At 73.6% G+C, this 168007-nt stretch carries 151 protein-coding genes and 1 pseudogene (1 of these 152 running past the window's edge); 70 read left to right on the top strand and 82 right to left on the bottom strand.

The features are described 5' to 3' along the window. A pseudogene (locus FHX73_RS27280) lies at positions 1-3979 on the bottom strand (hypothetical protein); the annotation flags it as partial. A gap of 266 nt (positions 3980-4245) precedes the next feature. Between FHX73_RS27280 and FHX73_RS27275 the strand changes: the two are divergent. Beyond that, on the top strand, positions 4246-5436 hold the full coding sequence (locus FHX73_RS27275) for a glycosyltransferase family 39 protein (protein WP_145907956.1): 1191 nt from the start codon (positions 4246-4248) through the stop codon (positions 5434-5436). 36 nt (positions 5437-5472) lie between these two features. On the opposite strand, the gene FHX73_RS27270 is transcribed toward FHX73_RS27275, so the two are convergent. Together FHX73_RS27270 and FHX73_RS27265 are read right to left on the bottom strand one after the other, a co-directional pair. Beyond that, complete coding sequence (locus tag FHX73_RS27270; protein ID WP_145907955.1) at positions 5473-6057, bottom strand: fasciclin domain-containing protein; 585 nt, start codon at positions 6055-6057, stop codon at positions 5473-5475. A gap of 288 nt (positions 6058-6345) precedes the next feature. Beyond that, on the bottom strand, positions 6346-6570 hold the full coding sequence (locus tag FHX73_RS27265; protein ID WP_145907954.1) for a hypothetical protein: 225 nt from the start codon (positions 6568-6570) through the stop codon (positions 6346-6348). A gap of 520 nt (positions 6571-7090) precedes the next feature. On the opposite strand from FHX73_RS27265, the gene FHX73_RS27260 reads away from it, so the two are divergent. Both FHX73_RS27260 and FHX73_RS27255 read left to right on the top strand, forming a co-directional pair. After that, on the top strand, positions 7091-7297 hold the full coding sequence (locus FHX73_RS27260; RefSeq protein ID WP_145907953.1) for a cold-shock protein: 207 nt from the start codon (positions 7091-7093) through the stop codon (positions 7295-7297). A 247-nt stretch (positions 7298-7544) separates the two neighbouring features. Beyond that, complete coding sequence (locus FHX73_RS27255) at positions 7545-8384, top strand: hypothetical protein (RefSeq protein WP_145907952.1); 840 nt, start codon at positions 7545-7547, stop codon at positions 8382-8384. A gap of 24 nt (positions 8385-8408) precedes the next feature. Here FHX73_RS27255 and FHX73_RS27250 read toward each other — a convergent pair whose 3' ends face one another. The 4 genes from FHX73_RS27250 to FHX73_RS27235 all read right to left on the bottom strand — a co-directional run bounded on the left by FHX73_RS27250 (position 8409) and on the right by FHX73_RS27235 (position 11542). After that, the gene (locus tag FHX73_RS27250; RefSeq protein WP_145907951.1) at positions 8409-9161 is read right to left on the bottom strand and encodes an SMI1/KNR4 family protein; all 753 of its coding nucleotides are present in this window, start codon (positions 9159-9161) and stop codon (positions 8409-8411) included. A gap of 122 nt (positions 9162-9283) precedes the next feature. After that, positions 9284-10072 (bottom strand): HAD family hydrolase, encoded by a 789-nt coding sequence (locus FHX73_RS27245; protein ID WP_145907950.1) that lies wholly within the window; start codon positions 10070-10072, stop codon positions 9284-9286. Further along, positions 10069-10512: a GNAT family N-acetyltransferase gene (locus FHX73_RS27240; protein WP_145907949.1), complete on the bottom strand. Its 444-nt coding sequence runs from the start codon at positions 10510-10512 to the stop codon at positions 10069-10071. The genes FHX73_RS27245 and FHX73_RS27240 overlap by 4 nt, the downstream gene beginning before the upstream one ends. 79 nt (positions 10513-10591) lie before the next feature. Beyond that, the gene (locus FHX73_RS27235; RefSeq protein WP_145907948.1) at positions 10592-11542 is read right to left on the bottom strand and encodes a patatin-like phospholipase family protein; all 951 of its coding nucleotides are present in this window, start codon (positions 11540-11542) and stop codon (positions 10592-10594) included. A gap of 81 nt (positions 11543-11623) precedes the next feature. On the opposite strand from FHX73_RS27235, the gene FHX73_RS27230 reads away from it, so the two are divergent. Then, positions 11624-12346: an SDR family oxidoreductase gene (locus FHX73_RS27230; RefSeq protein WP_145907947.1), complete on the top strand. Its 723-nt coding sequence runs from the start codon at positions 11624-11626 to the stop codon at positions 12344-12346. A 70-nt stretch (positions 12347-12416) separates the two neighbouring features. On the opposite strand, the gene FHX73_RS27225 is transcribed toward FHX73_RS27230, so the two are convergent. Then, the gene (locus FHX73_RS27225) at positions 12417-16385 is read right to left on the bottom strand and encodes a Pls/PosA family non-ribosomal peptide synthetase (protein ID WP_145907946.1); all 3969 of its coding nucleotides are present in this window, start codon (positions 16383-16385) and stop codon (positions 12417-12419) included. Between the two features lie 514 nt (positions 16386-16899). Next, complete coding sequence (locus FHX73_RS27220) at positions 16900-17643, bottom strand: NUDIX hydrolase (protein ID WP_246213746.1); 744 nt, start codon at positions 17641-17643, stop codon at positions 16900-16902. A gap of 448 nt (positions 17644-18091) precedes the next feature. On the opposite strand from FHX73_RS27220, the gene FHX73_RS27215 reads away from it, so the two are divergent. The 8 genes from FHX73_RS27215 (at position 18092) to FHX73_RS46465 (ending at position 29167) form a co-directional block, all read left to right on the top strand. After that, positions 18092-19447, top strand: coding sequence for an ABC transporter substrate-binding protein (locus FHX73_RS27215; RefSeq protein WP_145907944.1), 1356 nt, complete (start codon positions 18092-18094; stop codon positions 19445-19447). Beyond that, complete coding sequence (locus FHX73_RS27210) at positions 19444-20319, top strand: carbohydrate ABC transporter permease (protein WP_145907943.1); 876 nt, start codon at positions 19444-19446, stop codon at positions 20317-20319. The genes FHX73_RS27215 and FHX73_RS27210 overlap by 4 nt, the downstream gene beginning before the upstream one ends. Further along, positions 20319-21164 (top strand): carbohydrate ABC transporter permease, encoded by an 846-nt coding sequence (locus FHX73_RS27205; RefSeq protein WP_145907942.1) that lies wholly within the window; start codon positions 20319-20321, stop codon positions 21162-21164. The genes FHX73_RS27210 and FHX73_RS27205 overlap by 1 nt, the downstream gene beginning before the upstream one ends. Before the next feature lie 52 nt (positions 21165-21216). Continuing rightward, the gene (locus FHX73_RS27200; protein ID WP_170305041.1) at positions 21217-23010 is read left to right on the top strand and encodes a glycoside hydrolase family 36 protein; all 1794 of its coding nucleotides are present in this window, start codon (positions 21217-21219) and stop codon (positions 23008-23010) included. A 50-nt stretch (positions 23011-23060) separates the two neighbouring features. Next, positions 23061-24080, top strand: a complete 1020-nt coding sequence (locus FHX73_RS27195) for a LacI family DNA-binding transcriptional regulator (RefSeq protein ID WP_145907940.1) — start codon at positions 23061-23063, stop codon at positions 24078-24080. Positions 24081-24123: 43 nt separating this feature from the next. Then, positions 24124-26532: an RICIN domain-containing protein gene (locus tag FHX73_RS27190; protein ID WP_145907939.1), complete on the top strand. Its 2409-nt coding sequence runs from the start codon at positions 24124-24126 to the stop codon at positions 26530-26532. Positions 26533-26730: 198 nt separating this feature from the next. Beyond that, entirely contained in the window at positions 26731-27342 is a 612-nt protein-coding gene (locus FHX73_RS45685) for a hypothetical protein (protein ID WP_145907938.1), read from the top strand. A gap of 25 nt (positions 27343-27367) precedes the next feature. Further along, positions 27368-29167, top strand: coding sequence for a glycoside hydrolase family 16 protein (locus FHX73_RS46465; RefSeq protein WP_246213745.1), 1800 nt, complete (start codon positions 27368-27370; stop codon positions 29165-29167). 47 nt (positions 29168-29214) lie between these two features. Here FHX73_RS46465 and FHX73_RS27175 read toward each other — a convergent pair whose 3' ends face one another. The 4 genes from FHX73_RS27175 to FHX73_RS27160 form a co-directional block, all read right to left on the bottom strand. Further along, positions 29215-30252: a methyltransferase domain-containing protein gene (locus FHX73_RS27175; RefSeq protein WP_145907937.1), complete on the bottom strand. Its 1038-nt coding sequence runs from the start codon at positions 30250-30252 to the stop codon at positions 29215-29217. A gap of 129 nt (positions 30253-30381) precedes the next feature. Then, the gene (locus FHX73_RS27170; RefSeq protein ID WP_145907936.1) at positions 30382-31203 is read right to left on the bottom strand and encodes a class I SAM-dependent methyltransferase; all 822 of its coding nucleotides are present in this window, start codon (positions 31201-31203) and stop codon (positions 30382-30384) included. A gap of 221 nt (positions 31204-31424) precedes the next feature. Continuing rightward, positions 31425-32051: a pyridoxamine 5'-phosphate oxidase family protein gene (locus FHX73_RS27165; RefSeq protein WP_145907935.1), complete on the bottom strand. Its 627-nt coding sequence runs from the start codon at positions 32049-32051 to the stop codon at positions 31425-31427. 71 nt (positions 32052-32122) lie between these two features. Further along, positions 32123-32761: a TetR/AcrR family transcriptional regulator C-terminal domain-containing protein gene (locus FHX73_RS27160; RefSeq protein WP_211786264.1), complete on the bottom strand. Its 639-nt coding sequence runs from the start codon at positions 32759-32761 to the stop codon at positions 32123-32125. Positions 32762-32851: 90 nt separating this feature from the next. On the opposite strand from FHX73_RS27160, the gene FHX73_RS27155 reads away from it, so the two are divergent. Next, the gene (locus tag FHX73_RS27155) at positions 32852-33280 is read left to right on the top strand and encodes an ester cyclase (RefSeq protein ID WP_145907934.1); all 429 of its coding nucleotides are present in this window, start codon (positions 32852-32854) and stop codon (positions 33278-33280) included. Between the two features lie 119 nt (positions 33281-33399). Next, on the top strand, positions 33400-34143 hold the full coding sequence (locus tag FHX73_RS27150; RefSeq protein ID WP_145907933.1) for a DUF4118 domain-containing protein: 744 nt from the start codon (positions 33400-33402) through the stop codon (positions 34141-34143). A 25-nt stretch (positions 34144-34168) separates the two neighbouring features. On the opposite strand, the gene FHX73_RS27145 is transcribed toward FHX73_RS27150, so the two are convergent. Then, positions 34169-34444 carry a helix-turn-helix domain-containing protein gene (locus FHX73_RS27145; protein WP_145907932.1) on the bottom strand — a complete coding sequence of 92 codons (276 nt, stop codon included), beginning with the start codon at positions 34442-34444 and terminating at the stop codon, positions 34169-34171. 55 nt (positions 34445-34499) lie between these two features. On the opposite strand from FHX73_RS27145, the gene map reads away from it, so the two are divergent. Beyond that, positions 34500-35267 (top strand): type I methionyl aminopeptidase, encoded by a 768-nt coding sequence (map, locus tag FHX73_RS27140; RefSeq protein ID WP_145907931.1) that lies wholly within the window; start codon positions 34500-34502, stop codon positions 35265-35267. A 49-nt stretch (positions 35268-35316) separates the two neighbouring features. After that, on the top strand, positions 35317-36651 hold the full coding sequence (locus FHX73_RS27135) for a cytochrome P450 (RefSeq protein WP_145907930.1): 1335 nt from the start codon (positions 35317-35319) through the stop codon (positions 36649-36651). Between the two features lie 75 nt (positions 36652-36726). Here the strand turns inward: FHX73_RS27135 and FHX73_RS27130 are convergent, their stop codons facing one another. Further along, positions 36727-37563 carry a DUF3626 domain-containing protein gene (locus FHX73_RS27130; protein ID WP_145907929.1) on the bottom strand — a complete coding sequence of 279 codons (837 nt, stop codon included), beginning with the start codon at positions 37561-37563 and terminating at the stop codon, positions 36727-36729. Positions 37564-37635: 72 nt separating this feature from the next. On the opposite strand from FHX73_RS27130, the gene FHX73_RS27125 reads away from it, so the two are divergent. Next, entirely contained in the window at positions 37636-38850 is a 1215-nt protein-coding gene (locus tag FHX73_RS27125) for an FUSC family protein (protein ID WP_145907928.1), read from the top strand. 21 nt (positions 38851-38871) lie between these two features. Here the strand turns inward: FHX73_RS27125 and FHX73_RS27120 are convergent, their stop codons facing one another. The 5 genes from FHX73_RS27120 to FHX73_RS27100 all read right to left on the bottom strand — a co-directional run bounded on the left by FHX73_RS27120 (position 38872) and on the right by FHX73_RS27100 (position 43395). After that, entirely contained in the window at positions 38872-39492 is a 621-nt protein-coding gene (locus FHX73_RS27120; RefSeq protein WP_145907927.1) for a hypothetical protein, read from the bottom strand. Beyond that, positions 39485-40267, bottom strand: a complete 783-nt coding sequence (locus FHX73_RS27115) for a class I SAM-dependent methyltransferase (protein WP_145907926.1) — start codon at positions 40265-40267, stop codon at positions 39485-39487. Before FHX73_RS27115 ends, FHX73_RS27120 begins: the two co-directional genes overlap by 8 nt. A 42-nt stretch (positions 40268-40309) precedes the next feature. After that, positions 40310-41299, bottom strand: a complete 990-nt coding sequence (locus FHX73_RS27110; RefSeq protein ID WP_145907925.1) for an ArsR/SmtB family transcription factor — start codon at positions 41297-41299, stop codon at positions 40310-40312. 218 nt (positions 41300-41517) lie between these two features. Beyond that, positions 41518-41868, bottom strand: a complete 351-nt coding sequence (locus FHX73_RS27105; protein WP_145907924.1) for an ASCH domain-containing protein — start codon at positions 41866-41868, stop codon at positions 41518-41520. A 12-nt stretch (positions 41869-41880) separates the two neighbouring features. Next, on the bottom strand, positions 41881-43395 hold the full coding sequence (locus FHX73_RS27100; RefSeq protein WP_246213744.1) for an NsdA family TPR-like regulatory protein: 1515 nt from the start codon (positions 43393-43395) through the stop codon (positions 41881-41883). A gap of 678 nt (positions 43396-44073) precedes the next feature. Between FHX73_RS27100 and FHX73_RS27095 the strand changes: the two genes are divergently transcribed. The 5 genes from FHX73_RS27095 to FHX73_RS27075 all read left to right on the top strand — a co-directional run bounded on the left by FHX73_RS27095 (position 44074) and on the right by FHX73_RS27075 (position 49153). Continuing rightward, positions 44074-44322 (top strand): hypothetical protein, encoded by a 249-nt coding sequence (locus tag FHX73_RS27095; protein ID WP_145907923.1) that lies wholly within the window; start codon positions 44074-44076, stop codon positions 44320-44322. Next, complete coding sequence (locus tag FHX73_RS27090) at positions 44319-45797, top strand: hypothetical protein (protein ID WP_145907922.1); 1479 nt, start codon at positions 44319-44321, stop codon at positions 45795-45797. The genes FHX73_RS27095 and FHX73_RS27090 overlap by 4 nt, the downstream gene beginning before the upstream one ends. Before the next feature lie 12 nt (positions 45798-45809). Continuing rightward, positions 45810-47462 carry a hypothetical protein gene (locus FHX73_RS27085; RefSeq protein WP_145907921.1) on the top strand — a complete coding sequence of 551 codons (1653 nt, stop codon included), beginning with the start codon at positions 45810-45812 and terminating at the stop codon, positions 47460-47462. Between the two features lie 98 nt (positions 47463-47560). After that, positions 47561-48103 carry an NUDIX hydrolase gene (locus tag FHX73_RS27080; protein WP_145907920.1) on the top strand — a complete coding sequence of 181 codons (543 nt, stop codon included), beginning with the start codon at positions 47561-47563 and terminating at the stop codon, positions 48101-48103. Between the two features lie 138 nt (positions 48104-48241). Continuing rightward, entirely contained in the window at positions 48242-49153 is a 912-nt protein-coding gene (locus FHX73_RS27075) for an aldo/keto reductase (RefSeq protein ID WP_145907919.1), read from the top strand. Positions 49154-49160: 7 nt separating this feature from the next. Here FHX73_RS27075 and FHX73_RS44930 read toward each other — a convergent pair whose 3' ends face one another. Together FHX73_RS44930 and FHX73_RS27065 are read right to left on the bottom strand one after the other, a co-directional pair. After that, a complete protein-coding gene (locus FHX73_RS44930) occupies positions 49161-49739 on the bottom strand; it encodes a hypothetical protein (RefSeq protein WP_170305039.1) in 579 nt (192 codons plus the stop codon). After that, on the bottom strand, positions 49736-51247 hold the full coding sequence (locus FHX73_RS27065) for an alkaline phosphatase family protein (protein ID WP_145907918.1): 1512 nt from the start codon (positions 51245-51247) through the stop codon (positions 49736-49738). Before FHX73_RS27065 ends, FHX73_RS44930 begins: the two co-directional genes overlap by 4 nt. A gap of 255 nt (positions 51248-51502) precedes the next feature. On the opposite strand from FHX73_RS27065, the gene FHX73_RS27060 reads away from it, so the two are divergent. The 3 genes from FHX73_RS27060 to FHX73_RS27050 all read left to right on the top strand — a co-directional run bounded on the left by FHX73_RS27060 (position 51503) and on the right by FHX73_RS27050 (position 53228). Next, entirely contained in the window at positions 51503-51958 is a 456-nt protein-coding gene (locus FHX73_RS27060) for a hypothetical protein (RefSeq protein ID WP_145907917.1), read from the top strand. Positions 51959-52127: 169 nt separating this feature from the next. Next, positions 52128-52802 (top strand): LamG domain-containing protein, encoded by a 675-nt coding sequence (locus FHX73_RS27055; RefSeq protein WP_211786263.1) that lies wholly within the window; start codon positions 52128-52130, stop codon positions 52800-52802. A 27-nt stretch (positions 52803-52829) separates the two neighbouring features. Next, entirely contained in the window at positions 52830-53228 is a 399-nt protein-coding gene (locus tag FHX73_RS27050; RefSeq protein WP_145907916.1) for a tautomerase family protein, read from the top strand. A gap of 39 nt (positions 53229-53267) precedes the next feature. Here FHX73_RS27050 and FHX73_RS27045 read toward each other — a convergent pair whose 3' ends face one another. Beyond that, positions 53268-54554, bottom strand: a complete 1287-nt coding sequence (locus tag FHX73_RS27045; RefSeq protein WP_145907915.1) for a carbohydrate-binding protein — start codon at positions 54552-54554, stop codon at positions 53268-53270. A gap of 198 nt (positions 54555-54752) precedes the next feature. Here FHX73_RS27045 and FHX73_RS27040 point away from each other — a divergent pair, with 198 nt between their 5' ends. Then, positions 54753-54962, top strand: a complete 210-nt coding sequence (locus FHX73_RS27040; protein WP_145907914.1) for a hypothetical protein — start codon at positions 54753-54755, stop codon at positions 54960-54962. 58 nt (positions 54963-55020) lie between these two features. On the opposite strand, the gene FHX73_RS27035 is transcribed toward FHX73_RS27040, so the two are convergent. The 7 genes from FHX73_RS27035 to FHX73_RS27005 all read right to left on the bottom strand — a co-directional run bounded on the left by FHX73_RS27035 (position 55021) and on the right by FHX73_RS27005 (position 62496). Next, complete coding sequence (locus FHX73_RS27035) at positions 55021-55911, bottom strand: oxidoreductase (protein WP_145907913.1); 891 nt, start codon at positions 55909-55911, stop codon at positions 55021-55023. Positions 55912-56062: 151 nt separating this feature from the next. Then, the gene (locus tag FHX73_RS27030) at positions 56063-56887 is read right to left on the bottom strand and encodes an ABC transporter permease subunit (RefSeq protein WP_145907912.1); all 825 of its coding nucleotides are present in this window, start codon (positions 56885-56887) and stop codon (positions 56063-56065) included. A 73-nt stretch (positions 56888-56960) separates the two neighbouring features. Next, positions 56961-57875, bottom strand: a complete 915-nt coding sequence (locus tag FHX73_RS27025; protein WP_211786261.1) for an ABC transporter ATP-binding protein — start codon at positions 57873-57875, stop codon at positions 56961-56963. A gap of 175 nt (positions 57876-58050) precedes the next feature. Next, positions 58051-58962 carry a peptidase gene (locus FHX73_RS27020; RefSeq protein ID WP_211786260.1) on the bottom strand — a complete coding sequence of 304 codons (912 nt, stop codon included), beginning with the start codon at positions 58960-58962 and terminating at the stop codon, positions 58051-58053. 2 nt (positions 58963-58964) lie between these two features. Further along, complete coding sequence (locus FHX73_RS27015; RefSeq protein WP_246213743.1) at positions 58965-60287, bottom strand: VWA domain-containing protein; 1323 nt, start codon at positions 60285-60287, stop codon at positions 58965-58967. Positions 60288-60582: 295 nt separating this feature from the next. Next, on the bottom strand, positions 60583-61035 hold the full coding sequence (locus tag FHX73_RS27010) for a hypothetical protein (protein WP_145907911.1): 453 nt from the start codon (positions 61033-61035) through the stop codon (positions 60583-60585). A 192-nt stretch (positions 61036-61227) separates the two neighbouring features. Continuing rightward, a complete protein-coding gene (locus tag FHX73_RS27005; RefSeq protein ID WP_145907910.1) occupies positions 61228-62496 on the bottom strand; it encodes a hypothetical protein in 1269 nt (422 codons plus the stop codon). 199 nt (positions 62497-62695) lie between these two features. Between FHX73_RS27005 and FHX73_RS27000 the strand changes: the two genes are divergently transcribed. Next, positions 62696-63112: an SHOCT domain-containing protein gene (locus tag FHX73_RS27000; RefSeq protein WP_145907909.1), complete on the top strand. Its 417-nt coding sequence runs from the start codon at positions 62696-62698 to the stop codon at positions 63110-63112. A 29-nt stretch (positions 63113-63141) separates the two neighbouring features. Here FHX73_RS27000 and FHX73_RS26995 read toward each other — a convergent pair whose 3' ends face one another. From FHX73_RS26995 to FHX73_RS44925, 3 genes are all read right to left on the bottom strand, one after another. Further along, complete coding sequence (locus FHX73_RS26995) at positions 63142-63657, bottom strand: GNAT family N-acetyltransferase (protein WP_211786259.1); 516 nt, start codon at positions 63655-63657, stop codon at positions 63142-63144. A 270-nt stretch (positions 63658-63927) separates the two neighbouring features. Beyond that, positions 63928-64929: a phosphotransferase family protein gene (locus tag FHX73_RS26990; RefSeq protein WP_145907907.1), complete on the bottom strand. Its 1002-nt coding sequence runs from the start codon at positions 64927-64929 to the stop codon at positions 63928-63930. 60 nt (positions 64930-64989) lie between these two features. After that, positions 64990-65364: a YybH family protein gene (locus FHX73_RS44925; protein WP_170305038.1), complete on the bottom strand. Its 375-nt coding sequence runs from the start codon at positions 65362-65364 to the stop codon at positions 64990-64992. A 90-nt stretch (positions 65365-65454) separates the two neighbouring features. Here FHX73_RS44925 and FHX73_RS26980 point away from each other — a divergent pair, with 90 nt between their 5' ends. The 7 genes from FHX73_RS26980 to FHX73_RS26950 all read left to right on the top strand — a co-directional run bounded on the left by FHX73_RS26980 (position 65455) and on the right by FHX73_RS26950 (position 72600). Beyond that, positions 65455-66342 (top strand): helix-turn-helix domain-containing protein, encoded by an 888-nt coding sequence (locus tag FHX73_RS26980; RefSeq protein ID WP_145907905.1) that lies wholly within the window; start codon positions 65455-65457, stop codon positions 66340-66342. Between the two features lie 310 nt (positions 66343-66652). Further along, complete coding sequence (locus FHX73_RS26975) at positions 66653-68617, top strand: S53 family peptidase (protein WP_145907904.1); 1965 nt, start codon at positions 66653-66655, stop codon at positions 68615-68617. Positions 68618-68991: 374 nt separating this feature from the next. Continuing rightward, entirely contained in the window at positions 68992-69765 is a 774-nt protein-coding gene (locus FHX73_RS26970; protein WP_145907903.1) for a hypothetical protein, read from the top strand. A gap of 98 nt (positions 69766-69863) precedes the next feature. Further along, entirely contained in the window at positions 69864-70199 is a 336-nt protein-coding gene (locus tag FHX73_RS26965; protein WP_246213742.1) for an antibiotic biosynthesis monooxygenase family protein, read from the top strand. A gap of 54 nt (positions 70200-70253) precedes the next feature. Then, on the top strand, positions 70254-70472 hold the full coding sequence (locus FHX73_RS26960) for a helix-turn-helix domain-containing protein (RefSeq protein WP_145907901.1): 219 nt from the start codon (positions 70254-70256) through the stop codon (positions 70470-70472). 314 nt (positions 70473-70786) lie between these two features. Beyond that, positions 70787-71338 (top strand): hypothetical protein, encoded by a 552-nt coding sequence (locus FHX73_RS26955; RefSeq protein WP_145907900.1) that lies wholly within the window; start codon positions 70787-70789, stop codon positions 71336-71338. A gap of 134 nt (positions 71339-71472) precedes the next feature. Then, positions 71473-72600: a lactonase family protein gene (locus tag FHX73_RS26950; RefSeq protein WP_145907899.1), complete on the top strand. Its 1128-nt coding sequence runs from the start codon at positions 71473-71475 to the stop codon at positions 72598-72600. Positions 72601-72616: 16 nt separating this feature from the next. Here the strand turns inward: FHX73_RS26950 and FHX73_RS26945 are convergent, their stop codons facing one another. Both FHX73_RS26945 and FHX73_RS26940 read right to left on the bottom strand, forming a co-directional pair. After that, positions 72617-73108: a carboxymuconolactone decarboxylase family protein gene (locus FHX73_RS26945; RefSeq protein WP_145907898.1), complete on the bottom strand. Its 492-nt coding sequence runs from the start codon at positions 73106-73108 to the stop codon at positions 72617-72619. A gap of 17 nt (positions 73109-73125) precedes the next feature. Next, the gene (locus FHX73_RS26940; RefSeq protein ID WP_145907897.1) at positions 73126-73431 is read right to left on the bottom strand and encodes a GNAT family N-acetyltransferase; all 306 of its coding nucleotides are present in this window, start codon (positions 73429-73431) and stop codon (positions 73126-73128) included. Between the two features lie 102 nt (positions 73432-73533). Between FHX73_RS26940 and FHX73_RS26935 the strand changes: the two genes are divergently transcribed. After that, the gene (locus tag FHX73_RS26935) at positions 73534-74136 is read left to right on the top strand and encodes a TetR/AcrR family transcriptional regulator (RefSeq protein WP_145907896.1); all 603 of its coding nucleotides are present in this window, start codon (positions 73534-73536) and stop codon (positions 74134-74136) included. A gap of 43 nt (positions 74137-74179) precedes the next feature. Here the strand turns inward: FHX73_RS26935 and FHX73_RS26930 are convergent, their stop codons facing one another. After that, the gene (locus FHX73_RS26930; RefSeq protein ID WP_170305037.1) at positions 74180-74734 is read right to left on the bottom strand and encodes a DUF3159 domain-containing protein; all 555 of its coding nucleotides are present in this window, start codon (positions 74732-74734) and stop codon (positions 74180-74182) included. A gap of 113 nt (positions 74735-74847) precedes the next feature. Here FHX73_RS26930 and FHX73_RS26925 point away from each other — a divergent pair, with 113 nt between their 5' ends. Continuing rightward, on the top strand, positions 74848-76761 hold the full coding sequence (locus FHX73_RS26925) for an alkyl/aryl-sulfatase (protein WP_145907894.1): 1914 nt from the start codon (positions 74848-74850) through the stop codon (positions 76759-76761). A 7-nt stretch (positions 76762-76768) separates the two neighbouring features. On the opposite strand, the gene FHX73_RS26920 is transcribed toward FHX73_RS26925, so the two are convergent. From FHX73_RS26920 to FHX73_RS26910, 3 genes are all read right to left on the bottom strand, one after another. Then, complete coding sequence (locus FHX73_RS26920; RefSeq protein ID WP_145907893.1) at positions 76769-77380, bottom strand: PASTA domain-containing protein; 612 nt, start codon at positions 77378-77380, stop codon at positions 76769-76771. A 6-nt stretch (positions 77381-77386) separates the two neighbouring features. Further along, positions 77387-77968 carry a SigE family RNA polymerase sigma factor gene (locus FHX73_RS26915; protein ID WP_246213741.1) on the bottom strand — a complete coding sequence of 194 codons (582 nt, stop codon included), beginning with the start codon at positions 77966-77968 and terminating at the stop codon, positions 77387-77389. Between the two features lie 180 nt (positions 77969-78148). Continuing rightward, a complete protein-coding gene (locus FHX73_RS26910) occupies positions 78149-78967 on the bottom strand; it encodes a neprosin family prolyl endopeptidase (protein ID WP_145907892.1) in 819 nt (272 codons plus the stop codon). Positions 78968-79129: 162 nt separating this feature from the next. Between FHX73_RS26910 and FHX73_RS26905 the strand changes: the two genes are divergently transcribed. Together FHX73_RS26905 and FHX73_RS26900 are read left to right on the top strand one after the other, a co-directional pair. After that, a complete protein-coding gene (locus tag FHX73_RS26905) occupies positions 79130-80488 on the top strand; it encodes a helix-turn-helix domain-containing protein (protein WP_145907891.1) in 1359 nt (452 codons plus the stop codon). A 114-nt stretch (positions 80489-80602) separates the two neighbouring features. Beyond that, positions 80603-81175 carry a hypothetical protein gene (locus tag FHX73_RS26900; protein WP_145907890.1) on the top strand — a complete coding sequence of 191 codons (573 nt, stop codon included), beginning with the start codon at positions 80603-80605 and terminating at the stop codon, positions 81173-81175. A 40-nt stretch (positions 81176-81215) separates the two neighbouring features. Here FHX73_RS26900 and FHX73_RS26895 read toward each other — a convergent pair whose 3' ends face one another. After that, positions 81216-82187, bottom strand: coding sequence for a CAP domain-containing protein (locus FHX73_RS26895; RefSeq protein WP_145907889.1), 972 nt, complete (start codon positions 82185-82187; stop codon positions 81216-81218). 296 nt (positions 82188-82483) lie between these two features. Between FHX73_RS26895 and FHX73_RS26890 the strand changes: the two genes are divergently transcribed. After that, positions 82484-83614: a glycosyltransferase gene (locus FHX73_RS26890; RefSeq protein WP_145907888.1), complete on the top strand. Its 1131-nt coding sequence runs from the start codon at positions 82484-82486 to the stop codon at positions 83612-83614. A gap of 30 nt (positions 83615-83644) precedes the next feature. Here the strand turns inward: FHX73_RS26890 and FHX73_RS26885 are convergent, their stop codons facing one another. Beyond that, positions 83645-84481, bottom strand: a complete 837-nt coding sequence (locus FHX73_RS26885; RefSeq protein WP_145907887.1) for an SAM-dependent methyltransferase — start codon at positions 84479-84481, stop codon at positions 83645-83647. Positions 84482-84641: 160 nt separating this feature from the next. Here FHX73_RS26885 and FHX73_RS26880 point away from each other — a divergent pair, with 160 nt between their 5' ends. After that, entirely contained in the window at positions 84642-85544 is a 903-nt protein-coding gene (locus FHX73_RS26880; RefSeq protein WP_246213740.1) for an aldo/keto reductase, read from the top strand. Here the strand turns inward: FHX73_RS26880 and FHX73_RS26875 are convergent. Beyond that, positions 85537-86430 (bottom strand): alpha/beta fold hydrolase, encoded by an 894-nt coding sequence (locus tag FHX73_RS26875; RefSeq protein WP_145907886.1) that lies wholly within the window; start codon positions 86428-86430, stop codon positions 85537-85539. The genes FHX73_RS26880 and FHX73_RS26875 overlap by 8 nt on opposite strands. A 54-nt stretch (positions 86431-86484) precedes the next feature. Between FHX73_RS26875 and FHX73_RS26870 the strand changes: the two genes are divergently transcribed. Beyond that, complete coding sequence (locus tag FHX73_RS26870) at positions 86485-87087, top strand: TetR/AcrR family transcriptional regulator (RefSeq protein ID WP_145907885.1); 603 nt, start codon at positions 86485-86487, stop codon at positions 87085-87087. 45 nt (positions 87088-87132) lie between these two features. Here FHX73_RS26870 and FHX73_RS26865 read toward each other — a convergent pair whose 3' ends face one another. Further along, positions 87133-87768: an NADPH-dependent FMN reductase gene (locus tag FHX73_RS26865; RefSeq protein ID WP_145907884.1), complete on the bottom strand. Its 636-nt coding sequence runs from the start codon at positions 87766-87768 to the stop codon at positions 87133-87135. Positions 87769-87871: 103 nt separating this feature from the next. Between FHX73_RS26865 and FHX73_RS26860 the strand changes: the two genes are divergently transcribed. Next, positions 87872-88729, top strand: coding sequence for a helix-turn-helix domain-containing protein (locus FHX73_RS26860; protein ID WP_145907883.1), 858 nt, complete (start codon positions 87872-87874; stop codon positions 88727-88729). Between the two features lie 7 nt (positions 88730-88736). Here the strand turns inward: FHX73_RS26860 and FHX73_RS26855 are convergent, their stop codons facing one another. The 8 genes from FHX73_RS26855 to FHX73_RS26820 form a co-directional block, all read right to left on the bottom strand. Then, on the bottom strand, positions 88737-89576 hold the full coding sequence (locus FHX73_RS26855; protein ID WP_145907882.1) for a hypothetical protein: 840 nt from the start codon (positions 89574-89576) through the stop codon (positions 88737-88739). Further along, entirely contained in the window at positions 89573-91327 is a 1755-nt protein-coding gene (locus FHX73_RS26850) for a GMC family oxidoreductase (RefSeq protein ID WP_145907881.1), read from the bottom strand. Before FHX73_RS26850 ends, FHX73_RS26855 begins: the two co-directional genes overlap by 4 nt. Then, on the bottom strand, positions 91324-91677 hold the full coding sequence (locus tag FHX73_RS26845; RefSeq protein WP_145907880.1) for a hypothetical protein: 354 nt from the start codon (positions 91675-91677) through the stop codon (positions 91324-91326). The genes FHX73_RS26850 and FHX73_RS26845 overlap by 4 nt, the downstream gene beginning before the upstream one ends. A 151-nt stretch (positions 91678-91828) precedes the next feature. Next, positions 91829-92251, bottom strand: coding sequence for a MarR family winged helix-turn-helix transcriptional regulator (locus FHX73_RS47325; RefSeq protein WP_145907879.1), 423 nt, complete (start codon positions 92249-92251; stop codon positions 91829-91831). A gap of 73 nt (positions 92252-92324) precedes the next feature. Beyond that, positions 92325-93797, bottom strand: a complete 1473-nt coding sequence (locus tag FHX73_RS26835; protein ID WP_281292707.1) for an MFS transporter — start codon at positions 93795-93797, stop codon at positions 92325-92327. Positions 93798-93970: 173 nt separating this feature from the next. Then, positions 93971-95188: an arylsulfotransferase family protein gene (locus FHX73_RS26830; RefSeq protein ID WP_145907878.1), complete on the bottom strand. Its 1218-nt coding sequence runs from the start codon at positions 95186-95188 to the stop codon at positions 93971-93973. Between the two features lie 305 nt (positions 95189-95493). Beyond that, positions 95494-96096: an RNA ligase 1 family protein gene (locus tag FHX73_RS26825; RefSeq protein WP_145907877.1), complete on the bottom strand. Its 603-nt coding sequence runs from the start codon at positions 96094-96096 to the stop codon at positions 95494-95496. Positions 96097-96098: 2 nt separating this feature from the next. Next, entirely contained in the window at positions 96099-97013 is a 915-nt protein-coding gene (locus tag FHX73_RS26820) for a GNAT family N-acetyltransferase (RefSeq protein WP_145907876.1), read from the bottom strand. A gap of 134 nt (positions 97014-97147) precedes the next feature. Here FHX73_RS26820 and FHX73_RS26815 point away from each other — a divergent pair, with 134 nt between their 5' ends. Then, positions 97148-97675, top strand: coding sequence for a carboxymuconolactone decarboxylase family protein (locus FHX73_RS26815; RefSeq protein ID WP_145907875.1), 528 nt, complete (start codon positions 97148-97150; stop codon positions 97673-97675). Between the two features lie 21 nt (positions 97676-97696). Here the strand turns inward: FHX73_RS26815 and FHX73_RS26810 are convergent, their stop codons facing one another. The 5 genes from FHX73_RS26810 to FHX73_RS26790 all read right to left on the bottom strand — a co-directional run bounded on the left by FHX73_RS26810 (position 97697) and on the right by FHX73_RS26790 (position 102486). Further along, positions 97697-98488 carry an alpha/beta fold hydrolase gene (locus tag FHX73_RS26810; RefSeq protein ID WP_145907874.1) on the bottom strand — a complete coding sequence of 264 codons (792 nt, stop codon included), beginning with the start codon at positions 98486-98488 and terminating at the stop codon, positions 97697-97699. After that, positions 98485-99069 (bottom strand): TetR/AcrR family transcriptional regulator, encoded by a 585-nt coding sequence (locus FHX73_RS26805; RefSeq protein ID WP_145907873.1) that lies wholly within the window; start codon positions 99067-99069, stop codon positions 98485-98487. Before FHX73_RS26805 ends, FHX73_RS26810 begins: the two co-directional genes overlap by 4 nt. Positions 99070-99139: 70 nt before the next feature. After that, on the bottom strand, positions 99140-100468 hold the full coding sequence (locus FHX73_RS26800; protein WP_145907872.1) for an aminotransferase-like domain-containing protein: 1329 nt from the start codon (positions 100466-100468) through the stop codon (positions 99140-99142). A gap of 120 nt (positions 100469-100588) precedes the next feature. Beyond that, positions 100589-101272, bottom strand: a complete 684-nt coding sequence (locus tag FHX73_RS26795; RefSeq protein WP_145907871.1) for a response regulator — start codon at positions 101270-101272, stop codon at positions 100589-100591. Beyond that, positions 101269-102486 carry a sensor histidine kinase gene (locus tag FHX73_RS26790; protein ID WP_211786258.1) on the bottom strand — a complete coding sequence of 406 codons (1218 nt, stop codon included), beginning with the start codon at positions 102484-102486 and terminating at the stop codon, positions 101269-101271. Before FHX73_RS26790 ends, FHX73_RS26795 begins: the two co-directional genes overlap by 4 nt. Positions 102487-102628: 142 nt before the next feature. On the opposite strand from FHX73_RS26790, the gene FHX73_RS26785 reads away from it, so the two are divergent. The 4 genes from FHX73_RS26785 to FHX73_RS26770 all read left to right on the top strand — a co-directional run bounded on the left by FHX73_RS26785 (position 102629) and on the right by FHX73_RS26770 (position 107542). After that, positions 102629-103357, top strand: coding sequence for an ABC transporter ATP-binding protein (locus tag FHX73_RS26785; RefSeq protein WP_145907870.1), 729 nt, complete (start codon positions 102629-102631; stop codon positions 103355-103357). Further along, positions 103354-105753 (top strand): FtsX-like permease family protein, encoded by a 2400-nt coding sequence (locus tag FHX73_RS26780; RefSeq protein WP_145907869.1) that lies wholly within the window; start codon positions 103354-103356, stop codon positions 105751-105753. The genes FHX73_RS26785 and FHX73_RS26780 overlap by 4 nt, the downstream gene beginning before the upstream one ends. Positions 105754-105850: 97 nt before the next feature. After that, a complete protein-coding gene (locus tag FHX73_RS26775) occupies positions 105851-106513 on the top strand; it encodes a LysE family translocator (protein ID WP_145907867.1) in 663 nt (220 codons plus the stop codon). A gap of 27 nt (positions 106514-106540) precedes the next feature. Beyond that, the gene (locus FHX73_RS26770; RefSeq protein WP_246213739.1) at positions 106541-107542 is read left to right on the top strand and encodes a tetratricopeptide repeat protein; all 1002 of its coding nucleotides are present in this window, start codon (positions 106541-106543) and stop codon (positions 107540-107542) included. A gap of 7 nt (positions 107543-107549) precedes the next feature. Here the strand turns inward: FHX73_RS26770 and FHX73_RS26765 are convergent, their stop codons facing one another. Continuing rightward, the gene (locus FHX73_RS26765; protein WP_145907865.1) at positions 107550-108665 is read right to left on the bottom strand and encodes a DUF6745 domain-containing protein; all 1116 of its coding nucleotides are present in this window, start codon (positions 108663-108665) and stop codon (positions 107550-107552) included. A 55-nt stretch (positions 108666-108720) separates the two neighbouring features. Further along, the gene (locus FHX73_RS26760) at positions 108721-109047 is read right to left on the bottom strand and encodes a hypothetical protein (protein WP_145907864.1); all 327 of its coding nucleotides are present in this window, start codon (positions 109045-109047) and stop codon (positions 108721-108723) included. Between the two features lie 199 nt (positions 109048-109246). On the opposite strand from FHX73_RS26760, the gene FHX73_RS26755 reads away from it, so the two are divergent. From FHX73_RS26755 to FHX73_RS26715, 9 genes are all read left to right on the top strand, one after another. After that, on the top strand, positions 109247-110185 hold the full coding sequence (locus FHX73_RS26755) for an STM4015 family protein (protein ID WP_145907862.1): 939 nt from the start codon (positions 109247-109249) through the stop codon (positions 110183-110185). Next, entirely contained in the window at positions 110166-111404 is a 1239-nt protein-coding gene (locus tag FHX73_RS26750) for an STM4014 family protein (RefSeq protein WP_170305036.1), read from the top strand. The genes FHX73_RS26755 and FHX73_RS26750 overlap by 20 nt, the downstream gene beginning before the upstream one ends. A 32-nt stretch (positions 111405-111436) precedes the next feature. After that, on the top strand, positions 111437-112303 hold the full coding sequence (locus FHX73_RS26745; RefSeq protein WP_170305035.1) for an STM4013/SEN3800 family hydrolase: 867 nt from the start codon (positions 111437-111439) through the stop codon (positions 112301-112303). After that, complete coding sequence (locus tag FHX73_RS26740; protein WP_145907858.1) at positions 112300-113610, top strand: STM4012 family radical SAM protein; 1311 nt, start codon at positions 112300-112302, stop codon at positions 113608-113610. The genes FHX73_RS26745 and FHX73_RS26740 overlap by 4 nt, the downstream gene beginning before the upstream one ends. A 9-nt stretch (positions 113611-113619) precedes the next feature. Then, entirely contained in the window at positions 113620-114465 is an 846-nt protein-coding gene (locus tag FHX73_RS26735) for an STM4011 family radical SAM protein (protein WP_145907857.1), read from the top strand. Positions 114466-114474: 9 nt separating this feature from the next. Further along, positions 114475-114954: an SMI1/KNR4 family protein gene (locus tag FHX73_RS26730; protein WP_145907855.1), complete on the top strand. Its 480-nt coding sequence runs from the start codon at positions 114475-114477 to the stop codon at positions 114952-114954. A 123-nt stretch (positions 114955-115077) separates the two neighbouring features. Further along, complete coding sequence (locus tag FHX73_RS45680; protein ID WP_425461426.1) at positions 115078-117015, top strand: eCIS core domain-containing protein; 1938 nt, start codon at positions 115078-115080, stop codon at positions 117013-117015. A gap of 267 nt (positions 117016-117282) precedes the next feature. Continuing rightward, the gene (locus FHX73_RS26720; protein WP_145907853.1) at positions 117283-118389 is read left to right on the top strand and encodes a saccharopine dehydrogenase NADP-binding domain-containing protein; all 1107 of its coding nucleotides are present in this window, start codon (positions 117283-117285) and stop codon (positions 118387-118389) included. A 118-nt stretch (positions 118390-118507) separates the two neighbouring features. Beyond that, positions 118508-119263 carry a VOC family protein gene (locus FHX73_RS26715; protein WP_246213738.1) on the top strand — a complete coding sequence of 252 codons (756 nt, stop codon included), beginning with the start codon at positions 118508-118510 and terminating at the stop codon, positions 119261-119263. Between the two features lie 17 nt (positions 119264-119280). Here the strand turns inward: FHX73_RS26715 and FHX73_RS26710 are convergent, their stop codons facing one another. Then, entirely contained in the window at positions 119281-119847 is a 567-nt protein-coding gene (locus FHX73_RS26710; protein ID WP_145907850.1) for an isochorismatase family protein, read from the bottom strand. 148 nt (positions 119848-119995) lie between these two features. On the opposite strand from FHX73_RS26710, the gene FHX73_RS26705 reads away from it, so the two are divergent. Next, on the top strand, positions 119996-120259 hold the full coding sequence (locus FHX73_RS26705) for a hypothetical protein (protein ID WP_211786257.1): 264 nt from the start codon (positions 119996-119998) through the stop codon (positions 120257-120259). Positions 120260-120277: 18 nt separating this feature from the next. Here the strand turns inward: FHX73_RS26705 and FHX73_RS26700 are convergent, their stop codons facing one another. Further along, positions 120278-120811 (bottom strand): gamma carbonic anhydrase family protein, encoded by a 534-nt coding sequence (locus tag FHX73_RS26700; protein ID WP_145907849.1) that lies wholly within the window; start codon positions 120809-120811, stop codon positions 120278-120280. Between the two features lie 222 nt (positions 120812-121033). Between FHX73_RS26700 and FHX73_RS26695 the strand changes: the two genes are divergently transcribed. Next, positions 121034-122626, top strand: a complete 1593-nt coding sequence (locus tag FHX73_RS26695; RefSeq protein WP_211786256.1) for a sialidase family protein — start codon at positions 121034-121036, stop codon at positions 122624-122626. A gap of 100 nt (positions 122627-122726) precedes the next feature. After that, complete coding sequence (locus FHX73_RS26690) at positions 122727-123617, top strand: DMT family transporter (protein WP_145907847.1); 891 nt, start codon at positions 122727-122729, stop codon at positions 123615-123617. 46 nt (positions 123618-123663) lie between these two features. Here FHX73_RS26690 and FHX73_RS26685 read toward each other — a convergent pair whose 3' ends face one another. After that, complete coding sequence (locus tag FHX73_RS26685) at positions 123664-124023, bottom strand: hypothetical protein (protein ID WP_145907845.1); 360 nt, start codon at positions 124021-124023, stop codon at positions 123664-123666. Positions 124024-124324: 301 nt separating this feature from the next. Between FHX73_RS26685 and FHX73_RS26680 the strand changes: the two genes are divergently transcribed. Continuing rightward, positions 124325-125638: a cytochrome P450 gene (locus FHX73_RS26680; protein ID WP_425461452.1), complete on the top strand. Its 1314-nt coding sequence runs from the start codon at positions 124325-124327 to the stop codon at positions 125636-125638. Positions 125639-125687: 49 nt separating this feature from the next. On the opposite strand, the gene FHX73_RS26675 is transcribed toward FHX73_RS26680, so the two are convergent. From FHX73_RS26675 to FHX73_RS26660, 4 genes are all read right to left on the bottom strand, one after another. After that, on the bottom strand, positions 125688-126185 hold the full coding sequence (locus tag FHX73_RS26675; RefSeq protein ID WP_145907844.1) for an HD domain-containing protein: 498 nt from the start codon (positions 126183-126185) through the stop codon (positions 125688-125690). Positions 126186-126268: 83 nt separating this feature from the next. Beyond that, positions 126269-127837 (bottom strand): FAD-dependent oxidoreductase, encoded by a 1569-nt coding sequence (locus tag FHX73_RS26670; RefSeq protein ID WP_145907842.1) that lies wholly within the window; start codon positions 127835-127837, stop codon positions 126269-126271. A gap of 47 nt (positions 127838-127884) precedes the next feature. Further along, positions 127885-128802 (bottom strand): AurF N-oxygenase family protein, encoded by a 918-nt coding sequence (locus FHX73_RS26665; protein ID WP_145907840.1) that lies wholly within the window; start codon positions 128800-128802, stop codon positions 127885-127887. Positions 128803-128919: 117 nt separating this feature from the next. Further along, a complete protein-coding gene (locus FHX73_RS26660) occupies positions 128920-130155 on the bottom strand; it encodes a lipase family protein (protein WP_145907838.1) in 1236 nt (411 codons plus the stop codon). 242 nt (positions 130156-130397) lie between these two features. Here FHX73_RS26660 and FHX73_RS26655 point away from each other — a divergent pair, with 242 nt between their 5' ends. The 5 genes from FHX73_RS26655 (at position 130398) to FHX73_RS26635 (ending at position 132744) form a co-directional block, all read left to right on the top strand. Continuing rightward, positions 130398-130724 (top strand): PadR family transcriptional regulator, encoded by a 327-nt coding sequence (locus FHX73_RS26655; RefSeq protein WP_145907836.1) that lies wholly within the window; start codon positions 130398-130400, stop codon positions 130722-130724. Then, positions 130721-131077 (top strand): DUF1048 domain-containing protein, encoded by a 357-nt coding sequence (locus FHX73_RS26650; RefSeq protein WP_145907834.1) that lies wholly within the window; start codon positions 130721-130723, stop codon positions 131075-131077. Before FHX73_RS26655 ends, FHX73_RS26650 begins: the two co-directional genes overlap by 4 nt. 1 nt (position 131078) lies before the next feature. Next, entirely contained in the window at positions 131079-131396 is a 318-nt protein-coding gene (locus FHX73_RS26645; protein ID WP_145907832.1) for a DUF1048 domain-containing protein, read from the top strand. A 68-nt stretch (positions 131397-131464) separates the two neighbouring features. Beyond that, positions 131465-132487, top strand: coding sequence for a non-homologous end-joining DNA ligase (gene ligD / locus FHX73_RS26640; protein WP_145907829.1), 1023 nt, complete (start codon positions 131465-131467; stop codon positions 132485-132487). Positions 132488-132543: 56 nt separating this feature from the next. After that, a complete protein-coding gene (locus FHX73_RS26635; RefSeq protein ID WP_145907827.1) occupies positions 132544-132744 on the top strand; it encodes a hypothetical protein in 201 nt (66 codons plus the stop codon). On the opposite strand, the gene FHX73_RS46450 is transcribed toward FHX73_RS26635, so the two are convergent. Next, positions 132692-133216, bottom strand: coding sequence for a MarR family winged helix-turn-helix transcriptional regulator (locus tag FHX73_RS46450; protein WP_246213736.1), 525 nt, complete (start codon positions 133214-133216; stop codon positions 132692-132694). The two genes, FHX73_RS26635 and FHX73_RS46450, sit on opposite strands and share 53 nt — an antisense overlap. Then, positions 133213-134913, bottom strand: a complete 1701-nt coding sequence (locus FHX73_RS46445) for an MFS transporter (RefSeq protein WP_246213735.1) — start codon at positions 134911-134913, stop codon at positions 133213-133215. Before FHX73_RS46445 ends, FHX73_RS46450 begins: the two co-directional genes overlap by 4 nt. Positions 134914-135121: 208 nt before the next feature. Between FHX73_RS46445 and FHX73_RS26620 the strand changes: the two genes are divergently transcribed. Then, positions 135122-135643, top strand: coding sequence for a mycothiol transferase (locus FHX73_RS26620; RefSeq protein WP_145907825.1), 522 nt, complete (start codon positions 135122-135124; stop codon positions 135641-135643). Between the two features lie 66 nt (positions 135644-135709). Here FHX73_RS26620 and FHX73_RS26615 read toward each other — a convergent pair whose 3' ends face one another. After that, a complete protein-coding gene (locus FHX73_RS26615; RefSeq protein WP_145907823.1) occupies positions 135710-135925 on the bottom strand; it encodes a hypothetical protein in 216 nt (71 codons plus the stop codon). Positions 135926-136291: 366 nt separating this feature from the next. On the opposite strand from FHX73_RS26615, the gene FHX73_RS26610 reads away from it, so the two are divergent. Together FHX73_RS26610 and FHX73_RS26605 are read left to right on the top strand one after the other, a co-directional pair. Continuing rightward, positions 136292-137512, top strand: a complete 1221-nt coding sequence (locus tag FHX73_RS26610; RefSeq protein ID WP_145907822.1) for a globin domain-containing protein — start codon at positions 136292-136294, stop codon at positions 137510-137512. After that, positions 137509-138294: a pyridoxamine 5'-phosphate oxidase family protein gene (locus FHX73_RS26605; protein ID WP_342795322.1), complete on the top strand. Its 786-nt coding sequence runs from the start codon at positions 137509-137511 to the stop codon at positions 138292-138294. The genes FHX73_RS26610 and FHX73_RS26605 overlap by 4 nt, the downstream gene beginning before the upstream one ends. A 6-nt stretch (positions 138295-138300) precedes the next feature. Here FHX73_RS26605 and FHX73_RS26600 read toward each other — a convergent pair whose 3' ends face one another. The 4 genes from FHX73_RS26600 to mptB all read right to left on the bottom strand — a co-directional run bounded on the left by FHX73_RS26600 (position 138301) and on the right by mptB (position 142028). Continuing rightward, positions 138301-138480, bottom strand: coding sequence for a DUF6011 domain-containing protein (locus FHX73_RS26600; RefSeq protein ID WP_145907820.1), 180 nt, complete (start codon positions 138478-138480; stop codon positions 138301-138303). Between the two features lie 84 nt (positions 138481-138564). Next, positions 138565-139167, bottom strand: coding sequence for a superoxide dismutase (locus FHX73_RS26595; protein ID WP_145907818.1), 603 nt, complete (start codon positions 139165-139167; stop codon positions 138565-138567). Positions 139168-139407: 240 nt separating this feature from the next. Beyond that, entirely contained in the window at positions 139408-140595 is a 1188-nt protein-coding gene (locus tag FHX73_RS26590) for a glycosyltransferase 87 family protein (RefSeq protein ID WP_145907816.1), read from the bottom strand. Beyond that, positions 140592-142028, bottom strand: coding sequence for a polyprenol phosphomannose-dependent alpha 1,6 mannosyltransferase MptB (gene mptB, locus FHX73_RS44920; protein ID WP_170305034.1), 1437 nt, complete (start codon positions 142026-142028; stop codon positions 140592-140594). The genes FHX73_RS26590 and mptB overlap by 4 nt, the downstream gene beginning before the upstream one ends. 187 nt (positions 142029-142215) lie before the next feature. Between mptB and FHX73_RS44915 the strand changes: the two genes are divergently transcribed. Together FHX73_RS44915 and FHX73_RS26575 are read left to right on the top strand one after the other, a co-directional pair. Then, a complete protein-coding gene (locus FHX73_RS44915; RefSeq protein WP_170305033.1) occupies positions 142216-142782 on the top strand; it encodes a hypothetical protein in 567 nt (188 codons plus the stop codon). 211 nt (positions 142783-142993) lie between these two features. Next, entirely contained in the window at positions 142994-145861 is a 2868-nt protein-coding gene (locus FHX73_RS26575; RefSeq protein ID WP_145907815.1) for an AfsR/SARP family transcriptional regulator, read from the top strand. Here FHX73_RS26575 and FHX73_RS26570 read toward each other — a convergent pair. The 10 genes from FHX73_RS26570 to FHX73_RS26530 form a co-directional block, all read right to left on the bottom strand. Then, positions 145842-147146 carry a hypothetical protein gene (locus FHX73_RS26570; protein WP_145907814.1) on the bottom strand — a complete coding sequence of 435 codons (1305 nt, stop codon included), beginning with the start codon at positions 147144-147146 and terminating at the stop codon, positions 145842-145844. The genes FHX73_RS26575 and FHX73_RS26570 overlap by 20 nt on opposite strands. Then, positions 147143-148249, bottom strand: coding sequence for a ThiF family adenylyltransferase (locus tag FHX73_RS26565; protein WP_145907812.1), 1107 nt, complete (start codon positions 148247-148249; stop codon positions 147143-147145). The genes FHX73_RS26570 and FHX73_RS26565 overlap by 4 nt, the downstream gene beginning before the upstream one ends. Positions 148250-148349: 100 nt before the next feature. Next, positions 148350-148481: a hypothetical protein gene (locus tag FHX73_RS47320; protein WP_281292706.1), complete on the bottom strand. Its 132-nt coding sequence runs from the start codon at positions 148479-148481 to the stop codon at positions 148350-148352. A gap of 177 nt (positions 148482-148658) precedes the next feature. Further along, positions 148659-151586 carry a non-ribosomal peptide synthetase gene (locus FHX73_RS26560; protein WP_145907810.1) on the bottom strand — a complete coding sequence of 976 codons (2928 nt, stop codon included), beginning with the start codon at positions 151584-151586 and terminating at the stop codon, positions 148659-148661. A 185-nt stretch (positions 151587-151771) separates the two neighbouring features. Continuing rightward, the gene (locus FHX73_RS26555; RefSeq protein ID WP_145907808.1) at positions 151772-152416 is read right to left on the bottom strand and encodes a response regulator; all 645 of its coding nucleotides are present in this window, start codon (positions 152414-152416) and stop codon (positions 151772-151774) included. After that, positions 152380-153687 carry a sensor histidine kinase gene (locus FHX73_RS26550; RefSeq protein ID WP_425461425.1) on the bottom strand — a complete coding sequence of 436 codons (1308 nt, stop codon included), beginning with the start codon at positions 153685-153687 and terminating at the stop codon, positions 152380-152382. Before FHX73_RS26550 ends, FHX73_RS26555 begins: the two co-directional genes overlap by 37 nt. Before the next feature lie 201 nt (positions 153688-153888). Then, entirely contained in the window at positions 153889-156402 is a 2514-nt protein-coding gene (locus FHX73_RS26545) for an FtsX-like permease family protein (RefSeq protein ID WP_145907807.1), read from the bottom strand. Beyond that, complete coding sequence (locus FHX73_RS26540; protein WP_246213734.1) at positions 156402-157202, bottom strand: ABC transporter ATP-binding protein; 801 nt, start codon at positions 157200-157202, stop codon at positions 156402-156404. The genes FHX73_RS26545 and FHX73_RS26540 overlap by 1 nt, the downstream gene beginning before the upstream one ends. 49 nt (positions 157203-157251) lie before the next feature. Beyond that, positions 157252-161190, bottom strand: coding sequence for a type I polyketide synthase (locus tag FHX73_RS26535; RefSeq protein ID WP_246213733.1), 3939 nt, complete (start codon positions 161188-161190; stop codon positions 157252-157254). 14 nt (positions 161191-161204) lie between these two features. Then, a protein-coding gene (locus FHX73_RS26530; RefSeq protein ID WP_145907804.1) for a type I polyketide synthase crosses the window boundary here: on the bottom strand, positions 161205-168007 show its final stretch. It continues 8680 nt past the right edge of the window; the window shows 6803 of its 15483 coding nt (coding positions 8681-15483); its start codon lies beyond the right edge, outside the window; it ends in the stop codon at positions 161205-161207.

Raw genomic sequence — 168007 nt, 5'->3', positions numbered from 1 at the left:
TCTCCACCGCCGGACACGTCGCGGTCCCGTTGCTGATCGGACAGTTGGTGCCATCGGCAGCCGCCATGCTCGGGTTGAGCACACCCACCGGGACGGCGTCACTCACCACCACATTGCGCGCCCGCGACGGACCGTTGTTGGTGACAGTGACCCGCCACTGGATCTGCTGACCCGGCACCACCGGATCCGTCAGCAACACCTTCGAGACCGTCAGACTCGCCTGCTGCGACGGCGAACTCGACGGCGACGCAACAGCCGTCCGCACCGATGCGGACGGATCCGGCCCACCCGTCACCGTAGCGGTGTTGGTAGGCGTCGTGGTCGTGTTCGGGTCCAGCGTCCCCGTCAGCGTCCAACTCACCGACCCGCCAGCCGCGATCTCCACCGCCGGACACGTCGCCGTACCGTTGCTGATCGGACAAGGCGTGCCGTCGGCAGCCGCCATGCTCGCGTTCAGCACCCCCGCCGGAACCGCGTCACTCACCACCACGTTCCGCGCCCGCGACGGACCGTTGTTGGTCACCGTCACCCGCCACTGAATCTGCTGACCCGGCACCACCGGATCCGTCACCAGCACCTTGGCGATGGTCAGCCCGGCCTGCGGGGTCGGCGAACTGGTGGGCGTGGCCACGGCGGTGCGGACCGACGCGGACGGGTCGGGGCCGCCGGTCACCGTCACGGCGTTGGTCGGCGTCGTGGTCGCGTTGGGGTCGAGGGTGCCGGTCAGCGTCCAGGACGCGCTCTGGCCGGCCGGGATCTCCACCGCCGGGCAGGTGGCGACGCCGCCCGCGATCGGGCAGTCGGTGCCGTCCCGCGCGGTCATCCTCGCGTTGCCGACCCCGGCCGGCACCGTGTCGGCCACCACCACGTTCCGGGCTCGCGACGGGCCGGCGTTGAACACCGTGACCTGCCACTGGATCTGCCGGCCCGGCACCACGGGGTTGGTGAGCAGGACCTTGGTGACCGTCAGATTCGCCTGCGGCGAGGGCGAGTTCGACGGCGAGGCCACCGCCGTCCGCACCGAGGCGGACGGATCCGGACCACCCGTCACCGTCGCACTGTTGGTCGGCGTCGTGGTCGCGTTCGGGTCCAGCGTGCCGTTCAGCGTCCAACTCGCCGACCCGCCCGACGCGATCTCCACCGCCGGACACGTCGCCGTCCCACCGGCGATCGGGCAGGACGCGCCACCGGCATCCGCCGTCATCGTCGCCCCGGTGACGCCTTCGGGGATCCGGTCGCTCACCACGACGTTCCGCGCCCGCGACGGACCGTTGTTGGTCACCGTCACCCGCCACCGGACCGCCTGGCCCGGCACCACGGGATCCGTCAGCAGCACCTTGGAGATCGTCAAGTTGGCCTGCGGCGAGGGCGAGTTCGACGGCGAGGCCACCGCCGTCCGCACCGAAGCAGACGGATCCGGACCGCCCGTCACCGTCGCCGTGTTGGTGGGCGTACCGGTCGCGTTCGGATCCAGCGTCCCCGTCAGCGTCCAACTCGCCGACGCCCCGGCCGCGATCTCCACCGCCGGACACGTCGCCGTGCCACCGGCGATCGGACAGGACGCACCACCCGCGTCCGCCGACATGGTCGGGTTCAAAACACCCGCCGGCACCGCGTCGCTCACCACCACGTTCCGCGCCCGCGACGGACCGTTGTTCGTCACCGTCACCCGCCACCGGACCGCCTGGCCCGGCACCACCGGGTCCGTCAGCAGCGTCTTAGAGATGGTCAGCTTGGCCTGCGGGGTCGGCGAACTGGTGGGCGAGGCAACGGCGGTGCGGACCGACGCGGACGGATCCGGGCCGCCGGTCACCGTCGCGCTGTTGGTCGGCGTAGTCGTCGCGTTCGGATCCAGCGTCCCCGTCAGCGTCCAACTCGCCGACGCCCCGGCCGCGATCTCCACCGCCGGACAGGTCGCCGTGCCGTCGGTGATCGGACAGCTCGCGCCACCGGCGTCCGCCGACATGCTCGGGTTGAGCACCGCAGCCGGCACGGCGTCGCTCACCACCACGTTCCGCGCCCGCGACGGACCGTTGTTGGTCACCGTCACCCGCCACCGGATCTGCTGACCCGGGATCACCGGATCCGTCACCAGCGTCTTGGAGACCACCAGGTTGGCCTGTGCTCCCGGCGGGATCGGGTTGGCGGTGCTGGTGCAGTTCGGCGAGCAGCCCGGATCGGCGGCGCCGCTCGGCGGGGTGACGGTGGCGCGGTTGTCGAGCGAGCCGGTCGCGTCCGCCGGCACGGTGCCGGTGAGCGTGTAGGTCACCTGACCGCCCGCCAGGACGTTGACCGTGGTGCCGATGTTCCCGGTGCCGGTCGCGGTGCTGCCGCAGCTGCTGCCGGTGGAGGCGGTGCACGCCCAGGTGAAGCCCTGGATCGAGGCGGGCAGGGTGTCCCGGACCGAGGTGCCGACGGCGTCGGACGGGCCGCTGTTGCGCACCACGATGGTGTAGGTCAGCGGCTGGCCGGGCACGTACGGGTTCTTGTCCGGGGTCTTGGTGACGGACAGTCCGGTGGTGATCCGCCCGGGCGTGTCGACGGTGCTGGAGCAGGTCGGGCCGCAGTTGGGGTCCGTGGTGGCGGTGGGCCGGGTGACCGTCGCGGTGTTGCTCAGCGTGCCGGTGGTGCCGGCGGGCACGGTGCCGGTGATGGTGTAGGTCACCGAGTCGCTCGCGGCGATGGTGGCGGTGGTGTCGAGGCTTCCGGTGCCGGAGGCGGTGCCGCAGCTGCTGTTCGCCCCGGCCGCGCAGGTCCAGGTGAAGGCCGAGAGCGCCGAGGGCAGGGCGTCGCGGACGGCCGCGTTGGTGGCGGGCGCCGGGCCCGCGTTCCGCACGGTGACCGTGTACGTGAGGGCCTGGCCGGGGACGTAGGTGGTCGGGGCGGCGGTCTTCGTGATCGAGAGGCCGACCTGGGTCGTCCACTCCAGGGTGACCTCGCCGTTGCCGCCGTTGGTGGTGCCGCCGCCGTTGCCGATGCCGGTGGTGTAGAGCGGGTCGTTCGTGCCGGCGGCCGCGCCGCCCTGGCCGTTGGCGCTGCTGTTGGAGCCGTTGCTGGTGGTCGCGTTGGTCACACCGGTGCCGCCGGTGTAGCCGGAGCCGCCGCCGCCCATGCCGTTCGCGGGGCCGCCGGAGACCTGGCAGGCGCCGCCGCCACCGCCGTAGTACCCGCCGCCGCCACCGCCGCCGCCCTCGAAGCCGGTGTTTCCGCTGCCGTTGCCGCCGCCGAACTTCGAGCCGGCGCCGACCGTGCCGCAGGACGTCGACGTGGCCCCGGCGCCACCGGCGCTCTGGGTGCCGCCCCGCCCGGAGAGGGCGGGCTGGTTGTCCTGGCCGCCGGTGCTGCCGCCGCCTCCGCCACCGGCGGGGTTGCCGCTGTCCGCGCCCGGCGAGGAGCCGCCGGCGCCGCCCGCGATCAGCAGCGGGGTGCCGCCGTAGTTCCCGTTCCAGATGGCGCTCATGCCGCCGCCGCTGGCCCCGGTCGCGCTGACGCTGCCGGACGGCCGCCCGATGCCGCCCGCACCGCCGCCGCCGTAGGTCGAGCTGGTGCTGTTCATCACCCCGCCCTGGCCGGAGGTGATGGTGAGCCGCTGGCCAGGTGTCACCGTGAAGGTGCCGATGGTGAAGCCGCCACCACCGCCACCGTACTGGCCGGTGTAGTACGCGCTCGGCGAGCCGCCGCCGCCCGCGCCCCAGAGCCGCGCGAAGAGGCTGGTCACACCGGCCGGCACGGTGAAGCTCTGGTCGCCTCCGCTGTAGGTGAACCGGGCGCAGTTGGTGTAGGCGCCGGTGGGCGTGCAGGCCACCTGGGCGCGCTGGCGCTCGGGCAGGCCCTGCGGCGCGTACGCGGACTGCGGCGAGTACGCGGGCTGGGCGGCCGCGAGGGCCAGCCCGCTCTGCGGCACCAGGCAGAGCAGCGCGAGCACACCGCGCACCGCCGCCGAGAACCGACCGCCGAACCGCGACTGCACCGGAGCCATCCGGCTTCTCCTCTCACGGCCGCGCACCCCGCCCCCGCCGCGAGGGCGGGGGCAACGGGCACCACGGGGGAGCACGCGAACGTACACGTGCGCGACCAGGGGTAGCCGAGATAAAGCGCACCTAACGATCAGCTGACGTCGTGTCATCTGATGTTCTGTCGGAATCCGCGCTTTCGGCCTAGCCCGGGGTGCCGTTCGGCGCAACTCACCGGCCGGGCCGAGGCGCCGCCGACCGGGTGCCCGGCGCCGGACCGTACCGTCCCGACATGACCGACTGCGCGCTCGAACCGCCCCCGGCCGCCCTGCCCCCGGTCGAGCCGGCGACGGCGCTGCCCGCCGCCCGGCTGCGCCGCTGGGCGCGCGAGGCGGCACCGCCGCTGCTCCTGTACGGCGTGGTCTGCGCGGTCCAGCTCGGGCTGCTCGCGCTGCTGCGCCGGCCCGGCCAGCCGTCGGTCGGACGGCTGTTGCTGAGCTGGGACGGGCGGCTCCTGCTGGAGGTGGCCGAGCACGGCTACCCCGCCCCCGGTCCCCCTCTCGGGGCCGGCGGCGCCTGGCTGGGCAGCAACCTGGCCTTCTTCCCGCTCTTCCCGGCCCTGGTCCGGGCGGCCCACGAGCTGACCGGTCTGAGCTTCGGCGACTCGGCGCTGCTGGCCTCCCGGACGGCCGGCGCGGTCGCGGCGGTGCTGCTGCACCGGTTGTTCGCCCGGCTGTACGACCGCCGGACCGCGCTCTTCGCCGTGCTGCTGGTGCTGGCGCAGCCGATGGCGGTGGTGCTCGGCATGGCGTACAGCGAGGGCGTCCTGCTGGCCTGTGCGGCGGGCGCGCTGCTGGCCGCGCACCGGGGTGCCTGGGGCCCGGCGGCGCTGGCCGGGGCGCTGGCGGGCCTGACCAAGCCGAGCGGGTTCGCGGTCGGCCTGGCCCTGCTGCTCGCGGCCGCCTCGGGCCCGCGCGGGCGGCGGTGCCGGCCCGCCCTGCCGGCGGCCCTCGCGGCCTGCCTGGCGACGCCCGGCTACCTGCTCTGGGTGGGTCTGCGGACCGGACGGCTCGACGGCTGGTTCCGGATCCAACGGGCCGGCTGGGGAACCGAGCTCGACTGGGGGCGGCAGAGCTGGGACTACCTGGTCGACCAGCTGGGCGGCGGCACGGGCTGGGTGGACGTGAGCGTCGCGCTGCTCACCGTCGCCGCCGTCGGCGGCTGCCTGCTGGCGCTCGGCCAGCGCCCCTGGCCGCCGCTGGCGCTCTACGGCGTGCTGGTCACCGCGCTCGCCCTGGGGCAGAGCGACTACTCCTCGTGCAAGCCGCGCCTGCTGGTGCCGGGGCTGCTGTTCCTGCTGCCCAGTGCCGTCGCGCTGGGCCGGGCCCGGGCGCGCACCGCCTGGTCGCTGGCGGGTGCGGCGGTGCTGGCGGGCAGTTGGTACGGCGGGTACCTGCTGACCATCTGGCAGGCGGTGATCTGACGCACGGGCGGGCGGGCCCGCCCGTGCGGGGCTGCGTCAGCCGAAGGCCGGCACCTGGTCCAGCAGTTCGAGCCGCGCGTTCGTCGTCTTGATGCTGCCGCAGAGCAGCCGGGCGCCGCCGACCCGCAGGTCGTCGTCCTTGCCGGTCGCGTCGAGCACGGCGCCCTGCAGCGAGTTGTACTGCTTGCCCTGGAGGTCGGCCCGGCGCAGGTCGCGCACCACGATCAGCTTGCGGACCAGGTCGCCGGCGCCTTGCTGGGTGGTGAGCGCCTTCTTCTGGTCGTCCGTCAGCTTGGCGAAGGCCGCGTCGTTCGGCGCGAAGACCGTGACGTTGTCCATCGAGTCGAAGATGTCCTTCGCCTTCGCCGTCTTGACCAGCGCGGACAGCTGAGTGAGGTCCTTGGCCTGGTCGATGGCGTCCAGCACCGGCAGGGCACCCATCGAGGCCAGGCTGCCCGGGCCGTCGCCCGGCAGCGAGGCGCAGTCCTGGCCGAACGCCGTCTCCGGCGGCGGGGGTCCGGCGATCGCCGGTGCGGCCCCGTCGGCACCGGCGCAGCCGGCCAGCGGGGCGAGCGCGAGCACCAGCACGGCCAGCAGACTCGGGTGAATGGTCGATCGCATGGGCGGAGCCCCTCCTCGCGTGTTCGGGCCGCGGCCCCAGCAGGCCGTAGAGATGGCCCGGGCGGCACGCCCAGATGCTGACACCGCGTGCCCGCCACGGTCGGCAGGCAGGGCGCGGCTCGCCACGGCCGTCACCTGACCGGCGGCGCGCCGGGGTCGAGGTGCTGGTGGAGGAGGGGGAGCGAGGAGTTCCGGCCGGCCGGTTCGGCGCGCGCCGAAGGACCGGTCCGCGCGCGCCACAGCGCCCGGCGCGCGCAGGGTCCGGTGATCACGCCCGGATGATCACGCTCAGAGTTTGAACATGCCGCTGAACGGTTTGGTGATGCGTTCCTCCCTCGTCCCGAAGTCGACGAGGACCGCTGTTTCGCCGCCGCCCTCGACGGCGACGACCCGGCCGAGGCCGAAGCTGTCGTGGGTGACGCGGTCGTCCACGGCGAAGCGCTTGAGCGGCGTCTCGACCGGGGCCTTGAAGGGACTGGTGGGCAGATGCCGCCGTGCTACTGATTTCGTCATTCCGATCAGTATGCGCCGAAATCTCGGCGGCGGACCCCCGACGAGGGTTCGAATTCGCATCGGTCGGATTTTCGACCCACTCCGTTCACCCCACGACCACGGCCGGGCCGCCTGTGGCGGTTGGTCCTGGTGGGCCGGAGCAACCGTGTTCGAGCTCACGTGTCGGTCCGCGCGCCGGTGCCGACACGCGGCGCGCCGGCCCGATCGAGCTGGTCGGAGCACCCGACTTCTCCCCCAACCGGCCCGTCGCAGGGGCCCGTTGACCTGCCGGTGACCCCGGGGCGGCGGCCCAGGGAGGGGGTCGCCGCGAAACTCGTGCCGGAATTTCTCACCGTTGCCCCACGGGGCCTGCTACAGTCGAAGCAGTTGCAGTAGTGGTTCCCATGAACTTTGTGTGCGCCTGCTGGTGTTTCGCAGGCGCATTTTTTGTTTCCCGGCTCTTCCCCGGGTGGGCGCTCATCGCGGCGACTCGGAGCACACGCTGTGTGCGCTCCGGACTGCCCCTTGAAGGAGATTTTTAATGGCTAATGGCACCGTGAAGTGGTTCAACTCGGAAAAGGGCTTCGGCTTCATCGAGCAGGAGGGTGGCGGTCCGGACGTGTTCGCCCACTACTCGAACATCCAGGCCAACGGTTTCCGTGAGCTGCTTGAGGGCCAGAAGGTCGAGTTCGACGTCACGCAGGGCCAGAAGGGCCCGCAGGCGGAGAACATTCGTCCCGTCCAGTAGTAGTACTCCTGCCAGGGCACCTGCCTGGTAGCGAAGGGCCCGCACCGTGCGTCCGCACGGTGCGGGCCCTTCGGCGTTCGGACACCCTCGGCACCGGCGCCGAGGATCTCGGGGCCGAGGATCTCGTGGGGGCAGCGGTGACGTGGGGCTTGGCGCAGTGGAGAATGGGGCGCCGCGCAGCGTGACGGATTGGGCGCTGTCGGATTCCGTGCTGGTTCACGTAGATCGATGAGGTTTGCCTGTGTCCGTGTCCGCAGAGTCGCCCGGCTCGTTCGGTCCCACCGAGCCCGAGGATGCCGCGCCCGCCGACGACGCGGTGCGAGAGGTGCTGATACGTTTCCGCGAAGCCGCGACCGACGCGCCGTCGGACGAGGCGAAGCTGCACCTGCTCGACCTGGTGGCCCGCGAGATGACGGCGCGGCTGGGCCGGTTCGACCGGGAGACCCTGGTCACCTGGCGCGAGGTCGGCTGCCAGCAGGACAGCGACGGCAAGTCGGCCGCCGCGGTCCACCTGCTCAGCCAGGTGGTGACCGACATGGCCCAGGAGCTCGGGCCGGCCGACCCGGACACCCTGGTGGCCCACCTGGAGCTGGCCACCGCCATCGGCAACAGCGGCGATCCGCGCGCCGCCATGCAGCGGTTCCAGGAACTGCTGCCCGCCCTGACGGCCGTGCACGGCGCCTACGACGCCCGGGTGCTCACGGTGCAGGTGCGGCTCGCCGCGAACCAGGCCAAGGCCGGCGACGTGCTCACCGCCGTGCAGCAGCTCCAGGGCCTGATCCCCTGGCTCCAGCAGAACCTGCCGGTCGGCCACCCGCTGGTCGGCGAGGCCCGGTGCGCGCTGGCCCGGCTGGTGCCGACCTTCCGCCACCTCACCGGCACCCCCAACGGCACGGGGCTGGGCCCGATCGAGGCGGTCGCCATGGTGCACCGGCTGCTGGTCTGGGACTTCGCCAGCGATGCCGAGGCCAAGACCTGCATGGACGAACTCGGCCGGTTCACCGGCAAGAAGGGCATCGCCTCCCGGTTGACCTCGGTCCCGGAGAACATGCCCGCCGAGCAGGCCGCGGCGATGCTGCTCGCCTGAGCGGCGGCGCCGATACCAGTGCCGTCAGTTCACCCACTGGCAGGGGAAGTCGGCCCGGACGGCGGCCAGGTCCGCCCGGGTCAGGCCGCGGGCGTGCAGCCAGCCGAGCGGCTCCGTGCCGTCGAGGCGCAGCAGCCGGCCCGGGGCGGCGTACCAGCGGATCGGGGAGTCCTGCGGACCGACCCAGTGCGGCAGGTCCGGCAGGTCCACCCGGGTGTAGCGCTGGCCCAGCACCGGCGCCAGCTCGGCGGGCAGCTCGCAGGAGTCGGCCCGCTCCGGCTCGATCCCGCAGGCGAACAGCGTCTCGCCCAGCAGGAGTTCGACCCAGGCCTGGGACATCCGCGGCAGGAACGGCAGCCAGCCGTCCTGCGGCGAGCGGACGGCCACCGGCGGGTCGTCCTCGTCGAGGCGGTCGAACGGGATGCCCCAGAAGGCCGCGTCCTGGTTCTCCCGGCGGAAGACCAGGTAGCCGTCGATCTCGCCGAGGCCGGCCACCGGGACCAGCGGGTCCTGGTGGCCGGTCAGCTCCGGCCGCCCGGCCAGCAGCCGGTAGCCCTCGCGCAGTGCGAGGGGCAGCGGGTAGCCGAACTGCCGCTCCTCGTCGTCCAACTGATGGTCAATCAGGTCGCTCGGGCACAGCGAGTGGCCGCTCCAGGTGGCGGCGAAGGAGCGGACGAACTCCAGCGCGTGGTCCAGGTCGCGCACTCCCCCGCGCAGGGCGGCGGCGACGTCGCGGGTGTCGAGCACGGGTGCCTCGGCCGGAGGTTGCACTGTCATGGACCGCACGCTACGTGATCCGGCAGCTGCGGGTACGCACAGTCCGGCCGGGCGGTGGGAATTGCCGAAAGGTCCCGGGGCCTTCGCGACCACAGGTTCGTCGGCGACCGGCTGAATGGCCGTCAGTGCGCGCAATGCGCGTACTGGGCGCACTGCGCGGTCGCCGAGGTGAAGTCGGGGGCATGACGGACCGTCGGGCGGGAAATCTCCTGACAGGTGCTCGGGTCGCAGAGGTGAACGGCGGGCCAACCGCCTGTTTCCGCAAGGGCCAGATCGGTGCGCGCGCTGTCGCCGACGAGAAGGTGGACGGGGCGGCCGGCGAGCTCGGCGCGCAGCGCGGCGGCGAATCGCGGGTCGTCCTTCGCGAACCCCAGTTCCGCGGTCACGAAAATCCGTGCGAAGAACGGGGTGAGCCCGGCGAGTTCCACTTTTCGGCGTTGCAGCGTCCGGCAGCCCTGGGTGACCAGCCAGAGGTCGTGCCTGGCGGCCAATTCGGCGAGCCGGCCGGGGACTCCGGGCAGCGGGCGGGTCAACTCCGCCCGGCGGGCCCGGAACAGCACCGCCATCCGATCAGCCACCCGATCGGCCGATGGAGCGGCCGCGCTCAGCCGGGAGAGCGCGAGCCGCCACGCGCGCCGGTCGTGCTCCCGCAGCCGCGCCGGCACCTCCAGCCCGGCGAAGTCCACCCAGAGCGCCTCCCAGGAGCTGACCTGCGCCAACTCGGGATGCTCCCGCCCGGGTTCGGCCCGCCAGGCCTCCCGGACCGCGGCCAGCACGGTGTCCACGGCCGCCACGGTGTCCGGGAGGGCGCAGCCGCGCAGGGTGTCCGCGATCGCCCGGCGGGCCGCCGGGACGTCGGGGACCAGGGTGTCGTCCAGGTCGAGCAGCAGCACCGGCCGGGCGACCGTCACCCGCGCGGCTCGCGCACCATGAAGACGTCCACCGGATCCTCGCGGTCCAGGGTGAACCCGAACCGCTCGTAGAGGCGGCGCGCGGCGCTGCCCTGCAGCACGTTGAGCCGCACCGGGGTGGCCTCCTGGTCGCACCGGTCGAGCAGTTCGCGCAGCACCGCGCCGCCGATGCCGCGGCCCTGCAGCTCCGGGGCCAGGAAGAAGTGCTCCAGCCAGTAGCCGTCCTCGGCCGGCCGCAGCGCCACGCAGCCGACCGTCGCCGCCCCGAGCTCGACGATCCAGGTGTGCGACGGCTGGTAGGCGTCCCGCAGCCGCTGCCGCACCCGGGCCCCGTCGTAGCGGCCCAGCCGCTCCAGGTCCGGCCGCATCACCACCGCCCGCAGCTCCACCAGCGGTTCCAGGTCGGCGGGCGTGGCCGCGCGCATCGTCCAGTCGTTCATGATCGTCACCCTAGTGACCGCGGCGCAGCCCCCGGCGGGGCGTCCGGTCGGTGGACGGCGCGGGCCGCCACGGCGCGGGTCAGACCAGTGCCGCCTCCAGCACCTGGCGGGCCGCCGACCGGCCCGCCTCGAAACCGCGGATCAGCGTCTCGCCGTCCCGGGCCAGCCGGCTGACGTGCGGGGCATCGGCGTCCGGGTGGATGGTCAGCAGCGCCGGGCCGGCCGGCGGGCGGCCGAGGAAGGTGTCGTCGGCGTGCCGGTTGGTGCCGCGGGCCAGGTAGGAGTCCCGCAGCGGCAGCGGGTAGCGGCGCAGCGCGGTGCCGGCGATCAGCCGCGAGCCGCGCGAGGGGGCGGCGGGCGGCGGCGCGGGCCGGCGCGAGCGCAGCACCAGCACGTGCGTGGCCCCCTGCGCCAGCGCCGTGCGGAACGGCACCGACTCGGCCAGCCCCGCGTCGAACCACCGCCGCCCGCCCAGCTCCACCGGCCGCCCGGCCAGCACCGGCAGCGCCGCGCTGGCCCGCAGCGCGAGCCGCAGCTCGGCCGGCCCGGTGAGGTAGGGCCGCAGGTCGACGGCCTGGCCGGTGAGCACGTCGGTGGCCAGCGGGTGCAGCGTGATCGGGTTGGCCAGCACTGTCGCGAAGTCCATCGGCGCCACGTTCACGTACAGGTGCTCGATCAGCCGCCGGACGTCCACCACCGGCCGCCCGATCCACGGGTTCCAGAGCCGGATCGTCTCCCGGGCGTAGGCCGGTTCGGCCCAGCCGCGCAGCAGTTCGGGCTCGCCGCTGAGCAGCCAGGCGCCGGTGATCCCGCCGGCCGACGCACCGTAGACCGCGTCGAAGGCGGGCAGCAGCCCGGCCTCGTGCAGGGCCAGCGCCATCCCGGCCGAGACGGCGCCGCGCATCCCGCCGCCCTCGACGGCGAGCGCGATCCGCCGCCCGTCGGTGCGCGCCCCGGGCCGGCTGGCGCTGCGCAACCGGTCGGCGAGGGCGGCGAGCACCGCGTGCGGGTTGGCTTCCTGCTGGTTCATCGCGAGGGCTCTTCCTGAGAGAATGCCGACAACTTCGGGTACTGCTCGGGGTGCTGGGACTCGGAACAATGGGGAGGGACCGTGCTCAAGGGTAAGACCGCCGTGGTGACCGGTGGTTCACGCGGGATCGGGCGGGCGATCGTGGAGCGGCTGCGCCGCGAGGGCGCCGAGGTGGTGTTCAGCTACGCGAGCAGCGCGGATGCGGCCCGGGAGATCGAGGCGGAGGTCGGCGCGCACCCGATCCGGGCCGAACTGTCCGACCCCGCCGAGGCCGAGCGGCTGATGGCAGAAGCGCAGGAGCACCTCGGCGGCCTGGACATCCTGGTGAACAACGCCGCGCCGACCTTCGCCCTGACCACCATCGCCGAGACCGAGCTGGCCGAGTTCGACCGGATCCTGACGGTGAACGCCCGCTCGGCCTTCCTGACCATCCGTCATGCGGCCCGGTCGATGCGCGACGGCGGGCGGATCGTCAACGTCTCCACCGCCAACACCTTCCGCTCCTCCCCCAAGATCGCGCCGTACGCGGCGAGCAAGGGCGCGCTGGAGCAGCTGACGAGGGTGGCGGCGCTCGAACTGGGCCGCCGGGGCATCACGGTGAACACCGTCTCGCCGGGTGCCACCGACACCGACATGCTGCGCCACACCGCCGATCAGCCGATCCTGGACGCGGCGGCGGCGATGACCCCGCTGGGGCGGCTCGGCGAGCCGGCCGACGTGGCCGACGTTGTCGCCTTCCTGGTCGGCCCGGACGGCCGCTGGATGACCGGCCAGAACCTGCGGGCGACCGGCGGCCTGGCCTGAGACGCCCGCAGGCCCCGCCCGAATTGACATCGGGCGGGGCCTGCGGGCATTGCGACTCACTGACGGTCCGTCAGCGGCGGGCGGCGGCCCGCCGTCCGGCGATGCGGTGCCGGCCCCGGCTCTGCTGCGGTATCCCGGCCGAGCTGGTGGTCGGCCAGGCGGCCACCGGGTTGCCGATCCACCGGGTGCTGGCCGGGATCGACTCGCCGCGCATCGCCAGCGAGGCCCCGCCGATCGAGGCGCCGGCGCCGATCGTGGTGCCGGGCAGCACGATCGAGTTGGGCCCGAGCGTCGAGCCCTCGTCCAGCTCCACCACGTCCAGGCGCATCACCCGGTCGTGGAAGAGGTGGGTCTGCAGCACGGTGCCCCGGTTGACGCTGGCGCCGGGGCCAACGGTGATCAGGTCGGCCTCGGGCAGCCAGTGCGTCTCGCACCAGGCACCCCGGCCGATCTTCGCGCCGAGGCTGCGCAGCCACAGGTTCAGGTAGGGCGTGCCGAGCAGCGCCTGGCCGCCCCAGGGCATGGCGAGCTCCTCGACGAAGGTGTCGTAGAGCTCGTTGCGCCACACGAAGCTGGACCACAGCGGGTGCTCGCCGACCCGGAACCGGCCGACCAGCAGCCACTTGGCGAGGGTGGTGACCAGGCAGGCGGCCACCGTGGCACCGGCCGTTATCACGCCGCCGACGGCGAGCGCGGCGGCCGTCCCGTCCTGGTCGATCACTTCCTGGAACGCACCGAAGACCAGGTCGCCGAGCACCACGGTGAGCACCACCGGCAGCCAGCGGCAGCTCTCCACGGCGGCGCGGGCCAGCATCAGCCGCCGCGGCGGGTCGTAGGTGCGGCCCTCGTCGCCGGCGTCGGCGACCCGGGGCAGCTCGATCCCGGGCCGGCCGAGCCAGGAGGAGCCGGGCGCCGATGTGGCGGGCGCGTCGGAGAGCACGCCGACCAGCGCCCGCTCGGGCAGCTCCCGGTCCGCGCCGACGATGCCGGAGTTGCCGACGAAGGCCCGCCGGCCGACCCGCGAGGGCCCGATCCGCAGCCAGCCGCCGCGCACCTCGAACGGGGCGATCAGGGTGTCGTCCGCCAGGAAGGCGCCGTCCTCGACGTGCATCTGGCCGGGCAGCGCGAGCACCGTGGAGGCCTCCACCCGACGGCCGACCCGGGCTCCGAGCAGCCGCAGCCAGAGCGGGGTGAGCAGGCTGGCGTAGACCGGGAAGAGCGAGCTACGGGCGGTGTCCATCAGCCGGCTGACCGCCCAGACGCACCAGGCGACCTTGCCGTGCGCCGAGTGGTAGCCGGGTTCGATCGGGCGGCTGAACAGCCGGATCAGCACGATCAGCAGCAGCGCGTAGCAGCCGACGCTGACGAAGGTGAGCAGGGCGCTGGCGGGCAGCAGCTGGAACAGTACGGTGCCCAGCGTGCGATCGCTGTCGACCAGCGTGTAGATCGCCAGCAGCGCGGGCACGGCGGCCAGCAGCGGCAGCAGGCCGAACAGCGTGGTGCCGAGGCCGTAGGCCAGGTTCCAGCCGCCCCGGCCCGTCCGGCCGGCCCGGCGCGGTGCGGGCCAGGGCTGGGTGGGCTCGCTGCTGGGCCGGGCCGGCGCGCCGTGGTAGTGCTGGCCGGCCGGGACGGTGTCGAGCACGCAGCTGCCGGGGGCGACCTCGGCGGCGGTGCCGATCCGGGCGCCGGGCATCAGGGTGGACCGGGTGCCGACCCGGGCGCCGGCGCCGATCTCGATCGAGCCGAGGTGCAGCAGGTCGCCGTCGAGCCACCAGCCGGCCAGGTCCACGCCGGGCTCCACCGAGCAGTCGGCGCCGAAGCTGGCCAGTCCGCTGACCGGCGGCAGGGCGTGCAGGTGGACGCCCTTGCCGACCTTGCAGCCGAGCAGCTTGGCGTAGCGCCCGGCCCACGGGGTGCCGACCAGCTGGGTGGCGCCGAACGCGGTGACGACCCGCTCGGCGGCCCACAGCCGCAGGTGGGACAGGCCGCCGCGGGGGTAGCTGCCGGGTCGCAGCCGGGCGGTGAGCACGCGGACGCCGACGCCGGTCAGCAGCAGGCGGCCGGGCAGGCTGGCGAACAGCAGCAGGCCGGTGATGATCAGCCACCACGGGGTCTTCGGGGCCCAGGCCAGGTGACCGCCCATCAGGTTGTCGACGGCGGCGACTCCGAGCACCCAGCGCACGCTGGTGACGGTGTAGAGGACGGCGAGCACCAGGGTCTGGAAGACCGCGGCCCGGCGCGGGGTGCGGCGCACCCGGCGCTGCTCGCCGGGTCCGCCGTCCTGGCCGGCCAGCGCGGTGGCCAGGTCGCCGAGCACCGGGTTGGCGTAGAGGTCGGCGACCGAGACGCCGGGGTAGCGGCTGCGCAGCACCGAGATCAGCCGGGCGGCGACCAGGCTGGAGCCGCCGAGCGCGAAGAAGTCGCTGTCGGCCTGCACGGGCAGGCCGAGGGTGGCCTCCCACTGTTCGGCGAGCCAGCCGGCGGCGCCGGTCAGCCGGGGGCGGGGTCCGCCGTCGGTCTGGCCGAGGCCGGGCAGCGGCCAGGGCAGGGAGTTGCGGTCGACCTTGCCGGAGGTCTTGGTGGGCAGGTGTTCGACGACGGCGAGCAGTGGGACCAGGGCGGCGGGCAAACGTTCCTGCAGGAGTTTGCGGGCCAGCGTGAGGTCGGGCTGCTCCCCCGGCTGCGGCACCAGGTAGCCGACCAGCAGCTGGGTGCCGGCCGGGTTGGTGCGCACGGCCGCGGCGGCGGCCCGGATGCCGGGCAGCGCCTGCAGCGCCGCGTCCACCTCGCCCAGCTCGATCCGCCGGCCGCCCAGCTTGACCTGCTCGTCGGCGCGGCCGACGAAGAGCAGGCCGCGCGGGTCGGCGATCACCAGGTCGCCGCTGCGGTAGACCCGGCCGCCGGGCAGCGCGGGGTGGGCGGTGAACTTCTCGGCGTCCTTGGCCGGGTCCAGGTAGCGGGCGGTGCCGACGCCGCTGATCAGCAGTTCGCCGGTCTCGCCCCAACCCACCGGGTGGCCGGCCTCGTTGACCACGGCCAGCTGCCAGCCGTCCAGCGGCGAGCCGATCCGGACCGGCTCGCCGGGGAACATCTGGGCGGCGGTGGCGACCACGGTGGTCTCGGTCGGCCCGTAGGTGTTCCAGAACTCGCGGCCCGGGGCGGCGATCCGGTCGACCAGTTCGGGCGGGCAGGCCTCGCCGCCGACGATGACCAGGCGGACCCGGTCCAGGCACTCCTGCGGCCAGAGCGCGAGCAGGGTGGGCACCGTGGAGATCGCGGTGACCCCGCGCTCGACCAGCCAGGGGCCGAGGTCGGTGCCGGCCTTGACCAGCGAGCGGGGCGCCGGGACCAGGCAGGCGCCGTGGCGCCAGGCCAGCCACATCTCCTCGCAGGAGGCGTCGAAGGCGACGGAGAGGCCGGCCAGCACCCGGTCGCCGGGGGCGAGCGGCTGGTGCCGCAGGAAGATCCGGGCCTCGGCGTCGACGAAGGCGGCGGCGGAGCGGTGGGTCACGGCGACGCCCTTGGGGCGGCCGGTGGTGCCGGAGGTGAAGATGATCCAGGCGTCGTCGTCCGGGGTCGGGCCGGCGGTGCGGCCGCCCGGGGGGACCAGCCGGTTCAGCGCGACCCGGCGATCCGCGCCGATCACGGCGCAGACCCGGGCGTCCTGCCAGATCATCTCGGCGCGCTCGTCCGGGTCGTCCGCGTCCACCGGGACGTAGGCGGCGCCGCAGGCGAGCACGGCGAGGATGGCGACGTACAGGTCCGGGGTGCCGGAGGGAACCCGGATGCCGACCCGGTCGCCGGCGCCGATTCCGTGCTGCTTCAGCCACTCGGCCAGGGAGCCGACCTCGCGCAGCAGTCCCTGGTAGTCGAGGACCGTGCCGCCGGCGTCGAGCGCCGGTGCCTGGGGGAACGCGTGCGCGGTGGTGAGCAGGACATCGAGCAGGGTGCGGGCCTGCGGCGCCGGGGTGGCGGGCCAGACGGCGACCTCACGAGCGGACCGGTGCAGGGTGGGCACCGGGTCGTGGCTCGCAGCCATTGGGTATCTCCCTCAAGTCTCTGAACTGTCGAGTACGAAGCGACTGAGTCGGGTACTGAGCCGTGTACTGCACCGGAAAGAGGGTAGGTGATCTTCCGGGATGGACAGTGTTCTCATCAACCTTGCCTGAACGCAAAGCTTGCCCGCGTACGCAAGGATAAAATCAAAGCAAATTTTCATACTGTCGTTCAGCAGTGCGATCCATCACACGGGGATGGTCGATGGATCGACAAAGCGGCAGTTCAGTACGGTAACGACCGAGGCGTGACGGGGAACTGACCGGTCGTTGAATTCCGATGGACTCCCAGTCCCACGGATCGAGTCCGGCAACCGGCGGATGAACAAATCCGTAAGCGGTGATCGAGATTCGATGGGGGCGGCCCGGACTCTCCTTCAATGAATCTCAACTCGGCCTTGTTGCGGAGACATTCGTATACGGGATGTCAGTACGGCAATCCGCCCGCAGCACAAGTCCAGGGTCGGACGAGGGAGGGCGCCCGGCGCGACCTGGTGATCAGTCTCCCGGCGGCCGTTCGAGCTCGTGGAAGCGGGTCGCGACCGGGGCCAGGTAGTCCACCAAGGTGCCCTCCAGCAGGGCGACTTCCGCCGGATCGGCGATCAGCGCCAGACGCTCCAGCTCGGGCTCGCGGCCCTCGGCGCGCTCGGCGGCGGCCAGCAGCGCGTACTGGTCGAGCAGTTCGGCGGCCGGGCGGGCGGGGGCGCGGAAGTGCACGCCCGTGCTGCCGTACCGGCCCCGGGTGACGAAGCGCAGGTCAAGGGCTTGTGGAGGTGTGACGATGCCCACCTCCTCAACCAGTTCGACGGTGGCGTGGCGGCGCAGCGCGGCCAGGTCGAGCGGCCGGCCGGGTTCCGGCGGCTCGACCGAGCCGCCGGGCAGCTGCCAGCGGCCCGGCGCCGCGGTGCTCGCGGACTCCCGGCCGAGCAGCAGTCGGCCGTGCTCGTCGGTCTGCAGCACGGTGACGAAGAAGCTGCCCACCCGCCGGGCGCCGGGCACCCGGCGCAGCGCCCAGTAGCGGAAGCCGATCGGCGCCCAGCGGATCTCCAGGGCCTCGGACCCGAGCCCGGTCACGCCGGTGCAGGTGGTCACCGGTCCGTCGAAGAGCGCCGGGTTCTCCGCCACCGCCGCGGCCCAGGCCAGCTCCATCGCGGCCAGCTGCTCGGGCGGCACCTCGGGCGGCGGCGTCTCGACCAGGCTCAGCCGGCGCACCTCGAACAGCTCGACCGGTCGCTCGTTCACCCGTCCATCGTGGCACGCCCGGGCGCCCCTGCGCGCAAGCCCCCTGACGGAGCGACAGGTGGCCGGGCGCCCGCTGCGGCCGCCCCTCGCGCACATGGCCGCAGCGGGCTGTGGGGCCCTCGCCCGGTGAACATGATCGAACACAATCAACCCCGAGTCAACGCCCTGACGCCAACTCCTCCGAGCCCGCACTGAAAGCCGAGTGATCATCCAACTCCCTTGTCCTGCACGGCTCGTAGCCAAGATAGCGGCTGAGCTGCGGCAATCCGTGCACGCTGTTTTCGCTCTGCGCGTCGAAAATTCTGCGCAAACCATTGTTCAGATCCGTTCGATTGGCTACATTCCTGCTCGGTCGCCGGTACGTCGGGCGGCCGAGATCCGCGTGCCGAGCGGCCACAGGCGTCGGCACGCCTCCAGGGAGGAAGGCCCCGGTATGGGCGGCAGAGTCATGGGAGAGCCGAGTCGGCGCGGGTTCCTGAAGGGGTTGGGCGCCGCGGCGCTGGCCGCGGGCGGGGCCGGCACGCTCTCCGCGTGCGGTGGTTCCAGCAGCACCGGTGGCGCGGTCACCGGCGGCACCGGGGAGCCCTCGGGTTCCATCACGGTCTGGAGCTGGAAGAACCCGGCCGCCGAACTCCGGGCCCTGATACCGGCGTTCAACGCCGTCCACCCCAAGGTGAAGGTCACCGTCCAGGACATCGGCAACCCGGCCATCTGGGACAAGATCACCATCGGCATGGAGGCCGGCGGCCAGGGCCTCGGCGACCTGCTGCACATCGGCGTGGACTACCTGCCGAACTACATCGAGAAGTTCCCGAACGGCCTGGCCGACCTGTCCAAGCTCGGCGCGGGCCAGTACTCCAACGCCTTCGCCCCGGGCCTGTGGCAGACCGTCTCGCGCGGCGAGAAGGTCTACGCCCTGCCCTGGGAGGCCAACGCGGGCAGTTTCTTCTACCGCGACGACCTGTTCCGCAAGGCCGGCGTCGACCCGGCCACCCTGGCCACCTGGGACGACGTGATCGCCGCGGGCAAGAAGGTCAAGGACGCCACCGGCACCGCGCTGGTGGCGATCGACAAGTCGGCCTCCGCCGCCGACTCGGCCAACCTGTTCCAGCTGCTGATGCAGCTCCAGGGCGTCTTCTACTTCAACACCGACGGCAAGATCACCCTCAACTCCCCCGAGGCGGTCCGGGCGCTGACCCTGGTCAAGGAGCTCAACGACGCCGGCCTGGTGGTCGACGTGCAGGGCTCGCCGGGCACCTCCACCTACGACGCGGCGGTCAAGGCCGGCAAGGTCGCGGTCTGCCCGGACCCGGCCTGGTACGGCGGCTACATGGAGACCTTCGCCACCGACAGCAGCGGCGACTGGCGGGTGATGCTCCCGCCGGCCGTCACCGCGGGCGGCTCCCGCTCGGCGATCGTCAACTCCACCCACCTGGCGGTGGCCGGCACCAGCCAGAACCAGCGCGCCGCCTTCGCCTTCGCCGAGTTCGCGCTCACCCGCCCCGAGTCGCAGGTGCAGATCTTCAAGGACAAGGGCATCTTCCCGGCCTTGCTGAAGGCCTACGACGACCCGGTCTTCCACCAGCCGGACCCGTTCTTCGGCGGACAGAAGTACGCGGAGGTCTTCATCGCCGAGCTGTCCAACCCCTCGACGCCGACCAACTACACCGCGGACTACCCGCGTGCGCTCAAGCTGATCGACGACGCCCAGACCAAGGTGCTGCTGCAGGGCGCCGACCCGGCCGCGGTGCTCAAGGACGCCGCCGGCCAGCTCGCCCAGCAGACCCACCGGGCCCAGGCATGACGGCTCGCACCACCCGGGCGGGCAGCCGCCTGGCGCCCTACCTGTTCGTCCTGCCCGCGCTGGTCCTGTTCGCGGCCTTCCGGCTGTACCCGATCGGCTGGTCCTTCGTCCTGAGCCTGTTCCACACCGAGGGGATGGAGCAGAGCTGGACGGGGCTGGGGAACTACCAACGGCTGGTCCACGACCCGCTGTTCTGGAAGGCGCTGGGCAACACCCTGGAGATCCTGGTGATCCAGGTGCCGGTGATGCTCGCGATCGCGCTCGGCCTCGCGGTGGCGCTCAACTCCGCGCTGCTGCGCTGGAAGCCGCTGTTCCGACTGGGCTTCTTCCTCCCCGTGGTCACCGGCCTGGTCACCTACGGCCTGCTGATGGGCGCACTGCTCAACCCGGACTCCGGCGCGGTCAACTGGCTGCTGCACGTGCTCGGCCTGCCCGAAGTGCACTGGCTGACCGACCCGTTCTGGGCCAAGGTCTCCGTGATGCTCGCGCTGACCTGGCACTACACCGGCTACAACGCGGTGATCTACCTGGCCCGGCTGCAGGGCATCCCGGACGAGCACTACGAGGCCGCCGCCGTGGACGGCGCGGGCGCCTGGCGCCGGTTCTGGCACATCACGCTGCCCGGCCTGCGCCCCGCCCTGCTGCTGACCGTGGTGCTCTCCACCATCGGCACCCTGCAACTGTTCGACGAGCCGTTCATCATGACCGGCGGCGGCCCGGACAACGCCACCACCACCATCGGCGTGTACCTCTACCAGACCGGCTTCCGGTACTTCGACTTCGGCTACGCCTCGGCGATCGGCTACGCCATGGTCCTGATCATCTCGGTCTTCGGCCTGATCCAGACCCGGCTCGCCAAGGAGGAGGACTGATGGCCCGCACCGGACCCGCCTTCCGCGCCTCCACCCGCGGACAGGTGCTGCTCACCGGCTTCATGCTGGCGCTGCTCGCGCTGACCGTCGCGCCGCTCTACTGGCTGGTCATGGCCAGCACCCACAGCTCGCACGAGATCTTCACCCGCCCGCCCAAGCTGCTGCCGGGCAGCGACCTCGGCGCCAACCTGAGCCACCTGCAGTCCTCCGTCGGCTTCGGCCGGGTGGTGTTCAACTCGATCGCGCTGGCGGTCTGTTACACCCTGCTCGGCGGGGTGGTCTGCACCCTGGCCGGCTACGGCTTCGCCAAGTACTCGTTCCGCGGCCGCGGTTTCCTGTTCTCGGTGCTGCTGCTCGCCCTGGTGGTGCCGACCCAGCTGACCATCGTGCCGCTGTTCAAGATGATGGTGGACCTGGGCTGGCTGAACACCTACCAGGCCGTGCTGCTGCCCAACCTGGCGCTGCCGTTCGGCATCTTCCTGATGCGCCAGTCGATGAAGTCGCTGCCCGACGAGCTGTTGCAGGCCGGGCGGATCGACGGCTGCGGCGAACTCTCGCTGTTCTTCCGGATCGCGCTGCCCACCATGCGCCCCGCACTCGCGGCGCTGGCGATGTTCCTCTTCCTGTTCCAGTGGAACGACTTCCTGTGGCCGCTGGTCGTGCTGCGCGACCCGTCCTCCTACACCATCCCCGTCGCCCTGGCCACGCTGACCGGCAGCTCCGACGTGGACTACGGCCAACTGCTCACCGGCACCGCCGTCTCGGCCGTCCCGATGGCCGTGCTCTTCCTCTTCCTGCAGAAGCACTTCGTCTCCGGCATGCTCGCCGGCGCCGTGAAGGCCTGACCCGGTGCGCCCGACCGCAGGTCCACCCGTCCCCCTCCCAGAAAGGCCCCCCGTGGAGACCGGCTCCATCGACCTCGCTGTGCTGCCCACCTTCACGCCCGACCAGTGGCACCCCGGCGCCCTCGGGCTGGAGCTGCACGGCGCCCGGATCAATGTCCAGGCCCCGCACGGCGCAGTGGAACTGACGAGCAGTCAGGACACCGTCGAGGTCACCGCGACCGAGCAGGTCGAGCTGACCCTGCGCCTGGACGTGCCGCTCGGCGACGCGGCCGGCTACTGGCACCCGAACGCCGGCTGGGTCCGCACCCTGCCCGCCGACTGGTCGCCGTGGCGGGCCGTCTCGCTGATCGACTCGGCGCCGGCCGGTGTGCTCTACGACGCCGAGGGCCTGGCCCTGCTGGCCTTCGGCGCCGACCGCACCGCGCAGCAGACCGCGATCCGGTTCGGCGTCTCGGAGGAGCACAAGCGCTTCGGCGTCTGGCTGCGCTGCCGGCTCGCCGCCGGCGCCGCGCTGCGGGTGCGCCTGGCCGCGCCCGGCCGGACGGTGGCGGGCGCGCTGCGCGAGCTGCGCGACTGGTTCGCCGCCCTGCCCGGCGGCACCCCGCTGCCCACCCCCGGCTTCGGCCGCACCCCGGTCTACTCGACCTGGTACGCCTTCACCCAGGACGTGTCGGCCGCCGAGGTCGAGCGGGAGGCCCGACTCGCCGCCGAACTCGGCTTCGGCCAGCTCTACTTGGACGACGGCTGGCAGCTGCACGCCAGCGGCCGGGGCTACTCGGGCTGCGGCGACTGGCAGGCCGACCCGGCCAAGTTCCCGGACCTCGCCGGGCACGTCGCCACCGTGCGGGCGCTGGGCCTGCGCTACACCGCGTGGATCGCCCCGCTGCTGCTCGGCGAGCGCTCCGCCGCCCACGCCGAGTGGGCCCGGCTCGCCCCACACCACGACCACGTGCTGGACTGCCGGATCCTCGACCCGCGGCACGCCGAGGTGCGCGAGCACATCGTGCGCACCTGCCGGGAGGTGGTCGAGCGCTACGACCTGGACGGCCTGAAGATCGACTTCCTGGACGAGGCCGCCGCGGCCTACACCGGCGCGCCGATCCCCGAGCAGATCGGCACCGGCTACGTGCACGACGTCGGCCTGGCGATGGCCCAGCTGCTCACCCGGCTGTGCGGGGAGCTGCGGGAGCTGCGCGGCGACGAGTTCGTGATCGAGCTGCGCCAGCCCTACACCGGCCCCGCGATGACCGCCTTCGGCAACCAGCTGCGGGCCAACGACTGCCCGGCCGACGCGCTGGCCAACCGGATCCGCACCCTGGACATCGGCCTGCTGGCCCCGGGCGGCGCCGTCCACTCGGACATGCTGATGTGGGACCCGCAGGCCGCCCCGGCGACCGTGGCCCGCCAGTTCCAGGGCGCCCTGCACGCCGTCCCGCAGATCTCCACCCGGCTCGCCAACCTCTCCGACCCGCACCGGCGGACCCTGGCGTTCTGGCTGGCCACCTGGCAGCGGCTGCGGCCGGCGCTGACCGGCGGCCACTACGAGCCCGGCCGCCCGGACGAGCTCTACCCGCAGGTCGCGGCCCGGTACGACGACCAGTTGGTGATCACCAGTTACGTCGACCGGCCCGCCGCCCTCGACACCGCGGGCTGGCGCTCCCTCACCCTGATCAACGCCACCCCGGCCGGCCGGCTGCTGCTGGACGTCACCGGCCCGACCCGGCAGGTGCGGTTCGAGGTCTTCGACCCGGCCGGGCGGCCGCAGCCGCCGCTGGAGCTCGCCCTGACCCCGGGACTGCACTCCCTCGCCGTCCCGCCGGGCGGGCTCTGCCAGGTGACCGAGTGACATAGTTACCGCCGATCGGGCAGCACTGGCATCAACGCATCGAGGGTGGCATGGAGCAGGAGAAGGTCAAGATCACCGAGGTGGCGCAGCGCGCCGGGGTGAGCTTGGCAACGGTGAGCCGGGTCCTGAACCGCAAGAGCGGGGTCTCCCAGAAGACCCGTCAGGTGGTCGAACGGGCGCTGGAGGAGCTCGGTTACGAGCGCAGCATCAGCGGCGGCGGCATCATCGGGGTGATCACCCCGGGGCTGTCCAGCCCGATCTTCAGCGAACTCGCCGAGAAGATCGGGCTGGCGCTGGCCCCGCACGGGCTGCGCGCCGTGGTCTGCCCGGCGCTGCCCGGCGGGGTGCAGGAGCGGGACTTCCTGAAGTCGCTGCTCGACCTGGGCGCGACCGGCATCGTCTTCTGCTCCGCCAGCAACACCCTCGACCTGTTCGACCCCGAGGTGCTGCACCTGCTGGAGGCCCGCGCGGTGCCCTACGTGTGCATCAACGGGCGCTTCCGGGGCGGCCATTCGATCGCCTACTCCAGCGACGACGCCTACGCGGCCGAGCTGTCGGTGCGTCACCTGCACCGGCTGGGCCACCGCCGGATCGGCATGGCGGCCGGTCCGGCCGGCAACCGCCCGGCCGATCGCCGGGTGGCCGGCTACCGGGCGGCGATGGCCGCCCTCGGGCTGGGCGACCAGCCGGAACTGGTGGTCCGTCAGACCTACTCGGTCGAGGGCGGCCAGTTCGCCACCGAGCAGCTGCTGGCCCACGGCGCGAGTGCCGTGGTGGCCTGCAGCGACCAGATGGCGCTCGGCGCGATCCGCGCCGCGCGCCGGGCGGGCCTGTCAGTCCCCGAGGACGTCTCGGTGATCGGCTACGACGACGGCCCGCTGATGGAGTTCACCGATCCGCCGCTGACCACCGTGCGCCAGCCGGTGGACCGGCTGGCCGCCGAGGTCGCCCGCGGCCTGGTCGGCCTGCTGTCGGGCCGTCAGGTCCCGGCCGGTGAGCTGATGTTCCAGCCGGAGGTGGTGGTGCGCGGTTCCACCGGCCCCCACCTCGACCGGCGTCCCCCCAGCTGAGGGCGCCGGGGCACTCCCCCAACAACGCTGTCGGAGGATCCCCTTGTCGCACCGCACGCACCGCCCCCACCGCCGCATCCACGCCCATCTGGGCCTGGTCTCGCTCGCCGCCGGCGCCATGACCCTGCTGCCGGCCGGCATCGCCGGCGCCGCGACCAGCGCCACCCCGGTCTCGGGCAGTTCCTACTTCCTCGCCTCCGGCGCGACCGGCCAGTGCCTGGGCGGCCAGTGGGACGCCACCGGCGCGCAGACGCCCGTGGTGGGGCAGCCCTGCCAGGGCCTGCTCGGCCAGCGCTGGCAGCTGACCTCGAACGGCACGGGCGGCTGGACCGTCGCGGACCGGGCCGCCACCGGCCTGTGCCTGACCGTGCCGGGCGGTTCCACCGCGGCCGGCACCGCACTGGTCGAGGACGCCTGCGGCGGCGCCGGCCAGCTCTTCGCCCTGGCCACCGCGGCCGACGGGTCCACCCTGGTGCAGCCGCAGGGCTCGGCGCTCTGCCTCGACCTGCCCGCCGCGGGGAGCACCGCCCCGGCCGTGCGGCAGGACGCCTGCGCGGGCACCCGCAGCCAGGAGTGGCTGCTCAGCCGGGCCGATCCGCTGGCCTACGCCAACCCCGGCTTCGAGCAGGGCACCAGCGGCTGGACCTTCACGGCGCACACCGGGATCGGCACCAACAACCCGCACCTGGGCGCCGACGCGGTCTACCTGGACGCGGGCACCGGCTACCGCGTCAGCCAGACCGTGACCGCGCCGCAGGCCGGCCGCTACGACTTCAGCGCCTGGATCGCCACCGGCGCGGCCGGCGGCACCCTGAGCGTGCAGGTCAACGGCCGTACGGCGGGCAGCGTGCAGCTGCCCTCGCAGAGCGTCTACGCCAAGTACACCGTCCCCCGGATAGCCGTGAAGGCCGGCGACCGGGTGACCCTGGCGATCGGCTCGGCCGCCACCGGCTGGGTGAACGCGGACGACGTCTCGGTGGCCCTGTCCGCGCCCAACGACCCGCAGATCAGCTCCGACAACGCCACCCTGGCGGCGCTCTTCGACTGGGCCAAGACCAAGGCCAACTCCTTCGCCAGCCAGCCGGGTTCGACCGGTCCGATCAACGCGGACGAGAACAACACCGGCGGCGCGGGCCAGGGCGTCTACAGCAACACCTACTGGGCCGGCTACCCGTTCCGCTCGGACTTCTACTCCCGGGACTTCGCGCACCAGTTGGTCGGGGCGCACCTGCTGGGCCTGGACGCCGACAACAAGACCATGCTGAAGGCCTTCGCCTCCTCGGCCACCCAGGCGCAGAACTACGACCCGTACTGGTCCGTCAACTTCGATGCGAAGACGCCGGGTTCGATCGACTACCACAGCCCGACCGACTTCGTCCGGGAGCTGCCCGCGCCGTTCGAGCTGGCCCAGAAGGTCGACGACGCCTACCAGTGGACCGGCGACAGCGACTACCTGAACGACCCGACCCTCTCCAGCTACGTCAGCAACACCGTCGGGCCGTTCATCGCCTCCCACACCGGCCCGCTGAACAACAACGGCCACCAGATCGCCGAGGCGAGCAGCGGCGACATCTTCCAGGGCGTGGCCAGCTACAACGAGAACGGCGCCACCCTGGCCGAGTCCGGCGACTCGATCGGCTCGCAGTACGCCGCCGACCTGGCCGCCGCCGCGCTGGCGAGCGCCAAGGGCGACAGCGCGGCCGCCGCCACGTACTCGGCGGCCGCCGCCGACCTGAAGGGCTACTACAACAACGGCTGGAGCGGGAGCCCGAACGACTGGAACTCCGTGGTGCGGGCCTACGACACCAGCGGCAACGCCTACACCGACTTCGGCAAGGAGAACTCCTGGTTCATGCCGCTCAAGGGCATCATGGACCCCGGCTACCGGGAGACCAACTACCTCAACTTCATCGACGGCCAGGCCTCCGGCCCGGGCGCGCCGTCGAACCTGGAGGCGGACACCTACCTGCCGGACGTCTTCTTCGCGCACGACATGAGCGCCACCGGCTGGAAGTGGATGCAGTACGTCTACGCCAACATCGAGAACCAGCACTCCGGCGGCTTCCTCAACGCCGACTACCCGGAGGTCTCCTTCACCCTGCTGAGCCAGACCGTGCAGGGCCTGATGGGCGTCCAGCCGGACGCGGCCGGCCACGCGCTCACCACCCACGCCGAGCTGCCCGGCCAGATCGGCTACCTCCAGCTGACCTCGATCCCGGTCGGCGCCAACACGGTGACGCTGCGGCACGACGGCCTCACCAAGTCCACCCTGACCAACACCTCGGGCGGCACGCTCGGCTGGACCGCGCAGTTCACCGGCGGCCACGCGGGCATCACCGTGAACGGGGTGGCCCAGCCGGTGCGGACCACCACGGTGGACGGCAACACCTACACCTACGCGACGGTGTCGGTGCCGGCCGGGAAGACCGCCGTGGTGCAGGTCAACGGCTGACGACCAGCTGACGCTCCGTCAATCCGACACGCCGTCGGGCCCGCCGCGCGCGGGTCCGGCGGCGTGTCCGCGTCGCACCCCCGGTGGCTGTGCTCCGCCCGGGTGGATGGTGGCGGCCCTGCGGTGTGGCTGCTTCCGAGTGGCGGTCCGGCCGGGGGCATGCTGGCGCCACTGACCGGCGATCACTGGAGCGGTTTCATGTCTCGGTTGTGGGGTTCGACCTGGTGGCGCGTCGGGCTGGTCGCCACCGCCTGCGCGGTGGGCACCGGCACGGCGATGGCGGGCGGGCTCACCGGACCGGCGGCGCCCGCCCGACCTGCGCCGGCCGCGCACGCCCCGGCAGCGCCCGCTGCACCGCCGCCGCCCACGGCTTCTGACGGTGCGTCAGCCGGCCGACCGGCCGACCGGCAGCCACCGGAGGCGGAACGTTCCGGCTTGCGGGTGGTGGAGGCCGAGGCCGCCCAGGTCGCGCCCGGCGGCACCACCACGCTGCGCGCGCTGATCGCCAACTACGGGCCCGACCCGACGGACGCCAACTTCGCGGTGAAGGTGCGGATCCCGGCCCGGGTCACCCCCGTCGGCCCGTACTTCCCGGGCGACTGCCGGCCCGACCCGGCCGAGGCCAACGGCCTGGACTGCACCTTCGACACCGGCCTGCCGCTGCTGCGCACCGCCGTGCTGGAGATCCCGGTGCAGGTGGACGGCGGAGTACTGGGCGGTCAGCGGCTGGACGGTGGCCTGGTCACCGTCTACGACCCCGACCACCCGGACATCTCGCACTCCCGGGCCTTCGCCGTCCAGACCAACTGATCCCCCGAGCGCCGATCGGAGTCCCGTGCCCTTCCCGGCCAGTACAGCCTTCCCGGCCCGCACAGCCCTCCCGCGCAGGGCCGCCCTGCTCACCCTGGGCCTGCTGCTCCCCCTGATCCCGGCCACCCGGGCCGCCGCGGCACCGCCGGTGGTGGTGCAGCGCAGCCTGATCCCCACCACCGCCCTGCCGAACACCCCCGTCTCCGCGACCCTCTCGGTCACCGCCCCCTCCTGCACCACCGTGGACGAGCTCGGCGTGGCCGTGCGCGACAGCGCCGGGCGCAACGTGGACTTCCCCGGTTCCACCGGCCGGGTGCAGATCTGCCCCGGGGGCTACACCTTCACCTCCGGCCAGCGCGCCTACCCGGCCGGCAGCTACCAGGAGTTCGGCTTCTACCGGATCGGCTCGACCTACTACAACCTGACCACCCAGACGCTCACCGTGGCACCGCCGACGGTGCTGGAGCGCGGGCTGACGCCGACCACCGCCGCCGCCGACACGCCGGTCGCGGCCACCCTCAAGCTCGCCTCCACCGGCTGCCTGACCGTGGACGAGGTCGGCGTGGGCGTCCGCGACGCCCAGGACAACGTCCTCGACTTCCCCGGCAGCGCCACCAACGTCCAGATCTGCCCGACCGGTTACACCTTCACCTCGGGCCAGCGCGCCTTCCCGGCGGGCAGCTACCGCGAGTTCGGCTGGTACCGGATCGGCTCGACCTACCACAACCTGACCAGCCAGACCCTCACGGTGAACACTCCGACCGTCGAGGAGCGCGACCTCACCCCGGTCACCGCGACCGCCGAGGCCCCCGTGGCGGCCACCCTCAAACTCGCCTCCACCGGCTGCCTGACCGTGGACGAGGTCGGCGTCGGCGTCCGCGACGCCCAGGACAACAACCTCGACTTCCCCGGCAGCGCCACCAACGTCCAGATCTGCCCGACCGGTTACACCTTCACCTCCGGCCAGCGCGCCTTCCCCGCCGGCACCTACCGCGAGTTCGGCTGGTACCGGACCGGCTCGACCTACCACAACCTGCCCGAGCGCCGCCTGGTGGTCACCGCGGGCATCGAACCGCCCGGTCCGATCGGCCAGTTGGCCTTCGACGACGAGTTCGGCGGCCCGCTGGCGCTGGGCAGCACCTGGAACGACAGCAAGAGCAGCGCCTACCGGTACGGCAACCACAACCCGGACGACGACAAGCTGGACTGGATCCAGCCGAGCGCCACCACCGTCGCCGACGGCGACGTCACCTTCACCGCCACGCCGGGCGCCAACCTGCTGGAGAGCGGCAAGCGCTCCTGGAACACCGGCCTGATCACCACCGAGAGCACCAGCCGGGGCTTCATGCTGCGCCCCGGTGACTACGCCGAGGTCCGGCTGCAACTGCCCACCGGCCAGGGCGCCTGGCCGGCGCTGTGGACATGGAAGGACGGCGGCAACGAGATCGACACCTTCGAGTACCACCCGGACAACCCGAACCTGCTCGAACTGAGCAACCGGATGCGCCCGGCCGGGCTGTACTACGAGGACCCGAAGACCGTCTACCCCGGCGCCTGGATCACCATCGGCGTGCGCTACGGCGCCACCAACAACGAGTGGTACCTCAACGGCAAGCGGGTCTTCGAGGACCACACGGGGGTGGGCGCGAACTGGTCCGCGTACCTGATCCTCAACCTGTCGATCGTCTCGGGCCGTTACCACCCGGCACCGAACAGCACCGCCCCGATCGTGCTGAACGCCGACTACCTGCGGGTCTACCGCGGCGCGCAGCTCGGCGTCCCGGGCCTGCCGGGCACCATCCCGGTCCCGGTGGTGGTCCCCTGACACTCCCTCACCCGCACGGACCGAGGCCCGCCCCCGAGGGGCGGGCCTCAGTCCGTCCGCTCGGCGGTGACCACGTGCAGGGTCACGGCCGCGAAGAACGGGCCCTCGGCCAGGTGGGTGAGCAGCGAGGTCGCCTGAACGCGCGTCAGGTAGCCTGCGGCGACGGCGCGTTCGGTGTTGCGCTGGAGGCCGAGGATCTGGTCGGCGGTGCGCAGGTCGCGCAGCACCGTGGTGACCGGGGTGACCTGGCTGACCGTGAAGCCCTGCCGGGCGGCCAGCCGCGGGAGTTGGCGGCCGACCACGGAGTTGCGCACGATCCGGTCGGCGATGTGGCGGGTGTAGCCGCGGGCGATCTCCAGGTCGGGGTGGTCCAGGGCCAGGGTGTCCCAGTCGGGTTCGGCGGCCACCAGCCTCCCGCCCGGCCGCAGCACCCGGCGGGCCTGGGCCAACACCCCCGGCACGTCCGCGACGTGCTGGAGCAGCCGGTCGGTGTGCGCGCGGTCGGCACAGCCGTCGGGCAGCGGGAGGGCGTGCACGTCGGCCCGCAGCACCTCGACGGTGGGCAGCGCGGCGGTGCGCTCGTGGGCCAGCCGGACCATCCGCGGGTCGTCGTCGACGCCGATCACCCGGCCGTCGGGGCCGGCCGCCGCGGCGAACGCGGGCAGGTCGGTGCCAGGTCCGCAGCCGAGGTCGAGCACCAGCTGACCCGGGCGCACGTCCAGTGCCGCGAGGGCGAGTTCCTTGTAGGTGCGGCCGGGGTCGGTGGCGGCCAGCCGGTCCAGGTAGCCGGCCCGGTCCGGCACCGCGGTCTCGAACATCCGCCCCGTCACCTCGGCGAGTGCGGCCAACTCCCGCTCCAGGGTGGCCCGTCCGTCCTCGGTCAGCCGCAGCGGGCGGCGCCGGCCCTCGCCGGCCAGTTGCTCGACCAGTCCCTTGTCCCGCAGTCGGGAGAGCGCGCTCGACAGGCTGCCCCGCCCCAGCCGGTTCCCGGTCATCCGCTCGATGGTCGCATTGACCCCGTACCCGTGCAGCGGCCCGTCCGCCAAGGCGGAGAGCACCAACATCTGGGCATCGTTGGTACGCACGATCGCTCCTGCTCACTTTCCGGCGGGCTCCGACGGTAACACGCACTACGTGTCATGAGAACGGAGCCGGCCGCCCCCACCGACGGCCGGCTCCCCCACCCATGGAAGGAGACAATACAATGTCACACGTCAGATTTCAGTAGCTGCGCTCCGACGAGCCAGGAAGAGATCGTTCACCTGGAGCACCTCCACACCACCGCCGTTGGCGTCGAGCACCTCGGCGACCTCGCCGAGCGCCCGCTCCCGGACGTCCTCCGGCAGGATCCGGTAGGCCGAGATCGAGGCCTGCAGGCCCACGTACTCCTCGGTCGTCCAGTACGCCCGGGCGCTGAAGCGCAGCGAGCGCGGGTCGGTGAACCCGCCGGCCAGCTGACACTCCGCCAGCGGCCAGTCCTCGCGGTCCTGCGGCGCCTCGTCGAAGGTGGCGGCCGGCTCGAACAGCACGTCCCCCATCCCGTACCGCCTCGCCACCGCGTCGAGCCGGGCGAACACCTGCGGGTCGAGGATGCCCTGCGGGTTCCAGCAGAGCGCCACCGCCCCGCCCGGCCGCAGCACGCGGCGGGCCAGCTCCCAGCGGCGGTCGGGGTCCACCCAGTGCCAGCAGGTGGCCGCGAAGAGCAGGCCGAACTGCCGCTCCCCGGGCTGGAACTCCTCGAACGGCCCGACCTCGACCTCGACCTGCGGCCACCGCTCGGTGTTGCGGCGCAGCACCTGCGCCATCCTGGCGTCCGGCTCCAGCGCGACCAGCGGCACCCCGCGGTCGGCCAGTCCGACGGTGGCCTTGCCCGTCCCGGCGCCGATCTCCAGTGCGGCGGCGCCGTCCAGTGCGGCCCCGTCCAGTGCGGCGTAGTCCAGCACCGCGGCGTAGAGCTCCGGCAGGTAGCCGGGCCGGGCCCGGTCGTACAGTTCGGCGACCTCGCCGAAGACAAGACTGCGCGGCACGCTCGTCATGCGTTCCCCCTGGGTTGGTGAATGGTGTCAACAGTGCGTCAGGACCGCGGCTCCCACGGTCAAGAACGTGTCAGGGCAGGCCGGAGCCGGCGGTCGGCCGGCGTAGCGTCGAGGCGGCGCCGCGGCCCGCTCAGCCGCTCGTGCTCACCGATGCCCTCCCGGGCGGCCGTCCTCCTCCCTGCGGCGGTCGCCCGTGGGGGCGCCGCAGGGCCGACGGTGCCTCAGGTGTAGATCCGCTCCGCGTACTGCGGCCCGTAGTAGCGCTCCAGCTCGGCGACGCTCTCCGGCCGCTGCTCCAGCGTCTTGGCGATCCGGGCCCGGGACGGGGCCGCCTCCGGCTGCCACTTCTCCGGCTGCCAGGCCCCGGCCCGCAGCAGCGCCTTCGGGCAGTGGTAGAAGACCTGCTCGATCTCCACCAGCAGCGCGAGCTGCGGGCGGTGGCCCTTCACCACCATCCGGTCGAAGAACGGCGCGTCCCGCAGGATCCGGGCCCGGCCGTTGACCCGCAGCGTGTCCGGGCGGCCCGGGATCAGGAAGAGCAGCCCGACCTGCGGGTTGGACAGGATGTTGCGGAACCCGTCGGTCCGGCGGTTGCCCGGGCGCTCGGGGATCACCAGGGTGGTGTCGTCCAGCACCAGGGCGAAGCCGGCCGGGTCACCCTTCGGCGAGGCGTCGCAGCTGCCGTCGGCCGCCGAGGTGGCGACCACGCAGAGCGGGGAGGCGGCCAGCCAGGCCCGGTCGTGCTCGTGCAGGGTGGCGCGCACCTTGTCCGCCGCCACCGGAGTCGGCTCACCGACCAGCCCGGCCAGCTCCGACTCCGTGGTGACCTCGACCAACCCCTCCAGCATGCCCGCCCCTTCACGCCGTTCCGTGTGCGATCACCGCACCCTACGCGCTCCCCCGCCACGGCCACCAGGAATTACCCCACCGCCGCGACCAGCCCCGCCAGCAGTGCGTCCAGGGCCAGGTCGAACCGGGCCTGGTGGTCCTGCGCGGTGCCCAGCCCGCCCGCCACCGCGGCGGCCAGCACCGGGAAGTCGGCCAGGTCGAGTTCCGGCTCCGTCTCCTCCCCGTGCCCCGGGGTCGTCGCGGCCTCCGCCAGGCAGTGGCCGACCACCAGCGTGCTCACGGAGTTGACGACCCGTAGCGCGGCCACCGGATCCAGCCCCGCCGCGACCAGCAGCGCCGCCGCCGACTCCACGGCCCGCAGCGCCCCGGCGGAGCCGGCCGGGCGGGTGGCGACCAGCGGGATCACGCCGGGGCGGCGCAGCAGCTCGGCCCGGAACCGCACGGCGAACTCCCGCAGGCGCGAGGGCCATTCGGCGGGCGGCCCGGTGAAGTCCGGGCGGACGTCGCGGACCACGAGCTCGACCAGCCCGTCCAGCAGGGCGGCCTTGTTCGGGACGTAGTGGTAGAGCGTCATCGCCTCGACGCCCAGCGCGGTGCCGAGCCGACGCATCGACAGCTTCTCGACGCCGTCCCGCTCGGCCAGCTCCAGGGCGGTGCGCAGCACCTTCTCCCGGCTCAGGCCGACCCGCTTGCCCGTACTCGTCGCCACCCGTCCACTCCCACCGCATTGACATTCTTACGCCGTAAGACCAGAGTATCCCGCAGCCGGACTCTTACAGCGTAAGAAAGAGACTCGATCATGACCGCCACCTCCCGCAAGCAACTGGTCGCCGACTTCTTCGCGGCGCTCGACGAGGGCCGGATCGCCGACCTCGGCGACTACCTCGCGGCCGACGTCGTCGACCACAACAAGATCGTCTTCGGCGAGGCGGACGAGCCCGGCGCCGCCTTCGCCGCGATCGCCCTGCAGCTCAGCGCGCTGGCGCCGTACCGGGTGCGGGTCGAGGAACTGATCGAGGAGGGCGACAAGGTGGTCGCCCGGGTCACCCAGAGCGGCACCAGCTCCGCCTCGCACCCGCGGATGCCGGAGCCGACCGGCCGGTCCTTCGAGAACGAGGCGATCTTCGTCTTCACCCTGCGCGACCGGCGGATCAGCGAACTGCGCTGCGTCTCCGACCGGCTCGGCCTCTTCCTCCAGCTCGGCTGGGACTGGCCGACCGCCGACTGACGGCCGTGCCACCGGCGCGGCCGTCCGGGGGAACCCACGCAAGGATCCCGTCAACACCGGCGCGTACCGCTTGTGGTGGCGACCGGCAGTGCTTACACCGGAGAGCAGGAGGTGCGACGATGCGCCCGATCCCGACCGTCCCCGTGCTGGCCGCCCTGCTCGGCCCGCTCGCGCTCTGCGCGCTGCTGCTGCCGACCCGCGGCCACTTCGCCAACACCAACGTGGCGCTGCTGCTGGTGGCCGTGGTGGTCGCCGTCGCGATCTCCGGCCGGCAGCTGGCCGGCGCGCTCGCCGCGGTCACCGCGGCGCTCTGGTTCGACTTCTTCTTCACCCGGCCGTACCAGACCGTCGACATCAGCAAGTCGGCCGACCTGGTCACCGCGGGCCTGCTGCTGGCCGTCGGGCTGACGGTGTCCCAACTGGCCGCGCGGGCCCGGCACTACCGGATGGTCGCGATCACCGGGGCCGACCACCTCTCCCGGGTGCGCGGCGCCGCCGTGCTGGCCCGCTCGGCCAACTCGGCGCTCACCGTGGTGGACCACGTCCGCGCCCAGCTGACCGACCTGCTGCAGCTCAGCGAGTGCAGCTTCGAGTACGGCTCTCTGCTCGGGCACCCGCCGCGCCTGGAGGCCGACGGCTCGATCAGCGTCGGCGGGCAGCCCTGGGACACCGACCGCCTCGGCCTGCCGCCCGAGGCGGTGGAGCTGCGGATCTTCGGCACCGGCAAGTACCTGGGCCGGTTCATGCTCACCGGCACCCCAGGCACCGTGCCCTCGCACCAGGCCCGGCTGGTCGCCACCACCCTCGCCGACCAAGCCGGCGCGGCCCTCGACTCGCTCCAACGCCCCGTCAAGGCCGCCTGAGCGTCCAGCTCCGGGACTGCCGGGCTCAGGCCACCGCCGCCCGGCCCCCGTCCTGCGGCACCGCGCCGGCCAGCACCACGAGCTCGTCCATCGACAGCCCGAGCGCGCCGGCCAGCGCGGCCACGGTGAAGAAGGCCGGCGTGGGCACCCGGCCGGTCTCGATCTTGCGCAGCGTCTCGACGGAGAGCCCGGCGAGCGCCGCGATCTCCACCATGCTGCGGTCGCCGCGGGCCTGCCGGAGCAGGGCGCCGAGGCGTTCGCCGCGTTCGCGTTCCTGAGGGGTGAGAGGAGTGCGCACCATGACCGTGATACTAATACCGGTATAAGAATTGGTGCAAAGGGAGGGTGGTCCCGTCATGGTGGAACTCAAGAGCGATCGCGCGATCGCGGCGATGCGCGAGGCCGGGCGGGTGGTGGCCGAGGCGCTGGCGGCGGTCCGGCAGGCCGCTGCGGTCGGCGTGTCGCTGCGCGAGCTGGACGCCGCCGCCCGGGAGGTGCTGCGCGAGGCCGGCGCCACCTCGCCGTTCCTCGGCTACCGGCCGCACTTCGCGCCCACCCCCTTCCCGGCGGTGATCTGCGCCTCCGTCAACGACGCCATCGTGCACGGCATCCCGACCGACCAGCGGCTGTGCGACGGCGACCTGGTCAGCATCGACTGCGGCGCCAAGCTCGGCGGCTGGACCGGCGACGCGGCGATCAGCTTCACCGTCGGCACCCCGCGCCCGGCCGACCTGCAGCTGATCGAGACCACCCGGCAGGCCCTGGCCGCGGGCATCGCGGCCGCGGTGGTCGGCGCCCGGATCGGCGACATCGGGCACGCCATCGGCTCCGTCGCCCGCGGCGCCGGCTACGGCATCCCCGACGGCTTCGGCGGCCACGGCATCGGCCGGGCCATGCACGAGGCTCCGGACGTGCCCAACGAGAGCCGGCCCGGGCGCGGCATGAAGCTGCGGCACGGCATGGTGCTGGCGATCGAGCCGATGCTGCTGGCCGGCGGCCGCGACGTGTTCCACGCCGACCCGGACGGCTGGACCCTGCGCACCCACGACGGCAGCCGGGCCGCGCACGTCGAGCACACCGTCGCCATCACCGACGACGGGCCGCGCATCCTCACCCTGGCCTGACGCCGCGTCAGTTAGCCTGGAGGGCCCGGCCGACGAGCGGAGGAGCAGCATGAGCAGCCCGGTACCGACCGCGCCCGGCGCCCTGCCCGGCCTCGGCCACGCGCTGCCGCTGCTGCGCGACCCGCTGCGCTTCCTGCGCGGCCTGGCCGGGTCCGGTCCGCTGGTCCGGGTGCGGATCGGGCCGCTGCCGGTGCTACTGGTCTGCGAGCCCGCACTGATCCGCCAACTGCTGCTGGACGACCGGACCTTCGACAAGGTGGGCCCGATCGCCGAGCGCTCCAAGGACCTCGTCGGCGAGGGCCTGGCCGGCTGCCCGCACCAGCTGCACCGGCGCCAGCGCCGGCTCTGCCAGCCCTCCTTCCACCCGCACCGACTGCCCGACTACGCCGCACAGTTCGGCGCCTCGGCCGAGCGGACCGCGAGCTCCTGGCGGGACGGCCAACTGCTGGACGTCCCGGCCGAACTGCTCACCATGACCATGCGCAGCACCCTCACCGCGATCTTCGCCACCACGCTGCCCGAGGCCACCGGCCGGCAGCTGCTGGCCGACCTGGCCGTGCTGCTCGACGGCTCGTTCCGGCAGATCCTCACCCCGCCGCCGCTCGACCGGCTGCCGATCCCCGCCAACCGGCGCTACCGGCTGGCCACCGAGCGGTTCGAGCGCACCCTCGGCGAGCTGGCCGTGCGCCGCCGCGCGGAGCCGAACGGCGGCGGCGACCTGCTCTCCAGCCTGATCGACGCGCTCGACCCGGACAGCGGCACGGCCGAGCGCGCGCTCAGCGACGCCGAGGTGACCGACCAGCTGCGCACCTTCTTCGTCGCCGGCACCGAGACCACGGCCGCCACGCTGGGCTGGACCCTGCACCTGCTGGCCCGCCACTCCGAGGTGCAGCGGCGGCTGCGGGCCGAGCTGGCCCGGGTGCTCGGCGGCGCCGCCCCGACCCTGGCCGACCTGCCCGCGCTGCCGCTGACCCGGCACACCGTCACCGAGGCGCTGCGGCTCTACCCGCCGGCCTGGATGCTCACCCGCGACACCACCGGCCCGGCCGAGCTCGGCGGCCACCGGGTGCCCGCCGGGCACACCGTCGCCTGGAGCCCCTACCTGCTGCACCACCGCGCCGACCTCTACCCCGACCCGGAGCGCTTCGACCCGGACCGCTGGCGCGACACCAAGCCGGACCGCACCGCGTACCTGCCGTTCGGCAGCGGCCCGCGCAAGTGCATCGGCGAGCAGTTCGCGCTGGCCCAGGCCGCGCTCTCGCTCGCGGTGATCGCCGGCCGCTGGCAGGTCGAGCCCGCCGCAGCGGTGCGGCCCGCCGCGCGGAGCACCCTGACCCCGCGCGGCCTGCGGCTGCGGGTCCGCGCGGTGACGGGCCGTCAGTAGGCGTCAGCCGGAGGCTCGGTCAGGTCCCGAATCCGGCCATGACGGGCCGTCAGCAGGCGTCAGCCGGACGCTCGGTCATGCCCCGAACCGGGCCACGTAGTGCCAGACCCGCTTCACCGACTGCGGGTCGTACCGGCCCGAGCGGTCGGCCTCGCCGACGATCCGCGGGTCCAGCACGCCGTCCACCGCGATCTCCTCCCCCAGGGCCACGAACTCCGGCCCGCGGAAGTCGGGGTGGCGGCGCAGCTCCTCGACCCCGAGCCGCCAGCCGCCGTGCCACTCCACCGGGCAGGGCAGCCGCTCGGCGGCCCGCGCCACCTCGGTGCCGCGGTAGCAGGGGTCCAGCACCAGCGCCTCCACGTCGCGGTCCAGCCGGACCGGCCCGTGCACCTGGGTCTCGACGTAGTCGTCCAGCAGGTCCCGCTCGTCGGCCTCGGCCAGCGCCACCAGGGCCATCTTCTCGGCGGTGCCGAAGTCGGTGGGCTCGGTGAAGCTGTCCGGGTAGCAGAAGGTGGCCCGGGGCAGCACCGACGGCGCGAGCCGGAAGTGCGCCGAGCCGAACCGGGGCGCGGCGCCGAACGCGCGGCCGCGGAAGTTCAGCGCGCCGTAGACCGGGCGGTGCTCGGCCGGGGCCTGGTCGTAGGCGCCGCCGAAGATCCGGCTCTCCCAGCGCCAGCGGTCGCCGCCCGGGTGCGCGGTCAGGCCGCCGTTGCTGGTGCCGGTGCTGAACTGCGAGCGGTACACACCGTCCGCCGCCAGCCGCTCCAGGATCGGCTCGCCGCCGGTGGTCAGCCGGTCGGGGTGGAAGTTGAGGGTCACCCGCCAGTGCGGGGCCAGCGGTCCGCCGGTGGCCAGCTCCGCGACGTGTCGCAGCGCCCGCCCGGCGGCCGATCGGACCTGGTCAGCAGTCATGGCGGTCATGATGCCGCAGGCCCGATCGTGTGAGACAGCGGTTTTCGCCCACCGCCTGGTAGAAGGGTGAGCATGCGCCTTGCACCCGGTGCCCCCGGCCCGCAGAGCCTGCTCGCGAAGGCCAGACGCCGTCTGCGCGAGCCGGTGGTCGACCAGACGGTCCGGGCCACCGCCGCCGCGACCATCTCCTACCTGGTGGCCGTGCACCTGAGCAGCGAGCCCGCCCCGCTGACGGCGCCGCTCACCGCGCTGCTGGTGGTCCAGGTGACGGTCTACTCGACGCTGACCACCAGCATCCGCCGGGTCAACTCGGTGGTGGTCGGGGTGCTGATCGCGATCCTGTTCAGCTCGGTGGTCGGGCTCTCCTGGTGGAGCCTGGCGCTGGTCATCCTGGCCTCGCTGACGATCGGTCACTTCGTCCGGGTGGACGAGTTCGTCAACGAGGTGGCGATCAGCGCGATGCTGGTGCTGGGCGTCACCCGGCTGGCCTCGCAGGCCTGGGACCGGGTGCTGGAGACGCTGATCGGCGCGGTGGTCGGGCTGCTCTTCAACCTGGTGCTCGCGCCGCCGGTCTGGGTGGACACCGCCGGCGAGTCGATCGAGGACCTGGCCCGGCGGGCCCGCCACCTGCTGCTGCGGATCGCCGAGGCGCTCGGCGAGCCGACCCCGGTGGCGCAGGCGGCCGCCCGGCTGCACGAGGCCCGCGAGCTGGACCAGGCGATCGCCGGCGTGGACGGGGCGCTGCGGCAGGCCGAGGACAGCCTGCGGTTCAACCCGCGGATCCGGGAGGGCCAGCTGTCCCGGATCGTGCTGCGCACCGGGCTGGACACGCTGGAGATCTGCGTGGTGGTGATCCGGGTGCTCGCCCGCTCGCTCACCGACCTGGCCAAGCGGCGCGAGGACGGTGAGCAACTGCTCGCGCCCGACGTGGCGCTGGCCATGGAGGAGCTGCTGGACCACCTGGGCGGGGCGCTGGTCAGCTTCGCGGTGCTGGTCACCACCCAGGTGGAGCGCAACGCCGAGGAGGCCGAGGCCCGCCTGGCCTCCGAGCTGGCCGCCGCCTGGGCGACCCGGGAGAACGCCGCCCAGCTGCTGCTGCTCCGGGTGCAGGAGCACCCCAAGGCCTGGCAGCTGCACGGCGCCCTGCTCGCCGAGGTGGACCGGATCCTCGACGAGCTCGACCTGGAGCACCGCTCGCGCCGCCTGATGGAGGAGCTGGACCGGGCCTCGATGGCCAACCGGGCCCGCCTGGAGCGCGGGCGCCGGCTGCTGCGGCGGGCGGGGTGACGCGCGGTCAGCCCCGCGCAGTCAGCCGCGCGCGGCGGTGCGGGACCTGCGCAGCACCGTGCCACCGGCGACCATGAAGAGCCCGAAGAGCAGCAGCACGCCGTCCTCCCGGACGTAGCGGGCCTGCCACCGGTCGTACTCACGGGGCGTCACATCGGTCCAGGCGTAGTGCTGGACGTCCTCGGTGGAGACCTGGTACCTCGGCCCGGGCAGCTCCTGCGCCCCGCCCTTGGCGAAGCCGAAGGCGAAGCCGCCGACCATGACCCCGACGCAGAGCAGCAGCAGGGCGCCCTGCGCCAGCGCGTGCCGCCGGGTCGGCAGGTAGAGCCTGCGCAGCCGGGCCCGGGCGGCCACCCGGACCTCCCGCCCCTCGTGCCGTCGGACGGGGAAGGTCACCATCATCGAGGGCATGAGCCACAGCATCGACGGGAAGAGCAACCAGCCGGCCAGCACCGACAGCCTGTCGTGCGCGAGCAGCACGCGGTCGGTCGGCCAGGAGACCACGTCGTCCACCACGACGACCGCGATGACCACCGCCGCGGCGCAGAGCACCACGGTGTCCAGCACCTCGGCGACCGGCGAACGCATCCGCCAGTCCCGCAGCCGTCCTTCCAGCCCCTCGGTCATCGACCGCTCAAGCATCGGACTCCCCCTTCGCAACGGTGATGATCTCCGGACTGCCCGCCGCCGGCGGCGAGCCGTCCCAGTCCCCGTAGCGGGCCTCGACCGAGAGGCCGGCCCGGGCCAGGAACACGTCGAGGGCCGGCGGGTCGAGGAACCGCAGGGTGCTGCGGGCCGTCTCCGGGTGCGGCCAGTCGGGGTGGGTGAAGGTGTGCGAGAAGCTCACCAGGTCGCCGGTGACGGGCTGTTCGACCTCCCGCCAGTAGCTGACGCCGTCCGCCTCGTCCACCACGTCGGGGGTCCAGCGCTCCCACTCGCGCGCCGCCGGGTTGCGGGTCTCGAAGACGAACCGGCCGCCCGGGGCGAGGGCGCGGCGGACGGCGGCCAGCGCGGCGTGCAGCTGTGCGTCGCCGGTCAGCGCCTGGAAGGCGTGGCCGGTCATCACCACCAGCTCGAACTCGCCGTCCCAACGGGCACCTTCGAGGTCGCCGGAGTTCAGGTCGCCGGAGCTCAGGTCGATGGAGTCCAGGTCGCCGTGGTGCCACTCCAGTTCGGGCGCGGCCCGGCGGGCGACGGCGAGCATGGCCTCGGCCGGGTCGAGGCCGCAGAGCCGCCCGCGGTGCCCGGCGGCCCGGGCCCGGCGCAGCAGCTCGCCGGTGCCGCAGCCGACGTCGAGCACCGAGCCGGCGGCCGCGAGCAGCGGCAGGTAGAAGTCGAAGTCCGCCCGGCCCACGCAGAACGGATCGTAGAGCTCGGCGAGTACCGGCTCCGTGAAAAGACGATCAACCTCTGTCACCAGGCAGGTGTACCAGCGCCCCTGCCGGGCCACCAGTGCTTTTCACCCCGCACTTGTCGCCAACACCGCCTCGCCGGTAGCCGTGCGGGCGTAGAGCACCGAGCGGCCCGCGCGGTGAGCCGTGGTCAGGCCGGCGTCGCGCAGCGCGATCAGGTACTTGGAGACGGCGGCCGGGGAGAGCCCGGTGCGGGCGGCCAGGTCGGTGGTGGAGGCGGGCAGGTCGAGTTCGGCGAGCAGCCGGGTGCGGGAGCGGCCCAGCACGGCGGCCAGCGCCGCGTGGCCGGTGCCGGGCCGGGGCAGCCAGAGCGTGCCGGTTCCCCGGGCGGGGTAGGCGAGTTGCGGCGGGTCCGGCGGGGCCACCCGGCTGCGCAGCCGGTCCGCCCCGAAGGCGAGCGGCAGCAGCACCACTCCGGGCCCGACCGCCGGCCGGTCGATCGGCTGCTTGCGGCCGCGCAGCCGCAGTGCCCCGGCGGCGTCCCAACTCATCGACTCGTGCAGCTCGTCGAGCACCGTCCCGGTGCCGTGCTCGGCCGCCCGCCGGGCCCGGTACAGCACGTCGGCATCCAGCACCGCGCGGATCCGCGCCCAGTACGGCGCGAGCGCCGTCCCGAAGTACGCCGCGAGCTCCTCGGCCAACCGGGCCAGTCCGCCCGCCGGTTCGGCGGCCAGTGCGCGCGAGCGCGGGCCGAGCCCGCCCCGGTGCCGGCCCAGGTGCTCCAGGTCGGCCCGCACCCGCTCCGCGGGGGTCGCGGTCAGCGCCGCCAACTCCTGCTCCAGCGAGGGTGACGGGCCGGCCGGGTCGGGGTTCAGGAAGTCCGGGGCGTAGCCGGGGTGCGAGAGCAGCTCGCCCAGCAGCCCGTCCCCGACGGCGGCCCGGGGCCGCACCTGGGCGATCCACCGCCCGTGCACCGGGTGGTCGGGCCCCGCGCCGCGCAGCAGCAGCCGGTAGCTGGTGGTCAGTTGCCACAGCGGCGAGACGGCGAACCGCACCCGCGCCAGGTCGTCGGTCGAGAAGGCCAGTTCGGCCGGCATCGTGCTCCCCCGGTTTACACCCCGTCGGATTCACGCATCGGTGAATCAGTTCCGGTCCACGCTACCGCCCGAGCAGGATCCCGCCAGGACCCAGCACACCAGCACGGCCTGGCCTGGCCTTCGAGCACGCTTCCCCGCCCCGCGACCGGGCCTCGGCGATCCAGCTGCTGCGCGCCACCGTCGACAGCGCCCTCTCCCCCACCCGGAACACCTGGCCGTCAGATCTCAGGGCTGATGCGCCGCAGGTGGATCGCGAGGACACCGAGCGCTTCCTTCTCCGGCGGGTAGATATCACGGCAGGCCGCGAGGAGTTCGCCCTGGGTCATGCCTTCGCTGCCGATCGCTTCGTTGTCCTCGGCGTCGAGCATCTCCTCGAAGGACTCGTACTCGGTGACCTTCACGACCTCGGTACGGCAACGAGTCCCGCCGGACTCAAAGACCAGGACCTGACCGGCGTAGATGCGGCGCATGCTCGGGTAGCCGACGCGGACCTCGATCGTCTTGGTGCCGTCGGCGATCAGGTCGAGATAGGGGCGGCGGATCCGGATGACGCGGTCCTGCTCTGGCACGGGGAGCTCTTTCTACGCCGGGATGGACAGGGTGGTCAGGCGCTCGCGCAGTTCACCGGCGGCGCTGTGGCCGGGGTAGCGGCGGGCGAGGTAGGTGGTGAGGTCGTTGGCGCGGTTGCGGACGGAGTCGACCACGCGGTCGGAGTCGAGCGCTTCGGTGCCGAGGGCTACGGCGTCTGCGGGTGCGCCGAGCAGGGCATGGGCGAGGGCCAGGTCGATACGGGCGATGGCCTCACGGCTGGGTGAGCGGGACGCGGCTGGCGCAGCCTCGTACACCTGCAGGGCGTGTTCGGCGTGCTGGCGGGCGTTCTCGGCCTGGCCGAGCCAGATGAAGGCGGTGGCCGGGTAGGACGTGAGCGCGTAGTCGGCGAGCGGCAGCGGGTCCAGGCCGAAGCGGTGGGCCATCCGGACGGGAAGGAAGCGGTGGGCGTTCTCGGCGGCGCGAAGGGAGGCGGTGAAGCGGTCAGCGTCACCGTCCGCCGCTGCGGCGCGGGCGGCCTGGGCGTGGAGGCGGACGGTGAGCGGGTGGGTGGACGGCGCCTGGGTGAGGCCGCGGCGGGCGGCGTCGAGTGCTCGGTCGGGTCGGTGCTCGTAGAGGTTGATGGAGGCGGCGGCGTCCATGGCCCAGGCGCAGAGCTCGCCGTGGCCGGCCTGCTGGCCGTGCACGAAGGCGTCGTTGGCGAAGGCGAGGCCGGTCTGAGGGCTGCCGAGGTCGTGGGCGAGCCAGGCGAGGAGTTCGGAGAGCCACCCGGCGTAGGCGAACAGTTCGCGGCCCTGCTCGTGGGTGTGTTGGGCCTTCAACAGCGCGTCCACCTTGCGGCGGTAGTCCAGCGCATCGGCGAACACCTGCTGCGGGGGCTTCACGGAGTAGGCGTCGTTGAAGTCGGTGACGGCGCGGTCCAGGTGGTCGAGCGTCCCGGCACCCAGTGAGCTGGCCTCGGCCTGGCGTGTGAACTCCATTGCCTCGGCGGCGGCTTGGTCGAGGGCCCGGGCCGCGTTGGCGGGAGTCGCGAGGGCGAGCCCGGTGAGCATGAGCGCGGTTCGCCGTTTCGTGACCGCCACCTCCTCCAACCCCGTCTGAGCGTCGGCGGGTCCTGCTGGGAGTTTCGCACTGTCCGGGCTGTCGGCCCAGGCAGGCCTGGGCGTGTAGTCGGCGGCCAACCCGAGTTGGACCGGGCCCGTGCACAGGAGGCGGCACAGCAGGTCCTGGTACTCCGGGCTCGGCGCCCTGCCCGCCTCCCAGTCCTTCCAGGACCGTTCGGTGAGCCCGACCTTGCGCAGGTTCTCCCGATCGACCAGGTCGTGTGCGGCCTTGACCGCCTCGGCGACGGTCCAGCCCATCGCCATCCGAAAGGACTTGAGCGGGCGGTGGCCGCAGTGCGCCGCGATCTCCTTGGCGATCAGCTCGACCAGGCCGTGCGGCACCGGCTCGGGGCTTCCGGCCTGACCGAGCGTCCGTTCTCTGATCCGGCGTCCGCAGACCGCGGTGTGCGCGCCGTCCGGCGCCGTGGTGCTGGTGACGGCCATCGGTGACCTCTCCTTGTCAGTGCTGCCCGCTCCCTGGCGCGGCGTCGCTCTGCTGCCCGGATATGCCTTGTCGCCAGCTGTTCGAACCGTCCTCTCGTGGGCGGGGTCGCCAGCCGGAAACGGGCGGTGGCTTCGCCCCGAGGGGGCGATGATCTCTCACTACAAGCGACTGAGCCGTCACGTCAGGCTAGCGGGTGACGCCACATCAGGCGCCGTCCCTTCGACGGTGAAGGAGGCAGTCGTGCGCATCCTCGTGGACGGGCTCGACATGTCCGGCAAGACGACCACGGTCCAGACCCTGATCTCCCTGCTCGACGAATGCGGTATCCCGGCGGTGCGCCACCGCGGGATGCTCGCCGAGCACCACCCGATCGAGCCGCTGCTCAAGCGGCTCCCGCTCGTGCGCCAGGCCGAGTCCAGCGCCATCACCGCCGCCTTCCTGGTCGGCGGGTACGCCCTGGACGCCGCGCTGGTGCGCGTCGACCCGCCCCGTACCGGCGGCGCGGTCCTCATCCAGGACGGATACGCCGACCGGACCGCGGCCTTCGGCATGGCCGGCGGCCCCTACCTGACCGCCGCGCTCAGCCTCTGGGGGCGCGCTTCTTCGCCCCGTTCGACGTCGCCGTCTACCTGCACGCCTCGCCCGACGTCCGGCGCGCGCGGATGGACGGCCGCGCGGTGGTGGACTCTGCGGACCGGCGCAGTGTCGAGGACGAGGCCTTCGCGGCGCGGTTCAACTCGGCACTGCTGCACGGCATGGCGCGCCGCCACGGGGACCGGCTGCTGGTCTTCGACACCGCCGAGCACAGCCCCGAGGAGATCGCCAAGCACGTCCTGGCCAAGGCCGGGCCGGCGTTCACCGTTCCGGCACTCCGAACGGCATCCGCTGAGGAGAGCAGCACGATGGCGGCTGGGAGGGTCGCATGACCGGTGCGCCCACCACCGTGGACGCCGGAGTGTGGGGTGCGGCCGCTCGCGGCCTCACCACCGCGCTGGGCCGCAGCGCCCTCGTCAGCGTCGAGCGGTTCACCACCGCCGGCCGGACAACCTACACGGGCCCGTCCCCCCTCGCGGTGGCCCGCCCGGCGCTGGCGATCGGCTGCTACCGGCCCTGGCCGCCGGCCGCGCCGATGCGGGTGCTCGCCGCCGAGAGCGGTACCCGGGTGCGCGGCGTCGCCCAGCGACACGATTGGATGACCGGCCTCGACCACCTCGCCCGCGCGGCGATCGCCGCACTGGACCGGCCAGTGGTCATCTCCGCCTGGTACGGCACCGATCTCCTGCGCTCGTGGGCCGGGCCGCGCGGCGTGGTCGCGGCGATCGACCACGTCCTGCGCGCCAGGATCGAGGACAAGGCCTACTTCGGCGAGCTGCTGCTCGACGCCCAGGTGCCCGCCGCCCTCCAGCTGCCCGGGGTCCGGGTCGACGGCCCGCTACCAGGCCTGGCGGAGCTCCGTCGCCGGGTCGGCGCCGTGCGGCTGGTGGTGCAGTGCGGCGCCGACTCCGGCGGGCGCGGCACGGTCTTCGTGGACGACGAGACCAACCTGGTGCGCGCGGCCCGGATGCCGGGCCCGTACCGGGTCACCGCGTACACCCCCGGCTGGTCCTCGAACGTCACCGTGCTGTCCGTGCCGGACCACCGCGGTCGGCTGCGGGTTTACGTGGACCGGCCCTCCCACAAGGCCGTCGGGGTACCGGAGGCCGGGATCGGCCCGGGCAAGAGCGCTGGCAACTGCTGGTCCGTCCCATGGCCCGAGCAGGCCGCGACCGCCGTCGTGGACGCGGCCGAGCGCGTCGCCCACTGGGCTTGGCACCGCCACGGTGTGTCCGGGCTGTTCGGCCTGGACGCGATCCTCAGCGACGACGGCCGAGTGTTCCTCAATGAGATCAACTGCCGTAACCAGGGCACCACCGAGCTCTCGGCAGTCAACCAGCAGCTGCGCGGCCTGCCGCCGTTCGCCGTCGCCCACCTGACCACCCTGCTCGGTGTCCGGGTCGACTGGCTGCCCGACCCGGACGACTTCAACGCCGCCACGGTGCGGGCAGCCGCCTCCACGGCGCCAGGCCCCTACTACCTGAAGCTCCGCCACCGGGGCGAGACACCCGTCGTCCTGGACCAGGACCTGGCCCACCCCGGCCGCTACCGCGTCCACCGCGGCCGGCTGCGCTGGGTCGGCCCTGGTGCCCATCCGGCTGAGGCCGCCACCGGGGAGGTGCTGCTGGCAAACCTGCCCGAACCGGGCGTCGTGTGCCTGCCGGGCGCGGAACTCGGCACCGCCGAGGCTGTCACGCCGTGCGGCGGCGGCCCGTTCGCCGGACCCCACCGGCTCTCCGCCGTCGGGCACGCGCTGCTGAGCGCCCTCGACCAGCACCTGATCCCCACTGGCCTTCCCACCCTCTGAAGGAGCGAGACCGTGACCACCCAGACCATGCCCCTGCTGCGGGACCAGCTGCGGACCCTGCCGACCGAGGCACTCACCCACCTCCAGTACCTGCCGCCCGCGGTCGGCTGCGTCAACCGGTGCGCGATGTGCAGCCAGGCCGCCGGAAGCGACATCTGGCAGCTCACCGAGCGCGGCCTCGGCGACCTGTTCCACGCCCTTGCCGAGGAGGCCTCCGAGCGGGGCGTGCGGATCGGCGGCGGCCGGGCCCACCGCGCGGGCGTGCTGTTCCCCTACCTGGACAACGACATCTCGTCCTACCCCTACCTGGACACTTACGCCCGGCTCGCCCGCGACGTCCTCGGCGTGAAGATCCGCGTCTCCACCGTCGGCTGGTCCGAGAGCACCAGTCACCTCGCCGCGATGCACCGGCGCCTGGCCGACGACTTCAAGGAGGTCTTCGACGGCATCCGCATCTCGCTCACCCCGTACGCCACCGGCTACGTCGGCAAGTCGCCCGGCACCAGCCGCGACCGATACACCGACGACCTCGCCCACGTCCTGCGGACCTACCGACCGCTGTTCGACCACCTCGGCCACGGCGCGGCCACTGCTGCCGTCGAGCTGCGCTTCGCCCCGCTGGTCGGCCTCGGCGAACTGCTCGACACCCACATCGGCGGCCACCACGTCCTCGCCTGCGGCCCCCACCTGCTCATCGCCGCCCAACCCGGCACGGACGAGCTCCCCTACACCGAGATCGTGCGCTTGGACGAGCGCAACCAGCCGGTGCTGTCCGAGCAGGGCCGCCGCTACCTTCACGTGACCGCCGACGCCGCTGAGCCCACGGCGCAGACCGTCCGGGACGCGCTGGACGGCGTCCTGCCCATCCAGCACCAGGGCGTCCCGGTCCGGTTGCATCGCCTGCGCAACGCGGACGGCGACTACTTCTCCGCCGACCCGGACTTCCACCCCGACGGCCGCTTCACCGCCCTCAACCTCTACCCGGCCACCGACCGGCGCAAGGCCAGCGGGTACACGGACACCACCCGGCACTTCCTCAACACCCTGCTGGCGTACAAGAGCGCCCGCGGTATCGGCCGCCGCGGTAGCTTCCTGTCCTCGACCACGGCCGACATCGACGGCGTCCTCACCGCCCTGCGCCAGCGGACTACGGCCCTCGACCCCGTCGACCGCCTGGCTGCCGCGCACCTGCGCGAGCAGGTTCTCCCCCAGGTGAGCGTCTACACCCGCGCCCTGCTCAAGGCCGGCTACCCCGCGAGCGCATTCTTCTCCCGCGAGTTCACGATCGACACCGGACGATTCGTCAACCAGGGCCGCGCCGCGGCCCTGTTCCGGGGCCTGACGGGCACCAACGGGGAGCCGATGACCCTGCGCGAGGAGCGCGGCTTCGGGCAGGCGAGCGTGTCCAGCGACCGCGGGCCGATCTGGCGGATCACCCCGATGCCCTTCGGAGGCGGGCACCTGCCGCCGGCCATCACCGGAGGCAAGAACACCCGCACCGCACACCCGACCGTGATGGTCGAGGAGATGGACCCCTGCCACCTCTCCCCCGTCATGCGCGCCACCGGCTGCCGCCTGCGGCGCATCCCCCTCTCCGGCGTCGAGATCGAGCACGTCCCGCAGAGTGCAGCCCGCACCCTCCACGGGTTCCCCGGGGCACTCTAGGAAGCAAAGCCAAACCCCGCTCTCCTCCCGGTCGTTGAGCCGGGAGGTACCGCCGGGAACAACCGGACCGGCCACGTCCACCGAGGAGATCCACACCCATGAGCACCACCGAAGCGACGACCGAGAAGCCGTTCAGCAGGATCAAGGTCCGGGTGACCGGCCTGGTCTTCTGCGGCGACGACGTCGCGCTGCTGCGCCGGGACCGCGCCGGCTCGACGCACTACACCACCATCGGCGGCAACGTCGGCGCCGGCGAGGACTTCCGCGACGCCGCCGTCCGGGAGCTGCACGAGGAGCTCGGACTCGACCCCGAGCGGGCTGGCGACCTGGAGCTGGTCGCGATGGCGGACGCCCGGGTCACCCGGCCCGGGCCGACCGCACCGCCCCGCAAGATCCACCTCATCTACCGCACCCACGTCACCCCCGAGGTCCGCGCCACGCTGGCGACCCAGGAGTTCGACGAACTGCCCGACGGCAGCCACGAGGTCGGCAACATCGAGTGGCTCGACTACCGCAAGGTCGCCGACCTGCCGCTGTTCCCGCCGATCGGCAAGGTCCTCGCCCAGCTACCCTCGCCGCACGCGCCACTGCCCGCGTTCGAGCTGGAGCCGGTCACCGACCAGAACTACACCTGGATCTGACCCACTCCGACAGTGTGGGCCCGGGGCGCCCCGGGTCCACACGCATGGCACGATGTCCGGCTTCATCAGAAGCCACATTGGATACACGCATTCGTGAATCAGTTCCGGTCCACGCTACCGCCCGAGCAGGATCCCGCCATGAGCAATGCGACCACCACCCACGACACCTGGCGGCTCGGCAGCCTGACGGTGCGCCGGATCGGCTTCGGCGCGATGCGCCTGGCCCAGCACGGCCCGGCCTTCGAGCCCGGCTCCCCGCCCCGCGACCGGGCCTCGGCGATCCGCCTGCTGCGCACCGCCGTCGACCTGGGCGTCGACCACATCGACACCGCGAGCTTCTACTTCTCCGCGCTGCGCTCGGCCAACGAGCTGATCAACAGCGCGCTCCAGCCCTACCCGGACGACCTGGTGATCGCCACCAAGGTCGGCCCCGGCCGCTCCCCGGCCGGCGGGTTCCTGCCGCACGCCCGCCCCGAGCAACTGCGCGGCCAGGTCGAGCAGAACCTGCGCGAGCTCGGCCGGGACCAGCCGGATCTGGTCTACCTGCGGGTGCTCGGCGCCGACCCGATCGCCGAACGCTTCGGCGCGCTGGCCGAGTTGCGCACCGCCGGGCTGATCCGCGAGCTGGGCGTCTCCAACGTGCGGCCGGCCCAGCTCGCCGAGGCGCGGGCGATCGCCCCGGTGGTCGCGGTGCAGAACCCGTTCGGGCTCGGCGCGCCGCCCGAGCAGCGGGCGCTGCTGCGCCGCTGCGGCGAACTCGGCGCCGCCTTCGTCCCGTTCTACGCGCTGGCCGGTCCGGCCCGGGCCGCCGGGCGCACGGCGGGCAGCAACGCCGCCGAGCACCCCGAGCTGCTGGCCGTCGCCCGCGCGCACGGCGCGAGTCCGGCCCAGCTGCGGCTGGCCTGGACCCTGCACCAGGGCCCGCACGTGCTGGCCATCCCGGGCACCGGCAGCGCCGCCCACCTGGCCGAGAACCTGGCCGCGGGCGCGTTGCGCCTCACCCCGGACCAGCTCGCCTTGCTCGACGGGCTGGTCGAGCAGCCGGTCTGACGCGGCGTCAGTCGAGTTCGACCTCGAAGTCCCAGGTGGCCAGCGGCTGGCCGGACTGGTTCCACTGCAGGGTGGCGTGCCCGATCGGGAAGGTGCCGCTCAGGTGCAGGGTCGCGTCGTGCCCGGGGGTGGCGGTCAGCGGTCCGGCGTCGGCGGTCAGCGGGATGGGCTTGCCCTGCTCGTCGGTGGCGGCCAGGTCGGCCGGATCGAGCCGGGCGCTGCCGTCGGTGGCCCGCAGCACCACGGTGACGCTGCCCTTGGACTCGGACGCCACCTTGCCGTCCGGGGCGGGCCCGGAGACCTCCAGGTCGGGGCCGCTCGCGGTGACCTGGCCGTGCGCGCCGGCGAGCACCAGCTGCACCGGGTCGCCCATGGCGACCAGTTGGGCGTGCCCGGGCGAGGCGGTGACCGGCGCGGGCGAGAGCGGGGCGCTGGGGATCGGCAGGGCGCCCAGCGGCTGCGGCGTGTTCTGGCCGCCGCAGGCGGTGGTCAGCCCGGCGAGGGCGAGCAGCAGGACGGCGGCGGCGCCGCGGCCGAAGCCGTGCCCGGGAAGGGCACGGCTCCGGCTGGTGGAGCGGTGGATCACTGACCGGCTCCCGGCTTCAGGCTGTCGGTCGCAGCGGTCGCACCGGTGAAGTTCGGCTGCACGTCGGCCGGCTGCTTGTTCGCCGGCACCTGGGTGGCCGACCAGACGCCGTTGCTGCCCATCGCGGCGGGCTGCAGGGCCTTGCCGCTCGGGTTGTTGTAGACGTCCGGGCCGAACGGGCGCAGGCCCGGCATGCCGGCGTAGCCGAGGTGGCCGTGGCCGTCGGTGCCGCCGTGCGTGATGTCGAACAGGTCCTCCATGCTGCGCAGCCAGGAGTAGTGGTTGTACGGCTGGTCGCTGATCGTGCCCGGCTTGATGTAGCGGGAGAGCAGGACCGAGCCGGTGATGCCGCCACCGGGGGTGGTGTCCTGGCCGAAGGCCTGGTCACCGGGCTGGGTGACGTTCGGGCCGGGCAGCTCGTTGCAGCACGCCACGACCGACTGCGCGGTGTCGGTGGGGGTGTTGAGCGTCGGGTCCGAGTTGCCGGTGTAGTCGGCCGTCGAGTTGCCGTACAGCTTGTACGGCGGGAAGGCCTCGTCGAAGGTGATGTCGATCATGCCGCCGTCCTGGTAGGCCGGCGAGGCCATGATCTCGGTGACGGTCTGCTTCAGGAACAGGTCCGAGGCGTACAGGCCGCCCTGGTGGTTGCTCGGGTCGCCCGAGAGGTTGTCGCCCTTGCAGCTGGAGTCGTGCGCGTCCGAGCAGTTGTTCGGGGTGATCCAGGAGAAGGCCGGGGTGGTCTTCTCGCTCTTCAGGTCGTCGGCCAGCCCGCTGAGCGCGGCGTGGCCCGGCTGCGCGGCCCGGCCGTTCAGCGGCACGACCTTGGCGCAGTCCGACGGGTTGTCGGTGAGCGAGTGGAACCAGGCGGTCGGGTTGTGCTTGGGCACGTACTGGTCCTGGGCGGTGGCGCTGCCCGGGTTCACCACGCCGGCGCCCGACGGGTCGCCGGGGACGCCGCACTGGTACGGGTCCTCCCGGCCGGGGGTGTTGCCCATGTCCTGCATGTAGGCCTTCCAGCTGACGTGCTTGCCGTCCAGCTGGTTGAACAGGGTGCTCACCGAGGAGGGGTAGACGCAGCCCGAGTTCGCGTGCACCTGGCCGTCGGCCGCGGGGGTGCCCGGGGCGACGTTGGTGTACTGCGGGCAGTCGTTCTGGGTGGCCTGGTTCGGGGCCTGGCCGCTGACGGCGCTGATGTAGTTGTCGAGGCTGTAGTGGCCGGTGCCGTAGTACTGGCGCAGCAGCTCGCCGTACTGGGGCAGCGTCTTCCAGAGGTAGCTGTTCTGGTTCAGGCCGGTGAACGAAGCCTCGTAGGACTTGTTCTCCAGCATGATGACCCACACGTGCTTGATCTTCGGCGTGTGGAAGTCGTGCGAGTTGGCCGAGGCCTGGCCGGCGGTGCTGCCGACCAGGGCGGCCGCGGCCATCGCGGTGGCGGCGAGCGCCGCGAGCGTCCGCGGACGGACCCCCTTGCCACTCCGGCGGGACCGGGTGGTTTCCGTATTCGTCATGGCACATGATGCTGGCGCGCGCTCTACCCGCGTTGCACCCTTCCTGACCGAATCTTCGGTGAAGCTCCTGCGAAAATCAGCCAAACGCGCCACCCGTCCGATAGGGGCGGACGGGCCGGCTGACGACCCGTCGGCCCATGATGGCAGGTCGGACCGCGCGGGCCGGGCGCGGATCCCGTCCGGTTCGTCACGCTTACCGGTGGCGTCGGCCGATTCGGCTCCGGCGGACCCGCCGAGTGCGTACCGTTGCGGGGTATGACGGACGGTGAGATGGAACTGACCCGGGACGAGACGTTGCGGGCCCTCGCGGCCCTGGAGGCCTCCTGGCGCCACGACGAGCAGGCCCTGGAGGCGCTCGCCGCGGTCGGCGAGTTCGAGCAGCCGCTGCCCGTCCTGCTCGCCGACTACGGCCACCGCACCCTCCAGGCCCTGCTCACCATCGCGTTCAGCGGCAGCGACACCACGCCCGAGGAGGCGCTGCGGCTGACCGAGCAGATGCGGGAGAACGCCATCTACCGGCTCAGCGAGGTGCTTGGCGAGGCGCTGGAGGTCTGGGGCGGCGCCGCGGACGGCAGTTCGGCGGCGGCCGGGCAGATCGGCCGGGTGGTGGTCTCGGCGATCGTGGCGGTCAGTCAGAGCAACACCGGCGACGACATCCTGCCGCTGCTGGCCGCGCTGCGCACGCACACCCTGCAGGAGGGCCGCAGCTGATCGCCGCGCTCCCGCAGCCGCCCGCGCACGCCGCCCGGGCCGGCCGCGCGCCCCCTGACGTCGATGCCGCCGACTTCCGGCGGAAGCGGAAGGGGCCCTGCGATTATCACCGTTCGCACTCGGGCAAGCACCCTGCGAGATCGGTACTCGCGGGAGGGGTGGTGCGGGAATGGCCGTGGTGTTCCAGGCGGACTTCGGCTCGTCGGACCAGTGGGTGGCCGGGCGGACCAGCGCCTATCCGGACATGGGCCCGACCAACCGGGCCGACCACAAACTCGACCGACTGAACCGGGACTTCTGCCCGGGCGGCACCTTCACCGCCAGCCGCCGGTACTTCGGCGGGCTGTGGAGCTGCAACCTGCTGACCACCGAGGGCAGTCCGGAGGGCTTCCAGGTGCGCACCGGCGACCTGCTGAGCGCCCGGATCCGGCTGCCCGTCGCGCTCGGCGCCTGGCCGGCGATCTGGACCTGGCGGGACGGCGGCAACGAGATCGACGTGTTCGAGTACCACGTCGACCACCCCGGGCTGTTGGAGCTCTCCAACCACGTGCGGGACGCGCACCTGTACTGGGACGGCACGGCGGCCGGCATCGCCCCCGGCGCGACCCTGGACCTGACGGTCCGGCTCGGCGCCGACTCGGTGGACTGGACGGTCAACGGCGCCACCGTGTTCCAGGACGGCCAGGGCGTCGGCGAGGGCTGGCAGGCCTACCTGATCGTCAACCTCTCGGTGGCCGACGGCACCTACCACCCGGCCCCGCTGCCCACCGGCCCGCGCCGGCTCAGCTGGACCTGCCTGAGCCTCAGCGTGGAGCGGGGCGCGGCGGGCGGGGGTTCCCCCTGAGGTTCTGTACCTACTAGTATGTACGGCATGCCTCTAGTTCGCATCGACACACTGGGCGCCGACGCCGCGCGCCTCGACGCACTCGGGAACGCCGTCCACCAGGCCCTGGTGGAGACGCTCGGGATCCCGCAGAACGACCGGTTCCAGATCCTCACCGCCCACGACGGCCGCACCGGCCTGCTGCGGCACGACGACCACCTCGGCGTCCAACACGACGACGGCATCGTCTTCGTGGCGATCACCCTGAGGTCCGGGCGCGGCCCGGACCTCAAGCGGGCGCTCTACCGGCGGATCGCCGAGCTGGCCGAGAAGTACGCGGACACCGAGCCGCGCAACGTCGTCGTCACCCTGACCGAGAACGGCGACGCCGACTGGTCGGTGGGCAACGGCGAGGCGCAGCTGCTGGACCTGCCGCTCCCGGGGTGACCGGGAGCGGCAGAGCTTGACGATCAGTCAGTTCCTCTGTCAGCAGGGGCCGTTGTCGGTCCAGACGCCGGCCGGCCCGCCCGGCACGTCGTTCTCGGTCCACCACTTGGCCGTCCACTGGTGGCCGTTGTACGTCACCGTCTGGCCGCCGGTGTACGCGATCCCGGAGTTCCACGCGGCGGCGGTGCACCCGCCGCCGCCCGAACTCGGGGAAGCCGTGGTCGGCGGGGCGCTGGTGGGCGGCGTGGTGGGCGGGGTCGCGCCGGCGAACTTCACGGTGTACTTGGTGAAGTCCCAGTCGTTCTGGGTGACTCCGGAGCAGGAGCCGGACAGGCCCGGGTCGACCACCGGGGTGCACTGGCGGTCGCGGTTGACCGACCAGAAGGTGTAGCGGCCCAGGCCGTGGGAGGTCGCGAAGTCCAGCACCGTCTGGAAGTCGGCCTGCGTGAAGTACTCCGCGGAGTCCGTCCGCCCGTTCATCATCGAGACGCCCTCGTGGGCGTAGGCGGTGGCGGAGTCCCAGCCGAAGGTGTTCTGCAGGATGGTGTTGAACTGGGTGAGCGCCGCGACCTGGGAGGCGCCGCCGGCGAAGCCGCCGTCGAACGGCATGATCGAGTAGGTGTTGGGCGTGAAGCCCTGCGACTTGGCCTCGTTGAGCATCTGCTGGCCGAACCAGCCGGTGCCCGCTGCGGTGCCGGCGGTGGTGATGGAGACGTACAGGCCGGGGTTGTTCGCCTGGAGGATCCTGGCCGCGCCGATCTCGTTGTGGATGGCCGCGCTGCTCTCGTACTCGGGCTCTTCGAGGTCGAAGTCGACGGCGTGCAGGCCGTACTTGGTGACCACCTTCTGGTAGGCCGCGGCGGTGGCCTCGGGAGTGCCGCAGACCTGGCCGAGCTTGGTGCCGCCGTAGCCGCCGAAGGAGACGGACACGTCGCCGCCCTTGGCGCGGATCTGCGAGATCACCGTCGGCATGGTGGTGTCGGTGTCGATCGAGGTGGCACCGCCCCAGGCCGGGGAACAGCCCCCACCGTCCAGGATGAACGCCAGCTGGAAGGCCTTCTGGCCGGTGGCGTCCATCACCGCGCCCGCGTCCGGCGGGGAGTTGTCCTCCGGCATCAGGTAGGGCGCGGAGGCGTACCAGTTGCTGCTCAGCGCACCGCCGGTGGCGGTGGCGGAGGCCTGCGCGGCACCGCCGACGGTGAAACTCGCCACCGTACCGGCGACCAGGCCGAGCGCGGCCACCGCACCGATCAGGGACGCACGCAGCCGGCCGGATCCGGCGGGGGGCACCGTGGCGTGGGTGGCCACGGGACGGGCTCTGTCCATTTGACGGCCTTTCGAGGAATTCGAGGAAGGCGAACAGGGAGGGAGCCACTTCAGAATGGCCTAGACCAGCTGGCGCGTGTCAAGAATCGTGCACCCATCGCACCCGACCCGCCGAGCGAGGTTTAAATTCCCTGCGATCAAGGCAGCGCAAGCCCTATGGTCGTGAACCTCCCAAGCAGGAGAGGAGGTTCTCCCCCCATGGGACTCTTCAAGGACGCGCCGCCCACCCCGCATCCCGAGTTCAGCCAACTGCGCATCATGACGGCCGGATCACCGTCGTGGTGGAAGCAGAACCGGCACAAGGTCCTCGCCGTCGCCGGTCTCCTCACCGGGTTCTGGCTCGCCGGCCACCACGACGACCCCACCCCCAAGACCTGCGCCCCGCCAGCGTCCACCAGCACCCACTGACCGCTGCACACCACCCGCACACCGCCCGGCCGCCGGCCGGGCGGTGTGCGGCAGGGGTTCAGCCGTCGATCGCGTCCAGGGCGGCCAACTCGGCCTCCGTCAACCGCAGCTGACCCGCCGCCAGGTTCTCGCCGAGGTGCTCGATGCTGGTGGTCCCGGGGATCACCAGCATGTTCGGCCCCTTCGCCAGCGTCCAGGCGAGGCGGACCTGGGCGGTGGTCACGCCGTGCGCGCGGGCCACCTCCCGAACGGTCTCGTGGTCGGTGGCAACGGCCGCCGCCTCGCGCTGGGTGCCGGAGATCGAGAAGAACGGGACGAACGCGATGCCCTGCTCGCGGCAGCTCGCCAGCAGGCCGTTCTGCTCCGCCACCCGCCGGTCCAGGCTGAAGTAGTTCTGCACGCAGACCACCGGCGCGATCGCCTGCGCCTCGGCCAGGTGCTCGGGCTTCACGCTGGAGATGCCGAGGTGGCGGATCAGGCCCGCCTCGCGCAGCTCGGCCAGGACGCCGAAGTGCTCGGCGATCGAATCCTCCCGCCCCCGCCGGTAGTTGACCACGTCCAGGTGGTCCCGGCCGAGCTGGCGCAGGTTCTCCTCCACCTGGCCGCGCAGCTCCTCCGGCCGGGTGGCCCTGGTCCACTCCCCCGCGGGCGTGCGGCCCGGGCCGACCTTGGTGACGATCACCAGCTCGTCCGCGTAGGGCGCGAGCGCGCTGTTGATCAGCTCGTTGGCGGAGCGCAGCGCGGAGAAGTAGAAGCTCGCGGTGTCGATGTGGTTGACGCCGCTCTCGACGGCGGTGCGGAGCAGCCGGATCGCGTGGGCCCGGTCGATCGGCGCGCCGTCGGAGTTGCCGGCCATTCCGTTGCCGCCCAGCCGCATCGTGCCGTAGCCGATCCGGTTGACCGTCAGGTCGCCGAGCTGCCAGGTGCCCGCGTCCGTCACCGTCGTCAATGCCACTCCCGAGGTCTCGGCACCCGCCCCGTGCGGGCGCCGGATCTGGAGTATGGTGCGCGGACCGGGCCGGTGAGAAGGCCGGAAAAGTCACACCGGATCAGGGAACGAACCGCGGCTCACCTGCCGTTACATCTGGTGTGAGAGGGCGTCACGGGGCCAGGTCCCGGCGGCGCAGGAGTGCGAACGCGGCGGCGATCCCGATCACCCCGACCCCCGCCAGGATGCCGAGCGAGGCCCAGTCGACGCTCCCCCGGGCCAGCGCGTCGCCCGGCGCGTAGTAGTGGAACGGGCTGATGTAGCGCAGCGGGGCCAGCGGGTGCCAGGCCAGTGCGGCGAAGTTGACGGCGAAGCCGACCGCGCCGATGCCGATCACCGCCGCGAGCACCTGGGCGCGGCTGCGGGCGGCGGCCGAGACGGCGAGCGCGGGCCCGATCACGCAGAGCGCGAACCCGAGGCCGAGCAGCCCGGCGGCGAAGACCCCGCTCAGCGGCACGGCCGTGTGCAGCTTGGCCGAGCCGGCCGTGCCGATGGCGACGGCCAGGACGGCCGCGGCGTTGATCGCCAACGCGGCGGCCAGCAACGCCGCCGTCCGCTCGCCGAGCAGCCGCTCGCGGGAGACCGGACGGACCATCAGCAGCTCGATCGTGCCGCCCTCGACGTCGGCGGCCACGGCGGCCGCCGCGAGCGAGCCGATCGCGGTCAGCTGGATGGCGATCCAGAACGGGTGCACCAGGCCGGCCCCGAGCAGGCCCGGGTAGCTGGCGATCGAGACGTCCCCGGTGGAGCCGCTGAACGCCTTGAACGCGCCGGGCGGGTTGGCGCCGCTGCCGCCGGAGAACAGCTCGTGCGGGTCGACGGTGCCGGCGATCACCACGATCAGCACCTCGAACAGCACCATGCCGGCGATCAGCACCAGCAGCATCCGGCGGCGGCGGTGCAGGGCCAGCCACAGCAGCGGGAAGCGGCGTCTCACGTCACGGCTCCTCTCGCGTCTTCTCTCACGGCTCCTCTCGCGTCTCCTCTCACGGCTCCTCTCGCGTCTCCTCTCACGGCTCCTCCTCGACGGACCGGTAGAGGTCCAGGAACGCCTCGTCCAAGCCGGCCTCCTCCACCGTCAGGTCGGCCACCGGGAGCCGGAGCAGCTCGCGCAGCGCGGCCACCAGCTCGCCGGGCGGCACCAGCAGCTCCACCCGGTCGCCCTGCCAGGCCGGCGACCAGGCCTCGGCGGCGCCGAGCGGCCGGGCCCCGGCCCCGTCGGCGAAGACCAGCCGCACCCGTCGGGCCCGCGCCTCGCGCAGCTCGGCCACCGGGCGGACCGTCACCAGCCGGCCGCCCCGGATGATCGCCACCCGCCGACAGACCCGCTGCACCTCGGGCAGCACGTGGCTGGAGAGCAGCACGGTGCGCCCGGCGGCCTCGGCCTCCGCGAGCAGTTCGAAGAACACCGCCTGCACCAGCGGGTCCAGGCCTTCGGTGGGCTCGTCCAGCACCACCAGCTCGGGGTCGTGCTGGAGCGCCTGGACCAGGCCGAGCTTCTGCTTCATCCCGCGCGAGTACTCCCGCACGGGGCGGTCGAGCACGGGCCCGGACAGGTCCAGGCGTTCGCACAGCTCGCGCTGGCGCGGGGTCGGGGCGCCCTGCAGGTCGGCCAGCAGGCGCAGGGTCTGACGGCCCGTCAACTCCGGGTAGAGGCGCAGCTCGCCGGGGAGGTAGCCGAGCGCGGGGGCGAGCCGGCGGTGGTCGGCGACCGGGTCGAGGCCGAGCACCCGCACCTCGCCCTCGGTCGGGCGGAGCAGGCCGACCAGGCAGCGCAGCGTGGTGGTCTTGCCGGCCCCGTTCGGGCCGAGGAAGCCGAACACCTCGCCCGCGCCGACGCTGAGGTCCAGCTCGGCCACGCCGACGGTGCGCCCGTAGCGCTTGGTCACCGAGCGCAGCGCGATCACGGGATCCGGAGTCGCCAAGGTCCGCCCCTTCCGCCGGGGCCGGCGTCGCCGCCGGCGTCGAAGCCGGGCTCGGAGCCGGGCCTGCGGACCGGAGTCGAGCCACCGGGAGTATGCCCGCTGTGCCGGGTCCGACCCCTGCGACACGACGGTGGGGCCCGGCGCCGCACGGCACCGGGCCCCACCTGGTGGAACGTCAGACGATCTCCCGCTCCGTCACCCGGGTCACCGTGCGCCGCACCTCGTGCCGGTGGCCGCGCGGGTGGCGGGTCAGGGTGTAGCCGCCGACTCCGGCCAGCGCGGCGAGGACCGCGCCGCCCAGGGTCCAGCCCCAGCGGTCGTTCCAGCCGGAGAACAGGCCGGAGTACCAGTGCGAGGTGACCGGCGCGGGCGCGGCCACCGTGGCACCGCCGGGGGTGGCGGCGGCGGTCGGGGTGGGCGCGGCCGACGGGGTGCCGGTGCCACCGGGGTTGACCGGCGGCACCAGCGGCGCCTTCAGCGAGCCGCCCTCGGGCTGCGCGTCGTCCGTGTTGCCGCTCGCGGCCACGTGCACCTGGAACTGGGTGGCGAGGCCGAGGTCGCTCTGCGGCACGTCGCCGGCGAAGAGCCGGACGTAGTAGGTGCCCGGCAGCGGGTCACCGGACCAGGGCTCGGCCCAGGAGCGGATCTGCCGCAGGGTGCAGCTGAGCGCGATGGTGCCGGTGTTCTGGGCGGCCGTGCCGCTCTGCGGTCCGGCGGTGCAGGCCTGCCGGCGGCGCAGTCCGTCGAACAGGTCGACGGTCCAGGTCTGCGGCCCGTGCCGGTCGGCGGCGGGCGGCAGGGTGACGGTCACCGTGACGGTGTCGGTCTGGCCGGCCGAGGCGGCGAACGCCCAGTAGAGGTAGTCGCCGGTCGAGCCGGTCACCTGGGCGTCCTGTCCCGGGGCCAGCGTGCTGGCGGTCAGGAAGGAGGTGCCGGCCGAGGTCACCGGGGCGGCGGTACCGCTCGCGGTGGCGCTCGGTGACGGTGCGTCGGCGAGCGCGACGGGTGCGGCGGCCAGCGTCAGGCCGGTGGCCCCCGTCAGTGCGGCCAGCAGGCGGCCGCGCAGGGCGGTGGTGAGGGTGCGCATGGTCAGTTCTCCTGCCAGATCCGGATCCGCCAGCGGGCGATCCAGCCCCAGAGCAGCCCGGTCACCAGGCCGCCCCCGGTCAGTACGAGCAGCATGATCCAGCCGCGCCCGAGCCCGAGGGCGGGTCCGCCCGGGGCGGGCGAGGCGGCGGTGACCGCGACGGTCAGCTCGACCGGCAGGCCGGGGTCGGTCTGCACGCCGGGCTGGCCGGCGAAGGAGTTGCTGACCACCAGGCAGACCGTCTGGTCGGCGGTGCCGATTCCGGTGGCGCTGTCGGTCGGCGAGGCGCTGGTGGCCGGGGCGGACCAGCGCAGACCGGTGGAGGCCACGTCGGTCCGGCCGCTGCCGGCGTCGGTGCCGCGCACCAGCTCCTGGCCCGAGCTGTCGGTGGCCTGGAGCAGCACGCCGTAGTCGCGGGCGACGGCGCGGTCCGGGGTGACGCTGACCGAGGCGCGCAGCTCCTGGCCGGCCTTGACCGGCACCCGGTAGTAGCGGTGCTCGGAGAACTTCTCCCGGTCGGCGTAGACCCCGGCGCCGAGCAGCGGCGCGTCGGCGCACTGGTCGGTGCCGGTGACGTTGGCCGGGGTGGCCCGGTAGCTCTGGTCGGAGCGCTTGACCAGCTGGTTGACCCGCTGGGTCAGCTGCTGCTGGGTGCGCACGTCGGTGTAGGTGCCGCCGGTCGCGTTGGCGATGCAGAGCAGCTGCTGCTTGACCTGGTCGTCGTGGGCCAGGCCGAGCGTGTCGACCACCAGGTGGGTGCCCTGGGCGGCGAGTTCACGGGCCACGTCGCAGGGGTCGGGCGGCGAGCAGTCGTCCTCGCCGTCCGTTATCAGCACCACCCGGCGGGTCGCCTGACCGGTGCCGAGGTCCTGGGCGGCGCCGCGCAGGGCGAGGCCGATCGGGGTCCAGCCGGTGGGGCGCAGCGTGGCGACGGCGGTCTTGGCCTCGACCTTGTTGGTGTGGCCGACCGGGTAGAGCACCTTGGTGTCGGTGCAGCCGTCGGTCTTGTCGCTGACCGGGTAGGTGGCGCCGAGGGTGCGGATGCCGAACTCGGCTTCCGGGGGCAGTGCGTCGATCACGTCGTCGATGGACTGCTGGGCCACCGAGATCCGGGTCTTGCCCTCGATGTCGGCGGTGCCCATCGAGCCGCTGACGTCGAGGATCAGGTCGACCCGGGGCGCGTCGTCACCGTTGCCGTCGGTACCGCCGGTGGGGGCCGCAGTGGAGCCGGTGGCAGCGGCGGGCTGGCTCGCGCCGGGGGCTGGGCTGGGGCCCGCGGCGACCACCGGGCTGACGCCGAGGGTGGCGAAAGCGGTGGTCAGCAAGGCTGTCAGCAGGGCGGCGCGGCGCCTCGGCCATCGTCGTCGGATGATCATCACGGCGCGCATCCTATGGACCATCAGCTGACGGAAGCCAATGCGCGACGTCACCACCTGCCCGAGGGGTCGCCGTCCCGGCGTTCCGCGACCGTGCGAGCTCGCCGGGACGACAACCAACTGCGATGGTACTACCGATGTCTGACGGATGATCAGCAGGGGTCGCCGGACCACGGGACACCCCGCGACAGCACCCTCTTTCGCGCCATGTGACATTGCATACATGTGCGCAATTGAGGGACCGTCAGCAGCTGATCGACACATCCACGCCGACCGGCGCACCGACCCACGGGTAGGCGTTCACCGCGAACGAGGCGTGCACCGTGGAGCCGCACGGCGCGGTCACGGTCAGCGGACCAACCTGCACGTTGGCGGCCCGGAAGAGCACCCCCTGGTGCAGGCCGTCCAGGCTGGTGCCGTCCGCGAGCTGCGCGGTCAGCGCGGTGTCGAGCTGCTGCGGCTGCAACTGGGTGCCAGGGCTCGGCGGGCCGGCCAGGCCGACCGTGCCGGCGAACGACACGGTGTTCCCGGTGACCGTGGCGCAGACCTGGGTGCCCAGGCCGGCCTGCAGCGCCCAGGCGCCGCAGGTGGTGACGGGCTGGACGTCGGCGGGCCGGACGTCGGCCGCCTGGACCGGAGCGGCGGCGGCCAGCGCGAGGCCGGTGGCACCGAGGGCGAGGAGCAGGGAGCGGGACATGGGAGTTCCTCCTTGTGTGGGCTGCTCGATCCTTGCAATGTGATATTTCACTAACTCAGCGTACCTGACGCATCATCAGAATGAACAATCCGGGGCAACGGGTCGACGAGGAGGAGCGGGCGCCGCTGATCGCCGATCCTCTTGATCCGCAACAGAGTTGGCCTCGACCAGCGCCCGGGGGCAGGGCCGGCGCTAGGAGCGCCGGGCCCAGCGGGTCCGCCGCGCCCAGGCCAGCCGGAGCAGGACGCCCACGGCGAGGCCGGCGGCGAGCGCGGCCAACGTCCCCTGGTAGAGCCCGAAGTCCAGCGGAGCCGGGTCGGCGCTGCGTGCGTCCGTCACGTCGAGCAGCACGCCCACCGCCGGCAGACCGGCCGGCACCCACCACGGGAGCCGGCGCCCGGGCCGACGCAGCAGCGCCGCCAGCCACACCACCCCGAAGGCCAACACGACGACGGTGGCGATGAGTTCGGCCTGCGCGACGCCGAGCGCGCTGTCCGCTGCGGCCTCGGTCGGCGCGAAGGCACCGCCGGCCTCGATCCCGACCACCGTGCTGCCGTCCGGCTCGGTGACCAGTTGGACCCGGTCGCCCACCCGCACCGAGCGCAGCGCGGGCGGCAGCGCGCCGAAGCTGTAGCGGGTGTCGCCGTCCGCGCTGTCCCAGCTGTCGGAGCTCCCGTCACCCGGCGCCGACTCCACGCCGATCCAGGACGGACCGCGCCCACCGTCGGCCAGCCGGACGGTGGAGACGGCGCGCTCGTACTGCGGGTAGCAGCGGTCGGTGGCCCGCTCGGGCGGCAGGCCGACGCAGCGCGGCACGGCGTGGAAGCGGTCCGCGGCGCGCACGGCACCGGGCAGGTCGCCGGCCGTCTGGACCGCGCACAGCACTCCGAACAGCAGCACCAGCACCGGAGCGCCGAGCGCGAGCCGGCGGAGCCGGCTGACGGCGCGCCAGCGATCCAGGGCCGACCCCAGGCGCCGGACCGGTTCTGTTCGCCCGGAGGCTTCGGTGTTCGCCTCCCACCAGGCCATCAGCTCGGCCACCGAGACGGCGAACCCGGGATCCGGCCGGAGCTGGCTCTCCACGAGCCACGGCAGCGTGCGCCGACGACCCCTGGCCGGGGTGATCAGCACCGTGCGCTGCCAGCCGGACCGGCCCCGCCGCTCGCGGACCTCGATCCAGCGCACCTGGTGCCAGGCGTAGCCGCGCCCCCGCCGGGAGCCCCGGGAGATGGTGATGCCGTCCAGGCCGACCCGGGTCCAGGACCGGGCGGAGATCGGCACGACGACCGCGACCAGCAGGGCGGCGAAGGCCACCCCGGCCAAGGGCGCCAGCGGTCCCGCCCGGAAGCCGAAGACGGCCAGCTGCAGCACCGGGATGGCGCAGAGCCCGATCACCGCCCCCTTGTCCCACGCCCCCGCGCGCCGCCCCCGGGGCGGCTTCCGGAACACCAGTTCGTCCACGGGCCGGAGCCTACGCCCGCCGTCACGACCCTCGGGTCCGGGGCCAGTCGGTCGCCGGTCCACCCTTGGATCAAATCGGACAAATAGAACATATAAGTCATATGATTCTGACTGTTGTCCTCCTGACGCCAGGTCGGCCTGACGCCGGGTCGGCTGACGGAGCCCCACCCCCGGCCCGAAAGGCCCGAAGGGAAGCCCGATGCACGACTACCCCCTGCTCAACCTGTTCTGGACCATGCTGGAGTTCTTCCTCTGGATCCTCTGGCTCTTCCTGCTCTTCAAGGTGATCAGCGACATCTTCCGCAGCCACGACATGAGCGGCTGGGGCAAGGCCGGCTGGCTGACCTTCGTGATCCTGCTGCCCTTCATCGGCATCCTGATCTACCTGATCGCCCGGGGTCAGGGCATGGGTCGGCGCGACGCCGAACAGGTCCGGCAGTCCGAGGCGGCGTTCCGCTCCTACATCCGCGACGCGGCGGGCACGCCGGACGGGCCCGGCGGCAGCTCGGCCGCGGCCAGCCACGTGGACGAGCTCGCCCGGCTGGCCGAGCTCAAGCGCAACGGCGACCTCTCCGAGGAGGAGTACCAGAAGGCCAAGCAGAAGCTGCTCGCCTGACGGACCACCACCCGCCCGGCTCAACCGGGTCAGCGGCCTCGCGCACCCGCCAGCCCTGACCCCGGCCCGGCCAGCCCGACCCGCATCCGCTCGCGCCACCGCCCCGGGTCGCGCGGGCGGGGCTCGCGCTCGCCGGTCGGCCGGAAGCCGAGGCGCAGGTAGAGCCCGCGCGCCGCGTCGTTGCCGTCCACCACGGTGAGCGAGACCCGGTCGGCGCCCTGCTCGGCCGCCCAGGCGAGCACGGCGCCGGCCAGCGCCTCGCCGACGCCCCGCCCGCGCCACCGCGGCTCCACCCACATCGCGTCGAGCTGACGCTCGGCCGGCTCACCCGAGGGTGCGGCCACGGCGGCGACCACCCCGACCGGGTGGCCGCCGCCGTCGTGCGCGAGGAACCAGCAGCCCTGCTCGGCGCGGGCCCGCCAGAAGGCCTCGGGCTGCCGCTGTTCGCCCTGCCAGGTCGCGCCGAACGCGCCCGGGGAGTCGGCCAGCGCCCGCAGCCGCACCGTGCGGAGCACCTGCCACCGTTCGACCACTACGCGTGTCACCGTCGTCACCCTCGGAATGCTGCCGCACCGGGCCGGACCGGGGCGAGCCCGGCTCGCCGGCGCTCCTGCTCAGCGGGCGGTGTGGTCGGCCATGAGGGCGCCCGACCGGGCGGGCAGGCCCGGGGCGCAGAACGAGTGGCCCATCCCCGCGACGGGGGTGAAGGCCGCGCCCAGCGAGGCGCCGACCAGGTGGGCCGCGCCGATCCCGTGGCCGGGAATTCATCCGATTGCTACTCAATTCACCGGCAGAACAAGAGAACTGACTTTCCGTCAGAATAGTGGTGCAATTTCATCCAGCAGCCGCCGGAGATTGTGCTCCGCGATCGCGCGCATCGCCTCCCGGTCCCCCGGGAAGGCGCCGTCGAGCAGCCGGAGCGGCCCGGCCACCAGGGAGAGCCGCATCGCGGGCCGGTAGAGGGCGAGCCGGGCGGGGTCGAGTTCCACGGTCGCCAGCCGGTCGTGCCGCTCGTGGAACCGGATCCGCAGGAACACGTGCTCCCATTCCACGTCGAAGTACATCAACCCCTCGATGTCGATCAGCGCGGGCCGGTCCTCCCGGTCCACCAGCACGTGGTCCGGGCCGAGTTCGCCGTGGATCAGTCGGAACCGGCTGCGCGGGCGGACGGCCGCGGCACGTTCCCGGAGCAGCTCCTCCAGGCGGGGGCGGACGGCGGCCAGCCGGGGTTCCCGGCCGGCCGCCTCGGCGAGGTCGGCGAGCGCGCGCTCCAGCACCACGTGCTCGCAGCCGCGCTGCCCACCCTCGCGACCCCCCTGGCCGAGCCGCTCGACCGCGCCGACCTTTCCCATGGCGGGGGCCGTGTCGGCGTGCAGCGCGGCGAGCGTCCCGGCGAGCCGGTCGACCACGGGTTCGGCCCGCTCCGGCTCCTGATCGAGCATCAACTCCAGGCTGCCGCGCGGCAGGTCCTCGACCAGGGCGAGGTCGGCGGGCAGCCGGCGGTGGCTGCGGTCGGCGTGCAACAGCCGCGGGGTGCGGACGCCGAGCGAGTCGAGCCGGCGGTGCGCGGCCTCGAACAGGTCGAGCCCGCTGGCGTGCCCGAGCGGATCGCGCTCGGCCGCGTCCCGGTCCGCCTGCGGCCAGTGGTCCTCCGCCGCCGACCAGAGGTAGGCGATCACGCTCTCGCCGCCCGCCAGTTCGAGCCGCAGCACACCCTTCTTGCTACCGCCGCGCAGTCGCCGGACGTCCAGCAGCCCGCCGCCGAGCGCGTCGGTCACCGCTCGGGCCAGCGGTCCGCGCAGTGCGTCGTCATCCATGGCTCAACTCCCCTCCTCCAGGGCCCGTTCGGGCCCGAAGGAGGGAGTATGCCAGTCGGCTCAGGCGGTGCCGAGCGGATTGAGCAGGGCGAACCGCCAGCTGCCCAGGGCGTCGCGGCGGGCGATGTTGGCGGTGGTGCCGCTGGAGGCGGCCCGGGTGCCGTCGGGAGCGTCGAGTTCCATGGTCCAGTCGGTGACGAGCAGGGCGGCGTCGCCGCCGGGCAGGGTGTGGCGCGAGACGTTGGTGAGCCTGCCGCGGGCGGCGATCAGGCCGGCGATCTCGGTGCGCAGCGCCTCGGGGGTGGTGAGGTACTCGCCGGTGACGGTGCGCATGGCGGCGCCCGGGGCGAAGAGCAGCAGCACCGCGTCGAGGTCGGCGGCGTTCAGGGCGTCCTGGAAGAGCACCGGGAGCTGGGCGGGAGTGGTGGCGGGCACGGGGGCCTCGTTTCGTCGGGTGTCGGTTTCGGTGTGCCTCCACGATCCCGCCGACCGCGGTGGTCGGACGAGGTAGAGTCCGGACCCGAGATGGTCAGAAGTGGACAGCGCGAGGTCGTCGACATCGCCTACGAGAACCCGGACCGGGCACCCGCCGACCTGGAGGTGCTGGACTTCGGCGAGCTGTGCAGGCGGCTGCGGCCCTCGGTGGCACGGCGGCCGAGCCGGCTGGACTTCCACCAGCTACTGCTGGTGCGCGGCGGCGAGGGCACCGCGATGGTCGATTTCGTCACCCACCCGTGCGGGCCGGGCACCCTGCTGCACCTGCGGCCGGGTCAGGTGCAGCGCCTGCCGTACGGCGCCGACGGCCGGCCGGCCCGGCTGGACGCGGTGCTGGTGCTGTTCACCCCCGGCTTCCCGCCGCAGCTGCCCGCGACGGCCGACCTGCTGGCCGGGTTCGGTTCATCGGCTTGGCATTTGACGGACACTCAGTTCCGCACCTTCGACCTGGCGGTCGGTGAACTGGCGGCGGAGTACCGGGAGTTGTGCCAGGCACCCGAACTGACGGCGACGCTGCTGCGCCAGCTGCTCGCCGCGCTGCTGGTCCGCACCGCCCGGCTGCCGGACCCGGACCGCCCGGGGCCCGACCGCCCCGGCGGCGAGGCCTACCTCGCCTTCCGCCGCGAGCTGGAGCAGTCCTTCGCTCGCACCCGCTCGGTGGCGGACTACGCCGGACGCCTGGGCTACTCCCCCCGCACGCTGACCCGGGCCTGCCTGGCCGCCACCGGACGGACGGCCAAGCAGCTCGCCGACGCCCGGGTGGCGCTGCAGGCGCAGCGACTGCTGGCGCACACCGACCTTCCGGTGGCGGCGATCGGCCGCTCGCTCGGGTTCACCGAGGCGACCAACTTCGGCAAGTTCTTCGCCCGGGAGACCGGCCGCACGCCCGGCGACTTCCGCCGGGACCAGCAGGGCTGACCGACTGCCGGCAGGACGCCGAGCCGCACAACACGTCACGAACCCGTCGACGGTCCGCCATACCGGTGTCAAAGCGGACAGGCCGCCGCAGTGCGACTCATCGGGCAACTCGGACAACTCGACAGCCCTTGACCGGGGTTGTGCCCTTCCGACGTAGATGTTGTGCCTTTTGAGGCCTATTGATCCGCGCAGGTCGCAGGTATGATCCGTTCCTGCCAAGCACGTCCGCGGCTCCTGCTACTGCTGCGGCCTGAGCAGCCATCCGTGCTGCCAGCGGTGCGTGCGTACGACATCCAACGCAGGGGGGAACATGAAGATCACCCGTGCCCAGCGGCGTACCGGACTGAGCGCGGCGGCGATCCTGCCGTTGCTCGCCGGTGCCCTCGCCGTCGGCATCCCCACCGCTCAGGCGGACACCGTCCCGAACGGCCGTGCCGCGCTCGCGGGCACCGAGCCCACCTGGACCGCCAAGGCCGCCGACCAGGGTGCCACCGCCGCCAACGCGCCGGTCACCGCCCGGGTCTACCTGGCCGGCAAGGACCCGCAGGGCCTGACCGCCTACGCCCAGGCGGTCTCCGACCCGAACTCGCCGCAGTACGGCAAGTACCTGACAGCCGACCAGGCGCAGCAGCGCTTCGGCGCCACCAAGCAGCAGGTCGACGCGGTCACCTCGTGGCTGAAGTCCTCGGGCCTGACCATCACCGAGACCACCCAGCACTACGTGGCGGTCTCCGGCAGCGCCTCCGCCGTGAAGGCAGCCTTCGCCACCTCGCTGCACAACTACCGCAGCCAGGACGGCCACACCTACCAGGCGCCGGACCAGGCCGCCTCGGCGCCGAGCGCGCTGGCCGGCGTGGTGCTGACCGTCACCGGTCTGGACGGCGCCCCGCACCAGGCCACCCCGCAGGACACCCTGCCCGGCCCCGGCGCGGGCTTCCGCACCTCGGGCCCGTACTCGACCTACTTCGGGTCGAACACCGCGGACAACCTGCCCGCGGGTGCCGACGGCAACAAGCTGCCGTACGTGATCCACGGCTACACCGGCAAGCAGCTGCGCGCCGCCTACGGCGCCGGCCACTTCACCGGCAAGGGCGTCACGGTGGCGATCACCGACGCCTACGCCTCGCCGACCATGGCGGCGGACGCGGCCAACTACGCCCAGCGCAACGGCGACAAGGCCTACCGCAAGGGCCAGTACTCCGAGGTCCTGCCGGCGGCCTGGAACAGCACCGACTCGTGCGGCGCCTCCGGCTGGTACGGCGAGGAGTCGCTGGACGTCGAGGCCGTGCACGCGATGGCCCCGGACGCCGACATCAAGTTCGTCGGCGCCGCCTCCTGCAACGACCCCGACCTGCTGGACGCCCTGAACAAGGTGGTCGACCAGCACCTGGCCGACATCGTCTCCAACTCCTGGGCCGACGTGGAGGCCAACGCCACCGCGGACAGCCAGGCCGCCTACGACCAGACCTTCAAGATGGGCGCGGTCGAGGGCATCGGCTTCTACTTCTCCTCCGGTGACGACGGCGACAACGCCGCCTCGACCGGCAAGAAGCAGGTCGCCACCCCGGCCGACTCGGCCTGGGCCACCGCGGTCGGCGGCACCTCGCTGGCGGTCGGCAAGAACAACAAGTACCTGTTCGAGACCGGCTGGGGCACCGACAAGGCCCTGCTCTCGGCGGACGGCAAGAGCTGGACCGGATTCCCGGGCGGCTTCAACGGCGGCGCCGGCGGCGGCACCAGCACGCTGACCCCGCAGCCGTTCTACCAGCGCGGCATCGTGCCGGACTCGCTCTCCAAGGCGAACGGCAGCACCCCGATGCGCACCCTGCCGGACATCTCGGCGGTCGCCGACCCGAACACCGGCTTCCTGGTCGGCCAGACCCAGTCGTGGCCCGACGGCTCGGTGAGCTACGACGAGTACCGGATCGGCGGCACCTCGCTGGCCGCGCCGGTGATCGCCGGTGTGCAGGCGCTGGCCCAGCAGGCCCGGCACCTGCCGATCGGCTTCGCCAACCCGTCGATCTACGACCGGTTCGACACCCCGCTGCTGCACGACGTCACCGACCACCCGCGCGGTGACCAGGACATCTCGCAGGTCCGGGTGGACTTCACCAACTCCACCGACGCCTCGGGCGGCCTGACCACCTCGGTCCGCACCATGGGCCACGACAGCTCGCTGTCGGCCACCGAGGGCTACGACGACGTGACCGGTGTGGGCACCCCCGCGCCCGGCTACGTCGCCTCGTACGGCTTCCCGTTCGGCTGGATCTGGTAACTGCGGTTGGTGACAACCGCTCGCTGACCACGGCGGGGCCGTCCCCCTCTCTGAGCGAGGGGGACGGCCCCGCCGTCGTCGCACCCGCCCGCTCCGGCGGATCGCGAAAGGCGAAATCGCGGGTGTGCCGGGTGTGACGCGGGGAAAGGGTCGGACAGACACCCCGTCAGGCCACACCGGGAGCAGTGACACGCCATGTCGTCCCAGTTCACCGATGCCCTCCCCGACGCCTCCGACATCACAGACATCTCCGGCACCTCTGACGCCGCCGACCCCGCCGGCATCCTCGACGGACCCCGGCGAACAGCGCCGCTGGGGGGACCGGCCGGGCAGGCGGCCAGGTGACCCCCGCCTCCGGGCCGGTGCCGGCTCCCGTGCCCACGCCCATACCGGTGCCGGCGCCGACGCCGGACCCGCGCGCCCGTGACCTGGCCCGCGACTTCGCGGACATGGCCGAGCTGGTCGGACCGCTGGTGCTGCCCGACGGTGCGTCACGCAGCGTGCTCAGCGCGCTGGAGACCGCCCGGGAGCTGGTCCGGCACTCCTACTACCGCTACGAATTCGCCACGGTCGCGGTCACCCACGGGCTGCTCGGGCTGGAGCAGGCGCTGCGCGAGCGGCTGGGCGGCGACGGGACGCCGCAGGAGCTGATCGCGCGGGCCGTCGGCGCCGAGCTGTTCGGCGCCGGGCTCGGCGCGGAACTCGACCGGGCCCACCGGCTGCGCGAGCGGATCGCGCTGGGGGAGGTGACCAGCGGTGCGCTCACCCCCTCCGCGGCCGTCGGCATCCTGCGGACCGTCTACGCCGCGGTCGGCGCGCTCACCGGACCGGTGGCCGTCCCGCCGCCCCAGGAACAGCTCACCCGGCTCTGGCAGGAGCACCGGCGCGCACCGTTCCCGGCGAGCTTCCTGGGCGTGGACCTGGCCGGCGTGGAGCTGGTGCTGCTGGACGCCGACCTCACCGGGCTGGTCCAGCGGGAGCTGGACGGCGGACTCGACGACGACGGACTGGACGCCCTCTGGGAGTGCCTGGCCGGCGCCGACCGGATCCTGCCGCTGATCAACGAGGAGTACTGCGCCCGCTACTTCACCAGGCTGCGCACGGTGGCCCGGCTCGCGGCGGCCCGCCACATCCCGAGCGCGATCTGATGCCCACTCAACTGATCTGTCCGGAGGCGGGGTTGTGGACCCGGCGGGGGCAGGGGATCGTTGGCTTGCCCCTGTCGGCCCGTCCCTTGGAGCACTCCGTGTCCGAGCCCGCCCCGCTGCCCGAACCGCCCTACCACGTCGTGGTGTTCACCTCCCTGCGGACCTCCGACGCCGACGGGTACGGCGAGCAGTCCGCCCGGATGCTGAAGCTGGCGGCCGAGCAGCCCGGCTTCCTCGGCGTGGACTCGGCGCGCGCCGCCGACGGCCTGGGGATCACCGTCTCGTACTGGCGGGACGAGGCGTCGATCGTCGCCTGGCGCAAGCAGGCCGACCACCGGATCGCCCGGGCCGACGGCCGGGCGCGCTGGTACGAGTCGTTCACCGTGCACGTCGGCAAGGTCGAGCGCGCCTACGGGTTCACCCGCCCCGAGTAGCACCGTGACAACCAGGGGTTGACAGTGGCAACCCCTGGTTGTCAGCATGGTCGCATGCCGGAACACAGCGATCTCTCCGCCCACCGCGCGACCATCGAACGCATCAAGGAGGCCCGCGCCCAGGCCATCCACCACACCACCCTGGCCCGCCGGTTCGCCGTCGAGCGGCGCGACCTGATGAAGTCCCTGCTGGAGCAGGGGGTCACCCAGTCCGACATCGCCCGCGAACTGGGGGTGAGCCGCCAGGCGATCCAGAAGATGTTGGCCTGCTGACCGGCCTGGGCGCCGCCCCGCCCGTCATCCTGACCGGCCCCTGACAACTCCCCGTCGACACAACCGAGATCGCCGTTTCGCGTTCCCGGCACCCGCCCGGCCAGCAGCGATTGCGCCCGGGTGTCGCCTGGCCCTACGTTCTCCCCCTGAACGACTGGTGGCGAACGTGGGAGTGGATCGTGAGCAACAGTGGGAACCTGCGCGGCGCGAGACCGGAGGACCCGTCGGTGCGGCGGCCGGCGTACGGCACCGCGGGTCCAGCAGCACCCGGTGATCGAACGAGCAGGCGCCGGACGCCGGCCGGGCGGACCGGCATGAGCCGCGGTGCCAAGGCCGCCGGCGCAGTCGTCGTGGTGGCGGTCCTGGTCGGCGGGTACTTCACGGTGCAGGCGCTGACCGCTCCGGACAACCACCCCCTCACGCTCCCCCGTTCGATCGAGGGCGACGCCCTGCGCTACAGCAACACCGACGCCTCGCCGCTCCCGGGCCTGGACGACATGGCCGGCGCCCTCGGCCTGCAGAACGGCACCACCGGGCTGTACGGCAACGCCCCGCAGAACACCATCTGGCCGCAGCGCGAGATGTGGCGCCTGATGATCGGACAGCCCGTCGCCAGCTTCGACGACCAGAACTCCAAGGAGGCGGCCTCCGGCGACCTGAAGCTGATGCCGTCCTCGCTGCCCGGCACCCTCTACTGCAACCCGCCGGACATCTCCAGCTGGCCGGCCATCTGCGTCTGGTCCGACCTCCAGCACGGGATCATCCTCTCCCGGGCGACCGGCGCCGGGGCGAAGGCACCCAACGCGGCCGACATCCAGCAGATGGCCGCGGCCGTCGCCAAGATCCACGACGGCACCGAGCACTGACCCCCGGGCGGGCGTCCGGTCCGCACCGTCTCTAACGAGAGTCTGACGTCCGCTCAGGATTCCGGCTCACTGCAGGCATCCCGCCATAGCCTGCGAGCAGGACGACCCACGGCTCTCGAAGGAGCGGAACCACCATGAACAAGATCACCCGCATCGGCGTGTCCGTCGCGGCCGCGCTGGCCCTGGCCGGCGCGTTCGCGCCCGCCGCCTCCGCCGCCGACGCACCCGCCGCGCACCCCGTCTTCGTGCAGACGGACAACCCCGGCGGCAACCAGGTCGTCGCCTATCACCGTTCGGCCGACGGGAAGTTGACCCAGCAGGCGGTGTACCCGACCGGCGGCCGGGGCGGGGTGCTGCAGGGCTCGGTGGCGGACCACACGGCCTCGCAGGGGGCGTTGGCGTACGACGCGGCGCACCGGCTGCTGTACGCGGTGAACGCCGGGAGCAACACGGTGTCGGTCTTCTCGGTCCAGGGCGAGATACTGACGCTGCGTCAGGTGCTGCCGTCCGGCGGCGAGTTCCCGGTCGGCTTCGCGGTGCACGGCGACCGGGTGTACGTGCTGGACGCGCTGGGCGGCGGCGCGGTCCAGGGCTACCGGGTGGTGCGCGGGCAGCTGGAGACGGAGGCGGGCTGGCACCGCGCGCTCGGGCTGGACCCGAACGCGATGCCGCAGTTCACCCACACCCCCGCCCAGATCGGTTTCCTGGCCGACGGCTCGCAGCTGGTGGTGACCACCAAGGGGAACGGGAGCAGCATCGCCGTCTTCGGGATCGACCACTCCGGCGCGCCCTCGCCCGCCCCCGTGGTGACCGGCCTGCCCGGTGCGGTGCCGTTCGGCTTCGTACCGGACGGCCGGCACGGCCTGTTCGTCACCGAGGTCGGCACCAACTCCCTGGCCGCGTACCGGATCGGCGCCGACGGCCGGGCCGTGCGGGAGGCCGCGGCGGACACCGGCCAGGCGGCGGTCTGCTGGGTGGTCCGGGCCGGCGACGTGCTGTACACCTCGAACGCGGGCAGCTCGACGCTGACCGGCGTCCGCGCCACCGACCACGGCAGCCACCTCGCCGTGCTGGGCAACACCCCCACCGACCCCGGCACCGTGGACGCGGCGGCCACCCCGGACGGGCGCCACCTCTACGTGCAGACCGGCGTGAACGGGATCGTCGACGAGTTCACCGTCGAGCACGACGGTTCGCTGACCAGGATCGGCGCGCAGACCGTCCCGGGCGGCGCCGGCGGCGAGGGCATCGTGGCGCTCTGACGCGCCGTCAGCGCCTTCAGGACTGCTTGGGGATCGCCCGCACCGGGTGCTTGCTCAGGATGGAGACCCGGTTGAACGCGTTGATGGTGATCGCCACCCAGATCACGGCGGAGAGCTGATCCTCCGTCAGCACGGCCCGAGCCTCGGCGTAGGCGGCCTCCTGGGCGGTGGCGTCCGCCGGGTGGGTGGTGGCCTCCGCGAGGGCGAGGGCGGCGCGCTCCTGCGGGGTGAAGAGCTCGGTGTCCCGCCAGGCCGCCAGCACGCCGAGGCGCTGGGCGGTGTCGCCCGCCCGCAGGGCTGCCCGGGTGTGCACGTTGAGGCAGTAGGCGCAGCCGTTGAGCTGCGAGACCCGCAGGTTGACCAGCTCGACCAGGACGCGGTCCAGCCCGGCGGCCTCGGCCGTGCGGTGCACCACGTCGGCGGCGGCCAGCATCGCCTGGTAGGCCTCCGGGCTCTGCTTGTCGATGAAGACCCGCCGGTGCACGGGGGTCGTGGCGGCCTCGGTCATCGCAATCCCCTCGCCGCTCACAGGCCGAAGCGCGCGCGGTGGGAGGCGGGCACCAGGTCGGCGTACTCGGGGTGCTTGGTGATCCAGCCCCGGATGAACGGGCAGTACGGCAGCACGTCGAGCTGCTGCTCGCGGGCCGCGTCGAGCGCGGCGCGGGCCAGCTCGCCGCCCAGGCCCCGGCCGCCGAAGGCCGGGTCGATCTCGGTGTGGATGAAGGCGATCTCGCTGCCCGAGCGGTGGTACTCGGCGAAGCCCGCGAGTTCGGCACCGTCCCGGATCTCGAAGCGGGACTTCTCGGGGTTGTCGATGACGCGGGTTTCCATCGTTCCTCCTGCATTGAGCGCCTGCGGTGAGATCCTGCGTCCAATATAGTTGAAGAATCAACTTCTGTCCAAACCGGCGCGCTGATCTGCGACGATGGCCGGATGAACGGTGCTCGTGAGACCCCGCCCACCCGCAAGTGGCGCCGGGACCCGGAGTGGACCCGCGCGGCGCTGGTGGAGGCGCTGCTGGAGCTGGTCGGCGAGGGCGCGCCGGAGCCGACCCGCAAGCAGATCGCCGACCGCGCGGGCGTCTCGGAGCGCACCGCCTTCGTGCACTTCACCGACCGCGAGGCGATGTACGAGGCGGCCGCGCGCCGCCAGGCCGAACGCTGGCAAGCCCTGGCCGAGCCAGTGAAGCCGGCCTGGGCGACCCGGCGCAAGGTCGCGGCGCTGCTCGCGCAACGCGCCCGGATGTACGAGCTGATGAGCCCGATCCGCCGGGTCGGCCTCGCCCTGGAGCCGGACTCCCCCGCGCTGCGCCAGGTGATGGCCGAGGGCGACCGGTGGTTCCGCGACGACCTGGCCCTGATCTTCGCGCCCGAACTGGCCGAGTCCCCCGGCGCGGCGGAGCCGGGCGGCCTGTTGGACGCGCTGGACGCGGCCTGCTCCTGGGCGACCTGGGAGCACCTGCGCGCCCGGCGCGGGCTGACCCCGGACGACGCGGTGCGGGCACTCGGCCGGACGCTGCTCGCGCTACTGGCCTGACTGTCCGTCAATTCACTGTGCCGGGCGTCTGCTTGACGTAACGTCAATGGTGGCGCCGAGCCGCCCGCAGACTCAGCCACCCGACCGGGAGCCAGAGCAGCGGCCCGAGCACGATCCGGGTGAGGCCCAGCCAGAACACCTGCCCGGCCAGGTAGAGCGGCGTCTCCACCGCGACGTGCAGGCACCAGAAGGCCAGCCAGACCCCGGTCACCGCCGCCTGCCCGCGCGGCTCGGCGCGCACCCGGAGCAGCCGCAGCACCGCGGCGGTGGCCGGCCGCCGCAGTGCGAGCGAGAGCGCGAACCAGAGTGCGAGCGCCGCGTTCAGCAGCAGTTCCGGCAGGAAGAAGTCCACCGCCCGCCCGCTGCCCCGCACCGCCAGCGCCGCCGCCAGCACGAAGGCGGTTGAGGCGGCGACCGCCCGCACCCCCTCGCGGCGGGCCAGCCGCAAGGCCGCGAGCAGCACCGCCGCGCCGACGGCCGCCGCCACCCCCGGCAGCGGGCGCCCGTGCGCGGCCGCCAGTCCGGCCAGGAAGGCGGCCGGGGGCAGCACCGCGTCGAGCACCAGCGCCGGGCCGATCCGGCTCCTGAGCCCACCCACGCTCGGTTCCTCTGCGGGCACCACGGCCTCCTCCTGCTGGCGGTCGGCCCGTGCGGGCCTGACTCGGGGAAGGCATCTTGACTCTTGTTGCAGCCTCACTGCAATAGTGGACCATGACGCCTCTGCACCGCCCCGACACCGCCGGCGCCGCCGCGGCCGCGCTCGCCCCGAACCCGCAGACCGCCGGACCGGGCTCGGCCACCGGGTCAACCCCCCTCAACGGGCCCGACTTCACCGACGACACCGACTTCGCCGACGCCGACCGGGGGTTCATCGCCGCGTTCACCGGCGGGCCGATCCGCACCGCCGACGGCCGGACCGCCTGGGACCCGGCGGCCTACGCCTTCCTCGCCGACGGCGAGCCGGCCCCCGCGACGGCCGACCCGAGCCTGTGGCGGCAGGCCCGATTGCTCTCCCGCCAAGGGCTCTACCGGGTCACCGACCGGATCTACCAGGTCCGCGGGCTCGACCTGTCCAACATGACGATCGTCGAGGGCGACAGCGGCATCATCGTGATCGACCCGCTGATCTCCGCCGAGACCGCGGCCGCCGCGCTGCGGCTCTACCGGGAGCACCGCGGCGACCGCGCGGTCCGGGCGATGATCTACACCCACCCGCACGTCGACCACTTCGGCGGCTGCCGCGGCGTGCTGCCGGACGGCGCGGGCGAGGTGCCGATCCTCGCCCCGGCCGGGTTCATGGAGCACGCGGTCAGCGAGAACCTGCACGTCGGCACCGCGATGGCCCGCCGCGCCGGCTACATGTACGGCGCCCACCTGCCCGCCGGCGCGGCCGCGCAACTCGGCTGTGGGCTCGGCCTGACGGTCTCGCTCGGCACCGTCGGCCTGATCGCCCCCACCCGGTACGTCACCGCCACCGGCGAGGAGGTGACCCTCGACGGCGTGCGGATCCGGTTCCAACTGACGCCCGGCACCGAGTGCCAGGAGGAGATGAACTTCCTCTTCCCGGACCTGCGCGCGGTCTGCATGGCGGAGAACGCCACCCACACCATGCACAACATCATCACCCTGCGCGGCGCCCAGGTCCGCGACGCCCGGGCCTGGGCCGGCTACCTCACCGAGGCGATCGGCCTCTACGACGGCGCGGCCGACGTCGCCTTCGCCTCCCACCACTGGCCGACCTGGGGCGGCGAGCGGATCACCGCCCTGCTCACCCAGCAGCGCGACCTCTACGCCTACCTGCACGACCAGACCGTGCGCCTGATCAACCAGGGGCGCACCCCGGCCGAGATCGCCGAGGAACTCCAACTCCCTCCCGCCATCGCCTCGGTGTGGGCCAACCAGGGCTACTACGGCTCGCTCAGTCACAACGTCAAGGGGATCTACCAGCGCTACCTCGGCTGGTTCGACGGCAACCCGGCCCACCTGTGGGAGCTGCCGCCGGTCGAGGAGGCCCGGCGCTGGGTCGAAGTCCTCGGCGGCAACGCGGCGGTGCGCGAACAAGCCGAGCGGTACGCGCGGGCGGGTGACCTGCGGTTCGCGGTGACCCTGCTCAACCACGCCGTCTTCAACGACCCCGACGACCGGGCGGCCCGCGACCAACTCGCCGGTCTGTACACCACCTTGGCGCACGGTGCCGAGAACGCGGTGTGGCGCAACTTCTACCTCACCGGGGCCCTCGAACTCACCGAGGGCGTGCAGACCGCGCAGCGCACCGGCGCGGGCATCGACATGTTCCTCGCGCTCACCGTCGGACAGCTCCTCGACGGTCTCGCGGTGCGGCTCAACGGGCCGCGTGCTTGGGACAGTTCACTCGCCGTCGACTGGTTCGTCGAGGACGCCTACTGGCACCTGCGGCTGGCCCACGGGGTGCTCACCTGGACCACCGACGACCGCCCGGACCCCACCGCCGGACTGACCATGACGATGACCAAGCCCCAACTACTGGGCGCGCTGGCCGGCCTGGGCACCGAAGGGATCACCATGGCCGGCGACCCGGGACTGCTGACCCAGCTGCTCGGCCTGCTCGACGCACCGGACCCGAACTTCGCCATCGTGACGCCGTGAGGCCTCGTCATTCGTGGGTGATCCCGATCCCGATGATCGTGCCCGGGGCGACCCGGGTACCGGCAGCCGGGCTGGTGTAGGCGACGATTCCGACCGGGACCTGGCCGCCCGGCCCGATCAGGCTCGCGTGCGCCGACGGGAAGAACTGCGGGTTCACGTTGGTGTGCGTCTGGCCGACCGAGACGTCCAGCCCCAGGACCCGGAGCGCGTGGGTGGCCTGCTCCTGGTTCATGCCGATCAGGTCGGGCACCACGACGGCGTTCGCGTTCGTGTCCTGCGGCATGGGCTGGGCGACGTCGGCGCTCGGCGGCAGCTCGTTGTCGTACGAGGCGGTGGGCGCGGCGGTGGGCGCGGCGGCGACCGCGACGGTCGATCCGCCGGAGAAGGTGCCCAGGGTCAGGGTCAGCGTCACCGCCGCCGCGACGGCAGCCGCCGACCCGGCGAGCGCCAGCACGCCGCGGCGGCGCCGGGTCCGGCGGACGATGCCCGCGGAGTCGAAGGACGGGGCGGAGGCCGAGTGCGAGAAGTCGTCCATGGCTTGGATCAGTGCCTTTCCGAAGTCCGAGTCAGAGTCCGGGACGAACCCGGTGGAGCCGTTGTGCGGGTCGAAGGAGGTCATGAGTCGTCACACGCCTTTGAGATCGAGGAGGGTGAGGGGCCGGGCGACGGCCCGGCCGCCCTGCGACGGTCCGGCCGGTCGGCGCGCGGCGCGCAGTTTGACCAGGGCCCGGGAGAGTTGTGAGCGCACGGTGCTGGGCGAGACGTTCAGCATCTCGGCGATCTGCTGGTCGTCCATGTCGTGGAGGTAGTGCAGGACCACCGCAGTGCGCATGCCGATCGGCAGCGCGTGCAGTGCCTGGACCAGTTCCTCACGCAGGTCGACCAGCGCGAACGGGTCGTCGTCGGCGGCGCGGTCCTCCGCCGTTCCGGCGGCCTCGCCCCCGTCGTGGCGCTGGTGGCGCCACCGGTCGTTGGCGAGGTTCACCACCATCCGGCGCAGGTACGCCTCCGGCGAGTCGGCCGCGCAGATCCGCGACCAGCGCCGGTAGGCCTTCTCCAGCGCCTCCTGCACCAGGTCCTCGGCCGTCTCCCGACTGCCCGTCAGCAGGTAGGCGGTGCGGAAGAGCGCCGCCGACCGCTGCTGCACGAACTCGGTGAAGTCGATCCGCTCGGCCGCCGTCTCGCGGCCGCGCCGGAGGCCGATCACCGGTCGCCTGCCGTTGTACTCATTCGTCCTCCCGATCTTGTTACTGCCTGCATGACGGATGCGGGCCACCACCTGCTGCACGCGATTCCTGGATGTGGCGCAGCTCACAACTGGCGCAGCACGCGCCCGAGGGGCGGTCCGGGTGGGACCGCCCCTCGGGCGCGCAGTCGTGCCGGTCCGTCAGCAGGGCCCTGCCCCGGGGCCGCCCAGGCGAAACGAGGTCGCCCGCACCGCGCCCGAGTCGTAGAGCGCCGGGCTGGTCGAGGTGACCGTCAGCTGCGGCCGGTCGGCGGAGCCGAGCAGCTGGAAGTCGCGGATCCAGCCGGAGCCCGGCGCGCTGCCGAGCCGCCCGTCGCCCATGGTCTCGCAGGTGCTGCCGGCGGCGTGCGCCACCTCGCCGAAGGCGGTGATGGTCTGCGCCCGGGTGTAGCCGCCGTTCCACAGCGAGCCGGGGAAGTAGCCCACCGGCTGCTGGTCGTAGAGGATCCACCAGTCGCCGCCGAGGTTGACGATGGTGAACCGCGCGGCCTCGCCGGGGCGCACCGCCATGCCGGCCGTGACGGTGTGCGAGACCGGCACGAAGCCGCAGGCGTTGTAGCAGCTCTCCTGCCCGTCCACCCAGTGGTAGACGAAGAGGTGCGGCCGCAGGTCGCCGTTGAGCCCGAGGTCGACCGTCCAGCCGACCTCCACCGTGGACTTCTGGTCCGCGGACTGCACCGCCAGCTCCTGCAGCGAGTGCGATTCGGTGTCACCGGGCTTGATGGTCGGCGCGGACTGCGTCATCAGGATGCTGGCACCCGCGGTGTCGGTCTTCTGACGGCCCGACACGTAGTCATAGCAGGCGCCGAACCAGCAGACCGGGCCGGATCCGGTGGCGAGCGGCGCCACCGAGGGCACCACCGGGGCGAGCGGTGCCTGGGCCAGTGCCTGGGGCGCGGGCAGGGCGGTGAACAGGCCGAGCGCCGTCGCGACGGCGGCCAGGACTGAGCGTATGCGCATGTGGGGGGTCCATTCAGCGAGGGGAAGTCCCGGCTCGTGTGCCCGGACTCAACTACCGATTCAAGCCCGCTTACATGACGAGTTAAGCTAGCGGCGGCCGCACCGGCACGCAATAGCCTGTGCCGGGTGACCACCCCTCAGACCCCTCGGAACAGGAGCGACATGGCCGACGACGAGGACGACGACAGACTGCTGATCGGCCGCCGGATCCACGCCCTGCGCACCGAACGCGGCCTCACCCAGCGCGCGCTGGCCGAACCCGCGTACACCGCCGCCTACGTGTCCACCCTGGAGGCCGGCCGGGTCCGCCCCTCGGAGAACGCACTGCGGTTCTTCGCCGAACGGCTCGGCACCACCGCGGAGCAGCTGGCCACCGGACGCCCCGCCCACCTGGCCACCGACCTGCGGCTGCGGCTGGCCGACGCCCGCCAGACCCTGTGCACCGGCCGGTCCGCCGACGCGGCCGAGCGGTTCGCCGGGCTGGCCGACGAGGCCGGGCTGCACGGCCTGTCCCAGGAGCGGGCCGACGCGCTGCTCGGGCTCGGCGACTGCGCCCTGGAGCACGGCGAACTCGACCTGGCGATAGGCCACTTCGAGGCCGCCGAGGAGCTGCTCCGGGACGCCCCGCTCCCCCGCCGGGTGCCCGCGCTGCGCGGGCGGGCGGTGGCCCACCTGCTCGCGGGCGACCTGCGCTACTCCTGCTACCTGTTGGAGAGCGCGATCGACCAGCTGAACAACGGCGGCCTACCCGACCCGCAGGCCCTGCTGCTGCTCTACTCCGCCGTGATCGCCCCCTACCTGGACCTGGGCGCCCACCGCCGCGCCGCGCAGGCCGCCGAACTCGCCCTGGCCCTGGCCCCGCAGGTGGACGACCCGGTCGCGGTGGCCCGGCTGCACCGCTCGGTGGCCCGCACCCTGCTGGCCGACGGCCGGACCGCCGAGGCCGACGCCGCACTGGCGCAGGCCCAGCAGCTCTACCAGCAGCTGCGGATCCGCACCGAACTCGCGCACTGCCACTGGATGCGCGGCTACCTGCGCGCCCAGCACGGCGACCTCGCCGCCGCCGAGCGCGAACTGCGCACCGCGCGCGAAATGTTGACGGACCGTCAGGCCGACCTGTACATCCGGCAGATCGAGGTCGAGCTGGCCGACGTGCTGCGCCGCTCGGGCCGCAGCGCCGAGGCGGCCGAGCTGCTCGCCGAGCTGCTGGACGCGCTCCACCCGCACCGCGGCGCGGTGCACGCGGGCGCCGCCCACCGCCTGCTCGGGCTGATCGCCGAGGAGCGCGGCGCGCCGGACGAGGCCGAGCGGCACTACCGCACCGCGCTGGACCTGCTCCAACAGGCGGGCGCCAGCGCCGACCTGGCCGACCTCTGCCGCCTGCTCGGCGACCTGCTGCGCCGCACCGGCCGCCTGGAGCAGGCCCTGGACACCTACCGGGCCGGGCTCGGCCACCAGTCCACGCCCGGCACCACCACCCTGGGGCCGGCCCCGGCGGTGCCGCCGCTCACGGAATCTTGACCCGCCAGGGGTTGTCGTTGCCGCTCGGCGCCCGATAGCTTCCGGCGCAGACCGGTACGGGGGCTCGGTCCAACCGTCCTGCCTCCGTGGCCTCTACGGGGGAAGGACCCGCACATGCGCAGCACTCTTCACCGCCTCGGCTCGGCCGCGGCCGCCATCGGCCTGGCGGCCGGCCTGGGCGTCATCAGCACGGGCAGCGCCCAGGCCGACGTAGGGCCGGGCTGGTGGACCCAGAACGGCAGCTACCAGATCAGCTCGGACTGGGGCACCAGCGCCAACTGCTTGGACAACTCCAGCCAGTACGGCCTGCGGATGTACCCCTGCAACGCGCCCAGCTACAACAACGGCTACCAGAAGTGGAAGGCGATCAACACCGACGACGTCACCGATGGCGCCCAGTTGCAGAGCCAGGCCCCCGGCAGCAACGGCTGCCTGGACTGGTCGCCGCAGTACGGCCTGCGCACCTACTCGTGCAACTGGAGCAGCTTCATCAACGGGTACCAGAACTGGGAGGTCTGGTTCCGCACGGACTCCTCCGGCGGGCAGGAGATCGTCCTGAAGAACGGCCTGCCGAACAGCCCGTCGATCTGCCTGGACAACTCGCAGTACGGGGTCCGTGGTTACGCCTGCAACGGCGCCTCGCAGGACGCCTTCTACCAGGGCTGGCAGCTGCAGGAGTGGAACTGACCGCCCCGCAGCGCCTGCTGCCCGGCTGACGGACGCCGCCTCAGTCCGAGAAGTCCTGGGTCATCCACACCGTCCCCGAGGAGTCGCGCAGCAGCTCGATCCCGATGTGGTGGAAGTCAGGGTTGAGGATGTTGCGGCGGTGGCCGTCGTTGGGCGGCTGCTCGGCCAGCATGTCCTTGGTGAGGCCGACCGCCATGGCGGCTATCGCATCCGTGGTGTTGGCCACCGGGCCGCCGTCGCCGATGTTCTCGCCGGCCGTGCCCCACTGCACGCCGGCCGCGTGCTCGCGGTCGCCGAAGGCCGCCTCGCCCGGGCACTGGTGCTGCAGGCCGCAGCCCGCCGCCATGGTGTGGTTGTGGGCGTTCGCGCTGCTCTGCAGCCCGGAGAGCATGGTCAGCGGGGCCACGCCCTGGGCGGCCCGGGCCTGGTTGATCAGCGCGAGCACCTGGTTCGCCGCCGCGTCCAGGTCGGCGCCGGAACCCGAGCCCGAGCCCGAACCTGAGCCCGAACCCGAGCCGGTCGACTGGGTCGCCGGGGCCTGCGACGGCACGGCCGCCAGCACACTGGTGCTCGGGGCGGCCGCGGTCGGGCGGGCGGAGGCCGAGGCGGCCCGCTGCACCGGCGTCGTGCTGGTGCCGGCACCGGGCAGCCGGGTCGGGCCGACGCTCGCGGTCGGGGAGGCCGACACCGCCTGCGGGGCGGCCGACTGGCTGGGCGTCACCGACGGTGCGTCGATCGGTACGCCCGCCCCCGGCAGCTGCGGGTCCGGCGCGGAGGCCGCCCGGCCGTCCTGCGGGCCAGAGCCGAACAGCACCTTGCCGCCGAGCATCGCGGTGGTGGCCGTCGCCGCGACCGCGACCACGGCCAGCAGCGGCTTGGCCGCCGACCCGCGCCGCGCCCGGCGGCGCCGCCCGCCGCTACCGACCTTGCGGTGCGATCCGCCGCCCGCCCGCCGTTCGGGTGCGCTCGGGACGTACCGGTCCGTCAGCTCCTCGGTCGGGTAATGCGTCATCTGTGCTCCTACGGTCGACTGCCCTACGAGACAGGAGACCCCCGGCCGGGAGCCGGATAACGGAAATCGCGCGAATGTTCACCGAAGCTGCCCGAGTCGCCCGGCGGCCCGCCCGCGCCGCCACCGGCCCGACCCGGGCGCTCACTGCCCGTGACCGGCGCGCGCCCGCCCGGCGCACCGCCGTCCGCCCCCGGCGCGCCCGCGGGTCCGCCTGACACCCGATCAGTCGTTCACGTACGCTGCGACTGACGACCGCCCGCCGGCCCGGCGACCGATCTCCCGTCAGGAGAACCACCGTGCGCGTCCTTGTCACCGTCACCGGATCGCCCTCCCACGTCAACGCCGTGCGGCCGCTGGCCTCGGCCCTGGCCACCGCCGGCCACCAGGTGCTGGTCGCGGCGCCCGCCAGACTGCTCGCACCGCTCGCCGGCCTGCCGCTGCGGCTGGAACCGCTGCTGGTGGACCCGCTGGTCACCGTGGACCGGGACGCCGGGCCGTCCGAGGAGCTGGTCCTGGAGATCTTCGCCGGGCCGCACGTGACCGACAGCTACCACGCGCTGCTGCCGGTGGCCCGCGAGTTCGGGCCCCAGCTGGTGATCCGCGACGGCGGCGAGTTCGCCGGCTACCTGGTGGCCGAGACGCTCGGCGTGCCGCACCTGAGCGCACCCTCCGGGGCCGCCAACCACCTGGACCCGGTGGCCCTGCTGCCCCACCTCAACCAGCGCCGCGCCGACCTCGACCTGCCCCCCGAGCCCGACCCCGCCGCCGTGCACCGCCACGGCCGGCTGGACTGCATGCCCGCCGGGCTCTCCTTCGCCGGCCACCCCGGCGGCATCTTCCACCGCTACCGGCAGCCCACCGAGGTCGACCCGAACACCGTGCTGCCCGAATGGATCGCCGAACTGCCCGCCGACCAGCCGCTGGTGCTCGCCTCGCTCGGCACCGTCCTGCCGTTCGTCCCGACCGTGGGGCTGGACCCGGTCGGCCTGCTCGGCGCGATCGCCACCGGGCTGGCCGAGCTGGACTGCCAGGCGGTGATCGCCACCGGCGGCCTCCCGGTGGACCTGCCGTCGCTGCCCACCGACCGCGTGCACCTGGTCGACTCGATGCCGCAGCCGCTGCTGCTGCGCTGCGCCCAACTGCTGCTCACCCACGGCGGCTACAACAGCATCCGCGAGGCGGTGGGCGCCGGCGTGCCGATGGCCGTCCTCCCCTGCTTCGGCGACCAGCCCGCCAACGCCGACCGGGTCGAGCAGCTCGGCCTCGGCCTGCGCATCCCGGCGCCCGCCGACGTCGCCGCCACCTGCCACCGCGTCCTCACCGACCCGGCACACACCGCCAACTCCCGCCGCGCACAACGCCGGATGCTCGCGCTCCCGCCGATCCAGGGCGCGATCGCCGACCTGGAGAAGCTGGTCAGGGGGTAGCGCACCCGGGAACGGCGGAGCGGGCGGGTGTCACCGCCGGGCGTGGAAGACGCCCCAGCTGAGCCGCCCGTCCCGGCAGGCGTCCACCCAGAGCGGGAGGTTCGCCAGCAGTTCGGCCAGGTAGTCGGGGCCGACCAGGCGGCGCAGCTGGTCCTGGCGGCTCCGGGTCTCCTCAGTCAGGCGCTCGTAGTGGGTGCGGAGTTGACCGTTCTGCTGGTCGAATTCGAGGTGGGACAGGCCGAGTTCGGCGAGCCGGCGGCGGTAGTAGCCCGGGGTGGCCAGGTCGGGCACGCGCAGGCGCTCGATCACCTGGTGCAGGGCCTCGGGCGGGACGCCGTCGGCCGCCATCACGTCGGTGAAGACCAGGTCGCCGTGCGGCCGCAGCACCCGGGCCGCCTCGGCGAGCAGGCGGTCGCGGTCGGGACTGTGGCAGAACGCCTCCTGCGACCAGACCACGTCGAACTCGGCGTCGGGGAACGGGATGTCCTGGAAGGAGCCGGTCACCACCTCGATCAGGCCGTCGAGTCCGCGCTCGGCGTTGGTCCGGCGGTGCCGCTCGTTCTGCGACTCGCTGATGTTGAGCGCCACCACCCTGCAGCCGAAGGTCTCGGCCAGGTAGCGGGTCGGGCCGCCGTAGCCGGACCCGAGGTCGAGCACGGTGGTGCCGGGCCGGCCGAGCCGCTCGGCGATCCGCTCCGCCGCCCGCTCGATGGTGCGGCGGGAGGCCGTCGCGATCGACTCGTGCTCGCTCAGGTAGCTGCCGGTGTGGATGGATTCGCCGCCCCAGACGGCGGAGTAGAAGCCGTCGACCTGGCTGCTGCCGTAGTAGTGGTGCGCGGTCTCGACGCCCTGGGTCTCCTCGGTCATGGCAGTGACTCTACGTCATTGGGCCGCTACGTCATGCGTGCACGGACGGCCTGTCAACTCTCAGGACTGCTGCGACAGATGATGAAACGATGATAGGCTGAGGATAGGTGAGCGCGAGCCTTCTCGATCCGGGTCCTTGTCCGGCGGGGAGGCTTTTTTCATGCCTTTTTCCAACTCCCACATGAAGTCCGGCCCCGCACCAGTGGTGCGGCTCGGCGACCTGACTGTCCATCGGATCGGCCTCGGCGCGATGCGCCTGACCGGCAGCGTGCCGTTCGGCGGCGTGCCGAGCGAGCGCGGGCAGGCGATCCGGGTGCTGCGCCGGGCGGTCGAGCTGGGCGTGAACCACATCGACACGGCCGCCTTCTACTTCTCCGCCACCCGCTCCGCCAACGAGCTGATCAACAGCGCGCTCGCGCCCTACCCCGAGGACCTGGTGATCACCACCAAGGTCTGGCCCGACCGCGACCCGTCCGGCGCCTGGTGGTGGGCCGACCCCGAGCAGCTGCGCGGCCAGGTCGAGCAGAACCTGCGCCAACTCGGGCGCGACCACCTGGACGTGGTGAACCTCCGGGTGCCGCCGAGCCGCCGCGACGGGTCGATCGCCGAACACTTCGGCGCCCTGGCCGAGTTGCGCGAGGCCGGCCTGATCCGGCAGCTGGGCGTCTCCAACGTCACCGACCGGCAGCTGATCGAGGCACTGGCCATCGCCCCGGTGGTCTGCGTGCAGAACCCGTACGGCGTCGGCGCCGCGCCCGCCGAGCAGCAGGCGCTGCTGCGGCGGTGCGGCGAACTCGGCATCGCCTTCGTGCCGTTCGCCGCGATCGCCGGGCCCCGGACGGCGACGGGCACAGCAGGCACGGCGGCCGGCCACGACGAGGCGCTGCGCGCCGTGGCCGGCGCGCACGGCGCGTCCGTCGCCCAGGTCCGCCTGGCCTGGACCCTGCACCAGGGCCCGCACGTGCTGGCCATCCCGGGCACCGGCAACCCGGAGCACCTGGCCGAGAACCTCGCGGCGGGTCAGCTGCGGCTCTCGGACACCGAGTTGGCCTCGCTCAGCTGACCCCTTGGAGCAGCCGCTCGATCACCAGGTCCGGCCGGTCGGTCGGCAGGTCGTGGCCGGTGCCGGGCACCACCTCGATCTCGGCGGCCGGCAGCAGCAGCCGGATCCGGTCCGCGACGGCCTGCGAGTCGTACATCGCGCTGCGGCCGCCGAGCAGGAAGCGCATCGGCACGGTCAGCCGGGCCAGTTCCTCGTCGGTGAAGACCGGCGGCACCGGCAGCGCCCGGCTGAACCCCATCGAGGCCCGCACCAGCCGCATCAGCTCGGTCTCCAGGATGGTGCTGTTGCCGACCAGCCGGGCCAGCCGGGGGCGCAGCGGCCGGGGCGCGGTCGAGGCGAGTCCGCCGAGGATCAGCCAGGTGTAGAACTTCGCGCCGTAGCCGGAGAAGCCGGCCGGCTCCAGCAGGGTGAGCGAGGCGACGCGGCCGGGGTGGTGGAGCTGGTGGCAGAGCGCCGTCCACCCGCCGTAGGAGCAGCCGACCAGCTGAGCACCGGTCAGCTCCACGCCGGCCTGCTCCAGTCCGGTCAGCACCTCCTCCAGCCAGGCCGCGCCGTCCCGCCCGTCGGCGATCGGCGCGGTCTGGCTGCTGGCGCCCGGCTCGCCGACCGGGTCGACGGCGATCACCCGGTGGTGTTCGGACAGCGCGCCGAGGTACCGGTGCCACATCAGCGCGTTGCCGCCCGAACCGGGCAGCAGCACGATCGGCTGCGCCCGCTCGGGGCCGGTGAGGTAGACCCGGGTGGTGCCGAAGGCGGTCGGCAGGTTCAGCGCCGTCCGGGGTCCGGGCCACAGCTCGCCGAGGGCGTGCTCGTAGGCGGTGCGGAATCGGTCTTCAGCCTTCTCGTTCTTGAACCGGCTGACTCGCGTGGGCTGGCTGATTGGCATGATACATGTGTATCACAGCATGATACGGGTGTACCACGAGGGAGGCCCGGAACCATGAACGCACGCGTCGATCACGAGGAACGCCGCCGACAGATCGCCGAGGCGCTGCTGCGGATCGCCGACACCGAGGGCCTGCAGTCGGCCAGCATGCGCGCCGTCGCCGCCGAAGCCGGCGTCTCACTCCGGCTGGTGCAGTACTACTTCACGACCAAGGAGGGGCTGCTGCTGGACGCACTCGCCCGGCTCGGCGAGCAGCTCCGGGCCCGGATGGCCGAGTGGATCAGCGCCGCCGGCACCCCGCCCACCCCGCGCAGCACCATCACGGCGATCCTCTCCTGCATCCTCCCCACCGACCCGGAGAGCCGCCGGATCGCCCGCACCTACGCCGCCTACTACACCCTCGTGCTGAACGACCCCGCGCTGCTCGCCAAGCACGGCACCGCCCAGCCCGACCTGCTGGAGGGCTACCTCGCCGGGCAGATCCGGGCCGCCCAGCAGGACGGCGGGATCGCCCCCGACCGGGACCCCGACGCCACCGCCGCCGGGCTGGCCGCCATGGTCAACGGCCTGGGCTCCAGCGTGCTGGGCGGCCAGCGCGACGGCGACGCGGCGCTGGGCATCCTCCGGTACCACCTCGACGAGCTGTTCTCGCACTGACACCGGCTCAGCCGGCGCTCGGACCGACGCCGGTCGCACCGGCCGTCACGCCGGGTAGGGCGCCGCCGCGCGGGCCGTCCGCAGTGCGTCGGCCCACCAGGAGAGCTGGTCCAGCAGCGTCTTGGCGTACCCGGCCGACTGCCCGTCGAGCGGCGCGCCGTCCTGCCAGCCGGTGAAGTACATCGGGAAGGCCAGGCCGTCCCGGATGGTCACCGCGTGCAGTTCGGTGAAGACGTTCTCCAGGTGCAGCACCGCGTGCCGCCCGCCCGCCGCGCCGCCGTAGCTGACGAAGGCGACCGGCTTGGCCGTCCACTGGGTGAAGTGCCAGTCGATTGCGGCCTTCAGCGAGGCCGGGTAGCTGTGGTTGTACTCGGGGGTGACGACCAGGAAGGCGTCGGCGGAGTCCAGGGCGGCGGTCAGCGGGGCCAGGCCGGCCGGGCGGGGGTAGGCGTCGCCGGCGAACTTGGGCGACTCGGCGGGCAGCGCCAGCGGCACGTCGTAGTCGGCGAGGTCCACCACCTCGACCTCGAACCCGCCGTGGGCGGCCGCCTGTTCGGCCACCCAGGAGGCCACCACGGGGCCGAACCGGCCCTCCCGGACGCTGCCGACGATGATCACGAGCTTCGGGTTCGTGTTCTGGTTCTTGTTCTGGTTCTTGTTCGTGTTCTCGTTCGTGTTCATGGCCACCACTGTGCTGCGCCGCCCGGACGGCAACCAGGCCGCGCTCAGGCTGGCCCCGGCAGGGCCACGCTGAGCCGGACCGGGCCGCCCTATGCTCCCTGACATGGGATCACCACTGGGGGACTTCATCCGGGCCAAACGGGACAGCATCCAGCCGGAGGCGCTGGGACTGCCGGAGCGCGGGCGCCGACGCTCGCCCGGGCTGCGGCGCCAGGACCTGGCCGCCCGGGCCGGGGTGAGCGTGGAGTACCTGACCCGGATCGAGCAGGGCCGCGACCGCAACCCGTCGCCCCCGGTGGTGCACGCGATCGCGGACGCGCTCAGCCTGGACGTGCCCGAGCGGGCCCACCTGCGCTACCTGGCGAAGATCAGCGGCGGCGAGTGCGCCGGGCACACCCGGCCGGAGCCGCCGCCCCGTCAGGTGCGCCCCGCGCTGCTGGAGACGCTGCGGCTGCTGGAACCGGGCGTGGCCGTGGTGGCCAACCGCCTGGGCGACGTGCTCGCCCACACCGACGGCTTCGCGGCGGTGATGGCGGACAGCGGGCTGCTGGAGGCCGCCGAGCCCAACCTCACCCGCTACGTCTTCACCGATCCGCGCGCCCGGGAGTTCTTCGCCGACTGGGACGCGGTGGCCGACGAGCAGGCCTTCGACCTCTGGCTCGGGCCCACCGTGGCCAACTCCGAGTGGCTGAGCAGCGAGCTGGCGCCGGTCGCCGGCCCCGAGTTCACCCGGCGCCTGAACCTCCACCAGGTACCGGCCCGTGGCCCCCTGCGGCTGGCCCACCCGCAGGCCGGTCCGCTGGCCTTCGACCGGGAGGTGCTCGAAACCGCCGACGGCTCGCAGCAGTTGGTGGTCTTCCTGCCGGCCGACGAGGCGACCGAGCAGGCCCTGGCCCAGCTCAGCCGAGGCCGAGACCGGGACCGGGACCGGGCCCGGGTCCGCACGCTGCGAGCCGTCTGACGTCCCGTCAGCCAGCCTCGGTCGGCAGGTAGTAGGCGCGCAGGTGGGCCGCGACCGGGGCGGACTGGTAGGTCCAGACCCCGGCCGGGGCAGCCGTTCCCAGCAGGTCGCCCAGCAGCTGTCCGACCTCGCTGCCGGGGTCGGTCAGGTCGAGCCGCACCCGCTCGGCGGCGTCGGCCCGGTCCGCCAACAGCCGGAGCTGGAAGGGCTGGTAGACGTTCATCGGGCCGGCCAGCAGGCGTCCCTGCTCATCGGTGCCGTAACCGGTGACCGGAGCGGTGACCACGGGCTCGGTCTCCAGGCCGGCCAGGTCGGCGCGCAGCGTGAAGCGGGTCTCCTCGTCGACCTTTCCGCTGATCTCCCAGGTCCGGTCCTCGGACGGCCCGTTGAGCGAGGGCATGGAGACCTCGAAGCTGCCGGGGTGCTTGGGCTCGGCGTAGAGCCGGCGGCCGGCGTCGATCGCGTGCGGGTTGTCGCAGAGCACGTGGATCCGGGCGATGCCGAGCAGCTTGGTCTGGTCGTAGCCCCGGGCGTAGTCCCGGTAGCCCAGCTCCGGCAGCCGCCCGGCGCTGCCGCGCGGGCGGGCGATGACGTTGACCTCGACCTCCTGGGTCATGCCGCCGCCGAACGGGTACTGGGCGAAGTACAGCTGGTAGTTGACCGAGACGCAGGCCCGCCCGTCCTCGAAGGTGGCTGCCTCCAGGGCCGGGTGACGCTTCGCCAGCACCGCCCGGGCCGGCTCCGGGTCGACCAGCCAGTCCACCCCGATCATGTGCAGCGCCCCGTAGTGGAAGGGGAGTTGGTAGGGCTCGGCGACCGGGGGCAGCGGCAGCGGGCGGTTCGTCACGGGCGTTCCTCCGGCGATCGGGTGCGGGCCGGCTGGGCGGGCCGGCGCGCTCGGGTCAGGTCGTGGTGCATCCGGTCGGCGCTGCGCAGGGCGAGCGCCGCCATGGTGAGCGAGGGGTTGGCGGTGGCGACGCTGGGCATGCTGCCGCAGCCGACGGCGTAGAGGTTCGGGTGGTCCCAGCAGCGCTGCCACTCGTCGACCACCGAATCGCCGGGCGCCGCCCCCATCACGTGGGTGCCCGCGCCGTGGCCGGCCGCCCGGTAGGCGTAGCGGCGACCCTGGTGCTCGAAGGCCCCCGGCCAGAGCGGGCCGGGCGCGAACTCGGTGTGGTCCTCGGCGCCGAGCAGCGCCATCAGCTGCTCGGAGACCGCGAAGGCGGAGGCGAAGCCGCGCTTGACCCAGTCCGAGAGGTCGTAGTGCACGGCGGGGCGGGGCAGTCCGAGCGGGTCGCGCAGCGTCGGGTGCAGGGTGACCCGGTTGCTCGGCACCGCGTCCTGCTCCAGCTCGAACTGGAAGGCGAACTCCCGCCCGACCCGGTCGCCGACCGCGCGGCGCAGCTCGGCCCCCAACAGGCCCTCGCGCAGCAGCCCGGCCACCCGCTGCTCCGGGCCGCCGAGCGCCCAGCTCCAGCCCCAGTTGCCGATCTCCACCCGGAACGGCGCCCGGCGCGCCCGGGCCGCGCCGAACCGGAAGCCCTCCAGGCCGGTGGTGGAGCCGGGGCCCCGGTACGGTCCGACCTGTCGGGGCATCAACCCCCAGGTGAGCAGCACCGGATGGTCCATCAGGTTGCGCCCGACCTGGTCGCTGCGGTTGCCCGCGCCGGAGAGCAGCAGCAGCCTGGCGTTCTCGACGGCGTGCGCGGCCAGCACCACCAGCCCGGCCGTGACCCGCTCGACCGGGCCCGCGCCCGCCGCGTCGTGGCGGCGGTACTCGACACCGGTGGCGCGGCCGGTGCCGTCCAGCGGCACCCGGGTGACCACGGCGCGGGTGACCAGGGTGACCGTCGGGCTCCACCGCGCCTGGGTGCGCAGCGGGGTGTACTTGGCGTGCGAGGGGCAGATCGGCACGCAGCTGGCGTGGCCGGCGCAGCGCGGTCCGCCCTCGGCGGTGGTGTTGCGGGCGTGCGGGGTGGTGGTCACCCGCAGCGGCGTGGGCGCCCCGGCGGCCGGGTCGTGCGCGGTGCGGCCGTCGAAGGCCCCGGCCATCACCGTGTCGAGGTGGCTGTGCCGGACGGCCGGCATCGGGAAGCGGTACTGCTCCGGCATCGGCAGGCCGACCGCCGCGCGCTGCTCGGCGGCGTCCGCGGCGACGCCCAACTCGGCCTCGGCGGCCTGGTAGTAGGGCTCCAGCTGGTCGTAGCCGATCGGCCAGTTGCGCCCGTGCCCGAAGTCGCCGGCCCGGAAGTCCTCGGGGTGCATCCGGGGTGCGAGTCCGGTCCAGACCAGACCGGTGCCGCCGTTGGCCCGCAGGTAGCCGGAGGCGTAGGGCAGCGGGCCCTGCTGCACCAGGTGGCCCTCCCCCGGCGGGCGGGAGAGGTCGAGCACGTCCGCCGAGGGCGCGTACGGCGCCGGGGCGTAGGGCGAGTTCGGGGTCTTGAAGACGGCGGAGCGGAAGCGCTCCAGCGAGGCCGGCTCGGGCTGCCCGGGCCCGGCCTCCAGCACCAGGACCCGCCAGCCGCGCGCCCCGAGCTCCTTGGCGACCAGGCTGCCGGCCATCCCGGCGCCGACCACCACGGCGTCCCAGCGGCTCACCGCGCGGCCCCCGGTCCCAGCGACGGTGGGGCGGACCAGCTGCCGTAGCCCGCCGGGTCGGTGGCGGGCGCCCGGACGCCGATGGTGCGCCAGACCAGGGCCTGCCGGTAGGCCTCGCCGGAGACCAGCTCCGGCTCGTCCGGCCAGCCGCCGACGTACCAGAGGTGGGCCAGGTCCGCCGCCGCCGCGCCCGAACGGTCCGTCAGCAGCGCGCGCAGTGCCGGCTCGCCGAGGCGTTTGACCGTCAGCTCCAGGTAACCGTCCGCCAGTCCGGTCCGTCGCAGCTGCGCGGCCGCGAAGCCGGTCAGCTCGGCGGACAGCGCGAGGAACTCCTCCTCGGTGACCGTCATCCCGCCCTCCCCTGCGGATCACCATGCACATGATGATCTTCGGGGGGATCCTTCCTCCCGGGCGACGCGCGCAAGCCTCACACCGGGTGTCGCCTGGGTCACACCCGACGGCGGGTCAGGCCCGGAGTGCACGCCGGGGCGTGCCGTCGGCTCACGGCGCCAGCTTGGCCAGCAGGGCGTCCAGCTCGGCCATCTCGGCGGCGGGCAGCGCGACCAGCGCCTGCGGCGGCCGGGTCAGGATCGCGCTCGCCAGCTCGGCCAGCTCGCGGCCCTGCTCGGTCACCGTGACCACCTTGACCCGGCGGTCGTCCGGCGCCGTGGTGCGCACCACCAGGCCGCGCCGCTCCAACTCGTCCACGATCACGGTGGTGTAGGGCTTGTCCACCACCAGCTCGGCGGCCAGCTCGCTCATCCGCATCGGCTGCCGGGCCAGTCGGCGCAGCGCCCGGACCCGGGCGAAGCTCAGCCCGGTGGCGTCCACCACCTCGCGCCGGCGGTTGTCGGACTCCAGCACGAGGTGCGCCATCCGCTGGTAGATCCGGGTGGCGGTGGCGCGGTGGGCTTCGTCGTTCATGCCATCTCGTTCATGTCACTGCGTTCACGTCGCTGCGTTCATTGCCGCTGCGTTCATCTCACTGCGGTCTGGCTCAGGTGTTCACGCCGGTGCTGACGGGTGTCCGACGGTCCGTCGGTTCGAGCGACTCGGCGACCCGGGTGGCCGTCCGCACCGCGCGTTCACCGGTGGACAGGATACCGAGCACCACCACGACCAGGCCGAAGCCGACGATGATCCACCAACCGGCGTGGCTGGCCGAGGCGAACCCGGTGCGCAGCGGTCCGTGCACGCTGGAGACCACCACCGAGACGATCACCGCGACGCCGAGCGACTGCCCGGTCTGCCGGCTGGTCGAGGCGACGGCCGCCGCGACCCCGGCCTGACTGCGCGGCATGCCGGAGACGGCGGTGTTGGTGATCGGCGCGTTGATCATGCCGAAGCCGATCCCGAAGACCACGTAGGCCGCCATCAGCCGGGCCACCGGCATGTGCGCGGAGAGCCCGCTGAGCAGGACGCCGCTGACCGCCATCGCCGTCCCGGCCACCAGCAGCGGCGGGCGCGGGCCCCGGCCGCCGACCAGCCGCCCGGAGATCGGCGAGCAGACCATCGCCATCACGGCCATCGGCAGCACGTAGAAGCCGGCCTTCATCGCGCTGTACCCCAGCACGTCCTGCAGGTAGAGGGTGTTGAGGAAGAGGAAGCCGGCCAGCGAGGCGAAGCCGCAGACCGCGATCACCGTGGCGCCGGCGAACGGCACGCTGCGGAAGAACCGCGGGTCGATCAGCGGCTCGGCGCAGCGCGACTCCCAGAGCACGAAGGCCACCGCCGCCAGCGCGGCGACCACGAACGAGCCGATGGTGCGCGGCGTGGTCCAGCCCACGTGCGGCGCCTCGATCAGGGTGAAGGTGACCAGGCCGAGCAGCACCACCATCAGCAGCTGGCCCAGCGGGTCGGGCCGGCGCGCCTTGGCGGCCCGCGACTCGGGCACGAAGCGCTGGGCGAGGGCCATCGCGGCCAGGCCCACCGGCAGGTTGATCCAGAAGATCGCCCGCCAGCCGACGCTGCCGACCAACAGCCCGCCGATCACCGGCCCGAGCGCCATGCTCACTCCGGCGACCCCGCCCCAGACGCCGATCGCCCGGGCCCGCTCACGCGGCTCGGTGAAGGTGTTGGTGATGATGCCCATCGCCACCGGGTTGAGCATCGAGCCGCCGGCGGCCTGCACCACCCGGGCGGCGATCAGCCAGCCGAGCCCGGGCGCCAGGCTGCAGAGCAGCGAGCCCAGGGTGAAGAGCGCCAGGCCGATCTGGAAGGTGCGCCGCCGCCCGATCCGGTCACCGGTCGAGCCGGCCAGCAGCAGCAGGCTGGCGATCACCACCGTGTAGGCGCTGATCACCCACTGCAGCCCCGAGACGGAGGCGTTGAGGTCGTGCTGGATGTCGGGCAGCGCGACGTTGACGATGGTGTTGTCGATGCCGACGACGAACAGGCTCATGCAACAGATCGCGAGGATCAGCGTCCGGCGCTGTGCTGCGCCGGGCTGGTCCGTACTGGTTTCCGCCACGGGTCCCTCCCCGTTTGGTTAACTATCCACAATAGTTACGACTATACAACCAACTTTCGGTGCCGGGCGAACGTCGGGGAAGGCCAGGGAAGCCAGGGAAAGCCGGGGAAACACCGAGGCCCGGGCGGAGCACGGTGGCTCCGCCCGGGCCTTGGGGGCTTACTGCGGCAGGCCTACTTCCACGGGAAGCGGTAGGCGCGGTAGGTGTTCACCCCCGCCGGGAACTGCGCGTCGAAGAGCACCCGGCCGGAGCGGTCGAACTCCGAGACGTACGGCAGCGAGCCCCAGCCCACGAAGGTGTGCCCGCCGCGCAGCGGCTGCGCGTTGCCCTGCGAGGAGGCGCTGAGCCCGTACGGCTGGTCCTCGGTGCGCACCACGGTGGCCCGGTGGGTGCGCGGGTCGAGCTGGACGGTGACCACCCGGCTGTACGGGAGCTCCTCGACGGCGCCGGCGCCGGTGTTCGCCACGCCCGCCGACTCGTTGTCGAAGAAGCTGTAGCGGCCGCCGCCCAGCGGCTCCGGGTCGTGCTGCCAGCTGAACGGCGCACCGGCGTCGTTGAGTTGCGTGCCGTTCGCGGTGTGCAGGGTGAACGAGCTGGCCTTGCCGCCGAGTTGCCAGTTGATCCGGCCGCTGCGGCGGTCCACCTGGTAGGTGGTCCAGGTGTTGCGGGCGTCGACCAGCAGGCTGCCGTCGGTGTCGAGCTTGACGGCGTTGACGTGGAACCAGTCCCAGGGCTGGTCGGCCGAGGCCGGCAGCGGCTGCTCGCTCTGCGCGTACGGCACGTGGTCGGCGCTGTTCCACTGGAAGAGCACCTTGCCGGTGCGGATGTCGACCTCCTGCACCACCCCGTCGATCACCTTCTGGTTCGCCGGGCCGCCGATCGAGCGCAGGTCGGCGGTGGTGACGGAGTAGGCCAGGATCAGCGCGGTGTTCTGCGGGGTGATCAGGAACTCGTGGCCGTCGGCGGTGTAGCCGTTGCCCGCGTGGACCTCGGCGATCTTGCGGTAGTGCTCGTCGTAGATCTCGTCCACGCCGCTGGCCGGGCCGCCGAGTCCGGTGCCCTGCCACCAGGTGAGCACCGGGCGGCCCTCGTAGGTCTGCTTGCGGAAGTCGGCCGCCTCCTGGCCGGCCGGCACCTGGTGCGACCAGACCACCCGCTTGCCGTCGTGGCTGAGGATCTCCACCCCGCTGGCGTAGGCGCTGTTCGCCGAGATGGGCGAGAGGAAGATGTCGCCCGCGGCGGTGCCCGGACGGTCGGTCAGCACCTGGACCGGCGGGAGCGGACGGGTGTCCGCCGGGGCGGCCGTGGTGGCGGCGCCGGCGGGCAGCGCGGTGGCGAGCACGGCGGCGGTGGCCGCGCCGAGAACGAGGGCAGGGCGGAGCTTGGGCATGACGGAACCAGGCTTTCGGATAGCGGCAAAAAGGGTTCACGCAGCGTCAACCGGCGCGGCAGGGCGCAGGGTTGACGTGCGGAAGGAAACCCGGAACGGGCCGGAGGAAAGGAGAGGGGCGCGCGCTGCTCAGCAGGCGCGACAGGCAGCGGAACAGACTCGCAGGAGGTCGATGTGACCGCGAGTCGTGAGTGCCAGGGAGTACCGCTGCATGCCGGGGAAGCTAGTCGCCGCGCCCACGGACCGTCAACCGCCTGTCCGGATCCTGGTCTTTGCCGTCCGGATCGTGGAACCGGCCGCGTCCGTCAGCCGAAGTCGCGCGCCTTCAACTTCGCCATCCGGCCGTCCGGGTGGTGGAAGACCAGCCCCTCGGCGCCGCTCTCGGCGGCCAGCGCGAGCACGAAGTCGCGCAGCGCGGCGTGCTCGCGCTGCGGCACGGGGAGCACCTCGGCCTCGGCGTGCCGGACCAGCCCGTGGGTGGTGCGGCGCTCCGGGTTGCCGTTCAGCTTGGGGCCGACCAGCTCGTAGGTGCCCGGCACCAGGTCGGACCGGTCCGCCGGCGCCTCGGCGTGGGACTCCAGTGCGTCCAGTGCTTCGGCGTGGAACTGCAAGGCCTCGGCGTGGAACTTGGCGAACGGCGACTGCGCCATCGGCTCCCAGCCCATCGTCTTGCCCGTCACCGGGTCGGTCTCCACCGGCAGGTAGCCGGCCGGGGCGGCCTTTCCGGGCTTCACCTCGCGCCGGGCCCACCAGGCGCCGGACTCGTCCAGGCGCACGCAGGTGCCGTCGTACTTGCGGGTCGCCACGCCCTCGCCGGCCAGCACCCACTCGCAGCCGGGGTTGACCTCGGCGGTGACCCGGGCCCGGTCCTCGGGATCGCGGCGGAACAGGGTGGGGATCTTGCGCATCGTCAGAACTCCTTGCGGTAAACGGTGGAGGCGTGGCGCACCCGCATGCCCACCCGGAGGTAGAGGTCGAGCGCGCCGGTGTCGGAATGGGTCCAGAGCGTGCAACTGCGCTGCCCGGAGCGGTAGGAGGCCCGGAAGGCCCGGGTCAGCAGGGCGCGGGCGATGCCCCGGTGGCGGTGGTCGGCGCGCACCGCGAGCTGCTCCAGGTAGCCCTCGCCGGTCTCCGGCAGGTCCAAGGCGACGGCAGCGCCGACCAGTTCACTGTCGGCGAAGGCCAGCGGGGACAACTCGGCTGCGAAGCTGGGGCGTTCGACGGTGTGCTGGGCCCACTCGTGGTACGGCTTGCGCCGGGGCTGCCAGTCGGCGAACGCGTCCTCCAGCAGCCGGTGCACCTGCCGCTCGTCGCCGGAGTGGAACGGCCGACAGGTCACCCCGGGCGGCAGGGCCGACACGGCCGGCTCCTCGGCCATCGCGAACTCCAGCAGCCAGGAGGTCACCGCGGCGCGGTAGCCGCGGGAGCGGACGATCGCGCCGCCCGCCGCGTCGCCGTCCGGCACGATCTGCACCACGGCCGCCGTGCCCGCCGCGCGGGCGCGCGCCTCGACCCAGTCGAGCAGCGCCGGGCCGAGCCCGCGCCCGCGGTGCGCGGGGTGCACGTCCACCTCGCTGCGGCGGTCCACCCAGGCGCGGGCGGCGAGCCGGCCGTCCGCGTCGTGCACCAGCAGGGTGTCGGCCGCAGGGCGCAGGCCCGGCCGGGCGAACACGGCCGCCACCGCCCCCTGGTCGGACTGCGCCCGCCCGTAGAGCTCGCGCTCGCAGGCGGCGAGCAGCGCGTGGATCGCGGGCACGTCGGCCTCGGTGGCGGGCCGGGCGCGGTAGTCCGGCGGCAGGGCGGGGGTGGGCACGGGGGTCGGCATGCTCCGACTCTTCCGTCACGGCGCCGGCGGGACAACCGAATAACTTCGCCCGCGCTGTCACATCCCGGTCCGACGCTCCGTCAGTGCTGTGTCCGCAACGAACGAGAACCCACGAGAACGAGGGAACACCGCTGATGAGCACCGAGATCACCACCGCCGGGACCGTCACCGCCACCGGAACCGTCACCACCGCCGCCTCCCGCCTGCCCAACCCCGCCCGGCTCGTGCCCGCCCTCGGGCCGGTCGGCGGCGCCATGTACAAGGCGGTCAGCAGCGGGGTCGTCCCGCAGCGCACCATCGACCTGCTCCAGCTGCGGGCCGGCCAGATCGTCGGCAACACCTACCTCACCGTGATGCACACCACCAGCCTGCGCACGACCGGTGAGACCGAGGAGCGGATCACCGCCGTCGCCTCCTGGCAGGACGCCCCCTACTTCACCCCCGAGGAGCGGGCCGCCCTGGCCCTGACCGAGGCGGTGCTGCAGCCCAACCCGCACGGCGAGCGGGTCAGCGACGAGCTCTTCGCCGAGGCCTCGAAGGTCTACGACCCGACCGCGCTCACCACCCTGGCGCTCGCCATCGGCCAGGTGAACTTCTACGTCGCCCTCGCCGTGATCGGCAAGCCGCTCCCGGGCCTCAAGCCGTCGGAGCAGTGGACCTGACGGTTCGTCAGTCCGGCTCCGTCAGGCCGTCAGGACCTGCCGGAGCCGGTCGCCGAACTCCGCCGGGTGGGTGCTCAACCCGACGTGGCCGCCCGGGAAGAGCACCGGCTCCCGACCCAGCCGGGCGGCCAGCGACTCGGCCGCCCGGCACGGCAGTTCACCGTGCGACTCGGCGCCGACGGCCGGCACCACCCGGTCCCCGAGCGAAGCCAGCCGCCCGAGATCGGGCCGGTGCACCATGAAACTCGGCACGATCCGCCCCACGAAGTACCCCATCGCCGTCGCCAGCCGCGGCGGCAACTCGCCCACCTGCACCGGCTTCCCGTCCCGGCTCAGCCCCGTCGCGAGCGCGGCCACGGCCGCCGGCACGCCCTCACTGCGCCACACCTCCCGCACGCCGGCCACCATCGCCCGCTGGGCCCCGGCGTCCGGCAGCACCTCGACCAGCGGCGGCTCGTGCGCCACCACCCGTGCCACCCGCCCGGGTTCGACGCACGCCAGGTGCAGCGCGACGATCGCGCCCGAGCTGGCCCCGAAGACCCGCACCGGCTCACCGGGCGCGACCAGGTCGAGCAGCCGGGCCGCGTCCTCGGCGTGCTCCGCCACCCGCTGCTCGGCGTCGGCCTCGTCCAGTGGGCTGCGCCCGATCCCGCGCGGATCGTAGGTCAGTACGGTGTGATCCACCGTCAGCCGGTCCAGCACTGCGGTGAATCCGGCCGCTCCGCCGGTGCCGCCGGGGATCAGCAGCAGCACCGGGCCCGCGCCGTGCACCTGGTAGTGCAGCGTCGCCCCGGGCACCCGCAGCTCGCTCATCGCTCCTCCGTCACGGGCCAGTTCTCCAGCAGGGCGTGCAGCGCGTCCAGGGCCCGCAGCCAGGAGTCCTCGGCCGGGCGCTGGTGGGCGAAGCCACCGGCCGCCTCCAGGGCGACGAAGCCGTGGAAGGTGCTGCGCAGCAGGCGCACCGCGTCGGTCAGGTCCGGCTCGGCGAGCCGGTAGCCGCGCAGCAGCCCGCAGGTCAGCTCGACGGCCAACCGGGGTCCGGGGGCGGCCTCGACCAGCTCGGGGTCGATGTCGACCGTGAGCTGGGTGGCCAGGTAGCGCCCCGGGTGCCGGTGGGCGTACTCGCGCCAGCCGTTCGCGTAGGCCACCAGCGCGTCCTTGCCCGCGCGGCCGGCCATCCGGTCCGCCATCAGGCGGGTCTTCTCGTCCGCCGCGAGCAGCGCGATCCGCCCGCGCAGGTCGTCCAGGCCGCGCACGTGGGTGTACAGGCTGGCGTCCTTCACCCCGAGCCGGCGGGCCACCTGGGCCATCGTCAGCCGGTCCAGCCCGATCTCGTCCGCCAACTCGGCGCCCGCGAGCGTCACCCGCTCCGCCGTCAGTCCGGCCCTCGCCATCGGTCCCCTCCCATGGTGATCCTAGGAGCCCTAGGTTAAACCTAGGACCCCTAGGAACGCCAGTGCGGGATCACCACAGCTCCTCCGGCGTGCTCGCCGCGATCCGGGCCAGCGTGCCCAGCGCCTCCCGGAGCACCGGCAGCGCGGGCGAGGCCAGGCCGACCCGCACGGCGTTCGGGGTGCTGCGCGGATCCGCGGCGAAGGCGGCGGCGGGCGTCACCGCGATGCCGTGGCGCGCCGCCGCGGCGACGAAGGTCTCGGCCCGCCAGGCCCGGGGCAGCTCCCACCAGAGGTAGTACGAAACCGGGTCGGAGCGCACCGCCCGGCCCGCCAGCAGCCGACGGGCCACCAGCTGACGCTCCGTCGCGTCCGCCCGCTTCGCCCCCTCCACCGCCGCCACCGTGCCGTCGCCGACCCAGCGCACCGCCGCCTCCAGCGCGAACCCGCTCGGCGCCCACCCGCCGGAGCGCAGCGCGGCCGCCAGCCGCTCCCGCAGGCCGGCGTCCGGCACCACCGCGAACCCCGTGGTGAGCCCGGGTGCCAGCCGCTTCGACAGGCTGTCCACCAGCACCGTGCGCTCCGGCAGCAGCGCGGCCAGCGCCGGGCGCCCGGGGTGCAGGAAGGACCAGATGGCGTCCTCGACCACCGGCAGGTCGAGCCGCCGCAGCTCCCCCGCCAGCCGCTCGCACCGCTCGGGCGACAGGCTGGCACCGAGCGGATTGTGCAGGCGCGGCTGGAGGTAGACGGCGCGCAGCGGGGCGCTCCGGTGGGCCGCGGCCAGCGCCTGCGGCAGCACGCCCTGCTCGTCCACGGCCAGCGGCACCAGGGCGATCCCGAGCCGCTCGGCGACCGCCTTGACCACGGGGTAGGTGAGCTCCTCCACGCCCAGCCGCTGCCCGGTCGGCACCAGCGCGCCGAGCGCGGCGGCCAGCAACTGCCGCCCGCTGCCCGCGAAGAGCACCTCCTGCGGCGCGGCCTCCACCAGCCCCGCGAAGGCCCGCCGCGCCGCCGCCGTGCCGGCCACGCCGATCGGGCGCAGCGCCGCCTCCAGCGCGTCCGGGCGCAGCAGCGGGGCCAGCCCCGCGGCGAGCAGCGCGGACTGCTCGGGCACCACCGGGTAGTTGAGCTCCAGGTCCACCCGGTCCGGGGCGGCCGGCTCGGCGAGCGCGACCGGCTGCTCCGCGCCGGGCCGGCCCGCCCGGACGAAGGTGCCGCGCCCGACCTCGCCGACCACCAGCCGACGGCGCGCCAGCTCGCGGTAGACCCGCCCGGCGGTGGAGGCGGCGATGCCCCGAGTGCGGGCGAAGGCGCGCTGGGTGGGCAGCTGCTGACCCGGGCGCAGGCGCCCGTCGGCGATGGCGGCGGCGACCTCGTCGGCGAGCAGGCGGTAGTCGTCCATGGGAGACCTCTGTGACGGAACTGACGGAACTGACGGAACTGACGGAGCTGACGGAGCTGACGGAGCTGACGGAGCTGACGGAGCACGCTGGTTCGCGAGCACGGGCGCGGGCGATGGTGTCTACCGTCTGCGCGGCACGAGTCCGGCCTCGAAGGCGGTGATCGCCAGGTGGACGCGGTCCCGGGCTTCGAGCTTGGCGAACAGCCGCGCGACATGCGTCTTCGCGGTCGCCACGCTGATCACCAACCGCTCGGCTATCTCGGCGTTCGACAGCCCCTGTCCGACCAGTGCCAGCACCTCGCGCTCGCGGCCGGTGATCCCCGCGAGGAGACGCGGGTCCGCGGCCGGCTCGGCGTCCGGTCCGGGGGCCGCGGAGCCGGACGTTCCGGCGAAGTCCGCGATCAGCCGGCGGGTCACGCTCGGCGCGATCAACGCGTCGCCGGCCGCCACCACGCGGATCGCGTCCAGGATCGCGTCCAGAGCCATGCTCTTGAGCAGGAATCCGCTGGCCCCGGCGCGCAGGGCGCCGTAGACGTACTCGTCGTCGTCGAAGGTCGTCAGCACCAGCACCTTGGGCGGGTCCGGCTCGGCGGTCGCCCGCCGGGTCGCCTCGATCCCGTCCATGGCCGGCATCCGGATGTCCATCACCACGACGTCCGGCCGCAGTTCACGCACCAGGCGCACCGCCTCGCGGCCGTCGCCGGCCTCGCCGACCACCTCCAGGTCGTCGGTGTCGCCGATCAGGATCGCGAGCCCGACCAGCATCAGCGGCTGGTCGTCGACCAGCAGTACCCGCACGCTCATGCCGGAATTCTCGCAGCCACCCGGAACCCGCCCTCCGGGCGCCGGCCCGCGGTGAACTGGCCGGACAGCAACGTCACCCGCTCGCGCATGCCGAGCAGGCCGAAGCCGCTCCCGCCGGCCGCCACCGAGTGTCTCGGACGGCCGGGTCCGCCGGGGCCGTCGTCCCCGTCGTCGACCACCTCGATCGTCACTCCGGTCGGCTCGTAACCGACCGCGACCCGGCAGGTCCGCGCACCGGAGTGCCGCACCACGTTCGTCACCGACTCCTGGACGATCCGGAACGCCGACAGCTCGATCTCCGGCGGCAGCGGGCGCTGCTCGCCCCGCCAGGTCACCTGCACCCGCACCCCGGCGTCGGCCGTGCGTTCGGCGAGCCGCGGGACGTCGGCCAGGCTGCCGCCCGGCGCCAGCGGAGCGGCCTGCGGCACGGCGTCGTCGGGCTCGGCGCGGCGCAACGCCCCGAGCATGCGCTGCAGCCCGAGCAGCGTCTCCCGGCTGGTGGTCTCGATGCCGGTCAGCGCCTGCCGCGTCTGCTCGGGCTTGGTCTCCACGACCCGCGCCGCCGCTCCCGACAGCACCGTGATGATCCCGATGCTGTGCGCGACGCTGTCGTGCAGCTCGCGGGCGATCCGCAGCCGCTCGGCCATGACGGCGTGGGCCGCGGTCTGCTCGTGCAGGGCGTCGAGGTACTCGCGGCGTTTGCGGTACACCACGCCGAAGACCCACGCGACCGCGAACAGGAACGCGAGTTGCCCGGCCCGCGGGGCCGCGTCGCTGATGGACTCCCAGGGGGAGACGAGGGTGCGCTCGACGAAGTCGGTCGCGACGGCCGCGACCGAGCCGACGGCGGCGGCTGCCGGCCGCCGGGCGGCGAGGTGCCCGGCCAGGAGCAGGAGCAGGGGGAGCTCGATCCAGGGCCGCGCGCCGAAGAGGTCGCCGAGGGCTGCTTCGCCCAGGATCGCCGCGAAGGCCGCCGTGGGCAGCCGGCGCACCAGCAGGATCGGAACGGCGAGCACGAGGCAGAGACCGATCATCTGGTCGGGCCAGAAGTCGGGGAACCGGAGGGGCGGGCCGTCGTAGCGCCGGAGCTGATGGACCGGCAGCGTCCAGAAGAGCATCAGCGCGTAGAAGCCGGTGGCGGCCAGCAGCACGGCCCGCGTCGTCAGCCAGGTCACGGGGGCCGATGTCGAGAAACGCCGGAGCAGCTCTTCCATACGGGGATCGTATTGACCGGCGTCGGCTCCGCGCGTCACCCCGGGGATGTACGCAGGGGTAGCCGCCGGGCCGATGGCCTGGGGGAGAGTCACATCCGCCGGCCGATGCGGCGGATCACGGTCCGTTCCTAGGTTCGTGGCCATGACGAATGAGCCGATAATCGATCTCCAGGACGCGACGAAGAAATACGATGACGGCCCGCCCGCGCTGGCCGGGGTGACCTTGACCGTGGCGGCTGGTGAGTGCGTGGCGATCCTCGGCCATTCCGGCAGCGGCAAGTCGACGCTGCTGAACCTGGTCGCGGGTCTGGACAAGCCCTCCAGCGGCACCGTGACCGTCAACGGAACCCGGGTCGACCAGCTCGGCGAGGCCGGTTCGGCGAAGTACCGGCGGGCTTCCATCGGCATGGTCTTCCAGTTCTTCAACCTGCTCGACGACCTGACGGTGCTTGACAACGTGATGGTTCCGGCGCAGTTGGCCGGGATGGGCAAGGGCGAGGTGAAGCGGCGGGCGACCGAGCTGCTCGCCTCGCTGGGCATCGACCGGCACGCCAAGGCCTACCCGCAGCGGCTGTCCGGCGGTCAGCGGCAGCGGGTGGCGGTGGCCCGGGCCCTGATGAACCGGCCGGCGCTGCTGCTGGCCGACGAGCCGACCGGCGCGCTGGACTCGCAGTCGGCCGAGGACGTGCGCCGGCTGCTGCTGGACCTGAACGCCGAGGGTCAGACCATCCTGCTGGTGACCCACGACACCCGGCTGGCCGCGAACACCGCGCGACGCACGATCGAGCTGGTGGACGGTGCCGTGGCCCGGGACGTCGTCAACACGGTCAGCGGAGCCACCTCCAACAGCCCGGCGGGAGCGGGCCGATGAGCGCCCTGGGCAAGGTCGTGCGCTCCGGCGTCGGCCGGCGCCGTGTGCAGTCCCTCGTGATGGCCCTGACGACGTTCGCGGCCGTCACCTCCTCGGTGCTCTCGCTCGGTCTGCTGGCCGTCGTGCAGGCCCCGTTCGAGCACGCCTTCAAGGCCCGCCACGGCGCGCACCTCTCGGTCCAGTTCGACGGCTCGAAGGCCACTGCCGCGCAGGCGGCCGCCACCGCGCACACCACCGGCGTCACCGAGGCGTCCGGGCCGTACCCGGTCACCGCCGCCCTGAACACGACCTACGGCGCGGACTGCACCGCGAACATCGCCCCGGGCATGCCGCAGGCCGGTCGCGCCGCCGGGTCGGTCGTCGCCAGCACCCGGCCCGAGCTGGCCGGCACCTCCGGCCTGGACCAGCTGGCCCTGGCACAGGGCAGGTGGCCGACCAGCGCGAATGAGATCGTCCTGCGTTACTGGGACCGTCTCTGCCCAAGCGGTTCCGTGGTGTTCGACTCGCTGCCGGGCAAGCCCTCGTTCAAGGTCGTCGGCCTTGCGAACTCGCTGACCGACACCGCCACCGGCTTCCTCACCACCGACGGCTTCGCGCGGCTGACCGCCGCCGGCGCCGAGACCGACGAGCAGATGCTGTACCGGTTCGCCGAGTCCGGGACCGACGCCGACCTCGCCACGGACAAGCAGGCGATCACCGCCGCCGCACCGGCCGGCTCGGTCGAGAGCGGACAGACCTACCTGGCCGCGGAGAAGCAGGCGGTCGGCACCGCGAAGTCCTACGTGCCGTTCCTGGTCGTCTTCGGCGTCCTCGGCCTGTTCCTGTCGGTGCTGATCATCGCGATCGTGGTCAGCGGCGCGGTGGTCTCGGGCATCCGGCGGATCGGGATCCTGAAGTCGCTCGGCTTCACCCCCTGGCAGGTGGCCCGCGCCTACGCCGCGCAGGCCCTGATCCCGGCGGCGATCGGCGTGGTGGGCGGCACGCTGATGGGCAACCTGCTGGCCGTTCCGGTCCTGGGCGACGCCAGCAAGGACCTCGGTGCCACCAGCACCGGTCTGCCGGTGTGGGTCAGCCTCGTCGTGCCGATCGGCACCCTGGTCATCGTCGGTGTCACCGCGCTCGTCCCGGCACTTCGGGCCGGCCGCATGCCGGCGGTGCGGACCCTGGTCGTCGGCCGCGCCCCGAAGGCCCGGCGCGGCCAACGCGCGCAGCGCCTGGCGAGCAGGCTGCCGCTGCCCCGGCCGATGTCGCTGGGACTGGCCCAGCCGTTCGCCAAACCGGCCCGGACCGTCCTGGTCGGCGCCGCAGTGCTGTTCGGCGCGGTCAGCGTCACCTTCGCGACGGGGCTGGAGACCACGTTCACCAACTACATGGACACGGGCACCGCCGGCTTCCGCGCCGGGGCGATGATCGTGGTGCCCGCCGGCACGCCCACCGGGTTCCACTCCGCCGGCGGCCCTGCCGAGCCCCACTTGGACTCCACCGGAGTGGCCGCCGCGCTCGCCTCGATCCCGGGCACGAAGGCCGCGTTCGGCTGGGGCGACAGCGGCGCGACCGTGATCGGGGCGCCGACGGGGGACTACACGACGGTGGACACCACCACCGGCGACCTGTCCTGGACCAACCTGGAGCTGCTGCACGGCCGTTGGTATCAGAACCCCGGCGAAGCCGTGGTCGACGACCACCTGGCTTCGACTGTCGGGGTGCACGTCGGCGACATCGTCACCGTGGCGCAGGACAACAAGCGACTGCCGCTGCGGGTCGTCGGCATCGACTTCGACGCCAGTGGCAACGGGGTCGTGATGACCGACAATGCCACGTTCACCGCCGCCGGCCTGACGCCGTACATCAGCCAGTTCAACGTCGAGCTGGCCGACAACGTCAGCGGCTCCACCTGGTCCGCCTCGGCCGCCGCCGCGCTGACCCCGCTGCACGCCGAGGCCACCCCGATCATCACGTACCCGAACCTCACGGTGCTCACCATGGTCGCCCTGGTGGCCACCCTCACGCTGATGATGATCGCGGTCGCCGCGCTCGGCGTGCTGAACACCGTGGTGCAGGACACCCGGGAACGGATCCACGACCTGGGGATCTTCAAGGCCCTCGGGATGACGCCCAGGCAGACCATCGCGATGGTGCTGACCTCGGTGAGCCTCACCGGCCTGATCGCCGGGCTGGTCGGGGTCCCGATCGGGATGGCGGTGGAGCAGGTGACGCTGACTCAGATGGTGAGCGCGCTCGGCAGGAACCTGCCGTCGGGCGTCACCCACGTCTACACCACCGGGACACTGCTCCCGCTGCTGGCCGGCGGGATCGCGATCGCCCTGCTCGGAGCACTGCTGCCGGCCGGGTGGGCGGCGCGCTCCCGGACCGCCACTGCACTGCGGACCGAGTAGCGCTGATCGCGCGTCGTGGATCCCACGCGCCGAGCGGATTGCACCGAGTGTAAAGTCATCATTGCACCGAGCTCCGACTCGGCCCTAGCCTCGCCACATGGACGCGCTCACCTCAGCCGTGGACACCCAGGGCGTGCTCGGCCTCGCCGCCGTCGCCCTGGGCATGGTCCTCACCCCCGGCCCGAACATGATCTACCTGGTCTCCCGCTCGATCGCCCAGGGCCGCCGCGCCGGACTGCTCTCCCTGGCGGGCGTGGCCACCGGCTTCCTGGTCTACCTGACGGCCGTCACCGCCGGCGTCGCCACCCTCTTCGCCGTGGTGCCGCTGCTCTACACCGCGCTCAAGCTGGCCGGCGCCGGCTACCTGCTCTACCTCGCCTGGCAGGCCGTCAAGCCCGGCGGCACCGCCGTCTTCGCGCCCCGGGAGCTGCCGCCGGACCCGCCGCGCAAGCTCTTCGCGATGGGCTTCCTGACCTGCCTGCTGAACCCCAAGATCGCCATCATCTACGTCTCGCTGCTGCCACAGTTCGTCGTCCCCGCGCGCGGCCACGTGGCCGCGCAGAGCTTCGTGCTCGGCCTGACCCAGATCGCCGTCGCGGTCACCGTCAACGGCCTGATCGCCCTCGGCGCGGGCAGCATCGCCGGCTTCCTCGGCCGCCGCCCGGCCTGGCTGCGGATCCAGCGCTACGCGATGGGCACCGTGCTGGGCGGCCTGGCCCTGCACATCGCCGCCGACCGGGCGAAGGCGGTGGCGGCCTGACGGGCCGTGCCCCGCTACCCTCTGACGGTGTCGAACCGAACCGTCGTAGCCGCAGCGGCCCTCGCCCGGGTGCTGGCCCACTGCGGGGACAGCCCGCAGGCCGCCCTGCACCACCTGACGGGCGCCGTCGCCGAGGCGCCCCAGGACCCCGAACCCTATGCGGTGCTCGCCGAGTGGTGGCGTGACCGCCCCGCCGAACTGGCCGCGCTGCTCAAGGACGGCGGCACGCTGCCGACCGTGCTGGCGCAGTCCTACGTCGACTTCCTCCGGGGCGACCCGGACGGCGCGGCGCTGGCGATCGGGGCGGTCACCGGCGCGCGGCCCGACATCGCCTGGGCCGCCGCGCCGTGGTTCGGGGACCAGCGGTTCCTCGGCGCCGTGAGCGCCGACGCGCTGGCCGAGGCCGCGATGCGGACGATGGACCACGGCCACGGCCTGGACAGCGACGACATGCGGGACCGGTTCCGGCCCTGGCTGCACGCCGTCGAGGCGGTCTCCGCCCGTGAACCGCGGCCGGAGGCGCTGGCCAGGATGGCGATCCTGCTGCGGGCCTGCGGGCTCACCGACGAGTCCCTGGCCCTCTGCGACCGGGCGGACGCCGTCGAGCGGGTCATGCTGACGGAGGTCGTGCGGGCGGGCACCTGGCGCAGGCTGGGCGACCCCGAGCGGACCGCGGCGGCGTTCGAGCGGGCCATCGCCCTGGATCCGGCCAACTGGTCGCTCCACCTCGACCTGGCCGACGTGCGGGCCGAGCAGGGCGATTTCGCCGCCGCGGTCCGACACGTCGACCAGGGGCTCCTCCACGAGCCCGCCGAGCCGACGCTCCGTGCCGCCGGGGCCGCCTACCGCGCACGGCACACCGGCGCGCCCGCCGACCTGCGCGAGCTCATCGAGCTGGCCCCGCAGCTGCCGGCCGACTCCTACCGGGACCTGCTGATCGACCGCGCCTGCGCCGGCCCGGGCCTGCCGGCCGACCTGCTGGCGGCCGCCCGCCGGCTCCGGAACGGTCCGGGCCCGGAAGCCGTCTGACGCATCGTCAGGTCTCGCGCTGCGGCCGGTACTGGTCCGCCGTCAGTCCGAAGGTCCAGGCCACGCCCTCGCGGGCGGTGCCGGTGGTCGGCGGCACCCGCAGCCAGTAGGTGCGGAAGCTGCCGTCCGGCTCGGCCGTGGAGTTGACCACCTCGACCATCACCACCGGCTCGTCGTCGTCGAGTTGGATCCGCCACAGCACGCCGGTCTCGTCGCGGTGCAGCGGCTCGGCGGCGGAGTCGGCGAGGTAGCGGTCGTAGCCGTAGTGCTCCAGCATCACCCGGCGCAGCTCGGCGTTCTCCTCCTCGCGGATCCGGGCCGGGGTGAGGTCGCCGAGGTTGGCGAGGAAGTCGGCCGGGACCGGCATGCCGTGCCAGGCGTGCAGGGCGAAGCCGTCCGGGTAGGCGAGCGCCGGGCCGTCGGGCCGGTCCAGCCGGCCGGCCTCGTCGCGATGCAGCTCGGTCGGCCGCTCGCAGAGCAGCACCAGGCGCTCGTACGGCCACCACCAGCCGGCGCTGCGGGACAGCTCGGCGAGCGGGGCGAGGCCGGCGTCCACCTCGCCGGCCGCGTCGAAGGCGGCGAGCCAGGCGGCGTCGTGCTGGCCGAGCACCGCGTCCAGCAGCACCTGGCGCACCGGGCCGACCGCCGACTGCCGGTCGCCGTGCAACCGCTCGGCCACGCCCGCGCGGATGCGATCGGCCAATGCCTGCCCGGTGGGCCAGAGTTCACCGCCGGTCACCGACCAGAGCGCGGACCAGCCGAGCGGGCCGAGGCGCTGGTGCGCCCGGCGCCGGGCCCGCTCCCAGGGGGCGGTGCGCACCTGCTCGCGCACCGAGCGGCCGGCCTCGGGCAGTTCGGGCAGCCGGGCGACCTGGTCCCAGCCCGGGCAGCCGCGCAGCTTGTCGGCCCGCCCGGTGAGGTGCAGCGCGGCGGCGGCCGCCTGGAGCGGGGAGTCGAACCAGAGCACGGCCGGCTCCTCGACCACCCCGGCCGCCCGGTAGGCGGCCAGCACGGCCCGCTCGGCCCGGGCCCGGTCGGCGGGCCCGGTGGCCGCGCCGACGGTCCGCCAGTCGCGGACCGCGTCCGCCCCGGGGCGGGGTCCGGCCTGCTGGGTCGCTGTCACGTCGTGCTTCCTCTCGATCGCCTGTCGTGTGCTCAACTGACGGTGGGTGCCGGGGTCAGTCCGCGACGACCCGCACCGCGCCCGGGGTGTACTCCCGCTGGCGCACCACCCGGTACCAGCCCTTGGGCAGCGGGATCGCCGCGTGTTCCTCGTGCACCACCCGGCCGCCCTCCGGCAGGTGCAGCCAGGCCGGTGCGAACGGGCCCGGCTCGCGCAGCAGTTCACCGGGGCCGACGATCGCGTGGGCGTGCCCGGTGACCTCGCCGAGCGCCAGCACCAGCCGCCCGCGGGCGTCCCTGGGCTGCGCGGCGAAGCCGCTGGCCGGGCCCGGCGCGGCGCTCTCGGGGACCGGCACGATCAGCACGTCGCCCTGTCGGTACATCACGTCTCCTTCGCCGGCGGCGCGTGTCCCGCGCCACTCACGACTCGAACGCTAGGCGAGCGCGCTGACAACGCCCGCACGGCGGGTCGGGGTCCCGGTGGGGCCGTGGTGCGGGATGAGTCGGTGGGGGCTGCGTCGGTGGGGGCTGATAGGAAAGGACCCGATCAAGGACCCCGATCCACCGCCCAGGAGAAGCGCCATGGCGATCAGTGAGCACCTGAAGGAGTTCCACGGACTCCCGGTCCACGACCTGTTCCCCGACACCGGCGGCCCGAAGGGCAGGCAGCCCGCGCCCGAGGCGGCGGCCTGGCGGGTCGCGGTCAGGTGCTACGAGGACGGCCCCGGCTTCGCCGACCGCTGGCAGCAGTTCCTCGACACGGTCGACACGGAGCGGATCACCGCCGTGGTGATCGGCCCGTGGTTCGAGGACGGCGAGGAGCCGCTGACCGACTCGCTCGCCCTGATCACCGCCAGCGCCGACCGGTTCCCGAACCTGCGGGCGCTCTTCATCGGCGACGTGGTCTACGAGGAGCACGAGCTCTCCTGGCTGCACATGGCCGACATCACCCCTGCCCTCACCGCCTTCCCGCAGTTGGAGGAGCTGGTGGTGCGCGGCGGCCAGGACCTGGTGCTGACCGAGGTGCGGCACGAGCGGCTGCGCGCCCTGCGCCTGGAGACCGGCGGCCTGCCGGGCGGCGTGGTGCGGGCCCTCGGCGCCTGCGAACTGCCGGCGCTGGAGCGGCTGGAGCTCTGGCTGGGCGTCAGCTGGTACGGCGGTGACGCCACGGTGCCCGACCTGGCGCCGTTCCTGGACGGCTCGCGGTTCCCGGCGCTGCGCCACCTCGGCCTGGAGGACAGCGAGTTGGCGGACGAGATAGCCAGCGCGGTGGCCGGGGCGCCGGTGGTCGCCCGGCTGGAGAGCCTGAGCCTGGCCATGGGCACGCTGACCGACGAGGGCGCCACCGCGCTGCTCTCCGGCCAGCCGCTCACCCACCTGCGGGCCCTGGACCTGCACCACCACTTCCTCAGCGACGAGATGATCGAGCGGATCCGGCTCGCGCTGCCCGAGGCCGAGGTCGACCTGAGCGAGCAGGAGCGGGAGGAGGGGGAATGGCGCTATGTGGCCAACGGCGAGTGAGCGGACGGCCGGTGGGCGGCTGCTGAGCCCCGAGCGGCTGCTGAGCCCCGGGCGCCCGCTGGCCGTGGTCGGCCACCCGGGCCACCGGCGGGTCACCCTCTTCGCGGCCGCCGCCCGGGCCGCCGGGCTGCCCACGCCCAGCGTGCTGCCCTGGCGGGAACTGCTCGGCGGCGAGGTGCGGTTGGCGCCCGACACGGTGGTGCGGGTCGACTCCCCCGGCGAGGACGAGACGGTCGACCGGCTGCTGCGGGGCGCCGCCTTCGGCCCGGACAGCGAGGGCTCCGGCCCGGACGGCCACCGCGCCGGCCCGAGCGGCCACCGCGCCGGCCCGCGCGGCGGCTACGCGCCGACCCGGGTCGAAGGCGGCGCCGCCTGGTACCGGGGCGTCACCGGTGCGCTGGAGCGGCTGGCCGCCACCGTCCGGGCCACCCCCGGCGCCCGGCTGCTCGGCGACCCCGCCGAGATCGCCACCATGTTCGACAAGCGGGCCACCCATCGGCTGCTCTCGGCAGCCGGGGTCCCGGTGCCGGCGGCCCTGGACCAGTGCGCCGGACCGGTGCGCGACTGGGCCGACCTGCGCGAGCGGCTGTCCGCCGCCCGCCTGCGCCGGGTCTTCGTCAAGCCCGCGCACGGCTCCTCGGCCAGCGGTGTGCTCGCCCTGGAGTTCGGCCCGCGCGGGCAGGTGCAGGCCACCACCTCGGTGGAGCTCACCGGCGGCGAGCTGCACAACTCGCTGCGGGTGCGCCGCTACCGGGACGAGTCCGAGGTCGCCGCCATCGTCGACCGGCTGGCCCCGGACGGCCTGCACGTCGAGCGGTGGATCCCCAAGGGCGCCCAGCGCGGCCGGACCGCCGACCTGCGGGTGGTGGTGATCGCCGGCCGGGCCACCCACGCGGTGGTGCGGACCAGCGGCGGTCCGCTGACCAACCTCCACCTCGGCGGCGCCCGGGGCGAGTTGGCCCTCGCCGTCGAGGCGGCGGGGGCCCGCTGGCCCGAGCTGCTGCGGGTCTGCGAGCAGGCCGCCGCCTGCTTCCCGCACGCCCCGATGGTCGGCGTCGACCTGCTACCCGGCACCGACTGGCAGCGCTTCCACGTCGGCGAGGTCAACGCCTTCGGCGACCTGCTGCCCAACCTCACCGGCCTGCCCGGCACCCCCGCCGAGGGCCTGGACACCCACCAGGCCCAGCTCGCCGCCCTCCTCCGGAACACCGTGATATGACGCACCATCAGACAACCGACCAGATACCCGACATGAACCAGGTGGTCGGCAGCCACCACATCCTGCTGCTCACCCTGGACACCCTGCGCTACGACGTGGCCCGGGAGCTGGCCGAGGCCGGCCGGCTGCCCAACCTCACCGCCGTTCTGCCTGACGGACGCTGGGAGCGCCGGCACACCCCCGGCAGCTTCACCTACGCGGCCCACCAGGCCATGCTGGCCGGGTTCCTGCCCACCCCCGCGACGCCCGACGGTCCGCACCCGCGGCTGTTCGCCGCCCGGTTCGCCGGTTCGGAGACCACCGAGCCGCGCACCTGGGTCTTCGACACCCCCGACCTGCCCTCCGCACTGTCCGGCGCCGGCTACCGGACGGTCTGCATCGGCGGCGTCGGCTTCTTCAACAAGCAGGGACCGCTCGGCTCGGTGCTCCCCGGGATGTTCCAGGAGAGCTACTGGGAGCCGGAGTTCGGGGTGCCGTCGGCCACCTCCTTCGAGGCCCAGGTGGCGTGCGCCGAGCGGGTGGCCGCCGAACAGCCCGCCGGCCGGCCGCTCTTCCTTCTGCTCAACGTCTCGGCGCTGCACCAGCCCAACTGGTTCCACCTACCGGGTGCGACCCGCGAGGACGGCGACAGCCGGGCCAGCCACGCCGCCGCGCTGGAGTACGTGGACCGCCACATCCCGCGCCTGCTGCGGGCGTTGAGCCGGAGCCTGCCGTGCTTCGCGATCGTCTGCTCCGACCACGGCACGGCCTACGGCGAGGACGGGTACACCGGCCACCGGATCGGCCACCCGACGGTCTGGACGGTGCCGTACGCGCACTTCACCGTCCCCGCCTCGACCGTCCCCGCCTTGAGCGTCCCCGCTGCCGCTCCCCACCAGCCCGAAGGCACCGCTCGATGAACTCCGCCTCGCCGTACCAGTCCTACGTCTACGCCTACCCGCACAAGACCGCCTACCGCGAGCTGAAGCCCGCGGTGGCGCTGCGCGAGGTGTGGGCCGGCGAGCCGCAGCACGCGCTCTCGCTCTACCTGCACGTGCCGTTCTGCGAGGTGCGCTGCGGCTTCTGCAACCTGTTCACCCGGATCGGCGCGCCCGAGGGCCTGACCACCGCCTACCTGGACGCGCTGGAGCGCCAGGCCACGGCCGTCCGCGAAGCCCTGGACGGTGACGCCCGGTTCGCGCTGGCCGCCTTCGGCGGCGGCACGCCCACCTACCTGACGGCCGGTGAGCTGGAGCGGCTCTGCGACATCGCCGAGCACCGGATGGGCGCCGACCTGCGCGCCGTCCCGCTCTCGGTGGAGGCCTCGCCGGACACCGCGACCGCCGACCGGCTGCGCGTGCTGGCCGAGCGCGGCACCACGCGGCTCAGCCTGGGCGTGCAGTCCTTCCTGGACGCCGAGGCCCGCTCCGCCGTCCGCCCGCAGAAGCGCGCCGCCGTGGAGGCCGCACTCGGGCGGATCCGCGAGGCCGGCTTCCCGGTGCTCAACATCGACCTGATCTACGGCATCGACGGCCAGACCGAGGCGAGTTGGCTCCAGTCGCTGGACGCGGCGCTGGCCTGGCGGCCCGAGGAGCTCTACCTCTACCCGCTCTACGTCCGCCCGCTCACCGGGCTGGCCCGGCGGCCCGGCGAGGAGTCGCCGGCGGGCTGGGACGCCCAACGCCTGCGGCTCTACCGCGCCGGGCGCGACCACCTGTTGGCGAACGGCTACCAGCAGGTGTCCATGCGGATGTTCCGCCGCGCCGACTCGCCCGAGGCGGGCGGCGGCGAGTACAGCTGCCAGACGGACGGCATGGTGGGCCTGGGCTGCGGCGCGCGCTCGTACACCGCGCGACTGCACTACTCCTTCGACTACGCCGTCAGCGCGACCGAGGTGCGCTCGATCATCGACGGGTACGTGGCGACGCGGGACTTCGGCCACGCCGCGATCGGGCGGTGGATGACGCCCGAGGAGTCGCGCCGGCGGCACCTGATCCAGTCGCTGCTCCAGCTTGAGGGGCTCTCCCTGACGGACTACCAGGTGTGGTTCGGGTCCTCCGTGCTGGACGACTTCGAGGCCGAACTCGCGCCCTGGCAGCCCTGGTTGGCCACCGCCGACGGCCGCCTCCGGCTCACCCCCGAGGGCCTGGCCCACTCCGACGCGATCGGCCCGGCGCTCTTCTCCGCACAGGTGCGGGCCGACATGGCCGCGTACCGGCCGCGGTAGGGGCGCGCCGTGGACCTCAGCATCCTCTACCGCGGCCCGCTGGCCTCCTGCGACTACGACTGCCCGTACTGCCCGTTCGCCAAGCGGCGCGACTCGACCGAGCAACTGCGCGCCGACCGGGCGGCGTTGGCGCGCTTCGCGGACTGGGTCGCCGCCAACACCGAGGACCGCCTGTCGATCCTGCTCACCCCCTGGGGCGAAGGCCTGGTCCGCTCCTGGTACCGGGACACCATGGTCCGGCTCAGCCACCTGCCGCAGGTCCGGCGGGTGGCGATCCAGACCAACCTGAGCTGCCGCACGGGCTGGTTGGCCGAGGCCGACCCGGACACCGTCGCGCTGTGGACCACCTACCACCCGGGCCAGGTGAGCCACGAGCGCTTCCTCGGCAAGTGCCGCGAGCTGACCGCGCTGGGCGTGCGGTACAGCGTCGGGGTCGTCGGCCAGCCCGAACACCTGGACGCCGCCCGCCGGTTGCGCGCCGAGCTGCCGGCGGACCGCTACCTGTGGATCAACGCCGCCGAGGGCCGCACCTACACCGACGCCGAAGCCGCCGACTGGAGCGCCCTCGACCCGCTCTTCCACTACAGCCGCCACCCGCACCCGAGCGGCGGCCACCCCTGCCGCACCGGCTCCTCGGTGATCTCGGTGGACGGCGAAGGCACCGTCCAGCGCTGCCACTTCGTTCGCGCGCCGCTCGGCAACCTCTACGACGGCTCGTACCGCGCGGCGTTGACGCCCCGCCCCTGCCCGCTGGCCGTGTGCGACTGCCACATCGGCTACGTCCACCTGGAAACCCTGCCGCTGTACGACGTGTTCGTCCAGGGCATCCTCGAACGCATCCCGGAAGGATGGTGACGCCCCGTCATGTGGGACACCACCAGCGACTACGGAGTCCAACCGCCGCTCACCGAGGAGGCGATCACCGAGGCCGAGGAGGACCTGGACGTCACCCTCCCCGCCGCCCTGCTCGACCTGCTCCGCACCCGCAACGGCGGCCCGATCGCGGCCGCCCGGAGCGCCTTCCCCACCAGCCGGCCCACCTCCTGGGCCGCCGACCACGTCCCGTTCGACCACCTGATGGGCATCGGCGACCGCAACCGGGTGCTCTCCCTCCTCGACAGCCCCTACCTGACCAGGGAGTGGGAGCTGCCGGCCGAGCTGGTGCTGCTCTCGGGCGACGGCCACCAGTGGATCGCCCTCGACTACCGGGCCGGGGGCCGGCACGCCGAGCCGTCGGTGACCTGGTTCGACGCCGAGTTCGGCAGGGAGCTGGCGCTCGCCCCGGACTTCGGCTCCTTCCTCGCCGGGCTGACGGCCCCTGACGACCTGTCGGCCCGCCCCTGAGCTGCGCCATTCCGGCTCAGGTCTGCCCTCATGACTGCCCTCGCGGACCTGTCGCCGGGGCCCGCACCGGGGTATTCATTACCGGCGAGTAGATCTGCGTTCGGAAGTTCGGAAGGCACCTCCATGTCCATGCACGACCACGGCCACAACCACGGCCAGGGCCAGGAAGCCGACCGACGCAGCACCAGCCCGACCGTGGCCGGCCCGAACACGGCCCTGACCGCCCCCGCACCGGGGCTGATGACGCCTCAGCGGATCGCCGCCCTCCAGTCGTCCGCCGGCAACGCCGCCGTCGTCCAGCTGCTGCGTCAGGCGGACCTCCCGGCGGGCCCCCACCAGCACGGCGCCGGCTGCGGCCACCAGCAGCCCGAACGCCCCGCGCCCACGGTGCAGCGCTCCGCCGTGCACAGCGTCCTCAGCAGCGGCGGCCGGCCGCTCGACGGAGCGGCCCGCGCCGACATGGAGAGCCGGTTCGGCGCGGACTTCTCCGACGTGCGCATCCACGACGACTCCGCGGCCAAGGCCTCCGCCGCCGAGGTCGGCGCCCGCGCCTACACCTCCGGCAACCACGTCGTCCTCGGCGAGGGCGGCGGCGACAAGCACACCCTGGCCCACGAGCTCACCCACGTCATCCAGCAGCGCCGCGGGCCGGTCGCCGGCACGGACAACGGCGCCGGCCTGCGCGTCTCCGACCCCTCGGACCGCTTCGAGCGGGAGGCGGAGGCCAACGCGACGCGCGTCATGAGCGCCGCCCCCGTCCAGCGCGCCACCGACGAGGCGGCGCTGAGCACGCGACCGGGCGGGAGCGGCGCGATCCAGCGGATGCCGGCGGTTGCGGCCGACGCCCAGTCACAGAACGCGCAGAAGGACCAGATCGAGCTCCTGACCGGGTTCTACGTCCCGGCGGAGACCTTCGGACCCGACGGATCGCTTCCCCAGCAGCCGGCGGTGGCGCACCTGGTACCGCAACACCCGACCGACGTCGACCTGCTGCGCGTCAACGCTTCGTTCACCGCGCCGCGCGAGGCCGCGGGCCGGCGCGCCACGGTCCAGACGAACTGGTGCCTCAACTACCAGTCCTCGTTCTTCGTCTACACGATCGAGCTCATCAACGACCCGCAGAACGCGGCGAATCCGACCCGGATCAACCTCGACGCCCCGTTCCGGATCACCCGTCGGTCGCCGCGCGGATCGGCCGGGAGGTCCGGCGGGCGCACGTACGCCTTCGGCGACCGGTGGGGTGTCCATCCGGCCTCCGGGGTGGGCAAGGACGCGGCCGTCGAGACCTACGGACTGGACCCGGAAGGCTTCGTGGGACCGAACGACGTCGCAGCGCAGAACCTCACCCAGCTCCCGGCCGACGCGTCCCAGCCCCACCCGATCATCTTCTACGTCCCCGCCGGGCGCCGGGACTCGCGGTTCCTGCACGACGGCCGGCGCTTCGCGACCGCGGCGCAGTTCGACGCGCAGGTGGCAGGCGGCACCGAGATGCGCGGGTACCGGGGCCTGTCCGAACGGCCGCAGGTCGACCGGCGTGACGGCCAGCGCAACACCGCCTCGGCCATGGGCAACACCCAGGCGCACGAGTGGATGGGCCCGGGGAACGGCGGATCCGTCGGGCAGCTCGCCAAGTACGAGTGGTGCCACCTGGTCGGTGACGGGGACGGCGGCCCCAGCAGCCCCGAGAACCTCGTCATCGGGACCAACGCGGTGAACACCGAGCAGCTGGCCCTGGAGACCGCCCTGCGGGAGCTCATTCCCACGGTCAAGGGGCGCGGCCTCGACATCCGGCTGGAGGTCCAGGCGCTGATGCAGCAGGCTCCGGACGAGTCCGTCCGCCAACGCGCCAACGTCGCCCTGCCCAACCTGCTCCAGGCCGACTGGATCAGCTATGACATCTCCCTCGTCAAGGCCGGAGACATCGGCGGTCAGCGGGTGAACGTCCACCGGCACATCATGGACGCGAAGCGCGGCACCATGACCGAGTCCGAGTTCGTGGTCTTGCGCAGCGGCCTGAAGTCCAGGTTCAAGAACGTCCTGGACTCACTGCCCACCGGCTGACCCGCGATTCGCCCGCTGACGGTCCGTCGCTGCCACACGAACGCGGCGCCCGCGCGGGCCTCGCCGTGCTCCGGGCCGGCGGGAGTCCGCCGGTCCGGGTCACCAGGGCGTCGGCCGGGGTCGGGCCGGCGTCGATCATCAGGGTGGTCATGGCCGCGACCCTACGGCGCGCCCACGACACCGCCCCCGGCGAGTCCCGCCCACACACCGTCAGCGATCGGCTTGACTGCCAGCAGCGATGCTCCCAGCGCCCCAAGGAGACCCCTGATGAGCGGCCGAATCGTCCTGCTCGGCGCCACCGGTTACACCGGCGGCCTCGTCCTCGGCGCGATGCTGCGCCGCGGCCTGCGGCCGACGGTGGCCGGGCGGGACGGCGCCGCGCTGGCCGGGCTGGCCGAGGGGGCCGACGGGCTCGAATTCGCCGTGGTCGACGCCGCCGACGCCGCCGAGCCCGGGCCGCTGCGGAGGCTGCTGCGGCCCGGCGACGTCCTGGTCAGCACCGTCGGCCCGTTCGAGCTGCTCGGCTACCCGGTCGCCCGGGCCGCCGCCGAGAGCGGCGCGCACTACCTCGACTCCACCGGTGAGATCGGCTTCGTGCGGGCGCTGCACCACCGGCTGGACGGGCCGGCCCGCGAGAGCGGGGCGGTGCTGGTGCCCGCGTTCGCCTACGACTTCGTGCCCGGGAACCTCGCCGGGGCGCTGGCCGCCGTCCAGGGTGGTGAGGCCGTCCGCGCGCTCGACATCGGCTACTTCGCCACCGGCTCGCTGCGGCGCGGGCTGAGCCGGGGGACGCGGAGCACGATGCGCGCCGGCCTGACGCTGCCGTCGCCGCGCTGGCACGGGCACCGGCTGGTCGAGCAGCGCACCGCCTCCGCCGTGCGCGCGTTCACCGTCGGCGGCCGGCGGCGCAACGCGGTGCTGGTCTCCGGCACCGAGGTGGTCTTCCTGCCCGCGGACATCCCCTCGCTCGACGAGGTCACCGTCTACAACGGCTGGTTCCCGGAGCTCAGCCACCCGACCAACATGCTGTCGGCGACCGCGGAGTGCCTCACCCGGTTCCACCGCGGCCGCCGCCTGATCGGCGCGCTGAGCAACCGTCCGATCGGCGGGCCGCCCGACCCGGACGCCGCCGAGCGCGGCCGCACCCGCAGCCACGTCGTCGCCGTCGCCTCGGCCGGCGGCCGCCCGCTCGCCGAGGTGCACCTGGAGGGCCCGAGCATCTACGACCTGACCGCCGAGCTGCTGGCCTGGGCCGCCGAGGAGCTCGCGCGGGGCGGCGGTCGGCGGGCCGGCGTCGTCGGACCCATCGAGGCCTTCGGCCTGGAGCCGCTCCGCCAGGGCTGCGCGGGCGTGGGGCTGGTCGAACAGGTCTGACCCGGCAAGGGGGTGAAAGGCCGTCACCGGCCGGTGGCGCCTCCCGGCGCTGCCGTCGGCCGGCGCTTCAATGGGGCGCTGGGCCCCGAACCCGTCGTCGAGAGGCAGTGCGTTGAAGGTGACCGAGATCCTCCCCGGCTCCCCCTGCTGGGCGCAGTTGAGCTCCCCCGACCTGGAGGCGTCGAAGGCGTTCTACGGGGGGCTGTTCGGCTGGCAGGCCACGACCGACCCGGACCCGCAGTACGGCGGGTACACCACCTTCACCCTCGACGGGGCGGCGACCGCCGCCGTCGCTCCGCTGATGAACCCCCAGCAGCCGGTGATGTGGCTGACCTCGCTCTCGGTCACCGACGCGGACGCGGCGGCGAGCCGGGCGAAGGACGCGGGCGCGCAGGTCTGGATGGGTCCGATGGACGTCGGGCCGCTGGGGCGCTGGGCGCTGCTGAGCGACCCGACGGGGGCGCCGGTCGCCATCTGGCAGGCCAGGCAGTTCGCCGGGTTCGGCGTGCTGGACGAGCCGAACAGCTTCGGCTGGATCGACTTGTCGACCCGGGACGTGCCGGGCGCGCTCACCTTCTACCAGTCGGTCTTCGGCTGGCAGGTCTGGCCGAACGACATCTACCCGATGGTCGGCCTGGCGGACCGGATGTTCGGCGGCGTGATGGACATGGGCGACAACTTCCCGCCGGAGGTGCCCGCGCACTTCACCTCGTTCTTCCGGGTCGCCGACGTGGACGCGACCGCCGGCAAGGTCCGCGAGCTCGGCGGCGAGGTGCTGCACGGCCCGCTCGACGTGGAGATGGAGAACGGCCCCCGGCTGGCCGTCCTGCGCGACCCGCAGGGCGCGGTCTTCGGAGCGTTCGCGCCCCGGTAGCCGGTTCCGGACAGCGGTCAGGGTGCCGGCACGGCCCCGAAGCCGGCCCGGTCCGCCGTCACCGTGCCGCCCTGGCGGCCCGGGGCGTGCTGGCCGGACCAGTAGAGGTTGGTGTGCGCGATCACCAGCTCCGGGGCGGGGGCACCCAGTGCGGTCTCGTCGGAGCAGGTGTGGGCGTCGCTGACCAGGACGGTGTCGTAGCCGCGGACCAGGGCGCCGTGCAGGGTGGACCGGATGCAGACGTCGGTCTGGGCGCCGGCGACCAGCAGGCGGCCGACCGCGCGGGCGGCCAGCTCCTCCTCCAGGCTGCTCGCCTCGAAGGAGTCGGCCCAGCCCTTGCCGACCAGCGGCTCGCCGGGTGCCGGGGCCAGCTCGGGGACGATCTGCCAGGCCTCGCTGCCGACCGGCATCTGCTCGTCGCCGTGCCGCACCCAGACCACGGGTGCGCCGGCCGCGCGGGCCCGGTCGGCCAGCCGGCCGATCGCGGCCACCACCTCGGCGCGGCGGTGGGTGTCCCGCAGCGCGGCGTTCTGCGCGTCGACCACGAGGACGGCGGTGGCGGTGCGGTTCGGCAGGGTGGTCATCGGTCTCCTCCGTCGTGAGCCGGCGCATCGCCAGCCGGCGTGCCATCAGGTGGCCGGTCGTCAGGTGGCTGGTCGTCAGGTGACGGGCCGTCGAACCGCGTCAGCGTACGACGGAACCGCCGGCCCGGTCAGCCGCGTTTCTCCCACCGTGAACCGCGACCGGGCCGGGCAGTTGCGCAGGAACTTCCACCACCAGCTGGAGTCGGTGCTGGCCGGCGAGGGGCTGCGCACCGAGACCGGTCTGGACGACCGCACGGACGAGGCGCTCTGGGCGATCGTCGGCGCCCCGCCCGAGCGGCACGACGAGCTGGTGGCGGCCGCCTACCGGGCGTTCGCCGGCCAGCTCGACGGCAGCAACGCGGCCGCCTGGCGGGCCGAGCTGGCGCGCAAGTGCGACACCGCGCGGGAGTGAATCCGCCTCAGTCCCGCCTCAGACGGCGTCCCAGTCCACCGCCGCGTGCAGGTCGGCGAGGGCGAGGTAGCCGTCCGCGTTCAGCTTGATCGCGTCCAGTTCGGCGGGCTCCAGGGGGCGCCGCACCTTGGCCGGCACGCCGGCGACCAGTGAGCCGGGCGGGACCTCGGTGCCCGGCGTGACGACCGCGCCGGCGGCGATCAGCGAGCCGGCGCCGATCCGGGCGCCGTTGAGCACCCGGGCGCCCATGCCGACCAGCACGTCGTCCTCGATCAGGCAGCCGTGCAGCACGGCGTTGTGGCCCACCGTGACCCGCTCGCCGACCCGGCAGGGGAACCCGGGGTCGGCGTGGACCGTGCAGTTGTCCTGAACGTTCGAGCCGGCACCGATCGAAATCTCTTCAGCGTCCCCGCGCAGCACCGCCTGGTACCAGACGCTGGCCCGCTCGCCGAGCCGCACCGCGCCCAGCACCACGGCGGTCGGCGCCACGAAGGCGCTCGGCGCCACCTCGGGCTCGCGCCCGCCGACCCCGCTGATCAGTGCCCCTGCCATCCCGCCGTCCCTCCGCTCGCCGCTAGGTCGCGGCCACCCTACCCGGCGCCCGTTCCGGCACCGGGAGCCGTGCTCCGCGCACCCCCTGCCCGGATGGACGGCGGCTCGCTAGACTCCCCCCGCATCTGACGCACGGTCAGCACCACCCTGCTCTGACCCACGGCACCACGGCACCACCGGTACCACCGGCACAACCGAGCCGACGTCTCACTGGGGGTTTCGATGCACCGCAGCAAGGTCCACCGCCGGGCCGCCCTGGCCACCGCGACGGTGGCGCTCGCGCTCACCGCGGCCGTGACCGGCGCGCCCGCCCAGGGCGCCACCGCGACCGGCCCGCTCCAGCTGATCTCGCCCGGCGACCCGTACGCCTCGTGCGACCTGAGCGGCGACGGGCCGGGCGTCAGCTCCCCGTCCGCCGAGGCCGAACCGTACGCGGCCGCCGACCCGCGCGACCCGCACCGCGCGATCACCGTCTACCAGCAGGACCGCTGGTCCAACGGCGGCGCCCGGGGCCTGAGTTCGAGCTACACCACGAACGGCCGGGACTTCGTCCAGACGCCGCTGCCGTTCACCCACTGCGCACCCGGCGGCCTGCCCTACCAGCGGGCCTCGGACGGCTGGGTCAGCTTCGGCCCGGACGGCACCGCCTACAGCAGCGCCCTGGTCTTCGACGCCACCGACGCGAACAACGGCGTGGCGGCGGCCACCTCCTACGACGGCGGGCGGACCTGGCAGCACGTCACCCAGCTGATCCGGGACACCGATCCGGCGTTCGGCGACGACAAGAACTCCGTCACCGCCGACCCGGTGCACGCCGGCACCGCCTACCAGGTCTGGGACCGGCTCGACCAGACCACCAGCCCCGCCCGCTACAACGGCCCGAGCTACCTCTCCGTCACCCGGGACGGCGGCCGGACCTGGGGACCGGCCCACCCGTTCGTGGACACCTCCGGCGTGCCGAACACCCAGACCATCGGCAACGTGATCGTGGTGGACCCGCGCACCGACACGCTCTACGACTTCTTCCAGTGGCTCACCTACACCGACGCCACCGGGAACACCGTCGCCGAGACCCACTTCGCCTTCGTCAGCTCGACGGACCAGGGGCGCAGTTGGACCGCGCCGACCACCATCGTCGCGGACACCGCCGTCAACGAGGTGGACCCGAACGCGCCCGCCGACCCGGACAAGGCGCTGCGGGCCGGCGCCGGCCTGCCCAGCGCAGCCATCGACCCGGCCACCGGCGAGCTCTACCTCGCCTACGAGGGCTCGGACTTCAGCGCCGGGCAGTTCGACTCGATCGAGCTGGTGCACTCGACCGACGGCGGGCACAGCTGGAGCGGCCCGGTGCGGGTCAACCAGGCGCCGAACGCGCCGGCCTTCACCCCCTCGATCGCGGTGGACCGGCAGGGCACGGTCTCGATCAGCTACTACGACCTGCGCTACCTCACCCCCACCGACACCACCACGCTGCCCGGCGCGGCGTGGCTGCTCAGCTTCCCGCGCGGCCGCGAGGACGCGGCGGTGGAGCGGCAGATCTCGCCGGTCTTCGACTGGTTGCAGGCGCCGAACGCGGGCGGCCACTTCCTCGGCGACTACCAGAGCCTGATCACCGACGGCCCGCGGGTCCGCCCGGTGCTGGTGACGGCCAACGACGACCCGCAGGACTCCACCGACGTCTACACCGGCCTGTTCGACCCGCGCTCCCTGCGTTCCACCCCGGCGACGCTCGCCCCGGCCACCGGTCGGCCCGCGCCCGCCGGCCCGCACGGCACGAGCAGCACGAGCGGCACGCCCGGCCGACCGCTGCGCTGACCGAGCCTGCCGCCGCGCCGCCCCGGATGTCCGGGGCGGCGCGGCGCGCAACCCCCGAAATCGGGCGGCAGCACGCACCGCGACGACGGATGATGGTGAGATGATCTCGATCCTGTTCGCCGTGCTGACCGCCCTGAGCAACGGCACCGCCTCGGTGCTGCAACGCCGGGCCGCCGCCGATGCGCCGGAGGAGGACGCGCTGCGCCTCTCGCTCCTGCGCGACCTGCTGCGCAAGGGGATCTGGATCGGCGGCATCGCGATGAGCGCGGTGGCCGCGGTCTGCCAGGCGGTGGCGCTGGCCACCGGTCCGATCGCGATCGTGCAGCCGATCTTCGTGATCGAGCTGCCCTTCACGCTGCTGCTCGGCGGCCTGCTGTTCCACGGCTCGTTCCCGCGCTCGGTCTGGCTCGCGGTGGCGGCGGTGGCGGGCGGGCTGTCGCTCTTCCTGCTCGCGGCCGCGCCGAGCGGCGGCGACGCCTCCGTCACCACCGGCTTCTGGCCGGAGGCGCTGCTGGTGACCGGCCTGTTCCTGGCGGCGCTGCTCGCCGTCGGCCTGCGGGTGCGGGGCAACGCCCGGGCCGCGACGCTCGGCCTGGCCGCCGCCTGCGGCTACGCGCTGACCGCCGCCACCATGAAGGACGCGATGGCCAGGCTGGACCACGGCGTCGGCGCCTTCTTCACCGGCTGGCAGCTCTACGCCACCGCGGCGATCGGCGCCGGTTCGCTCTTCGTGCTGCAGAACGCCCTGCAGGCCGGCTCGCTGGCCGCCTCGCAGCCGATGCTCAGCATCGGCGACGCGCTGATCAGCACCTGTTACGGCGTCACGCTGTTCTCCGAGAGCCTGCGCACCGGCTGGTGGCTGGTGCCGCAACTCGCCGCCCTCGCACTGGTGCTGGCCGGCTGCATCGGCCTGTCCCGGTCCCCCTTGGCCGACGGCCTGGCCCCTAGACCGGACGACCGTCCCAGGACGGACGTCCCGGCGGCGGTCTGACCGCCGCCGGGGTCGTGTCGGGGGTCGTGTCGAGCGGGCTGCGGGCTCAGGCGAGGCGGAACTCGGCGGTCTCCTGCTCGCCGCTCGCGGCGTGCAGCCTGACCCGGGTGCCGATCGGGACGACCTCGTAGCGGCTGGCGGTGACCACGGCGGGGATGGTCAGTCCCTCGTCCAGGGTGATCGCGCAGCTCTGCCGGATCCGGTGCTCCAGGACCTCGGAGCGGACCACCGCGCCGACCCGGCGGACCACGCCGAAGCCCGCACTGGACTGCTCCACCATGTCGGTGGAACCGCAGACCGGGCAGAGCAGCCGGAAGTGCTCGGTGGGCGAACTGCACCACCGGCACTGGCGGTAGCGGAGCACCGTTTCCGCCTCGGCGGGGGCGGCGGCGAGCGTCTGGTTCACGGGTCGATCCCTCCAATGCGGCCAGCGTGCGAGGACCATATGGCACCCAGTGCCAGCTGACAAGGCACTCAGTGCCGGATGCGACCCACGTCACTCTCCGCCGTCGGCCGACGACCCGTCGGACTGTCACCCGTCGGACCGTCACCCGGCCGACCGGCCCCCGTCGGACCTCACTCGTCGAACCGTCACCCGGCGGACTGTCACCCGGGCGGTCGCACCGCGTACAGTCCGTGATGTCCGAGGTACCGACGGACCGTCAATCCCGCGCCCAGCGGCCGAAACAGGAGCACCGACCGTGGCCATCGAAGCCAGCGCCCCGCCGAGCAACCCCGTGCCCGAGCTGGACCCCGCCGCCGTGGCCCGCTGGAAGAGCGAGGGCGGACAGCTGGTGGACCTGCTGGGCCTGGCCCGGGCCACCCTGGGCGGCGTGGCGGCGGTGCGCCTCGGCCCCCGCCCCACCGTGCTGGTGACGGCGCCGGCCGCGGTGCAGCACGTGCTCGCCCAGCAGCCGGACCGCTACGTCAAGCGCTCGCACCGCGCCCGGGTGCTGGTCGGCGACGGCGTGCTCTCCGCCACCGGCGAGGCCTGGAAGAGCCAGCGCCGCCTGCTCCAGTCGCAGTTCACCAGCACCGGGATGCGCCGCTACGAGCAGCGGATCACCGCCGCGGCCCGCCGGGCCGGCGAGCGCTGGGCCGAGTACGCCCGGACCGGGCGCACCGTCGACCTCCAGGTGGAGATGCGCCACTTCGCGCTGGACGCGATCTGGCGGGCCCTCACCGGCGAGCCGCTGGACGGGCGGACCGAGGCCGAGCTGGAGATGGTCGGCGAGGTGGTCGCCGCGCTGCCGCAGCTGCCGGACGACTCGCACCAGGCGCACGAGGCCGTCGCCGCCTACCTGGCCCGGATCGACGCGGTGGCCCACCGGGCGATCGCGGTGGCCCGCCGGGGCGAGTCCGGCCCCGACGGGCCCGGGCTGCTCGCGGTGCTGGTCGAGGCCTCGGCCGAGCGGCCCGAGTACACCGACTCGCTGATCCGCGACGAGCTGGTCACCCTGCTGCTGGCCGGCCACGAGACCACCGCGACCACGCTGAGCTGGCTCTACCTGCTGCTGGATCGTCACCCCGAGGCGCGGGACTGGGCGCTGGCGGCCGGCCCGGCCGGCTCGGCGGAGCGGCGGGAGGCGGTGCAGGCCCTGGTGCACGAGGCGCTGCGGCTCTACCCCGCGGCCTGGATCCTGCCCCGCTACACGGCGCAGGGTGACGAGGACCTGGCCGGCCACACCGTCGAGCCGGACACCGACCTGCTGGTCTGCCCGTACCTGACCCACCGCACGCCCGAACTCTGGCCCGACCCCGAGCGGTTCGACCCGACCCGGTTCACCCGGCCCGGCGGCCGGCCCACCGAGACCGGCGCCTACCTCCCGTTCGGCATCGGCCCGCGCGCCTGCCTGGGGGTCCAGTTCGCGCTGCGCGAGGCGGTCGCGCTGCTGGAGGAGGTGCTGCCGGCCTTCACCGTGGACCTGGAGTCGGCGCCGGAGGGCACCGCGTACTCCATCACGATCCGGCCGGACGGCCCGATCCTCGCCTCGCTGACGGCGGTTCGGCCGCCGGCCTGACCGGGGCACCGCGCGGGGGCACCGGCGGCGGCGCCCCCGCGCGGTCGGCTCAGAGCTCCGCCAGCAGCTCCGGGTTCACCCGCCCCACGATGGTCGCCACGTCCACCTGCGGGGCCGCCGGCCAGAGCAGTTCGCGGGCGGCCCGGTACTTGGCGGCCATCCTGGCCCGGTCGGCCTCGGGGAGGGCGGCGGCGCGCGAGGCGAGCGAGTTGTGGGCGTTGTCGGCGATCTTCACCAGGGTGGCCCGGGGCTTGCCGGCGATGGCGCGGATCATCTCCTCGTAGGCCACCCCGGGTTGCTTGGTGACGGCGACCACGGTGTCCACCACCACGGCGGGGACGCCGGCCGCGCGCAGGCGGTCGGCCGTCCAGTCGGTGTCCTCGATGACGTCGTGCAGCAGCCCGGCCATCTGGGCGTACGGGCCGAACGGCTCCAGGGCGTGCGCGACGGCCCGGACGTGCTCGATGTACGGCACCCCGACCTTGTCCAGCTGCCCGGCGTGCGCCCGCTCGGCGAGGGCGTCCACCTCGGCGACAGTCAGTGGCATGCGGCGTCCCCCCGCGTAGGTTGTCCCGGCCCTCCGACTCTAGGCCCTCTGCTCCCTACCCCGATCAGCCTCCCCCACCCCGATCAGCGCCGTCCCACCGCGAGCAGTTCGGGCACCGTGGCCAGTTTCACCCGGGGCCGGCCGCCGGCCGCGCCGAGCGCCCGCTCCGCCCGGTCGATCGCCCGCAGTTCGCGCAGTCCGGTGGCGCCGGGGCAGCGCCGGCGCACCAGGCGGTCGAACTCGGCCGGCTCGCCGGGCGGCGCGGTCAGCAGGCCGGCGGCCGCGTCGGCGAGCAGCGCCGCCACCGTCTCCTCGGCGCAGGCCCGGTTGGCCCCGATGCCGCCGGTCGGGCCGCGCTTGACCCAGCCGGCCAGGTAGGTGCCGGGGGCCACCCGGCCGCCCTGGTGCGGCACCGCGGCGCCGGCCGGGTCGAACGGCAGGTCCGGGACCGGCTGCCGCTGGAAGCCGGCGGCCCGCACCACCAGGCCGGCCGGGATGAGCTCCCCGCCGGCCAGCCGGACGGCCTCGACCCGCTCGGTGCCGGTGAACTCGGCCGCCTCGCGCTCGAAGGCGAGCACGATCCGGCGGCCCTGCGGCGGCGGCTGGCTCCAGTCCACCCGCTCGACCGGCAGGCCGTCCAGCAGCTCGGCCTTGCCACCGCCGTCGGGCACCGAGTCGGCGTCCAGCACCACGGATACGCCCGGGAGTTGACGCAGCGCCAGGAACTCGGGGCGGGTGTACGCCGCCTCGCCGGGCCCGCGCCGCCCCAGCAGCACCACCTCGCGCAGGCCGCTGCAGCGCAGCGCCGCCAGCGCGTGGTCGGCGATGTCGGTGCCGCCGAGCTCCTCGGGGTCGGCGAGCAGGATCCGCGCCACGTCCAGCGCCACGTTGCCGTTGCCGATCACCACCGCCCGCCGCACGCCGTCGAGTTCGACCGCGTCGGCCGGCACCGTCGGGTCGGCGTTGTACCAGCCGACCGCCCGGCCCGCGCCCAGCACGCCGGGCAGCTGCTCGCCGGGCACGCCGAGCCGCCGCTCGCCGGCCGCGCCGGTCGCGTAGACCACCGCGTGGTGGTGGGCGGCCAGTTCGGCGTGCGTGAGGTCCCGGCCGATCTCCACGTTCAGGTGCATCCGCAGCCGGGGGTGCCGGTAGAGCTGGGCGAAGCCCTCGGCGATCCGCTTGGTCGACTGGTGGTCGGGGGCGACGCCGTGCCGCAGCAGGCCGCCCGCGACGGGCAGCCGGTCGATCATCACCACCTCGGCGCCGGCGGTGCGCAGCAGTTGCTGGGCGGTGTAGGCGGCGGCCGGACCGGTGCCGACCACGGCCACCCGCAGGGTGCCGAAGCCGTCCGGCAGGCTGGTCGGGAAGCTCGGCCGGCCCCACTGGTGGTCGGTCGGGTTCTCCTCGTAGTAGCGCCGGTTGAGCTCGCCGTAGGGGGCCAGCGAGCCGGCCAGCCGGTCCACCGGGAAGATCGCGTCGACCGGGCAGGCGTCGGCGCAGGCCCCGCAGTCGATGCAGGCGACCGGGTCGATGTGCAGCAACTCGGCGGCGCCGAAGCCGGGTTCCTCGGGGGTGGGGTGGATGCAGTTGACCGGGCAGACCGAGACGCAGGTGGCGTCGGTGCAGCAGGTCTGGGTGATCGCGTAGGCCATGGGCGCACCGGTCCTCGGTCTTCGGTGGAAAGTGGTCTGAAGGTCCGTCAGATCATGTGCAGGCTCTGGTAGATGCGCACCGCAGGGCGGTTCAGCAGGCCCGCCTCGCCGAGGAAGTGGATCAGGTGCGCCGAGCTGGTGCGCATCATCGCCTTGCGGTGCTCGCTGGCCCGCACCTCGGCCAGCGCCCGCTCGACGTTCAGCCCGACGGCGGCGTACACCCGCTTGTTGACCATGCTGGTGAGGATCACGGCGGCAGCCACCGCGGTGCCGAAGGCGCTGTTGTGCCGGCGCACGGGGCCGGCGCCGCGCAGCCGTTCGCGGATCTCCTGGCGGGCGAACTTCATGTGCCGGGACTCCTCGACCACGTGGATCCGCGAGGTGGCCCGGATGATCGGCAGCACCTCCTCGCCGCGCATCCAGTCGCGCTGCATCACGTCCAGCACCTCTTCGGCCACCAGGATCCCGCCGTAGGCGAGTTCGCCGGTGGCCAGGGTCTTGAAGGCGCGCGCGGCCTCGGCGACCGGGCGGGTGGGCCGGTAGTGCGGCACGCCCATCTTCTCGCAGGCCCGGGCGAACATGATCGAGTGCCGGCACTCGTCGGCGATCTCGGTGAGCGCGAACCGGAACTCGGCGTTGCCGTGGTTCTTCAAGTACTGGTCGCGCAGCACCAGTTGCTGGAGGATCATCTCGAACCAGATGCCGGTGCTCATGATCGAGCCGACCTCGTGCCGGGTCAGCACGACCCGCTGGTGCTCCGACATCTCGCGCCAGAGCCGGGTGCCGTAGAGGGTGCTCCACTCCGGGTTGAGGCCGTAGTGCGCCGGGTCGAGCGGGGCCGCCCAGTCCACCTCGACGTTCGGGTCGTAGGAGAGCTGGGCGGCCGAGTCGAGCAGCCGCTGGGAGACGTCCTCGTCGGCCGTCGTGTGTCCGCGTCGGGTCGTCGCCGTTCCGGTGTCCGTCATGCCTCTGCCCTCCGGTGCCCTGACCGCCTTATTGACACAAGTTACAATAAGACCCGGGGCTCGACCAGACCCCTGGACGACCGGGTTCCGCGAGGACTCAACAGGAGCCGGCCGGGCTCAGCAGGAGCTGGGCGCGGGCCGGCCGGCGAACCGGTCCCCCAGGTAGACCGAGACCGCTGTCTCGCGGACCGCCGCCTCCTCCACGTGCTCGCCGAGCAGGTCGCGCACCGACTGCACGGTGGCGCCCTTGGCGCACCAGTCGGAGACCAGCTGGTCGTCCTGGCCGACCGGCACGATCTCGTCGGTGTCCGCGTGGTAGTCGTAGACCGGCACCACCGGCGGCTGCGCCCCGAGGGTGTCCTGCTGGAGCACCGCCGCCACGCTCGGCACGCCGAACGGGTCGGGGACCGTGGTGTCCTCGTTCAGCCGGCGGAACGCGAAACTGCTCAGGATCGCCGACTCGCACTGCCCGCGCAGCCCCGCGAAGTCCTGCTGCCCACGGGGGTTGAGCAGCGAGGTGATGCCGGATCCGGGCCACTCGGTGGCCACGCCGTAGGCGGCGGCGAACTCGAAGCCGGCGAACGAGGTGCCGTCGATGTACTTCGCCACCGCCCTCGGGGCGGCGGGCGTGCCGCCGATCGCCGCGCCGACCAGCGGCACGTCGGGGGCGTAGCCCGGCTGCAGCTGGGCGGCCCAGCCGGTGGCGTTGGCGCCGCCCGAATAGCCGCTCAGCGCCCACGGGTTGGCCTTGCCGATGCCGTCCGCGCCGAAGTCGCGCACGGCCCGGATGCCGTCCAGCACCGCGTGGCCCTCCTGCGGGCCGGCCAGGAAGACCGACTTCGGGCCCTCGTGGTCCGGGATCGCCACCGCCCAGTTGGCGGCCAGCAGTTCGACGCCGAGCGCGGCGTCCTGGTTGTCCTGCCCGCCGGCCAGCAGGTAGGAGGGCGCGCACTGGGTGCCCAGGCTGTCCTCGGGCGACTGCAGCGAGACCACCGGGCGCGCGCCCGCGCCGGTCCAGGCGCGCTTCGGCACCACCAGTGAGGTGACGGCCAGTTCGGGTTGGTCGTTGCTGTCGTTGCTGCGGTAGGAGAGCTGCCAGACGTCGACCGGCATCGGGATCCAGTCGAGGGTCGGGTTCGGCACCGGCCGGGAGGCCACCACCTGGCCGGGCCGGTAGTCGGCGATGTCCGCCGGGGCGGCGTAGAACGGGTCCTGGTCGGGCGGCACCGAGCCGGGCGCGGGCACGGCGGCGCGGGCGGCCGCACCCGCGGTGCCGGCCGGCAGCAGTAGCACGCCGCAGGTGGCGAGCGTGGCCGCGAGCACGGTGGCAGAGCTGAGGGGGCGTCTGGACACGGGTGACCTCCGAGTGGTGGAGAGGCGGGCATTCAGGCGGCGGCGGGCATGCCGCGGGCGCGGACCGGCCGTGCTGACGAACGAGTCACCGACGGGTTGATCACGGTGGCGTCCGTCATGCGGGTGACAGCAGCCAGGCCCGGGCCGGGCCGCACCGCCGGGGGTGTCGCGCTCCGGTACTCGGTGCTACTGTGTACTGGTACTCGGTGCTACGCAGTACTGAGGGGCGAGGAGGACCCGCGATGGACGACCTGACGGAGATGCTGAAGGGCACGCTCGAAGGCTGCGTGCTCGAAATCATCGACCGCGAGGAGACCTACGGGTACGCCATCACCCGCCGGCTGAACGAGCTCGGCTTCGCCGACGTCGTCGAGGGGACGGTGTACACCATCCTGCTGCGACTGGAGCGGAACCGACTCGTGCAGGTGGCGAAGCGACCGTCCGGGGTCGGTCCGCCGCGCAAGTTCTACGCGCTCAACGACGCCGGGCGCGAGGAACTCGCCAGGTTCTGGGCGAAGTGGCAGTACGTCTCAACGCGCATCAACAGCCTCAAGGAGGGCGGGAGATGAACTTCTGGGAACGCATCACCGGCAATGACATCAGCAGGGAGTGGAAGGCGTTCGACACCCGGGCCGCGGCCCTGCCCGCCGACCACCGGGCGGCCTGGGAGCAGATCAAGGGCCACCTGCACCCGCACGCCGACCTCACCGGCCGCAACCTGACCCCGATCCTCGACGCCGCCCTCGGGCTGCTGGAGGAGACGGCGGCGGCCGGGGAGAGCGCCCAGGAGGTGCTCGGCGACGACGTCCAGGGCTTCTGCACGGGGCTGCTGGGCGGCGCCGGGGCCCGCACCTACCGCGACCGGTGGCGCGAGCAGTTGAACAGGAACGTGGCCAGGAAACTGAGCAGGCTGGGAGGCTGACGTGAGCATCCAGGACATCATCGAGGGCAAGAAGCACTGGCGGGCCCACCAGGCCCGGGTCAAGGCGCTCCCGCCGGACTACCGGATCGTCTACCAGGAGATGCAGCGGTACCTGTTCAAGGTCGGCCCGGTCGACCTGGCCGAGGGCCCGCTGCTCCCCGGGATCGTCGACTTCTTCGAGGAGGGCGTCACGACCGGCAAGGGGGTGCTGGAGCTGATCGGCACCGACGTCGCCGCGTTCTGCGACGGCCTGATCAAGGACTCCCCCACCTACGCGGACGCCTACCAGGAGGCCGGCCGAGCCGACCCGGTGGACTGACGCGCTGACGCGCCGTCAGCAGCCGCCTCCCGCACCGCCGCCCCGCCCGGCGCTAGCCTCGTGCTGCGATGCCCGCGCTCGACCTGCTCCCCGACCCGCTCCGCGCCCGACTGCGCCCGCTCGACGCAGCCGAACTGACGCAGTGTCAGCCGATGCTCGCCAAGCCCACCGCCCGGCGCGCCTTCGCCGACGACTGGGTCTTCGAACGCAAGCTCGACGGGATCCGGGTGCTCGCCCTGCGCGAGGGCGGGCGGGTTCGGCTGCGCTCGCGCACCGGCAAACCGCTGGACGCCTCCTACCCCGAGCTCGCCGCCGCGCTGCGCACCCAGCCGGCGCCGGCGTTCGCGGTGGACGGCGAGATCACCGCGATGCGCGGCGACCGCACCGACTTCGGCCTGCTCCAACGGCGGATGGGCCTGACCGAGGTCCGGGCGATCGCCCGCACCGGCGTCCCGGTGGTGCTGCACCTCTTCGACCTGCTCTGGCTGGACGGCCAGGACGTGCGCCCGCTCCCGCTGCGCGCCCGCAAGGCGCTGCTGCGGCGGGCGGTCGAGTTCACCGAGCCGCTGCGCTTCACCCCGCACCGCACCGGCGAGGCCGAGCAGTTGCTGGCCGAGGCCTGCGCCCGGGGCTGGGAGGGCCTGATCGCCAAGCGCGCCGAGAGCCCGTACCGGCCGGGGCGCGGCGACGACTGGCTCAAGCTCAAGTGCCTGAACGCCCAGGAGTTCGTGGTCGGCGGCTTCACCGACCCGGCCGGCGCGAGCCGTTCGGGCTTCGGCGCGCTGCTGGTCGGCTACTACGAGGAGGGCCGGCTGCGGTACGCGGGCAAGGTCGGCACCGGCTTCGACACCCAGACCCTGCACGCCCTGCGCGGCTTCCTGGACGCCACCGGCCGGCCCGACCCGCCGTTCGACCCGGCGCCGCGCGAGCGCGGTGCGCACTGGGTCAGGCCGCTGCTGGTGGTGCAGGTCGGTTTCGGCGAGTGGACTGCGGCCGGCCTGCTCCGCCACCCGCGCTACCTGGGGGTGCGGGACGACCGCCCGCCCACCGAGGTGGTCCGGGAGCAGGGCCGCCCGGGTGACACCGCGTGACCGGCGCGCCCGGGCACCCGTTGCACCGGGCGCCACACCGCTACCCGGAGGTTCCCGTGCGTCGCTTCACCACCCTCGCGCTCTGCGCCACCACCCTGCTGCTGGCCGGGGCCGGCACCGCTTCCGCCACCAACTACCCGGCCCCGAGCAAGCAGGAGCACCTCTACACGATTCCGGTCGGCGCGGTCACCGACCTCGGCGACCTCACCAAGGTCTCCCTGCTCGGCCAGGACTTCGCGCACCTGCTCGGCCAGTAGGGCCAGTAGGGCCAGTAGGGCCGCAGCTCTCCGGGCCGACCAGGCGCTCCAGCACCGGCACCGCCGCCAGCAGCACCGCCTGGTCGGCCGGGTCGAGGGTGGCGATCCGGCGGGCCAGCACCGAGGACCGCTCGCGCCGCACCTGGGCCAGCAACTCCGTGCCGGCCCGGCTCAGTCGCACCAGGCTGGAGCGCCCGTCGCTCGGATCGGCCAGCCGCTCGGCCAGCTCCTGGGCGAGCAGCGGGGCCAGGGTGCGGGTCATGGTCGGCGCGGCGACCTCCTCCAGCACGGCCAACTCGCCTACCCGCACCGGCCCGTGCTGCTCGATCCGGGCCAGCGCGGAGAGCTGCGCGGTGGTCAGCTCGGCCCCCGCCGCGCCCTGGGACAGGCGACGGTAGAGCCGGGCCACCGCGAGCCGCAGCCGGGCCACCTCCCGCGCGTCGAAGCCCTCGCCCGGCACCGGCCCGCTCACCCCTTCCGCTCCGCCCGGCCGCGCGGCAGGCAGCACACCGCCGCCACCAGCGACATCGCGATGGCGAGGCCGAAGACCACCATCAGCCCGTCGTGGAACGGCCCCGCGATCAGGTGCGGGAAGAACTCACGGCCCGTCAGGGTCTGCGCGTTCTGCGCCGGCAGCTGGTTCAGCACCTTGTCGCCGAGCAGCTGGTGCACCGGGTTGTAGCCCAGGAAGGCGGCGAACAGCATGCCCACCGGCGGCACTTGGGAGATCGCGTGGGCGTCGCCGGGCGGCACCTGCTGGGCGGTGAGCCCGGCCTCCAGGGTGTGCGGCAGCGAGCCGGACAGGCCCGCCACCATCAGCGAGAAGAAGATCCCGATCGACAGCACCATCCCCGCGTTCATGAAGGTGGCCCGCATGCCGGAGGCCGCGCCCCGGTCGGCGGCCGGCGCGCTGCCCATGATCAGCGCGGTGTTGGGCGCCGAGAACAGCCCGCCGCCCAGCCCGTTCAGCAGCACCAGCAGCGCGAAGGCCGGGTAGCCGAAGTCGGTGGGCAGCAGGAGCAGTCCGGCGAAGGAGAGCGCCATCACCACCAGCCCGCCGGCCGCGAACAGCCGGGCGCCGAACCGGTCGGAGAGGTAGCCGGCCAGCGGGCCGGCGGCCAGGAAGCCGATGGTCAGCGGCAGCAGGTAGATGCCCGCCCAGAGCGGGGTGTCCGCGTAGTCGTAGCCGTGCTGCGGCAGCCAGATGCCCTGCAGCCAGATGATCAGCATGAACTGGAGGCCGCCGCGGGCCACCGAACCGAGCAGCGTGGCCAGGTTGTTGCCGGTGAAGACGGTGTTGCGGAACAGCCGCAGCGGGAACATCGGCTCGGCGACCTTGGCCTCGATCACGCAGAACACCGCGAGCACCGCCGCACCGCCGAGCAGTCCGGCGAGCACCCAGGGGTTGGTCCAGCCCTGGCTGTGGCCGCCGTAGGGCTGGATGCCGTAGGTGATGCCGGCCAGCAGCGCGGTGAGGCCGACGGCGAAGGTGATGTTGCCCCACCAGTCGATCCGGCCGGGACGCCGGCTGCCGGTCTCCTTCAGCGAGCGGTAGGCCCACAGGGTGCCGACGACGCCGATCGGCACGTTGACCCAGAAGATCGACCGCCAGTTCCACTCGGCCAGCACCCCGCCGAGCACCAGGCCGACGAACGAACCGGCGATCGCCGCGACCATGTTGACGCCCAGTGCCATGCCGCGCCGGCTCGCCGGGAAGGCGTCGGTGATGATCGCCGCCGAGTTGGCCATCAGCATCGCGCCGCCGACCGCCTGCACCACCCGCCAGCCGATCAGCCAGAGCGCCCCGCCACCGCCGTGCAGCGGGTCGAGCGAGAGGATCACCGAGGTGACGGTGAAGACCAGGAAGCCGGCGTTGTAGATCCGCACCCGCCCCCAGATGTCGCCGAGCCGCCCGAGGGTGACCACCAGCACGGCGGTGACCAGCATGTAGCCCATCAGCATCCAGAGCAGGTAGCTGACGTTGCCGGGCTGCAGCGGGTCCAGCCGGATGCCGTTGAAGATCGCCGGCAGCGAGATCAGCACGATCGAGGAGTTGATGGTGGCGATCAGCATGCCGAGCGTGGTGTTCGAGAGCGCGATCCACTTGTAGCGCGGGTGCTCGGCGTCGAGCACCCCGCCGGTTCTGGTCGTCGCGTTGCTGGTGGTCATGCCGCTCCCGGGATGCTTAGCTGACGTCAACTAAGCGAAGAACCTAGGACAGCGCCGACCGCCGGACAAGGTGTGTCCGGTGTCGCGGGGGTGGCGACCCGCCGCCGTCCGGGTGAGCGGTGGCCGCCACCGCCGGGCGGCGTCCGCCCCCGCGCGCGCCCCGGCGGGGAGGCTGGGCGCAGCACCCGAGGACAAGGAGGCTGACGCCATGACGGCGACGAGCGCGAAACTGCTGATCGACGGCTTCGAGCGGGTCCGGGAGGCGGTCGCCGAGACGCTGGCGGGGCTGAGCCAGGAGGAACTCGACTGGCGCGGCGCCGACGGGCACACCAATCCGATCGGCTGGCTGGTCTGGCACCTGACCCGGGTCCAGGACCTCCAGGTCGCGGACCTCGCGGAGCTGCCCGAGGTCTGGCAGGCCCAGGAGTGGCAGGCGCGGTTCGCCCTGCCCTACCCGCCGGACGCCAGCGGCTACGGCGCGAGCAGCGCCCAGGTCGGCGCCTTCTCCGCCCCGGCGGAGCTGCTGGCCGGCTACCACGAGGCGGTGCACCGGCAGAGCGTGGACTACCTGGCCGCCCTGAAGCAGGGCGAGTTCGACCGGATCGTGGACGAGGGGTGGGACCCGCCGGTCACGCTGGCGGTGCGGCTGGTCAGCACCTTGGCGGACGACCTCCAGCACGTCGGCCAGGCCGCGCTGGTGCGCGGCGCCGTGCGGCGGCGCCGGGGCTGAGCGGCCCGGAGCGTGCCGTGCGGGGGCCGGCCTGGCCACTGCCCCCGCACGGCACGGTCGTTCGGCTCACTGACCGCCGAGCGGGAGCAGGTCGCCGGTGCCGGTGGTGGTCGGCTGGTGCTGGTGGTTGCCGAGCAGCGGGTCCAACAGGGTGTGGTTGCCCGCGAGGTTGGGGGTGGTGCCGTCGCCCACCGCATCGGCGGCGTGCGCGCTGGGCGCGGCCAGCGAGGCGGCGAATCCGACGGCGAGCGAGGTGATGGCGAGCATGCTGCGCTTCTTCATACCCGTTCCAACGCGCGAGACGGTCCCGGGTCACGTCCACATCTGCAACACCAAAGCCTCACCAGTTCCGCCGCTGCGCAGCGCAGTCGGAGCGACACCGACCGTCGCTTTCCATGATTCGTTCACACGATCCCCGGCTCACCGCCCGATTCTCGGCGGAACCTGCCTTCACCCTTCGCGTTCGACACTGTTCGATGAGTCACCAGCCACTATCAGTTCGATCGCCATCGCGCCAGAAATCCACACTCACACACGTTTCACAGCAAGGCACTTGGCCTGACCGGGTGAGGTCGGCAGAATCTGTCGGGTTCATGCCGCAGACCGGCAGTTCACGGGGGGTGACGATCTGGTCAGGAGAACCTCACCGTGAAGTTCCGTGCCACCCGTCCGACCGGCGGTCTCGCCCTGGCGACCCGCCCCCAGCCCGCGCAGCACGCCGCACCGGAACCCTTGGTGACGAAGCGCCAGATCGAACTGGTGCGCGCCACGGTGGCCGCCGTGGAACCCTGCGCGGCCGACCTGCCGCGGTTCTTCTACACCCTGCTCTTCGAACGCCACCCACAGGTCCGCGAGCTCTTCCCGATCCGGATGGAAGTCCAGCAGGACCGCCTGCTGCGCGCCCTGCTGATGATCGTGGACCTGGTGGACGACCCGGACAACCTCGCCCGGTTCTGCTCCGACCTCGGCCGCGACCACCGCAAGTTCGGCACGGTGACGGCGCACTACGGCGCGGTGGGCGAGTGCCTGCTGGCCACCCTGGCGCACTTCGCCGGCCCGGCTTGGACCCTGGAGACCGCCGAGGCCTGGACCACCGCCTACAACGTGGCCGCCCAGGCCATGGACCAGGCCGCGATCGAGGACGCCAAGCACCGCCCGGCCGTCTGGCAGGCGCAGATCACCGGCCACCGCCGCCGCGCCCACAACCTGGCCGAGATCACCGTCCAGCCGGACCAGGCCTACCCCTACCGAGGCGGCCAGTTCGTCAGCATGACCACCCCCTGGTGGCCCCGCACCTGGCGCTACTACTCCCCCGCGCACGCGGCCCGCCGGGACAACAGCATCACCTTCCTGGTCCGCGCCGTCACCGGCGGCCGGGTCAGCAACGCCCTGGTCCGGCAGGCCGAGACCGGCGACGTCGTCACCCTCGGCCCACCGCTCGGCGACCTCGCGCTGGACCCGCACTCGCCGCGCCCGGTGGTCTGCGTGGCCGGCGGCACCGGCCTGGCCACCGCCCGGGCGCTGATCGAGCAGGCGGTGCTGGACGGCACCCGCCGCCCGATCGACCTCTACGTGGGCGCCCGCACCCTGGAGGAGCTCTACAGCCTGGACGACCTGCACCAACTGGCCCGCCGGCACGGCTGGCTGGCGGTGCGCGCCACGGTGGCCGACGAGCTCACCACCGGCAGCGGCGCCCAGCTGCTCAACACCATGGCCCAGCACGGCCCGTGGCCCGAGCACGACGCCTACCTGGCCGGCCCCGCCTCGCTCGTGGTGGCCGCCGCCCGGGTGCTGCAGCGCGGCGGCATCCCGCTGGAGCGGCTGCACCACGACCCGTTCGTCTCCCTCGACCAGGTGGACCACTCATGACCAACTCCGCGCTGGGATCCGCCCCGGGCCCCGACCTGACCCCCGAGATGTGCCACGGCTCGGCCGGGGAGCACGAGCTGCAACGGGAGTTGGGCACCGAGGAGCGCGCCGCACAGTTCTACCAGCGCCAGGTCCGGCCCTACCTCACCCAGCAGATGCGGGAGTTCGTGGCCCGGCAGACCATGGTCTTCCTGGCCACCGCGGACGGCCACGGCGCCTGCGACGCCAGCTTCCGGGCCGGCCCGCCCGGCTTCGTCCAGGTGCTGGACGCGCACACCCTGGCCTACCCCGAGTACCGGGGCAACGGCGTGATGGCGAGCGCCGGCAACATCGCCGAGAACCCCCATCTCGGGCTGCTCTTCGTAGACTTCACCGGCGACCGGATCGGGCTGCACATCAACGGCACCGCCCAGCTGCGCCCCGACGCCGCGCTGCGCACCGCCTACCCGGAGCTGCCGCTGGAGACCGCACCCGGCCGCAAGGCCGAGTTCTGGATCCGGCTCTCGGTGGACGAGGCCTACATCCACTGCTCCAAGCACATCCCGCACCTGCAACCGGTCACCCCGGGCACCCGGATGCGCCGCGAACGGCCCAAGGATCCGGACTACTTCACCGGGGCGCCGGTCCCGCAGCCCGCACCGGTCGACCTCACGCCCTTCGAGCCCGCGCCCGCTCCGGTGGAGCCGCAGGCGCCGCAGACCCCGCCGACCCCGTCCTGGGGCCGGCGGCCCGCCGAGGCCGCCCGGCACAGCTGGCGGCGGGTGCGGCGGCGCGAGGTCTGACCACGCTCACAGCCCCGGCAGCGCCTCCTGGGCCACCTCGCGCCGGCGCACCGGCTCGACCGACTCGCGGCAGCCGGGCCCGTAGCGCAGCATCCGCGACTCGGGGTCGTGCAGCGGCCGGCCGCAGCCCCGGCAGGTGACCTGGGGCAGCAGCCGCTCGGGCAGCTCGACGAGTGGATCGGTCATGGGGGCGAGCGTACCCGCCCGCCCCCGTGGACCGCCTTCCTGGACCGCAGCCCGACCGCGGCCCGAGCACGGCCCGACGGCGGGTCAGCCCGCGGTGGCCGCCGCGAAGCGGGTGCTGACGTCCTGCCAGTTGACGACGTCCCACAGGCGGGTCACGTAGTCGGGGCGGACGTTGCGGTACTGCAGGTAGTAGGCGTGCTCCCAGGCGTCGAAGGCGAGCAGCGGGGTGCTGCCCTGGCCGACGTTGCCGTGGTGGTCGTAGACCTGCTCGACGATCAGGCGCTTGCCGAGCGGCTCCCAGGAGAGGATGCCCCAGCCGGAGCCCTGGACGCCGACGGTGGCGGCGGTGAGCTGCTTGCGGAAGGCGTCGAAGGAGCCGAAGTGCTCGGTGACGGCGTCGGCCAGCGCGCCGTCGGGCCGGTCGCCGCCCTCCGGGGAGAGGTTCTGCCAGAAGAGCGAGTGCAGCACGTGGCCGGAGAGGTGGAAGGCGAGGGTCTTCTGCAGGCCGACGAGACCGCCGAACTGCTCCTTGTCGCGGGCCTCGGCCAGCTGCTCCAGGGTGTCGTTGGCCCCCTTCACGTAGGCGGCGTGGTGCTTGGAGTGGTGCAGTTCCAGGATCTCCGCCGACATCGCGCGCTCCAGCGCGGAGTAGTCGTACGGCAGGTCAGGCAGCGTGTAGGCGCCCATGGGCTCCCTTTCCAGGCGTGTTCCGGCGTGTTCCGGGTCGGTGATCTTGCCGGAGCCACACTATTGCGAAAGAGTTGCAATAACCAGTTCCTTGCTGGAGCATGGTGGCGGCGGGTCGGCCCGCGCCAGACCTGGACTCGCACTTCCCCGCGTGGGCACCAGAGCTTCCGGACTGACGATCGTCTTCCCAACCGGCGACCGCCGGGACACGGGCCGACCCCCGCCACCCCTCGGGCTCGCTCAGGCCGTCAGGAGTTCCTGATCCGAGCGAGTCTGACCCTCCGTCACACCGCACAACGGCAGGCCCGGCAGCAGCGCGAGGGTGGCCAGCACGTACGCGTTGGCGCCGAGCAGCCCGCCCACCCCGTGCGCGCCGAACCGCCAGAGCCAGACCAGTCCGCTGGTCAGCAGCACGCAGATCCCGGCGGCGGCCCAGAGCAGCCGGCGCCGCCGGACCGGATCCGCCGCCGACCAGCCCGCGTCCACCAGCACCAGCAGCGCGGGCAGCATCCAGACCAGGTGGTGCACCCAGGTGATCGGGCTGACCAGGCAACAGGTCAGCCCCGTGAGCGCGAAACCGCCGCGCTCGTCGCCGCCGTCCGCCGCCCGCCGCGCGCGCCGCGCCCACAGGGCCAGCACCGGCAGCACCAGCAGCAGCCAGAGCGGCCGGGCCGCGCCCTCCGGAACCAGCCGGGCCGACAAGCCCAGCAGCGACTGGTTGGAGACGTACGGCACCGAACCGATCCGGCCGGTGTCCCACAGCGCCGCCGTCCAGAAGTACCGGGACTGGCCCGGCATCGCGAGGAACCCGACCAGCGTCGCCCCCAGCGCGGTGCCCGCGGCGGTCAGCGCCTCCCGCCGACGCCCCGTCAGCAGCAGGTAGCCGACGAAGAGTCCGGGCGTCAGCTTGACCGCGGTGGCCAGGCCGATCCCGACCCCGGCGAACCGGCTGCCGCGCCGCAGACTCCGCAGGTCGGCGAAGACCAGGGCCAGCAGCAGCAGGTTGACCTGCCCGAGACTGAAGGTGTCCCGCACCGGGTTGAGCACCGCGAACAGGCAGCCCGCCAGCCCGACCCCGTACCAGCCGCTCCACCCCCGCCGGCGCAGGACCGGAACGACCAGCCAGTGCAGCAGCGCCGCGCCGGCCAGCAGGCTGAGCGCCAGGTTCAGCACGACCGCCGCGGGCCAGCCGAGCACCGCCAGCGGCGCCATGCAGACGGCGGCGAACGGCGGGTAGGTGAAGCCGTAGTTCGTGCCGGTCCGCTGGTAGTCGTAGATCCGGCCGCCGTGCTGCCAGAGCCGGACCGCCTCCCAGTAGATCCGCACGTCGAACCAGCCGTGCCCCGGGATCACCGTCAGGAACACGGCACTGAGCCCGACCGCCGCGAGCAGCACGACGATCCGCGCCGGGGTGCCGTGCGGCCTCACGCCGCGCCCGCCTGCGCCTGTCGCCGCCGCACCGGTCGGAACCACATCCCCGCCAGTACGGTCAGCGCGCCGAGCACCCCGCCGCCCACCGCGAGCAGCACCGCCTGCGGCCCCGGAGTGAACCCGTCCGGCGCCACGATCAGCGCGAGCAGCCCGCAGACCAGCGGAGCCCAGCGCCGCACCCGCCCGTCCGCCGGCGCGGCCGCCGCGATCAGCACCCCGCCCCAGAGCGCGTACCAGGGCCGGATGGCCGGCCCGAGCGCCACCACAGCCACCAGCGCCAGCCCGACGGCGTAGACCGCGCCGATCTTCCGCCGCCGCACCCGCCCCACCAGCAGCAGCACCGAGGCCACCGCCGCCGCCAGCCCCAACCAGCGCCAGGCCACCACCGCCAGCCCGCCGAGCCCCGCCCGGTACGGCGCGAAGAAGGCGGCCAGCAGCCAGCCGCAGGCCCTGCCGAGCAGGCTGGTGAGCGACCAACTGCCCGCCGACACCGGCACGGCCAGCGCGTGCACCCAGCCGTAGCCGACGCCGGTGAGCGCGGTGACGGCGGCCGTGGTCGCGACGGCCGTGGCGGCGACGGCCAGCGCCGCGGCGGCCGTCGCGGCCCGCCCCAGACCCGTCCGGCCGCGCAGCCGCTCCCCCCAGAGCAGCGCCACGGCGGCCAGGCCGAGCGCGGCCGGCAGCTTGACCAGGGCGGCCAGGGTGACCAGCACGGCCGCCCAGAACGGCCGGCGGCGCAGCAGCAATCCGGTGACCAGCAGCGCGAGCAGCAGCGCGTCGTTGTGCGCGCCGGCCACCAGGTGGAACAGCACCAGCGGGTTGAGCAGCCCCAGCCAGAGCGCCGCCGGCGCCGGCACCCCGCAGGCCCGGGCCAGCCGGGGCAGCACCACCGCGAGCAGCCCCAGCCCCGCCAGCGCGACCAGCCGCAGCAGCAGCACGCCGGCGCTCAGCGCGTGCCCGGCCAGGTGCGCGACGGCGTCCGCGAGCAGCAGGAAGACCGGCCCGTAGGGCGCCGGGGTGTGCTGCCACAGCCCCGGCACCTGGGCGTCGAACGGGCCGCCGAGCACGGCCGGCCCGTGGGTGTAGGCGTTGATCCCGGCCCCGACCAGCGCGCCCTGGGCGAGGTAGCTGTAGACGTCCCGGCTGAACAGCGGCGGCCCGAGCACCAGCGGCGCGGCCCAGCAGAACAGGGTGCGCAGCAGCCAGCGCGGGCTCGGCGGTGCGGCCCCCCGCACCGCCCGGCCGAGCAGCAGCCAGGCGGCGATCAGCAGCACCATGCCGAACCAGGCCAGGAAGATCCCCGGTCGGGTCGGCGCGTGCGGGCGCCCCAGCGGCACCGCTCCCGCGCCCAGCCCGCCGAGCGCGAGCACCAGCGAGCCGACCAGCCCCAGGTGCCGGCACCGGCGCGCGCTCGCCCCCCAGTTCGGCATGCCGCGAACCCTGCTGCCCCGAGCTGACCGCCAGGCGACGCCGCGTCAACCAGCGCATGACGTGCGCACGGCGCCCTTGCTGCCGCCGAACCGGAACGGGCAAACTGGACAAGGTGTCGGTGCTGTCCTCCTGGAAGGCGGGCGGCGCGCCGTCGCGCACGCGCCCCGCCGGAAAGCCACGGCCACCATGCACCCCCGTTCCACCACCCTGGCCGCCGTCCTCGCGGCCGGATCTGCCATCACCCTGGCCGCCTGCGGCAGCAGCGGCTCCGGCTCCGCCGCCCACACCACCCCGACGGTCACGGTGACCGCGACGGCGACGGCGACGGCCACGGCCACGCCTTCACCAACGCCTTCACCGACGCCGACGGTGACACCTGGGGGGACGCCCACCGTCACGGCGACCCCCACCCCGGCACCCACGGTGACCGTCACGACACCCGGCGGCAACCCCCAACTGACCAACGCCGTAGCCGTGGTCACCCAGTACTACCAGGACGTCACCAACCACGACTACGCCGCCGCCTGGGCCCTCGGCGGCGACAACATCGCCGGCGAGAGCTACCAGCAGTACGTCGCCGGCTTCGCCACCACCGCGAGCATCAGTCTGGGCACCGTGAGCGCCTTCGGCTCCAACCAGGTGCAGGCGGTGCTCTACGCCACCCAGACGGACGGCTCGGTCAAGGTCTACCAGGGCACCTACACCGTGCAGAACGGCGTGCTGGTGGCGGCGTCGATCCAGCAGACCGGCTGACGGCAAGGCAGGCCGACCGGTCGTCGGATCACGCCCCGTCACTCCGCACCGGGACAGCCGACCCCACCTCCCGTCCCACTCCCGGTACGGGTGGCGTCGCAACGGTCGAACGAGGACGGAGCGATGAACGGGTACCCGGAAGGTGACTGGCTTCCTACACTCGGCCACGGGAGCGAGCGGCCCGACGGGCCGCCCGGTGGTGAGGGGGGCCATGGGGACGGGCAAGGACGAGACGCGTTTCACGGCCGGCGGGGGCGCCTTCGCCCTGCTCGGGCCCTTGCGGGTGGTCGACGGCGGCGGGGAGGTGCTGCAGGTCGCCGCCGGGCGGCAGCGCGAGCTGCTGGCCGCGCTGCTGCTGCGGGCCAACCAGATCGTGCCCGCCGAGGAGTTGACGGAACTGCTGTGGCCGGGCGGCGGCGAGCGGGTCCGGACCACGCTGCGCAGCTACGTGATGCGGCTGCGGCGCAGCCTGGGCGGGCTCGGCGGCCGGCTGGAGACGGTCGCGCCCGGCTACCGCCTGACGGTGGACGGGGCGGTGACGCTGGACCTCGGCGACTTCCTCGGCCGCTGCCGGGCCGGTCGCCGGGCGGCGCGCCAGGGCGACTGGCCGAGCGCGCACGCCCAGTTGGAGGCAGCGCTCGCGCTCTGGCGGGACGAGCCGCTGCTGGACGTCCCCTGCGAGCCGCTGCGCGAGCGCGAGTTGCCCGCGCTGGCCGAGGCCCGGCGACAGGCCCGCGAACTGCGCTGCGAGGCGCTGGTGGAGTGCGGCCGGCCCGCGGACGCGGTCGCCGAACTGCGGGAACTGATCCGCGAGGAGGCGCTGAGCGAGCACGCCTACGCGGTGCTGATGCAGGCGCTGGCGCGGCTCGATCGACGCGCCGAAGCGCTGGACGTCTTCCGAGAGTTGCGTGCCGTGCTGCGCGACGAGCTGGGCGTCGAGCCGGGGAGCACGCTGCAGCGGCTGCACCGCGAGCTCCTCTCGGCGCAGGACGCCCGGCGCGGGCCGACCGGTCCTCCTGGCGGCCTGTCAACCACTGTTCAGGTGCCGAAAACTACTCCACGCGTGCCTACCGCTCCGGCCAGGACGCTGCCCTCCGGGAACACCTTCTTCACCGGCCGCGAGGCCGAACTGGAGCGGATGCTCGACCTGTTCGCCCCGGAGCGGGGCAGCGGGCCGACGGGCGCCGCGGCGCAGCCGGTGCTGGTGGTGGTCTCCGGAATGGGCGGCACCGGCAAGACCTCGCTGGCGGTGCAGGTGGCCCGGCTGACCCAGGGCCGGTTCCCGGGCGGCCAGGTGTACTTGAACCTGCGCGGCTCCGCCGGGGCCGGGGACCCGGAGCGCGCCGTCGGCCCGGACGCACACCTCGGGGCGCTGCTGCACCGGCTGGGCTGCACCGCCGCCGAGGTGCCCGGCGATCCGTCCGACCGGCTGGAGCTGCTGCGCACCCGGCTGGCGGAGCAGCGGATCCTGCTGATCCTGGACGACGTCCGCGACGCCGCCCAACTCCGCTCGATCCTCCCGGCCTTGGCCTGTTCGGTGATCGTGACCAGCCGCAAGCACCTGGCCGGACTGCCGGGCGCCGCCCACGTGGCGCTCGACGGGATGGACCGTGCCGCCTCGCGGCGGCTGCTCGCCCGGCTGGTCGGTGCGCCGCGGCTGGCTGCGGAGGACGAGGCGACCGAGGAGCTGATGGAGCTCTGCGCGGACCTGCCGCTGGCCCTGCGGCTGGCCGGCGCCCGACTGGCCACCCGGCCGCGCTGGGCGGTCGCCGACCTGTGCGGGAGCATCCGCTCCGCCCGTTCCCGGCTCGACCAGCTCAGTTTCGGCGACGAGAGCGTGCGCGCGGCCTTCGAGGTCGCCTACCTGCGGCTGGGGCGGGCGGAGCTGCGGCAGCTGTTCTGCCTGGTCGGACTCGCCGCCGGGGCCGAGCTCGGTCTCCCGGCGGTGGCTGCGCTCACCGGGCGCGACCCGGCCGAGCCGGAGGGCGATCTGGAGTTCCTGGTGGACGTCTGCCTGTTGCAGTCCTCGGCGCCGGCCCGCTACGGCGCGCACGACCTGCTGCGCGACTACGCGGCCGAGCGCTCCGAGACCGACCTGCCCGCCGAGGAGCGCACCGCCGCGCTGGTCCGGCTGCTCAGTTGGTACGCGCAGGCGGCGATCAGCGTCACCGAGGTGCTGCGGCCCACGCGCGTGGTCGGGATGGTGGCCCTGGACCAGGTGCCCGACGGGCTGCCCGCCGGGCCGCAGTTCGCCGAGGTGACCGAGGCGGTGGCCTGGATGCAGACCGAACTGCCCAACGTCCGGGCGGCGATCCGGCTGGGCGCGGCGAGCACCGAGCCCCGGTTGCAGCGGCTCTGCTGGCAACTCGCCCGGGCGATCGCGGTGTTCCTGATGATCCAGCGCGAGACCGCGACCATGATCGAGCTGCTGACCGTCGGCGCGGACGCGGCCGCCCGGCTCGGCGACCTGGAGGCCGAGGCGCTGCAGCGCGCCGACGTGGCGATCGCGCTGCTGCAGTCGGGCGCGTTCGAGCAGGCCGTCGAGGTGCTGGAGCGCTGCGTCGAGGTGCAGCTCGCGCTGGGCCGGCCGGCGAACGCGGACAGCGCGCGGGCCAATCTGGGCATCGCCTTCGCCGAGTTGGGCCGACTGGACGCGGCGGCCGCGCAGTTCGAGCTGGTGCTGGCCTACCGCGAGGAGAGCGGCGCGCTCGGCGGCCAGTTCGAGGTCTGGTCCAACCTCGCCCGGCTGCGGCTGATGGCCGGTGATCTGGACGCCTCGCTCGCCGCGTGCGAGGGTGCCGAGGCCGTCGCCGCCCTCGCCGACGGCGTGATCCCGAACTGGGAGGCGTACCTGCACGTGAAGGCGACCTGTCTCCAGGCGGCCGGGAAGCCGGCGCAGGCGGCGGAGGCGGCGGAGGAGTCCGCGCGGCTGCGCCGCGAGCAGGGCGACCGCCAGGGACTGGCACAACTGCTGAGGCTGCACGGGGAGTTGCTCACGGAACTCGGCCATCCGCGGGCGACCGCCGTACTGACAGAGGCCGCGGCAGTGGAACGCGAGCTCATGGCACCGGTCGGCTGAACCGCGCCGCGGCCGCCCGCTCCCGCCGCCGCTCGGCGCGGCCCCGCCGCCAACCGCGCACCAGCAGGGCGAGCAGCAGCAGTTCCGCGCCGCCCTCGAAGACCAGCATCGCCAGACCGTCGACCACCTGGGCCGGCTGCCCCGAGGCGACCTCCCCCGCGCCCCGGGCCAGCAGGGTGACCGCGATCGGCAGCGCGTAACCGAGCGCCGCGGCGATCAGCGCCACGGCCCCGCCGAGCAGGAACACGGTGTAGAGCCGCACCGGACGCCGCTCGTGCGCGGGCAGCGCCAGGACCGGGTCCGGGCGGCCCGCGTACCCGGCCACCCGGCGGTCCAGCCGGCACAGCAGCCGGCTGCGCGCGGCCAGGTGGCGGGCATGCTCCAGGGCGTCGCCGTAGAGGTTGCGGCAGCGCAGCAGCTCCTGCACCACCAGATAGCCATCGGTGCGCACACAGAAAAGGAACTGCCCTGCTATGGCGGACAGTTGCATCAGCAGCGCCGAGCCCGCCAGCTCCGCCGGCAGGGTGCCCGGCCGGGTCTGGGCCAGCACCGTGGCGCTGCCGGCCGCCAGCACCAGGTCGCAGCCCGCGCCGGCCAGGTGGAACCGCAGCCGGGTGCGGCGGTCGGCGAGCCAGAGCAAGGGCGCCGAGGTCTGCGGGGTGACCATCACCAGGCGGGTGCCGAGACTCAGCCGCGCGGGCACCTGCGCCGCCCGGGCGGCCGCCAGGTGGCAGAACTCGTGCAGCACGACGCCGGCCACCAGCACCGCGGTGTTCCAGGCGGTGCTCAATCCGGCCGAGTGGACGCTGAAGTAACCCTGGTAGCCGAGCCGGAACCGGTGCAACAGGGCCAGCCGGACGAACGCCGCCAGGACGAACGCCGCCGCACCGGTCAACGCCACCGGGTGGAAGAGCAGCCGGGCCCAGGAGGGCCGCAGCCACGGCAGGCTCGATCCGGCGTCCGCTTCCTGGTGCTCGTCCGGGTCCAGGTCACCCGCGGTGGCGACCTGGACGACGAAATCCAGGGTGACCAGCGTGGCGACGAAGTCCGGCACGTCCGGGCGGACGCCGTGCTCCTGCTCGGCCCGGGCGGCGGCCTCGGCCAGGGTCGCACCGTCGGTCAGCGCCCGCAGGACGGTCACCGCGATCCCCGGCAGGTCCACCGCCTGGCCGGTCTCCGGGCAGCCGACGGTCCAGACGTCGCTCCCGTGGCGGTAGTGCAGGCGGCGCAGCCGCACCCGGGCGTCGGGGCCCGGCTGCCGGCCACTGGTCGTCGCCGTGGTCATCGGACCGGGACGTCCAGCAGGGCGCCACAGCCGGCGGGGCAGTCGGCCAGCGGTTTCCCCTCGAAGACGTGGTGGTAGCCGAGGTCGAGCAGGTTGGCGTGGATCTCCCGGCCGGCCGCCTGCACCGGCATGCCGAGCAGCAGGCGGATGCCCTCCAGGGCCAGTTGGTTCGCGGTGATCTGGGCGGAGGCCGCGATCACCGGGTGGTGGGCCGCCCCGGCCAGCTCCGGGATCCGTTCGCCGCGTTCGCGCTTCTGCTCCCGCTGCGGGCCGCTGAGGCAGCGGTAGCAGCAGGTCCGGCCGGGAATCATGGTGGCCATGGTGACCAGCGCTCCGGCGTATCCGGCGGTCAGCCAGGGCTTGCCCGCCGCGAAACAGGCGTCGTTGATCCAGTCGCGCACCTCGGCCGGGCTGTCCGCGCAGGACAGCACCAGGTCGGCGCCGCGAAGGGCGTGCGCCACGTCGGCCGCAGCGGTGATCCGAGTCCGCTCGGTACTGACGACCAGTCGGGAGTCCAGCGCGCGCAGCCGCTCCGCCACGACCTCGGTCTTCGGCCGGCCGAGGTCCGCCTCGGCGAAGAGCAGCTGGCGGTTCAGGTTGGTGAGCTCCACGGTGTCGAAGTCGAGCAGGTGCAACCGGCCGACCCCGGTCGCCGCCAGGCTGACCGCGGCGGCCGAGCCGACCCCGCCGAGGCCGAGCACCGTGACCGAGGCGCGGCGCAGGCCGGCGAGCAGTTCGTAGTGGTTCGCCCGGGGCGTCTCGTCGATCCCGATGAGGAAGTCCAGGGTGCGGGTGTGCCGGGCCACGTCCGCCGGGTCCAGCTCGGGCGGCGGTGTCGTCGCCGCGTCGAGCAACCAGCCGTGCGCCTCCAACAGGTCGAGGATCTGCTGGACCTGGTCCTGGGTCGCCCCGTGCTCGGCCGCCATCCGGGCGGCGATCTCGGCGACCGGGTGGCGGCCGTCGAGCAGTCGGCAGAGCGGCCAGACCAGGCCGGAGGAGTCGGTCAGCGCGGAGGCCAGCCCGTAGAGCCACGGGCCGATCAGGATCGTCCCGTCCGGCCGCCGGGTGGGCAGGTGCCCGGGCTTGAGCATGGGCAGGTGCATGGGTGTCGGTTTCCTCTCCACGCCGGTGGTCGGGACGCGCCCTCCCGGACGGCGCCCCCGAGCGCCGTCCGGGAGGAGCCGGAAGCTCCGGCCGGCAGTCTTACTGGAGCGCCAGCAGGTAGCTCGGCTGGCCCGTCGCCTCGACCTTGTCCAGCTTGCGGACCTCGATCTTGACCTCGGCGACCTTCGCCACCACGGTCTTCGCGGCCTTCTCGTTCTTCTTGTTCTCCATGTCCCCGCCCTCTCTCGTTCTGTCGGTTCGCCCGGCGCCTCGGCCGGACACGGGAACCATCCGCCACGGCCGTGGCAGCCGCGTGGCACCGGCGTGGCACGCGCCGGTCCGGGGAAAACGGAACTGGTGGTGCGTCAGCCGGACGAAGCTGACGCACCACCAGTTCGGGTGCGGGCTCTAACTGCGGGCCGCCCGGGCCAGGGCGGCCACGTGTGCGACGGTGGGAGCGACCAGGATCGTCGGCAACTTGTCCATGAAGACCGCCTCCTGACTGGACGTCAGGAGTTCGCGGCAGACCGCGGCGAGCATGCCGAGCAGGGAGACGGAGTCCCCGCCGAGGTGGTGGAAGTCGGACTGGGGGTCGAGGCGGGAGCCGTCGGTGCCCAGGGTGCGGGCCCAGATGTCGGCGACGGCCTGCTCGGTCGGGTCCATGGGGGCCGGCGCATCAGTGGCTGCGGCGTGGGGGTCGGGCAGGGCCTTGGTGTCGATCTTGCCACTCACCGTGTACGGCAGTTCGGTGAGCGTCGTGATGGCGGCGGGGACCATGTACGGGGGCAGCACCGCCGCCAGGTGGGCGGTCAACTCCTCGGGTCTGACGGCCGAGTTGGTCAGCGCGTAGCCGTACAGGGCCTTGCCCGGCTGCCCGGCCCGGGGGCGGGCGACCACCACGGCCCGGTCGACGGCCGGGTGCTCCTCCAGGGCCTGGGCGACCTCGGCCGGTTCGACCCGGTGGCCGCGGACCTTGACCTGGTCGTCGATCCGTCCGACGCACTCGATCTCGCCCGAGGGCAGCAGCCGGGCCAGGTCGCCGGTGCGGTAGACGCGCGTGCCGTCGGCGAGGTGGACGAAGCGTTCGCGGTCGAGGTCGGGTCGGCCGAGGTAGCCGCGGGCGAGCTGGGCGCCGCCCAGGTACATCTCGCCGGTCTCGCCGGGCGCGACGAACCGGCCGTCCGCGTCGAGCAGGTGGACGGTGGTGTTGTCCGCGGGCAGGCCGATCGGCACCACGGCGAGTTCGCCGTCGCGGGCGGGGTCGAAGGTGTGGGCGGTGCAGCCGATGGTGGCCTCGGTCGGGCCGTACTCGTTGATGATCCGGCAGTCGGGGCCGAACATCCGCTGGGCCCGGGCGGCGACCTCCACCCGCAGCTGCTCGCCGATCACGATCACCGTGCGGTAGCCGGTGGGTGACAGGTCGAGCTGGCCGATCAGGTCGAGGTGGGAGGGGGTCAGGTTGAGCGCGTTGGCGCCGGAGTCCGCCAGGAGCCGGCGCAGCGAGAGGTGGGTGGGGTCGTCCGGCATCAGGATCACCCGGCCGCCGGCGAGCAGCGGCAGGTAGACGGAGGTGCCCGTGACGTCGAAGGAGGGCGAGGTCAGCAGCGGCAGGCGGGTGTCCGCGTCCACGTCGAAGGCGCGGGTGCCCCAGTGCACGTAGTTGGCCAGGTTGCGGTGCTCGATCTGCACGCCCTTCGGCCGCCCGGTGGAGCCGGAGGTGTAGATGACGTAGGCCAGGTCCTCGGGGGCGGGCACGACGTCCTGCCAGTCCTCGGGCGCGGCCGCGTCCGCGAGCTCGTCCAGCAGCAGCGGCTTGCAGCCCGAGCGGACGCACTCGCGGGTGTCGTAGGGCTGCTCGACCAGGCAGTAGGTGCAGTCGGCGTCGGTCAGCAGGTCGGTGATCCGGGCGTCCGGGTGCCGGGTGTCCAGCGGGAGGTAGCAGGCGCCGGCCCGCAGCACGCCCCACACCGCGGCGATCGAGGCGACCGTGCGGCCGGCGAGCAGCCCGACCACGTCGCCGGGGCCGACGCCCCGCTCGCGCAGGGCTGCGGCGACGGCGTCGGCGCGGCGGCTCAACTGCGCGTAGCTGACGTCCCCTTCGGGACCGCTGAGCGCGATCCGCTCGGGCGTGCGCTCGACCTGCTCGCGGAAGAGCTCGACCACCGAGCGGGTGTCGGGCAGCGGGCGCGCGGTGCGGTTCCCGGCCCACTGCCGGTGCTCGCGCGGGGAGAGCGCCTCCTCGATGGTGTCCAGCACGGCGTCGGCCCGCTCCGCCTTCCCGGGGCCGTCGTGCCAGGCCACGGTGACCTCGGTGCGGCCCGGGCGCTCCAGCAGGTTGACCTCCAGCGGGCTGCCGGGGCCGGTGGTGCCCAGCGGGTAGACCGCAGTCGCCCGGAACTCGCCGGCCTCGAAGTCGGCCAGGTCGACGGCGCCCTGGTGGGAGAGGTAGGCGAGGCTGTTGTAGCGGTCCTTCCTGGCCGCGAGGAGGTCGATCCCGGCATTGACCAGGCGCAGCACCGGCAGCGGCGTGCGCAGGATCGAGTCGGGGAACTGCGGGGCGAGTTCGGCGTCGGCGGCGAGCAGGCTGAGCAGTCGGCGCTGCGCCTGCTGCCAGCCGTCGCCGGGCTCGACGGCCAGCTGGACGGCGCGGGCCAGCGAGGCCGTGGAGCGCAGCTCGGGGCGGTGCCGGCGCAGGTCGACGGGGACGAAGAACCGCCCGCGCCCCTCACCGTGGGTCCGGGCCAGCGCGGCGGCCACCTTGGCCGTCGCCGCCGGGTGGCGGCCGTCGACGGTGCGGCGGCGCCAGAGCACGCCGGAGGAGCCCGGGGAGCGGCGGCCGAGCAGCGGCGGCCACTCCAGCCCCGGGTTGGGCTGGGCCGGCGGCAGACCGCCCGGCCGGTCGAGGCCGCGGACCAGCTCGTCGTCGTTGAGCCGGGAGTCGGCGCCCAGCGGCTCCTCGCCGCGCAGCACCCGGAACACGTCCGCGGCCCAGAGCAGCAGGCCGCGCCCGTCGGTGATGCCGTGGAAGGCGCGGAACACCACGGTGGAGCGCGGTCCGGGCGCCAGCAGCACCTCGCAGGCCTGGCGGCGCGGGTCCAACGGGCGTTGCAGGGCGGGCGCGCCGAGCAGCCCGCCGGTGGTGTCGAGCACCTCGACGGCCGGTGCCGTGCCGGAGTCCACCCATTGCCTGCCGCGCCGCACCAGCCGCATCCCGGGGGAGGCCTGCGCGGCGGCCGCCACCGCGCGGGTCAGCTGATCGACCGTCAGGCTGCCGTCGCCCTCGACCACGTGGGCCACGCAGTGGCCCGCTCCGATGGCCAGGAACACCCATTCCATGGGCGAGACGGCACGGGTGTGGGGTTGAGTACTCACAACGGATCACATTCCTTCGGGGGCGTCGCCTCGCTCGACTCCCCCGGAGGCTATGACCTCCTCCCCGGCCCGGACACCCCCCTGGTCACCCCTACCGCCGCTCCGGCGTTGAGCCCCTCAGGCGTTGAGCCGCTCAGGCGTTGAGCCGCTCAGGCGTTGAGGTAGGCGAGGACGGCCAGCACGCGCCGGTTGCTGTCGCTGTCCGGGGGCAGCATCAGCTTGACGAAGATGTTCGAGATGTGTTTGGCCGCCGCGCCCTCGGTGATGAACAGGCGTTGCGCGATGGCCGTGTTGGAGCAGCCCTCGGCCATCAGCTCCAGCACGCCGCGCTCCCGGGCGGTGAGCGCGCCGAGCGGCTCGTCGCGGGCGTGGCTCACCATCAGTTGCGAGACCACGGCGGGGTCCATGGCGGTGCCGCCGGCGGCGACCCGGCGGATCGCGTCGATGAACTGGTCGTTGTCGAAGACGCTGTCCTTGAGCAGGTAGCCGATGCCGCCGGTGCCGTCGGCGAGCAGCTCCCTGGCGTACATCTGCTCGACGTGCTGGGAGAGCACCAGGATCGGCAGTCGGGGGATCTCCCGCCGGGCCTGCAGGGCGGCCTTGAGGCCTTCGGTGGTGAAGGTCGGCGGCAGCCGGACGTCGACGATCAGGATGTCGGGGCGGTGGGCGGCGGCGGCAGCGAGCAGGTCGGGGCCGTTGTCGACGGCCGCCACGGTCTCGAAGCCGTAGGCGTCCAGGAGTTGGATCAGCCCCTGCCTCAGGAGGAAGAGGTCTTCGGCGAGGACAACACGCACGGTATCTCCATCTTGATCGCGGTCGGACCGCCCAGCGGGCTGGTGACGTCGAGGGTTCCGTCGAAGGTGGCCAGCCGCCGGCGGATGCCGTGCAGCCCGGTGCCCTTGGTGGGGTCGGCGCCGCCGCGGCCGTCGTCCAGGACCCAGGCGTGCAGCACGGCGCCGTCGTGCCAGGCGCTGACCTCGACGTGCTCGGCGTCGGCGTACTTGAGGGCGTTGGTCAGCAGCTCGGAGACCGCGAAGTAGAGGGCGGACTCCAGCGGCGGCGCCACCTCGCCGGGGATGTTGACCACCACCTCGACCTGGAGCGGGCTGGCCAGGCCGAGGGCGCGCAGCGCGTCGGCCAGGCCGCGTTCGGCCAGCACCGGGGGGTGGATGCCGCGCACCAGGTCGCGCAGCTCGCGCAGCGCCGAGACGGAGGAGCTGCGGGCGTCGAGCAGCAGTCGGCGGGCCTCGTCCGGGTTGTTGCCGAGCTGGCGTTCGAGCGCCCCGAGGGTCATGCCGAGGCTGACCAGCCTGGCCTGGGCGCCGTCGTGCAGGTCGCGTTCGATCCGGCGCAGTTCGGCGGCGGCGGCGTCCAGCGCGCCGGTGCGGGTCTCGGCCAGGTGCTGGACCCGGACGGTGAGCTGGGACCGCTCGGTGGGGCCGAGCAGCAGGCGGGTGAAGTGGGCGTGCGCGGTGAGGAAGACCGGGCTGTAGCGGACCCAGACCAGGAAGAGCGCCGCGGCCGCCAGCGCGCCCAGGGCGGCGGTGGGTTGGCTCTGGATCGGGACGAAGAAGTACTCGCGCCCGGTGCCGCGCGCCCGCAGGATCGGCCGCCACAGGCCGCCGGCCAGCGCGAGCCCCTCCAGCACGTAGTAGAGCACCGCGGCGGGCAGGAAGCCGATCATGCCGACGACCGAGTTGAGCAGCAGCCAGAGCAGGTCGCGCCAGGTGGCCGGGTCGGTGAGGATCCACTTGCAGCGGCGGATCCAGCCGACGATGTCCTTCTCGACCTCCGTGGGTTCCGGCCGGTAGGGCACGGGCACCTGGACGCCGGCGCGGGCGGCCGCGCGCCGGTTGGCGTTGCACAGCCAGCGGACCCACCTGGTGACGATCGGCAGCATCAAAGCGCCGATGCCGATCACGAAGAGGATCACGAAGTAGGCGGTGACCAGGAAGAGGCAGACGGAGAGCATGGCGCCCAGCGCGATCAGCACCCCGACCACCAGGTCGGCGCCGGAGCGCCGCAGGTGGGCGGGGAACTCGTGCAGGGCGCCCCGGATGTTCACCGGGACTCGCACGGGCCGGCGCACGGGGCTGGGGACTGGGCCACTGCCGCGTCGGCGGCGGGTCGGCGGGTGGAGTACACCTGTGCCACGTTACTAAAGCTCCACGGAGTGTCAGGAACTGATGGACCGGCAGTTGGCCGAAAACCGCTGCGGGGCCGCTCCACCGTCCAGGGGTGACGGCGGAGCGGCCCGGCGTGCCGGTCAGGCAGGGGACCTGGCCGTCTCGATCGGCGGCGTCCGCATGCCCCGCCAGGAGGGGAGCAGGGTCGCGCCGAAGATCAGGGCGAGCGCGCCGCCGACGATCGCGAGGTAGATGCCGATCGAGCCCTGCGGCAGCACCGAGTCGGCCTTCACCAGGCTGTACGGCACGATCGTGGTCGCCGAGGCGATGGTGCCCAGCACGGTCGCGATCACCGCGACCAGGGCGCCCTCGACGCTCAGCATGCCCAGCACCTGGGCCTTGGTGGCGCCGGTCAGGCGCTGGAGGCCGAACTCGCCCTGGCGCTTGCGGGTCACCGCCACCAGGGTGTTGATCACGGTGATCGCCGCGTAGCCGACGATCATCGCCACGATCGTGTAGTTCGAGGAGACCAGGATCTGCTGGATCTGGTTGTTGGAGCTGGTGAGCGTGGAGCGGTCGGCGATCGCGGTGCCGGGCACCCCGGCCGCCAGGCCGTCGAGGCGGGACTGGAGCCCGGCCGGATCGGTGCCGGCCTGCGCCCGGACCAGGATCCTGGTCGGCAGGCCGCTGGTGGTGTGCGGGGCCAGCACGTCGGAGGGCAGCAGCAGGTACTCCTCCTGCGGGTTGTCGGCGTAGGTGGCCACGACCTTCGGGGCGGCGGCGGCGCCGTCACCGAAGTGGATCTTCAGGGTGTCGCCGAGGTGGACGCCGAAGTCCTTCGCCTGCTTGTCCGACAGTGCCACCGTGTCGCCGTGCAGGTCGGCGATCGACCCGTGCAGCGAGTCGAGGGCGAGGGTCTGCTGGACGCCGTCGGCCGAGACGCCGCGCAGGTCCATCGTGTTGCCGCTGCCGGCGGCGTCCACGAAGCCGATGGAGCTGACCAGTTCGGAGGCGCCGGCCACGCCCGGGACGGCCCGGACCGAGCCCACCACGCCGGGCGCGAAGCCCCCGGTCGAGGAGGTGAGCACGTAGTCGGCCAGCACGTTGTTCGCGTAGCTCTTGGCGGAGACGCTGTCCTCGGTGGACTGCATGTAGAGGGTGCCGGTGGCGACGCCGATCAGCAGCACGATCGGGGCCACCGCGCCCGCCATCCGCACATTGTTGGTGCTCGCGTTGCGCAGCGCCAGGTAGCCGGAGAGCCCGGAGAGGGCGCGCACCGGCCAGCCGACCACCGTCACGATCGCCTTGGTGATCCCCGGGGCGAGCAGCGCCAGGCCGATCGCGAACAACACCGAGGCAGGGCCGGCGGTGCTCGCCAGGGTCGGCCCGTCGGTCATCACGGTGACCGTGACGACCGACAGGGTCACGCCGTTGACCAGGAAGAACAGCGCCAGCAGCAGGCGGGTGGTGGTGAGCCACCTGGTCTGCAGGGTGCTCTCGGCCAGCGCCGCGACCGGCTTGGTCCGGGCGGCGCTCCGGCCGGCGAAGAGGGCCGCGCCGAGGGCGGCCGCGATCGCCGCGAAGGCGCCGGCCGTGATCGGGATCCAGCCCTCGTGGAAGGTGATCCGGTCGGAGACCACGCCGTTGCCGGTCAGCTGCGCGAACAGCAGCTTGCCGATGACGAAGCCGGGGGCGATCGCCAGGGCGGTGGCGAGCACCGACAGCACGGCCGTCTCCCCGAGGATCATCCGGCGCACCTGCCGGGAGGTGGTGCCGATCGCCCGCAGCAGGGCCATCTCGTGCGCCCGCTGCTGGAGCGAGAGCCCGAGGGTGGAGGCGACGCCGAACATCACGATCAGCACCGCCCAGCTGCCGAAGACCGCCGCCAGGATGGTCACGGTCTGCTGGCTGGAGAGCGTGCCCGGCAGGTCGGCCAGGCCGCGCCGCTCGCCGGTGAGCACCATCGCCTTGCCGGCGACGGCCGAGCTCACCGCCCGCTGCACCGCCGCGACGTCGGCGCCCGGCGCGGGCAGCACCCCGATGGAGTCGAACTGCCCGTTCGACTGGGCCAGTTGCTGGGCCTGGGCGTCGGCGAAGAACAGGCTCGGCGGGATCGAGCCGCCGGTGTCCTGGCGGGCGATGCCGGAGACCCGGAAGGTCTGGGCCGCGCCGTGCACGCTCAGCCGCACGGTGGAGCCGACCGCGGCGCCCGAGTCGGTCGCCAGCTTCGCGTCGAGGACCACCTGGCCGCTGCCCGGGGCCTCACCCTGGGTCAGCGTGTAGGGGGTCAGGGCGGCGCTGGTCCAGTCGTGGCCGGCCGAGCCGGCGTCGACCGCCTTGCCGCCCGCCACCACGGTGGCGGGGAAGGACAGGTCGGGGATCGCCTTGCCGACGCCGGGGACCGCCGCGACCGCGTCCAGCACGCCCGGGTCGATCCGGTTGCGCTCGGTCAGCGCGGTGGAGTCGTAGGTCTGCTGACCGGTCACCACGATCGGCACCCCGGCCAGGCGTTGCGGCGGGGCGGCCATCCGGACGCCGGTCTCCATCAGGCCGCCGCAGGCCATCACGATCGCGGCGCCCAGGAACATCGCCACGAAGGTGGCGATGAACCCGGTCTTGCGGAACTTCAGGGTGCGCAGGGCCAGCATCCACATCAGCGGCCACCCCCCGACAGGGAGGAGGAGGGGTCGGAGCTCTCGTCGTCCCAGGCGCCGAGCCGGGTCATCCGCGCCGCGACGGCGTCGGCGGTCGGCTGGTGCATCTCGCCGACGAACCGGCCGTCCGCCAGGAAGACCACGCGGTCGGCGTAGGAGGCGGCCACCGGGTCGTGGGTGACCATGACCAGGGTCTGGCCGGCGGCGGTCACCGACTCGCGCAGCAGGCCGAGCACGGCGGCGGCGGTGCGGGTGTCCAGGGCGCCGGTCGGCTCGTCGGCGAAGACCACGGCGGGCCGGGTCACCAGGGCGCGGGCGATCGCCACGCGCTGCTGCTGGCCGCCGGAGAGCTGGCCGGGCAGGTGGTCCAGCCGGTCGGCCAGGCCGACCCGGTTGACCACCATCAGGATCTGGTTCCGGTTCGGCCGCTTGCCCGCCAACTGGAGCGGCAGCACGATGTTCTGCATCACCGTCAGGGCCGGCAGCAGGTTGAACGACTGGAAGATGAAGCCGATGCGGTCGCGGCGCAGCTTGGTCAGCCGCACCTCGTCCAGGTCCGCGAGGTTGGTGTCCCCGACCAGCACCCGGCCCGAGGTGGGCTGGACCAGGCCGGCGGCACAGTGCAGGAAGGTGCTCTTGCCCGATCCCGAGGGGCCCATCACAGCGGTGAAGCTGCCGGCGTCGAAGGTCATGCTCAGTCTCTTGAGCGCGGCCACCTCGTTGTCGCCTTTGCCGTAGATCTTCTCGACCGCGTCCAGCCGGACGGCCACCGTCCGCTGACCGTTCTCCCGAGTCTGCACTGGAACTCCCACCGGTTGGTCACGCACCTCGCGCGAACTGGTATCAACGTTAGGAGCGGCGCCGGGAAGGCACATTGGCATTCCTTGGCGTATCCGAGGTAGAGATTTCTCTACCTCCGAGCCAGTCGTCCACCGCCGCGGCCGTCGTCGGCGCCGACTCCTCCAGGATGGTGAAGTGGGTGCCGGGCACCTCCCGCAGCAGGTGCTCGCCGCGCCAGCGGGCGCGCCAGTCCTCGGTGCCGGGTGCATCGGTGAAGGAGTGCGACGGACGGACGAAGAGCACCGCTGCCGACAGCGGGCCCGGCAGGCAGTCCACGATCAGGTCGCTGTAGCGGCTCATCGCGGCGAGCCGGGCGGCGCCGAACCCGCCGAAGGCGGACTCCCGGTCCAGCATGCCCCGGAACATCTGCGGCCAGAGCTCGTCCTGGCCCTCGCCGTCGGGCAGGTAGGTGTCCAGCAGCACGACGCCGGCCGCCGGGGTGCCGGCCTGCTCCAGCACCTCGGCGGTGGCGTGCGCGAACTGGCCGCCGGAGGAGTAGCCGAGCAGCACGAAGGGCTCCCCCGCCGCCGCGGCCAGCGCGCCCTCGACGAAGACCTCGACGGCGGCGCCCAGCGAGCGCGGCAGCGCCTCGCCGGGGCCGAACCCCGGCACCGGCGGCACCACCACCTCGCGCCGGCCCCGGAAGTGCGCGGCGAACCGGGCGTACTGGTGGGCGCCGCCGAGTGCCATCGGGGAGGGGAAGCAGATCAGCTTGGGGCGCTGCTCCCCCCGGGCCAGGCGGACCGGTTCGGCCAGGCGTTCCAGTTCGGCCGCCGAGGAGAAGGCGGGCAGGATCTCGGCGACCGCGTCGAGCAGCGCCATCCCCTTCATCATCCGGCCCTCGCCGGCGGCCCGGCGCAGCAGGCCGCTGATCGACTCCAGGTCCTCGGGGGCGTCCGCCGGCTCGGCTGCTCCGGTCACGGGCCCGGCGTGGGCCAGCTCGGCGCGCAGGTGGGCGGCGAGCTCGGCCGGGGTGCGGTGGTCGAAGACGACGGCGGCGGACAGCGCCAGCCCGGTGGCCGCGGCGAGCGCGGTGCGCAGCTCCGCGCCGGAGACCGAGTCCATGCCGGACTCCAGGAAGCCGACCTCCGGCTCGATCGCGTCCGCCCCGGCGTGGCCGAGGACGGCGGCGGTCTGCGCGCGGACCAAGTCGACCAGCAGCGCGAGCTGTTCGTCCTCGCCCAGGTCGCTGAGGCGGGCGCGCAGCGGCGCCGGTTCGGCCGGCTGGGCCGGCCGGTCGGGGGCGTCGAGCGCGCCGATGGTCAGCGGGACGTCCGCCGCCAGCCAGTACCGCTGGTGCTGGAAGGCGTAGGTCGGCAGCTCGGCCCGGTCGGTGCCGGGGAAGACCGCCGACCAGTCGGGCGACAGGCCGTCCACGTGCAGCCGGGCCACGCCCGTCAGCAGGGCGGCGCTCTCCGAGCCGAGCCGGCGGCCGAGCGGGACGAACGCCGCGTCCGGCGCCCGCACGCTCCCCCGGGCCAGCCCGGTGAGCACGGCGTCGGGGCCGAGCTCGACGAAGCGGGTGACGCCCGCCGCCTCCAGCGCCCGGATGCCGTCGTGGAAGCGCACGGCCTCGCGCACGTGCCGCACCCAGTATTCAGGATCCGCCAACTCCCCTGCCGCCAGGGCGCCCGTGACGTTGGAGACCACGGGAACGGTGGGCTGATGGAACGTCAGATCAGCCAGTTCCTCGCGGAACCGGGCGAGCATCGGCTCCATCAGCGGCGAGTGGAAGGCGTGACTGACCGTCAGCCGCTTGGTCTTGGCGAACAACTCGGCGATCCGCAGCACTTCCGCCTCGACGCCGGACATCACCACCGCGTCAGGACCGTTGACCGCCGCGATGCCGACCCCCTCGGTCAGCAACGGCTCGACCTCGGCCTCGGTGGCCTTGATCGCCACCATCGCGCCACCGGCTGGAAGCGCCTGCATCAACCGGCCCCGCGCCGCCACCAGCCGGCACGCGTCCACCGGCGACAGCACCCCCGCCACGTGCGCCGCCGCCACCTCGCCGATCGAGTGCCCCGCCACGAAGTCCGGTCGCAGGCCCCAGGACTCCAGCAGCCGGAACAGCGCCACCTCGAAGGCGAAGAGACCGGTCTGCGCGTACAGGGTTTGGTCGACCCGGTCGCGGTCGGCGCCGAAGAGCACCTCGCCGGTGCCGACCCCGAGCTGGCCGTCCAGCTCGTCGAAGGCCTCGGCGAACACCGGGTAGTGGGACCGCAGTTCCGCGCCCATGCCGAGCCGCTGGGCGCCCTGGCCGGTGAACAGGAACGCGGTCCTGACGCCCGGTCGGGCCCGGCCGCGCACGACCGACGGCGAGCCGTCCGACGCGGCCAGCGCCGCCAGCCCGTCGAGCAGCCGCTCGCGGTCCGGGCCGAGCACGACGGCCCGGTGCTCGAAGACGGCGCGTTCGGTGCCGAGCGACCTGGCCACCGCGCCCGCCGCAAGCTCGGGGCGGTCGGCGGCGAAGGCGCGCAGCCGCTCGCCCTGGGCCGCCAGCGCCTGCGGGGAGCGGGCGGAGAGCGGCCACAGGGTCATCGGGGGCGCCGGGTCGGGCGATGGCAACTCGGGCTCGACCAGGGCCTGTTCGACGATCACGTGCGCGTTGGTGCCGCTGATCCCGAACGAGGAGATCCCGGCCCGGCGCGGCCGGTCGGCCTCGGGCCAGGGTTGACTGTCCGTCAGCAGCCGTACCTCGCCCGTCGACCAGTCGACCTTGCCGGAGGGCTCGTCCACGTGCAGGGTCTTCGGCAACGTACCGTGCCGCATCGCCTGCACCATCTTGATCACTCCGGCCACCCCGGCCGCCGCCTGGGTGTGCCCGATGTTCGACTTGACCGACCCGAGCCACAACGGCCGCCCGGCCGGGCGGTCCTGACCGTACGTCGCCAGCAGCGCCTGCGCCTCGATCGGGTCGCCCAGCGTGGTGCCGGTGCCGTGCGCCTCCACCACGTCCACGTCGGCCGCCGACAGTCGGGCGTTGGCCAGCGCCTGGCGGATCACCCGTTGCTGGGCCGGCCCGTTGGGCGCCGTCAGCCCGTTGGAGGCGCCGTCCTGGTTGACGGCGGAACCTCGGACGACGGCCAGCACCCGGTGCCCGTTGCGCCGGGCGTCGCTCAGCCGCTCCAGGACCAGCACCCCGACGCCCTCGGCGAAGCCGGTGCCGTCCGCAGCCTCCGCGAACGCCTTGCAGCGGCCGTCCGGGGAGAGCCCGCGCTGGCGGCTGAACTCGACGAAGGTGCCGGGCGAGGCCATCACCGTCACCCCGCCGGCCAGCGCGAGGGTGGACTCGCCGCCGCGCAGCGACTGCGCCGCCAGGTGCAGCGCCACCAGCGAGGACGAACACGCCGTGTCGATCGACAACGTCGGCCCCTCCAGACCCAACGTGTACGCCACCCGACCCGACACGATGCTGCCACTGCCGAACGCACCGAAGTAGTCGTGGTACATCACCCCCGCGAACACACCCGTCCGCGAACCCCGCAACGAGACCGGATCGATCCCCGCACCCTCCAACGCCTCCCACGAACCCTCCAACAGCAACCGCTGCTGCGGATCCATCAACAACGCCTCACGCGGCGAGATCCCGAAGAACCCCGCATCGAACTCCCCCGCCCCGTGCAGGAAACCACCCTCTGCGGTGTAGGACCTGCCCTCCAGGCCGGGGCGCGGATCGTAGAGGTCCGCGTCCCAGCCCCGGTCGGTGGGGAACGGCGTGATGCCGTCCCCGCCCCGCGCCACCAGCTCCCACAGCTGCTGCGGCGAGCCCACCCCGCCCGGGTAGCGGCAGGCCATGCCGACGATCGCGATCGGCTCGCGCAGCGTCGCCGTCAGCTTGCGGTTCTGCTCGCGCAGCCGTTCGGTCTCCTTCAGCGAGGCCCGCAGGGCGTCGACCATCCTGGCGTCCGGGTGCTGCTGCCGGGCCGTGCTCTCACTGTTCGTCACCGGAGTGCTCCTCGTCACCAGTTCTCCCCGTCCTGCGCGCCGAGGTCGTCGAGGGCCAGGTTCAGCAGGCTCTCCACGTCCATCGCGTCGATCGACTCGCCGCTGCCGCCACCGTCCTGGCCGGTCGGGTCAGCGCTCGACTCGGCCGCCAGTCCGGCCAGTTCGAGCAGGCTGTCCAGCAGGCCGGCGTCGCGCAGCCGGGCCAGCGGGATCGCGCCCAGCGCCTGGCGCACGGCGGCCTCCCGCGCCTCCTCGGCCGCCCCCTCGGCCGGGGCCAGTGCGGCGTCCAGGTGCTCGGCCAGCACCGTCGGGTTCGGGTAGTCGAAGATCAGCGTGGCCGAGAGCCGCAGCCCGGTGGCCTCGTTGAGCTGGTTGCGGAACTCCACCGCCGTCAGCGAGTCGAAGCCGAGCTCGCTGAACGCCCGGTCCAGCGCCACCTCGGCGACCCCGAGCACCCCGGCCGCCTGGGTGCCGACCAGCTCCAGCAGCAGCGCGAGCCGCTCCGGGCCGGCCAGTGCGGCCAGGCTGCGCCGCAGCGCGGCCGAGGCCGTGGAGGCCGCCTGCGCGACCCGGCGCGCGGAGGAGGGACGCACCAGCCGGCTCAGCAGCGGCGGGACCCGGTTGCCCCGGGCCGGCGCGGCCAGGTCGAGCCGGGCGGGCATCAGCACGGCCTCCGGCCGGCCGACCGCGGCGTCGAACAGCGCCAGGCCGTCCGCCTCGCCGAGGCTGCCCACGCCCGACTGCGCGAGCCGGCGGCTGTCGGCCTCGCCCAAGCGGTCGGCCATGCCGCCGCTGCCCGACCAGGCCCCCCAGGCCAGCGAGCCGGCCGGCAGGCCGACCGCCCTGCGGTGCAGGGCCAGCCCGTCGAGATAGGCGTTGGCGGCGGCGTAGCTCGCCTGCCCCGGGCTGCCGAGCAGGCCGGCCGCCGAGGAGAACAGCACGAACGCCGACAGCGGCCGGTCCTTGGTCAGCTCGTGCAGGTGCCAGGCCGCGTCCACCTTGGGCCGCAGCACGGCGGACAGCCGCTCGGGGGTGAGCGAGGCGAGCGTCCCGTCGTCCAGCACGCCTGCGGAGTGCACCACGGCGGAGACCGGGTGGCGCGCCAGCACGCCGGCCAGCTCCTCGCGGTCGGCCAGGTCACAGGCCAGGATCGTCACTTCGGCGCCCAGGCCGGTGAGTTCGGCGTGCAGCTCGGCGGCGCCGGGCGCGGCCTCGCCGCGCCGGCTGAGCAGCAGCAGGCTCGACACTCCGTGCTCGGTGACCAGGTGACGGGCCACCAGGCGGCCCAGTGCCCCGGTGCCGCCGGTGAGCAGCACCCGGCCGTGCCACTCGACGGGGGCGTCGGGTCCGGCCGCGGCAGCCGCCCGGACCAGCCGTGGTGCGTGCAACACGCCTGCTCGCAAAGCGAGTTGTGACTCACCGGCGGCGAGGGCGGCGGGCAGCAGGTGCCAGTCCCGGCCGGGGGCGTCGTCGTGGTCATCCAGGTCCACCAGCACGATCCGCTCGGGGTGCTCCGACTGCGCCGAGCGGATCAGGCCCCAGGCCGCCGCTGCGGCCAGGTCGGTGACGTCCTCGCCGGAGAGCGAGACGGCCCCGCTGGTCGCCACCACGGCGGTCGACCGGGCGAACCGCTCGTCGGCCAGCCAGGTTTGCAGGGTGGTGAGCAGGGTGGCCAAACCCTGGTGCACCGCGTGCGGCTCGTCGCCGCCCGCGAAGGGCACCAGCAGCACGTCCACCGGGTCGACCGGCAGCGCGAGTTCGGCGAGGTCGGCGACCGTGCGGACGCTGTCGACCCGCGCCGCCAACTCGTCCAGCAGACGTGGGCGGTGGGTTCCGAGCACTGCCCAGTGCCCGGCCGTGGGCGCCGCGCCCGCGGGGAGTGCGGTCCACTCCAGGGCGAAGAGCGAGTCGGCGCCGCCGGCCGGGGCCAGCCGGTCCAGCGCGACCTCGCGCAGCACCAGCGACTCCACCCGGGCCACCGGCGCGCCGGCCTCGTCGGCGAGCTCGATCCGCACCGCGTCCGGGCCGGCCGGGGCGATCCGCACCCGCAGCGCCCGCGCGCCCACCGCGTACAGCTCGACCCCGTTCCAGGCGAACGGCAGGCTGATCCGGCGCTCCGCGCCCGCCCGCAGGCCGATCGCGTGCAGGGCGGCGTCGAACAGGGCCGGATGGAGGCCGAACCGGTCGGCCTCCAGCGGGATTTCCACCTCGGCGAAGACCTCGTCGGCCAGCCGCCAGGCGGCCCGCAGGCCTTGGAACTGCGGTCCGTACTCGGCGCCGAGCTCGGCCAGCTCCTGGTAGGTGTCGGCCAGGTCGAGCGGCTCGGCGCCGACCGGCGGCCAGGCCTGCTCCGGACCGGGCGCCGGCACGGAGGCCGTGGCGGACCGCAGCAGGCCGGTGGCGTGCGCCGACCAGGCCTCGTCGTCCGCCGTGCGGGAGTACACCTGGAACGTCCACCTGCCCTCCTCCGCCGGGCGCACGGTGCACTGCAGGCGGACCGCGCCCTGCTCGGGCAGCAGCAGGGGTTCCGCGATGGTCAACTCCTCGACCGCGTCGGCCCCGAGGCCGGCCCCGGCCGCCAGCGCCATCTCGACGAACGCCGTGCCGGGCAGCAGCACCACCCCGCCGACCGCGTGATCGGCCAGCCAGGGGTGGGTCTGCCGCGAGAGCCGACCGGTGAACAGCGTGCCCTCGCCGTCCGCGAGGTCCACCGCGCTGCCGAGCAGCGGGTGGTCCGCCGTCGCCCGGTAGCCGGCGGGCTCGCTCGCCATCCAGTACCGGCGGCGCTGGAAGGCGTACGTCGGCAGCTCGACCGCACCAGCGGCCGGCAGCACCCGCGTCCAGTCCACCGTGCCGCCGTGCACGTGCAGGGCGCCCAGGGCGGTGAGCAGCGCCGCCGGCTCCGGCCGGTCCTTGCGCAGCAGCGGGATCACCGCGGCCGCGTCACCCCCCAGCGTCTCGGCGGCCAGCGCGGTGAGCACCCCGCCCGGGCCGATCTCGACGAACCGGCGCGCCCCGGCCTCGGCCAGCGCCCGCACTCCGTCGGCGAAGCGCACTGCCCCGCGCACGTGGCGCACCCAGTACTCCGGCGAGCACAGCTCCTGCGCGTCGGCCTGCGCGCCGGTCAGGGTGGAGACCAGGGGGATCCGCGGCGGCTGGTAGGCCAACTCGGCGGCGACCTGGTGGAACTCGGCGAGCATCGGCTCCATCAGCGGCGAGTGGAAAGCGTGACTGACCGTCAGCTCCTTGGTCCGCTCGAACCGTCCGGCGATCTCCCGGACCGCCGCCGCCTCGCCAGAAATCACCACGGATCCCGGCCCGTTGACCGCCGCGATGCTCACCCTCGCAGTCAGCAGCGGCTCGATCTCGGCCTCGGTGGCCTTGACCGCGACCATCGCGCCGCCGGCGGGCAGCGCCTGCATCAACCGGCCGCGCGCGGCGACCAGCCGGGCGGCGTCCGGCAGCGACCAGACCCCGGCCACGTGGGCCGCGGCGAATTCGCCGATCGAGTGCCCGGCGAGCAGGTCCGGGCGCACGCCCCAGGACTCCACCAGCCGGAACAGCGCGACCTGGAGGGCGAACAGCGCGGGCTGGGTGTACTCGGTGCGGTCCAGCAGCTCGGCCGAGCGCAGCGCCTCGCGCAGCGGCCGCTCCAGCAGCGGGTCCAGCTGCTCGCACACCTCCTCGAAGGCGGCCGCGAAGGCCGGGAACTCCTCGGTCAACTCCTTGCCCATGCCGACCAGTTGCGAGCCCTGACCGGAGAACAGGAAGGCGGTGCGGCCGGCTGCCGCGCTGCCGAGCGCCACCCCCGGCAAGGCCCGGCCCTCGCTCAAGGCGCGCAGGCCGCGCAGCAGTTCGTCCCGGTCGGCGCCGCTCACCGCCGCCCGGTGGGCGTGCCGGCCGCGGGTGGTCGCCAGCGCCGCCGCGACCCGGCGCGGCTCCAGCTCGGTGCGCTCGCCCAGGTGGTCCAGCAGCCGCCCGGCCTGCTCGCGCAGCGCCTGCGGGCTGTGGCCGGAGAGCAGCAGCGGGGCCTGGACCTGGGGCGAGTCGGGCGAGTCGGGCGCCTCGGGGGCGGCCTCGATCACCACGTGCGCGTTGGTGCCGCTGATCCCGAACGAGGAGATCCCGGCCCGGCGCGGGTGGCCGTGCTCGGGCCAGGCCACCGACTCGGCGAGCAGCCGGACGTGACTGTCCGTCCAGTCCACGTGCCGCGACGGCTGGTCCACGTGCAGGGTCCTGGGCAGCACCCCGTGCCGGATCGCCTGCACCGACTTGATCACGCCGGCCACCCCGGCCGCGGCCTGGGTGTGCCCGATGTTCGACTTGATCGAGCCGAGCCAGAGCGGGCGCTCCTCGGTGTGCTCGCTGCCGTAGGTCGCGATCAGGGCCTGCGCCTCGATCGGGTCGCCCAGCGTGGTGCCGGTGCCGTGCGCCTCGACCAGGTCGACCTCGCCGCCGGGCACGCCCGCGGCGGCCAGCGCGCGGCGGATCACCCGCTGCTGGGCGGGGCCGTTGGGGGCGGTGATGCCGTTGGAGGCGCCGTCCTGGTTCATCGCGGTGCCGCGCACCACGGCCAGCACCTGGTGCCCGTTGCGCCGGGCGTCGCTCAGCCGCTCCAGCAGCAGGACTCCCGCGCCCTCGCCGAAGCCGGTGCCGTTGGCCGCGTCCGCGAACGGGCGGCAGCGCCCGTCCCGCGACAGGCCGCGCTGCCGGCTGAACTCGACGAAGGTGCCCGGGGTGGCCATCACCGTCACCCCGCCGGCCAGCGCCAGGGTGCAGTCGCCCTGGCGCAGCGACTGCACCGCCAGGTGCAGCGCGACCAGCGAGGAGGAGCAGGCGGTGTCCACGGTGAGGGTGGGCCCCTCCAGGCCGAGCGTGTAGGCGACCCGGCCCGAGACCACGCTGCCGGAGCCGTAGCTCTCGAAGTAGTCGTGGTACATCACCCCCGCGAACACCCCGGTCGAACTGCCGCGCAGCGAGGCCGGGTCGATCGCGGCCCGCTCCAGCGCCTCCCAGGAGGTCTCCAGCAGCAGCCGCTGCTGCGGGTCGGTGACCAGTGCCTCCTCCGGGTCCATGCCGAAGAACTCGGCGTCGAACTCGCCCGCGTCGTAGAGGAACGCGCCATTCTTGGCGTAGCTGGTGCCGGGGCGGTCCAGGGTCGGGTCGTAGAGCGCCGCCAGGTCCCAGCCCCGGTCGGTGGGGAACTCGCCGATGGCGTCCACCTCGCCGACCACCAGCTTCCACAGGTCCTCGGGCGAGTTGACGCCGCCGGGGTAGCGGCAGCTCATCCCGATGATCGCGATCGGCTCGTCGGTCGAGCCGGCCGGTGCCACGACTGCCTGACTACCCGTCAGATCACCGACCAGCTGGTCGAACAGGTACCCGGCCAGGGCGAGCGGGTTGGGGTGGTCGAACACCAGGGTGGCCGGCAGGCGCAGCCCCGTGGCCGCCGCCAGGCCGTTGCGCAGCTCGACCGCGGCCAGCGAGTCGAAGCCCAGCTCGCGGAAGGCCCGGTGCTCCTCGACCGCCTGCGCCGAGCGGTGCCCGAGCACTGAGGCGGCCTGGGTGCGCACCAACTCCGCCAGGAACGGCAGCCGTTCCGTCTCGGCGAGGGCGGTCAGCCGGCCGCGCAGCGAGTCGGCGCCCGCGGCCGGCCGACCGGCGGCGGCCTGGCGCCGGACCCGCACCAGGGTGCGGAAGAGCGGTGACAGGTCGTCACCTTGGGCGCGCAGTGCCGCCGGTTCGAGCTTCATCGGCAGCACGGCGGGGTGCCGGGAGTGCAGCGCCTCGTCGAAGAGGGCCAGGCCCTCCTCGGTGGCCAGGGGTGCCACGCCGCCCCGGGAGATCCGGGACAGGTCGGTCTCGTCCAGCGTGCCGGTCATCCCGCTCGCCTGTGCCCACAGGCCCCAGGCGAGCGACTGGCCCGGCAGGCCGAGCGCGCGGCGGTGGCCGGCCAGCGCGTCCAGGAAGGCGTTGGCCGCCGCGTAGTTGGCCTGCCCGGGCGAGCCGAGGGTGGCGGCGGCCGAGGAGAACAGCACGAAGGCCTGGAGGTCGAGCCCGGCGGTCAGCTCGTGCAGGTGCCAGGCCGCGTCCACCTTGGGGCGCAGCACGGCGTCCAGCCGCTCGGGGGTGAGCGAGGCGAGCACGCCGTCGTCGAGCACCCCGGCCGCGTGCACCACGGCGGTCAGCGGGTGGGCGGCCGGGATCGCGTCCAGCACCTCGGCCAGCGCGGCGCGGTCGGCCGCGTCGCAGGCGGCAGTGCGAACCTCGGCGCCCAGCGCGGTGAGTTCGGCGACCAGCTCGGGGGCGGCGCCACGCCGGCTGAGCAGCACCAGGTGCCGCACGCCCCACTCGGTGACCAGCTGACGGGCGATCAGGCTGCCCAGGGCGCCGCTCGCGCCGGTCAGCAGCACCGTTCCGGCCGGATTGAGCCTCAACTCCTGCTGATCGTCGCTGGTTTCGGCGCGGACCAGGCGCGGCAGCCGGATCGCGCCGCCCCGGATCGCCAGGTGCGGCTCGCCCACGGCCGGGGCGGCGGGCAGCAGCGCCTCCGAGGCCGGGTCCTGGTCGAGCTCGACCAGGACGATCCGCCCCGGATTCTCCGACTGCGCCGAGCGGACCAGCCCGGCCACCGCCGCACCGGCCAGGTCGGCGCCGGCGGCCACCAGCACGCTTGCCTCGCCAGCCAGTTGCTCGCGCAGCTGGTCGAGGACGGTGTGCACGGCGGCCCGCACCTCGTCCGCGCGGGTGCCCGCCGGGCTGCGCAGCACCACCGGGTCGTGGGCGGGATCGGCGGCCGGGGTCGGCGCGGTGATCC

The organism is Kitasatospora viridis (assembly GCF_007829815.1).
Lineage (GTDB): Bacteria > Actinomycetota > Actinomycetes > Streptomycetales > Streptomycetaceae > Kitasatospora > Kitasatospora viridis.
This window is presented reverse-complemented; position numbering and strand designations above follow the sequence as displayed.

Coding starts and splice junctions, on each gene's coding strand:
- FHX73_RS26960 (WP_145907901.1), top strand. CDS start 70,254: ATGCCGGAACACAGCGATCTCTCCGCCCACCGCGCGACCATCGAACGC.
- FHX73_RS26740 (WP_145907858.1), top strand. CDS start 112,300: ATGAACTCCGCCTCGCCGTACCAGTCCTACGTCTACGCCTACCCGCAC.
- FHX73_RS27195 (WP_145907940.1), top strand. CDS start 23,061: ATGGAGCAGGAGAAGGTCAAGATCACCGAGGTGGCGCAGCGCGCCGGG.
- FHX73_RS26750 (WP_170305036.1), top strand. CDS start 110,166: ATGTGGCCAACGGCGAGTGAGCGGACGGCCGGTGGGCGGCTGCTGAGC.
- FHX73_RS46445 (WP_246213735.1), bottom strand. CDS start 134,913: ATGACCACCAGCAACGCGACGACCAGAACCGGCGGGGTGCTCGACGCC.
- FHX73_RS27100 (WP_246213744.1), bottom strand. CDS start 43,395: ATGGCCGTCACCAGCACCACGGCGCCGGACGGCGCGCACACCGCGGTC.
- FHX73_RS26815 (WP_145907875.1), top strand. CDS start 97,148: ATGAGCACCGAGATCACCACCGCCGGGACCGTCACCGCCACCGGAACC.
- FHX73_RS27145 (WP_145907932.1), bottom strand. CDS start 34,444: ATGGTGCGCACTCCTCTCACCCCTCAGGAACGCGAACGCGGCGAACGC.
- FHX73_RS26565 (WP_145907812.1), bottom strand. CDS start 148,249: ATGCACCTGCCCATGCTCAAGCCCGGGCACCTGCCCACCCGGCGGCCG.
- FHX73_RS27090 (WP_145907922.1), top strand. CDS start 44,319: ATGACCGGTGCGCCCACCACCGTGGACGCCGGAGTGTGGGGTGCGGCC.
- FHX73_RS47325 (WP_145907879.1), bottom strand. CDS start 92,251: ATGAACGACGAAGCCCACCGCGCCACCGCCACCCGGATCTACCAGCGG.
- FHX73_RS26730 (WP_145907855.1), top strand. CDS start 114,475: ATGTGGGACACCACCAGCGACTACGGAGTCCAACCGCCGCTCACCGAG.
- FHX73_RS26810 (WP_145907874.1), bottom strand. CDS start 98,488: ATGAGCGAGCTGCGGGTGCCCGGGGCGACGCTGCACTACCAGGTGCAC.
- FHX73_RS26935 (WP_145907896.1), top strand. CDS start 73,534: ATGAACGGTGCTCGTGAGACCCCGCCCACCCGCAAGTGGCGCCGGGAC.
- FHX73_RS26990 (WP_145907907.1), bottom strand. CDS start 64,929: ATGGATGACGACGCACTGCGCGGACCGCTGGCCCGAGCGGTGACCGAC.
- FHX73_RS26885 (WP_145907887.1), bottom strand. CDS start 84,481: ATGACCGAGGAGACCCAGGGCGTCGAGACCGCGCACCACTACTACGGC.
- FHX73_RS26940 (WP_145907897.1), bottom strand. CDS start 73,431: ATGGAAACCCGCGTCATCGACAACCCCGAGAAGTCCCGCTTCGAGATC.
- FHX73_RS26860 (WP_145907883.1), top strand. CDS start 87,872: ATGGGATCACCACTGGGGGACTTCATCCGGGCCAAACGGGACAGCATC.
- FHX73_RS26620 (WP_145907825.1), top strand. CDS start 135,122: ATGACGGCGACGAGCGCGAAACTGCTGATCGACGGCTTCGAGCGGGTC.
- FHX73_RS26700 (WP_145907849.1), bottom strand. CDS start 120,811: ATGGCAGGGGCACTGATCAGCGGGGTCGGCGGGCGCGAGCCCGAGGTG.
- FHX73_RS26830 (WP_145907878.1), bottom strand. CDS start 95,188: ATGCCCAAGCTCCGCCCTGCCCTCGTTCTCGGCGCGGCCACCGCCGCC.
- FHX73_RS27045 (WP_145907915.1), bottom strand. CDS start 54,554: ATGGACAGAGCCCGTCCCGTGGCCACCCACGCCACGGTGCCCCCCGCC.
- FHX73_RS27210 (WP_145907943.1), top strand. CDS start 19,444: ATGACGGCTCGCACCACCCGGGCGGGCAGCCGCCTGGCGCCCTACCTG.
- FHX73_RS27000 (WP_145907909.1), top strand. CDS start 62,696: ATGCACGACTACCCCCTGCTCAACCTGTTCTGGACCATGCTGGAGTTC.
- FHX73_RS27240 (WP_145907949.1), bottom strand. CDS start 10,512: ATGAACGACTGGACGATGCGCGCGGCCACGCCCGCCGACCTGGAACCG.
- FHX73_RS26790 (WP_211786258.1), bottom strand. CDS start 102,486: ATGGAAGAGCTGCTCCGGCGTTTCTCGACATCGGCCCCCGTGACCTGG.
- FHX73_RS27125 (WP_145907928.1), top strand. CDS start 37,636: ATGCGCCTTGCACCCGGTGCCCCCGGCCCGCAGAGCCTGCTCGCGAAG.
- FHX73_RS26755 (WP_145907862.1), top strand. CDS start 109,247: ATGGCGATCAGTGAGCACCTGAAGGAGTTCCACGGACTCCCGGTCCAC.
- FHX73_RS26895 (WP_145907889.1), bottom strand. CDS start 82,187: ATGACGCATTACCCGACCGAGGAGCTGACGGACCGGTACGTCCCGAGC.
- FHX73_RS27055 (WP_211786263.1), top strand. CDS start 52,128: ATGGCCGTGGTGTTCCAGGCGGACTTCGGCTCGTCGGACCAGTGGGTG.
- FHX73_RS27110 (WP_145907925.1), bottom strand. CDS start 41,299: ATGCCGGCCGAACTGGCCTTCTCGACCGACGACCTGGCGCGGGTGCGG.
- FHX73_RS26880 (WP_246213740.1), top strand. CDS start 84,642: ATGCCTTTTTCCAACTCCCACATGAAGTCCGGCCCCGCACCAGTGGTG.
- FHX73_RS26925 (WP_145907894.1), top strand. CDS start 74,848: ATGACGCCTCTGCACCGCCCCGACACCGCCGGCGCCGCCGCGGCCGCG.
- FHX73_RS26595 (WP_145907818.1), bottom strand. CDS start 139,167: ATGGGCGCCTACACGCTGCCTGACCTGCCGTACGACTACTCCGCGCTG.
- FHX73_RS27155 (WP_145907934.1), top strand. CDS start 32,852: ATGACCGCCACCTCCCGCAAGCAACTGGTCGCCGACTTCTTCGCGGCG.
- FHX73_RS27265 (WP_145907954.1), bottom strand. CDS start 6,570: ATGACGAAATCAGTAGCACGGCGGCATCTGCCCACCAGTCCCTTCAAG.
- FHX73_RS26655 (WP_145907836.1), top strand. CDS start 130,398: ATGGACGACCTGACGGAGATGCTGAAGGGCACGCTCGAAGGCTGCGTG.
- FHX73_RS44915 (WP_170305033.1), top strand. CDS start 142,216: ATGCACCCCCGTTCCACCACCCTGGCCGCCGTCCTCGCGGCCGGATCT.
- FHX73_RS27235 (WP_145907948.1), bottom strand. CDS start 11,542: ATGAACCAGCAGGAAGCCAACCCGCACGCGGTGCTCGCCGCCCTCGCC.
- FHX73_RS26980 (WP_145907905.1), top strand. CDS start 65,455: ATGGTCAGAAGTGGACAGCGCGAGGTCGTCGACATCGCCTACGAGAAC.
- FHX73_RS26780 (WP_145907869.1), top strand. CDS start 103,354: ATGAGCGCCCTGGGCAAGGTCGTGCGCTCCGGCGTCGGCCGGCGCCGT.
- FHX73_RS26825 (WP_145907877.1), bottom strand. CDS start 96,096: ATGCGCAAGATCCCCACCCTGTTCCGCCGCGATCCCGAGGACCGGGCC.
- FHX73_RS27060 (WP_145907917.1), top strand. CDS start 51,503: ATGACGGACGGTGAGATGGAACTGACCCGGGACGAGACGTTGCGGGCC.
- FHX73_RS26900 (WP_145907890.1), top strand. CDS start 80,603: ATGCGCAGCACTCTTCACCGCCTCGGCTCGGCCGCGGCCGCCATCGGC.
- FHX73_RS26545 (WP_145907807.1), bottom strand. CDS start 156,402: ATGTGGATGCTGGCCCTGCGCACCCTGAAGTTCCGCAAGACCGGGTTC.
- FHX73_RS26690 (WP_145907847.1), top strand. CDS start 122,727: ATGATCTCGATCCTGTTCGCCGTGCTGACCGCCCTGAGCAACGGCACC.
- FHX73_RS26650 (WP_145907834.1), top strand. CDS start 130,721: ATGAACTTCTGGGAACGCATCACCGGCAATGACATCAGCAGGGAGTGG.
- FHX73_RS26600 (WP_145907820.1), bottom strand. CDS start 138,480: ATGACCGATCCACTCGTCGAGCTGCCCGAGCGGCTGCTGCCCCAGGTC.
- FHX73_RS26670 (WP_145907842.1), bottom strand. CDS start 127,837: ATGGCCTACGCGATCACCCAGACCTGCTGCACCGACGCCACCTGCGTC.
- FHX73_RS26575 (WP_145907815.1), top strand. CDS start 142,994: ATGGGGACGGGCAAGGACGAGACGCGTTTCACGGCCGGCGGGGGCGCC.
- FHX73_RS26910 (WP_145907892.1), bottom strand. CDS start 78,967: ATGCGCATACGCTCAGTCCTGGCCGCCGTCGCGACGGCGCTCGGCCTG.
- FHX73_RS27130 (WP_145907929.1), bottom strand. CDS start 37,563: ATGACTGCTGACCAGGTCCGATCGGCCGCCGGGCGGGCGCTGCGACAC.
- FHX73_RS27170 (WP_145907936.1), bottom strand. CDS start 31,203: ATGACGAGCGTGCCGCGCAGTCTTGTCTTCGGCGAGGTCGCCGAACTG.
- FHX73_RS27215 (WP_145907944.1), top strand. CDS start 18,092: ATGGGAGAGCCGAGTCGGCGCGGGTTCCTGAAGGGGTTGGGCGCCGCG.
- FHX73_RS26745 (WP_170305035.1), top strand. CDS start 111,437: ATGAACCAGGTGGTCGGCAGCCACCACATCCTGCTGCTCACCCTGGAC.
- FHX73_RS27205 (WP_145907942.1), top strand. CDS start 20,319: ATGGCCCGCACCGGACCCGCCTTCCGCGCCTCCACCCGCGGACAGGTG.
- FHX73_RS26760 (WP_145907864.1), bottom strand. CDS start 109,047: ATGTACCGACAGGGCGACGTGCTGATCGTGCCGGTCCCCGAGAGCGCC.
- FHX73_RS26570 (WP_145907814.1), bottom strand. CDS start 147,146: ATGACCACGGCGACGACCAGTGGCCGGCAGCCGGGCCCCGACGCCCGG.
- FHX73_RS26785 (WP_145907870.1), top strand. CDS start 102,629: ATGACGAATGAGCCGATAATCGATCTCCAGGACGCGACGAAGAAATAC.
- FHX73_RS26805 (WP_145907873.1), bottom strand. CDS start 99,069: ATGGCGAGGGCCGGACTGACGGCGGAGCGGGTGACGCTCGCGGGCGCC.
- FHX73_RS26615 (WP_145907823.1), bottom strand. CDS start 135,925: ATGAAGAAGCGCAGCATGCTCGCCATCACCTCGCTCGCCGTCGGATTC.
- mptB (WP_170305034.1), bottom strand. CDS start 142,028: ATGCCGAACTGGGGGGCGAGCGCGCGCCGGTGCCGGCACCTGGGGCTG.
- FHX73_RS27010 (WP_145907911.1), bottom strand. CDS start 61,035: ATGTCCCGCTCCCTGCTCCTCGCCCTCGGTGCCACCGGCCTCGCGCTG.
- FHX73_RS45685 (WP_145907938.1), top strand. CDS start 26,731: ATGTCTCGGTTGTGGGGTTCGACCTGGTGGCGCGTCGGGCTGGTCGCC.
- FHX73_RS27080 (WP_145907920.1), top strand. CDS start 47,561: ATGAGCACCACCGAAGCGACGACCGAGAAGCCGTTCAGCAGGATCAAG.
- FHX73_RS26845 (WP_145907880.1), bottom strand. CDS start 91,677: ATGACGGTCACCGAGGAGGAGTTCCTCGCGCTGTCCGCCGAGCTGACC.
- FHX73_RS26710 (WP_145907850.1), bottom strand. CDS start 119,847: ATGACCACCCTGCCGAACCGCACCGCCACCGCCGTCCTCGTGGTCGAC.
- FHX73_RS27225 (WP_145907946.1), bottom strand. CDS start 16,385: ATGGCTGCGAGCCACGACCCGGTGCCCACCCTGCACCGGTCCGCTCGT.
- FHX73_RS27075 (WP_145907919.1), top strand. CDS start 48,242: ATGAGCAATGCGACCACCACCCACGACACCTGGCGGCTCGGCAGCCTG.
- FHX73_RS27065 (WP_145907918.1), bottom strand. CDS start 51,247: ATGACGAATACGGAAACCACCCGGTCCCGCCGGAGTGGCAAGGGGGTC.
- ligD (WP_145907829.1), top strand. CDS start 131,465: ATGCCCGCGCTCGACCTGCTCCCCGACCCGCTCCGCGCCCGACTGCGC.
- FHX73_RS26795 (WP_145907871.1), bottom strand. CDS start 101,272: ATGAGCGTGCGGGTACTGCTGGTCGACGACCAGCCGCTGATGCTGGTC.
- FHX73_RS27250 (WP_145907951.1), bottom strand. CDS start 9,161: ATGACAGTGCAACCTCCGGCCGAGGCACCCGTGCTCGACACCCGCGAC.
- FHX73_RS26975 (WP_145907904.1), top strand. CDS start 66,653: ATGAAGATCACCCGTGCCCAGCGGCGTACCGGACTGAGCGCGGCGGCG.
- FHX73_RS26945 (WP_145907898.1), bottom strand. CDS start 73,108: ATGACCGAGGCCGCCACGACCCCCGTGCACCGGCGGGTCTTCATCGAC.
- FHX73_RS26800 (WP_145907872.1), bottom strand. CDS start 100,468: ATGGACGACTACCGCCTGCTCGCCGACGAGGTCGCCGCCGCCATCGCC.
- FHX73_RS26905 (WP_145907891.1), top strand. CDS start 79,130: ATGGCCGACGACGAGGACGACGACAGACTGCTGATCGGCCGCCGGATC.
- FHX73_RS26820 (WP_145907876.1), bottom strand. CDS start 97,013: ATGCCGACCCCCGTGCCCACCCCCGCCCTGCCGCCGGACTACCGCGCC.
- FHX73_RS26695 (WP_211786256.1), top strand. CDS start 121,034: ATGCACCGCAGCAAGGTCCACCGCCGGGCCGCCCTGGCCACCGCGACG.
- FHX73_RS26920 (WP_145907893.1), bottom strand. CDS start 77,380: ATGACCTCCTTCGACCCGCACAACGGCTCCACCGGGTTCGTCCCGGAC.
- FHX73_RS26605 (WP_342795322.1), top strand. CDS start 137,509: ATGACCAACTCCGCGCTGGGATCCGCCCCGGGCCCCGACCTGACCCCC.
- FHX73_RS27040 (WP_145907914.1), top strand. CDS start 54,753: ATGGGACTCTTCAAGGACGCGCCGCCCACCCCGCATCCCGAGTTCAGC.
- map (WP_145907931.1), top strand. CDS start 34,500: ATGGTGGAACTCAAGAGCGATCGCGCGATCGCGGCGATGCGCGAGGCC.
- FHX73_RS27260 (WP_145907953.1), top strand. CDS start 7,091: ATGGCTAATGGCACCGTGAAGTGGTTCAACTCGGAAAAGGGCTTCGGC.
- FHX73_RS26865 (WP_145907884.1), bottom strand. CDS start 87,768: ATGAACACGAACGAGAACACGAACAAGAACCAGAACAAGAACCAGAAC.
- FHX73_RS26775 (WP_145907867.1), top strand. CDS start 105,851: ATGGACGCGCTCACCTCAGCCGTGGACACCCAGGGCGTGCTCGGCCTC.
- FHX73_RS26870 (WP_145907885.1), top strand. CDS start 86,485: ATGAACGCACGCGTCGATCACGAGGAACGCCGCCGACAGATCGCCGAG.
- FHX73_RS26720 (WP_145907853.1), top strand. CDS start 117,283: ATGAGCGGCCGAATCGTCCTGCTCGGCGCCACCGGTTACACCGGCGGC.
- FHX73_RS27120 (WP_145907927.1), bottom strand. CDS start 39,492: ATGCTTGAGCGGTCGATGACCGAGGGGCTGGAAGGACGGCTGCGGGAC.
- FHX73_RS26560 (WP_145907810.1), bottom strand. CDS start 151,586: ATGGAATGGGTGTTCCTGGCCATCGGAGCGGGCCACTGCGTGGCCCAC.
- FHX73_RS27150 (WP_145907933.1), top strand. CDS start 33,400: ATGCGCCCGATCCCGACCGTCCCCGTGCTGGCCGCCCTGCTCGGCCCG.
- FHX73_RS26875 (WP_145907886.1), bottom strand. CDS start 86,430: ATGCCAATCAGCCAGCCCACGCGAGTCAGCCGGTTCAAGAACGAGAAG.
- FHX73_RS26665 (WP_145907840.1), bottom strand. CDS start 128,802: ATGACGGACACCGGAACGGCGACGACCCGACGCGGACACACGACGGCC.
- FHX73_RS26950 (WP_145907899.1), top strand. CDS start 71,473: ATGAACAAGATCACCCGCATCGGCGTGTCCGTCGCGGCCGCGCTGGCC.
- FHX73_RS45680 (WP_425461426.1), top strand. CDS start 115,078: ATGTCCATGCACGACCACGGCCACAACCACGGCCAGGGCCAGGAAGCC.
- FHX73_RS27165 (WP_145907935.1), bottom strand. CDS start 32,051: ATGCTGGAGGGGTTGGTCGAGGTCACCACGGAGTCGGAGCTGGCCGGG.
- FHX73_RS26675 (WP_145907844.1), bottom strand. CDS start 126,185: ATGCCACTGACTGTCGCCGAGGTGGACGCCCTCGCCGAGCGGGCGCAC.
- FHX73_RS27050 (WP_145907916.1), top strand. CDS start 52,830: ATGCCTCTAGTTCGCATCGACACACTGGGCGCCGACGCCGCGCGCCTC.
- FHX73_RS27135 (WP_145907930.1), top strand. CDS start 35,317: ATGAGCAGCCCGGTACCGACCGCGCCCGGCGCCCTGCCCGGCCTCGGC.
- FHX73_RS27270 (WP_145907955.1), bottom strand. CDS start 6,057: ATGCGATCGACCATTCACCCGAGTCTGCTGGCCGTGCTGGTGCTCGCG.
- FHX73_RS47320 (WP_281292706.1), bottom strand. CDS start 148,481: ATGGAGAACAAGAAGAACGAGAAGGCCGCGAAGACCGTGGTGGCGAAG.
- FHX73_RS27275 (WP_145907956.1), top strand. CDS start 4,246: ATGACCGACTGCGCGCTCGAACCGCCCCCGGCCGCCCTGCCCCCGGTC.
- FHX73_RS26955 (WP_145907900.1), top strand. CDS start 70,787: ATGAGCCGCGGTGCCAAGGCCGCCGGCGCAGTCGTCGTGGTGGCGGTC.
- FHX73_RS27020 (WP_211786260.1), bottom strand. CDS start 58,962: ATGCGCACCCTCACCACCGCCCTGCGCGGCCGCCTGCTGGCCGCACTG.